Annotated in this window: 148 protein-coding genes, 6 pseudogenes and 1 riboswitch; of the genes and pseudogenes, 65 read left to right on the top strand and 89 right to left on the bottom strand. The window is 71.2% G+C overall.

Going from position 1 to position 175,717, the window contains the following annotated elements; all coding sequences use genetic code 11:
• Positions 1-341: 341 nt before the first annotated feature.
• On the top strand, positions 342-749 hold the full coding sequence (locus ACH4U8_RS09945; RefSeq protein ID WP_395776672.1) for an aldehyde dehydrogenase family protein: 408 nt from the start codon (positions 342-344) through the stop codon (positions 747-749).
• Here the strand turns inward: ACH4U8_RS09945 and ACH4U8_RS09940 are convergent.
• The 6 genes from ACH4U8_RS09940 to ACH4U8_RS09915 all read right to left on the bottom strand — a co-directional run bounded on the left by ACH4U8_RS09940 (position 687) and on the right by ACH4U8_RS09915 (position 7,470).
• The gene (locus ACH4U8_RS09940; RefSeq protein WP_395776670.1) at positions 687-989 is read right to left on the bottom strand and encodes a ferredoxin; all 303 of its coding nucleotides are present in this window, start codon (positions 987-989) and stop codon (positions 687-689) included. The genes ACH4U8_RS09945 and ACH4U8_RS09940 overlap by 63 nt on opposite strands.
• Positions 990-993: 4 nt before the next feature.
• Positions 994-2,277 carry a cytochrome P450 gene (locus tag ACH4U8_RS09935; RefSeq protein WP_395776668.1) on the bottom strand — a complete coding sequence of 428 codons (1,284 nt, stop codon included), beginning with the start codon at positions 2,275-2,277 and terminating at the stop codon, positions 994-996.
• Positions 2,274-3,092, bottom strand: coding sequence for a class I SAM-dependent DNA methyltransferase (locus ACH4U8_RS09930; protein ID WP_395776666.1), 819 nt, complete (start codon positions 3,090-3,092; stop codon positions 2,274-2,276). The genes ACH4U8_RS09935 and ACH4U8_RS09930 overlap by 4 nt, the downstream gene beginning before the upstream one ends.
• 127 nt (positions 3,093-3,219) lie before the next feature.
• Positions 3,220-4,431: a YcaO-like family protein gene (locus ACH4U8_RS09925; protein WP_395776664.1), complete on the bottom strand. Its 1,212-nt coding sequence runs from the start codon at positions 4,429-4,431 to the stop codon at positions 3,220-3,222.
• 26 nt (positions 4,432-4,457) lie between these two features.
• Positions 4,458-5,423 carry an aKG-HExxH-type peptide beta-hydroxylase gene (locus ACH4U8_RS09920; protein WP_395776662.1) on the bottom strand — a complete coding sequence of 322 codons (966 nt, stop codon included), beginning with the start codon at positions 5,421-5,423 and terminating at the stop codon, positions 4,458-4,460.
• Positions 5,424-6,027: 604 nt separating this feature from the next.
• The gene (locus ACH4U8_RS09915) at positions 6,028-7,470 is read right to left on the bottom strand and encodes a N,N-dimethylformamidase beta subunit family domain-containing protein (RefSeq protein ID WP_395776660.1); all 1,443 of its coding nucleotides are present in this window, start codon (positions 7,468-7,470) and stop codon (positions 6,028-6,030) included.
• A gap of 376 nt (positions 7,471-7,846) precedes the next feature.
• Between ACH4U8_RS09915 and ACH4U8_RS09910 the strand changes: the two genes are divergently transcribed.
• Positions 7,847-8,989, top strand: coding sequence for a glycosyltransferase family 4 protein (locus tag ACH4U8_RS09910; RefSeq protein WP_360316221.1), 1,143 nt, complete (start codon positions 7,847-7,849; stop codon positions 8,987-8,989).
• Between the two features lie 54 nt (positions 8,990-9,043).
• On the opposite strand, the gene ACH4U8_RS09905 is transcribed toward ACH4U8_RS09910, so the two are convergent.
• Positions 9,044-9,199: a hypothetical protein gene (locus tag ACH4U8_RS09905; protein WP_395776658.1), complete on the bottom strand. Its 156-nt coding sequence runs from the start codon at positions 9,197-9,199 to the stop codon at positions 9,044-9,046.
• Positions 9,200-9,384: 185 nt separating this feature from the next.
• Positions 9,385-9,797, bottom strand: a pseudogene (locus ACH4U8_RS09900) (MFS transporter); the annotation flags it as partial.
• Between the two features lie 142 nt (positions 9,798-9,939).
• On the opposite strand from ACH4U8_RS09900, the gene ACH4U8_RS09895 reads away from it, so the two are divergent.
• Positions 9,940-10,992 (top strand): LLM class flavin-dependent oxidoreductase, encoded by a 1,053-nt coding sequence (locus ACH4U8_RS09895; RefSeq protein WP_395776656.1) that lies wholly within the window; start codon positions 9,940-9,942, stop codon positions 10,990-10,992.
• A gap of 514 nt (positions 10,993-11,506) precedes the next feature.
• Here ACH4U8_RS09895 and ACH4U8_RS09890 read toward each other — a convergent pair.
• Positions 11,507-12,190 carry an alpha/beta fold hydrolase gene (locus tag ACH4U8_RS09890; RefSeq protein WP_395776654.1) on the bottom strand — a complete coding sequence of 228 codons (684 nt, stop codon included), beginning with the start codon at positions 12,188-12,190 and terminating at the stop codon, positions 11,507-11,509.
• A gap of 410 nt (positions 12,191-12,600) precedes the next feature.
• On the opposite strand from ACH4U8_RS09890, the gene ACH4U8_RS09885 reads away from it, so the two are divergent.
• Together ACH4U8_RS09885 and ACH4U8_RS09880 are read left to right on the top strand one after the other, a co-directional pair.
• Positions 12,601-13,470 (top strand): SGNH/GDSL hydrolase family protein, encoded by an 870-nt coding sequence (locus ACH4U8_RS09885; protein WP_395776652.1) that lies wholly within the window; start codon positions 12,601-12,603, stop codon positions 13,468-13,470.
• 98 nt (positions 13,471-13,568) lie between these two features.
• Positions 13,569-14,831 (top strand): acyltransferase family protein, encoded by a 1,263-nt coding sequence (locus ACH4U8_RS09880; protein ID WP_395776650.1) that lies wholly within the window; start codon positions 13,569-13,571, stop codon positions 14,829-14,831.
• A 126-nt stretch (positions 14,832-14,957) separates the two neighbouring features.
• Here the strand turns inward: ACH4U8_RS09880 and ACH4U8_RS09875 are convergent, their stop codons facing one another.
• Positions 14,958-15,722, bottom strand: coding sequence for a polysaccharide deacetylase family protein (locus tag ACH4U8_RS09875; RefSeq protein WP_395776648.1), 765 nt, complete (start codon positions 15,720-15,722; stop codon positions 14,958-14,960).
• A gap of 399 nt (positions 15,723-16,121) precedes the next feature.
• Between ACH4U8_RS09875 and ACH4U8_RS09870 the strand changes: the two genes are divergently transcribed.
• The 3 genes from ACH4U8_RS09870 (at position 16,122) to ACH4U8_RS09860 (ending at position 18,963) form a co-directional block, all read left to right on the top strand.
• Complete coding sequence (locus ACH4U8_RS09870) at positions 16,122-16,829, top strand: response regulator (RefSeq protein WP_395777004.1); 708 nt, start codon at positions 16,122-16,124, stop codon at positions 16,827-16,829.
• Between the two features lie 80 nt (positions 16,830-16,909).
• Positions 16,910-18,412 carry a HAMP domain-containing sensor histidine kinase gene (locus ACH4U8_RS09865; protein WP_360316306.1) on the top strand — a complete coding sequence of 501 codons (1,503 nt, stop codon included), beginning with the start codon at positions 16,910-16,912 and terminating at the stop codon, positions 18,410-18,412.
• Positions 18,409-18,963, top strand: coding sequence for a hypothetical protein (locus ACH4U8_RS09860; protein WP_360316203.1), 555 nt, complete (start codon positions 18,409-18,411; stop codon positions 18,961-18,963). Before ACH4U8_RS09865 ends, ACH4U8_RS09860 begins: the two co-directional genes overlap by 4 nt.
• Positions 18,964-19,096: 133 nt before the next feature.
• Here the strand turns inward: ACH4U8_RS09860 and ACH4U8_RS09855 are convergent, their stop codons facing one another.
• Positions 19,097-19,504, bottom strand: a complete 408-nt coding sequence (locus ACH4U8_RS09855; protein ID WP_395776646.1) for a cupin domain-containing protein — start codon at positions 19,502-19,504, stop codon at positions 19,097-19,099.
• A 151-nt stretch (positions 19,505-19,655) separates the two neighbouring features.
• Between ACH4U8_RS09855 and ACH4U8_RS09850 the strand changes: the two genes are divergently transcribed.
• The 9 genes and pseudogenes from ACH4U8_RS09850 to ACH4U8_RS09810 all read left to right on the top strand — a co-directional run bounded on the left by ACH4U8_RS09850 (position 19,656) and on the right by ACH4U8_RS09810 (position 28,205).
• Entirely contained in the window at positions 19,656-20,423 is a 768-nt protein-coding gene (locus ACH4U8_RS09850; protein WP_395776644.1) for a TetR/AcrR family transcriptional regulator, read from the top strand.
• Between the two features lie 179 nt (positions 20,424-20,602).
• On the top strand, positions 20,603-21,631 hold the full coding sequence (locus tag ACH4U8_RS09845; protein WP_395776642.1) for an ABC transporter substrate-binding protein: 1,029 nt from the start codon (positions 20,603-20,605) through the stop codon (positions 21,629-21,631).
• 2 nt (positions 21,632-21,633) lie between these two features.
• A complete protein-coding gene (locus ACH4U8_RS09840; protein WP_395776640.1) occupies positions 21,634-22,695 on the top strand; it encodes a FecCD family ABC transporter permease in 1,062 nt (353 codons plus the stop codon).
• A complete protein-coding gene (locus tag ACH4U8_RS09835; protein WP_395776638.1) occupies positions 22,692-23,738 on the top strand; it encodes a FecCD family ABC transporter permease in 1,047 nt (348 codons plus the stop codon). Before ACH4U8_RS09840 ends, ACH4U8_RS09835 begins: the two co-directional genes overlap by 4 nt.
• Positions 23,739-23,822: 84 nt before the next feature.
• Entirely contained in the window at positions 23,823-24,692 is an 870-nt protein-coding gene (locus tag ACH4U8_RS09830) for an ABC transporter ATP-binding protein (protein WP_395776636.1), read from the top strand.
• A 760-nt stretch (positions 24,693-25,452) separates the two neighbouring features.
• Positions 25,453-26,448 carry an Acg family FMN-binding oxidoreductase gene (locus ACH4U8_RS09825; RefSeq protein WP_395776634.1) on the top strand — a complete coding sequence of 332 codons (996 nt, stop codon included), beginning with the start codon at positions 25,453-25,455 and terminating at the stop codon, positions 26,446-26,448.
• A gap of 241 nt (positions 26,449-26,689) precedes the next feature.
• Entirely contained in the window at positions 26,690-27,031 is a 342-nt protein-coding gene (locus ACH4U8_RS09820; RefSeq protein WP_395776632.1) for an SHOCT domain-containing protein, read from the top strand.
• 368 nt (positions 27,032-27,399) lie between these two features.
• Positions 27,400-27,849 (top strand): annotated as a pseudogene (locus ACH4U8_RS09815) (serine/threonine-protein kinase); the annotation flags it as partial.
• A gap of 113 nt (positions 27,850-27,962) precedes the next feature.
• On the top strand, positions 27,963-28,205 hold the full coding sequence (locus ACH4U8_RS09810; protein ID WP_395777002.1) for a PQQ-binding-like beta-propeller repeat protein: 243 nt from the start codon (positions 27,963-27,965) through the stop codon (positions 28,203-28,205).
• Here ACH4U8_RS09810 and ACH4U8_RS09805 read toward each other — a convergent pair.
• Together ACH4U8_RS09805 and ACH4U8_RS09800 are read right to left on the bottom strand one after the other, a co-directional pair.
• On the bottom strand, positions 28,132-28,710 hold the full coding sequence (locus ACH4U8_RS09805; RefSeq protein ID WP_379991232.1) for a YdeI family protein: 579 nt from the start codon (positions 28,708-28,710) through the stop codon (positions 28,132-28,134). The two genes, ACH4U8_RS09810 and ACH4U8_RS09805, sit on opposite strands and share 74 nt — an antisense overlap.
• Positions 28,711-28,991: 281 nt before the next feature.
• The gene (locus tag ACH4U8_RS09800) at positions 28,992-29,744 is read right to left on the bottom strand and encodes a hypothetical protein (protein ID WP_395776630.1); all 753 of its coding nucleotides are present in this window, start codon (positions 29,742-29,744) and stop codon (positions 28,992-28,994) included.
• Positions 29,745-30,015: 271 nt separating this feature from the next.
• Positions 30,016-30,090: riboswitch (S-adenosyl-L-homocysteine riboswitch) on the top strand.
• A gap of 16 nt (positions 30,091-30,106) precedes the next feature.
• Here ACH4U8_RS09800 and metH point away from each other — a divergent pair.
• The gene (gene metH / locus ACH4U8_RS09795; protein WP_395776628.1) at positions 30,107-33,712 is read left to right on the top strand and encodes a methionine synthase; all 3,606 of its coding nucleotides are present in this window, start codon (positions 30,107-30,109) and stop codon (positions 33,710-33,712) included.
• 122 nt (positions 33,713-33,834) lie between these two features.
• Here metH and ACH4U8_RS09790 read toward each other — a convergent pair whose 3' ends face one another.
• Both ACH4U8_RS09790 and ACH4U8_RS09785 read right to left on the bottom strand, forming a co-directional pair.
• The gene (locus ACH4U8_RS09790; RefSeq protein ID WP_395776626.1) at positions 33,835-34,374 is read right to left on the bottom strand and encodes a hypothetical protein; all 540 of its coding nucleotides are present in this window, start codon (positions 34,372-34,374) and stop codon (positions 33,835-33,837) included.
• Positions 34,375-34,708: 334 nt separating this feature from the next.
• A complete protein-coding gene (locus ACH4U8_RS09785; protein WP_395776624.1) occupies positions 34,709-35,254 on the bottom strand; it encodes a hypothetical protein in 546 nt (181 codons plus the stop codon).
• A gap of 600 nt (positions 35,255-35,854) precedes the next feature.
• Here ACH4U8_RS09785 and ACH4U8_RS09780 point away from each other — a divergent pair.
• The gene (locus tag ACH4U8_RS09780; RefSeq protein WP_395776622.1) at positions 35,855-37,363 is read left to right on the top strand and encodes a DUF4246 domain-containing protein; all 1,509 of its coding nucleotides are present in this window, start codon (positions 35,855-35,857) and stop codon (positions 37,361-37,363) included.
• Positions 37,364-37,632: 269 nt separating this feature from the next.
• The gene (locus ACH4U8_RS09775) at positions 37,633-38,763 is read left to right on the top strand and encodes a methyltransferase (protein WP_395776620.1); all 1,131 of its coding nucleotides are present in this window, start codon (positions 37,633-37,635) and stop codon (positions 38,761-38,763) included.
• Between the two features lie 89 nt (positions 38,764-38,852).
• On the opposite strand, the gene ACH4U8_RS09770 is transcribed toward ACH4U8_RS09775, so the two are convergent.
• The 15 genes and pseudogenes from ACH4U8_RS09770 to ACH4U8_RS09700 all read right to left on the bottom strand — a co-directional run bounded on the left by ACH4U8_RS09770 (position 38,853) and on the right by ACH4U8_RS09700 (position 59,987).
• A complete protein-coding gene (locus ACH4U8_RS09770) occupies positions 38,853-39,920 on the bottom strand; it encodes an SMP-30/gluconolactonase/LRE family protein (protein ID WP_395776618.1) in 1,068 nt (355 codons plus the stop codon).
• A 346-nt stretch (positions 39,921-40,266) separates the two neighbouring features.
• A complete protein-coding gene (locus ACH4U8_RS09765; RefSeq protein WP_395776616.1) occupies positions 40,267-44,889 on the bottom strand; it encodes a hypothetical protein in 4,623 nt (1,540 codons plus the stop codon).
• Between the two features lie 233 nt (positions 44,890-45,122).
• Positions 45,123-46,643: pseudogene (locus tag ACH4U8_RS09760) on the bottom strand (M4 family metallopeptidase); the annotation flags it as partial.
• A gap of 507 nt (positions 46,644-47,150) precedes the next feature.
• Positions 47,151-47,342, bottom strand: a pseudogene (locus ACH4U8_RS09755) (ATP-binding protein); the annotation flags it as partial.
• Between the two features lie 113 nt (positions 47,343-47,455).
• Positions 47,456-48,274 carry an ABC transporter ATP-binding protein gene (locus ACH4U8_RS09750; RefSeq protein WP_395776614.1) on the bottom strand — a complete coding sequence of 273 codons (819 nt, stop codon included), beginning with the start codon at positions 48,272-48,274 and terminating at the stop codon, positions 47,456-47,458.
• Positions 48,267-49,313: an ABC transporter ATP-binding protein gene (locus ACH4U8_RS09745; RefSeq protein WP_395776612.1), complete on the bottom strand. Its 1,047-nt coding sequence runs from the start codon at positions 49,311-49,313 to the stop codon at positions 48,267-48,269. Before ACH4U8_RS09745 ends, ACH4U8_RS09750 begins: the two co-directional genes overlap by 8 nt.
• Positions 49,310-50,167: an ABC transporter permease gene (locus ACH4U8_RS09740; protein WP_379988549.1), complete on the bottom strand. Its 858-nt coding sequence runs from the start codon at positions 50,165-50,167 to the stop codon at positions 49,310-49,312. Before ACH4U8_RS09740 ends, ACH4U8_RS09745 begins: the two co-directional genes overlap by 4 nt.
• Positions 50,164-51,126, bottom strand: coding sequence for an ABC transporter permease (locus tag ACH4U8_RS09735; protein ID WP_395776610.1), 963 nt, complete (start codon positions 51,124-51,126; stop codon positions 50,164-50,166). The genes ACH4U8_RS09740 and ACH4U8_RS09735 overlap by 4 nt, the downstream gene beginning before the upstream one ends.
• Positions 51,123-52,784 (bottom strand): ABC transporter substrate-binding protein, encoded by a 1,662-nt coding sequence (locus tag ACH4U8_RS09730; protein ID WP_395776608.1) that lies wholly within the window; start codon positions 52,782-52,784, stop codon positions 51,123-51,125. Before ACH4U8_RS09730 ends, ACH4U8_RS09735 begins: the two co-directional genes overlap by 4 nt.
• A gap of 19 nt (positions 52,785-52,803) precedes the next feature.
• Positions 52,804-53,811 (bottom strand): agmatine/peptidylarginine deiminase, encoded by a 1,008-nt coding sequence (locus tag ACH4U8_RS09725; RefSeq protein ID WP_395776606.1) that lies wholly within the window; start codon positions 53,809-53,811, stop codon positions 52,804-52,806.
• A gap of 94 nt (positions 53,812-53,905) precedes the next feature.
• Positions 53,906-55,618 carry an urease subunit alpha gene (locus ACH4U8_RS09720; RefSeq protein WP_360316143.1) on the bottom strand — a complete coding sequence of 571 codons (1,713 nt, stop codon included), beginning with the start codon at positions 55,616-55,618 and terminating at the stop codon, positions 53,906-53,908.
• On the bottom strand, positions 55,615-56,334 hold the full coding sequence (gene ureA / locus ACH4U8_RS09715) for an urease subunit gamma (protein ID WP_395776604.1): 720 nt from the start codon (positions 56,332-56,334) through the stop codon (positions 55,615-55,617). The genes ACH4U8_RS09720 and ureA overlap by 4 nt, the downstream gene beginning before the upstream one ends.
• Before the next feature lie 168 nt (positions 56,335-56,502).
• Positions 56,503-57,678 (bottom strand): agmatine deiminase family protein, encoded by a 1,176-nt coding sequence (locus ACH4U8_RS09710; RefSeq protein ID WP_395776602.1) that lies wholly within the window; start codon positions 57,676-57,678, stop codon positions 56,503-56,505.
• Between the two features lie 74 nt (positions 57,679-57,752).
• Positions 57,753-58,925, bottom strand: coding sequence for an agmatine/peptidylarginine deiminase (locus tag ACH4U8_RS09705; RefSeq protein WP_395776600.1), 1,173 nt, complete (start codon positions 58,923-58,925; stop codon positions 57,753-57,755).
• Between the two features lie 477 nt (positions 58,926-59,402).
• The gene (locus ACH4U8_RS09700; RefSeq protein WP_395776598.1) at positions 59,403-59,987 is read right to left on the bottom strand and encodes a TetR/AcrR family transcriptional regulator; all 585 of its coding nucleotides are present in this window, start codon (positions 59,985-59,987) and stop codon (positions 59,403-59,405) included.
• 338 nt (positions 59,988-60,325) lie between these two features.
• Between ACH4U8_RS09700 and ACH4U8_RS09695 the strand changes: the two genes are divergently transcribed.
• The 4 genes from ACH4U8_RS09695 to ACH4U8_RS09680 all read left to right on the top strand — a co-directional run bounded on the left by ACH4U8_RS09695 (position 60,326) and on the right by ACH4U8_RS09680 (position 63,780).
• Complete coding sequence (locus ACH4U8_RS09695; protein WP_395776596.1) at positions 60,326-61,519, top strand: agmatine/peptidylarginine deiminase; 1,194 nt, start codon at positions 60,326-60,328, stop codon at positions 61,517-61,519.
• Entirely contained in the window at positions 61,516-61,911 is a 396-nt protein-coding gene (locus tag ACH4U8_RS09690; protein ID WP_395776594.1) for a DUF4436 family protein, read from the top strand. Before ACH4U8_RS09695 ends, ACH4U8_RS09690 begins: the two co-directional genes overlap by 4 nt.
• Positions 61,912-61,970: 59 nt before the next feature.
• A complete protein-coding gene (locus ACH4U8_RS09685; RefSeq protein ID WP_360316122.1) occupies positions 61,971-62,555 on the top strand; it encodes a TetR/AcrR family transcriptional regulator in 585 nt (194 codons plus the stop codon).
• A gap of 100 nt (positions 62,556-62,655) precedes the next feature.
• A complete protein-coding gene (locus ACH4U8_RS09680; RefSeq protein ID WP_395776592.1) occupies positions 62,656-63,780 on the top strand; it encodes an agmatine/peptidylarginine deiminase in 1,125 nt (374 codons plus the stop codon).
• A 383-nt stretch (positions 63,781-64,163) separates the two neighbouring features.
• Here ACH4U8_RS09680 and ACH4U8_RS09675 read toward each other — a convergent pair whose 3' ends face one another.
• The 11 genes from ACH4U8_RS09675 to ACH4U8_RS09625 all read right to left on the bottom strand — a co-directional run bounded on the left by ACH4U8_RS09675 (position 64,164) and on the right by ACH4U8_RS09625 (position 73,801).
• Positions 64,164-65,510 carry an ammonium transporter gene (locus ACH4U8_RS09675; protein ID WP_395777000.1) on the bottom strand — a complete coding sequence of 449 codons (1,347 nt, stop codon included), beginning with the start codon at positions 65,508-65,510 and terminating at the stop codon, positions 64,164-64,166.
• A 20-nt stretch (positions 65,511-65,530) separates the two neighbouring features.
• Complete coding sequence (locus ACH4U8_RS09670) at positions 65,531-66,469, bottom strand: urease accessory protein UreD (protein WP_360316117.1); 939 nt, start codon at positions 66,467-66,469, stop codon at positions 65,531-65,533.
• Between the two features lies 1 nt (position 66,470).
• The gene (ureG, locus tag ACH4U8_RS09665; RefSeq protein WP_360316114.1) at positions 66,471-67,091 is read right to left on the bottom strand and encodes an urease accessory protein UreG; all 621 of its coding nucleotides are present in this window, start codon (positions 67,089-67,091) and stop codon (positions 66,471-66,473) included.
• Between the two features lie 47 nt (positions 67,092-67,138).
• Complete coding sequence (locus tag ACH4U8_RS09660; protein WP_395776590.1) at positions 67,139-67,894, bottom strand: urease accessory protein UreF; 756 nt, start codon at positions 67,892-67,894, stop codon at positions 67,139-67,141.
• A gap of 5 nt (positions 67,895-67,899) precedes the next feature.
• On the bottom strand, positions 67,900-69,624 hold the full coding sequence (ureC, locus tag ACH4U8_RS09655; RefSeq protein WP_395776588.1) for an urease subunit alpha: 1,725 nt from the start codon (positions 69,622-69,624) through the stop codon (positions 67,900-67,902).
• A gap of 3 nt (positions 69,625-69,627) precedes the next feature.
• Entirely contained in the window at positions 69,628-70,137 is a 510-nt protein-coding gene (locus ACH4U8_RS09650; protein ID WP_395776586.1) for an urease subunit beta, read from the bottom strand.
• Complete coding sequence (locus tag ACH4U8_RS09645) at positions 70,134-71,036, bottom strand: sirohydrochlorin chelatase (RefSeq protein WP_395776584.1); 903 nt, start codon at positions 71,034-71,036, stop codon at positions 70,134-70,136. The genes ACH4U8_RS09650 and ACH4U8_RS09645 overlap by 4 nt, the downstream gene beginning before the upstream one ends.
• Before the next feature lie 4 nt (positions 71,037-71,040).
• Positions 71,041-71,346 carry an urease subunit gamma gene (locus ACH4U8_RS09640; RefSeq protein ID WP_360316102.1) on the bottom strand — a complete coding sequence of 102 codons (306 nt, stop codon included), beginning with the start codon at positions 71,344-71,346 and terminating at the stop codon, positions 71,041-71,043.
• Positions 71,343-72,374 carry an urea transporter gene (locus tag ACH4U8_RS09635; protein ID WP_395776583.1) on the bottom strand — a complete coding sequence of 344 codons (1,032 nt, stop codon included), beginning with the start codon at positions 72,372-72,374 and terminating at the stop codon, positions 71,343-71,345. The genes ACH4U8_RS09640 and ACH4U8_RS09635 overlap by 4 nt, the downstream gene beginning before the upstream one ends.
• 226 nt (positions 72,375-72,600) lie before the next feature.
• Entirely contained in the window at positions 72,601-73,053 is a 453-nt protein-coding gene (locus ACH4U8_RS09630; protein ID WP_395776582.1) for a hypothetical protein, read from the bottom strand.
• Positions 73,054-73,249: 196 nt separating this feature from the next.
• Complete coding sequence (locus ACH4U8_RS09625) at positions 73,250-73,801, bottom strand: helix-turn-helix domain-containing protein (RefSeq protein ID WP_395776580.1); 552 nt, start codon at positions 73,799-73,801, stop codon at positions 73,250-73,252.
• Positions 73,802-73,862: 61 nt separating this feature from the next.
• On the opposite strand from ACH4U8_RS09625, the gene ACH4U8_RS09620 reads away from it, so the two are divergent.
• From ACH4U8_RS09620 to ACH4U8_RS09595, 6 genes are all read left to right on the top strand, one after another.
• Positions 73,863-74,804, top strand: coding sequence for an alpha/beta fold hydrolase (locus ACH4U8_RS09620; protein WP_395776578.1), 942 nt, complete (start codon positions 73,863-73,865; stop codon positions 74,802-74,804).
• Positions 74,805-74,955: 151 nt separating this feature from the next.
• The gene (locus ACH4U8_RS09615) at positions 74,956-76,566 is read left to right on the top strand and encodes an ABC transporter substrate-binding protein (RefSeq protein ID WP_395776576.1); all 1,611 of its coding nucleotides are present in this window, start codon (positions 74,956-74,958) and stop codon (positions 76,564-76,566) included.
• A gap of 302 nt (positions 76,567-76,868) precedes the next feature.
• Positions 76,869-77,012 carry a hypothetical protein gene (locus ACH4U8_RS09610; RefSeq protein WP_379988532.1) on the top strand — a complete coding sequence of 48 codons (144 nt, stop codon included), beginning with the start codon at positions 76,869-76,871 and terminating at the stop codon, positions 77,010-77,012.
• A complete protein-coding gene (locus ACH4U8_RS09605) occupies positions 77,009-77,992 on the top strand; it encodes an ABC transporter permease (protein ID WP_395776574.1) in 984 nt (327 codons plus the stop codon). Before ACH4U8_RS09610 ends, ACH4U8_RS09605 begins: the two co-directional genes overlap by 4 nt.
• Positions 77,993-77,994: 2 nt before the next feature.
• Positions 77,995-79,890 carry a dipeptide/oligopeptide/nickel ABC transporter permease/ATP-binding protein gene (locus ACH4U8_RS09600; RefSeq protein ID WP_395776572.1) on the top strand — a complete coding sequence of 632 codons (1,896 nt, stop codon included), beginning with the start codon at positions 77,995-77,997 and terminating at the stop codon, positions 79,888-79,890.
• Between the two features lie 80 nt (positions 79,891-79,970).
• Positions 79,971-81,362 (top strand): serine hydrolase domain-containing protein, encoded by a 1,392-nt coding sequence (locus ACH4U8_RS09595; RefSeq protein WP_395776570.1) that lies wholly within the window; start codon positions 79,971-79,973, stop codon positions 81,360-81,362.
• 24 nt (positions 81,363-81,386) lie between these two features.
• Here ACH4U8_RS09595 and ACH4U8_RS09590 read toward each other — a convergent pair whose 3' ends face one another.
• Positions 81,387-81,560, bottom strand: a complete 174-nt coding sequence (locus tag ACH4U8_RS09590) for a hypothetical protein (RefSeq protein ID WP_395776568.1) — start codon at positions 81,558-81,560, stop codon at positions 81,387-81,389.
• A gap of 352 nt (positions 81,561-81,912) precedes the next feature.
• Between ACH4U8_RS09590 and ACH4U8_RS09585 the strand changes: the two genes are divergently transcribed.
• Positions 81,913-82,560, top strand: a complete 648-nt coding sequence (locus tag ACH4U8_RS09585; RefSeq protein WP_395776566.1) for an ankyrin repeat domain-containing protein — start codon at positions 81,913-81,915, stop codon at positions 82,558-82,560.
• Positions 82,557-83,711 (top strand): hypothetical protein, encoded by a 1,155-nt coding sequence (locus tag ACH4U8_RS09580; RefSeq protein ID WP_395776564.1) that lies wholly within the window; start codon positions 82,557-82,559, stop codon positions 83,709-83,711. The genes ACH4U8_RS09585 and ACH4U8_RS09580 overlap by 4 nt, the downstream gene beginning before the upstream one ends.
• 76 nt (positions 83,712-83,787) lie before the next feature.
• Here the strand turns inward: ACH4U8_RS09580 and ACH4U8_RS09575 are convergent, their stop codons facing one another.
• The 3 genes from ACH4U8_RS09575 to ACH4U8_RS09565 form a co-directional block, all read right to left on the bottom strand.
• Entirely contained in the window at positions 83,788-85,623 is a 1,836-nt protein-coding gene (locus ACH4U8_RS09575) for an ABC transporter ATP-binding protein (RefSeq protein WP_395776562.1), read from the bottom strand.
• The gene (locus ACH4U8_RS09570) at positions 85,610-87,496 is read right to left on the bottom strand and encodes an ABC transporter ATP-binding protein (protein WP_395776560.1); all 1,887 of its coding nucleotides are present in this window, start codon (positions 87,494-87,496) and stop codon (positions 85,610-85,612) included. Before ACH4U8_RS09570 ends, ACH4U8_RS09575 begins: the two co-directional genes overlap by 14 nt.
• A gap of 83 nt (positions 87,497-87,579) precedes the next feature.
• Positions 87,580-88,785, bottom strand: coding sequence for a Dyp-type peroxidase (locus ACH4U8_RS09565; protein ID WP_395776558.1), 1,206 nt, complete (start codon positions 88,783-88,785; stop codon positions 87,580-87,582).
• Here ACH4U8_RS09565 and ACH4U8_RS09560 point away from each other — a divergent pair.
• Positions 88,784-90,190, top strand: a complete 1,407-nt coding sequence (locus tag ACH4U8_RS09560; protein WP_360316080.1) for a right-handed parallel beta-helix repeat-containing protein — start codon at positions 88,784-88,786, stop codon at positions 90,188-90,190. The two genes, ACH4U8_RS09565 and ACH4U8_RS09560, sit on opposite strands and share 2 nt — an antisense overlap.
• 108 nt (positions 90,191-90,298) lie before the next feature.
• On the opposite strand, the gene ACH4U8_RS09555 is transcribed toward ACH4U8_RS09560, so the two are convergent.
• The 4 genes from ACH4U8_RS09555 to ACH4U8_RS09540 all read right to left on the bottom strand — a co-directional run bounded on the left by ACH4U8_RS09555 (position 90,299) and on the right by ACH4U8_RS09540 (position 95,614).
• Positions 90,299-91,081 (bottom strand): hypothetical protein, encoded by a 783-nt coding sequence (locus ACH4U8_RS09555; protein ID WP_395776556.1) that lies wholly within the window; start codon positions 91,079-91,081, stop codon positions 90,299-90,301.
• A 149-nt stretch (positions 91,082-91,230) separates the two neighbouring features.
• Positions 91,231-93,894, bottom strand: coding sequence for an SdrD B-like domain-containing protein (locus tag ACH4U8_RS09550; RefSeq protein WP_395776554.1), 2,664 nt, complete (start codon positions 93,892-93,894; stop codon positions 91,231-91,233).
• 520 nt (positions 93,895-94,414) lie between these two features.
• Positions 94,415-95,083 carry an alpha/beta hydrolase family protein gene (locus tag ACH4U8_RS09545; protein ID WP_360321926.1) on the bottom strand — a complete coding sequence of 223 codons (669 nt, stop codon included), beginning with the start codon at positions 95,081-95,083 and terminating at the stop codon, positions 94,415-94,417.
• An 84-nt stretch (positions 95,084-95,167) separates the two neighbouring features.
• Complete coding sequence (locus tag ACH4U8_RS09540; RefSeq protein ID WP_395776552.1) at positions 95,168-95,614, bottom strand: dihydrofolate reductase family protein; 447 nt, start codon at positions 95,612-95,614, stop codon at positions 95,168-95,170.
• Between the two features lie 165 nt (positions 95,615-95,779).
• Here ACH4U8_RS09540 and ACH4U8_RS09535 point away from each other — a divergent pair, with 165 nt between their 5' ends.
• Positions 95,780-96,658 (top strand): LysR family transcriptional regulator, encoded by an 879-nt coding sequence (locus ACH4U8_RS09535; RefSeq protein WP_360321932.1) that lies wholly within the window; start codon positions 95,780-95,782, stop codon positions 96,656-96,658.
• A 233-nt stretch (positions 96,659-96,891) separates the two neighbouring features.
• On the opposite strand, the gene ACH4U8_RS09530 is transcribed toward ACH4U8_RS09535, so the two are convergent.
• Complete coding sequence (locus tag ACH4U8_RS09530; RefSeq protein WP_395776550.1) at positions 96,892-97,107, bottom strand: hypothetical protein; 216 nt, start codon at positions 97,105-97,107, stop codon at positions 96,892-96,894.
• A gap of 304 nt (positions 97,108-97,411) precedes the next feature.
• Positions 97,412-98,413, bottom strand: coding sequence for an alpha/beta hydrolase-fold protein (locus ACH4U8_RS09525; protein ID WP_360321938.1), 1,002 nt, complete (start codon positions 98,411-98,413; stop codon positions 97,412-97,414).
• Between the two features lie 578 nt (positions 98,414-98,991).
• Between ACH4U8_RS09525 and ACH4U8_RS09520 the strand changes: the two genes are divergently transcribed.
• The 3 genes from ACH4U8_RS09520 (at position 98,992) to ACH4U8_RS09510 (ending at position 103,200) form a co-directional block, all read left to right on the top strand.
• Positions 98,992-99,492, top strand: coding sequence for a hypothetical protein (locus tag ACH4U8_RS09520; RefSeq protein WP_395776548.1), 501 nt, complete (start codon positions 98,992-98,994; stop codon positions 99,490-99,492).
• A 53-nt stretch (positions 99,493-99,545) separates the two neighbouring features.
• A complete protein-coding gene (secD, locus tag ACH4U8_RS09515) occupies positions 99,546-101,870 on the top strand; it encodes a protein translocase subunit SecD (RefSeq protein WP_395776546.1) in 2,325 nt (774 codons plus the stop codon).
• A 742-nt stretch (positions 101,871-102,612) separates the two neighbouring features.
• Positions 102,613-103,200: a histidine phosphatase family protein gene (locus ACH4U8_RS09510; RefSeq protein WP_395776544.1), complete on the top strand. Its 588-nt coding sequence runs from the start codon at positions 102,613-102,615 to the stop codon at positions 103,198-103,200.
• Positions 103,201-103,296: 96 nt separating this feature from the next.
• On the opposite strand, the gene ACH4U8_RS09505 is transcribed toward ACH4U8_RS09510, so the two are convergent.
• The gene (locus ACH4U8_RS09505) at positions 103,297-104,541 is read right to left on the bottom strand and encodes a methyltransferase domain-containing protein (protein WP_395776542.1); all 1,245 of its coding nucleotides are present in this window, start codon (positions 104,539-104,541) and stop codon (positions 103,297-103,299) included.
• Between the two features lie 521 nt (positions 104,542-105,062).
• Here ACH4U8_RS09505 and ACH4U8_RS09500 point away from each other — a divergent pair.
• Positions 105,063-105,473, top strand: coding sequence for a RidA family protein (locus tag ACH4U8_RS09500; RefSeq protein WP_395776540.1), 411 nt, complete (start codon positions 105,063-105,065; stop codon positions 105,471-105,473).
• Positions 105,474-105,559: 86 nt separating this feature from the next.
• Here ACH4U8_RS09500 and ACH4U8_RS09495 read toward each other — a convergent pair whose 3' ends face one another.
• Positions 105,560-105,802, bottom strand: coding sequence for a hypothetical protein (locus tag ACH4U8_RS09495; RefSeq protein ID WP_360322026.1), 243 nt, complete (start codon positions 105,800-105,802; stop codon positions 105,560-105,562).
• Between the two features lie 189 nt (positions 105,803-105,991).
• Here ACH4U8_RS09495 and ACH4U8_RS09490 point away from each other — a divergent pair, with 189 nt between their 5' ends.
• On the top strand, positions 105,992-107,386 hold the full coding sequence (locus ACH4U8_RS09490; RefSeq protein WP_395776538.1) for a hypothetical protein: 1,395 nt from the start codon (positions 105,992-105,994) through the stop codon (positions 107,384-107,386).
• A gap of 134 nt (positions 107,387-107,520) precedes the next feature.
• Here ACH4U8_RS09490 and ACH4U8_RS09485 read toward each other — a convergent pair whose 3' ends face one another.
• Positions 107,521-108,009 carry a hypothetical protein gene (locus ACH4U8_RS09485; protein WP_395776536.1) on the bottom strand — a complete coding sequence of 163 codons (489 nt, stop codon included), beginning with the start codon at positions 108,007-108,009 and terminating at the stop codon, positions 107,521-107,523.
• A gap of 249 nt (positions 108,010-108,258) precedes the next feature.
• A complete protein-coding gene (locus ACH4U8_RS09480; protein ID WP_395776534.1) occupies positions 108,259-109,773 on the bottom strand; it encodes a M1 family metallopeptidase in 1,515 nt (504 codons plus the stop codon).
• Between the two features lie 83 nt (positions 109,774-109,856).
• On the opposite strand from ACH4U8_RS09480, the gene ACH4U8_RS09475 reads away from it, so the two are divergent.
• Positions 109,857-110,159 carry a hypothetical protein gene (locus ACH4U8_RS09475; RefSeq protein ID WP_395776532.1) on the top strand — a complete coding sequence of 101 codons (303 nt, stop codon included), beginning with the start codon at positions 109,857-109,859 and terminating at the stop codon, positions 110,157-110,159.
• 231 nt (positions 110,160-110,390) lie between these two features.
• Here ACH4U8_RS09475 and ACH4U8_RS09470 read toward each other — a convergent pair whose 3' ends face one another.
• Positions 110,391-111,227, bottom strand: coding sequence for a helix-turn-helix domain-containing protein (locus ACH4U8_RS09470; RefSeq protein ID WP_395776530.1), 837 nt, complete (start codon positions 111,225-111,227; stop codon positions 110,391-110,393).
• 99 nt (positions 111,228-111,326) lie between these two features.
• Here ACH4U8_RS09470 and ACH4U8_RS09465 point away from each other — a divergent pair, with 99 nt between their 5' ends.
• Both ACH4U8_RS09465 and ACH4U8_RS09460 read left to right on the top strand, forming a co-directional pair.
• On the top strand, positions 111,327-111,929 hold the full coding sequence (locus tag ACH4U8_RS09465) for an NADPH-dependent FMN reductase (RefSeq protein ID WP_395776528.1): 603 nt from the start codon (positions 111,327-111,329) through the stop codon (positions 111,927-111,929).
• A 267-nt stretch (positions 111,930-112,196) separates the two neighbouring features.
• Complete coding sequence (locus ACH4U8_RS09460) at positions 112,197-112,421, top strand: hypothetical protein (RefSeq protein ID WP_395776526.1); 225 nt, start codon at positions 112,197-112,199, stop codon at positions 112,419-112,421.
• 86 nt (positions 112,422-112,507) lie between these two features.
• Here ACH4U8_RS09460 and argF read toward each other — a convergent pair whose 3' ends face one another.
• Complete coding sequence (gene argF / locus ACH4U8_RS09455; protein ID WP_360321974.1) at positions 112,508-113,497, bottom strand: ornithine carbamoyltransferase; 990 nt, start codon at positions 113,495-113,497, stop codon at positions 112,508-112,510.
• A gap of 238 nt (positions 113,498-113,735) precedes the next feature.
• Here argF and ACH4U8_RS09450 point away from each other — a divergent pair, with 238 nt between their 5' ends.
• A complete protein-coding gene (locus tag ACH4U8_RS09450) occupies positions 113,736-114,869 on the top strand; it encodes a glutamate--cysteine ligase (protein ID WP_380018120.1) in 1,134 nt (377 codons plus the stop codon).
• Between the two features lie 62 nt (positions 114,870-114,931).
• Here ACH4U8_RS09450 and ACH4U8_RS09445 read toward each other — a convergent pair whose 3' ends face one another.
• From ACH4U8_RS09445 to ACH4U8_RS09425, 5 genes are all read right to left on the bottom strand, one after another.
• Positions 114,932-115,366 (bottom strand): VOC family protein, encoded by a 435-nt coding sequence (locus ACH4U8_RS09445; RefSeq protein ID WP_395776524.1) that lies wholly within the window; start codon positions 115,364-115,366, stop codon positions 114,932-114,934.
• A 178-nt stretch (positions 115,367-115,544) separates the two neighbouring features.
• On the bottom strand, positions 115,545-115,736 hold the full coding sequence (locus ACH4U8_RS09440) for a hypothetical protein (RefSeq protein ID WP_395776522.1): 192 nt from the start codon (positions 115,734-115,736) through the stop codon (positions 115,545-115,547).
• A 393-nt stretch (positions 115,737-116,129) separates the two neighbouring features.
• Positions 116,130-116,774 (bottom strand): dihydrofolate reductase family protein, encoded by a 645-nt coding sequence (locus ACH4U8_RS09435; RefSeq protein ID WP_360321983.1) that lies wholly within the window; start codon positions 116,772-116,774, stop codon positions 116,130-116,132.
• 338 nt (positions 116,775-117,112) lie between these two features.
• Positions 117,113-117,769: a tetratricopeptide repeat protein gene (locus ACH4U8_RS09430; RefSeq protein ID WP_395776520.1), complete on the bottom strand. Its 657-nt coding sequence runs from the start codon at positions 117,767-117,769 to the stop codon at positions 117,113-117,115.
• A gap of 297 nt (positions 117,770-118,066) precedes the next feature.
• Positions 118,067-118,297: a hypothetical protein gene (locus ACH4U8_RS09425; protein WP_395776518.1), complete on the bottom strand. Its 231-nt coding sequence runs from the start codon at positions 118,295-118,297 to the stop codon at positions 118,067-118,069.
• A 27-nt stretch (positions 118,298-118,324) separates the two neighbouring features.
• Here ACH4U8_RS09425 and ACH4U8_RS09420 point away from each other — a divergent pair, with 27 nt between their 5' ends.
• Together ACH4U8_RS09420 and ACH4U8_RS09415 are read left to right on the top strand one after the other, a co-directional pair.
• Positions 118,325-118,945, top strand: coding sequence for a sugar-binding protein (locus ACH4U8_RS09420; RefSeq protein ID WP_395776516.1), 621 nt, complete (start codon positions 118,325-118,327; stop codon positions 118,943-118,945).
• A 259-nt stretch (positions 118,946-119,204) separates the two neighbouring features.
• Entirely contained in the window at positions 119,205-120,377 is a 1,173-nt protein-coding gene (locus tag ACH4U8_RS09415) for an ATP-binding protein (protein WP_395776514.1), read from the top strand.
• 100 nt (positions 120,378-120,477) lie between these two features.
• On the opposite strand, the gene ACH4U8_RS09410 is transcribed toward ACH4U8_RS09415, so the two are convergent.
• The 10 genes and pseudogenes from ACH4U8_RS09410 to ACH4U8_RS09365 form a co-directional block, all read right to left on the bottom strand.
• Positions 120,478-122,520 (bottom strand): acetoacetate--CoA ligase, encoded by a 2,043-nt coding sequence (locus tag ACH4U8_RS09410; RefSeq protein ID WP_395776512.1) that lies wholly within the window; start codon positions 122,518-122,520, stop codon positions 120,478-120,480.
• Entirely contained in the window at positions 122,517-123,386 is an 870-nt protein-coding gene (locus ACH4U8_RS09405; protein WP_360322000.1) for a fumarylacetoacetate hydrolase family protein, read from the bottom strand. The genes ACH4U8_RS09410 and ACH4U8_RS09405 overlap by 4 nt, the downstream gene beginning before the upstream one ends.
• Before the next feature lie 10 nt (positions 123,387-123,396).
• Positions 123,397-123,780 (bottom strand): Dabb family protein, encoded by a 384-nt coding sequence (locus ACH4U8_RS09400; RefSeq protein ID WP_395776510.1) that lies wholly within the window; start codon positions 123,778-123,780, stop codon positions 123,397-123,399.
• Positions 123,777-127,313: an indolepyruvate ferredoxin oxidoreductase family protein gene (locus ACH4U8_RS09395; protein ID WP_395776508.1), complete on the bottom strand. Its 3,537-nt coding sequence runs from the start codon at positions 127,311-127,313 to the stop codon at positions 123,777-123,779. The genes ACH4U8_RS09400 and ACH4U8_RS09395 overlap by 4 nt, the downstream gene beginning before the upstream one ends.
• A 58-nt stretch (positions 127,314-127,371) precedes the next feature.
• Positions 127,372-127,971, bottom strand: coding sequence for a VOC family protein (locus ACH4U8_RS09390; RefSeq protein ID WP_395776506.1), 600 nt, complete (start codon positions 127,969-127,971; stop codon positions 127,372-127,374).
• Positions 127,972-128,071: 100 nt separating this feature from the next.
• The gene (locus ACH4U8_RS09385) at positions 128,072-129,847 is read right to left on the bottom strand and encodes an FAD-dependent monooxygenase (RefSeq protein ID WP_395776504.1); all 1,776 of its coding nucleotides are present in this window, start codon (positions 129,845-129,847) and stop codon (positions 128,072-128,074) included.
• A 303-nt stretch (positions 129,848-130,150) separates the two neighbouring features.
• Positions 130,151-130,501 (bottom strand): tyrosine-type recombinase/integrase, encoded by a 351-nt coding sequence (locus tag ACH4U8_RS09380; RefSeq protein WP_395776502.1) that lies wholly within the window; start codon positions 130,499-130,501, stop codon positions 130,151-130,153.
• A gap of 209 nt (positions 130,502-130,710) precedes the next feature.
• Positions 130,711-132,801: an alpha-L-fucosidase gene (locus tag ACH4U8_RS09375; protein ID WP_395776500.1), complete on the bottom strand. Its 2,091-nt coding sequence runs from the start codon at positions 132,799-132,801 to the stop codon at positions 130,711-130,713.
• 297 nt (positions 132,802-133,098) lie between these two features.
• Complete coding sequence (locus ACH4U8_RS09370; protein WP_395776498.1) at positions 133,099-134,205, bottom strand: acyl-CoA dehydrogenase; 1,107 nt, start codon at positions 134,203-134,205, stop codon at positions 133,099-133,101.
• A 719-nt stretch (positions 134,206-134,924) separates the two neighbouring features.
• Positions 134,925-135,263: pseudogene (locus ACH4U8_RS09365) on the bottom strand (DNA cytosine methyltransferase); the annotation flags it as partial.
• A gap of 616 nt (positions 135,264-135,879) precedes the next feature.
• Between ACH4U8_RS09365 and ACH4U8_RS09360 the strand changes: the two are divergent.
• Positions 135,880-137,052, top strand: coding sequence for an MFS transporter (locus ACH4U8_RS09360; protein ID WP_360314285.1), 1,173 nt, complete (start codon positions 135,880-135,882; stop codon positions 137,050-137,052).
• On the opposite strand, the gene ACH4U8_RS09355 is transcribed toward ACH4U8_RS09360, so the two are convergent.
• Positions 137,035-137,286, bottom strand: coding sequence for a hypothetical protein (locus tag ACH4U8_RS09355; RefSeq protein WP_395776496.1), 252 nt, complete (start codon positions 137,284-137,286; stop codon positions 137,035-137,037). The genes ACH4U8_RS09360 and ACH4U8_RS09355 overlap by 18 nt on opposite strands.
• A gap of 41 nt (positions 137,287-137,327) precedes the next feature.
• Between ACH4U8_RS09355 and ACH4U8_RS09350 the strand changes: the two genes are divergently transcribed.
• Positions 137,328-138,263 carry a hypothetical protein gene (locus tag ACH4U8_RS09350; RefSeq protein WP_395776494.1) on the top strand — a complete coding sequence of 312 codons (936 nt, stop codon included), beginning with the start codon at positions 137,328-137,330 and terminating at the stop codon, positions 138,261-138,263.
• A 437-nt stretch (positions 138,264-138,700) separates the two neighbouring features.
• On the opposite strand, the gene ACH4U8_RS09345 is transcribed toward ACH4U8_RS09350, so the two are convergent.
• On the bottom strand, positions 138,701-139,072 hold the full coding sequence (locus ACH4U8_RS09345) for a MerR family transcriptional regulator (RefSeq protein WP_395776998.1): 372 nt from the start codon (positions 139,070-139,072) through the stop codon (positions 138,701-138,703).
• Between the two features lie 164 nt (positions 139,073-139,236).
• Here ACH4U8_RS09345 and ACH4U8_RS09340 point away from each other — a divergent pair, with 164 nt between their 5' ends.
• Complete coding sequence (locus ACH4U8_RS09340) at positions 139,237-140,184, top strand: chlorophyllase (RefSeq protein WP_360314289.1); 948 nt, start codon at positions 139,237-139,239, stop codon at positions 140,182-140,184.
• Positions 140,185-140,377: 193 nt separating this feature from the next.
• Positions 140,378-140,941: a hypothetical protein gene (locus tag ACH4U8_RS09335; RefSeq protein ID WP_395776492.1), complete on the top strand. Its 564-nt coding sequence runs from the start codon at positions 140,378-140,380 to the stop codon at positions 140,939-140,941.
• Positions 140,942-141,152: 211 nt separating this feature from the next.
• On the opposite strand, the gene ACH4U8_RS09330 is transcribed toward ACH4U8_RS09335, so the two are convergent.
• Positions 141,153-141,686 (bottom strand): hypothetical protein, encoded by a 534-nt coding sequence (locus ACH4U8_RS09330; RefSeq protein WP_395776490.1) that lies wholly within the window; start codon positions 141,684-141,686, stop codon positions 141,153-141,155.
• A 368-nt stretch (positions 141,687-142,054) separates the two neighbouring features.
• Positions 142,055-142,321 carry a DoxX family protein gene (locus tag ACH4U8_RS09325; protein ID WP_395776488.1) on the bottom strand — a complete coding sequence of 89 codons (267 nt, stop codon included), beginning with the start codon at positions 142,319-142,321 and terminating at the stop codon, positions 142,055-142,057.
• A gap of 390 nt (positions 142,322-142,711) precedes the next feature.
• Between ACH4U8_RS09325 and ACH4U8_RS09320 the strand changes: the two genes are divergently transcribed.
• The 4 genes and pseudogenes from ACH4U8_RS09320 to ACH4U8_RS09305 all read left to right on the top strand — a co-directional run.
• Positions 142,712-144,535 (top strand): ATP-binding cassette domain-containing protein, encoded by a 1,824-nt coding sequence (locus ACH4U8_RS09320; RefSeq protein ID WP_395776486.1) that lies wholly within the window; start codon positions 142,712-142,714, stop codon positions 144,533-144,535.
• Between the two features lie 110 nt (positions 144,536-144,645).
• Positions 144,646-144,849, top strand: a complete 204-nt coding sequence (locus tag ACH4U8_RS09315) for a hypothetical protein (RefSeq protein WP_360314115.1) — start codon at positions 144,646-144,648, stop codon at positions 144,847-144,849.
• 2 nt (positions 144,850-144,851) lie between these two features.
• On the top strand, positions 144,852-146,240 hold the full coding sequence (locus ACH4U8_RS09310; protein ID WP_395776484.1) for a hypothetical protein: 1,389 nt from the start codon (positions 144,852-144,854) through the stop codon (positions 146,238-146,240).
• 392 nt (positions 146,241-146,632) lie between these two features.
• A pseudogene (locus ACH4U8_RS09305) lies at positions 146,633-146,791 on the top strand (ATP/GTP-binding protein); the annotation flags it as partial.
• Positions 146,792-147,248: 457 nt separating this feature from the next.
• Here the strand turns inward: ACH4U8_RS09305 and ACH4U8_RS09300 are convergent.
• Both ACH4U8_RS09300 and ACH4U8_RS09295 read right to left on the bottom strand, forming a co-directional pair.
• Positions 147,249-147,440 (bottom strand): hypothetical protein, encoded by a 192-nt coding sequence (locus tag ACH4U8_RS09300; protein ID WP_395776482.1) that lies wholly within the window; start codon positions 147,438-147,440, stop codon positions 147,249-147,251.
• A gap of 269 nt (positions 147,441-147,709) precedes the next feature.
• Entirely contained in the window at positions 147,710-148,297 is a 588-nt protein-coding gene (locus tag ACH4U8_RS09295) for a DUF6210 family protein (protein WP_395776480.1), read from the bottom strand.
• Positions 148,298-148,734: 437 nt separating this feature from the next.
• Between ACH4U8_RS09295 and ACH4U8_RS09290 the strand changes: the two genes are divergently transcribed.
• Complete coding sequence (locus ACH4U8_RS09290; protein ID WP_395776478.1) at positions 148,735-148,908, top strand: hypothetical protein; 174 nt, start codon at positions 148,735-148,737, stop codon at positions 148,906-148,908.
• Between the two features lie 227 nt (positions 148,909-149,135).
• On the opposite strand, the gene ACH4U8_RS09285 is transcribed toward ACH4U8_RS09290, so the two are convergent.
• The 4 genes from ACH4U8_RS09285 to ACH4U8_RS09270 are packed head-to-tail and all read right to left on the bottom strand — an operon-like array spanning position 149,136 to position 153,712.
• Positions 149,136-150,125, bottom strand: a complete 990-nt coding sequence (locus ACH4U8_RS09285; RefSeq protein ID WP_395776476.1) for an XdhC family protein — start codon at positions 150,123-150,125, stop codon at positions 149,136-149,138.
• A gap of 7 nt (positions 150,126-150,132) precedes the next feature.
• Entirely contained in the window at positions 150,133-152,211 is a 2,079-nt protein-coding gene (locus ACH4U8_RS09280) for a xanthine dehydrogenase family protein molybdopterin-binding subunit (protein WP_395776474.1), read from the bottom strand.
• Positions 152,208-153,197, bottom strand: coding sequence for an FAD binding domain-containing protein (locus ACH4U8_RS09275; RefSeq protein WP_395776472.1), 990 nt, complete (start codon positions 153,195-153,197; stop codon positions 152,208-152,210). The genes ACH4U8_RS09280 and ACH4U8_RS09275 overlap by 4 nt, the downstream gene beginning before the upstream one ends.
• Positions 153,194-153,712, bottom strand: a complete 519-nt coding sequence (locus tag ACH4U8_RS09270) for a (2Fe-2S)-binding protein (protein ID WP_395776470.1) — start codon at positions 153,710-153,712, stop codon at positions 153,194-153,196. Before ACH4U8_RS09270 ends, ACH4U8_RS09275 begins: the two co-directional genes overlap by 4 nt.
• Positions 153,713-153,940: 228 nt before the next feature.
• Here ACH4U8_RS09270 and ACH4U8_RS09265 point away from each other — a divergent pair, with 228 nt between their 5' ends.
• Positions 153,941-154,837, top strand: coding sequence for an AraC family transcriptional regulator N-terminal domain-containing protein (locus ACH4U8_RS09265; RefSeq protein ID WP_395776996.1), 897 nt, complete (start codon positions 153,941-153,943; stop codon positions 154,835-154,837).
• A gap of 246 nt (positions 154,838-155,083) precedes the next feature.
• Positions 155,084-155,884: a TetR/AcrR family transcriptional regulator gene (locus ACH4U8_RS09260; protein WP_395776468.1), complete on the top strand. Its 801-nt coding sequence runs from the start codon at positions 155,084-155,086 to the stop codon at positions 155,882-155,884.
• A gap of 427 nt (positions 155,885-156,311) precedes the next feature.
• Here ACH4U8_RS09260 and ACH4U8_RS09255 read toward each other — a convergent pair whose 3' ends face one another.
• The 5 genes from ACH4U8_RS09255 to ACH4U8_RS09235 form a co-directional block, all read right to left on the bottom strand.
• On the bottom strand, positions 156,312-157,334 hold the full coding sequence (locus ACH4U8_RS09255; RefSeq protein ID WP_395776466.1) for an ornithine cyclodeaminase family protein: 1,023 nt from the start codon (positions 157,332-157,334) through the stop codon (positions 156,312-156,314).
• A 96-nt stretch (positions 157,335-157,430) separates the two neighbouring features.
• Positions 157,431-158,663 carry a PucR family transcriptional regulator gene (locus ACH4U8_RS09250; protein WP_395776464.1) on the bottom strand — a complete coding sequence of 411 codons (1,233 nt, stop codon included), beginning with the start codon at positions 158,661-158,663 and terminating at the stop codon, positions 157,431-157,433.
• 584 nt (positions 158,664-159,247) lie between these two features.
• Positions 159,248-160,504 (bottom strand): hypothetical protein, encoded by a 1,257-nt coding sequence (locus tag ACH4U8_RS09245; protein WP_395776462.1) that lies wholly within the window; start codon positions 160,502-160,504, stop codon positions 159,248-159,250.
• Complete coding sequence (locus tag ACH4U8_RS09240; RefSeq protein WP_360314127.1) at positions 160,504-161,733, bottom strand: amidohydrolase family protein; 1,230 nt, start codon at positions 161,731-161,733, stop codon at positions 160,504-160,506. Before ACH4U8_RS09240 ends, ACH4U8_RS09245 begins: the two co-directional genes overlap by 1 nt.
• Positions 161,726-163,720: a prolyl oligopeptidase family serine peptidase gene (locus ACH4U8_RS09235; protein ID WP_395776460.1), complete on the bottom strand. Its 1,995-nt coding sequence runs from the start codon at positions 163,718-163,720 to the stop codon at positions 161,726-161,728. Before ACH4U8_RS09235 ends, ACH4U8_RS09240 begins: the two co-directional genes overlap by 8 nt.
• Positions 163,721-163,989: 269 nt before the next feature.
• On the opposite strand from ACH4U8_RS09235, the gene ACH4U8_RS09230 reads away from it, so the two are divergent.
• From ACH4U8_RS09230 to ACH4U8_RS09215, 4 genes are all read left to right on the top strand, one after another.
• Entirely contained in the window at positions 163,990-164,658 is a 669-nt protein-coding gene (locus ACH4U8_RS09230) for a TetR/AcrR family transcriptional regulator (protein WP_379990208.1), read from the top strand.
• A gap of 59 nt (positions 164,659-164,717) precedes the next feature.
• Complete coding sequence (locus ACH4U8_RS09225) at positions 164,718-167,021, top strand: DPP IV N-terminal domain-containing protein (protein ID WP_395776458.1); 2,304 nt, start codon at positions 164,718-164,720, stop codon at positions 167,019-167,021.
• A 254-nt stretch (positions 167,022-167,275) separates the two neighbouring features.
• The gene (locus ACH4U8_RS09220; RefSeq protein ID WP_395776456.1) at positions 167,276-168,685 is read left to right on the top strand and encodes an MFS transporter; all 1,410 of its coding nucleotides are present in this window, start codon (positions 167,276-167,278) and stop codon (positions 168,683-168,685) included.
• Positions 168,686-169,400: 715 nt separating this feature from the next.
• The gene (locus ACH4U8_RS09215; protein WP_395776454.1) at positions 169,401-169,715 is read left to right on the top strand and encodes a hypothetical protein; all 315 of its coding nucleotides are present in this window, start codon (positions 169,401-169,403) and stop codon (positions 169,713-169,715) included.
• Positions 169,716-170,097: 382 nt separating this feature from the next.
• On the opposite strand, the gene ACH4U8_RS09210 is transcribed toward ACH4U8_RS09215, so the two are convergent.
• Positions 170,098-170,949, bottom strand: a complete 852-nt coding sequence (locus ACH4U8_RS09210) for an SAM-dependent methyltransferase (RefSeq protein WP_360314139.1) — start codon at positions 170,947-170,949, stop codon at positions 170,098-170,100.
• A 327-nt stretch (positions 170,950-171,276) separates the two neighbouring features.
• Here ACH4U8_RS09210 and ACH4U8_RS09205 point away from each other — a divergent pair, with 327 nt between their 5' ends.
• The 3 genes from ACH4U8_RS09205 (at position 171,277) to ACH4U8_RS09195 (ending at position 173,987) form a co-directional block, all read left to right on the top strand.
• A complete protein-coding gene (locus ACH4U8_RS09205) occupies positions 171,277-171,720 on the top strand; it encodes an SRPBCC domain-containing protein (protein WP_360314141.1) in 444 nt (147 codons plus the stop codon).
• A complete protein-coding gene (locus tag ACH4U8_RS09200; protein ID WP_395776452.1) occupies positions 171,717-172,073 on the top strand; it encodes an ArsR/SmtB family transcription factor in 357 nt (118 codons plus the stop codon). The genes ACH4U8_RS09205 and ACH4U8_RS09200 overlap by 4 nt, the downstream gene beginning before the upstream one ends.
• A gap of 516 nt (positions 172,074-172,589) precedes the next feature.
• Positions 172,590-173,987 carry an MFS transporter gene (locus ACH4U8_RS09195; RefSeq protein ID WP_395776450.1) on the top strand — a complete coding sequence of 466 codons (1,398 nt, stop codon included), beginning with the start codon at positions 172,590-172,592 and terminating at the stop codon, positions 173,985-173,987.
• A gap of 408 nt (positions 173,988-174,395) precedes the next feature.
• Here the strand turns inward: ACH4U8_RS09195 and ACH4U8_RS09190 are convergent, their stop codons facing one another.
• Positions 174,396-174,887, bottom strand: coding sequence for an ArsI/CadI family heavy metal resistance metalloenzyme (locus ACH4U8_RS09190; protein ID WP_360314147.1), 492 nt, complete (start codon positions 174,885-174,887; stop codon positions 174,396-174,398).
• A gap of 90 nt (positions 174,888-174,977) precedes the next feature.
• On the opposite strand from ACH4U8_RS09190, the gene ACH4U8_RS09185 reads away from it, so the two are divergent.
• Both ACH4U8_RS09185 and ACH4U8_RS09180 read left to right on the top strand, forming a co-directional pair.
• On the top strand, positions 174,978-175,346 hold the full coding sequence (locus ACH4U8_RS09185) for an ArsR/SmtB family transcription factor (protein ID WP_395776448.1): 369 nt from the start codon (positions 174,978-174,980) through the stop codon (positions 175,344-175,346).
• Complete coding sequence (locus ACH4U8_RS09180; protein WP_395776446.1) at positions 175,343-175,603, top strand: hypothetical protein; 261 nt, start codon at positions 175,343-175,345, stop codon at positions 175,601-175,603. Before ACH4U8_RS09185 ends, ACH4U8_RS09180 begins: the two co-directional genes overlap by 4 nt.
• The last annotated feature ends 114 nt before the right edge of the window (positions 175,604-175,717 follow it).

Raw genomic sequence — 175,717 nt, 5'->3', positions numbered from 1 at the left:
CGCCCCGCCCCACCGGGGGGACTTGTGGGTTCTCTACGCCGGCCCCCTGGAATCCAGGGCCGCCCGGGCCCCCCCCCGGGGGGGGGGGGTGTGGGGGGGGCCCCCCCCCCCCCCCCCAACTCCTCGACCCCGAGCACAGGCGAACGGGGCACCCATGGCGCGTGGCGACTCCAAGCGGCAACAACTCTCCCGCCGGGCGTCGACGTCAGCGCCGTCCTCCGCCGTGCGTGCCGCAGGCGGGTCGCCGGCAGCGCCGGCAGCGGCTCGGACGGCGGTCCTGGACCGGGTGATCGGCGTGATCGGCGTGATCGGCGCGCGCATGGAGGAGTTCACCGGGATCGGTGCCCGCGAGTGCGGTTTCCCGCTGCGTCTGTCGCAGGCCACCGGCGCTCGCGGCCGGCAACAGCGTGGTGCTCAAGGTCGACGAGAAGACGCCCATCGCGGCGCTGGAGTTGGCCGCGATCCTGCGTGATGCCGGGCTCCCGGCCGATGCGTTCCATGTGATCACCGGTCCCGGCGAGACGGTCGGCGCGCACCTCGTCCGCCACCCGGACGTGCGCAAGGTGTCGTTCACCGGCTTACGACGAACCCGATCCGATACCCGCCGGATCCGTATACGGCGGAGGTATCGGACGGCGGTTCCACCGACGCACCGCGCCGGCTGGATGTCGCGGGTCGCGGCCCTTTCATTCGGGGGTATGCGATCCGGGTCGTGGCGGGAGGTGGATCGCTTCCATGGGGCAAAGTGATGCGGCGTCTTGCGCTTCGGTGTTCCACGGAGGCGCGTCGGGGTGGGGATGGGCTTTGCCATCCGGGGATCGCGTGAAGTGGTTCGGGGCCGTGGCGGTGCAGATGCCGGAGGCGATGCATCGCGAGAGGTCTACGCGGGGGCGGGCCGGTGGCGGTTGTTCGGCGTTGCTCTCGGGGTCGGGGTCGGCGTCGGATTCGGCGTTGGGCTCGGCGTTGGATTCGGCGTTGGGCTCGGGCATCGGGCTACCAGGTGATCGGCAGTGTGCGGGGGGCTCTGGTTTTGAGGCCGGATTTCCAGGTGGGTGGGCCGGCTTGACGCAGTGTCGGGAAACGGTGGAGCAGGGCGGTCACGGCTTCCTGGAGTTGTGCCCTGGCCAACTGGGCGCCGACGCAGTGGTGGACACCGTGGCCGAAGGCGAGGTGGGGGTTGGGAGTTCGGGTCAGGTCCAGGTCCTCGGGGTCGGGGAACACGGAATCGTCGTGGTTGGCCGCGGAGTTGACGGCCATCACGGCTTCGCCTCCGGCGATGCGGACGCCGGCGAGGGTCATGGGTTCGGTGGCCACGCGCAGGTTGGCCTGGACGTTGGTCTGGGCGTAGCGCAGGAGTTCCTCGACGGCCGTGGGCACCATTTCCGGCCGGTCGCGCAGCCGGTGGTAGTGGGTCGGGGTGTCGAGGAGGAGGTGGATCAGGCCGGCCAGGCGGTCGGCGGTGGTGCCGTAGCCGCCGGCCAGGAGGACGACGCAGAAGGAGATCAGTTCGTCCTCGGTGAGGCGCTCCTCGTGGTCGCGTGCGGCGATCAGGGCGCTGAGCATGTCGTCGGCCGGGTGGTTGCGTTTGGCCGCGATCAGGGTGGTCATGTAGCCGGTCATCTCGATGACCGCGTCGGTGACGGCGGTGTCGGGTATCGCGGTGAGGCTGCGCAGCGCGTCGCACCAGGTGTCGAGGCGGTCGCCGTGCTCGCGTGGGGTGCCGAGCAGGTCGCAGATGACGGCGAGAGGCAGGGGGCGGCACAGGAGTGGGACGAGGTCGGCCGGGGGGCCATGGTCGGTGAGGGCGTCGAGGAGGTCGGCGACCAGGCCGGCGATGTCGTGGCGCATCGCCTCGGCGCGGCGGGCGGTGAAGGCGGCGGCGACGAGTTTGCGCAGCCGGGTGTGCTCCGGCGGGTCGGCGGCCAGGATCGAGTCCGGCAGGGTGGGGACGGCGGCCATCCTGGGGCCCGGGCTGCGGGTGGCGCGGGTGCGGCTGAAGCGGGGGTCGCCCAGGACGGTGCGTACGTCCGCGTAGCGGGTGACCAGCCACGCGGGGTCGCCGCTGGGCAGTCGGATGCGGGCGCAGGGGTTGTCGCGGCGCAGCGCGGCGAACTCGGGGATGGGGCCGAGGCCGTCTTGGTGCGGGAACGGGAACGGGCAGGTGGGTGGCCCGGGTTCGATGGATGGTCGGTTCGGGTTCGGGTTCGGGTTCGGGGTGAAGGGTTGGGTTTGTTGACCTGTGCTCGTGTTTCGGGGGTCGGTGCCGGGCTCCGTCACGGCGTCTCCTCGGTGTCCCGTTCGTAGGCGGAGACGTGGTAGGTGCTGGCCTGTGTGAAGGGGTCGCCGGACCAGGTGCCCCGGCGGTGCTTGAGGCGCAGGCCGGATTGCCGGGCCGTCAGGTCGAGTTCGCCGGGCGACGCGTAGTGGAACGAGATGCGCAGGTGCCGGGTGCGGTCGGCTTCGTGGATGAGGTAGTGGGATCGGTAGGTCTGGGTGGCAGGGTCGATCCGGCGGTGGCACAGGATGAGGTGTTCGTCGGTTTCGGCGACGACTTCGGGGATGCCGGAGGCTGCGGCGACCGCCAGGGCTTCCGGGAGGTGCGCGTCGAAGACGAGGAGGCCGCCCGGTTCGAGGTGGGTCGCGGCGGCGGTGAGGCAGCGTTGTCGGGCGGCGCCGTCGGGGAGTTCGAAGAAGGTGCCGCCGGCGAGGTAGATCAGCGAGAAGGTGCCGGGGACCGGGACGGTGGCGAAGTCGCCGACGGTGATGGGGATGTCCTCGCCGCCGGGTTTGCCGCGCAGCCGGCGGATCATCGGCTCCGAGGCGTCGACGCCGTGGACGCGGATGCCGCGTGCGGCCAGGGGCAGTGCGATGCGGCCGGTGCCTACGCCCAGTTCCAGCACGGGGCCGGGGCCGGCGAGCGCGGCGAGGGTGTCCACGGTGGCGTCGGTGATTCCCGGTTTGCCGAACCAGCGGTCGTAGTCGGCCGCGTGAGCGTCGGCATAGTACGGGTGCGCGGGTGACTCGCGGGGGGTGGCGGGCGTGGCGGGGCGTATGGATGTGGTTCGGCGCGTGGTGTTGTGGGTCCTTGGCACATTGGCTCCTCAACGCGTGACGGCCCCGCTGCCGGGGCACTTCGGCGTTCGGGTGGGTCCGGCCGCCGATCCGATCCGGGGCCGGGGCGGTGTTCCGGGTCCGCTTTCGGTCGCTGCGCTCGGTCGGTCAACCGAAGGGGTGGGGTCCGCGTGGGGTCGTCGCTGTGCGCCGGTGCGCGTCGTCCGGCCCGGCGGGAAGCCCGGCGGCCCCGGGGGCGACGACCCGGATCACCGTCGCGCCGAGCGCGTGGGCCGGGCCCGCGGTGGTGTCCACAAGGACGATCTCGCGGCCCGTGTGCGCGGACAGGGCGTCGAGGCCGGAGGGCACGACGGACGGCGTCGAGCCCGGTGGATGTGCCGTGCCCTCCTCGAACGGTCCCGCCTCGGAGGGCGGCACGTTCTGCCGCGTCGACCGCGTGGTCCACGAACTCAGGCTGTCCTGTACGTGATAGGCCCACAGGGCGTGTTGCACGGCCGTTTCCGGAGGGCTGCCGCCCCGCCACCGTTCCCAGGTGGCCCGGGCCACCGCCGTGTCCATGCTCCAGCGCACCATCAGGGCCTCGTAGGCCGCCTTCTCGATCAGCGTCGGCAGATCCGCCTCGGGGCCGCAGCGGGCGCCGAAGGACTGGCGGGTGCCGTCGGGGGCGTGCAGGCAGACGACCACGCAGCGGGCGCCGTCGGGGGCTGCGAGGTCGAGGGTGGTGGCGAGCACGCCGAGTTCGGGCAGCAGCTTCGCCAGGGGCTCCGGCGGTCCGGCCGGAAGGAGCCGCACGGGTGGTGGGTCGAGGCCGTACCAGCTACGCCGCACCAGGTCGCGTTCGAGCACTTCCCAGGCGGCGTGTTCGGCGGCCGACGTCGGGTCGGGATGCGAGGCGACCCCGGTCGAGCCCGCACGCGGCCCCGGGTCGCAGCCGGTCGGCGGCCGGTGGTGGAGGAAGACGGCATCGGCGGGCAGGTAGGTTTCCTCGCCGCTGTCGAACCGGTGTCCCCGGACCCAGAGTCGCCGGGTCTCCCGGGCGGTCGGTGCGGAGTGCGGCGGCCGCGCTGGTGCCGGGTCGTCGCCGGCCGGGTCGAGCGCCGGGACACCCTTGCGACACAGTTCCGCGTACGTCCCGATCATGCTCGCGTCCGCTTCGGCGGCGCGGCCGGCCAGGATGTTGCCGACACGTTCCAGGAGTTCGCCGCGCGCGCTCGCGGCGACGCGCTCGCGGTCGTGCCCCGCCGCGCTGCCGACCAGGATCGGTCGGCCGCCGGAGGCGTCGACGGCGTCGAAGTGCGGCGAGCGCGCCGCGATCCGCGCGAACACCGTGTCCGGGTCGCTGTCGTAGGGGCTGAACACCTGGGGATCCCACGCCGACCCGGGCATCACCCACGCACCCGAGTCGCCTCGACGACCGGGGCGACCTGGTCCAGCACGGCGAGGCCGTGATCGGTCAGCGCGTGCCGATGCTCGACCAGGGTGCCCGCGGCCTGGGTCGCGGATCGCTCCAGTTGCTCCAGGCGGGCCCGGATCGCGGCCGTGGCGCGCGTGCCGCCCGCACCGGTGCCCGCGTTCCCGCCCACGCCGGTGCCGGTGTCCAGGACGCGTCGGTACAGCAGCACGCTCCTGGCCAGCACCACCGCCTGCTGGAACAGGCCGGTGAGCGGTCGCGGGTCGGCGCGCAGCGGGGTGGCCACCAGCGGGCCGTCGCCCTCGGCCGGACGCAGGAAGGGCTCGTCGGCGACCGACGCCGCGTTGCAGCGGGTGTGCGTTCCCTCGTGCACGAGCGCTTCGGCCAAGCGGACCGGGCCCGGCAGGCCGTCGGCGCCCGGCTCCAGGCGGTCGCGGCGCACGAACACCGCGCCGTGTACCGAGAAGTCGGTGAATCCGTCGATGGCCGCCCCGTGCAACAGGGCGATCTGGACCAGGATTTCTCGGAGTTCGGCGTTCGCCTCGGGCCAGGCGGCGGCGAGGAGCACGGTCGTCGCGTGCCATGTCTCGGTGTCCTGCGCCCGCCAGGCGACCGTGGTCGAGGTGCGTGCGGGTTCCGCGCCGTCCCCGTCTTCGTGTCCTTTCGGCTTCGGGATCGCCTTCAGGGCTCGGGCGACGCTGCGGTCCAGATGTGCGCGCGGGGCGACCAGGTCCACCGGCCAGGGGAGTTCGGCGGGTGGATCGGCGATGTCGGCTCTGGCGTGATCGAGCAGCCGGCCGAGGGCGGCGAGGCGCTGCGCGTCCGGTGGGTCCTTGTGCAGCACGCGCTGGGCGAGGTGGGCGGTCTCGACGACGGCGGGGTGGGTCGCCTCGTGAGGGGTCGCCACGAGGTCGGCTCGGGCCAGGACGGAGCGGGTCATCCGCGCCAACACCGCGCGTTCTCTCACGCTTTGCCCGGCATCTGGTTCCACGCGCATCGTGACTGCCTTCCCGTGATCCCGGTGCGGGAGCGGCGGACCGGCGATCGCCGATCCGCCGCGTGTCGGTCGGTCCGCCTCAGCTCGGCACGTCGATCATCAGGGCCAGTTCCGGCAGTTCCTCTTCCGAGATCAGTTCGATGTCGTCCTGCATATCGGACTCCCTTCGGTTGCCGGCTCCCCGCCGTCGGCGGCAAAGGCCGGGATCGTCATGCTGGGTCCCGACGGCGGCGAATACAAGAAGTCGTGAAGGTGTCGCGTTCCGTGGTGAGCGGAGTCGGTTCAGCCGGAATCCGCCTTGCGTGCATCGGGCCGAGCCGAGAAGGCCGAACCCGGGAAAGTACGCCCAGCAGCGAGTTCGCCGATCGGACCCGGGGCCGGTAATACCGGAGCCGAACCCCGTCAACGCGGTATCCGGCCCGCTCGCTCGATCGAACCGCCGGAAAATTGGCCGGAAACGTCGGACCGCCCTCCCGCGCGGCGCGGCACAACCGCGCGGGCGGCGGCGCGAACGAGTGGGCGGGCGTCACGACGTCGTTTCTCGAAATCACCGGGCCGACAGCAGCGTCACCACGTTGCGCGTCACGGTACGCACCCGTTCGTCCAGGGGCAGGACCCGCGCCCAGTCGGTCGTGGCGGCGGTGAAGACCGTGCCGCCGTGTGTGTACAGACCCATGGTCGCGGCTCGGATTCCGGTCTCCCGTTCGCGAATCGGGTGGTACCAACCGGAGTTCGGGTCGGTGGGGAGTTCGGCGACGCCCAGGATCGTGAACCCCGCCGGACTCCGGTCCTCCCCCGTCGGCGCAAGTGTGCCGTCCGGGCCCCGACTCAGCGCGGCTCCGTCGCATTCGTAGCCGACCAGGGCGTGTTCGGCGCCGAGAACGTCGCCGTCGCGCAGTCCGGTGCCGGCGAACAGCGGGTGGTCGGCGTGGCGAACGGTCAGGCCCAGGCCGGTCCGGCGCCCGCTCCAGTGGCCGCCCGCGTTGCGGTAGCTGACGCCCGTGAGGGTGTTCTCCGGTGCGATCTCCCACCAGTGGCCGGGGACTTGGCGCAGCCCGTCCACGTCGGCGTGCACGGGGACGCCCGGCGGGTACTTGGCGCAGCGCAGGACGCTGCCGCCGGCGCCGACCGTGACCCGCCACCAGCAGGTGTTGGCGCCGAAGAAGGCGATGTTGCCGCCTCGGTCGCGAAAGGCGGTGACGTGTCGGCGGGTGGCGGCGCTCCAGTACTCGTCGTGGCCGACGGACAACAACAGGCGGTATCCGTCCAGGGGTCGGTACGACTCGTGCAGGTCGAGGTCGGTGCAGTAGTCGACCGCGAAGCCGGCGCCTTCGAGCCACGCGATGAACGGGGCGTCCCAGTGTGCGAACGTCTGACGCGGGGTACGCGGGTCGTGCGCGTCGGGGTGCCCCTTGACCGGGCCGCCGATTCCCCCGCCGGGCCGACGCAGGCCGACGGACCTGGTTCCGCCGGGCGGTGCGACGCCGTCGTCGAATCGCGATCGATACAGGCTGCCACCGCCGCTCTCGTTGTAGGCGTGGTAGGTGAACAGCGGGACCTTGTACAGGATGCGTGCCCTGGTGGGGCCGCGCGGGGTGACCACGAACAGGATCCGCGCGTGGCGCGCGTCCAGTGTTTCGGCCCGATCGAACGCGGGGTACGGCGGCGTGTCGGCCGCGGCGTGGAGCACGGCGAGGTACACGCCCGAGGGCCAGTCGCCGGGAACGGGGAAGTCGTACGCGGGCCAACGCCAGTCCCCTTCGGGTCGACCGTCGGGCGCGAAGCGGCCCTCGCCCGCCAACCGACCCATGTATCGCAGCCCCACGCCGCAGCGGTAGAAGTCCGCTCGGAACCTGCGGACCCGGGTCGAGACATGCAGCCGGAGGGTGTCGCCGGCCCGCACACCCGCCCGGGCGGGATAGCCGTCGACGCGCGGTCGGGTATCGGCGGCATCATCGGAGGATCCGGTGCCGTCGAACGTGTCGGACATACGCCTCCCACAGGTCGTTCGATCCGGCCCACCACCACCGGCCGGCGCCGACGCATGCGGCGCCACTGCCTATCAGCCCCACCCTCGCGAAGACCACCGCGGCACCCGGATCCGGACGTTGTGCCGGGACCCGTGCCACGCCTACTCCATCGGACGGACACCGCCCACTCGCCCTTGGCACGCCTGTGATCACCCGGCCGCACCCGTCGTACGCCCGTGACCACACCGCCCCTTCCCGCTTCGCTCGACCCCGACCGGTTATCACCCTCCCCCACGCGTCACTCTTGGCACTCGGGTGATCACGAGTGATGATGAGCCGGCGTCGCCGTCTCCGCGCGCATCCGAGCCCCACCCCTCGACGAAGGGCCGATCGGACATGCGCATCGCCTACCTGCACGGCGGCAGCATCCCCTCGCTCTGGGCCAACAACGTCCATGTCATGCGCATGTGCGACGCGTTCGCCTCGGCCGGGCACCAAATTCGCCTGTACGCCGCGCCCGGCACCCATCCGGTCGACGACGTGTACGCCTACTACGGGGTCAGGCATCGATTCCCGATCCACACCGTGCCGGTCCCCGAATACACCCCCGCGGGATACCGGCACCGCGCCGAACGCGTCCGCGAACTGCTGGTCGAGGACGGCGTCCCCGACCTGATCTACGGCCGGGATCCCTACAGCCTCGCCGCCGCCGCCGATCTGGCACCGTTCGTGTACGAGGTCCACCAACTGCGCGAGGACCTGTCCCCGCCCGAAACCGAACGGCACCTGCTCGCCCGGCCCCGGCTCGCCCGGGTCGTGGTGATCACCCACGCGCTCGCCCGCGACCTGCGGGCCAAGTACGCGGACCCGGCTCCGCTTCCGATCCTGATCAGCCCCGATTGCGCCGACCCGCCCCAACCGCCCACGGAGGTCGTGCGGTTGCCCGGCCGCCGGGACGTGCCCCGGGTCGGCTACGTGGGCCACCTCTACGACGGCCGCGGCATCGGCCTGATCCTCGACCTCGCCCACCGACTCCCGGACCTGGACTTCCACCTGGTCGGCGGCACACCCGAGGACCGAGAGCGCTGGGAACGGCCCGGCACCCCGGGCAACGTGTACTTCCACGGCCATCGGCCGCCGGCCGCGCTGCCCGGCTACTACCCGCTCTTCGACGTCGTGTTGGCGCCGTACGAGGAGAAGGTGTACGTGACGGGCAGGCTCGCGGAGACCGGTCGATGGACGTCCCCGATGAAGCTGTTCGAGTACATGTCCTACGGCCGGGCGATCGTCGCGTCCGACCTCCCGGTCCTGCACGAGGTGTTGACCGATCGGGTCAACTCCTTGATCCGACCACCCGATGACCCGGCCGCATGGGCCCACGCCGTCCGGGAGTTGATCGCCGATCGGGGGTTGCGCCGAGCCCTGGGCGCGGAGGCCCGACGGCAGGTCCTGGACCGGTACACCTGGCGCCATCGCGCCGACGCCGTACTGGCCGGCCTGGACCTACCGCACACGGTCGACGGCCCGAAAGCGCCCTGACCACACGCGGGCGAGCGAAGGTCGGGCGACCCGGGCCTCTGCCACGGTCGGGAATCACTCTTCGGTTGTCGGGCTGTCGAGCAGCCAGGTCACCGGCCGAGCGGGGTCCGGGTCGTAGCGACAGGACGCTCCGGTGTGAATGGTGTCGCGCAGCAGCCGCGCGAGCGAGCAGCGCGGCGTCGAGGGCGTCGGCGACGATCTCGGGGTCACCCAGGTGGTCGGCGATCGTGACCGCTTCCCGGGCGAATGCCACCGCTCGCCGGGCCTCGCCTCCGTAGGCCCACGCCCGCGCGAGCGCGGCGGCGAGTCGGCAGCGGCTCGCCGGCCCGACCGCGACCGTGTACGCCTCGTGAATCAGGGCGGGCACCTGACCCGCATCTGTGCCGAAGTACTGACTCGACGGCAGTCTCAGTGACGGCCTGCCGCACCGCCATGACCGTGACATTCACCAACTGTCCGCCCATCCCGAACACGAAGCCGGCCGCAAGGAGCGCGGGAACCGTCACCGCAGAGGAGCCGTGCAGCGCAGGCACGCACAGGAACGCGCCGTCGCCGAGTGCCGCCGCGGCCACGAGCACCGGGCCATGGCGGAACCGGCTCGGCAGGCGGGCGGCCGACAGCGAGCCCAGGAGCACACCCGGTCCCGCCGCCGCGAGCGCCAACCCGACGACGGTGCCCGGCAGGTGCAGTTCCCGCGGCAGGAAGAGCAGATAGACGGGGTCATCATGGCGGCGAAGGAGAACTGGAACGCGGCCGAGGCCAGGCACACGCTCCGAAGCACGATATCGCCGGCGACGAAACGCAGGCCGGCTCCTCGTGGGTGACTCGCTGCGTCAAAACCCTGGCCTCGGCCGGCCCGACACGAAAGACGCTCCCGCTCGCATCTCGCGCAAACCTGGGACCTGCCAGTATGAGCATGTTCGGGTCGGTTCTCGTGGCTTGGAGGCTTGATGCGTGCAGGTGTCGTGGTTGCCGCTCGCCCCGGTGTGGAGGATCTCGCCGTGCGGGCCGAGGAATTGGGCCTGCACAGCTTCTGGGTGAACGACACCCCGATGGTCCACGGTGACCCCTTCGTCGCCTTGAGCCTGTGTGCGAAGGCCACTCGGCGCATCAAGCTGGGTATCGGCGTGACCTCACCGGCGCTGCGCTCGGCCCCGGCCGCCGCGAGCGGGATCGCCGGTCTCAACGCCTTGGCGCCGGGCCGGATCATCTGCGGGGTGGGCACCGGGAACACCGCCCGTCGCACCTTGGGCATGCCGCCGACCACGACGTCCGCGCTGGAGGGATTCACCGCGGGGTTGCAGGATCTGTGTGCCGGGCGTTCGACCGAGTACCGCGAAGGTGACCGGGTCCGCGACATCCGGTTCCTCCACGCCGGGGCGCACGTGAACACTACCGATCCCATCGAGTTCGTCGTGGCCGCGCTCGGATCCAAGGCCGCTGCCGTCGCCGGCCGCCGCGGTACCGGCCTGATCTCCTTCGGCCTGCTCGAACCGACCGCCTGGCGCGCACTCCAGGACGCCCGCCGCCTAGCCGTTCACGGCACGTCCCGCGACCCCGACTCCCCCGTGAACTCCTACGTGGTCACCTCGCTCCACCTGTTGCACGAGAACGAGGATCCGCACGGCGACGCGGCTCGGGATGCGACAGGTCACCTCGTCCTGTCGTTTCTGAACTACGCCGCGGACGCGCCCGCCTTCGCAGAGCAACTCGGCCCCGATGAACGCGAGGCGGTTCGTGAACTCCTGGTCCGGCGTGGCACCACCGCCGCCGCGCCGGACCGGTACACCAAGCTCTACCCCAACTACCTCGGGCGCATCGCGCCGCAGGACCGGGACCTGGTTCTACCCTCGCTGATGGACATCCTGGCCCTGGTCGGCACACGCGACGATGTCCTCACCCGCATCACTGCCCTGGAACAGGCAGGCGTCGACGAACTCCTCATCCAACCGGTGGTCGACCCGCCCACCGAAATGGCCCGACTCACCGAGCTCCTCACCTGAGCACGCCGCCCGCCCGCACCACCGCCCCGGCTACCGACCTCGATTCCGTCGGCCGACTCCGGGTCGGCAGTGGTCGCCATTCGTACCTGTATGTCCCAGGCCATCGCGGCCTACCACTACGCTCTGGGCGAGGGATGGGGCGAGGGACTGGCCGAGGAGTACGCGCAGCTGGTCTACGAGGGGTGCATGCGGTAGCGCCGCCGGCCGGCGGTCCGTGCGATCCGGCGTAGGCCACCGGTCTGCCGTGCCGCATGGGCGCGGCAGGTGCCCGCCGGCGAGACGAAAGCGCGACGCGACCCCGCCATCGCTTCCCGGCGGGGTCGCGCCGTGTCGGGTGTGTCCATCCCCGCCGCCCGGGCGGCGCAGCGCCGTGCGGCGAAGGTCGATCCCGCCGCGGTGTACGCGATCACCGTGCGCGAGGTCGAGCATGGACCGAGCGGGCCACGAGCCGAGGAAGTCGGCCCGATGGCCGCCGGTTCCCGGATGTGCCAATGCGCACGGACGCGCGGGTTGGTCAACCACTCGCGTTTCGTCGCCGGCGGTGGATGAGATCGGCGACAGCCGCGGTTCGGCTCAGGTGGGGCGAGTGACTGGTCTCCCATGTCTCCGAGGCCGAGCAACGGGCCGCGAAGCGCCCGACCAGTGGAGCCGCGATGGCACGGTCGTCGCGGGCGGCGACATAGAGCGAGGGTGTGTCGCGCCAGCTCACGTGGCTGGGTGTGGCTCCGAAGATCGAGGGCGGTTCCGGACGCAGCAGCTCGATCGCGCGGGTGGCCGCCGCTTCGTCGACGTCACCGTAGAGGTTCTTTCGAGCATCCTCGGGATCGAGTCGAAGCCGCCCGTTGTCGTCGAGGGTGGCGAGCAGCCCTTCGACGGGGGCACCGGTTTCCTTCGCGACTTCCTCCAGGAGTTGCGCGGGTGACTCACCGACATCGAGAAGCCAACCGGCCAGGAAGATCAGTCCCGCCGCGCCGCGTACCGTTCCGGCGGTCACACCTCCGAAGGAGTGCCCGACCACCAGCGGAGGCTGTTCGGAGGCGGTGACGATGTCCTCGACCAGGGCGGTGCCGTCGGCCAACGACAGCTCGTGGAGGTCGGGCACTTCCACACTCAGATCTCGGGAGCGCAGCAGCCCGACCAGGTCATCGTAGTGAGCCGGTTGATGCCAGGCACCGTGCAGGATGATCACGTCGGTCATGCCCGCAGGCTACTCCGGGCCGACCGCCACCGTTGGCCTCCGCGCCCCCGGGCGCCGTCATGCCCTTCGTCGTATTGGCCTGATCCGCAAGGTAGTTCACCCGAATCGACGCAGCGGCGACCAGCGTCGAGCGAAGCGGCAGGACGGCATCGCACCCGACGAAGTCGGCATCGGCGGCGAAGGCGCGCTCGGCGCCGGACGGCAACCCGGTGACGGTCGGGACCGCGCGACGGCCCACGGAAGCTCGAATCCCGGGAGGGCACGCCGGAGTTGCCGACCGAGGCCGCGGCGTGCCCCCGTTGCCCGCCTGCGTCGGCCCCGGACATGGCGGATGACTGTTCCTCTCGCAGCATGTGATGAAACGATGACGACCCCTCCGGGGAGGGATTCCAGCGGCTCTACTGAACGGCATGAACAGCGCAACCAACCCCTCCACCCGCCGTCGGCGCCCTGTCCGGCTGACCATGGGAATCGCCCTCGTCACCGCGACGGGGCTCCTCGGACTCACCGCCTGCGACGACTCGGACAAGCAACGCGAGGCCGCCGACGGCCGATCCGATTCGACCGTATCCTCGACCTCCGCCCCCGCCGGCACGGCCCGCGCCGGCCAGGAACCGTCCGGCGCCGGGAACAAGAACGCAAAGCTCGCCAAGCTGCTGTGGATGGGTGACTCCATCGGCGAAGTCGAAGCCCCCGCGCTCGGGGCGGCGATGAAGGCCAACGGCACGGAGTTCAAGTCGATGGCGGCGGCCGGCGGCGGCGGTGTCATCGGCGAGGTGGCCCAATCCACCTGGGAAGAACTGCCGAAGGAACTCGGCTCCTTCAAACCGAACGTCGTCGTCTACCAGATCACGACCTACGATTGGGGCAAGGCGGCGGAACAACAAGCGAGTTACGAACGACTGGTCAAGACGGTGACCGACGCGGGCGCCGAACTCGTCATCGTCTCCGCGCCGCCGTTCAGAATCGACGACTTCTACAAGCGCCACGAGGCCGAGATCAAGTCCGCCCCGAAGTCGGCCAAAGAGGTGGCGGACAAGCACCCGGGCAAGGTGCACTTCCTCGACGCTGCGGCCCTGTGGGGCACCGACAGCGCCGCTGCCAAGGCGCAGCGGAGCAACGACGGCATCCACTCCTGTCAGCAGGGCTCGGCCGCGTTCGCCAACTGGCTGGGCAAGGAACTCGGCAGGCAGTACTCCTTCGCACCGGCGGCGGTGGACCGCTGGGCCACCGGGTCGTGGACCGGCGACAAGGTGTACGGACGCCTCGGCTGCAAGTAGTCGACCCCGGGCGACGCGCTCGCCTCCCCGGCCAACACGATCGAGGGGCGGAACGGGCCCGGGCTCGTTCCGCCCCGCGTCTTTCGGAGAAATACCCCATGCCTGCGCAGACTTCCCCTCGGCGTATCCATCGGCGGGTTCCCACGCCGTCCGCGACGCCCAAGAGCCCGCTCACCTCCGTCAAAGCGCACATCGGACCGCTGGACGGTCTGCGCGGTGTGGCCGTCGCGGCGGTGTTGCTCTTTCACGCCGGAAACTTCGGCGGCGGCTTCCTGGGCGTCGACCTGTTCTTCGTGCTGTCCGGGTTCCTGATCACCGGACTGCTGCTCAAGGAGGCGGCGGCCGGGAACGGCCGCATCAACCTCATCGCGTTCTGGGGCCGGCGGGCGCGCCGCCTCCTGCCCGCGCTCGCCGCCATGGTGTCCGGTACCTCGTTGCTGGTGTGGGCCTTCGGCTCGCCCGCGCTGATCCGCAACGCGCTCGACGACGGTCCGTGGGTGGTGGCGAACCTCGCCAACTGGCACTTCATCGCGGACCGGATGGGCTACTGGAACTCCGGCGACACCCGCGTCTTCAGCCATCTGTGGAGCATCGCCGTCGAGGAGCAGTTCTATCTGTTCTGGCCGCTGCTCCTGGTTCTGGTGGCCCGGGGCCGGAACGCGGGCCGAAACGTCGCCGTCGTCGCGGCGACGGGAGCTCTCGCCTCGCTGGCCCTGATGCTCCATCTCGCCGATCCGATCGACAGTACCCGGGTGTACGAAGGCACCGACACTCGTGCCTTCTCCCTGCTGTTGGGCGCTGTGATGGCCACCGGACCGGCCACTCGCGCGGTGGCCCGACTGGGCGAGCGCCCGGCCGGGTGGCTCTCGTTGGCCCTGGTGTGCGGCATCGGCGGGTACTGGGTCCTGGCCGACGGCGAGGATTCCCCCTCACTGTTCCAGGGGGGAATGTTCCTGCACGCGCTGGCCGCCGCCCTCCTCATCTCCTGCCTCACCCGGGCGCCGGGCAGCCCCGTCGGCCGGGTCCTGGGCGGCGCTGCGCTGCGCTGGACCGGTCTGATCTCGTACAGCCTCTACCTGTGGCACTGGCCGGTCTATCTGCTGCTGGACGAGGAACGCCTCGGCTTCTCGGGGTGGGGGCGGACGGCTGTCGTCGTGGCCGTTTCCGTTGCCGCCGCCGTACTTTCCAAGTTCCTGGTCGAGGATCCGATCCGCTTTCGGGCCCGTTGGGCGCATGGGCGGACCGGCGCCGTCGCCCTGGTGGCCACGTTCGCCGCGCTGGCGGCCCTGTGGGCGGGCATACCGGAGCCGCAGAGCGGCGCGACCTCCGTGGATGTCACCCGACTCACGGCCGGATATTGAGAGTTCCACAAGGAGGCCGGCCGGTCGCTTGACCGGCCGGCCGCTTGGGTCCGGGGGGTCGGGCACACCGGGGCGTGGCGCGCATGTCGCGGGCCGGGGCGGGCCGTGTCGGTCGTCGAAGCAGGTTCACGCCTGCGGGAAGCTGTAGCGGTAACCCTGTTCGTCGAACCACGTCAGGAGCTTCTCGAGCGCCTGAAAGGACTGTTCGCGATTGCCGCCCCCGTCGTGCATCAAAACGGTGGGGCCCTTGGTCAGTTGTTGTTGGACGCGGGTGACGATGGCGTCGACTCCGGGGCGCTGGTAGTCGCTCGGGTCGACGTTCCAACCGAGGGGACGCATGCCGTGATCGGCGGCGACCCGGCGGCTTTCCGGGGTGAACGCGCCACCGGGTGCGCGGTAGTACCAGATCCGTCGGCCTCCGGACGCCTGGTCGATCATGTTCTTGGCGTCGAGGATCTCCTGCGTCTGGTAGTCGACGGGCTTCTTGTCCATGCCGGTGTCGTGATGCACCGAGTGGTTGCACAGGCGGTGGCCGGCGTCGACGATCCTGCCCAGCAGTTCGGGGTTGGCCTTGGCGTTGGGCCCCAGGACGCAGAACACGGCCTTGGCCTTGTGCTTTTCGAGCAGATCCAGGAAGCGGGGCGTCCACACGCCGTCCGGGCCGTCGTCGAGGGTGAGGTTGACCGACTTGCCGCCGTCCTCCGAGTGCCGCGAGATCGATGGATCGACCTTGCCGCTCTCCTTCGGACCCGGGCCGGTCGGCGATTCGACATCGGCGGCGCCCGGCACCGGGCGGGCCGCCTGGTGGGTGCCGCCGACGCGTCGGTTCGCCGATGTGTCGGAGCCGCCACCGCAACTCGTGAGGGCGGCCGCGGTCACGACGAGGGCCATTGCCGCACCCGCGCCCCTCGCGATGTCGCCGCGACGTATTCCACCGATCGTCATGGGTATTCCTGTCTCGATATCCCGGGTCTTCGTTCGACTGCTCGCCGAGCCAAACACGTTCGGATATCGAAACCGGAGGCTGTCATCGTCTCGTCACATATCGCGCACGGATCCGTCATCCCGGGACCATACGGTGGTCAACGAGGCCCTGAGCCGCGCAAACAGGCGCCGACCCGCCCGCCGACCGGTTCGGGACGGGACCGGCACCCCGCAATCCGTCGTAAAGTCGAAGGGCACCGCAGCCTGCCGTCCATTGCCGCACCACACGGTCTTCGGACGGCCCGGACACAACCCCCGTAATCCTTATGATCCGCCGTGACGACTCAGCAGGGAATTGTCACCACCATGCCACGCGTATTGCTTATCGAAGACGATCCCGCAGTCCAAAGGGGCGTCGGTATCGCGCTTCGGCGGCGCGGCCACGAGGTCGCCGTCGCGCCCACCGGGGAGGCCGGACTCGCCACCCTGGAGGACTTTCGCCCCGATCTCGTCCTGCTGGACCTGATGTTGCCGGGCATGAACGGCCTGGAGGTGTGCCGCCGGATCCGGGAGCGACACCAACTCCCGATCATCATCCTCACCGCTCGCGGCGACGACATCGACGTCGTGGTCGGCCTGGAGGCGGGCGCGGACGACTACGTCGTCAAGCCGGCCGGCGGCGAGGTCCTGGGCGCCCGCGTCAAGGCGGCCCTGCGCCGCGCCGTTCCCGCCGACGCCGAGGACGCCACCATCGCGGACCCGAAGGCGCCGCAGGTCGACCGGTACGGCGATCTGACGATCGACCGGGCCGCGCTCATCGTGTCCAAGAACGGAACCGAGCTCACGCTCGCGCCCTCCGAACTCAAACTGCTGCTGTACCTGTCCGCCTCCTCCGGGCGCGTGTACAGCCGCGACCTCCTCCTCGAACGTGTCTGGGAGCACAGCTACGCCGGGGACGCCCGGTTGGTCGACGCGTGTGTGCTGCGCCTGCGCGGAAAGGTCGAGGACGACCCGCGCCGACCCCGCTACGTGCAGACGGTCCGCGGATTCGGTTACCGCTTCGGTCCGCTGTGACCGCCTCCGCCGCGCGTTCCGCGTCCCGGTCGCCGCGAACCCTCGGACGCCGGTGGTCGCTGCGGGGTCTTCGTCCCCGGCTGGTCGTCGCCTTTCTCCTGGTCGCCGCGTTCAGCGCCCTGATCACCTCCGCGCTGACGTACGACAAGGCCCGCGACGCGATCCTGGACCGCACCCAGAGCGCCGCGACCGACGAACTGCGCGCCCAACTCGACTCGCGTGCACCCGACCTGCCGTATCCGCCCAGCACGGAGAGCCTGCTGGGGCTGACCGTCCTGCTCGACCGCGCGGGCACCCCGCGCGACTGGCACACGCACGTCTCGTACCAGGACGGCCCACTCGTCCCCGCCGAGGCGCCCGGCGATCCCGGCGCGATCACCGCGGCCCTGCGCTCCGCGGTGTTGCGGGAGAACGGCGCGGTGGCCCAGCGCGTCGCGCGCCCCGACGGCCCGTGGCTGGTCATCGGGATGCCGATCCTGCACGCGGGGCACGACGACACCCCCACCCGGATCGTGGTGTACGCCGAAATGTCCCTGCGCGGCGAGCAAGCCGACATCCACGCCCTGGTCACCGCGGCCCGCTACGGCGCGCTCCCCGCCGTCGGCCTCGCCCTCGTCCCGGCGCTCTTCGCCGCCGCGCACGTCCTTCGCCCGGTACGGCGGCTCCGTGCGGGAGCCCACCGCATCACCGAGGGCGACCTCGACACCCGCATCCCCGTCCGCGGCAACGACGAACTCGCGGACCTGACCGCGACGTTCAACACCATGGCCGACACCATCGAACGCGACGCCACCGAACTGCGCCGCCTCGAAGCCGGTGCCCGCCGGTTCGCCGCCGACGTCTCCCACGAACTGCGCACTCCCCTCGCGGCGATGGTCGCCGTCACCGAGGTCCTCGACGAGGACACCGCCCATCTGGACCCCGACACCTCCGAAGCGCTCCGACTGGTGGCCGAGGAGACCCGCAAACTCGCGCGCATGGTCGACGACCTCATGGAGATCTCCCGCTTCGACGCGGGCGCCGCCACCCTGCACACCGACGAGGTCGACGTCTCCACCTCGGTACGCCGGACCCTGCGAGCCCGCGGCTGGAGCGACCGGGTCGACACCGAACTCCCCGACGGGATCCGCGCCGTCCTGGACCCTCGACGCTTCGACGTCGCCCTCGCCAACCTGGTCGGCAACGCGCTGCGGCACGGCGGCGGCCCCGTCCGAGTCGTGCTGCGCCGCGCCGGCGACCGGATCGTGCTCGACGTCGTCGACCACGGTCCCGGCATCGATCCGGCCGTGCTCGCGCACATCTTCGACCGCTTCTACAAAGCCGACTCGGCCCGGACCCGATCCGACGGCAGCGGCCTGGGACTTGCCATCGCCCGCGAGAACATCCACCTGCACGGCGGTACCCTGCGGGCGGCCTCCACCGCGGGCGAGGGCACCGTGTTCACCATCGAACTCCCACTCGCACCGCCGGCCGCCGTGTCGGCTCCCCGACACCTCGACGGCATCGGCGCAGCCGGAGCCGATCACGACGGCGAGCCCGCGTCGTCGGGCGAGGTCGGACACGAACGTCCGGAGGATCAGTGAAGCTCCCCACCACCGTGGTCGCCGCTCTCGTGGCCGCCCTCGTCGCCGGATGCGGCATCTCCACCACGACGCCACACGGAGTCGGGCCCCCGGCCAGCGGTGTTCCGCAAATCGGCGCCGTCCCCGACCGGGTCCGCCTGTTCTTCGTGTCTTTCGCCGGTGTGCAAGCGGTGTCCCGGCCCACCGAAACGCCTGTCGACCCGGGCGAAGCGATCACCCTGCTGTTGAAGGGACCGACCGAGGCCGAACGTCGGCAGGGACTGATGAGCGCCCTTGCGGATCTGGTCGGCCGGGTCGGCGTCGACACCGGCAACGGCAGCGTCACGCTCACGCTGCCCGTGGACGCCGCCCAGGTGCCCGTGGAGGCGATCCACCAACTCGTCTGCACTGCGGCCAACGCCCGTGTCCCGGGTGGTCGGGCCCCCACCGAGGTCGACGTCAGCTTCCACCAACTCGACTCGCCGAACAGGTTCGGTCCCTTGCACTGCACCGTCGCCGGCTATCTGGCGCAGCCCGAGACGCCGACTTCCCCGGCGAGCTTTTTCGGCTGAGGTCCACGGGTCCGGCTTCCCGATCGTGTGGTGGTCGGGGCGGTGGTCGGTGGTGTCGTCGCAGCCGTTGCACGAGGCGAGTACGCCGCCGCCCCGGGCTTGGGCGAGGGCCCGGTGGGCGCCCGGCGGACCGCTACGGCTGTCGGGTCTCGTCGGTGGGGTGCATGCGTTCGTGGCGGGTGTTGGTGCGTGGGGTGATGACCAGCAGGTCGCCCGGTTCCTCGACGGTCAGGCGATGCCAGCGGCCGGCCGGGACGATGTAGGACGTGCCCGCGGTCAGGGTCGCGACCGGTTCGCTGCCGCTGTCGTGGTCGCGCAGGTGGACGTGCACGATTCCGGAGAGCAGGCACAGGACTTCCTGGCCGTCGGGGTGTTGTTCCCATACGTCGGCGTGCACCGCGCGGTCGTCCGCGGCGTGGAAGGCCGTCACCGTCCACAGGCCGGGATCCCCGAGGCCCCGTCGTGGCCTCGCGTCGATCGTGCCGCCCTCTCGAAGTTGGATCACGGAGTCGAACAGGTCGAGGGGGGTTGTCGCGTTCATCGCCATCGGGCGGTCCTTCCGTCGGTCGCGTGATACTTTCCGAACATGTTCGGAAAGTATCACCGGCGTCGCGCGACTGTCGATCTCGCGCGCGGGCCCGGGTCGGCCGCCGCGGTTCGCCCGGGATCGCGGAAGCCGCCATCATGGGGCGATGCCACCGCCTGCCTCGTCTTCCGGCCGTACCGGTCGCCCGCCCCGGACCTCCCGCGCGCAGATCATGACCGCGGCCCGTCGGCTCATCGACCGGGACGGCTGGGACAAGCTGACCATGCGCCGCCTGGCCGCGGAGGCCGGCGCCGCGCCGACCACGCTCTACCACCACTTCCGCGACCGGCACGACCTCCTGGCGCAGTTGCTGAGCGACTACGCCGACACGATCGTGCGCCCCGAACTCCCGGACGACCCCCGGGGGCGCATCCTCGCCGCCGCGACCCTCATGCACGACGTGTTGGCGGACCGGCCGTGGATCGTCGAGGTCCTCACCGCCGACGACGTGATCGGCGAATCGGCGCTGTGGATGGTCGAGGCGATCGTGGCGGGCGCGGTCGACTGCGGGTGCACCCCGGAGGAGGCGGTGGATCTCTACCGCGGCGTCTGGTACTTCACCGTCGGCGAGATCCTGGTCCGCGCCAATGCCGCGCGCCGCCGCGCCGAGGACGCCCATCGGCCCATCCGGCGCGACACGATCCTCGGTGAGGTCGACCCGGCTCGACTGCCGCACCTGGCCGCCCTCGCCGACCGCTGGCCCACGTTGGTCTCCCGGGACATCCACCCGCAGGGCCTGCGGGCGTTGGTCGACGGGCTGTTGCCGCGCGACCCGGACGACGACACGAACTCCGCGGCGGCGCGGGCACGTCGGTCCCGAGCAACCCGCCCACCCCACACCGTCGGCGGGGCGGGACCGACTCCCGCCCCATGATCGGAACACCGTCAGGCGACCACGCCGGATGGTGAACTCGCCCTGCCCGAAAGGGAATCGAGCCGAATCCGACCCCGCCGCGGCCGGCCGCACGACGCCGTATCACCCGATTGCCTTTCCAATGGTTCGTAAGGTAAGCCTTACCTGACTTGCTCGCTTCCGCGAAAGGCAACACCCCCATGCGCGCCCCCAAATCCGCCGTCGTCGCCCTCGTCTGCCTCTGCCTCACCGCACTGCTGCTCGGCGGTTGTTCCGCCGGTTCCGACAACTCGGGGAAGGCCGGCGAAAAACCCGCCGGGGCCGCCGGATCCGACGGCGGCGGCTTCCCCCGCACCATGCACAACGTCTGGGGAGACGTCACCATCCACAAGAAGCCGAAGCGGGTCGTCGCGCTGGGCTACGCCGACGTCGCCGTCGCCGCCGCGCTGGACGCGAACATCGTCGGAGCCGTGCAGAGCTACGGCAGCGTCGCCAAGGTCGGCTCGGAACGCAACCTCCCCTACGGCAAACGCCTTTCGGAATCGGTGACCTGGCTCAACCCCATGGACATCGGCGCCGAGCGGATCGCCCGACTGGAGCCGGATCTCATCCTGGCGAACGCGGCCTTCACCCTGAACGAGCCGACCTACAAGCTGCTCAACGCCGTCGCACCCGTGGTCACCTACGAGCAGGGCCTGTACCGGACTCCGTGGGTCGACGAAGCCCGCCGGATCGCCCGCGCACTCGGCGCCGACGCCGCCGCCGAGCAACTGATCGACGATTCCCGGCAGGCGATCACCGACCTGCGCGCACGACGCCCGAAGCTCGAAGGCCGCACCTACCTGTACGGACAGGCCCGCGCCGGCGTCGCCGTCATGGTCGTCGACGACGACAACCTCACCGCGCGGTTCATGAGCGAACTCGGCCTGGTCCCGCTGCCGTCCGTGGCCGGCCTCGGCGGCAAGGGCTCGGTGCCCGGCACCGTGGACGTCAGCCTCGAACACGCGGGCCTGTTCGAGGACGCCGGGGTGTTGTTCATGACATACCAGAGCCCGGAACTGCAACAGCGCTTCGAGAACGACCCCATCGTCGCGCGGCTGGCCATCATGAAGACCCGCTACGTCCCGCTCGACATCGAGGCCGCGACCGCCCTCCAGGCGCCGAACGCCGCGGCCGTGCCGTGGCTCCTCGACCGACTGCGCGACGGCCTGAACCGAATCCCGGTCTGACCATGCGCAACGTCGTGCCGGCCCCGACCGGCAACACCCCCGTCGACCCCACGGCCGCCCGGCCGCGCCCCTCCGCCGCACGGCGAACGGCCGGGCCGCTGTCGGGAATCGCCCTCCTGCTCGTGGTCGTCGCGTGCAGCGTGGCCCTGGGGTCGAAGACCCTCACCCCGGCGCAGACCTGGCACGCGCTCGTCCACGACACCGGCCCGGCCCGGACGCTCGTCTGGGAGGTGCGGATACCGCGCACGCTGGTCGGCCTCGCGGTGGGGGCCGCGCTCGGCGCCGCGGGCGCGCTCATCCAGGCGTTGACCCGCAATCCGCTCGCCGACCCCGGGATCCTGGGCGTGAGCACCGGGGCGAGCTTCGCCGTCACCCTCTCGATCACCTTCACCGGCGCCACCGGCCTGTCCTCGTACCTGTGGTTCGCGTTCCTCGGCGCCGCCGTCGTGACCGCGATGGTGTACCTGCTCGGCGCCACCGGCCGCGCCGGCGCGAACCCGGCGCGCCTGCTGCTGGTAGGCGTCGCGCTCACCGCCGTACTGACCGGGATCCAGACGGGAATCACCCTGCTGAATCCGCGCGCGCTGGACGGGATGCGCGCCTGGGCCGCCGGTTCGCTCGCCGGGGTGGGCACGACGGAGGTCGCCCGGGTCGCCCCGTTTCTGCTGTTCGCCCTCGTGATCGCCCTCCGGGTCGCCGGGCCGCTGAACATGCTGGCCATGGGCGAGGACCTGTCCCGGGCCCTGGGCACCCACATCGCCCTGGTACGGGTGTCGTCCGTCATCGCGATCACCCTGCTCGCGGGTGGGGCGACCGCCCTCGTCGGGCCGATCGCACTACTGGGTCTGATGGTTCCGCACATCTGTCGCCGCCTCGTCGGCGCGGACCAACGGCGACTGCTGCCCGGCTGTCTGCTGGCCGGGCCCATCCTGCTGCTCGGCGCGGACGTGCTGGCACGACTCGTGGTGTGGCCCGGCGAGTTGCCGGTCGGGGTGGTCATGGCGTTCCTCGGCTCCCCGATGCTCATCGCCCTGTCCCGGGCCCGACGCATGGGGGTGTCGTGACGCGAACCGCGCCACCCGTCGCCGCCGGGCCGGCCCGCCCGACCCGCCCGACCCGATCCGTCCACCCGCGGCGCATCGGCGTGTTGCTCGTCCTCGCGACGTCCGCCCTGGTGCTGTTCGTCCTCTCCCTCGGGTCGGGCGAACTCGCCCTGTCGCCGACGGAGGTGCTCGAAGTCCTGGCCGGGCGCGGCAGTTCCCTCCACGAGACCGTGGTGCTCTCGTGGCGCATGCCCCGCGCCGTGCTCGCGCTCACCCTGGGCGCGGCCCTCGCGGTGAGCGGCACCGTGTTCCAGAGCCTGACCCGCAACCCGCTCGGCAGCCCCGACATCATGGGTTTCGACACCGGTGCCTACACCGGCGCGCTGATCGCCGTCATGATGCTGCACGGCAGCTACCTGGAGACCACGATCGGCGCACTGGTCGGCGGTCTGGCGACCGCCGCGGTCGTGTATGTGTTCGCGATCGGCCGCGGGGTACAGGGCACCCGTCTGATCGTGGTCGGCATCGGCGTCACCGGGATGCTCTCGTCGGTGAACACCTGGCTGATCCACCGGGCCGACCTGGCCGTCGCGGCACGGGCGACGATGTGGGGGGCCGGGTCCCTGGGCTCCCTCGCCTGGGAACAGGCCGTCCCCGCGCTGGTCTGCACGGTGATCCTGTTCGCGCTGCTCGTCCCGCTGGTCCGGGGCATGCGCATGCTCGAACTCGGCGACGACACGGCCGCCGCCCTCGGCGTGTCCCTCGGCTCGGTCCGGATGGCGTTGATCGCCGTCGGCGTCGGGCTCGCCGCCACCGCCACCGCCGTGGCCGGCCCCATCGCGTTCGTCTCGCTCGCGGCGCCGCACATCGCCCGACGACTCGTACCCGGCACCGGCACCGACCCGGTCACCGCGGCCGCGGTCGGCGCGACGCTGCTCGTCGGCGCCGACTGGGTCGCGCAACACGGCTTCGCCCCCACCCAGGTGCCGGTCGGAGTGGTCACCGCGTGCCTGGGCGGCGGCTACCTCGTCTGGTTGTTGTTGCGCGAATCACGCCGACGCTGACCCACGCGCGCACCCACCCCGGCTCCCACGCACCCCTGCACCCCTGCACCCCTGCACCCCTGCACCCACGTACCGAGGAACACCATGAGCAGTGCCCCTGTCCCTGTCACGCGGCCCGGTTCACCGCCCGTCGCGGCGCGCCCGGCCGGCGACACCCGGCTCGAAGCGGTCGGCGCGACCCTCGGCTACGACCGGCGGGTGATCTGCGACGGCCTGTCGGTCCGGATCCCGGACCGCTCGTTCACGGTCGTCGTCGGACCCAACGGATGCGGGAAGTCGACGCTCCTGCGGGCGCTGTCCCGGCTGGTCAAGCCGTCCGCCGGCGCGGTCGTGCTCGACGGCCGGGCCATCGCGTCGTATCGGGCGAAGGAAGTGGCCCGCGTCCTGGGCCTCCTGCCACAGACCTCGATCGCTCCCGACGGCATCACCGTGGACGACCTCGTCGCCCGCGGCCGATACCCCCACCAGGGGCTGGTACAACGCTGGTCCGCGGCGGACCGGGAGGCCGTACACGCCGCGATGGCCGCCACCGGCGTACTCGACCTGGCCGGTCGCCAGGTGGACGAGTTGTCCGGGGGACAACGGCAGCGCGTATGGGTGGCCATGCTCCTCGCCCAGCAGACCCCGCTCATGTTGCTGGACGAGCCGACCACCTTCCTCGACATCGGCCACCAGATCGAACTGCTCGACCTCTTCGCCGACCTGAACACGCACCGCGGGCACACCCTCGTCACCGTACTGCACGACCTCAATCACGCCTGCCGCTACGCCACCCACATCATCGCCATGAAGGACGGAACGGTGGTGGCCGAGGGATCCCCACGACAGGTGATCACCGCCGACCTGGTACACGAGATCTTCGACCTGCCCTGTCGCATCATCGAGGACCCGGAGTCCCGCACGCCCCTGATCATCCCGCTGCGCCGGACGGAGGGCGAGCGCGCGACCCGATGAATGGGCAACACCGATGGCGACCGACGGATCGGCATCCACCCCGGCCCGACACACCCTTCGGCACGGCTACCGAGACCTCGCGCGGCCCGGAGGCAGCCCCTCCATCGGGCTGTCCCCGCGCGCCGCCCCAGCGCGTCGGGGGACCACGGCCATGCCCTGGCCTCCGCCTTCCCCGGCACCCGCACGGATCCTCGGGATCGCGGCGGCGGCCCCGGTTGCCCGTCCGATGTCGGGCGTCGGGTGTCGGAATGGAGTCGGGCGAGAGGGCCTGCGCATTGCCGATCACCGTCCCCGTTTCCGCCGCCCCGGGACCGGCCGGCGGGTGCGTACCGATGCCGCGCGACCGGCCGGGCGCACGTGCCCTGCCCGTCGAAGACCTGCTGATGCCCCTCGCCGGTGCGATCCTGGGATACGTCGCCGCCCGCGCCGACCGGTGGATCGCCGCCGGTGGAGCGCGAACGACCGGCTCGGGCGGCGAAGCCCGGGCGTGGGACTCACGACCCTGGTACGCCCGGGGCGTCCGGCCCTGTGGCCTCGTCGTCGGGCACCCGAGACTTGTCCCGGCAGGCCGTCGGCCCGATCGGGCCGCGCGATCCACGGCGGGAGCGTCGAGATGGACGACCGTACCCACGTACCCGACAGGGCCACCGTCTCCGCACCGGCACCACAGGTTCGACCCGACCGATCCTGCCGCGCCGCCGGTCCGGCTCACCCGTCCCCCACATTCGGCCGCGTCGAGGGGCCGTAGGGAGAGATCGACATGACCAACACTTCCCCGAGCCCCGTCGACGTGAGGTCCCTGGCCGCGGCGGGCGGTGCGGCCCCCTCGCTCCACAACAGCCAGCCGTGGTTCTTCCGGCCCACGGTAGACGCAGGTGGACTCGCGGTGTTCGTCGACGGCAGGCGCGCGGTCCCGCTCACCGACCCGGCGGGCAGGGCCATGCACATCTCCGTCGGCGCGGCCGTGTTCAACCTGCGCGTCGCCGCGCTGCACCTGGGCCGGAAACCCGTGGTGACCCTGTCGTCGCACGACACCCCCGAGTTGCCGGTGGCCGTGCTGGACCTGAGCCAAGGCGCCGACGCCGCATATCCGTACGGCCCGGACCTGTACCCGGCGATCGCCGAACGGCACTCCAGCCGCCTGCCGTTCTCCAACCGCGACGTACCGGAGCGCGTCGTCGGTGATCTCATCGCCGCCGCCGAAGCCGAGGGCGCGGTCCTGGACGTGCTGGAGGAGGGCGACGCACGCCGCGTCCTGGATCTGACCGCCGAGGCCGAGCGGCGGACGGCGGCGGACGTCGCACGGCAGGCGGAGACCCGCACGTGGTTGCGCCTGGAGGCGCCCGCCACCGACGGCATCCCCCGTGCGGCCCTGGGACCACAGGACCACGATGCCCGGGTACCGGTCCGTGCCTTCACCGGACACCCGCCCACCTCGCCCGTGACGACGCAGCGTTTCGAGGCGCTACCCCAAGTGGCAACCCTGACCACCCGCTTCGATCATCCGCAGGACTGGATGCGGGCGGGCCAGGCCATGGAGCGGGCCTGGCTGTTGGCGACCGTCCACGGCCTGCGCATGTCGGTCCTCCACCAAGCCGTGGAGTGGCCCGACACCCGCGCGAATCTGCGCGATCCGCGAACCGGCCCCGGGTACGTCCAGATGGTGCTGCGGATGGGATACGGGCCTCCCGGAGCCCCCACTCCTCGTCGCCCCGTGTCGGAGACGCTCGACCCGACCGACCCTTGGCGCGAATGACGACCCGAACGGAGGCGACACGACGCGGCCCCCGATCCGCCAAGGTCCGCCGGACAGGGCCCGGCCGCACCATCCCGAGTGGGGTGCGGATGTCCGCTCGCCCTCCGCTGCCCGGACCGGCGATACCGCCCGGGAGGGCCGGTCGACCCGGCCGACCGGGCCGAACGGCTCCGACGCTCCTCGGGTCTGCGACGCACCATGAAGGTGCAGGCCGGTTCGGCGTCCCGGGAAGGTGAGGGCAATGAGATTGGCTCCGGTCCTGGCGACGGCGCCCACGCGTCGCGTCGGGCACATGTACGAGGAGGACGGCTGGAGCTGGGTGTGGGGGTCGATGATGATGCTGCTCCTGCTCGCGGCGATCGTCGCAGTGGTGTGGTTCTTGGTGCGAGGCACCTCACGTGGTCGCGGGCCCTCGGATTCGGCCGGCTCGTCGGCGATCGAGGTGCTGGCTCGGCGCTATGCCCGCGGCGAGATCGACACCGAGGAGTATCGCGAGCGTTTGGCGGTTCTGACCCCGGGGCCCAACCCACCGCGCGGGGGAAGGACGCGCGGCCGAGGTGGGCCGGACGTGCCGGGCGATTGACGGCCGCGGCCCCGCGGTGCGCGAAGTGGCGTACGGTCCGACACCCGTCCGGGCCCGGGCAACCGGGCCGGTAACCTCGGCGGCGCGGAAACGGGCGGTCGGGGAGTGGTGTCTGTGCGCGTGTTGGCGGGTCGGTACGAGCTTGTCCGTTTCGTTGGCCGGGGCGGTATGGGCGAAGTGTGGGAGGGCCGCGACCGGCGGATTCGACGGCGCGTCGCCGTCGAACTCCTGCCGCACGCGCAAGGCGACGCGGCCGGGGCGGAGCTGTTCCTGCGCGAGGCGCGCACCGCCGGGGCCCTGAACCATCCGGGCGTGGTCACCGTGTCGACACGGGCGAGGACGACGCCGACGGCACACTGTTCCTGGTCATGGAGTACGTCGACGGCCGGGACCTCGCCCGAGTGCTGCGCGCCGACGGGCCTCCGGCGGTGGCGGTCGCGGCCGACTGGGCGGCACAGGCCGCCGGTGCGCTCGCCCGTGCGCACGCGGAGGGCGTCGTCCACCGCGACCTGAAGCCCGCGAACCTCATGCTCGCGGCCGACGGAACCGTCAAGATCCCGGACTTCGGCATCGCCCGGTTCACGGAGACCACCAACCCGGCGAGCATGGTCATGGGGACGCTCGCGTACATGCCGCCGGAGCGGTTCCACGAGCACGGCGGGGACGCCCGCTCCGACCTGTACTCCTTCGGCTGCGTCCTGTACGAACTCCTCACCGGGGACGTCCCGTTCGGGGCCACCGGGCCGGCAGCAACGATGAACTCGCACCTGCGGACCGTGCCGGAACCGCCGAGCAGGCGGCGGGACGGCGTGCCGGGCACGCTCGACGACCTGGTGCCGGCCCTGCTCGCCAAGGACCCGGCCGAGCGGCCCGCGTCGGCCGACGACGTACGGCGCCGCCTGCTCGCCGTCGTACCGCCTCCCGTTCCCTCGTGGTCGCCGACGGCGTGGTCTATGCCGGGAGCCTCGACGGCAACGTGTACGCGCTCGATGCCGCGAGCGGGGCCAAGCGGTTCGCGCCGCGAACGAGCGTTGCGGTCGGCAGAACCGTCGGGCACGCTGCTCCACGGGGGCGCACGCGTCGGGCTTGCGGCCGTCGGCTCATTCCGGGCCGTCACCGCTCTCCAGCATGTGCAGGGTCTTGTCGAGCCGGGCCTGCCTGGCCTCCGGCGTGAGAGCCTGGAGCAGCGGCAGGATCAGTAGGTAGCGTCCGGTCCTGTCGAGCGCCTCGAACGCCTTCCCGGCCGCCGGGTTCGCGTCGAGCACCGCCGCGAGATCGGGCGGTACGGTCGCCGTCTTCTGCGACGCGTAGGCCGCCGCCCATCGCCCGTCCTCCTGCGCCTTGCGCACCTCGGCCAACCCGGGTTCGCGCATCCGGCCTGCGGCCGTCAGCGTCGCCACCTTTTCCACATTCACTTGCGACCACAGGCTCTTGCGTCGACGTGGCACGTACTTCTGCAGGTAGTGCTGCTCGTCGAACGACCGCCGTTGCCCGGAGATCCAGCCGTAGCACAGCCCGACGTCGACCAATTCGTCATCGGTGACCGTCGGGATGCCGGACTTCTTCTTGGCTACCTTGATCCACACACCCTCGTGGCGCCCGTAGTTCTCGGCCAGCCAGCTCTCGAACGCCGCAGCGTCCGCAAAAGCGACGATCTCCGCGCCCGTGATCCCAGCCATGCGACCCAGGCTATCGCCCGCATGGCCGGAGCCGGTTTCAACAGGCGGAGTCCGCGCACCTCCTCGGGCGAATCGGCTCCCCGTCGGTCGCCACAGCGCAAACCCCGAAAACAGCCGAGGCCATCGCAGCCTTGGAGCTCGGACAGCGCGCGACGACCGACGCGGCGCCCGAACCGACGGCGGCGTAGCGGAGGGTGGTGTGGCGCGCGGCCCACCGGAAGCCCTGGGCGACGAGGTCGGCGAGGCTCACACGGCGATCGCCGCGGCGGGGCCGCGCGAGGTCAGGGGTCGTCGCCCCTGGTTGGTTGTGGCCGCATGCTTGCCAACGCGAGGAAGACCCACCACGGAATCACCACCAGGAACGCGGCGGTGCCGGCTGCCGGCAGGGCCACGGCCAGGCGCGCGGGCACGCCGTCGGGCGGCAGTGGAATGGCGAACCACGCCCAGCACACGGCCGCGAAGGCCGCCGCCGGAGGCCCCGCGCCGAGCAGCGACACCAGCCACGCGGGCGTTCGATGCGCGGCCGAGGTATCACGCCGGCGCATTTCGGTGACGGATCGGTGGATCAGCGCGAGCACCATTCTCGGCCCGAGAATCGGTATGCAGAGGAACCAGAGCTTCTTCCATAGGCGTTGCCGCACCCGCTGACCTCCGCAGCCCGGGATCTCCGCTCGGCCCCGCACGTCCGCCAACGCCCGGACCATCAGGGCCGTGCCGTACCGCCGAAACGCCTCGGCCCAGGACAACGGCGCCGAGGTGGAGAAGGTTCGTGCCAGGTACCCGTGGGACGGCCGAAAGCGCACCCGGGCAACCGTTTCCCGCAGGCCCGAACACACGTCGTCGGGTATCTCCACGTCGAATCTCGGGCTCTGCGCCGACCACAGGCGCTCCGGATCGTCCGCCGCCGACAGATATCCGTGCCGCCGCAACTCACCGACCAGGGACGCCCATGACGACCGCTCGTTCCCGAACCGGCAGCTCGTCACCACCTCACGCAGCCTCACCCCACCCGAAGGGCGCATCGGCGTGCTCATCCCCCACAGTCTGGCACCCGACCCGGCGCCGGCCAAGGCATCGAACGCAGGGAGCCGGACGGCGGATTCCGATGCGATCCCGCCCCGCCGCCCCGGTCGGCACCGCGACACCGGATCCGGCATCGGCGCAGCCGGCGCCGTCACGCACACACCGAGCCGAGCCGGTCGACCGCAGCCGGAAGTTGCCCGCGACACCGGCCGCGGCGACGCGAAGCGAAACGAGATCGACCCAATGCAGGCCCCGGGCCCACTTACTCGCTATGGTTGGCCCACGGCCGAGAGGCGCTGCAACGGGTCACGGCCCGCCACGCTCGGTCCGTTCGACGATCAAGGGCGCCTCCCGACGTATGGGAGGTGGACTGGTGGAAAGATCGTCCGAGACCAGGTTGCGGGAGCTGCTGCGACAGCGGGTCGTCGTGCTGGACGGCGCCTGGGGCACCATGCTGCAGGGGGCCTCGCTCACGGCCGACGACTACCGGGGCAGCCTGATCACGGCAGACCACCCGAGGGACGTCACGGGTGACCCCGACCTGCTCAACCTGACCCGGCCGGACGTCATCCTCGACGTGCACCGGCAATACCTGGCGGCAGGCGCCGACATCACCACCACGAACACCTTCACCGCCACCGGGATCGGGCAGGCCGACTACGGCCTGGAGGGCCTGGTCCGGGAGATGAACGTGCAGGGCGCCCGGCTCGCCCGGCAGGCCGCCGACGAGTTCGGCGGACGCTTCGTCGCCGGCTCGGTCGGGCCGCTCAACGTGACCCTGTCGCTGTCCCCCAAGGTGGAGGACCCCGCCTATCGGGCCGTCTCCTACCAGCAGGTCTTCGACTCCTACGCCGAGCAGTTCCTGGCCCTGCAGGAGGGCGGCGTCGACCTCCTCCTGATCGAGACGATCTTCGACACGCTCAACGCCAAGGCCGCCATCGCCGCCGCCCGCGAGGTCACCCCCGATCTGCCCCTGTGGATCTCGGTGACCATCGTCGACCTCAGCGGACGAACCCTGTCGGGCCAGACCGTGGAGGCGTTCTGGAACTCCGTCGAACACGCGAACCCGCTGATCGTCGGCGTCAACTGCTCCCTCGGTGCGGACGAGATCCGCCCCCACCTGGCCGATCTCGCCCGCCTCGCCGGCACCCACGTCGCCTGCCACCCCAACGCGGGGCTGCCCAACGCCTTCGGCGGTTACGACCAGACGCCCGAGGAAACCGGGCAACTGCTCGGGGAGTTCGCCGCCTCGGGCATGGCCAACATCGTCGGTGGCTGCTGCGGCACCACCCCGGCACACATCGAGAGGATCGCCGGCGCCGTCGCGGGCCTGCCGCCGCGCACCGTCCCGCAGACCAGGCCCGCCACCAGGCTCAGCGGCCTCGAACCCTTCGAGATCGGACCCGACACCGGCTTCGTGATGATCGGTGAGCGAACCAACGTCACCGGTTCGGCCAGGTTCCGCAAGCTGATCGAGGGCAACGACCACCAGGCGGCCGTCGCCGTCGCCCTGGAGCAGGTCCGCGGCGGCGCGAACCTGCTCGACGTCAACATGGACGCCGACCTGCTCGACAGTGAGCAGGCGATGACCACCTTCCTCAACCTCATCGCGACCGAGCCCGAGGCCGCCCGGATCCCGATCATGGTCGACAGCTCCCGCTGGAGCGTCCTGGAAGCCGGCCTCAAGTGCATCCAGGGCAAGGGAGTCGTCAACTCGATCAGCCTCAAGGAGGGCCCGGAACCCTTCCTCGCACAGGCCGCGACGATCAAGTCCTATGGCGCCGGCGTCGTCGTCATGGCCTTCGACGAGCAGGGCCAGGCCGACACCACCGAACGCAAGGTCGCCATCTGCGGCCGCGCCTACGACCTGCTGACCCAACAGGCCGGGATCGCCGCCGAGGACATCATCTTCGACCCCAACGTCCTGGCCGTCGCCACCGGCATCGCCGAACACAACGGCTACGCCAGAGCGTTCATCGACGCCCTTCCGCTGATCAAGGAACGCTGCCCGGGCGCACGCACCAGTGGCGGCATCTCCAACCTGTCCTTCTCCTTCCGCGGCAACGACATCATCCGCGAGGCCATGCATTCGGCGTTCCTGTTCCACGCCGTCACCGCGGGCCTGGACATGGGCATCGTCAACGCCGGCCAACTCGCCGTCTACCAGGACATCCCCGCCGAACTCCTGGAACTGGTCGAGGACGTGATCTTCGACCGGCGGCCGGACGCCACCGACCGGCTGGTCACCTTCGCCGGCACGGTCACCGGTTCCGGCACCCGCCGCGAGGTCGACCTGTCCTGGCGCGAGGCCCCGGTCGGGCAACGCCTCGCCCACGCGCTGGTGCACGGCATCATCGACTTCATCGAGGAGGACACCGAGGAGGCCCGCGGGCACGCGGCTCGACCGCTCGACGTGATCGAGGGCCCGCTGATGGACGGGATGAAGATCGTCGGTGACCTGTTCGGCTCCGGCAAGATGTTCCTGCCGCAGGTCGTCAAGAGCGCCCGGGTGATGAAGCGGTCCGTCGCCTACCTGGAGCCCTACATCGAGGCCGCCAAGGACGCCGCCGACACCGAACGCGGCAATGGCAAGGTCGTTCTCGCCACCGTCAAGGGCGACGTGCACGACATCGGCAAGAACATCGTCGGCGTGGTACTCGGCTGCAACAACTACGAGGTCGTCGACCTGGGCGTGATGGTCCCGGCCGCCACCATCCTGGACACCGCGATCTCCGAGGGCGCCGACGCCATCGGCCTGTCCGGCCTGATCACCCCGTCCCTGGACGAAATGGTCGCCGTGGCAAGCGAGATGCAGCGCAGGGGGCTGAAGATCCCGCTGCTGATCGGCGGCGCGACCACCTCGCGCCAGCACACGGCCGTCCGGATCGCGCCCGCCTACGACCACACCACCGTGCACGTCCTGGACGCCTCCCGCGTCGTCGGCGTCGTCTCCGACCTGCTGGACCCCACCCGCGCCGAAGTCCTGGACGCCGAGAACCGCACCGAGCAGGCCCGCCTGCGCGAACTGCACGAGACCAGGCAGAAGCAGCCCCTGCTCACCCTCGGCCAGGCCCGGGCCAACCCCGAGCGGGTCGACTTCACCGAGCTCCCGGTCCCGGCCTTCACCGGCGTTCGCACCGTTCGGCCGAGCCTGGCCGAGCTCCGCGCGATGATCGACTGGCAGTTCTTCTTCCTCGCCTGGGAGCTCAAGGGCAAGTACCCCGCCATCCTCGACCAACCCGTCGCGCGCGAGCTGTTCGACGAGGGCAACGCCCTGCTGGACGAGATCGTCGAGGGCGAACTGCTCCAGGCACACGGCGCGTACGGATTCTGGCCCGCCCACTCCCGCGGCGACGACATCGTGCTCGACGACGCCCCTGTCGGGGTCGGCTTCCCGATGCTCCGGCAGCAGACCGCCAAGCCGGAAAACCGGGCCAACCGCTGCCTCGCCGACTACGTGGCGCCCGAAGGCGACCACATCGGCGGTTTCGCGGTCTCCATCCAGGGCGCCGAGGCCCTGGCCGCCTCATTCGAGGCCGACCACGACGACTACAAGTCGATCATGGTGAAGGCACTCGCCGACCGCCTCGCCGAGGCCTTCGCCGAGTACCTCCACCTACGCGCACGTCGCGACTGGTTCGAGCCCGACGCCGACCCGGTCCTGGAGGACCTGCACGCCGAGCGGTTCCGCGGCATCCGGCCGGCACTCGGCTACCCGGCAAGCCCCGACCACAGTCTCAAGAAGCACCTGTTCGACCTGCTCGAAGCCGACAGGATCGGCATGGGCCTGACGACGTCGTTCGCGATGACCCCGGCGGCGAGCGTCAGCGGGCTGATCTTCGCCCACCCCGACGCGAAGTACTTCACCGTCGGACGGATCGGGCTCGACCAGACCGAGGACTACGCCCGCAGACGCGGCATGGACCTCCGGGAGGCGGAGGCCTGGCTCCGACCCAACCTCGCCTACGACCCCAGGTAGTCGACGACTGGGGACCGGGTGGAGAAGCAACGGAGGAGCAACGAAGGAGCCACGGTCGAGAGCCGGGATGGGAGGCGCACCGGCCCGGCCGTGGCAGGCGTGTGGCGCAGCGTCGGGCAACGTCACGACCGCACGACGCTGCCGGGGGTGGGTTCGGCGAGGTGGCGCCGATGGTACGACCAGATGACGGCCGCCAGGAGCGGGGGCCAGAGCACGAGCGGCAGGTACAGCACGCCGAGCAGGTCGGCCCCGGAATCGGTCATGTCCTCGTGCGGGAGAGCCCACCAGAACAGGAACTGGGCCCACAACAGCACCAGAACCGCCACCGCGCCGCACGCGATCCGGGTGACCGGTACCGGCTTCATCCTCCTTCCGCCCACGAACGGGACCCAGCGCGGCGGATATTCGCCCCAGGGCCGCACCAGAGCCAGGGTCAGCAGTGCCGCCGACTCGGTGGACAGGCTGAGGAAGACCACCCAGGCGGCGCCCCATCCGTCCATGCCCAGGTCCGCGTAGCCCTGCTCGGTGTAGCCGCCGTGACTCCCGAACACCAACGCGAAGCGCCAGACCGCCGACGGCAACGGAGTCAGCGCCGCCACGTGCGCGGCCACGATCGCCCACCGCGGGGCGGGCGGCGCAGCGGATCCCGACAGGCTCGACATGACAATCCCCCGTGATTCGATCATGCCGAGATACTGTCAACGACGCACGAGCCACACGTCGACGGAAAGTCCCACACCCGGATCAACCCCAAGGATGACCACCCGACGCCGATCACGCGGATCACCACGAGCCGGGTCGGTCTCCCGTGCGAACTCACGTCCATGGTTGTCGCGTTGCGACGCGTCGCACCGGATCCTGTTCGTCTCGCTGCTCAAGCGGGCGAAGGCTGGGACGGGCTTCCCCCGCGTCCGGCCGGCCCGGGACCGGGCCGGCCGGGGCTTGGGCGCGGAGGGCGCGTCGAGTGCGGACTCACCCGTGCGCGGCGCGTCGGTGTCAGGGGCAGGCGATGTGTACCTCGTCCCCCTTCGCGTCCGCCTCGGCGCTCGGCGCGCCGTTCAACGTGGTGCTCGCGACGTCGTAACTGCCGTTCTGCCATTCACTGGAGGCCTTGCTCATCGCCTCGGCGTTGGCTTGGTACAGGTCCCGCCATTCCTGCAACGGTCGCGCCTCGTCCGGGTCGGTCGGCAGGGCGACGCCCTTGATCCGCGTCGTCAGCGCCGCAAGTTCCGTACTCGCCTGGGACAGGCTCAGGCCGACCGCATCCAGGTCCTGATCGGCGACGGCCTGGTTGAGTTCGGTGACCCGTCGGGTGATGCCGTCGAGCTTGTCGCCACAGATCTTGTTGACCGTCTCGACGTACGTCGCACCCGTCTGCGCCGGCTTGTCGTCGCCCCTGGGGCCCGAATCCCCGCCGGCACGCGGGTTGTTGTCCCCTCCCCCACTCCCGCCGCCGCCCGTCACGTCGAACGGGCCGATGCCCAGCGCGATCAGCACGCTGACCACGGTCGCCAGCGTACCCACCAGCGTGAGGACCAGCATGAGCCTGCCGTGTCCCTCCTCACGTCCGGGTCCGCGCCCGGACGGCGACGGCATCTGCTGCGGATACGACTGATGGGGCTGTTCCTGTCGGTAACGCATTCTGTCTCCGGATCCCCCGCGTTTCCCAAAGCTTCGATACCCGGCGCACGCGCGCCGGGTGGACTTCGGGTCGTGCCGGATCCCGCCCCAGTCGTCCGCAGGGCCCCCCTCGCGGAAACCGCCGACTGGATCGGGTCCCCCCGCTCCGACCCCTGTGTGGGGTGTTCGCATCGTCGACCCGGGCCGAGGCCCGATCGACGTCGATGTCCCGATGGACGGCACCGCACCGGTAGCGGTTCCCGAAGCGGGCCCCGGGAGATCACGACGAGGGATTACCATCGGCGCGAGCCCGGCCGCGGACGCCCGAACCGGGACATGGCGCCGATATGCGGCTCCGCCGGAACACGAGCCGGATCTCCGGCGGGACCGGGACGGGACCGGAATCGGTGGATGGGGGAGAGAACGGCCGTGCCGGTGGCGGCCGATGGCTTCCCGGCCGCCGTGTCCGTCCGCTGAAGTATGCTTCCCGCCGCCGCACACCGACTGTGAGGACCGAGAGAATTGACCGGCCTGTCTGCTTTCCCGCTGCCCTTTCTGGCTTCTCGTCCCATATCGTTCGCAACACCCCGAACGCTGCGGGAACTTCAGATGATGCAGTGCAGCTCACACATTCGGGCCAAGCCCGGGTGGTTCGACAAGATGCACGATGCCGACATCGTCGCCAGGTGGACGCGAGAAGCGGTCGCCCAGGGCCTGACCGAGGCGCAGGTTCGCTACGTGCTCGCCGAACTCCTGCATTACGCCGCGCTGCGGGACGAACGCACCGGCGTCGAGGTGTCCACCGTCGACGGGGTGTGGCAGTCGGACACACTGGTCGACGACGAGCTCGCGTCCCGGCTGCGCGCGGCGGTTCGGGTTCTGGAACAGGTCCCCGAAGCGGAACAGGACTGGCACCCCGGATCCGACGGCCAGGTGCTGGATCTGGTTCACCCCTCACTGTTCTGCCTGGTGAAAAACGTGAGCGGTGCGCCCGAACGGGCCTGGCACAACCCGACGGACCGCTACTCGAAGTACGAATTCTCGGAGAAATACCAGTGGTTGCCCACGGACGTCGACGTCAGTGACGGCGGCGATGTCGCCTTCCGTTCGTACGTCAACAACGTCCATCCCGTAAAGCATCGCGAACTGGCCGCCGTCCTACCGGACTTGTTCGCGCGCATGCGCCCGCTGCTGGAGAACGTGCTCACCGATCTGCGCCATCCGCGGCCCGTGCGGATCGAGGCCGATCCTTACGGGTGGTACGACTCCGAGCCGGAGCACCCGAACAAATCCTCCTACGCTGACGACGAGGCCTACGCGGAAGCCCTCCGTGTCTGGGAAAGGGCCCAGGACGACTGGTGGGAGAACCGCCGTCCGGTCATCCCGGACGCTCCGGCCTTCACTCCGCCGGAATTGCCCGACGCATCCGCCCGCGTCGACCTGCGTGGCCGCCGTCTCCAGATCATCGTCAAGCTCGCCACCATTCGGCTCACCCCGGCCAGGCCCGAGTACCCCGGCGGTTCCTGGCATGTCGAGGGGATGATGAACGAGCGGATCGTTTCGACCGGCATCTACTACTGGGACAGCGAGAACATCACCGAAAGCCGGCTGAGTTTCCGGGCGGCACTCGACGACCCGAACTACGAACAGAACGACGACAACGGCCTGCGTGACATCTACGGCCTGGAGGACGAAGACGCGCTGAACCTGGTGTTGGGATCGACCTCGACCCCGGCGGGCCGCTGCCTGGCGTTCCCGAACATCCTGCAACACCGCGTCGACTCCTTCCGCCTCGCGGACCCCAGCCGCCCGGGGCATCGCAAAATTCTCGCGTTCTTCCTGGTCGACCCGTCGAAAAGGATCGTCTCGACGTCCGATGTGCCACCGCAACAACCATGGTCCGACACCTCGACCATGACGCTGGAACAGGCCAGGAAGCACCGCGAACAACTCATGCGGGAACGCAAGTTCTTCGTCGACGAACACAACGAGCAGCTCTACGAACGCGAGTTCTCCCTCTGCGAGCACTGAACCTCTCGAACCGGTGGAGTGGGGAACCACTCCACCCCCAGGCGGGGTTGTCCGCGGTGAGAGGAGTATGCGAACCTCTTACGTCATCTCCGAAAGGGCTGGTCATGACACTCGGCATGGTTCTCGGCGACTCCTCTCGCGCTTCGACGCGGGAGCGGTGCCCCGACCTGCCCTGACCTACGCGCCCGTGCTGCCGCACGGGCCGTTCGCCCTGCTCCTCGTCGAAGTGCTCTTCGTGCCCTTGCACGTTCGATCACGAGGAGTACGTGGTGTCCACCATCCATTGGACCGAGACGAACACGCCCCGTTCCGCCCGCTGGCACTCCGAGAGCGAGACATCGGCTCCCGGCCGGGTCGTCGGCGCGGACGGCCGCATGAAAGCCGACGACGCCTACCGACTCGCCTGCGAAGGCACCGCGTTGTTGTGGCGGGGCGACTTCCGGCACGCACGTCGACTGCTGCAGGCGATGGGCCGCCGCATCGACCGCAAACCCGCACGGCCAGGCGACAGCCCGGCCGAGACCTTCCACCTGCATCGCCGGGCCCGCGGCCACCGGGCCCGGGTGCTGGGCAAACTCCTCGTTCTGCTGGACGAGGGCCACCGCCTGCATCTGCGCGGCGCACCCGATGTGCGCCGGGCATGCACCGAGGCGTACGGTGCGCCGGCCGAACCGATGGTTGTCTCGCTCACGGAACTGCTGGGCGTGATCGGAGCGCATCAGTGGCGCACGAAGGGAGTCGAGGTACCGGCCCTCGACGCTCGCATTCACCCGCACTACGGAGTGTTCTCCCCGGTCCGGGGCGAATACGTCGACCTCGTCGCACGTGCGCCACTCCCCACACCCGGCCGTCGCCCGGGCCGCCGTACCGCATTCGACCTCGGCACGGGAACGGGAGTGCTCGCCGCCGTCCTGGTCCGCCGGGGAATCGACCACGTCGTGGCCACCGACATCGGTCCGCGGGCCCTGGCCTGCGCGCGCGAGAACGTCCGCCGACTGCACTTCACCGGGCACATCGACGTCGTGGGCCCCGGCCTCTTCCCGGACGGGAGAGCGGACCTCGTGGTCTGCAACCCGCCCTGGATTCCGGCCCGACCCACCTCCGCCGTGGAGCAGGGTGTCTACGACCCGGGCAGCGGCATGCGCCGCGACTTCCTGGACGGACTCACCGCGCATCTCGAACCGGGAGGTGAAGGGTGGCTCGTCCTGTCGGACCTGGCCGAGCACCTCGGGCTCAGGACGCGCAGCGAACTTCTCGCCGACATCGAGGCTGCGGGCCTGCACGTGCTGGACCGGATCGACACCCGGCCCCGGCATCCACGCGCGCGGAACACCGCCGACCCTCTGCACGCCGCCCGGGCCGCGGAAGTCACTTCGCTTTGGCGCCTCGCCGGCGAGTGACGTTCCGTGCCGACTCCCCGGGGGCGAGCGGACCGAGACTTCGGCCACCGCCTCCGGGGGTCCTCGGGGCCGCCGACCGGGTGCGCCACCTACCGGGCCGAAGAGGAGGCGAGCACGACGATGTCGTCCTCGTGCAGGCTGCCGGCGACCACCGTGCCCTCGTGCTCCGCGACGCCGGTGACGAAGCCGTACGAGACGTCGTCGGCCCGCAGATCGTGCACGACGCGCGCGTCGAGGTCGAAGGCCATCACCCAGGCGACGGGTGTGGCCTTGGGCCGTAGGGCCTCGGGCAGGTTCCACAGCAGGACACGCGGGAGCCCCGGCAGGGGCAACAGCCGGTCCAGCAACGCGTTGCGGGGCGCGGCGATCGACACCCAGACCAGCCCGTCGCTGCCCAGGCTCATGTTGTCGGGCAGGCCGGCGAGGTTCTCCACGAACGGCTCGTCGGTTCCGGCCTTCGGGCCGGTGAGCCAGTGGCGGCTGATCCGGTACCCGGCGGTCTCGGCCACCAGCAGGTGTGAGGCGTCCGGGGCGAGGACGAGTCCATTGGCGAACTTGAGACCGTCGCGCAGCACGGTGACGGTGCCGTCGCGGTCTCGGCGGCAGAGCAGGCCGGTACAGGAGTGCTCGACGATGTCGCCGAGGTAGTGCTCCAGGTCCCAGCGGCGGGTGGACACGGTGAACCAGACGGTTTCGTCCGGGCCTTCGACGACGTTGCTTGCGAACGTGAGCGGCCGCCCCGCGATGGTGTCGACCAACACCCGGACCGACCCGTCGGCGGACATCCGCAGCAGACCCCGGTCGTGGTCGCAGATCAGGATGCCGCCGTCGGCGGCCGGTGCCAATCCCAGCGGACGGCCACCGGTGTTGCCCACCACCGTGCGGGTTCCGGCGGCGGGCTCGATACGCACGATGCCGCCGTCGCCGAGGCCGGTCAGCAGACCGCCCTGCCTGTCGAAGATCACGTCCTCGGGACCGTGACCACCGGTGCCGATGCGGCGGGCGACGACGAGACGGCCGGTGACGGGTGTACGCCCGGCGTCGGCGGGGGCGCGGGGCGGAGTCCAGCGGCGAGGCGAGATGAGGCGGCGGTCGGTGCCGGCGGGAACACGCATCGGCTCGTAGGGCGACGCGGTCGGCGAGTCGGGCGAGATCACGCGACGATTGTGCTGCCCCGAAGCACCCGACCGTCGACGGCACGCCGTTTGCGATCGCGGAACGACAAGACCGAGGCGCATCGCATACGCGCCACCTTGGCCGGCGAGCAAATTCGCGCCGCCGGCCCGCTGTTGCGGCCTGAGGCACCTCCCGCGCGCCATACCGCTGCTTCTCGCCGCATGGAGAGTCGCCACCCCCCGACCGAACGTCGCACCGGCGGTGGTGTGTCCCGTTGCCGGGCGCGGATGCGTGCGTTCGAGTCGGTGAGGGTGGCGATTCGACCTTGCGCGTTCGGGTGGGACATGGCCCGTGGTCGTCGGCTGCGGTCTCGGCGGCTGTACGGGGCTACTCGGTGCGGGTCAGGAGGTTGTGGATGGTCGAGGTGGGCGACTCCGGGGACCAGGTGGGGTCTTGGCCGGTCAGGGCCGCGTAGATCCGGGGCCATCGGGTTTTGGGGGTCAGGAGGGATTCGATTTCGGCTAGGGCTTCCCGGCCCGCGCTGTGGATTCGGGCGGGGGCTTCGATGCGTCGGGTGGACTCGGCTGTCCAGCGCAGGATGGTGGCGGCGCCTCGGGCCCGGTGGACCAGGTCTCGTCCGGTCAGGTGGCCCCTGGTGACCAGGTCGTCCAGGTGGGTGTACCAGGTGGCATCGCCGAGGGCGTCCTGGCCGGAGGAGATCCAGGCGAGGGCGTGTGCGGGGCTGAGGAGGGCGGAGCGGCGGGCGGAGCGGACGTCGACCGGGCCGAGTTCGAGCAGCCTCGCGGGGGATTCCCGCTGGATGACCAGGCGGCTCAGCACTTCGCGGGGGAAGGGCTCTCGTTCGTGCTCGGCCAGGATCAGGTCCCAGTCCTGGATGTAGGGCAGGTCCAGTGCCTCGTCGGCGTCGGCCGCCCCGGAGCAACGGCGCAGCTTCGCGACCAACTTGTCGCCGCCGCGCTCGCGGTCGATGCGGGCGGTGAGCGCCGCGTCGGGGTCGGGCTCGGTGAGTGCCTTGGCCACCACCCGTCCGGCCGCGGCACCGAGTACGCCCTCCTCGACCAACGCGCCGATCCGGTCCGCGCCGCCGTACCGCAGCAGGCCGCGGACCCCGACGAGCCGGTCCGGCAGCGAGGCTTTCCGGCTCAGTTGGCGCAGCGCGTGCTCGACGATCCCCGGGTCGGCCGCCTCCACCTTCAGGCGCAGCGCGGGCAGAAGGGAGGCGGTGGGCCGGTGCTCCGCCAGCAACCGGGCGCGCAGCTCCGCGTCGAGCGGAAGCAGGTCGTCGGGGCCGGTCGCCGGCCGACCCTGTGGCACCCGGGAGAGCACCACACGTCGGATCGAGGCGCCCTCGTCGTCCAACGGCGGGCCGTACAGATCACTGTTGAGTTCGGGGTCGTCGAGACGCAACAGGCGCTTCAGGACCGCCGGGCTCTCACTGTGGGTGGCGACGATCCGGAGCGCGGCATGGTCGTTCGCGATGAACGGGTACTCGTCCAGTGCGGGCGACGGGTGCTCGACGTGCCGCGCGTACGCCCACAGCGAGGGGTAGGCGTGCGGGCCGAGCCGGGGCAGGATCGCGGCCAGCGCCTCGGCCGACGCGTGCAGCAGCAGGTCGCCGGCCGGCCAGTGCCAGGCGCGCCGCACCCGCCACTCGGCCTCGTGCGCCACTGCGGCCTCGATCGTGTGGGGGGATTCGAGACGCTGCCAGGCGGCCTCCCGGTCCTCGTCCTCGACCGCTCGCAACTCCGGTTTCATGGAAAGGACTTCGGTGAGCGGACGGTTCGCCTCGGTGCCCATCGCGATCAGCGCGCGCAACCACCGGTCCGGGTCCACGCCCAGCCGATCCGCCACCAGCGCGTCGACCGCCCGGTTGATCGGGCCCGCCACGACCCGGAACCGCCACTTCCAGGGCAGCGGGGTCAGCGCCCGCGTCGGGAGGATGCCGAGCAGGTCGGTGGGCCCGACGATGCCGTGTCGGTAGGCGCCCTCGGCGAGGAACTCGCCGCCACCGCCGCGTCCCTCGCCGAAGTACTCGTGGATCCAACGCAGCCACGTGCCCGGCTCGGCCGGATCCGGCCAGGTGTCCCGGGACGGATACTGCGCGGGCCGCCCGGCCGGCCTGCCGGCCACGATCGCGGCGAGCCGCTTCGCCGTCGGCTCCGCCAAGCCGTTGTTCTCGCCCAGCGCCGCCAGCACCTCCGGCTCGCCCAGGTCGATCAGGTCGTTGGCGACCGATTCGTCCAACACCCGACGTGCCAGGGCCACCCGCGGCTCGACCGACTCGCTCGCGAAACACGCCTCGTAGAGCCAGCTCGGATATTCGTAGCCGGGCGCGTCGAACGTCGAGAGCGAGGCCAGGGCGGCGAGCACGGCCGGATCGTCGGGCACCGGCGCGGCCTCGGGATCGCCCTCGACCACACCGGCCTGCGTGCGCAGCAGGTGTACCGCGACCAGGTGCGAGGTGCGGTCCGGCTCGGTCGGCCGATTCGGGCCTTGGTGCCCGGTCTCCGCCACCGGATCCGCAGCGGCCGGCACCGACGCGGTCGGCGCGGTCTCGGCCGCCTCGACCCGGGCTCGCGCGAGCGCGGCGGCGTCGGCCCGGGCCACCTCCTCGGCGTCCGGTCGGGGGCCCGCCGCCTGCCCGGCCAGCGTGACCAGTTCGGCGAGCGACCCGTCGAATCCGTCGACGAGGCCCACCGCGATCGCCAACGCCTCGGTGTGGCCCGCGAGATGATCCCGCGTCAGTTCGGCGAGCCGGGCTCGCATCGGGGCCACGACCAGGGTCGGGCTCAGCCGCTTGATACTCGCGATGACCGCGTGCCCGGGATGGGCGACGTCCACCAGGTGGACCGGGTCGAGCAGGCCGTGCTCGACGGCCGCGTTGGCCCAGTCCTCGTGCCGGTCGAACGCCTTGGTACGCAGCCACTCCTGCGGCGCGATGTCGATCGCGCGACGCCCGTATTCGCGCAGGAAGTTGACCGACTCCAGTTGCAACGAGGCCCGGTCCGCGTCGGTGGCGTCCTCGTGTCGGATCAGGTCGTCCAGCGCCTCGTACGCGAACGGTTCCGCCCGGTTGGCCGCCATCAGCAGCGGGAAGTCGTGTGCGTACGGCTCGTGCACCAGGTCGCGCACGGTGGTGCGACTGGTCCGGGTCTGGAAGCGGTGCGGCAACGTGGCCGGATCGTCGTAGGGCTCGCCGCTCGCACGCAGGTCGGCCAGGCCGTCCTCGGCCTTGAGGGCGGCCTCCACCCGCTTGCGAATCTGTGTGGCGGTGCCGTTGCCGGCGGCGGCCAGCAACTCTCTGACGCCGTCCGGGCCGTGCCGTTCCCAAACCTTGATGTACGCGTACTGCTGGGCGATCTTGCGGCAGCCGAACTCCAGAGCTCGCGCCGCCAGTTGGGGTTCGCCACAGGCCACGAGCGGGAGCAGGGTACGGCGATCGCCCCCGGCCTGCAGTTCCTTGCACAGACCCGGATCCAGCGGCACGCGACGGGCGATGGTGCGGCGCAGCGACGGGGTCGAGCGCATGCTCATGTACGCGACGGCGTCCACCGCCGGGACCTGCTTGGCGACCAGTCGGGCCAGTTCGCGGACGTCCAAGCCGATGTTGCGAGCCATCGCCTCCCAGGCCCGCGGGTCGGTGGAGGTGATCGCCGCCTCGTGTACGCGCTGCGGCAGCGAGCCGCTGGAGAGCAGGTCGCGGACCAACGCGTCGGGCAGCGCGGGCAACAGCTCACGCAGGTCGTCCGGGTCGGTCGAGGTGAGCAGGTATCGGTAGGGCTTGGTCAGGGTCGGCGGCGGGCCGCCGACCGGGTCCGCCGGCGCGGTGAGGGTGCCCGCCTCGATCTCGGCCAACAACGCGGGCAGCGCCGCGCGATGCCGGGGCAGCGTGGCCCGCAGCGTGTGCCAGCGGTCGGCATGCGCGCCGAGGTGCCGGTGCAGCAGATCGCGCAGCTCGGCGTGGTCCGGGAGTTCGAGCAGGGTGGCCACGGCGGTACGGGCGGGGGTCACCTCGTGGATGATCCGTGCCACGTCGGCGGGCTCGGCCGAGTCGCGGGTGAGCGCGGCGATTCGGGCCAGCGCGGGGTGCCTGGGCGTATCGATCGCCGCGCGCAGCACGGCCGGCGTCGGCCGGGCCACCGGGCCGACCGCCGTGGGATACGCGGCGTAGAGCGCGACGAGCAGGTCCTCCGGAGCGTCGACGTCGGCCGCCAGCACCGCGGCGATCGCCTCCGGCAGCGGCTCCTCCCGATGCGCTTCGGTCACCGCGGCCCAGTCGACCGTACGCCGCCAGGTCGTCGGCCGGATGCCGGACCGCAATTCGGCGATCAGCCCGACGGCCCCCTCGGCTTCGGCGACCGCGGCCACCAGGTCCGCGTCGGCCGTCCCCGCGAGCGCGCCGACCTCGGGCCGCACGTGCCGCACCGCCTCGGGCAACAACGCGTCCCCGCCGAACCGTTGCAGCGAGAGCAGCCCCCTCAGTTCCTCCGCGACCGTCAGCGTCCCGGCGCACACCCGCAACGCGTGCGCGACCAAATCCGGCCGATCGGCGACCACCGCCGCGCCCAGTCGGCGCTGCGACGCGGATTCGGCGGGCAGCGCGAGCAGTTCGGTGTGCAACGCGGCCAACGGATGCGGTTCCCCGCCGTATCGGCCCGGCGTGAGCACCACCCGGCGCATCCACGCGGTTGCCTCGGGGTGTGCGTACACGATGCGATCGACGACGGGGTCGGGCTGTGCCAACAGCGCGCCCAGATCGACCGCGGTCAGTGCCGGCCCGTTGGCGGCGACGGCTCGCCGGACCCACGGATCGGGGTCGAGGGTCGCCGACGAGCGCAGGCTCGGGGCGAGTTGCCCGTCGCCGAGCAGCGTGGCGATCACCTCGTCGCCGATGCGACGGCGAACCCGACCGAGGTCGCCGACCGCGGCTCCTTCGAACAACAGCCCGACCAGTCGAGCCTTGTTCGTGACCTGAACTCCCGACACCACGCGCCCCCACACTCACCCTGTTCGGCTTCCGGATTCCGGGTTCCACCCCATCACAACGGCCCGACATCGGGACTGTCGACCCGACCACATCCGGGCCGCGCACGATCGTGATCGAAGACCTCCGTCGGAGCGTGCCGTCGGTGCCGGCCGGCGGCTCGGCGAACGAGGCCGCGGCGGGGGCCGCGGCCTCGTCGAAGGACCGGATGCCTATCGTGGTGCGTTCGGCATCACGGGCAGGTCGGGTCACCGGGCTGGGCCGGGACGCTCACCGCGTTCCAGGCGGCCTTGGTCTTGTTGAACAGGCCGCAGGTGGAGTCGAGCGCCTTGGCGGACTTCAGGGTCGCGGTGCGGTACTTCTTGTAGGTCATGCCGCTCGTCTTGAGCAGCATGCCGCCGTAGAAGATCTTGCCCGCGGTCTGGATTCCGGTGCCCGTGAGCTGCGTGTTGTTGCAGGTCGGGCTGGTGGGCTTGCCGCCACCGGGGTTCGTGCCCTCGGCGAGCAGGTAGAACCAGTGGTTCAGCGGCCCGGCCGCCGCGTGGGTCTCGGTGCCCGGGATCGAAGAGCTGTAGCAGTTCGGGTTGTTGCCGACCAGCGAGGGGTTGTACATGTTGCGGATCGGACCGTTGCCGACCAGGTTGACCGTCTCGCCGACCAGGTAGTCCGGGCGGTCGTAGGGCGACGGCTCGTTGGTGTACGCCTCGGTGAGCGCGCCGAAGATGTCGCCGGTGCCTTCACCCAGGCCCGCCTCGGTACCGGCGCCGCCGGGGGTGAACTGGTCTATGCCGTGCCCGAATTCGTGGCCCACGACGTCCATGGACGCGATCCACTGGTTGCCCTGGTTGTGGCCGATCTGGATCTGCGAACCGGTCCAGTAGGCATTGATCGCGGGGAGCCCGACACGTACCGGCCAGCTTCCGCCGGTGCCGTTGTGACCGTTGCGACCGAGCCAGTCGCGGAGCATGTTCCATTGCTTCTGGCCGGCCCACAGGGCGTCGACGCAGCCGGTCTCCTTGCTGGTGGCGTTGCCGTTGCCCCAGGTGTCGGTGGCCTTGGTGAAGACGCCGGCGCTGTAGTCGGCGCAGGACAGGCCGGGCCGAGTGGTGTCGATCGTCTTGTAGCTGCCGGCGCTGCCGCTGGTGTTGATCGTCAGCGGATTGGGGCCGTTCCACTGGCTGGTGCCGGAGCCGCCCTTGACGTCGTCGTAGGAGTCGAGCAGTTGCCCCGAGCGGGCGTCGACGAAGACGTGCAGCCGGCTGGGCGCGGTTTCGGTGCTGCCGATCAGCACCGTCTCCCAGGCCAGGTTCGCGGAACTCTCCTTGACGCGTACGACCAGGCGTCGCGACTCGACCTTGTCGACGACCTTGAGTCGCGAACGCGAGACGTTCTCGGCCGCCCCCTTGCCCACGGTCGGCTTGACGGGGACGTTGATCCGCAGATCGGTGGCCGACTCGGCGGCCCGGACGGTGCCGTTGCCGTCGGCCAGCACCGCGGCGCTCCCGCCGACCACGGGCAGCCCGCGGTAGGTGCGCTCGTAGGCCACGGAGTACAGGTCGTCGACCCACGGGGTCACCTGCTGCCGCACGTAGTTCTCGTCGGGGCCCTTGGCCAGGACGTCCAGGCCGCCCGCGGTGGCCCGGTCGGCGGCGGCCACCGCCGCCGCCAGACCCGGTGCGGGGGGCGGAGTCGCCGCGTTCGACTGGGAGGTACCGACCACGAGGCCGGCGAGTAAGGCCAGGACTGACCCGACCGTCACCGTGCTGCGTTTCATCGAGGCTCCTTCGATAGAGGACAAACCTCGACCACGAGTCCGGTCTCGTCGGTCGGCTCCGCGGGGTGAGCGGGACCGACCGTCGCGTGCGCCGGGTTCGTGCCCGAGCGAACGAAACGCTCACACGGGCACAAGTCGATGGTCAACGAATGTGATCGGCCCGGCACATTCTGTCAACAACGCCATTCGCGCCCCCGCCGAGCGCCGCGGGCGACCCGCTCTCCGCCCCGGCAACCAGGCGCCCACGAAGGGGAGTTGGCGCAAGAGGAGATCCGGACGCGGCCATCCGTCCCGATCGGTCGAAGGCGGATCCGGCTCGGCCGGTGCCACGCCGCGTCCGCACTGTCCGGAAACAGGCGACGTCGTCGGTCCGCCACCTTCCTGCCTCCGGACGACGGGTCCGCCGCCGATCCCCGGGTGTCGGTCCGCTGCTCGCGCCCGCCCCACGGGGGAGCCGTAGGCGGTGTGAGCAGGTCGGACAACGGGCGCGCGGGAGAACGACGGCGCGAATTCGTGGCCGTCGGCGGTGGGGTCGGCGCCGTCGCGGACACCGATCTCCCCGATCCCGTCGAGGATTTCGTCGGCGGCGTGCCGCGCGCACACGTCCGAGAGGCCGGATTCGACGCCCGTGCCCGGGAGCGCCACGCGGGCGGACTCCGCCCACGCGGAGGCCGGCGCGAACTGCCCTACGGATACAGCCCGCGTCCCTCCGAGACGTCCGCGTGCAACGCGGGGTCGAGGAACTGCGCCCGGTCAAGGCATAGCCGGCCGCCCGACGAACAGCCGCGCCGACGGCGTCATGTGGTCGGCTCCGTGGCCTGGAGTGCGCGGCGGGCCGTGCCGATGGCGTGGGGGTTCCAGCCGGGGCGGGGGACGGAGGCCATGAGCAGGCGGGTGTAGGCGTGGTTCGGGAGGGCCAGGACGTCGGCGGTGCGGCCGGATTCGACGACCCGGCCGCGGCGCATGACGATGACGTCGTCGGTGACGCAGCGGACCACGCCGAGGTCGTGGGTGATGAAGAGGTAGCCGATCCGGGTCTGCTCGCGGATGTCCGCGAGCAGGTTGAGGATCTGTGCCTGTACCGACACGTCGAGCGCGGCGACCGCCTCGTCGAGGACGAGGATGGTCGGTTCGACGGCGAGTGCCCGGGCGATGGCGACGCGTTGCCGCTGTCCGCCGGAGAGTTCGCGAGGGAGCGCGTCGGCGGCTCGGGTGCCCAGACCGACCTGGTCGAGGAGTTCGCGGATCCGCAGGGCCGGGTCGGTGCCGGGCTTGTGCAGTTTGAGCGTCTCGCGGAGCACGGCCTCGACGCTGGTGCGCGGGTCGAGCGAGAGGTACGGGTCCTGGAAGACCATTTGGATCTGCCGGGCGCGGGCCAGGCGTTCGGTGCGGCCGCGGGGCTGCGCCGTCCGGTCCTGCCCGCGGACGCGGACGTGCCCGGCGTCGGCGCGGTCCAACCCGACGATGATCCGGGCGGTCGTGGTCTTCCCGGAGCCGGACTCGCCGACGATCCCCAGCGAGCCTCCGTCCGGGAGCGTGAAGGAGACGTCGTCGACGGCGCGCACGTCGCCGAACGTGCGGCACAGTCCGCGGACTTCGAGGAGGGGGTCAGGCATCGCCGCGGGTCCCTTCGAGACGGTCGCTGTGGTGGCAGCCGGCGGTGTGCGCGGGCTCGCCGGGTGCGGGCGTGCGCCGGGGCGCCTCGACGGTGCAGACCTCGTCCGCGTGTGCGCAGCGCGGCGCGAACGGGCAGCCGGTCAGTTCCCGGCGCAGGTCCGGGGGTTGCCCGTCGATGGCGGCGAGTCGGCCCTGCGGGGCGTCCAGGTCGGGCGTGGAGTCCAGCAGCGCCTTGGTGTAGGGGTGGCGGGGCCGTGCGAACACCGATGCGGCGGGCCCGGTTTCGGCGATCCGGCCCGCGTACATGACGTAGACGCGGTCGCTGATCGCCGCCGCCAGACCCAGGTCGTGGGTCACGAACAACAACCCCGTGCCGAATCGTGCGCGCAGGTCGCCGAGCAGCGCGACGACCTCGGCCTGGGTGGTCACATCCAGCGCGGTGGTCGGCTCGTCGGCCAGCAGCAGGGCCGGGTCGCCCATCAGGGCGGCGGCGATCATCACCCGTTGCAGCATGCCGCCGGACAGTTCGCCGGGATGGCGGCGCAGCGCATCGGCGGTCAGGCCGACGGCTTCCAGGAGTTCGACGGCGCGGGCGTTCGCGGCGGCGGGGGTCATGATCTTGTTGAGCCGCACGCTCTCGGTGAGGAAGTCGTCGATGCGGCGCAGCGGGTTGATGGCGGCGCGGGGGTCCTGGAAGATCATGGCTGCGGTCTGGGTGCGCAGGCGGCGCAGTTCTCGGGCGTTCATGGTCAGCACGTCGTCGCCCGCCACGTGCACGGTGCCCTCGGTGGTCGCGCCGCCGGGGAGCAGGCGCAGCACGGTACGCGAGGTGAGTGTCTTGCCGGAGCCGGATTCGCCGACCAGGGCCACGGTTTCGCCGGCGCCGACGGTCAGGTCGACGCCGTCCAGGACCGGGCGGGCGGTGCGCGGCAGGCGCATGCGCAGTCCGCGGATGTCCAGGGCCGCAGGCGGGGTGCCCGCGGCCCGTTCGGCCGCGGGCCGCGGCGTGCCTGCGGGGTTGTGCTTCGTGGTGTTCATCGGTCCCTCCCGGCGACCTTGTCGGCCCAGCGTTCGCCGACCACGTTGAACGCGACGACGGTCAGCACGATCACCAGGCACGGGACGATCGCGGACAGCGGATAGCCGCTCTGGATCGCGGACTTGCCGTCGAAGACCATGCGTCCCCAGTCCGGGGTGAGGGCGGGTACGCCCAGGCCGAGGAAGGACAGGCCGGCCAGGTCGATCAGCGCGTAGCCGAAGTTGACGGTGCATTGGGCCAGGACGACGGGGGCGATGTTGGGGACCACGTGCCGCAGGCAGATGTCGGTGCCCGAGTGGCCCTGGACCCGATAGGCGGCCACGTACGGGCGTTCGCGTTCGGCCAGCACCAGGGAGCGGGCCAGTCGGGCGACATAGGGCACGTAGGCGATCGACAGCGCGACCACCGGGGCGAGGAGCCCTTCGCCGTATACCGACGTGAACAGGATGGCGAGCAGCAGTCCGGGGAAGGCCAGCGTCAGTTCGGTGGTGCGCGACAACACCGAGTCCGTCCATCCGCCCCGCCAGCCGGCGATGACGCCGACGGCGCCGCCGGCGATCGTGGACAGGACCACGACGCCGAGCGGGCCGAGGAGCGAGGTGCGGGCGCCGACCACGAGCCGGGACAGGGTGTCCCGGCCGGCCGCGTCGACGCCGAGCAGGTGGTCGCCGGACGGCGCCCCGAGGGCGCCGCCCAGTTCCACGGTGTTCGGGCCGTACGGGGCGATCCACGGCGCGAGCAGGGCGACCGTGACGACGAGCCCGACGAAGCCGGCGCTCACCGCGTACAGGGGACTGTGTCCGGCCGCGCGCAGCCGCGCGAGTCCGGGGCGGCGGGTCAGGGTCGTGCTCATGCGGTGGCCCTCGTTCCCAGAGTGATCCGCGGGTCGACGACGGGCAGCAGCAGGTCGATGATCAGGTTCACGGTCATGAACAGCCCGACGATGATGAGGGAGATGGCCTGGACGACGGGGAAGTCCTTGGTGGTGGAGGAGAGTTCGAGGAGCTGGCCGACGCCGCCGACGCTGAACGCGGTCTCGACCAGGACGGTGCACACCAGCAGGCTGGAGACGATCAGCCCGCCGGTGGTCAACACCGCGCCGAGCGCGTTGCGGAAGACGTGGCGGCTGATCACGTACCGTTCGGGCACACCTCGGCTGCGGGCCACCGCGACGTGTTCGGAGCCCAGTTCCTCCAGCATGGCGCTGCGGGTCACCCGGGCGAGCATCCCGACCAGGTAGAGCGCGAGCGCGATGGCCGGCAGCGTCGAATGCCACAACATGGCGCCGATGCCGTCGCCGCTGCCGCTCCCGCTGGAGGGGAACCAGCCGAGTTCGACCGCGAAGAGGCCCTGGAGCAGGATGGCCGCGACGAACGCCGGGGTACCGATCGCGAAGGTGGTGCCCACCAGGATCGTCGAGTCGGTCGCGCCGCCGCGCACCGCACCGGCCCAGCCGAGCGCGAGCCCGAGCACCACCACGATGACCAGGGCCATGCCGACCAGCAGCAGTGTGGTGGGCAGTCGGGACGACAGGAGGTGGGACACGTCGGTGCGGTATTCGATCGACCGGCCGAAGTCTCCGTGCAGGATGTTGCCGAGCCAGCGCAGGTACTGCTCGATGAACGGGTCGTTCAGGTGGTACTGCTTGTCGATCGCCGCGAGGGCGGCCGGGGACGCCGACCGCCCTCCCAGCAGGAAACTCGCCGGATTGCCCGGCGCGAGGTACATCGCGCCGAAGACCACGAACGAAGCGCCGAGCAGGGTGGCGGCCATTTCCAACAGCCGCCGGACGGCGAATCTCACGAAGTTCACCCCGCGGCCCCCACATCCGCCGCCCACGGGTAGTACATGTAGGAGATCGTCGTCGGCGCGCCGGTGATCCGCTTGTTCAGGAAGACCGTGGACGGCCACTCGGCGATCGGCATCCACAACACCTCGGCCGCGGCCTGCTGTTGGAGTTTCGCCTCCAGTGCGAACCGTTGCGCCGGGTCGTAGGTCTCGGTGATCCGCGCGATCAGCGCGTCGTACTCGGCGTTGCTGTAGCCGGCGTGGTTCTGGTAGCCGCCGGTGCGGAAGTTCCGCAGCAGGTCGACCGGGTCGGTGACGGACAGGTAGTACGTCTCGGGGAACATGTCGATGCCCTCGCGGGCCTTGGGGTCGGTGAACAGCGCGGAGAAGGCGTCGGGGGCGATGGTCTTCAGCTCGACCTTCAGGCCGATCCTGGTACCGGCGTCCTGGATCGCGGTGGCGACCAGGGAGACGTCCTGGCCGATCGGGCTGGTGGCGACGGTGACCGTCTTGCCCTTGGCGCCGGCCTGCTCGACGAGCTTTTTGGCCTGCTCGATGTCCTGTGTGTCGGGCGGCAGTCGGTCGAACGCGGCGGCCTGCGCGTCGGCGGGGGCGCCCGCCCAGGCCGCGCGCGGGGTGATCGAGCCGGTGGTCTTCCCGTTGCCGGCGAGCGCGGTCCGCACGATCCCGGGGCGGTCCAGGGCCATCGACAGGGCCTTGCGTACCCGCACGTCGGCGAGGGTGCCCCGGATGTTGGTGACGTTGACGTTGAGGGTGCTCAGGCCCTCGCCGAAGTACAGGGTGCCCGCGCCGCTGGTGCGCAGCCGCTCGTAGCTTTCGCTGGGGACCAGGAAGCCGCCGTCGACCTCGCCGCCGAGCATCGCGTTGGTGCGCGCCGAGGCGTCGGTGAGGAACTTGAACTCGACGGTCCCGGCCTTGGCCTTGGCGCCCCGGTAGTCGTCGAAGCGCTCCAGTTTGAGGGATTGGCCCTTGGCCCAGTCGCCGAGCTTGTACGGGCCGGTGCAGTCGAGGCCACCGGTGGTGCCGTAGTCCTTGCCGGCGGCCTCGACGCCCTTCCTGCTCGCCACCACGCCGGCGGCGGTGGCCATGAGCTGGGGGAAGAGGGAGTCGGCCTGCTTGAGCTTGACGGTGACGCGGAGCGGTCCGGTGGCGGTGACGGTGTCGACGTTCTCGAACGAATCGGCCCACGCGGCCCCCAGGTCGGGGTTCATCTGCCGGCCGAGGCTGTAGACGACGTCGTCGGCGGTCATCACCGAGCCGTCGTGGAACTTCACGCCGGGCCGCAGGTCGTAGACCCACGTGGTGGGGTCCGGGTTGGACGCCTTCTCCGCCAGGCCCGGTTCCATGGTCAGTTGCGGGGTCCAACGCATCAGGCTCTCGCAGACGTTGGACAACACCGTGTTCTGCGGGTAGTCGAACGCCGCGATGTAGTCCAGGGTCAGCGGTTCGGCGTACAGCGCCCAGCGGAACGAGCCGATGTCGCCCTTGGCCGGCGGAGTGCCCGGGGACAGTTGGTAGTTCGCGGCCTGTCGGGCCGGGTCGTGCTTGGGCGGCCCGGAGCAGGCCGCGACCAGCGCGAGGGTCGCCGCGGCGGCTGCGGGCAGCGCGACTCGGCGCAGTCGCCGCGCTCTTCCGAGGGGATTGGATCCGGGTGTCTTCATCGGAGGATTCCTTCGGCGATCATCGGGTGTGCGTGGCGGGGACCTGCTGGGTGATGCAGTGCACGCCGCCGCCGCCGAACGCGACGGTGCGGGTCGGGACCCCGACGACCTTGCGGTCGGGGAAGGCGGCCTGGATCACGGCGAGCGCGTCCGCGTCCTGCGGGTGGTCGGCGACCGGCACGACCACGCCGCCGTTGGCGATGTAGAAGTTGAGGTAGCAGACCTCGATCCGCTGCCCGCCCCACTCGACGAACGCGGCCTGGGGGACGTCGACGATCTCGAACGGCCGCCCCTGGGCGTCGGTGGACGCCGCCAGCACCGCGTGGTTCGCACGCAGACGCACGTAGTCGGGGTGCGCGGGGTCGGCGGGCAGGTGCACGATGACCTTGCCGGGTGCGGTGAACGCGCAGACACCGTCGACGTGCCCGTCGGTCTCGGTGTCGAGGAGCCCGCCGTAGGGCAGCCAGATGATCTTGGTGACGCCCAGGCGGGCCTTGAGTTCGGCCTCGATCTCGGCGCGGGTCATCCCGGGGTTGCGGTTGGGGTGCAGCAGGCACTGCTCGGTGGTGATGAGCGTGCCTTCGCCGTCGACGGTGACGGCGCCGCCTTCGAGAATCATCCGGGAGTCGATTCGCGGGTCGCCGAGCACGTCGATCAGGGCCGCGGCGATCCTGTCGTCGGCGTCCCACGGGTGGTGCTTGCCGCCCCACGCGTTGAACCGGAAGTCGACGCCGGACCGCGAACCGGCCTCGTCGAGCACGAATATCGGACCGGAGTCGCGGAACCACGAGTCGTCGATCGGGAGTTCGATGATCCGGATGTCGGCTCCGCAGAGTTCGCGGGCCTCCTGTCCGGCGCCGGGCACGGTGACCATGGTGACGGGCTCGAACTCGGCGATGGCGCGCGCGACGGCGGCGTGCTCGCGCTTGGCGTGGTCGAACATGTCGCCCCACAGGTCGGGCCGGGTGGGCCAGGCCATGAGGCAGGCGTCGTGGGGGGTCCACTCGGCGGGCATGCGGTAGGTCACGGGCTTCTCGTTTCGTCGGGTGCGGTGTGGTGTCGGGTGGGCCGCGCGGTGCGCCACGGCGCGGGCCGACGGGGCTTCCGGGGATGCCGGAGGTTCAGAGGAAATACAGGCGGTTGAGCGGGACTTCGTCGGCGGCTTCGGAGTGCAGCGGGGCGCCGTCGAGGGTCACCAGGCCGGTCCGGGCGTCCACCTGCACGTGTCCGGTGCGGGCGTTGAGCATCATGTCGGCGGGGCCGATGCCGCGGGTGCCGCGGACGGCCACCCGGCGGCGGCGTGTGGTCATGCCGTCGTACGGCCGGTCGGGCGACCCGGCGTCCGCGGCGGCCCGACTGACGAAGGCCACGGACAGGTCGGCCGGGGTCGCGCCGTGTCCGCCGAACAGCGGCCCCATCACCAGCGGTTGACAGTTGTCGGTGGCGGCGTTCGGGTCGCCCGTGACGCCGTAGGCCGGAAACCCGGACTTGAGGACCATCTGCGGCTTCGCGCCGAAGGTCGCCGGGCGCCACAACACGATGTCGGCGAGCTTGCCGACCTCCAGCGACCCGACTTCGTGGGCGAGGCCGTGCGCGATGGCCGGGTTGATGGTGAGCTTGGCGATGTACCGGAGCACCCGCGCGTTGTCGTGGTCCGGCCCGTCCCCGTCCGCCGGGCCGAACTCGTTCTTCATCTTCCCGGCGAGCGCGAAGGTGCGGCGCACGGTCTCCCCCGCGCGGCCCATGCCCTGGGCGTCCGACGACGTGATGCCGATGACGCCCAGGTCGTGCAGGACGTCCTCGGCACCCATCGTCCCCGCCCGGATGCGGTCGCGTGCCATCGCGGCGTCGCCGGGCAGGTCCGTCTTGAGGCCGTGGACCGAGACGATCATGCCGTAGTGCTCGGCCACGGCGTCGCGCCCGAACGGCAGCGTGGGATTGGTGGACGAGCCGATGACGTTGGCGACACCGGCCATCTTCAGGACGTTCGGAACGTGTCCGCCGCCGCAGCCTTCGATGTGGAAGGCGTGGATGGTGCGCCCGTCGAGCACCGAGAGCGTGTCCTCGACCGACAGGCACTCGTTCAACCCGTCGGTGTGCAGGGCCACTTGCACGTCGTGGTCCTCGGCCACCCGCAGCGCGGTGTCGAGCGCTCGGGCATGCGCCCCCATGTCCTCGTGCACCTTGAACCCGCACGCCCCGCCTTCCGCGAGCGCTTCGACGAGCGGCGCCGGGTCCGAGGCCGAACCCCGGCCGAGGAAGCCGATGTTCACCGGCCACGCGTCGAACGAGTTGAACGCGTGCCGCAGCGCCCACGGCGAGTTGACGCCGACGCCCCACAGCGGCCCGAACTCCTGGCCGATGATCGTGGTCACGCCCGACGCGAGGGACGCCTCCATGATGCGGGGGCTGAGCAGGTGCACATGCGTGTCGATGGCACCCGCGGTGGCGATCAGGCCCTCGCCGGACACGATCGCGGTGCCGGTGCCCACGACGATGTCCACGCCGTCGAGGGTGTCCGGATTGCCGGCCCGCCCGATCGACGCGATGCGCCCTTCGCGGATGCCGATGGATACCTTGCGGATGCCCTGGACCGCGTCGATCACCACGACGTTGCTGATCACCACATCGCAGGTCTCGCGGACCGTCACGGCCTTGAGGTGCAGGCCGTCGCGGGCGGTCTTGCCGAATCCGGCCAGGAACTCGTCCCCGACGGCCTGTGCGTCGGACTCGACCCGGACCACGAGCCCGGAGTCGCCGAGCCGGATCCGGTCTCCTGCCGAAGGGCCGTGGACCGCCGCGTACTCGCCGGCGTCGAGGGTGTTGCCGCTCACGGGAGTTCCTTTCCGGGCATGGGATCCGGGTCGGCTTCGGCGCCGAGGTAGCCGCAGGCCGCCGCGCGGCGCAGCGCCTCGGCCCTGGCGCCCGGAGCGTCCAGCGCTCCGTCGACCAGGCCGGCGAAGCCGATCGCGACGCGCGCGCCGCCGATCGGCACGAGGCCGACCTCGACGTCGGCGCCGGGGTCGAACCGGGTCGACGCGCCCGCGGGGGCCGCGAGCCGCATGCCGTAGGCGGACCTCCGGTCGAAGTCCAGGCGCGGGTTGGCCTCGAAGAAGTGGAAGTGCGAGGTCACGCTGACCGGCACCGATGCGGTGTTGCGCACGGTGAGCCGCACCACGGGCCGGGGGCCGTCGACGGCCGCGGCCGCCGGAATCACGGCACCCGGCGCGGCGTCGCCGTGACCGGGATGGCCGAACGGATCGGTCACCACGGCGAGCCGGGTGCCGTCCGGGAAGACGGCTTCGACGTAGACCTCGGTGACCAGGTCGAGGACGCCGGGCAGCACGTCGTCCGGGCCGAGTACGCACCGGCCGGCCTCGATGGCGTCCGCGAGCCGGTGCCCGGCGCGGGCCGCCTCGCATACGGTGTCGGCGATCAGCGCGGTCGCCTCGGGCATGTTCAGCAGCAACCCGGCGGCCTGCCGACGGCGCGCGAGTTCGGCTGCGTTGAACAGCAGCAGCCGGTCGCGCTCGGTCGGGGTCAACTGCACGGTCTCTCCTGGTGGTTCGGGGCGTGCCGGGGCATGTCTCGGATCCCCCGGGCGCCGCGATGCGAGCGCGGCGAGGGGGCCGCAGGGCGGACGCCGGGCGTCGCGGTGCCCGGTGGTGGATCGAGGACACGCCCCGGGCGGGGCAGGCCGATGGTGCTCCCCGGCCGCCTACTTGGGCGCGGGCGCGGCCGGTTGGTCGTGGGTGGCGCAGTGGATGCCGCCGCCGCCGGCGGCGATGGCGTCGATCGGGACGGGCACGATCTCGCGGCCGGGGAAGTGCTCGCGCAGGATCTGCTGCGCCCGGTCGTCCGCGCGCTTGTCGCCGAAGCGCGGCACGAACAGCGCGCCGTTGGCCACATAGAAGTTGGCGTAGCTGGAGACGAAGGCGTCGCCGCGGCCGGTGATCAGGTCCGGATCGGGTTGCGGGAGGTCGACGACCCGAAATCGTTTGCCCTGTGCGTCGACCTCGTTCTCGAGCACGGAACGGGCCTGGGCACCGGCCCGCGACCAGGAGTCCGCGGGGTTGCCGGGGAACGCGGTGTCCAGCAGGACGGCGCCGGACGCGGTGTACCGGACCAGGCAGTCGACGTGCGCGTCGGTGATGTCCTCGCCCCGGACACCCGCGAACCAGACGACGCGTGTGACGCCGAGCGTCTCCTTGAGTTCGTCCTCCACCTGCTGTCGGCTCTTGCCGCGGTTGCGGTTGTCGTTGACCACCGAGCTCTCGGTGACCAACAGCGTGCCGCGGCCGTCGGTCTCGAACGAGCCGCCTTCGGCGACCAGGGGGGCTTGCCGGCGGGAGATGCCGTAGTGCGTGAGGACGCCGCGCGCGACCCGGGCGTCGTTGCCGTGCCGTTGCTTGTTCCCCCAGCCGTTGAAATTGAAGTCCACGCCGGTGACCGCGCCGCCGTCCTCGACGAACACCGGGACGATGTCCCGCGCCCACAGGTCGTCGACGGGGATGGCCAGGACCTCGGTGTCGCTCCCGCAGGCGTTCTGCGCGGCGGCCTGTTGGTCTGCGCCGGCCAGGACCACGACCGGCTCGTACCCGGCGACCGCCCGGGCCAGCCGGGCGATGTCCTGGCGTACCGCGGGCAGGTCGGCGCCCCAGATTCCGGCGGAGGCGGGCCAGGCCATGAACGTGCGCTCGTGCCGGTCCCATTCGACGCCGAATCGCCGTTTCGCGGGTGTGCCCGACCCCCCACCCGGAGTTTCGGCGCCGGTCCCCCGACCGGGTGGATCGGACGCGGCGTCCTCGGTACAGGCGGTGGCGCCGAGGGCGACGGCACCGGCGGCGAGCAGGCCGCGCAGGAGGGCACGACGGGAGGGGAGGGCAGCGGACACGGGGAACTCCGGGTGGGGGTGGTGCGGTTGGTGCCGGGGACGGCCGGCACCCGGGGCGGTGCGAAGGGGGTCGGTCAGGGCGCGGGCTCCTGCATCGTGGTGCAGTGGATGCCGCCGCCGCCTCCGCCGATCCGGTCGGTGTCGAGTTGCACCACCTGGCGGCCGGGGTACGCGGCGGCGACGACCCGGCGGGCCGCCTCGTCCTTGGTGCGGTCGCCGAACTGGGACATGACCACGCCGCCGTTGCACACGTGGAAGTTGACGTAGGAGTCGACGAAGTCGGGGTTCGACGAACGGATGGTGTCCGGGCCGTCGATGCGGACGACCTGGAGACGGCGGCCGCGGGCGTCCGTCGCGGCGGACAGGATCGCCAGTTGTCGGCGGGCGTCCTTCGCCCAGATGTCGGTGCGGCTCGCGGGCGGGACCTGCACCATGACGACGCCGGGGCCGATGAAGCGCGAGGTGGCGTCGATGTGGTCGTCGGTGATGTCCTGGCCCTTGATGCCGGGCACCCAGATCATCTTGCTCGCGCCGTAGGCGGCGAGGACGGCCTGCTCGACCTGTGCCTTGGTCATGCCGGGGTTGCGGTTGTTGTTGACCAGGCTGCTCTCGGTGGCCATGACGGTGCCGTCCCCGTCGGTTTCGATGGCGCCGCCTTCGCCGGTGAACCCGGCTCGGGTGAAGGCGAGTCGGTCGTACGCGGCGATGTTCGCGGCGACGCGGGCGTCCTTGGCGTGCGTCTGCTTGTTGCCCCAGCCGTTGAACCCGAGGCCGACCGCGTCGCGGCCGCCCTGGCCGTCGGTGCGAAAGACCGGCGCGGTGTCGCGGGCCCACAGGTCGTCGACGGGTATCGAGCTGATGACGGTGACCGTGGAGCCGCACTTGGCGCGCGCGGCGCTCGCACCGGCGGCGTCCGGCGCACACATGATCACCGGTTCGAACCGGGCGATCGTCCGGGCGATCAAGGCGATGTCGTTCTGCACGCCGCCGAGCTGACGGCCCCAGATGGAGGAGTTGGTCGGCCAGGCCATCCAGGTGCGGACGTGCGCGACGTCGTCGGCCGGGATCCGCAGGGCCGCCGCGGCGCGCGCGGCCGCCGCCCGCGCGGCCGGGGCCAGGACCGCCTGACCGCCGACCGCCAGGCCGGTCGCTCCGAGCAGGACTCCGCCGAGCACTCGGCGGCGCGAGGGCCCTGCGTCGATCGCCCCGGGTTCGGGGTGAGGGGTGTTGCTGCGCGCTCCATGCATGGCTGGCTCTCCCTGTCGGGTGATAGCTCCGCCGTTCGGCGGCACGGATGGACGAAGACCGGGGTGCGCGGGGTTGCCGACGGCACCGGGCGCACCAGACACCCGGCGTCCGTCGACGCCCCCGTGACCACCGGACCGGCCTGTGACGCCGCGCGCCACGGGTTGTGCGGCGGGCGGGTAGGCCGGTCCGGTGTGTCCACACTGTTCCACTGACTGAAAAATCAGTCAAGACTGCGGACCGGATTGGGCCGCGGCGGATTCGAACGGGGTCACGGACGGGCAGCGCCACTACGGCGGCCGGGCGCACCCTGCGCCGCAGGGGTGTACAGACGGGGTCGGCGGCTCGGTGCGGTCTACCCGCCAATGAGCTTATGAAGCAAGGGAGTTGGCGCCATGCCTGCCGCGCGCGCAACCGCCCGGCGCGGCCCCCGGGGCGACCCTGGGCGCAGCCCCCGGGCCGACACCTGGGAGGGTCCCTCAGGCGCGGCCGAGGCGGGAGAGTTCGGCGTCGATCGCGCCGAGTATCAGGGTGCGGGCCCGGTCGAGGGTCAGCCCCTCGCTCAGCCAGCGCCCGCTGAGCCCTTCGAGGAGCGCCGTGAGCCGCTGGGCGGCCTCCAGCGCCAGGCTCGCGGGCGCCGCCGGCAGCACCGCCGCGATCAGGCCGGCGACCTCGCCGTCCCATACCCGGGTGGCCTCGGCGAGTTCGGCGCGCAACAGGGCGTCGAACATCGCGCTCGCCCGCAACTCGCCCCACGCGGTGCTGTTCTCGCGCACCTCCGCGGTGTCCTGGAACTCCAGGAGCAGCGTCTGCTCCAGCACCGCGCGCGGGTCCGTCAGGTGCTCCGCGGCGACGTGTTCGGCCGTGTACCGCTCGGCCCGATTGTTGATGAACTCCAGGGTCGCGCGCAGGACTCCGGCGCGGTCCTTGAAGTGGTAGTAGATCAACCCGTTCGACACACCGGCCTCGGCGGCCAGTTCCTCGATGCGCAGGCCCCGGACCCCACGGCGGGCGATGAGCCGCGCCGCGGCTTCCATGATTACGGTACGACGGTCGTGGGCCATGGCTCGCCACCTTACCCTTCGGCACCACCGGCACCACGCGCCCCGCCCGGCCGGGCTCGGTCCGACGGATCCCGGCGCGTCGGGCCGCGTCGACCGAGGCCGTGCCGGAGGGGTGGCCGCATGGGGTTTTTCATTCGACCGTTTCTCCGGTGCGGCGAGGTGCGGTGCCGGGCTGCGCGGCGCCACCAGGGCAGGGCCCGGGTCGCGGCGGGGCCGTCACCCGGTCCGACGCGGCCCCGTGGCGGTTCGGGGTCCGTTCCCGATTTGTGGGTATACGCCGCCGACCAGATCCCCCGGGGCGGCGGTGCCGCATCCGCCGAGCCCTGTCCGGAGCCGCCATGCCCGCCTCCCCGTCCCGCCGCGACGTGCTGAAGTCGCTCGCCGGGCTGGCCGTGCTCGGATCCGGCACCGCCGCGTGCGGGGAGTCGGGCGGATCCGGTGCGGCGGAGCCGTCGACCGCGGCGCCGACCGGGCAGGCGTCCGGCACACCGTTGCCGGGGTCCGTCGCGGCCGGCGGTCGCGTGTTCGGTGCGGAGTGGGACCGCCACGAGCGCACGTTCATGTCGTGGCCCTCCTCCGCGGCGATCTGGGGCAGCGACCTGGGGCCGGTGCGGGCGGACATCGCCGGGATCGCCCGCGCCGTCGCCGAGTACGAGCCGGTCGTCATGATGGCTTCCCCCGGCCAGGAGGACGCGGCCCGCAGCGCCTGTGGGGGACGCGTCGAGGTGATCACCCTCGCCGTCGACGACCTGTGGGCGCGCGACACGGTCCCGGTGTTCGTCGAGGACGCCGGGAGGCTCACCGGCGTGGACTTCGGCTTCAACGGCTGGGGGAACAAGCAGCCGCACGACAACGACGCGAAGGTCGGCCGGGAACTGCTCGCCCGCTACGGCATCCCGCGTGTGGTCGCCCCACTGGTCGCCGAGGGCGGTTCGTTCGAGACCGACGGCCGGGGAACCCTCCTGGTGACCGAGAGTTCGGTGGTCAACGACAACCGCAACCCCGGCAAGTCCCGGCAGCGGATCGAGGACGAGCTCGAACAGACCCTGGGCGTCACCCGGGTCGTCTGGTTCGCGGGTGTCCGGGGCGAGGACATCACCGACGCGCACGTCGACAGCCTGGTTCGCTTCACCACCCCCGGCACGGTCCTGCTCGACCGGGCGTTTCCCGGGACGTCGCCGGACTCGTGGTCCCGCGCGAGCGACCAGGCCCAGGCCGTCCTGGCAAATGCCGTCGACGCCCGCGGCAAGCCCCTCGACGTCGTGGAACTCCCGCAGCCCGACCCGGACTTGATCGCCGGACACGGCGACAGCTTCGTCTCCACGTACGCGAACTTCTACGTCGCCAACGGCGCGGTGTTCGTGCCGCGCTTCGGCGACGACAAGGCCGACGACCGCGCGCAGCAGATCCTGCGCGACCACTTCCCCGGCCGCACGGTGGTGCCGCTGTCCATCGACACGATCGCCTCGGGCGGCGGCGGCATCCACTGCGCCACGCACGACATGCCCGCCGTCCCGCCGGCCGGGCGATGACGAAACCCGATTCCCGCGAGCACCGCCGAGCAGGGACGGGCCCGACCGAGAACTCCGCGAAGCCGCGTCGCCGCCTGTGGGGCCCCGCTCTGGTGGCGGCCGGCGTGTGCGCCGCGGCCGGCCTGGGCCTGTGGCTGCAAATCGGTGAGCGGCTCGCCCTCGACGAGCGCCACGTGGTCGGGTCCGTCGCGCCCGACCGGGTCGACGTCGACGCGTCCGTACAGCGCGTGGACGCCGCAAGCCGGGAGCTGACCCTGCGGGTCACGGTCGTCCCGCGCGGACGCCTGGCCGACCCGGACGGACTGTCCCCGGCCGGCGACCTGGTCGTCCGGACCTCGGCGGCGGTGCGCGGGGGCCGGAACGGTGATCGCGGAACCACCCGCGCGCTATGATGACTGAATATTCAGTTAGTACAAGGGGCGGCCGGGCGCCACCCCGGTGGGGTGCCAACGTGTCGAGCCGTCAGTCATTGATCTTGGAAACGGCCGCGGGGCTCATCGCCAGGCGAGGGGTGCGCGGCCTGCGGGTGGAGGAGCTGGCCGCCGAGGCCGGTGTGTCCGTCGGGCTGGTCTACTACCACTTCGGCGACCGGGCCGGGCTCATGCAGCGCACCTGGGAGTTCATCAACGAGCGCGCCGAGCGCTACACGTGGTCCGACAGCGATCCGGATCTGGATCCGCGCGGTCGCCTGGAGGAGATGTTGTTGCTCGAACTCCAGGACGCCCCGGAGGTGATGGAGAACAGCACGGCCTGGGGAGAGTTCCGGGCGAGCGCCATCTTCGTGCCGGAACTCGGCCTACAGGTCCGCGAGGCGACCGCGCAGTGGGTACGGGACGCGGAGGCGCTGGTCCGCCGCGGGCAGGACAATGGTGACATCACCCCGACCGTGGTCGCGGCCGACGCGGCCGAGCGGCTCACCGCCCTGGTCGAGGGCCTGAGCGAACGCTGGCTGGCCGGCTCGCTCCCCCTGGATCGGGCCCGCTTCCTGCTCCGCGGCGCACTGGCCCTGGAACTGGGACCGCAGCCGCGCGACTGACCCACGCCGGACCCGCCGCCACGAGCCATCCGCGTGGAATGGCACCCCCGTCGGCCCACAACCCGCGCCGCGCGGACCGGGGCCCGGATCGGAGAACCGTATGCCCGAACAGCCCGCTCCCCACCGCGGCATCCTGCGGCGAGCCGCCGAATGGGGTGCCGCCGTCATGGGCGCCGGAACCACGTCCGCCGATCCGGCGCCGGCGTCCGCCGACGGTGCGCCGCGCCGGCACGTGCCTGCCGACCACGTCCCGCATGCGCGCACGTGGATGTCCTGGCCGGCCGACCGCTCCATCTGGGGCCGCCGACTGGCGGGCGTGCAGGCGGACATCGCGCTGATCGCCCGAACGGTCGCCGCGTTCGAGCCGGTGGTGATGTGCGCGATCGACGAGCGCGCCGCGGCCGAGGCGCGGGCGCGCTGCGGGCCCGGCGTCACCGTCACCGCCGAGATCCCCACCGACGACCTGTGGATGCGGGACACGTGCCCGGTGTTCCGCACCGACGGCGCGGGCGGACTCGACGCGCTCGGGCTCGGCTTCAACGGCTGGGGCCGCAAGCAGACCCACCGCAACGACGCCCGCGTCGCCGAATACGTCGCCGAGTACGAGCAGCTGCCCTTCGGCCGCGCGGACTTCGTCGGCGAAGGCGGCGCGATCGAGACCGACGGCGACGGCACGGTCATGGCCACCGAGAGCAGCCTGGTCAACGCAAACCGCAACCGGGGCCTGAGCAAGGCGCGGATCGAGGCCGCCGTACTGCGCGCGTACGGCGCCACCACCATGTTGTGGGTACCCGGCGTCAAGGGCCGGGACATCACCGATGATCACATCGACGTGACCGCGCGCTTCATCCGACCCGGCGTCGTCATGGTCCAGGTCCCCCCGGCCGACCGCACCGACATCTGGGCCCGGGACGCCCGCCGGCAGCTCGCCATCCTGTCCGCCGCGACCGATGCCCGGGGCCGCCGCCTCACCGTGACCACCGTCGAAGGCCCGGACGAACCCCGCAGCACCGAACGCGACTTCGTCGACTCCTACCTGAACTTCCACGTCGTCAACGGCGCCGTGATCACCGCGCAGTTCGGCGACCGCCCCAAGGACGAGGCGGCCCGCACCACCCTCGCCACCGCGTTCCCCGGACGCAACATCGTGCAACTCGACGTAGACCGCCTGATGGCCGGCGGCGGCGGCATCCACTGCTCCACCATGCAACAACCCACCGGGTGAACCGACCACGCCACTTCCCCGCACGGCCTCGGGCCCAACGCCACACCGTGCCGAGCAGCGTGTCGCAGGACGGCCCCATGGACGGCGGTTCGCGCATGCCGAGTTGCGCGAACTGCTCCTGGGCTCGCGCTCGCGCCTGCGTCTTCGCATTCGTCGACGGCCCGCACGACGGGGACGGCGCGCGACCGCACCCGGCCCTGGCCGAGGCAGTCGCCGGGGCGCCCGATCCCGACGACACCGAGGCCGTCGCGAAGGCCCTGCGGGAATTGGCGGCGCAGTTGTTCCGCGACGACATGACGTCGCCCCACGCAACACCCGGTCCCTCGCGGCCGAGCGGCCCTCCTCGGGTCCGACGGCTCGGGCCCGCCATGGTGCGCGGGGCCTCAGTCGTCGTAGCGGGCGCGGAGGAGGGTGCGGATTTGTTCGACCAGTTCGCGGTCCGAGGTGGTGGGGCCGTCGGGCATGAGTGCGCCGAGGCGTTCGGCGGTGCGGAAGTCGTATGCGCGCTCCTCGGCTTCGCCGGGGACGGCTTCGTACGGGTGGACGGTGCGGAAGCCGACCGTGACGTCGATGGCCTTGGCGATGATCCAGGAGAGGAGGAAGGAGAAGGCCGCCACGCTCGCGATGGCCACCAGTTGTTTGCCGAGCAGGGCGAGGCCGCCGCCGTAGAACAGGCCCTCGTGGCCGCTGATCCGGGCGGTCGCGAACAGGCCGACCATGATCAGGCCGATCAGGCCGCCGACCCCGTGCACGCCCACCACGTCCAGGGTGTCGTCCACGCCGACGCGATACTTCCAGGTGATCGCGAACGCGCAGACGAAACCGGTGACCAGGCCGGTGATCAAGGCGGCGAAGGGATCGATCTCACCGCACGCCGGAGTGATGGCGACCATGCCCGCGACCGCCGAGGACACCACGCCGACCGTGCTGACCCGCCCGGTGCGCCACTTCTCCACCAGCGGCCAGGTCACCATCGCACCGGCCGCACCCAGTTGCGTGTTCAGGAACGCCGTCGCGGCCGTGCCCTGTGCGCCGAGGGCCGAACCGGCGTTGAAGCCGAACCAGCCGAACCACAACAGGCCCACGCCGATCACCACGAGCGGAATGTTGTTGGGACGCTCCTCCCGACGGGCGAGGTCGGCCGGGGTGCGCAGGGCCAACGCGACCGCCAGGCCCGACACGCCGGAGTTGAGTTCGACCGGCAGGCCACCCGCGAAGTCCACCGCACCCAGATGCTCGACGATCCACCCGTCGGGGTCGAACACCCAGTGCGCGACGGGCACATACACGATCAGCAGCCAGGCGGCCACGAAGACGAGCCAACCCTTCATCGTGGCCCGGTCCGCGATCGACCCGCTGATCAGCGCGACGGTGACGATCGCGAAGCCCATCTGGAAGGTGCTGTACACATAGGTCGGGATTCGACCGGTGAGCGTGTTGAACTCGATCCCGCGCATGAACGAGTGGTCCAGATCGCCGATCAGCCCCGCACCGCCGACGTCCGGCCCGAACGCCAGGGAGTAGCCGACGGCGAACCACAGGATGCTGCCGAAGCACAGCGCGGCAAAGCTCATCTTCACCATCATCAGGACGTGCCTGGTGCGCACCATGCCGCCGTAGAAGAACGCCAGACCCGGCGTCATCAGCAGGACCATCGCGGTGGAGGCGAGCAACCACGCGGTGTCGCCGGAGTCGTAACCGGGCGGCATCGAAGCGAGGGCGGTGTCGATCGACATGGGAATCCTCTTGGTCAGGACTTGCGCAGGTCCGGCGCGGGTCCGCCGGTCAGGAGTCGTCGGGCCGCGTCCCAGGAGGCGAGTCGGGCCGCTTCGACGCGCATCGGGCAGTGGTCGAGCAGGCGCAGCCACGCGCCGCAGTCGTGCGGCAGAGTGCTGACGCCGAAACGCAGGTCTTGGCCGGCCAACGCGGTGTGCAGGGCGTCCGCGATGCGTTCGGGGGGCACCCGATCGGTGACCACGTGCAGCGTGTGGACGAGGTCGTGCCCGGCGAAGACCCCGGGGCCGAGCACGCCGGCCGTACCGGGTTCCAGGCGCAGCGTGTCGACCACCAGCAATCGGCCGTCGGGGCGGCGCATCCGCAGATCGCCGGCGAGGGTGCGGTAGGCGTGCCGTTCGCCCCGGGCCAGTCGGCCGGCGGTGATCGTCTCGCTCAGGAGCACCGTGGCGCCCGGTTCGACGACGACGTCGGTGTGTTGGTAGAAGCGGCTGTCCGCGAAGGGGATGATCGGGTCGGGCAGATATTCGACGTAGGATCCGGCCCGCGCGGTGAGGTGCACGCGCTGGGTCGCGTAGTCGTGTTCCATCCGGTAGACCTTGGTCGCCGACTGGGTCGTCACATGCACCCTGGTGTCGGGTCCGCAGTCGAAGTCCATCCGGTAGCGGTCGGCCTGGGCCACGCCGCCGCCGGTGGACATCACGAACACGTAGGCCATGTCGGTCAGATGCGGGTCGAACCACATCGGTCGCATCAGTTGCAGCGGCGACTTCTGGTAGCGCTCGACCAGTTCGGTCCGCCCGGAGCGGACCGCGAAGCCCAGGTCGAGGATGCCGACCTTGGCGGGCGAGCCGACCGGCAGGGTGTCCGGAACCGACGCCAGTGCCGCGATCGGACCCGGCACCCGGGGCGTCTCGTAGTACCGGGGCGCGAGTCGGTCGAGTGCCGTGCGCACGTCAGATCAGTACCTTGCGGCGCGCTTCCAGGAAGTCGGCGACGTCCTGCACGCCCCGACCGCCGAGACAGTCGGTGAGGATCACGGGGGCGCCGTCGCGGACCCGAATCGCATCGGACTCCATCACCGCGACGTCGGTGCGCACGTACTGTGCGATGTCCACCTTGTTGATCACCAGCAGGTCGGATTCGGTGATGCCGGGCCCGCGTTTGCGCGGCATCTTCTCCCCCTCGGCGGTGTCGAGGACGAAGACGAACAGGTCGGCGAGTGCCGGACTGAAGGTGAGGGTGAGGTTGTCGCCGCCGCTCTCGTACAGCAGCGTGTCGACGTCGGGGAATCGCTCCAGCATCTCGGCGCCGGCCGCGAGGTTCATCGTCGGGTCGTCGCGCACGGCGGTGTGCGGGCAGGCGCCGGTCTCGACCCCGACGATCCTGCCCGGTTCGAGGATGCCGTCCAGGGTGCGGCGCACGTGCTGGGCGTCCTCCTGGGTGTAGATGTCGTTGGTGATCACCGCGGGGTGGTTGCCGCGCGCGATCATCAGCGGGACCAGTGCCTCGATCAGCGCGGTCTTGCCCGAGCCGACCGGGCCGCCGATGCCGATCCGAAAGACGTTGTCGTCCATGTGGTGCCCTTCTCGCGATGGGATGGTGTGCTGCCGGGGGGCGCTGCTCAACTGGCGAACAGGCGTGCCTCGGCCCGTTCGTGCCGGCCGGACATGACGTCGCAGGCGAACACGCTCGCCCCGAGATCGGCCCGGTCGCGCCGCAGCGCCTGCTCGGTGGTCTCCTCGATCACCGGCGCGACGTGCCGCAACAGCGCCTGGGTGCTGCGGTGATCGGTCAGTCGCAGGCGCAGCGCCGCGCCCGCGAAGCTGACGCAGTACGCGAACAGGTCGGCGGCCACGGCTGCCCGCACCGCCACCCCGGTGGCGGCGTAGACGACACCGGTGACCACGGCCTGGGTTCCGATCGCCTCGCGGGCGGTGACCGCTCGGTGGTAGTCGGCGATCTGCGGTCGATCGAAGATCTCTTGTGCCAGGTCCAGGAGTTGGCGCCCGGTCCGGGTCGAGGCCAGGCGCATCTCGCGGCTGAGCTTGGTCGCGTACAGGTGCTCGTCGACGTCGATCACGTCCGCACGGTTCCCGGCCGCCGCGGCCCGGTGCGCGAGCGCGAGGGCGGTGGCGTCCGTGGGCCCGACGCCGTGTCGCAGCAGGTCCTCGAGCAGTGCCGGCAGCGAGTCCGGGTCCACGGCCTTGGCCTGCGCGAAGCCCTCCAGGCTGTGCGAGAGCGTGTAGAAGCCGCTCGGGAACGCGGAGTCGGTCAGTTGCAGGACCACCAACAGGGGATCGAGACCGCGGCCCGCGTGGCCGGGCGCCTCGGCGGGTGGGGCGCTTCCCTCCGCCGCGCCCTCCTGCTCCGTGTACATCGGCACTAGGCCAGGAAGAAGAGTTGATTCAACGGCAGTTCGGCCGCCGGCGCGATGGAGGCGACCTCGCCGTCGAGGGTGACCCGGTAGGTCTCGGGGTCCACCTCGATGTGTGGCAGGGCGTCGTTGCGGATCATGTTGTGCTTGCCGATGGTGCGGGTGCGGCACACCGGTTTGATCTGCCGCTTGAGGTCGAGCCGCTGCGGCACCTCGTTGTCGATGGCCGCGTTCGACATGAAGGTGACGTGGGTGGCCTGCAGGGCGCGACCGAGCCGGCCGAACATCGGCCGGTAGTACACCGGTTGCGGGGTCGGCAGGGACGCGTTGGGGTCGCCCATCCGGGCCCACGAGACGATGCCGCCCTTGATCACCATCTTGGGCTTGGCGCCGAAGGAGTGCATCGGCCACAGCACGATGTCGGCGAGTTTGCCCTTCTCGATCGACCCGACGTGATCGGAGATGCCGGTGGCGATGGCCGGGTTGATGGTGACCTTGGCCAGGTACCGCAACACGCGCCGGTTGTCGTTGCGCTCGCTGTCGCCCGCCAGTTTGCCGCGCTGGTCCTTGCAGTGGTGGGCGATCTGGAAGGCGCGGGTGACCGATTCGCCGACCCGGCCCATGGCCTGCGAGTCGGACGCGATGATGCTGATCACCCCGAAGTCGTGCAGCACGGTCTCGGCCGCGATCGTCTCGGCCCGCACCCGGCTGTCGGCGAAGGCGACGTCCTCGGGGATCTCGTGGCTCAGGTGGTGGCAGACCATCACCATGTCCAGGAGTTCGTCCACCGAGTTGCGGGTGTACGGCAGCGTCGGGTTGGTCGACGCGGGCAGTACGTTCGACTCGCCGGCGACCCGGATGATGTCGGGGGCGTGGCCGCCGCCCGCGCCCTCGCTGTGGAAGGTGTGGATGGTGCGGCCGTCGATCGCCGAACGGGTGTCCTCGAAGAACCCGCCCTCGTTGAGGGTGTCGGTGTGGATGGAGACCTGCACGTCGTAACGGTCGGCCACTTCAAGGGAGTTGCGCACGACGGCCGGGGTCGCGCCCCAGTCCTCGTGCACCTTCAGGCCGCACGCGCCCGCCTCGATCTGCTCGTTCAGTGCCTCGGGCAGGCTGCCGTTGCCCTTGCCGAGGATGCCGACGTTGACCGGCCAGTCCTCGACCGCCTGGAGGAAGCGGGAGATGTTGTACGGCCCCGGTGTGCACGTGGTGCCGTTGGTGCCGTCGGTGGGTCCGGTGCCGCCGCCGATCAGGGTGGTGATGCCGTTGCTCAGCGCGTTCTCCGCCTGCTGCGGCGCGATCAGGTGCACGTGGGTGTCGATCGCGCCGGGGGTGGCGATCAGGTGCTCGCCGGAGATGGCCTCGGTGCCCGGGCCGATCACCAGGTTCGGGTCGACCCGGTCCTGGGTCTGCGGATTGCCGGACTTGCCGATGCCGGCGATCATGCCGTTTCTGATGCCGATGTCGCACTTGACGATGCCCGCGATCGGGTCGATCAGCACGACGTTGGTGATCACCGTGTCCAGGGCGCCCTGGGCGGAGGTGGCCTGCGGGTCGGCGGACATGCCGTCGCGGAAGGACTTGCCACCGCCGTAGACGACTTCGTCGCCGTACTGGCCCTCGCTGAAGTCCTTTTCCACCTCGACCAGCAGATTGGTGTCCGCGAGGTGGAAGCGGTCGCCCACGGTCGGGCCGAACAGGTCCGCGTACTGTTTGCGTGTCAGGATGGGCATCGGTCAGGAACCCTTCTTCTTCTTGGCGGCGGGAGCCTTGCGGCCGGCCGCGGGAGCCTTGCGCCCGGCTCCGGGCTTCGCGGCACGGGTCTTCGCGGCAGCGGAGTCGACGGGGGCGGACTTCTTCGGGGACGCCACACCCTCGGCGCCTTCGAAGCCCAGCTCGATCGCCCTGCGCACCGCCTCCACCCGCACCGGGTGGGACGCGAGGCTGCCGTTGAGCAGTCCGCTGAAGCCGACGATGCGACCGGTGCCCGCGTACTCGCACAGTTCCACCTCGCGGGTGCCGCCGGGTTCGAGCCGAATCGACGTACCGGCGGCGATGTTCAGGTGCATGCCCAGGGTTCGGCCGCGGTCGAAGGACAGCGCCGAGTTGACCTCGAAGAAGTGGTAGTGCGAACCGATCTGCACGGCACGATCGCCGGTGTTGCGCACGGTGACCTTCAGTGTGCGACGACCGGCGTTGATCTCGATCGGGTCGTCGGCGTACAGGTATCTCGGACGGGGTTTCATGCGGTACTCCTGGTGTCGGCGGGCAACGGGAACTCCGCGCCCGGTGGCGGGGACGGGGCGGCTCCGGCGACCGGCGCGGTCGGGTCCGGGTGGGGGTGGAAGTGGCGGTGGACCCGGTGGTCGTGCCCGTGAGCGGACGGGTGGTCGTGGTCACCGCCGCGACCGTCGGGCCCGGGCCCGGGCCGGTGGCTGTGCGCGAGGCCGTGGTCGTGATCGGCGAGCAGGGCGCCGGTCAGGCCCGCGTCGCCGGCGTCGTACCGGGCCCACGCGGTGGCCACGCGCGCCGCGAGCACCTCCGCCAGCGCGGCCGGCGAAAGCAGCGGACCCGTCGACACCGCGCGCGGGATCGCCGCGACGTCCGGCGCGGCGAAGGCGGCCGGCAGCACCGCCACCCGCTCGGCGCCCAGCAGACGACAGCGACGCAGCCCCTCGACCGGATCGGGATCACCGCCGACGAAGGCGACCTCGACGACGCGATGCCCGCCGTGGCACCGGACCAGACTGGCCACGCGCGCCAACTCGGCGTCCTCGTACGGATCGCCGCCGGGCGCGGTGATCAACAGCGCCGCGTCCGCGGGGGCGCGCCGGGCCGCCGCCCGCAGCCACCCGACGAGGTGCACACAGGTCGCGAACGGCTCGGCCAACACGACGCGCGCACCGCGGCCGGGAGCGAGCGAGCGCAGCGTGCGCGCGGCGTGCGCGGCCAGGCCGGGTTGACGTCCGAGGGTCATCGGCACCACGCACACCCGCGCGCCCTCGCGCACGAGTTCGCCCACGCGGCGATACAGCGCGCGCCCACCGGCCACCGCGTCCACGCCGGGCGGCAGGATCGCGCGCAACGCACGTCCGGCGTCGGCCTCGTGCCCGCACACCGCGACGACCCGGTCCGAGCCGGCCACCGGCTCAACCGCCGATGGGGTCGTGGCACGAGACCAGCTTGGTGCCGTCCACGAACGTGGCCTCGACCTGTAGAAGTGGGAGCATCTCGCGTACGCCCGGCATCGCGACGTTCTTGCCGACGATGTGCCGACCCAGTTCCATGCAGTCGGCCACGGTCTTGCCGTCGCGGGCGCCCTCCAGGATCGCCTCGGTGATCAGCGCGACGGACTCGGCGTAATTGAGCCGCAGTCCGCGCTCGCGTCGTTTGCGGGCGAGATCGGCGACGACGTAGACGAGCAGTTTGTCGATCTCGCGAGGGGCCAGATTCATCGCGGGAGCCTTTCCGGAAGGGGGGATGGGCCGGGGACGGCGACGGGATCGCCCGAAGGCGCGGGCGCACGCGTGGGCCGAAGCCGGGGAAGCCCGGGCACGGCCGCCATCAGCACCCACGTGGTGAGGATGAAGGGCCACGTGAAGGTGTGGCCGCCGAAGGTCTTGAACAGCGTGGTGAGCGCGGCGGTCAGGCCGGTGGCCGCGGCGGCGCCGAAGAGCGCGTACAGGCCGTTCGGGACGGTCCCGGCCAGCAGGACCGCACCCACCGCGATCGCGACCAGGACCGCGTTGTATCCGTAGATGCCCTGGGCGATCAGCGTGTTCGGCGCTCCCAGCGCCCATGCGGTGAGGATGCCGACCATGCTGCCGAGGGCCGCGAATCCCACCACCCGCAGACCCGCGAAGGTCAGTCCCAGCAGCATGATCAGGCCGACCTGCCACTCCTGGACCAGGAAGATCTGCGAGACGTTCGAAAAGAACGCCCGCCGGATGTCGCCCCAGGTCAGCACGTCGACGCGCGCCGTGGTGTCGGCGAGCGCGGCCGGCGAACCGTGCCAGATGCGATCGAAGGACGGTGCGCCGAGCACCATCACGCCGGACACGAGACAAAAGGGCGCGGTGAGCGGCGTCAGTCCGTACGGGCCGAGCAGCGTCGTCAGGGCCGCCCCGAGCAGCGGGCAGAGGATCGCGCCGAGTACGGCGAGGAGGTAGGTCGAGGGATGGTTGCCCAGGTAGGTCACCAGCGCGATGCCGGTCAGACAGCCCGAATAGCCGTGCAGGCCCTGGGCGATGGCGCCGCGATCGACGCCAAGGACCGCGGCGGTCGCGGTCGAGACGGCGGTGCCGATGACCGCGAACAGCCCTACCGTCCAGTCCGCGACCCACAGGGCGGCCAGGAACAGGACTCCGGTGGCGACGGCGGGTTGCAGGTCCACCTGCCCGAAGCCGCGAATGAACGCGAGGAGAGCCGTCGACGCGGGCCGCACCGGCGTGAGCGGGCTCGGATGCGTGGCGGTCGACGGCATGTGTGCGGCTCCACGCATCGGATGGGACGACGATTCACGGCCACCCAATGCGGCCGGATGATCACATACTGTTACATATAGACCATGCCGCGAGTCCCTCATCGGATCGACGCGGCGAGTTGCTCCATCCACGTGTCGTGCCCCCGAACCCGAGTGGCGCGCGCCGATCGCGCCGGCGCGCCCTGCTGTCATGCGAGGCGTCGACGGCGCCACTTCACAGCCGACGTCAGCCTTCCGGACGGATCCCGTACTCGGCCAACCACCGGAGCAACTCGTCGCGGGAGGCTCGGACCAGGCGCCCGCCCGTGAAACGCACGTCGTCGGTGACCTCCGCCACGCATTCGCCGGGCGGCGCGAACGACCGCGCCTCCTCGTCAGTGCCGAACTCGGCTTCCGCGAGCACCAGGCCCCGAAGCCGGCCGTCGAAGACATCGACGCCCAAGGGGGGCACGGCGAAACGCGTCTTGCACAACACCGCGGCCGGCAGCGCGGCGAGCACGTCGTACTCGGCGGGCGACAGATACGTGTTCGTGATCAGGCCCTGGACGGCGCCGGGCCGACGGACGGGGACCTTCTGGGTGAGCTTGAACTCGCGGCGACCGTCCCCGAAGTGCACTCGCCGCAGCCGCAACCGAGTGCCGTGCACGTACCGGTCGGTGATGGCACGAATGGCGGTCACCGCCGACGGGTCCGGGGGGCCGGCCGCCAGGAACCGTCTCTCGCGCTCGACCCGCGAGTACTTGCCCGGGCGAACCGGCCTACCCTCGACCCCACTTGCCCCATCCGTCATGATGGACAGCTTCCCAGTCGTCGCTTGCTTCTCCGCCGCCGCGGCGGGAGAGCGAACCGGCCGGGCCGTCCGCCGGGTTCCGGCGCTACGCGCCCGACGCCTGCGGGGGTGGCGGCTCGCCGGGGAACAGGGTCAGGCTGAGCAGGTGGCGCGAGCGTTCCGGCGAGGGCTCGTTCTCGGCTTGGGCCATCAGCACGTCGCGCAAACCGTCGATCATCCGGAGCAGTTCCTCCCGGCTGAGCCACAGCGCGTGCTGGCGCAGGCTGATCAGGTCGCGAATGGGGTCCGCGCCCTCACGATCGAGGTAGACATTGAACTCCGCCTGCAGCGTCGCCATGGCCACCGCGAAGGTCCGGCGGTAGTCCTCGGTCGTCATCGACGCGGCCGTGTCGGCGTCGATCACCGTCTTGCCGCGGCACAACGTGTACCGGCGCTCGACCGCGCCGCGAATCCGCTCCTCGCCCTCCACCGCGAGGATGCCGCCGGCAACCAGTAGGCCGACGTGCCGGTAGACGGTGGCCTTCGACACGTCCGGCAGCAGGGCGCACAGGTCGGAGGTCGTTCGCGCCCGCCCGTCATACATGGCATGCACGATGCGCATCCGCGCGGGATGCAGAAACAGGTCGACCGTGTCCATGGACAAGACAATGCCACCGCCTATACCTTTCTCAAAACTGAGAACAGTGAGGATGCGAAGCATGTCCGACTCACCGCAAGCAATTCGCCCTCGCGCCGCGCTCTCCCAGCCCCCGCTGGGGCGTCGGTACACCGCCGGTGGCCGACGGCTGATGCTGCATCGCTCCGGCTCCGGGGGTCCGGCCGTGGTGTTCCTCCCGGGGGGCGGGATGGTCGGTCTGGACTACCTCAACATTCACGACCGGACGGCCGAGCGGACCACCTGCGTGCTCTACGACCGCGCCGGCACCGGTTGGAGCGACTCGGCCGAACTGCCGCGCTCCGCCGCCGAGGTCACGGACGAACTGCACGACCTGCTGCACGCCGCGGAGGTACCCGCCCCCTACGTGCTGGTGGGCCACTCGCTGGGCGGGGCCTACGCCCGCGTATTCGCGCAGCGCTTCCCCGCGCAGGTGGCGGGCCTGCTCCTGCTGGACCCCTCCCACGAGGACTTTCTCGCCCACGTGCCCGAGGAAGTGCGGGAATACGGGGAGCGGATGCGCCGGCAGATGGCTCAGCTGCGGCAGACGGAACCGCCGGACCCGACACCGGAACAACTCCGCCACGCCGTCGATCAGCTCGCCCCGATCTCGGGCAGGTGGCCGGAGTCCGTTCGCGAACCACTGATCGACCACCACATCGGTGCGTGGCGGACCAGCATCGACGAGGCGTGGAACCTCGACGGCGAGGTCGCCGACGAACTGCGGAGCGGTCCGGGCCTTCCGGATGTGCCCTTGATCGTGCTCACCGCGCTGGCGGAGGAGGCGGGCGAGGCCGAGCTCTGGCCCGCCGAAACGCTGCGCCGGTGCAGCGAGGTCAAGGCCGTGCTGCACGCGGAGTTGGCCGGTTCGGTCCGCAACGGCGAGCACCGGATCCTCGACGACGCGGGCCACGTCTGGCTGCACGAGCAACGCGCGGATGCCGTTCTCCAGGCCATCGACGATCTGCTCCGCGCGGCTCGGTAGCACTGCCATCGGCCAGGGGTCCCGGGCCACTTCCGGAACCGACACCCGCCGCACGGCACGCGGGATCCCGCCCGCCGAACCACTCGCGTCCCCCATCACCATTCCCCCGTCGACGGCGTTGCGCCGTCGGCCGCCCAGGAGGTCCCGCAGGATGACCACGTTCGATCCGATATCCGCGCAGTCGACCCGACCGCCCACCAGAACCACGTCCAGGATGGTGGCGATCACCGCCACGGTCTGTCTGACCGCCGCGGCGTGCGGCGGTGGCGGCAGCGGCAGCGGCCCCGGGGCCGACGGCGGCACCGTGACCATCGGCTTGGCGTCCGACCCGGGCACCCTCGATCCGTTGGGGACCGCGGGCTCGGCCGCCGGCGTGATGAACGTGTTCGCGTACGACGCGCTGGTGAACATCGCGGCCGACGGGCAGGTGGTCCCCGGGCTGGCGCGGTCCTGGCAGGTCGACGGCGCCAACCGGGTCGGCTTCGGCCTGCGCGAGGATGTGACGTGCGGCGACGGCACACCGCTGAAGGCGTCCGATGTCGCGAATGAGTTCAACCACATCGCCGACCCGAAGAACCAGTCGCCATTGCTGGGCTTGACCGTGCCCCGGAGCACGACCGCGAGCGGCGACGACACCACCCGCACGGTGACCCTGACCACGCAGGACCCCGCGCCGATGTTGCTGCGGATGGCCTCGATGGTCGCCATCGCGTGTCCCAAGGGCCTGAAGGCGCCGGGCACCCTCGCCCGCGCCTCGGACGGCACCGGCCCCTACGTGCTCTCCGAGGTCGTGCCGGGCGACCACTACACCTACGTCAAGCGCAAGGGCTACACGTGGGGCCCCGGCGGTGCGAGCAACGAGCAGTCCCCGAAGAAGGTGATCTTCAAGGTCGTCTCCAGCGAGACGACCGCGGCCAACCTGCTCCTGTCCGGCCGGCTCGACATCGCGCAGGTGATCGGCCCCGACCGGCAACGCCTGGAGGGTTCCGGCCTGAAGCCGCAGACCGTGAACGCGTTGCTCGGGCAGTTCATCTTCGCCGAGACCCCCGGGCACCCGACCGCCGACGAACGTGTGCGGCGGGCCCTGGTCCAGGCCCTCGATCTCCGCCAACTGGGCAGCGTCGCCACCGGCGGCGAGGGCACCCCGTCCAAGGGGCTCGGACTCGTCGAACCCAGGATGTGCCCCGGCGACAACATCGCCGGCAACCTGCCGGCACACGATCTCGCGCAGGCCGCAGCCGAGTTGACCGCTGCCGGCTGGACGAAGTCCGGCAACGGCTGGACCAAGGACGGCCGGGCCCTGGAAATCCGCTTCACCTACTCGGGCGGCGGTGAACAGACCACCGCCGCAGCGGAGTTGGCGGTCCAACAGTGGAAGGCGCTCGGCGTGAAGGTCGCCGTGACCACGTTCACCGCCACCACGCTCGCCTCGACCCTGGGCGGCGACGCCTGGGACGTCTCGTGGCCGCCGATCACCGCGGCCCTGCCCGACCAGCTCGTACCGTTCTTCAGTGGCCCCCGGCCGCCGGCGGGCATGAACTTCGGCGGGACGGACAATCCCGACCACCAGCGCCTGGTCGCCGCCGCGCGCGTCAAGCCGGACGCGGCCGGCTGCGCGGACTGGAGCGCCGCCGAGGTCGCGCTGTTCAAGCGCGTCGACGTCGTGCCCTTCGTGGACACCCGGGTGACCATGTTCGGCAAGGGCGTCACCTTCCGCCTCGACCGAGGGGCAATCGTCCCCACGGCGCTGCGCAAGAACTGACGATCCGTCGGCGCACGCTCGCGCGTGCCGTCACCTGCCCTCGCGTGGCTCGTGTGGAAGACCGCGCCCGCGCACCGATCGGGGCCCGCTCGTCGGGCGATCGAAGGGCCGTCGAGCCACGGCATCGTCATCCGCCGTGCCGGATGGGGCGGTTGCCCGACCACCGCCGGCGGGCCGGCACCGGCCGACGCCCGAATCCCGACCACCGCACCCGCCCATGTGGCGCCGGGACGACACCGCGCGCCCAGGCCCCGGGCCGCCGTGTCCCGCCGAGGCCGGTCCACCTCCAGCAAGGAATCCCCATGACACACACCACCCGGATCGCGGTGCCGGACATCGCCGACCGCAACGCTCCCGAGTCCGTGCTCGCACGGTACGTCGACGTCACGTGCGACCTCGCCGGAGTCGACGGCCCACCGACACCGTCGAGAAGGACCGCACGATGAGCACCGCGACCGCCCGCTTCGCCGATGCCCGGCGCAACCCGTGGGTGACGTTCACGATCCGCCGTGTCGGCCGACTGATGACGTCCCTCGCCCTTTTGGTCACCGCGTCGTTCGCGATGATCCACCTGGTGCCGGGCGACCCGGTACGCGCCGCGCTGGGCCTGTCGGCCTCGCCCGAGCTGGTCGAGGCACGCGAGCACGCGCTCGGCCTGGACCGGTCCCTGCCGGACCAGTTCCTGCACTTCCTCACCGGACTCTTCCAGGGCGACCTGGGCGAGTCGATCGGCACACAAATGCCGGTCGCCGACGTCATCGCCGACCGGCTGCCCTCGACCATGCAGATCGCCGCGATCGCGTTCGCCACCACCATCGTCGTGGCCATCCCGCTCGGCATGGCGGCCGGGATCCTCACCCGCCACGGCCGCCGCCGACGCCTCGAACTGACCTTCGTCGGCAGCACCGGAATGGTGGCCGTCTTCCCGGAGTTCCTGATCGCGGTGGGCCTCGTCGCGCTCTTCGGGGTCCAGCTCGACTGGTTCCCGGTGGCCCTGAAGGAGGGGCCCGCGTCGTACGTGTTGCCGGTACTGGCGCTCGCCATCGGCCCGGTGGCCGCGCTGTCGCGCATAGTGCGGGTCGAGACGCTGCGCGTGCTCGACGAGGACTACATGCGTACCGCCCGCGCCAAGCGGCTGCCCACCCGGATCCTGTATCTCCGGCACGCGCTGCCGAACCTGTTGACCTCATCGCTCACCCTCGGCGGGCTGATGCTCGCCGGGCTGCTGACCGGGACGGTCCTGGTGGAGAACGTCTTCGCGTGGCCGGGCCTGGGCATGACGATGGTCCAGGCGATCACCCAGAAGGACTATCCGCTGGTCCAGGGGGTCGTCCTCGTCTACGGCACGATCGCGCTGCTGATCAACTTCCTGGTCGACGTCCTCGTCGCCGTCGCCGACCCGAACTCCACGATCCGGGAGAGCTGATCATGTCGTTCACCCAACGCCTGCGCCGCACCCTGCGGACACCGCTGGGCATCGTCACGATGTTCGCCGTGCTCGTCCTGCTGACCGTCGCGATCATCGGGCCGATCTTCTGGCAGGACACCGCCGACCGCGTCGACACCACCGCGATCGGGCGGGGCGGCAGCGCCGAGCACTGGTTCGGCACCGATGCCCTGGGCCGGGACATCGCCGCGCGGATGGTCGTGGCGACCCGCCTCACCCTCGAACTGACCCTCGTCGCCACCGCGATCGGCACCGTAGGCGGGTTCGTGCTCGGCGCCCTGCCGACCGTCCTGGGCCCGCGCGCCGCCCGCCTGGTCACCGCCCTGGTCAACCTGCTCATCGCCTTCCCCACACTGCTGTTCGTGCTCTTCCTCGCCGTCGTCTTCGGCGTGGGCACGCACGGCGCGGTACTGGCGATCGGCATCGGCATCGTGCCGACCTTCGCCCGACTCGTCCAGAACCTGGCGGCCTCGGTGGCGGGTTCCGACTACGTGGCCGCGGCGCGCATCCTCGGGGTGGGTCGCTTCCGGCTGATCATGCGGCACATCCTGCCCAACATCGCCGAGCCGGTCGCGCTGTTCGTCTTCCAGGCCGGCGCGGGCATCCTCCTCGCCTTCTCCGGCCTGTCGTTCCTCGGCATGGGCGTGCAGCCGCCGGACTACGACTGGGGCCGACTGCTCAACGAGCAGCTCAACCGCGTCTACCTGCACCCGGAGTCGGCGGTGGGACCGGCGGTGGCGATCGTGCTGACCGGGCTCGCGTTCAACCTGGTGGGCGAGTCGGTGTCGCAGGCCAGTGGGCGGCGCGGGCTCCGGACCGCCGCCGACGAAGCTCCGGCGATGCCGTCGGACACCGCGCACGACCCGGCCGCCGGCCACCCCGCGGGCGAGGACCGGACCGGCCCCGCCGCACTGCTGGAGGTCGACCGGCTGCGGATCTCCTTCCCCGGCGGCCATCTCGCGGTGCGCGACGTGTCGTTGTCGATCGCACCCGGTGAGGCGGTCGGCATCGTCGGGGAGTCGGGCTCGGGCAAGAGCCTGACCGCGCTCGCCGTGGCGGGCCTGGTCCCCTACCCGGCGCGGGTCACCGCACGATCGATCACCTTCGACGGTGTCGACCCGACGGCCCGGGCCAGGCTCGGCACGTCGATCTCGATGGTCTTCCAGGACCCGATGGCCTCGCTCAACCCGGCGATGACGATCGGCAGGCAACTGTCCGAAGTCGCCGAGGTGCACCTCGGCCACAACCGGACCCAGGCCACGAAGCGGGCCGTGGACCGGTTGCGCGCGGTGCGCATCCCCGACCCCGAGCGGCGATCGGGCATGCGCCCGAGCGAGTTCTCCGGAGGCATGCGGCAGCGCACGATGATCGCCATGGGCCTGATGGGCGAGCCCCGACTCGTCATCGCCGACGAACCCACCACCGCGCTCGACGTGACGGTGCAGGCGCAGGTGCTCGCCGTGTTGCGGGACGTACGCGAGAAGTCGGGTGCGGCCGTGCTGATGATCTCGCACGACATCGCCGTCGTGTCCCAGGTCTGTGAGCGCGTATTGGTGATGTACGCCGGGCGGGTCGTCGAGGAGCTACCGACGGGTGACCTGGTGACCGGCACCGCGCATCCGTACACCCGTGCCCTGATCGGTGCCGTGCCCGACATGACGACCGACCGCGGGCTGCCGCTCGTCACCATCGCCGGACGCCCGCCGGGTCCCGGCGAGGACACCCCCGGTTGCCCCTTCGCGCCGCGCTGCGAACGGGCAACCGACCGCTGCCGCACGGACGAGCCGGTGCTGGAGCGGATCGACGCCGCGCGCCGGGTCGCCTGCTGGCACCCGGTCGGCACGGACGCCCGGGACCCGGCCGGCATCGAGGGCTGAACCGATCCCCCACGACCGCCCACCACTTCCCGATCGACCCCGGCGATGCGACACCACCCGCCACGACCCAGGAGATCCGCATGACCGACCGGACCACCCCCGCGAGCCCCCTCGACGCCGCCCACTGGCAGGCCCGCCTCGACGAGGCCGCCGCCCGACACGGCGTGCCGGGTGCCGGCCTGGGCATCTCGCACGGCGAGACCGTCATCGAGGCCGTCACCGGATTCGCCAACCTCGACGCAAGGATCGAGGCGACCACCGACACGCTCTTCCAGATCGGCTCGATCACCAAGGTGTGGACCGCGACCGTGGCGATGGGCCTGGTCGACGAAGGTCTCCTGAGCCTGGACCGGCCGGTCGTCGAGGTGCTGCCCGAACTGCGCCTGAGCGACCCCGATCTCACCCGGCGCGTCACGCTGCGGCACCTGCTGAGTCACACGAGCGGCATCGACGGCGACTTCTTCGTCGACACCGGCCGCGGCGACGACTGCCTGGAGAAGTACACCGAACGACTCGCCGAGGTCGGCGTGAACCACCCGCTGGGCGCCACCATGTCGTACTGCAACTCCGGGTTCAACCTGATCGGCCGCATCATCGAACGACTCACCGGCGACGGATGGGACCAGGCGATGCGCAAGCGCCTGTACGAGCCGCTCGGCCTCACCCACACCGTCACCCTGCCCGAGGACGCGCTGCGCTTTCGTACCGCGACCGGGCACTCCGGCCGGGGCGACGAGCAAAAGGGCGTCCCGCAGTGGGGCCTGGTCCGCAGCGCCGGTCCGGCCGGCCTGATCTGCTCGACCCCGCGTGAGGTCCTGGCCTTCACCCGACTGCACCTGAACGACGGCGTCACCGCCGACGGCACCCGCGTCCTGTCCGCCGACAGTGCCGAACTGATGCGCAGGAAGCAGATAGACCTGCCCAACGGCCACACCCTGGGCGACTCGTGGGGCCTCGGCTGGATCCTCATGGGCTGGGACGGGCATCGCCTGTACGGCCACGACGGCACCACCCTCGGCCAGTCCGCCTTCCTGCGCATCCTCCCCGACGCCGACCTGGCCGTGTGCCTGCTCACCAACGGCGGTGACAGCAAGGCCCTTTACGCCGACCTGTACGGCGAGATCGTCCACTCCCTCGCCGGTGTGACGATGCCCCCGCCGCTGGAGCCCGCCGCCGGCCCGCTGCCCGCCGACGTGGCCGAGCACCTCGGCGTGTACGAACGCGAGGCGGTCCGCATGGAGGTCGTCCGGCGGGACGACGCCCTCACCATGCGAACCACCGTCACCAACGGGCTCGCCATGGGCAGGCAGGAGGAGCCGGTGATCGAATCCGAACTGCGTCAGGTGGAAGGCGACGTGTACGTGACGCGCTTCCCCGGCCTGCGCGACTGGATGCCGGTGACGTTCTACCGGCTCGCCGACGGCTCCTCCTATCTGCACGCCGGCGTCCGGGCCACCCCGAAGGTGGGTTGACGCGGCGGACCCCGCCGACCCGGGTCAGCCGGTGCGGTGACCGTCCCGGACGATGGCTCCCCCCTGGACGACCAGGGGCATCTGCCGGGCGGGGTCGGCCAGTACGGCGAGATCCTGCCGCGGATCGGCGGCCAGGACGACGAGGTCGGCGCGGGCGCCGATCGCCAGGGTGCCGATCTCGCCCTCCCGGTCGAGCAACCGGGCGTGCTCAGTTCGTCGCGGGCGGCGGTGCGGACCGCGTCCACGCCGTCGGCGATGCGGGAGTCGGCGACGCAGCACGGGTGGTCGCGGAACGCGTCGAGCAGGGCGGCGAACTCCTCGGCGGGGGTGCGGTGGCCGGGCGTGGGGTGGTGGAGGCGTGCCGGTGTGCCGAGCGGGGCGGCCGGGGTTGTTCGGCGCGGGCGGCGTGGCGGGTGGGCGTGGGATCGGCCGATCGGATGATCTCGCCGTCCACCATTCGTCGCCGTCGGACCGGTCGGGGCGCCGACGCCGGGGCGGGGGTGGCGGCGCAGGATGGGGGTTGCCGTCCCGCCTCGTGAAGGAGATCGTGATGACCGACCGCCCCCTGTCCCCGGCCGACCGGGCCCTGTCGGATGCCGTCGACCGCGGTGACCTCGACGCCGTGCGCGCGGCGTCGGCCGCCGGTGCCGACCTCGGGGCGCGGGACGCCGCCGGTCGCACTCCGCTGTTGCGCGCCGCCCTCGCCGACCGGGTCGCCGTCGCCGCGCTGCTGGTGGAGGCCGGGGCCGACGTCAACGCCCAGGACGCCCGGCTGGACAGTCCGTGGCTGGTCACCGGGGTGACCGGCAGCGTGCCGATGATGCGTGCCCTGCTGCCCGGCCGGCCGGACGTCGCCCTGCGCAACCGGTTCGGCGGGGTGTCCGTGATCCCGGCCGCCGAGCGCGGCCACGTCGAGTACGTCCGCGCCGTCCTCGCCGAGACCGACATCGACGTCGACCACGTCAACGACCTCGGCTGGACCGCCCTGCTGGAGGCCGTGATCCTCGGCGACGGCGGGCTCGCCCACCGCGAGGTGGTGGACGTCCTGCTCGCCCACGGGGCCGACCCCCTGCTGCCCGACGGCGACGACGTCACCGCCCGTGTCCACGCCGAACGCCGCGGCTTCCGGGAGATCGCCGCCGCCTTGCGGGCCGCCGAGGCCGTGCGGGCCGACGACTCCCACCCGGACCGACCGTGAACGCCCGGGCCACGGCCGGCCGCGCCGGTGTGCTCGCCGCGCTCGCCGCCGTCCTGCTCGCCGGCTGCGCCGCGTCCCCGCCCGCACGCGCTCCGGCGCCGTCGCCCGCCCCGGCCGCGCCCTTCGCGGCCTCGGCCCCGGCCGTCGCGCCCGTGCCGGGTTCGCCGTCCACCACCCTGCTCGTCACCGACTTCGGCGCCGACACCGTCACCTTCGTCGACCCGTCCCGCCCCGGCCCCGCCGCCGCCCTCGGCTCGGTCCGCGTCGGCACCGCCCCCTACGGGCTCGCCGTCGCCCCCGACGGCACCGCGTGGGTGGCCACCGCCGAGGGCGTCGCCGTCGTCGACACCCGCACCCGTACCCGCACCGCGCTCATCCCGTACACCACCCGCACCGGCCGCGTCACCACCGGCGAGTACCGGGGCGGCGGCATGGGCATCGCCCTGTCCCCCGACGGCACCCGGGTCTACGTCGGCGTCAACGTGCCCGGCGGCAACGGCTTCCTGGAGGTCGTCGACACCGCCGGCCGTACGGTCGCCCGGGTCGTCCCGGTCGGCCGTCGCCCCTTCGACGTGGACGTCTCCGCCGACGGCCGCCACGTGTACGTCACCGACCACGACTCCTTCGACGTCACCACCGTCGCCACCGCCGACTGGGCCACCCGGCGGATCGAGGTCGCCCCGTACGGCACCCGCGGCGGCCTCGGCTCGTGGCTCAAGCCCCACTACACCGCCGTCCGCCCCGTCGACGGCGCCCTGCTGCTCCCCTTCGAGGGCGAGCGCCTCGCCGTCGTCGACCCGGCGACCGGCCGGGTCACCATCGAGCCGATGACCGCCAACGCCCACCAGCACGGCGTCACCGTCGCCCCCGACGGCACCCTCTACGTCGTCGCCACCGGCCCGATCGACTCCGACGTCGACGCCGGTCCCTCGCTCACCATCCGCGCCCCCGACGGGAGCGAACGGGTCGTCCCGCTCGACGGCCCGCACGAGAGCGTCACCCTGTCCCGCGACGGCCGCGTCGCGTACGTCTCCGGCGGCTTCACCCGCGACGGCGGCTGGGACGGCCTCACCCTGGTCGACACCGCCACCGGCGCCACCACCCGCCTGCCCGTCGGCCGACTCCCGCTGACGGTCGCCGTCCTGCCGTGAACCCGAGCGAACCGGGCGTGTCGGATTCCGGGTCGGCGCCGGGGTGGTGGTCACCCGCGCGGCCTCGGCCGGTCCGTCAGGCGTCCTCCCCCCGATCGCCACCGAGGCGATATCCCGCGCGGTACGACGACTCCTGGATGCCGTACAGCTCGGCGTACGGGCCGCCCCGGGCGAGCAGTTCCTCGTGTGTGCCGTGCTCGGCCACCCGGGTGCCGTCCAGGACCACGATGAGGTCGGCCATCCGCACCGTGGAGAACCGGTGCGAGACCAGGAGGGTGATCCGCCCGATCGAGGCATTCTCCGGGGCGTGGGCCGCCTGCGCGTATCGCTCGAACAACGTGTGCTCGGTCTCGGCGTCCAGCGCGGACGTCGGTTCGTCCAGGATCAGCAACACGGGAGCGTCGCGCATGAAGCCGCGGGCGAGGGCGATCTTCTGCCACTGACCGTGCGAGAGATCGGTGCCCTGCTCCCAGGTCGGCCCGAGCTGCGTGTCCAGGCCGTGGTCCAGCTTCGCCACCACGTCGTCGGCGCCCGCGCGATCGACGGCCGTTCGCACGGCCGACGAGTCCTCGATCCTGGGCAGATCGCCCACGCCCACCGATTGCCGCACCGGATACTCGAACCGGAAGAAGTCCTGGAAGGCCCCGGCCAATCGCTCCCGCCAGTCGGCCGTAGGGATCCGGCGCAGGTCCGTGCCGTCCACCGTGATGCTCCCCTCGGTGGGCACGTGGAAGCCGCACAGGAGTTTGACCAGGGTCGACTTGCCGGCCCCGTTCTCCCCGACGATGGCGATCGTCTTCCCCGCCGGGAGGTCGAGGGTGACTCGGTCCAGGACCAGCCGCTCGGTTCCGGGGTACCGGAAGGACACCCCCTCGAACCGGATGCCGTCGGTCAGTCGCCCGGGCGCGGGCAGATCGGCCTCGGCCCGGGCCGCCCGGGCGTAGTCCTCCAGCCAGGCCAGGCGCCGCGAGACGTCGAGCCAGATGGCGCGGAAGAACCGGGTCTGAGTGACCGTGTGGTCGACGTAGTGCGACAGACGACTGCCCGCTGCCAGCACCAGTGTCACGTCGCCGGCCGCCGAGACCCCGCCCTCGGCGAGGTACGCCACGGCCGCGATGAAACTCACGCCGAACAGGGCCTGGGCGGCGGCCTGCCAGGCCGCCGAGGTCCAGCGCGCCCGGGCCAGTGGCACATACCGCCGCCGCCAGGACTGTCGATGGCTCTCGCGCAACCAGTCCTGGACACCGGCGACGCGCAGTTCCTTCCCGGCGCCCGCCGAGGTCCCCAGCACGAACAGGTGCCGGGCCCGCCGCTCGTGCCGGGCCCCGGCCTCCTCGGCGGTCTTCTCCACACCGGAACGCCAGTGGGAGACCAGCACGCCCGGGACGGCGAAGACGCCGAGCAGGACGAGCCTCGGATCGACCGAGATCAACACCGCGAGGGTGAAGGCCAGCCGGATCAGCGCGCCGAGGCCGGCGAAGAGCTGTTGGTAGAGCATGCTCAGTGCGTCGGCGTGATCGCGCAGCACGGACAACCGGTCCAGGTGGTCGGTGCGTTCGTGGTGTTCGGTCGTGGCGATCGAGGACTGCAACCGAGCGACATGCGACTCGACCACCACCGCGGCCCGGTCCGCGAAGCGGCGGTTGGCCCGGTCGCCGACGACGTTGAGCAGCCAGTCGGCAGTGGCCAGCACGCCCACGAACACCACGGCGAACGCGACCCGACCGTCGTCGCCGGCGAGCACGCCGTCGACGAGCACCGCCAGCCCCACCGCGAACAGCGCGTCCGGGGCCGCGGCGGCGACGCTGCCGGCGAACGCCACCACGATCAGGCCGGGACCGGCCCGGTAGCCCATCCGCAGGGAACGGAACAGGGCCGTCGCGGAGGACGGCAACCGGTCAGCCGACGACATCGGGCTCCTCCGCGACGAATCGGGACGCCTGCAGGTCGAACATCCGGCGGTAGCGCCCGTCCACCAGGGCCATGAGTTCGTCGTGGGTGCCCAGTTCCGCGACCCGGCCCGCCTCCAGCACACAGATGCGGTCCGCGTGCCGCACGGTGGAGAAGCGATGCGAGATCAACAGCGTGGTGCACCCGCGGGTCGCCCCGAGGATGCGGTCGAAGATCTCGGCCTCGCCCCTGACGTCCAATTGCGCGGTGGGCTCGTCCAGGACGACGACACCCGCACCCTGGCGCACGGCGCACAACGCGCGCGCGACCGCCACCCGCTGCCACTGGCCGCCGGACAGCTCCGTGCCGTCGTCGTACCCGCGGGCCAGAATCGTGTCCAAGTCCGCGACCCCGGCGGCGCCCGCGTCGAACAACGCCGCCTCGATCGTCTCGTCCGGGGCGCCCAGCGGCGCCACGTTCACCCGCAGCGGCATCTCGTAGTGGACGAAGTCCTGGAACACCGCGGTCACCCGACGCCGCCACGACCGCACGTCCAGCTCCCGCAGATCGACGCCGTCGGCCTCGACGGCCCCGCGCGTCGGTTCGTACAACCCGCACACCAGCTTGGCCAGCGTGGTCTTGCCCGCCCCGTTCAGGCCGACCACCGCCAGCGACGTGCCCGCCTCGATGGTCAGGTCGAGCCCGTCGAGCACCGGCCGGTCGGCCCCCGGGTAGGTGAACCCGACCTGCCGGAAACGCAGGGCCGTGCGCGGCAGTGCGTCCGCGCTCCGCTCGCCCGTGGTCAGTCGCCCGGCCTCGGCCATCTCCGTCTCCAATGCGAGCACCGCCGCCACCGAGTGCGCGGCCGGCGGCAACGCCCAGCTCAGACCACCGAAAGCCAGCGCGCTCACACCCGCCGTAGCCTGGGCGAACAGGACCACTTCACCGATGCCGACACTGCCGGCGACCGCGTCGTGGGCCAACGACCACAGCAGCAGGCCATTGGCCGCCACCAGCACGAGGATCGTGCGGCCGAGCGGTTTGCGCCGCAACTGCGTTGCCTGCCACCGCAGGTCGACCAGCCGTCGCCGACTGCGGGTGAACCGGGCCACCGTCCAATCGCTCAGCCCGAACAGCCGCAGTTCCTTCGCCGCCGGCGAGTCCACGGCCTGCCGGTAGGCGTATTCGGCCTGCCGCCGGGCGTCCAGGACCTCACCGTCGTCGCGATCCCCCCAGACGCTGCTCTCGCGCAGCAGCCAGTGCGTCGACGCCCAGGCCCCGCCCACCAACAGCGGGGCCCACCAGGCGTAGGCGGCGAGCACGGCGGCCTGGCCGAGACCGGCCACCACCTCCACCAGCCCGCCGGCGATGATGCCCAGCGACAGGTGCATGGGAGGCCCGGCGATGCCCAGGTCGAAATCACGCGCGCCGGTGAGCCGGTCCGTCAGTTCCCGCGATTCGAGATGGGTCACGCCGGGCGGTCCGGTCGTGGCGACCAACAGTCGATCGTGCAACCAACAGGACAGCCGCTCACCGAGGTTGGCCCCCACCTGGGCGTGCAGGGGGCCCAGCAGTTGCACCGTCACGAACACCAGGCCCGCGGCGATCAAGGGCCCGTGCGGCGACCTGTCCTGGTCGACGGCCGTCACCGTCGCCGCGACGGTGACCGTGAACAGGGCGGGCAGTACACCCCGCGCCACGATCAGCACCCACCACGCGGCGGTGATGCCCGGGGACGCGCGGGGCAACACGGAGAAGAACTTCCACTCCTCACGGCTCCGGACCCGATCGGCGAAGGACCTGAACGGCGAAGCCGCGGACACGGCGTCGGCTTGTTTCGGGCGCACGAAAGAGACCTTCCGGTACAGGAGTTCGGGGGCCAGGGCATTGTCCACGACGACTCGCTCGACGGGGTCCACCGGGACTCACCGGGATCCACCCGGATCCGACCCCCGAACGCCCGCACGGGGAGCCGGTGTTACCTCCAGAGTTGTTCGCCCAGGGTTCCGCCCGGGTTGATGCCCGGAAGCACGTAGGCCACCGCCGAGGCCCGGTGTTCGATGAAGGGGATCAGCGCGTCGCGGGTGGCCAGGCGGTTTTGTACACGGGTGAACAGGGCGGGGTCGCGCATGAACGCGCAGAACAGCAGCCCTCGGTCGTCCGGTCCGTCGTCGTAGTTGTAGCTGCGGCGGAGCATCCGGGCGCCTCCGTCGAGGCGGGGGCTGCTGAGCCGGACGTGGGCCGTCACGGGGATGATGTAGGCGCCGTCCGCGTGCTTGGCGTAGATGTCCGGATCATCGTGTTCGGCGGTGCCGGTGAGCGGGACGCCGTCACCGATGCGGCGGCCGATCATCTTGTTCTGCCGGTCCTCGGGGATTGCCGCGAAACCGGCGACGTCCATGTGGATTCTGCGGTACACCAGGATGGTTCCGTGCTCGTGGGCTCCCGGTGGGCCCCAGACCCAGCGCCCTGCGGCCGTGTCGTCGGGGTTGGCGGTGCCGTCCTTGAAGCCGAAGAGGTTTCGCGGCGTGACGCCGGGGGCGGTGTGGGGCAGGAAGCCGGATTGGGTCCAGCGCGGGACGGCGCCGGCGGACTGCGCGGCGGTGGCGGCCAGTTCGGCGACCACGGTCAGTGTCCAGCGGTCGGCGGCGCACAGTTGGAGCAGTAGGTCGCCGTTGCCGCGGGCCGCATCCAGGCGATCGTCGGGGAAGGCCGGCAGGTCGGCCAGTTCGGCGGGCACGTTCAGGGCGAGCCGGGACGCGAGCGCGGGGCCGACGCCGACGACGCACGCGAGTCGGGTCGTCTCTCCGGTGTGCAGACGCGGATCGGGCAGCGTGCCGGCGGCCGCGCCGGAGAGGGTGCCGGTCAGCGCGGCGAGGACGTTGCGCAGGGTCTCGCGGTCCGCGGCGACGGACCTCGGCGGAAGATCGAAGGACAACATCTGCGTGGCGGGCAACTGCGGCCCCGTCACCCCGGCTTGGCGCAGGCCGTGAAAGCGGATCGCCGCCGGCGAGGCGCCGGACCCGGTACCGCGGCCTTGCGGCCGAGCGTGGTTCGCCACCGGCTCCGCCGCCGCGCCGACCGCTGCGGCCAGCGCCGCTCCGGTCGCGAACAGGGCTCTGCGTCCCAATCCGGACGTGGCGGGTCGCGCCGGCTCCTGCGGGCTCTTCGGTTCGGTGTGCATGCGCGATATTGCAGACGATAGAACACCTGTCATGCAACTCTTGTCTCTTCCACGCCTGTTGCCCCGCCCGACGACTCGGCCCGCCGCCCTCCGGACGAGAACGCCGCGACGCCTGTCGCTGCTGCTGGTCGGTGTCGCGGTGGCGCTCGCGGGTTGCTCGTCGACGGATTCCCCGTCGTCCGACGACCGGCACCCGGCCGGGAACGTGGTTCGGGTACCGCAGGACTTCCGCACGGTACAGAAGGCGGTGGACGTCGCTCGCGAGGGCGACACGGTGCTGGTCGACCCCGGCGTGTACCGCGAGAGCGTGCGGGTCGCCACGCCGCGCGTGGTGCTGCGCGGCACCGACCGCAACACGGTGGTCTTCGACGGCGGTGTGCGGCTCGCCAATGGCATCACCGTCACCGGTGCCGGCTCGGTGGTGGAGAACCTCACCGTCCGCGGCTACCTCGCCAACGGCGTGCTGTTCACCGGCGTCACCGACGAGCGCCTGCAACAGCGCGGCGCCGGCGGCTCGGCCTACAATCCGCTGGACACCACCCGCTTCCCGATGGTGCAGGGGTTTCGGGCCACCAAGGTGACGGCGTACAACAACGGGCTCTACGGCATCTACGCGTTCGACGCGCGCGGCGGGATCATCGAGGACTCCTACGCTTCCGGACAGGCCGATTCCGGTATCTACGTCGGCCAGTGCAAGCCGTGCGACACGCTGGTGCGCGGCAACACGGTGGAGCGCAACGCGGTGGGCATCGAGATCACCAATGCCTCGGAGGGCCTGTCGGTACTCGGCAATCGTGTCGTCGGCAACCGCGTCGGAGTGACGGTGAACTCCAACGACCTGGAGGCGCTCGCGCCGCAACACGGCGCGGTGATCGCCGGCAACGTGGTCGCCGACAACAACGCCTCGGACTCGCCCGAACAGGCCGACGGAGGCTTCGGGATCGGCATCGGCATCGGTGGCGGCCAGGAGAATCGCATCGCGCGCAACCTCGTCCGGGGCAATCGCTCGGCCGGGGTCGTGGTCACCGACCCGGCCGGGCATCCGGCCGTCGGCAACCGCGTCGAAGGCAACCGCGTCACGGACAACGGCGTCGACCTGGTGACGGCCTCGACCGACCCCGGCAACTGCTTCACCGGCAACTCGCCCACGACACAGAGCCCGAACGGTCTGGAGGACCTCGCCGGGTGCGCCGTCACCCCGCGCCGGGCCGTCCCGGCGGGCCGGATCGTCCATGTCCAGCCGCCGCCCGGCGTCGCGTTCCACGCCGTGCCCGCCCCGCCCGCCCAACCCTCGATGCCCGACCCCATGGCACCCGGCCGGCCGGCGACGGACCTGCCCGGGACGGTCGACCCCGACCGCTACGCCCTGCCGACCGGCACCACCGCGATGCCCCAGCCACGCTGAGCGCGGCCGGCGTGCGCCGGGGCGGGTCGACCGGGCCGCTCGGCAGGCGGGTCGGGATGTCACGAAGCCCGATCGGCCGTCGGGGGGCCGCACCGCCCTCGGCGCACGTCAGCCGGCGATCCACGGCGCCTCGGGCATCCGCGCCTTGTCGTCGCGCCCGGCGATCTCGACGGTCGTCGGGGTGCCCAGGCCCGGCATGCGCATCGTCGCGCGTCGCAGCGTGCCGTCGCCGTCGACCCAGTACGTCAGCGGCGAGAGTTTGCCGTCGGTCGCGTCCTGGGCGCGCGGACCGGAGAACCTGTCGTACCTCCGGTCCTGGATACGATCGTGACCCAGCCAGCGTGCCCCGGACTGCGCCAACAGCAGCGGGTTGTCGGGCCGGTCGGCTCCGAGTTGGATCAGCAACCTGAGTCCGGAGTCCAGGGGGTCGGCGGTGTAGGCCCGCGACGACCAGCCCTGGCGGGGGATGTGCTCGGCCTGCTGCCACGCCGGACCGTCCACGCCTGCCGGCACCGGCGCCAGGCCCAGACCGGCGCCGTCCCAGACGATCAGGCCGCGGTCGAGTTGGCCGGCGGCTCCGGTGACCTGGTAGCCGCCCACGGCCCGGCGCGTGCGGTAGTCCACGACCGCCTCGACGCGGATCGTGACCCCGCCGCCCTCGGCCGCGGTGAGGGCCACCGCGACCGGACTGGCCTGATACAACGTCAGCCGCGACGCCGCCAGGCGGGACGCCTCGTCGACGGTCACCGCCCGGTCCGGGTCATCGCTGTCGGAGAGCGCCCGGTAGCCGACCAGGCCACCGACCGCGGCTCCGCACAACGCGACCGCCGCCAGGATCGAGAACCAGAGCCTGCGTCGCGGCACGCGGTCGCCGATCTTCTTCCGGACCATGCGGATGCCTTCCCTCACGTCGGTCAAAAACTCGGGCGGGTTCGCGGACCATCGGTCCGCGAACCCGCCCGATCCGGCTCGGTCGGCGGTCGGGGGTCGGCAATCCGCGCCGGCCTCCTACCGCCTACCGCCTTCCGTCGTACCCGGAGCTACCGCTGCCGGGCTTCACGCCTGCGGAACAGCACCAGTCCCCCGCCACCGAGAGCGATCAACGCCGCGGAAACGGCGAAGGTCAACGGCAGGTTCCCCGCCAGGCCGGTGCGTGCCAGTGGCGACGACGAACCGCCGTGGTTGCCACCCGAGGTACCCGGTGTGGCGGACGCCGTCGGCGTGCTCGTCGTGGTCGGCGGCGGTGTGGTCGGCAGCCGTCGGTTGACCGCCGTGACGGAGACCCCGGCGTCGAGGTTCTCCGCGTTCAGCACCAACGGGCCGAGCACCGGTTTCTCCGGAGGGGCGTAGCCCTCGGGAGGGCTGACCTCCCGCCAGTAGTACGTCCCCGGCAGCACGTCGCGTTTGCAACCGCCGTCGGTCCCGGTCGTGCAGGGTTCGCCGACCTTGGTGTCGGGGGTCGCCCCCTCGACCTGCAAGCCTTCGGTCCCGTTCGAATCCCTCCACAATTCGAACTTCGCTCCGGCCAGCGGTTTTTCGTCCTGATCGTGCTTGACCAGGCGTACCGCACCTTCCTGTTGACGGAATCCGAAGTCGAACGTGTGATCGTTCTCGCCCGGTCCGCCGGTCGTCAACGCCCGTTCCGGATAACGTCCACCGGTCGGGACCTTGCCCTTGGAGTCCACGAAGCGGTTGTCGCCGACACCCTCGTCGGTCGGCACCCACTGGTACAGCGGCCCGTTCGGGGCGTAGTCGGCCGGGTTGTCGATCCGGATCGTGTACTTGGTCTTCGGCTTCAGACCACCGGTGACGTTCGAGTCGTCGAAGTAGTACTCACCGCGCGGTGACGTCTTCGTCGTCCCGACCACCTTGCCCGACTCGTCGTAGAGGTTGACGGTGGCGCCCGGAACCGGACGCTGACCCGGGCGCTGAATGCCCTTGCGCTCGGGGTCGTACCAGACCCGGTTGCCGATCTGGAGCGGCGCCTGGTCGCAGAGCACCTCCAGGTCGCCCATCGAGGCGCCCTTGCCGAAGGAGGCGTTCCCCTCGGTGTTCAAGCGCAGACCCGCGGCGGGCTGCCGCGTTCCGTCACGCTTGGTGAACATGGTGCCGGCGCCCCACGCCGTGTCGATGGGGTCGACACCGGCGGTCGCGACGAACTCCTCCACCTTCGACAGTGCGAGGCCGGCGTAGGCCGCGTTCGGGTGGCCGTTGTTCATGGTGTTGACGTTGAAGAACCTGGTTCCGCGCACCGTCTTCCCACAGCCGGTGTTCGTGTCCATGACGTACACGCCGTTGGCCGGGCACGCCTTGTTCAGGTCGCCGCCGGCCACCATCGCGATGGCGGTCGTCGGGTCCCCGGCCCTCGCGTAGGCCGTCGTCCGGTCGGTGAACCGGTCGCGGAACGCCAGCAACATCGAGCCGTCGGTCTCGAAGGCGAGGTCGGCCAACTCCGGTTCGGGGTTGGCCATGGCGCCTGCGCACGTCTGCCCGTTCTGCTGGGTCGGGAACGTGTCCGTCCACGGGAACCAACTCGCCCCGCCGCAGGGCCCGCCGAGCGTGGCCTGACGCGGGTAGTCCAAGGGCTGATTCAGCACGGCCTTGGTGAAGGCACCCGTCGCCGGGTCGAACGGCAGGACCACGGCACGCAGGTCCGAGACCTTCCCGGTCGATTCGCCCGAGCAGACACCGCCGACGTATCCGACGCCGTCCTGCAGACCCAGGCCGAACGGACGCCAGTCGCCCGGCGCGGGGCAGCCCGGGTCCGGGATCGCGTACGAGGCCACCGGCGCCGTCGCGGTCGCCGAAGTGGCGTCGTAGCGGTACAGCTTGCGGTTTTGGAGGTTGACGACGAACAGGTCGCGGCCGTCGTCGGAGACCTCCAGGTCGCCCAGACTCTCCTTGCCGGGAGCGGCAAGGAAGGCGTTGTCACTGGCGCCCGCGCCGTGCGCCGAGGTGCCGGCGTCCGGAACGGTGGTGAACAGTGACGTCTTCTTCGTGGTGACGTCGGTGACGTAGATCCCGCCGGCGCCGCCGGGGCCGTACGTCGTGTCGCGCTTGGCCAGTGCCGAGCTGAACAGTCGCTTTCCGGGCTTGTTCCAGCCGATGCCGTAGAGGTTGCCGGTCTCGGCGTTCGTGGACAGGTCCGTCACGTTCGTGTTGACGCCGCGTGCATTGTACGGGAATGTCACCAAAGTCCGCTTGGACGTCGGTTCGTTCGTCGCGGGCTGGCATGCGGTCGCCAGCGGCGCGTTCTTCTGGCAGTAGTCGCCTGGGCTCCACAGGCCCGTCGTGTACGCGACCTTCTTGCCACCGGTGAGGTCGACGAACTCCTCGTTGCTGCTGAGCTGGTTCGGCGCACCGTCCAGGCCCTGTCGCGACGCGAACGCCGGGAAGAGCACACCCGGCTTCGGGTTCACGACCTGGACCCGGTACTTGCCGGCAGTCGACCCGGCCGTGCCGGGCGCCAGCGTGACGGTGCCGTCGGCGGCCGTCACGCCGGTGACCTTGACGCCGTCGTCATTGGTGAGTGTCACCGTGACGCCGCCCATGCCCGGCTCCAGGGCAGGACTCCACACACCGGTGGTGTCGACGGCCCGTACCACCCGGACCGTTACGGAGCCGTCGTCGGTCTGCGAATACGCCGGCGACGCCGCCAGCGCGAAACCGCCGAACCCCACGGCGAGCGCCGCGAGACTGCCCATGGTACGACGCGCGCGTAAGGCCGACCGCAGTCGGCCCGGCAAGTACGCCGCGCCGTCCGTCTGTTCACTTGAAGGTGTCATACCCACTCTCATCATCTGAAAGGGCCCGATGCGCGACCCTGCGGGGAACGCCACGGATCCGCCGTGACCCGCCTCGTTGGCCGAAGCCTAGAGGGGATTTTGGCAAGTGCGGTACGACAAAGCCAAGTTGACGTTGGAGCGATTTCCCCTTCGACCTCCGTGGGCACGTCGCGCTCGTTGCCAAGCCGATAAGACGAGGATTACGAACGCGCATTCGCATGGCGGTCCGCGCGAGCGACGCCCCGACGCCGACCGCGCGCCGCCGCACCGAGGGAACGAGGTCACGGCACGAACCGCCCGGGGTGCCCTCGGCCCGTTCGGCGAAGGCACCCCGGCGGTCGTCCCTGGCGAAGCCGAGCGCACCACGGCCCGTTTCGGCGACCCGGGTTCAGGACCGCGCCCGGGTCCAGGGCGGTGCGGCTTCACCCGATCGATCGGGTCACGCCGCGTCGAGAAGGATTTTCAGCAGGTCGTCCGGGGCGTCCCGCATGACGTTGTGGCCGGACGAGACGGGGTGCACGTGCCAGGTGGGGTCTTCCGCCAGTCGCCGCCGAACCTCGTCGAACGGCGACGCTCCGTCCCAGCCCGTCGCGTACACGAAGTCCCGGCGCTCGAACCGATCGAGGCCGCCTTCGAGTCGTACCACCTGCATCAGCGAGGCCAGCGGGTGCGGCGTGGCCCGCGCGTCGAAGAAGGGCAGGGGCTCGCAGGAGTAGCCGTCGCGGCCGACACCACGCAGGTACCACTCGCGCTCCCGGTCGTTGACCAGGGACCAGCAGGATTCCCCATCGCCCGGCACCAGGGCGTCGACGTAGACGAGCCCGCGCACCCGGTCCGGGGCCCGGTCGGCGGCACCGGTGATCACCATGCCGCCGTAGCTGTGGCCGACGAGCACGGCATCGGTGATCTGCTCGTCCGCCAGGAGGTTCAGCACGTCGCGGATGTGCGTGTCGAGGTTGACCGAGGCGGCAAGCAGATGCTTTCGGTCGCCGACACCGGTCAGGGTCAACGGATAGGCGTCATGGCCGTGCTCGCGGAGCCGCCGGGCCAGGGGTTGGAACGTCCAGGCGCCGTGCCAGGCGCCGGGAACGAGGACGAAGGTGGTCATCGGTTGCCTCCTCGTACGGAATGGATGCGGTGATCGCACATGGTGCGGGTGGTGCTTTCGGCGGTCGGGCCGCCCGAAGATGGGTCAGCCGGGACGGTAATGCAGGTGGACCACGCCGAGGGGCGATCGCGTCGAGCCCACCAGGGTGAGCGGGATCCGGTTGTCCTCGGCGGCGAACAGCCGCTGTCCCGAACCCAGGACGACGGGGAGAACCAACAGATGGAGATCGTCGACGAGTCCGGCCCGCAACAGCGAACGGGTGAGCGTGACGCTGCCGGAGACGTCGATGTCCTTGCCCGGCCGACGCTTGAACTCGCCGAGCGCGACCGCAAGATCCTCGTCCAGGACGACGGAGCCGTCCCAGCCGGTCGTGCCCCGGGGGACCGCGTACGAACGACCGTCGACGGACGGAGGCGGCGCCGGATCCGGCGCCTGCACGACGACGCCGTCCAAGGACACGTGATGTGTCGCCAGGATTCGGCGAGCCGACGACCGGGCCTCCTCGGGATTTCCGGTGGACCCCGTGGACATGCGTTCACTCCGAGCGGTCACAGCGGTGCGAGCGCGCAGGGAACCGGTCCGGTCGGGACCATCCTCGCGCTTCGATGACGTGATCGACCCAACCGCGCCGCACCGTCCGCCATCAAGGCACAATGGGCGCACGGTTGTTTAGCGGAATTCAAAAACGGGGCCGACGTGCTGGAGCGGGTGGAGGTCGAGTCGTTTCTGGTGTTGGCCGAGGAGTTGCATTTCGGACGTGCGGCGCAGCGCCTGGGACTGACCACCGGACGCGTCAGCCAGACCATCAAGAAGCTCGAACGCCGCGTCGGTGCACCGCTGTTCGAGCGCACCACCCGTCAGGTGGCACTGACCCCGTTGGGGCGGACGCTCGCCGACGAGCTCACGCCCCTCGTGGCCGGCATGGACGCCGCGCTGCACCGCGCCGTCGACGCCGCCCGAGGCGTCACGGGTGTGCTCCGGGCCGGTTTTCTCGGGGCGGCGGCCGGGCAACTCCTGTTGAAGGCCATCACGGTGTTCGGCGCTCGCCATCCCGACTGCGAGGTACGCATCCACGAGACCCAGGTCCACGACGCCATGCCCAGGCTGCACGGCGGCGAGATCGACGTCCTCATCACGGCCCTGCCGGTATCCGGGGTGGCCGCGGGGCCCGTCCTCCTGGAGGAGACCCGGGTATTGGCGACACCCGCCGATCCCACCTGGACGGCCCGCACGTCCGTGTCCGTGGAGATCCTTGCCGAGCAACCCGTGATCCAGATGTCCGCCACGATGCCCCGGGAACTGCGCAGCGACCGCTCCCCTCTGCACACCCCCGCGGGTCGGCCCATCCCGAAGGGCCCGACGGCCGACACCTTCCCCGAAGCCCTGGCCCTGGTGGCCTCGGGCCGCGGAGTCTTCCCGGTCGGTGCGCACGCCGCACGTTTCTACCCGCGCCCCGACATCGCCTACGTACCCTTCCACGACGCCCCGCCCGTCCGCTGGGGGCCGGTCCGGCTGCACACCAACGACACGGCCCGCGTCCGGGCCTTCATCCGGGCCGCCGAAGACGCATCCTGACGCCCGCCCGACCACACACCACGCACACCTCGTCGAACCGGCCGGCTCCACCGTCGGGAACACCGCCGGCTCACCCGACGTCCCCGTCGAAAGCGTCGGCGGCTCGCGCACGCCACCGCCGACCCCGACGTGCGTTCGTCGACCCGCCGACGGTTTCACCGTCGCCACCTCACCCGAGGTCGGATCCCCGAAACGGTCCACCCATCGTCAACGGATGGATCGAGGCATCGCGCTCACATCAGGACGCCGATCAGCACGGCCGTCAGCGTGGTGATCGCCAGGACGAACAGGCCGCCGCAGCCGCTCCCGGAGTTCTTCTTCGACCGCCTCGATCCTCCGGGTCGTCTGCCGCCGCCGTGTTTGGCGCAGTAGCGCTCCCCCGGCCGGGCGTTGTTGCCGCAGGTCTTCCCGCCCCTGCTGCCCTTCGTCGACCTCTGGCAGCCACCCATGAATCGTCCCCCTTCGACCGTCGGTCACCCCATGTTGTCGAACCGTCGCGCGGCGTGTGGGGTTTCCCGGGAATGGACGATCGCAATGGGCCGAGGGAGCGCAGGACCGCGTGGCGGGGCGGTGGGAGCACCTCGCCGATGGACCCGGGCCCCGTCCGCACCACCCGGGCCCTCGACACCTCCGACCACACCACGGTCCAGAGCCCGTTGCGGCCGCGCCGAATCCGCAGAGCGCGGCCGGACCATCCGTGGCACCCGACGGGATCACCGACGGCATCCGAAATGCGCGGCGCGGCCGATCTCGCTAGGACGCCGGGCGAAGGTGGGCGACGATGCCGTCGAGGTCCTCGGCGAGCAGGTGCCAGCGGAGGGTGTGGCCGCCCGGGACCTCGTGGGCCGTGTACGCAATGCCCGCCTGGTCGAGGAGGCCGCGGAACTCGCGCTGCCCGTCGAGTACGTGGGACTCCTGGAAGGCGCTGAACCACGGGATGTTCTCCGCGCCCGTGCCGGCCACCATGAAGATCCGCTTGTTCTGGTAGCTGGGGATGCGCTCGACGGCGTTGTCGGCGCTGACGCGCGCCTCGTTCCACAGCGGGACGCCGTAGATGGTGCCGCCGCCCAGCTCGATGGCGGCCGAGGAGGCGTTGGCCCAGTGGCCGACGGCACCGCCGTTGAGGCGGAGGCTGGGCGGACCCGAGTGGGCGCTGACCGAGGCGAAGTGGCCGTAGTACTTGGCCGCGTACTTGAGCGCGCCGAAGCCGCCCATCGAGTAGCCGGCCACCGCCCGCCCGGCGTACTCCGCGTGGGTCCGGAAGTTCGCCTCGATCCACGGCAGGAGCTGCGTCATGTGGAAGGTCTCCCAGTTGCGGGGACCGACGAACGAGGTGACCGGGTTGGAGTACCAGCCCGCGCCGCCGCCGTCCGGCATCACGACGATGATCGGTTTGCCGGCGGTGAGATCCCGGATGCCGCCGGGAACGTCGAAGTTGCGGAAGTCCGCGCCGGTGCCGCCGCCGTGGAACAGGTACACGACGGGGTAGCTCAGACCACTGGTGGCATAGCCGTCCGGCAGCAGCACGTTGACGCCGGGGCCGGTGGTCCAGCCGATCTGGCTGGTCTTGAAGCGGTAGTACTTCAGGCGGGGGTCGCTTTCGTTGCTGTCGATGATGTGCAGCCCGAAACCGTCGCCGGCCGCGTGGGCCGCCGAGGCGCCCGCGAGGATGCCCGCGCCGCCGAGTGCTGCTGCTGCGGACAGGCCGCCGGCGGCCTTCAGAATGCTGCGCCGGGTGGGCTGAGACTCGGTCATGGCGTCCCCCGTGTTCGATGTGGGTTGCGGATGCGGCCTGTGGGCGTGCGACTCTCGCCGTACCGCGCGGGTCGGCGTGGGTGAGCGAGAGGGCGGCGCGGGACGACCGACCACCCCTTGCGTGGCGGTTGGTTACATCCTGTGCGCGTCGATCACACACCAGTCATCTTCAATCGTCAATGCCGAATCGAGTTAAGTTTTAAAGGCGTTCGCCGCCCGAACTCCCGTACGCACAAGGGCTACACGTGTCACCGCCGACCGACCTCGACCACGACGCGCCGGGCCCGCCACACCGGCCATAACGCCCGGAATCAGCCGTTATCTCGCGAATCGGCCGGCGGGCCGGACCGGTGGCCGAAAGCCGCAACCACGCGGCCCAATCTCCCCCCTCGCCTCTATCCGTCGTCCCGCGACCCACCCCGGTGCGCCGGAACGCGCCCGATCCCACCGCCCCCGCAGGTCGGGTGAGCCGGTGGATACGGGTGGCGGGAACTCGGGACGGTCGGCCCGGCGTTGCGACTGTGAACCGGGTCGTGCCCCACATCGGCGTGGGAACGACGCAGACCGAGGAGGGCGCGATGATCCGGCGACACGCCGTCGCTCGTCGTCCCCTCGCCGGCTCCCCCGCCTCGCGCCGCAGCGCCAATCCCCCCGCTCGCCGGGGCTACCGGCGCGGCAGTTGGCTCGGGGCGTTGCTCGCGATCGCCCTCGCACTGCTCGGCGCGGTGGCTTCGCCCGCGTCCGCGCGCGCGATCACCGCACCCGATCCGGACCGCGTCTCGGTCGCCGCGCACACCACCGCCGATCCGGGGCATCTGCGCGACGTCGCCGACGAGGCGACCCGCGATGTGCGACGCGGCCCGCCGGCACCGTTCGCCGCCCGCGAGTTGCCGCACGAGCGGCACCACCTCCACCACCACTCGCACGACGCGGGGCTCGCGGGACACGCCTTCGTCCTCGTGCCACCCGCAGGGCACCGAACCTGCGCCCCCACCGCCCACGCCAACCCCGCGCTGCCCCGTTTCGTGCTCCCGCCGGGTCGCGCTCCACCGTCTCCCCGGGCTCCAGACCGTCCCTGAGTCCGATCGCCGCGCGCCGACCATCGGCCGCGGCGCATCCGTGGAGACCACCCTTGTCACGTGCCACCAAGGTGCGGGCGTTGTTCGCCCTCGCCATCCTCGTCATGTCCACCTACATCGCCGCCACGGTGCCGCCACGCCTGGGCCTCGACCTGCGCGGCGGCACCCAGATCGTCCTGGAGACCCGGGACTCGCCCACCGCGAAGGCCGACCGCGACGCCACCGACCGAGCCCTGGAGGTGCTGCGTCGCCGAGTCGACGCGCTCGGCGTCTCCGAACCCGGCCTGGTCCGCTCCGGCGACCGACGGATCATCGTCGAACTGCCCGGCGTGCAGGATCCGCGCCGCGCCGCCGAGGTGCTCGGCCGTACCGCACAACTCACCTTCCATCCCGTTCTCGGACTCGCCGACGCGAGCGATGCCACCACCACACCCGACGCCGAGGGACGACAGGTACTGCCGGACGAGTCCGGCCAAATGCTGAGGCTGGACGCGACGCGGATGACCGGAGCCGACGTCGACCGGGCCGAGGCCCTCCTGGATCCGGCCGGCGGCGGCTGGCACGTCACCCTCGACCTGCGCGGCCGGGGCGAACGGGCCTGGGCCGAACTCACCGGGGACGCCGCGTGCGCGCCCGCCGGAACGCCCGCGCGGCGCGTGGCGATCGCCCTGGACGGCAAGGTCGTCTCGTCGCCCCAGGTCGACGCCTCGGTGGGCTGCGGCACCGGAATCCTCGGCGGATCCACCCGCATCACCGGCGACTTCGACAAGCGCGAGGCCCGCGAATTGGCGCTGCTGATCAACGGCGGCGCGCTGCCGGTGCCGGTCGAGACGGTGGAACACCGCACCGTGGGGCCCACGCTGGGCAAGCAGGCCGTCGAGGCGGGCACTTGGGCCGCGATCATCGGCGCCGCGGCGACCGCGCTGTTCATCGCGGGCGTGTACCGCCTGCTCGGCGTACTGGCCGCCGTGGCCCTGGCCGGCTACGGGCTGATCGCGTACGCCGCCCTGGTCGGCGTGGGCGCCACCCTCACGCTGCCCGGAATCGCCGGATTCGTACTGGCCGTCGGCATGGCGGTCGACGCCAACGTGCTGGTGTTCGAACGAGCCCGCGAGGAATACCTCGCCCGTACCAAACCGGCCCTGCGCCCGTCGCTGACCCGAGGCTTCCGCAACGCGTTCGGGGCCGTCGCCGACTCCAACATCACCACGCTGATCGCCGCCGGCCTGCTGTTCTTCCTGGCCACCGGCCCGGTACGCGGATTCGGGGTGACGCTGGGCATCGGCGTGCTCGCGTCGATGGTCAGCGCGCTGGTGGTCACCCGGGTCCTGGCCGAGTTCGCCGTGGGCCGGGCGGCGGTCCGACGCCGGCCCCGGATCAGCGGCATCGCGCACGCGGGCCCGGTGCGCGAGTGGCTGGCCCGACGCGATCCGCACCTGATGCGGCATCGCGGGCGCCTGCTCGCCGTCTCCGGCGTGCTGGCGCTGGGCCTGGCGGTGTCCGGTGTGGCGGTGCGCGGCGTCGACTTCGGCGTGGAGTTCACCGGCGGCCGGCTCGTGGAGTACTCGACCACGCAGTCGGTCGAGCCGGACCGGGCCCGGTCGGCACTGGCCGACGCCGGGTTCCCCAAGGCCGTCGTACAGACCTCGGGCGATCACGAACTGACCGTACGCACGGCAAAGCCGACCGAGGCCGAGGAGGCGCGGATCACCGCCACGATCGGCGAACTCGGCCGCGGCGCGGAGAAGGTGCGCGACGAGTTCATCGGACCGAGCCTGGGGGCGGAACTGCGGCTCAAGGCCATGATCGCCCTCGGGATCGCGCTCGCCGCCCAGATGGCCTACCTCGCGGTGCGGTTCCGCTGGACCTTCGGGCTGGCCGCGGTCGTCTCGCTGGCACACGACGTACTGATCCTGGTGGGCGTCTTCACGTGGCTGGGGCGCACCGTCGACGCGGTGTTCCTGGCCGCGCTGCTCACCGTGATCGGCTACTCGGTCAACGACTCCGTCGTCGTCTTCGACCGCATCCGCGAACTGCGCCGCACACCCGCGCCCGGCAAGCGCTCGCTCGCCCGGATCACCGACACGGCGGTGGTGCAGACCCTGCCGCGTACGGTCAACACCGGTTCCGGCGCGTTGTTCGTCCTGATCGCACTGGCGGTGTTGGGCGGCGACTCGCTGGCCGACTTCGCGCTGGCGCTGCTGATCGGCGTCGTGGCAGGCACCGTCTCCACGGTGAGCGTCGCCGCCCCGCTGGCCGTCGCGTTGGAGTCCCGCTCGACATCCGTGCCGCTGCGCGCGTCCCGACCCCGAAGCTCCACCGCCCGCGCCGGTCGCCGTCCCGACCACACATCCCACGACAACGGCGCACGCGTCTGATCCCACCCACCCGGCCACCGTGCCCACCCACCGACTCGCCGACGCAGCCCGTCCGGAGGCGCCGATGTGCCCGCCGGGCCGTCTCGCCTCCTACGGGCACGTCGAGCGCTTCGTCATGGTTGCCCCTTTCGCCCGCGCCTGCCGGCACCAGGCCCCGCGCCACCGCCCACCCTGATCCGGCAAGCCACGCCCGGCCATCCGTGAACGATGTCGGGTCCGGCTGGAGCACGGGCCCGAGGGCCCGGTCGCAAGGCGAGCCCGCTGTCACCCGCACTCGGGCGCCGGCGGCAACGCCGATTGCGACCGGGCCCGCCGGCCCCTACCCGGCGCCCCACCCGGTCGCCCTCGGACCACACAACAGGTCTTCGACGAGAACGCGACGCCCGACCCTCCCGACTCCGCCGCGCCGGAGCCCGACCCCGGCCGCCCTATCAGGATCGGGCCCCGCCCCGGTGGAATCGGTGGGGTGAATCGCCTCGCCCCTCGCACGCCGCGCCCGACCCGACAACGCCGCGTTCCGGACCGCCTACACCATCGGCATGTTGCGCCGACTCCCACAGGCGACGGGCGTCGCACTCCGCGACCAGGGGCGGAACGTACACGATCACCGCCGCACGTTCCGCCGTCGCGTCACGCTGCCGGGCGGCCGGCTGGAACCGTGGTTCCTCGGCAGTGTCCGTCCCGACGTCGTCCCGCTCCTGGTCAGGGCGAACGCACGCGTCATCGGATAGCGTGCACGGCCATGGGTGAGCTGATAGTGGTCCGACACGGCCAGACCGAGTGGAGCTTGTCGGGCCGACACGCAGGCCGAACCGACGTCCCACTGACCGAAGCGGGTGAGGCTGCGGCCAAGGCGCTCGCTCCCAGGCTGGCCCGGCGGTCCCTGGTCGCCGTGTTCAGCAGTCCGCTGGGTCGGGCGATGCGGACCGCCGAGCTGGCGGAACTGGCCGGCGCCGAGCCCGAACCCGACCTGGTGGAGTGGGACTACGGCGGCTACGAGGGCCTGACCTCGGAGCAGATCCAGGCGACGAGGCCGGGTTGGGACCTGTGGCGGGACGGTGTCCCGCCCGGCGACGCCGACCATCCCGGTGAGCAGCTCCGGCAGGTGGCCCTGCGCGTGGACGCGGTGCTGAACCGGATCCGCCCGCTGTTGGCCGACGGTGACGTCGCCGTCGTCGCCCACGGTCATCTGGCCCGCGTGCTCACCGTACGCCGGCTCGGCCTCGACGCCTCCGCCGGCCGGATGCTCGGCCATCCACATCCGGGCACACTCGGCTTCTTGACCACCGAGCACGGCCGTCCCGTCATCGCCGCATGGAACGTCCCTTAGCGGCAAGCCGGTTGCCACACCCCACCACCGGCGGGCCGCGCCACGAACAGGCCGGCCCGTCCGCGCCCGGCCCTTCGGGATGCGCGCCGGCCGGGTTCAAGGACGTGTGTCGGGGCGCTTGTCGGTGGTGGGCAGCGTGTTCGCGGGATCGTCCAGCCATGGGGTCTGGGTGCCGGGGGTGGCGGTGACGCCGAAGCGGGTGCGTTCGGGGCGGCCGTGCTCGATCCACCAGGCGAGGGCGGCCTCGATCTCGTCGAGGATCGGGCGGGGCCCGTGGGTCGCCGTTTCGAACACGTCGGCGCCCGGAGTGTGGTCCACGCAGACCCAGGAATGGGTGTCCGCGTCGACCAGCCACAGGGTGAACTCGCCGTCGCCGCCTCGCGCCGCACCCGCGGGGCGGCCGATCGAGCGCCGAACGCCGGGGACGAGGAGGCCCGTACAGAACGCGGCGTCGCGGTCGTCGACCAGGAGCCGGGGATCGAGGGTGGTGGTGCCGGGTGTGCCGAGGTCGTGTTCGCGGACGGTGTCCATCACGCCGCCGCGCACGCCCTGGCCGCGTTCCCACATGAACGCGGCGTCGCCCACCACCGGCCCCGATGCCCGTGGGCTACCGTCGGGATCCGTCGCGACATCCAGGGCGATCAGGACTCCGTTGTACAGGGCGCTCCCCCACGGGGTGACGATCCGGCCGCCGGGGCGCGTCTGGGCGATCCACGCGGGCGGGATCGTCTGGACCGAGAACGTCGACAACACCCGGTCGTAGGGCGCGTGTTCGGCACTGCCCCGGGTGCCGTCCCCGACGATCAGCCGGGGGCGGAGTCCCGCGCGATGCAGCGCGGCGCGGGCGTCGGCGGCGACGGCGGGGTCGAGTTCGACGGACACGACCGCCGCGTCGCCGAGTCGGGTGGCCAGCAGCGCGGCGGTGATGCCGACGCCGGTGCCGATCTCCAGGACGCGGTGTTCCTCGCGCACGTCGAGGTGGGCGAGCATGGAGGCGACCATCCGCGGCATGCTCGCGCTGCTGGTGGGGTGCAGCGAGAACTGCGGCGCGGCGGTGCCGTTCTCGACCTGGGTGATCAACGCGGTGTCGGTGTGCACAAGGCCGCGCCAGCGCATCGGGTCGTCGTGGCGATCCAGGCGGTGGTAGCCATCGGGAGCCGGCACCCAGACCCGGTCGGGCACGAACGCGGCGCGGTCCACACGCTTCCACGCATCGGCCCAGTCCGGGGTAAGCCACCCACCGGCCGTGAGCCCGGTTGCCGGCGCAACGGCATCGGGCACCATCGCCGCGTCGCCCGGCGCCGGGATGTCGGGGGCGTCAACGCCGGGAGGTGTACTCATTTCCCCGGCGGAGCGGGCGGATTCGGCTCCGCAGGCGGGATCGGCCGCCCAGGCTGCTGACCGTCACCCTCGATCGGATCATCCCCACCACGATGACGCCCGGGCATCGCCGCCTCCTACTCCTACCGAGCCGACAAGACCACCCATAGTAGCCGAACGCACACGCCGAAGCGGGAGGACACCACCGGCCCGGCGCCGATGGCCCCCACCAGGGCCAACCCCCGGTGACGGATCTCGTCCGGGTCGATGCCCGGTACCGGACACGGTGCGACCTCCCTCAGGCCGGGGTCGCCGACGCGTTGTGGATCTGCGTAATGGGGACGTGTCGGCGTACCGACCCTCGAGTCGTCCGTGGGGGCCAGGCGAATGGTCCCGATGTCGGTGTGCCCGTCCCTCGCCGGGGTCTGCGGCAGGTGGTGCGTCACGTCGCTCGACTGCCCGAATACCCTGGCCCGTGCGGCAGTTGTGCAGCCCTGCCAGGATGTGCATACCCGACAACCCGCAGAAAGGACCCGAAACCCATGGTTCGCGCCGTCACCCTCATCCGCTCCGCCTCCCTGTCCGACGTTGCCGAGTACGCCTACGCAGCCACCGCCCCCGCCGACGCTCGCCTGATCTTCCTCGCCGGGGCGTGTCCCCTGAACGAGGACGGTTCGACGGCAGCGATCGGCGACTACGCAGGTCAGGCACTCAAAGCCGTCGAGAACATGCGGGTTGCTCTCGCAGCCGCCGGCGCGTCGCTCCAGGACGTCATCAATACAAGAGTTCTCGTCGCATCGGCCCGGCAAGAGGATCTGGTGGCTGCCTGGAAGGTGGTCCGAGAGGCGTTCGCCGACCACGACGTCCCCAGCACCTTGATGGGTGTCACCGTGCTCGGTTACGCCGATCAACTCGTCGAGATCGAGGCCGTCGCCGCCGTACTCGACTCCTGACCACGTGACGCGTGTCGGGTGTCAGAGGCAGATGTCGGGCTCCGACCAGGTCTGCGTCGCCCCTCCGCCATGGTCCTTGAAGTGAATCACCGTGCACTGGAAGTTCCGGCGGGTCTCATTGCCCACCGTGTACTGATAAGCCGGTGGGGTAGCGCGCCCATCCCGCCTCGCACCCAAGGGTGTTGCACAAGTAGTCGCCGATTGCTCCCCACACCGGCCAGGCGCCAGTAGATCGTTCCGTGCTCGAACCGCGTTCGTCGGCCGATCCCGTCGGGACCGACCAACTCGTCCGAGCGAGGGCACCCAAGTGCCCCGCCGATACCGCCCATCCGGATGTATCGCTGGTCGATCCCCACGACTTGCCGGTTGCGGGGGGAAATCGTGGTCGGTTGGGGGAGTTTCCGGCGCTTGGTCGCGGTGTGCGCCTAGCCTGGGAGAGCAGTCGGGGTGCGGGGAGTGTGCCTCGGCGACGGCGTTTCGGCGTGGGCTCGGGGGCGGGCCACGCGGGGGGCGGGGTCATGATCGTACTCGTCATGCGGACGATGGTCCGCTCGCAAATCCAGCATTGGCTCGTCTCCGCGACGCTGCTGGCCTGTGCGTGGGCTGCCCGGGAGGCGGCCGACGGTTCGGGACAGCCGCGCGGATACGAGCTTTTCGTACTTGCCGCCGTCGCCGTCTACGCGGCGCTCGCCATCGTGCTCGGTGCGTGGAGCAAGAAGGCGAAACCGAGCGGCACACCCGGCGATCACGTCAAGCGCGCGGCGGCCGAGGACGGGGCGAAGATCGCCAAGGGCGTCGCGCGGAAACTGGCGTGGACGGTCCTGGAGTCCAAGCTCCAGGCCGTCGCGCAAATCGCTTACGCGCTCGCGATGTTCCAGTTGCTCGTGCTCACGCTGCGCACCGAGGCACATGACAACGCGTCCGCCCTGGTCGGCGGGTTGTCGGCCGCGCTCGCGCTCCTGGCCGCCGCCGGCGCGTCGGTTCTGGCCCGGGGACTGCGCGAGGACGACGCGGACATGGTCGGCGCGGGGCTGATCGCCGTGGCCCTGGCCATGCTCGCGCTGATCGCGGCGGGTGCGGCCGTGCTGGTCCGGGTCGGCAACGTTTCCTTCGACGTCGCGCTGCCGGGCGGCCCGTCCGCGCAGGCGTACGGCATTGCCGCAGGCGTCCTGCTCGCGGGCGTCGTAGTCGCCGTCCTCATACGACTCGACGCGCCGGTTCGACGTGCGGCGGCCCTCGCCGGGCTGCTCGTCGCGGTGCCGGTGCTCGTCGTCGTGCTGGGCATCGAAGTCGTCGTACCGGCCTACACCGCAGCGACCGCCACGGTCTGGACCACATGGACCACCATCGGGGGACTGTTGCTGGTCGCGGCCGCCGGCTGCGCGTTCGCCGACGAGGAGGCGGCTCGATACCTCGGCGTGGCGGGCGGTGCCGTCATCGCGGCCGAGGTCGTCACCTGGGTTGCCGTCCGCCTCTACGCCGTCGCGATCACGAACGGCTGGACGATCGCCATCGCCGTCGCGGCCCTGCTCGCGGTCGGCGGCGTCGCCTGTGCGGCGCGTGAAGTCGGGCAGGCCGCCAGGGTGCTCTTCACCGTGGCCGGCGCGATCATGGCGGCCCTGCTCGTGGCGTGGGTCGCGACGGCCGTGTTCGCGTTCGTCGGCGGGCTGGTCGAGAGCATCACCGGCCATCTGGGCCTGGTCGGCACGATACTCACGTCCCTGCTGCTGATCGGCGGGCTCGGCGTGCTGATCGCGCAGTACGCCACGCACCGCTCCCTGGTCAGGTACGTCGAGGGCAACTACCTGATGCCCCCCACGATCACGTTCCACGAGCAGTGGCACTGGGGCCTCTACGCCGTGATCGCCGGCAGCGGCGCAGGGCTCGTCGTTGCGATCGTGGTCGCGTGGTGAGAGACGGGTGCCGACCGGCCGTTGCGCGGTAAGTCCGTTGCCTGGGAAAGGGGTTCGGCGTCGACCCAGGACCACACCGATGGTGGCGAACGTCGGGACGATGACGAGGAGCGCCCGGCCCGTCGATCCGGTGATCAGGTCGAGTACTCGCCGTTCCAGGGGTCGCAGAAGCCGAGGCCGTCGGGGTGGAGCTCGGCCCAGTCGTCTTCGTCCTCGTGCCCGCCGTGTTGCGAGATGACCAACCCGAACAGCACGTCGTCGACGATCAGTTGAAAGGGCCGGATGCCGATGCTCCGGAACTCTCGACGAGGCAGGGCGTCCAACAGCTCCGCCATCCGGGCTTCGGCGCGGGCCAGGACCGAGTCCGGGTCGCCGTGCTGTTGCTGCTGTTCGCGCCAGGTTCCCGCGCACCGGATATCGGAGTCGACGTGGTGACCCTCGACGTCGAACCGGTGCAGGACGACGTAAAGGCGTTTGGCGTCCTCCCAGCCTTCGCCGTGGCGATATCCCTCGGGGAAGGCGTAGGTGATCGAGGCGAGGAATTGGCCGTCCGCGAATCGGCCGATCGTGTCGGTCCGGTAGTCCGGCTCATATGCGATGGGGATGATCTCGGGAACGGCCATGGCGGGACCATAGCCGGAGTTCGGCGAACCCACCGCCCCGGGTCGACGACACCCGGCCGAGCCGACGCGGGCCGGCCGGACGACCCTCGCCCCCGGCGTGGCCGAATCGCTCCACCGCGAAGCGCACCGAACGGCCCGGCCGGCCGCTCACCCACGGACGGCCGGACCGTTCGGGAGTTCACCTCGAACGAACCGAACGAACCGAACGAACCGAATGCATCGAACGAACCGAACGCATCGAACGCACCGTCAATCCCGGTGCTCGTGCACCGTGTTGGTCTCCTGGATCTTCTTCCAGGACTTCGGCTCCGGCAGCACGTCCGCCGCAACGCTCCTCGCCGGGCTCGGCGCCACCACACCGGCCGACCCCGCTGCCGGCTTCGCCGCCGTGAACAGCCAGGTGTTCAGCAGCTCGCCCAGCGGCTTGCCGGAGATCCGTTCCGCGTACGCCTGGAAGTCCTGGATGGTGGCGTTGCCGTACTTGCGCTCGGTCGGCCACCCCTTCAGGATCCGGAAGAACGTCTCGTCCCCGACGGCGTTGCGCAGCGCCTGCACCGCCACCGCGCCCCGGTCGTAGACCGCGCCGGCGAACTGGTGGTCCGCGCCCGGGTCGCCCGGCTTGACGGTCCAGAACGCGTCGTCGGCCGGGTAGAGGTTGTAGACGTAGTCGGCCAACTCCTGGGCTGTGCCCTCGTTCTCGTGCTCGGACCACAACCACTGCGAGTACCGGGCGAAGCCCTCGTTCAGCCAGATGTCGCTCCAGCGCTGCACGGACACGCTGTCCCCGTACCACTGGTGCGCCAACTCGTGTACCACGACGGAGGTGTTGGCGCCCCGGGCGAACTGCGCGGGGCTGTAGAAGATCTGCCCCTGGGTCTCCAACGCGTACCCGGTGGGCACGTTGGGCACATAGCCCCCGACCGTGCCGAACGGGTACGCGCCGAAGTAGCCGCTCAGCCAGTCGACCAGTTCGCCGGTCCGCTCGACACTGGCCTGCGCCGCACCGGCGTTGGCACCGAGGTCCTTGCTGTACGCGGTGAGGACGGGCAGGCCGCCCGGGGTGGTGTCGGTGCGGATGTCGAACCGGCCGATCGCCAGCGTGGCCAGGTAGGTGGCCTGCGGCTTGGCCTGCCGGTAGTTGTAGCGCGTCCAGCCGGCGCGCGAACTCTGGGTCGAGGTGCCGTTGCTGATCACCTGCGTGCCGTCGGGCACCAGGACCGAGACGTCGAAGGTGGCCTTGTCGGTCGGGTGGTCGTTGCTCGGATACCACCAGGCCGCGCCCTCCGGCTCGTTGGCGGCGACGCCGCCGTCGGGGGTACGCAGCCAGGCCGACTGGCCGCCGCGCTCGACCTCCCCGGGCTTGTCGGCGTAGCGCACGACGACGGTGATCGGGCTGCCCTTGGCGATCACCCGGGCGGGGGTGATCTCCAGCTCGTGCTCACCGGTGCCGGCGAACTTGGCGGTACGGCCGTTGACCAGCACCTCCTTCACCTTGAGCACGAAGTCGAGGTTGAAGCGGGTGAGGTCCTGGGTCGCGGTGGCCAGGATGGTGGTGGTGCCCTCTAACTCGTCGGTGGCGGGCTGGTACTTGAGCCGGATGTCGTAGTGCGAGACGTCATAGCCGCCGTTGCCGGCGGTCGGGTAGTAGGGGTCGCCGATACCCGCCGCTCCCGGGCCGACCTGGGCGGCGGAAGCGGAGGCGGGGACGGACACGAGCAGGGCGAGCGCGCCGACGGCGGCAGAGACGATCAGCCTCTTGCGCACAGTGGTCCTCCACAGGGTCACTGGGAAAACGGGTCGGATCGATCCTTGTCCCGACGGGCCCCGTCCTACGCCCGGACGATCGGATGTTCACCGGAAGAAAGCAAGCCGAAATAACGGCGCAGCGACCCGGACCACCCTGCGGCCCCATCGCAGCAACATGGTGGGCCGAGAGAAGGCGCGGCGGGAAGCGCTCGGGAAACCGAGCGCACGACGCCGCCGCAGGCGTGATCGGGCTGATCGCCGCGACACTCGCGGTCGAGCACGGCGCCGTCCCGCCGACGCTGCACTTCACCGAGCTCAACCGGGAGGCACCGGCGGCGACCGAGGCTTTCGCCGTCAACTCATCCCGCTCGGCGCGCTCCTGGGCGGCACGCTCGGCAGCCTGATCGGCGTCCGCCCCACCTTGTGGATCGTCGGCGTCGCCGGCCTGTTCTCCTGCGTCCCGCTCCTCTTCGCACCCGTGCGCACCCTACGACTCATGCCCACCGCCCCAACCCCGGCCCCGGCCCCCGAAACGCCGACCGCCCCCTGCCCGCACAGTAGTCACGCACCACCCCGCCCCGGCAGCGGACCGCAGCCGTCCGCTGCCACCGGGCCGGACGTGCCAGGGTGGCGGGTCAGGAGATGGCGCGGAGGCGGTTGTCGGGGCGGTGGCGGAGCTGGTCGACGGCCTGGGCCGTGCTTTCGTCCGCCGGGAGGAAGACGACCAACTGTTGGGCGTCCGAGGGGAGTTCGAGTGTCTCGCGGATCAGCCGGAGTTCGCTTCCCGAGGGGTGGTTGAGCCTGAGGGCGCCGCGTCGTGGCACGACTTGGCGGTTCATCCGCCGGGTGAACTCGGGGCCGGCCGCTGGCGCGAGTTCCGCGCTGAGCCACTGGAAGTTCTCGGCGGACGGGCCGAGCCACAGGTCGAACGCCTGCTCGTCGGCGACGTCTTCCCAATCGGCGAAGAACGTCCGGGCGCGGGGATCGGTGAAAACGTAGCTCGTGAGGTTCGCGGCGTCGCCGTCGAGCAGTCCCGTTTCGGCCATGATCGATGCGTAGGCGCCGGTGTAGGCCAGGAGGTCGCCCACTCGGTTGGTCACCAGGGCGATGCCGGGTTCGAGGAGGCGGAGGGTCGCCAGGACCGCAGGACGCACATCGCGGGGCGGTGGCTCCGGACGGGTGTGGGTGGGGCACTCCCCCGAGACGATCTTCGCGAGGTAGCGCAGGTGGTTGCGTTCCGCCGGGTCGAGGCTCAGGGCGTCGGCCACCGCGTTCAGCACCGCGGCCGAGGGGTTGCGGTCGCGGCCCTGCTCGATGCGGGTCAGGTATTCGACGCTGATACCCGCGCGTGCCGCGACGTCCGAGCGGCGCAGCCCGGGCGCGCGGCGGCGGCCGTGATCCGTGATCCCCAGCGAGGCCGGCTGCACGCTGTCGCGCTTGGCGCGGATGAAGTCCCCCAACGGCGTACCCATGCCTCCGAGCATAGGGCGATTGCCGCGCGCGGTCGGCAGGGTGGCCCTGCCGGGGCCGGCCCGAGCACGGTCTGGTTGTGCTCCCGGCGCGGCCCGACGATGGTGGGCATGGAGAACAAGCACAAGCTCGCGATCATCATCGGAAGCGTCCGGGAAGGACGGTTCGGCCCGGTCGTCGCCTCGTGGGTCGCCGCCCAGGCCGACGCGCACGGCGGTTTCGACGTCGACATCGTCGACCTGGCCGACATCGACATCCCGCTGTCCCTGCCCGCCGCGTCGCCGAAGGTCACCGGCGACGACTACCCCCGCCCGGCCGGAATGGCGGCCCTGACCTCGGCGTTGGCGGACGCCGACGCGTTCGTCCTGGTCACCCCGGAGTACAACCACAGTTACCCGGCATCGTTGAAGGCGGCCATCGACTGGCACTTCACCCAGTGGACGGCCAAGCCCGTCGCGTTCGTCAGCTACGGCGGCGCGGCCGGCGGCCGGCACGCCGTACTGCACCTGGAGAACGTGCTCTCCGAGCTGCACGCGGTGACGATTCGCGACGGCCTCGCGTTCCCCGACTACTTCACCGCATGGCAGGACGGCAGCCCCACCGACCCCGAGGCGGCCGGGTACGCCAAAGCCCTCTTCGAGCAGTTGGCGTGGTGGGCCGGGGCCCTGCGCTCGGCTCGCCGGGCCGCTCCGTATCCGGCGTGAGGACGGCGACGCTCGTGAGTGGGTCGACGAGCGTTGGTGCGTCAGTGGGTCGGCGAGCGTGAGTGCGTCGACGACGGCGTGAACACAGCGCCGGGGAAGGCCGATTCCGCAGGTCGGTTCGGATCGCGTTCGGGTGCATGGCATGCGCCGATCCGACCCGCGGGCGGACGCCCCTGTCGGTTCCGGCATCGGTGCACCCGGAGGGGGCGGCCTTCGGTGCACCGGATCCGGTGGTGGACGTCGGACGGTACTGGGACCATGTCGCGCATGGACAAGCCGCTTCCGCCGCCCGCAGACCTGGCCCGGATCATCCGGGCCGCCACCTCCGACGCCACGTCCCTGGCCGACGACGCCGCGCTGCTCGTCGAGCCCGGCCGCACCGCCCGCGAGCAGGCCCTCGAACGGCTCCGAGCCGCCCGCAGGAACGGCGAGTTCGCGGCGACCCCCGACGAGGCCGGATCCGGGGCGGCCACCGAGCCGGATCGCCCGTGACGCCGCCTTCGGGGTGACCCGCGTGCCCGCGCCTCGCTCGGACCGCGGCCCGCCCACCCCCGCGGAGCCGGGCGGGCCGGTTCACCTCACCCGCGCGCCCGGGAGCCCGTGACGAGGGTGTGGAGGACGGCTTGGCTGGTGGGGAGTCGGTTCGCGGCTTGGCGCCAGGCGAGGCATCGGGGGCCGTCGAGAACGTCGGAGGTGATCTCCTCGCCGCGTACCGCCGGCAGGCAGTGCAGGACGGTGGCCTCGGCGTCGGCGTGGGCAAGGAGTTCGCGGTCGACCCGGTAGGACGCGAACACCCGGGCGCGTAGCGCGCTTTCGTTCTTCCTGTCCATCGGGACCCACACCTCGGCGTAGACCGCGCGGGCGCCGCGGACCGCCTCCGCAGGCTCGATGACCACGTTGACGGAGCCGCCGGTCGTCCGCATCGTCGCGCGGGCCCGGGCCAGGACGTCCGGGTCGGGGTCGTACCCGGGCGGGTGGGCGATGTTCAGGTGCATTCCGGTGGCGGCGCACGCCTCCGTGAACGAGTTGCAGGTGTTGCCTCGGGCGTCGCCGACGAATGCCGCGGTCAGTCCGCGGAGGCTGCCGAAGTGCTCGGTGAGGGCCAGGAGATCGGCGAGCGACTGGCACGGGTGGTGCGTGTTCGACAGGGCGTTGACGACCGGGATCGAGGCGTGGTCGGCGAGTTCCTCGACCACGTCGTGCCCGTGGGTGCGCACGGTGACGGCGTCGAGGTAGGAGGAGAGCACCCGGGCGGTGTCCGCGACGGACTCACCGTGTCCGAGTTGCATCTCTTCTCGGCTCAGCAGCACGGCGGTCATGCCCAGCCGGTGGGCGGCGACGGCGAGCGAGACACGGGTACGGGTCGAGGGCTTCTCGAAGACGCAGCCCACGGCGCCGCCGCGCAGGGTGTCCTGCCAGCCGAGGGGGTCCTGTTTCATTCTCCGTGCCAGTTCCAGGATGTCGACCAGCGCGGTCGGCTCCAGGTCCGCGACCCGCAGCAGGTCCTTCGGCGTGGCGTCGCGGCCGGCGGGCTCGGACGGGCTCGTCGACGTGTGCACGTTCGTCATCGCACGCCTTCGGGTCGGGAAAGGGGTCGTCGCTCCGACCAGCATGCGATGCGGCCGTCGTCGGGGCATGCCGGCGGACGCGGTCGGGTGAACATGGGCCGGATCGGTGGTCTTCGTGTCGACCACGACGCCAGGGGGCACCGTCTCGCCGAACACGGGTTCGCGGCGCATGGCGCAGCGCGGGCGTCCGGGCGAAGGGACGGCACACGAGATGGCGGCAACCACGGACGGTCCCACGATGGGTGTCGAGGAGGAGTACTTCCTCGTCGACCCCGCCGACGGCACCGTCGCGACCGGCGGCTCGCGCGTCCTGGCCCGGGCCCGGGGCACGCTCGGCGACCTGGTCTCGGGCGAATTGACCGAGTACCAGATCGAGGCCAAGACCCCACCGTGCGCCGGTCTGGGCGAACTGGCGTTCCATCTGGCCCGGATGCGCGCCGCCGTGGTGCACGCGGCGGGCGCCGAGGGCTTGGCGGTGGCCGCGTCGGGCACCCCGATCCTGGGGGCGCGCGAGCCGGTACCCATTCGCCCCGATCCGCGCTACCGCGACGGTCTGGAGGAGTTTCGCGCGCTGAACGACACCTACGCGCTGTGCGCCCTGCACGTCCACGTCCACGTGCCCGACCGCGAGCACGCGGTGCTGGTCTCCAACCACCTGCGACCCTGGCTGCCGACCCTGGTGGCGATGGCGGCGAACTCGCCGTTCTGGGCGGGCCGAGACAGCGGATACGCGAGTTGGCGCACGATCGCGGGAGCGCGGTGGCCGGTGTCCGGGCCGCCGCCGTACTTCTTCTCGCTCGAACACCACGATCAGCTCGCCGACACACTGCGCGAGAGCGGGGCGGCCCTGGGCGAGCGCACGCTGTTCTGGGACGTGCGTCCGTGTGCGCACCTGCCGACCGTCGAGATCCGCGCGATGGACGTCACCGCCGATGTCGACGAGACCGCCGCACTGGCCGTGCTGGTCCGGGCCCTGGTCCTTCGCGCCCTGGAACGTGTACGGCGCGGGGACCCGGGCCCGCCGTTGGCGGAGCCGGTGCTGCGGGCCGCTTACTGGCGTTCCGCCCGGGACGGATGGTCCGGCCACGGCCTGGACCCGTGCAGCGGGCGACTCCTGCCCGCCGCGACCCTGGTCCGGCGACTGCGCGACCACGCCCTGCCGGTGATCGAGGCGCTCGGCGAACTCCCGACGGTGACTGCGGTCCTCGACCGTCAGGCGAGCGCGGGCGGCGGCGCCGAACGCCAACGCGCGGCCTTCGCCCGCCGCCGCGACCTGCGCCACGTGGCGGACCACCTCGTCGCCCACACCGCACGCCCCGGCGAGGCCCCCACGGCCCTGCCGCATCCCGACCTCGTGCCACGATCGGGGTGAGCGTCACCACGGACGCCGGGGGCGCGGTGCCGGTCGGGGCCCCGGGCATCCGGGCCGGGCGCTCAGTCGAGACAGAACTCGTTGCCCTCGATGTCCTGCATCACGAGGCACGACTCGTTGTCCTCATCGGCAACCAGTAGCTGCACCCGGACCGCGCCGAGCGGGACCAGTCGTGCGCACTCGGCCTCGAGTGCGGCCAGGCGCTCCGCACCCACGAGTCCGGTGCCGACCCGCACGTCGAGATGCACCCGATTCTTGACGACCTTGCCTTCGGGAACGCGCTGGAAGTACAACCGCGCACCCACACCCGAGGGATCGGCACAGGAGAATGACGAATCCCGCTGCTCGGGGGGCAGCGAGCGATTGAAATCGTCCCAAGTGGCAAACCCCTGCGGCGGCGACGATACGACGTACCCCAACACCTCGCACCAGAAACGAGCGAGGCGCTCGGGTTCCGCGCAGTCGAAGGTGACCTGAAACTGCCTGATCGACGTCATCCGCCCACCGTATGGGCGCGGGCCGTGCACCGAACCCCCGGGGGGTGCCTTCGGGGTGTGGTCCCGTTCTGCTGCTGCGTATGGGGCGTAGGCTCGGGCGTCTCGTCGGGGCGTGGCGGATCTCGCCCGTGTCGCGGGCGCGTGGCTGGAACGAGCATTCGTCGGTGTGCAACGTGGATCACGAGGCGGCTGCGGGGGCGGCGATCGCGAAACTGATGGCGGCGTATCCGCGTCTGGCCCGGGAGTCCGGTGCGCACTCGGCGTTGGCGGGCTGCGCGGACGTGGTGTGGTCGGCGATCCCCGGCTGCCCGAGGACATCCCGGTCGTACTGCGTGGTCTCGCCGACCCCGACGCGGCCGGGGAGGCCCAACGAGCTCCGGGTCGGGTGGTGATGGCCGGTCCGCTGAGCATCGGCATGGCGATGCCGGCGGTGTTGCCGTTCCTGCTGCGTCTGGCGGCCGATCCCGAAGTGCCCTGTCGGGGCGAGGTGTTCGGCCCGGTGCTGGTGGCCGCCGGTTCGTCCGAGGCGTCCGACCGACCCCGACAACGCATACTCCCAGGCGATCGACGGCCGCGAGGAGGATCACCCCGAACGTGCGCTGTGCCGCGCCGCGTTCACCTCCTCCGATGCAACATGGGTCCGACGACTCCGCGACGACGAAGCCCTCTTGATCGAAATCGGGCCATACCCCGAAGTGTCGAGCCGCGTACCGCCCGGGGCCGCGTCGCGGCTTCCGGGCGGTACGCGTGCAGGGGGGTTGTGTCACTTTCGCCAGAACAGGTGGTGGGAGACGCCGCTCGGGCTGGGCACGACCTCCAGATGGAACCGGTCGAGCAACTCGTCGGGGGATCCCCACAGGCGTAGTCCGGAGCCGAGTTTCACCGGCGAGACCACCACGTGCATGGTGTCGACGAGGTCGGCGTCGAGGAACTCCCGGATGACGGTGACCCCGCCGCCGAGTCGCACGTCCTTGCCCTGCGCCGCCTCCCGCGCCTGTTCGAGGACGGTGGCCGGGTCGGCGTCGACGAAGTGGAACGTGGTGTCGGAGAGCGAGAAGGACGGACGCGTGTGGTGGGTCATGACGAACACCGGGGTACGGAAAGGGGGTTCGTCGCCCCACCAGCCACGCCACTCGTAGTCCTGCCAGGGCCCGCGCTGCGGCCCGAACTTGTTGCGGCCCATGATCTCGGCACCGATGTTGTGGTTGTAGTCCCGCGTGAGGTAGTCGTCCAGACCTCGACTGCCTCCCGGGTCGGTACGCATGGGCCAGCTCGCCGTGGCACCGGCCCAGGCGAACAGCCGTGCGGGATCGACGTGACCGAACGGATGCTCGAGGCTCTGATCCTCACCGGCACCGATGCCGTCCTGCGAGATGTTGAAATTCTGGACTTTCAGTAGCTGAGTCACGTGTTCCTCCTGTGCTGACGACAACGGTGGCGGGTCCCCGTCCGGAAGCGGTCGGCGCCCCGACGGATGCCCTTCCCGCTGCGGATCCGCGCGGCTCGGCTCGGCCGATGTCGTTCGAACAGGCTCGACCGGGCTCGCGCGCGTTGCTTTCACGGGTGGGTCGGAGTCGACTTCCCGTTCTCGACATCGGGTCACGCGTTTTCCCGAAGAATCTTTCGGGCCCGCTCTTCACCACGGCCCGCCCGGCGCGGATCGGCCCGGCGAGTCGGGTCCCGGGCAACGGGCGGCGCAGCGCAACGGCCCGACCCCGGCAACGCGTGGTCGGGCCGTTGCCCCGGTCAGCGGATGTTCGCCTGGGCCTCCTCGATCTGGAGCACGATGTTGTGTGCCCCGTGCGCCCGCGCCAGCGTGTGGGCCTCGGCCAGGATCGCCGCCGCGTCGTCGTGGCGCCCCTCGGCGGCGGCGATGTAGCCCAGGCCCACCATGTTCGACGCGACGCCGTCGAGCAGTCCGATCTCCCGGCGAATCTCGGACGACGCGGTCAGGTGTTCCCGAGCCGACACCAGGCGACCGGCGGCGTGGTCGGCGATGCCCAGGTGCCGAATTGCCTCGGCCCGGGTCTCCTGGTCCCCGACCCTCGCCGCGAGTTCGCGGGCGCGTTCGAGCAGGGGTACGGCCGTGTCGTGGTCGCGTCGTACGACCTGATGCACGATACCGATCCAGAACAACGACTCGCCTTCACCACGCACATCGCCCAATCCCCGGAACAACGCCAACGCGCGCTCGAAGGCCGCCAGTTCGGCCGGATCCTCGGTCTCGTCCCCGGCCCGCCGCGCCAGGAACCGGCCGTGTCGGATACGTCCGCGCGCAAGGGCCAACTCGGCCTCCACCGCGTCCAGTTCACCATCGGCCTGGTCGAGCGCCGGGTGCTCTCCCCCCATCACACTGCGCCGATAGAGGTCCTGGGACCGTTCGATCCGAGCATCCACAACCATGCTTCGCCCCCGCGTCATCCGACCGTCGACGCGGGAAGCGCCCACAGTTCGTATCGAATGGATACACGGCCACCACCGTACCCACGGACCGGACCGACGTCCCGACCTCGCGCACACCGAGTGTGGCCTTGTCGAGGGACGAACACCCGCGTGGTGTACAGCGGTTGGCGAGGTGGCCTCGCACCGTCCGGGTGCACGCCGCCGTCGTGGCGCGGCGTGTACCCGGGTGTTCCCCCGCGCTCGCCCGGCCGGGCGAGAGTTTCGCGGACCGTCACGGCCTCGGTGGGCCCGGTCGAGTCAGGTGCACTTGTCGAACGTGGACTTCTCGTACCAGACGGTCTTCCAGTCCCCGCTGATCGACATGTTCCACTTGCCGTTCGAGGACCGCGAGAAGCCGATGTACTTGCCGTCGACCCCGACGTAACGGAAGCCGCCCTGGACGCCGCGGAGGAAGGTGGCGGCCTTGGTGAAGGTCTCACGGCCGACCTTGCCGTCGTCGTCCACATTCCAGTGCCGCTGCCACTTCACCGTGGCGTCCCTGGTCTTGCTTCCGAAGTGGCAGTCGATGTCCCCCCAGTTGAGGAAATCGCGGTCGAGGTCACCGACGACGCACAGGGGGCCGCGCTCCCGACCGCGGACTGCAAGCGGCACTGGCGCACCGACTCCGTCGAAATCGCCGTCGACCCGCGCGGCGACGCCGACGACACCTCCACCACCTTCAAGGCCGCGATCCTCCCCTTCACCGCCGAAGGCCCGGCCTGCGCCGCCCGGGACGCCGACCAACACCAGGGCCCCGCCGCCGACACCGCCCCCGGCCTGCACTGGGCCGCCGGCACGCACCCGCGCGGCTATACCGTCGAGGTGAGGATTCCACTGTCCGCCCTGCCCGGCACCGTGAACCCCGCCGCGCTGCGCGCGAACGTCCTGGTCTACGACTCCGACACCCCGGACCGAACCGGCCGGGCCCGGATCGCCTGGTCCACCTTCGGCAGCGCCCAGGCCGACCCGCACACCTGGGGACACACCCCGCTCGACGGGCCGGTCCTCGGACCATCCGGCCCCAGCGAACCGGTGATCGCCCTCGAAGCCACCGACAGCGCCGACTCGCCGGCAGCCGTCGAACAAAGCCACCGCACCGGAATCCCACTCGCGGTCGGCCCGTCGGGTCGTCGGTGAAGCGGACGGACGCGACGCTGGGGACCGGTCTGCGATACCGCGAAATTGGTGACCCTGTGTCCGCCGGAAACAGTGCCGCACACGGTCTCGACGGCCCCTCGGCCGCCCTCCGAAGCCGATCGCGGCCGTGGGGGTCGACCGCCTCCCGGCAGGCGCCGACGAGCCTCTGCACGCCTCCGGCAAACCGGCTCCGACCTGGTCCTTTCCTGGGATTCGCCTACGCTGGGGACTTCCGCCGCACACCCTGGGAGGGAACATCGTGAGTGGGGAAGCCATCGGGTACGACGCCGCCGGTATTCAGGTGCTGGAGGGGTGGGAAGCCGTTCGGAAACGGCCCGGGATGTACATCGGCTCGACGGATGAACGCGGCCTGCACCACTTGGTGTTCGAGGTGGCCGATCGGGCGGTGAACGAGATCCTGGCCGCTCGTTCCGGCTCCATCGACATCACTCTCACGCCCGACGGGGGCGTGTGTGTCGCCGACGACGGGCCGGGCGTTCCCCTCGACCGAGCGGAGGGCTCCGGCAGTCCCGGGCTCGAAGCCCTGCTCACCGGCATGCATGTCGGGGCGAGACCCGGCAACCGCCGCGACGTGGCGCTCGGCTTCTGCGGCGTGGGGCCCGCCGTCGTCAATGCCCTGTCGCGCCGAATGACGGCCGAGGTACGGCGCGAGGGAGTGCGCTGGGTCCAGGAGTACGCGCGCGGCGTGGCCGTCACCCCGCTCACCGAGGCGGGGGCAACAACCGGTAGCGGGACTGCCATTGCCTTCCGGCCCGACACCGATATCTTCGGGACCGCAGCGTACTCGTTCGATCGGCTGGCCGAGCGCTTCAGGGAACTGGCCTTCCTGAACCGGAGTTTGGACATCTCGCTGACCGATCGGCGCGACCCGGCCGCGTCCCGGTCGGAGCGGTTCCGATTCCCGGGCGGGGCACGGGACTTCGTTGTCTTCCTCGACGGCCACCCGACCGAGCCCGCGCCCACGGACGTCATCGCCTTCGAGCACGAGGACCCGCGGATGGCGGGGGTGCTGGAGGTGGCCTTGCGTTGGTACGGCTCCCGCGAGGGGCAGGTCCGGAGCTTCGTCAACAGTCGGCCCACCATCGACGGCACGCACGCGGGGGGCTTCCGCCACGGGGTGGTGGCCGCAGTCGACGCGTACGCACGGAAGCGACGGCTGCTCAAGGCAACGGACCCCGGCCTCGACACCGACCGGATCTGCGCCGGCCTGACGGCCGTCGTATCGGTGAAACTGGACCGTGTCGAGTTCGAGGGCGCCACGCTCGGCATGCTCGGCAATCCGGAAGTACACGGCTGCGTCGAACAGGCCGTCCGGGAACACCTCGGCAGGTGGCTGGAGGAACACCCGGAACGGGCCGCAGCCGTGCTCGACCGGATCATCCGGACGGACCACGGCGCCGACGACGATTGACCGACCACGGACCGCCCCGCCGGTGTCCACCTTTGGGCGGGACCGACGGGGCGACCGACAACGCCGGTGCCCCGGCCGGGTCGTCGGGGAATGGCCGGGGTCAGTCGGTGTCGGGGTGGCCGGTGTGTCGACCGGCCAGGCCGAGGTACCAGGCCAGGAGTGTGGGCTCGTCCACGCCGGCGGGGTCCACGGCCTCGTCGACGGGTGTGCCCTGGAGGATGCGCTTGATCGGGATTTCGAGCTTCTTTCCGGTGCGGGTGTGCGGGATGCCGGGAACGGCGTGGATGTCGTCGGGCAGGTGACGGGAGGAGACCTCGTCGCGGATCACCGCGTGGATGCGGGCCCGCAGGGCGGAGTCGAGCCGGGCACCCGCGGCGAGGGTGACGAAGAGCGGCATCCAGTAGGCGCCGTCCGGACCGTCCACGCCCACCACGAGCGCCTCGACGATCTCGGGGAGTGCTTCGACGGCCTGGTAGATGTCGGCGCTGCCCATGCGCACGCCGTTGCGGTTCAAGGTGGCGTCGGAGCGGCCGTGGACGAGGATGCCGCCGTGGGCGGTGACGGTGATCCGGTCCCCGTGCGTCCACACGCCCGGGTGGGTCGCGAAGTAGGCGCGGTGGTACCGGGATCCGTCGGGGTCGGCCCAGAAGGACACCGGCATCGAGGGCATCGGTTTGGTGATCACGAGTTCGCCGGGTCGATCCAGCACGGCCTGCCCGGACCCGTCCCACGCCGCCAGGGCCACGCCCAGACACGGCGCCGAGATCTCGCCGGCGCGGACGGGTACGGTCGGCACGCCGCCCGCGAAGCCGGTCACCACGTCGGTGCCGCCCGTGGTGGAGACCACCCGCACACGCGGCGAGACGTGTTCGGCCACCCAGTGGTGCGCCGAGGCGGGCAGGATCGCCCCGGTGGACCCGAGCAGCCGCAGCCGGGACAGGTCGTGGTCGATACCGGGACGGGTGTCGGCCCGGGCGCAGGCGAGCAGGTACGCCGGGCTGGTGCCCAGGACCGTGACGCCCAGGTCGGCCGCCACCGCCCAGAGCCCGTCGGCACTCGGCCGGGTCGGACTGCCGTCGTGGCACACCGTCGTCGCACCCGTGAGCAACGCGGAGACCTTGAGGTTCCACATCATCCAACTGGGCGTGGTGTACCAGAGGAAGCGGTCGCCCGGACGCAGGTCGAAGTGCAGCGAAAGGGTTTTGAGGTGCTCCAGCAGGACTCCTCCGTGGCCGTGCACGATGCCTTTGGGCAGGCCCGTGGTGCCGGAGGAGAACAGGATCCACAGGGGGTGCTCGAACGGAACGGCCACGGGCCGCAGGACGTGCTCGCCGGCACTCGCCTCGGCCCAGGTCAGGGTCTGCTCGGAGACCGGGCGATCCGCAGGATCCGCGGCTTCCCCCGAGTCCGCGAGTCGCTCGACCACGATGGTGGCACGCAGGTTCGGCAGGCCCGCGCGCAGCCGGGCCACCGCCGAGCGGCGATCCTGCGTCCTGCCCCCGTGGCGGTATCCGTCCGCGGTGACCAGGACGACCGGGTCGAGCTGCGCGAAGCGGTCGCGGGCGGCGGTCGGAGCGTAGTCCTGGCCGCACACCGACCAGGTCGCGCCCAGGCTCGCGGTGGCCAGGAACGCGATCACCGTCTCGGCGATGTCGGGCAGGTAGCCGACCACGCGGTCGCCGCGGCCGACGCCGAGCCCGTGCAGGGTCGCCGCGACGGCCGCCACCTGGCGACGCAGCTCCGCCCAGGAGAGTTCGCGGCGCACGGCGGTGCCGCCGTGGTCGGGCCCCGGCTCGCCCGCCTCGACGACGGCGGGCGTGTCGGGCGTGGCGTACCGGAAGACGTGGTCCACGTAATTGAGCGTGGCGCCGGGGAACCAACGCGCGTACGGCATCGGGTCGTCGGTGAGCACCTCGGCACCGACGCCCGCCGCCCGGATGTCGAACCAGGCCCAGACCGCGGCCCAGAATTCCGGCAGATGCTCCGTCGACCAGGTCTGTAGCGACCTGTAGTCGGACATCGGTTCGGCGTATCCCTCGGCCGTGAGCCACCGGGCGAACGCGGTGATGTTCGCGGCCTCGACGCTTTCCCGGTCCGGCGACGGGCGGGCGGTGGTCGGCTCGGGGTATCGGTCGAGGGTCATCGGGCCGGCTGCCGGGCGATCAGTGGATTGCGTAGCTCGCCGATGCCCTCGATGCGGCTGACCAGGGTCTCCCCCGGGCGCAGGAACCTGGGTGGGGTCCGGGCCGCGCCCACCCCGGCGGGGGTGCCGGTGAAGATCAGGTCGCCGGGGAGCAGCGGGCAGAACATCGAGAGCCTGGAGACGAGTTCGGCGACCGGGAAGATCATCCGGGCCGTCCGGTCGGCCTGGAGCACCTCGTCGCCGATCGAGCAAGCGATGCCGAGGTCGTCGGGATCGTCGAATTCGTCGGGAGTCACCAGCACGGGGCCGATCGGGCCGAATCCCGGATACGACTTGGCCAGGGCGAGTTGCAGCACCGGCAGGCTGAACTGCACGGCCCGCTCGGACAGATCCTGCCCGACCGTCAGGCCCGCGACATGGGCCCAGCCGTCCGCGACCGCGACGTGGTCGGCGCGTCGGCCGATCACCACGACCAGTTCCACCTCCCAGTCCACCGCCTCGCTCGGCAGCGTCACCGGGTCGTGCGGGCCGGTCAGGCAGCCGACGAACTTGCCGAACACCAGCGGGTCGGCCGGTGCCTCGATGCCCGCCTCGTCGGCGTGTTCGTGGTAGTTGGCCCCGATCGCGAACACCTGCCGAGGACGCGCCACCGGCGGCCCGACCCGGCGGTCGCCCAGGGGCACCGCGCTCGCGGGGTCGACCGTGTCCGCCCAGGCGCGAAACGTGTCCCACTGCTCGAAGAGCGAATCCGGTTCGGCCGGAAACCGGCCCGCGCTTGCCGTGTGCACGTCGATCGTCGCGTCGCCGGCGCCTTCGTGGGCCGGGACGAGGAGGCTTGCTCGTCCGTCGAGTGTGATCATCCGCATGATGCCCTCCTCAACCCACGGGTTCGGCGCCGGCGAGCGGGAACTGGATCCGGTGGACCGAGGCCACCAGCGGAGCCGGCCGCGCGGACACCCGGACGTGGGCCGGGTGTTCGACGAAGCGGTCCAGCGCATCGACGTCGGCGAAGACCGCGGTCATCGCGAAGTCGGCGTTGTCCTCGCGCAGTCCCAGGTCGGCGCCCGCCCGAACATCGCGGATCCCGGGAATCTCCTCGGCGAACCGCTCGACGGCGGTCCGGATCCCGGCGATGTCCGACGCGCTCACGTCGGGCTTCCAGGTGGCGATCACCACGTGCATCAACATGGTCTTCCTCGTCTCGTTCTCGCGATGGTCGGTCTCGAACAGGGCGGTTCCGTGGCCATCGATGCCGCTCACGCGTCACCTGCGGACAGTTGCTCGCGCAGCGCGCGAGCGCGGTCCCGGAAGCGTTCGACGCCCGCGAGCTTGATCTGCTCGTAACCACGCACCACGTCGGGCAGATCGCAGAGTTCGGCGACCAGTTCGCGCGACCGCGGGGTGAGCACCCGCAGCCCTTCCTCGACGTGGTCGAGGTATTCGCCGATCAGCGCCCGCTCGGTGCGCCGGACCGGGCCGAGGCCCATCGGATCGAACCTGCTGCCGCGCAACCGCCGTGCGCCGTACAGGACTCGAAACAGGGGTGTGCTCCACGGGCCGAGCTTGATCTTGCGTTGCATGCCCATCGCGCGCAACACCGGCGGGTGCAGGTGGACGGCGAAGCGCGAGCCCGCGGGCAGCGTCTCGATCATCCGCAGATGCAGCCGGGCGACCTCGTACTCGTCCTTGTAGGCCATCACCTTGAACAGGCCCCGCGCCACGGCTTCGCCGACGGCGGTGGAACCGGGCACGCGCCGCGACTCGATCTCGTGGGCGTGCGCGACGAATTCGAGGTATCGACGGGCGTATCCGGCGTCCTGATAGGCGATCAGTTCCGGAACTCGAATCTCCAGAAGCCGGCGCAACTCGCCATCCTCGGCGGCGACTCGGTCGATCATGGCCGCGACGACCGGATCCGGGACCATGCCCGGATCGGCCGGATCCAGGGCCCGCCGCACGACCTCCGGCATGGCCACCACCGCGCGACCCCACGCGAACGCGGCCAGGTTCTGCTCGATGGCGGTGCCGTTGACCCGGAACGCCTCCCGCATCGAGTCCAGCGAGATCGGCAACATGCCGTGTTGCCAGGCGACGCCCAGCATGATCACGTTGGTCGGCATGTGGTCGCCGAACACCCGCTCGGCGAGCGCCCGGGCGTCGCAGTAGAGGTTGTCCGCGCGGCGCGTGCACGCGTCGACCACGGCCCTGGCAGCCGCCGGATCGGGGGCCGGCGCGCTCACGTCCACGGCCATCCGGCCGGTGGGCACGATGCTGTCGCAGACCACGGCGATCGTGTGTTCGGCGCTCGCGTTGGCCAGGTTCGCGGCGGACGCGGTGCCGAGCAGGTCGAGCCCGAGCAGCAGGTCGACCGCGCCGATCGACACGGTCGCCGACTCGGTCACCGGACCGGCGGCGATCCGCAGGTCCGACACCACCGGTCCGGCCTTTTGGCTGAGCCCGGTCTGGTCGAGGCCGCCGGTGTGCAGGCCGTCGAGGATCGCGGCGGCGCCGAGCACCTGGGCGACGGTGACCACGCCGGTGCCGCCGATGCCGACCATCCGGACCCGGACGTCGGCGGCGGGCAGTCGAAACCGCGGCAGCGGCAGGTCCGCGTCGTCGGGTCGCGTCGGCCGCGGCTCGGCCGGTGCCGTGCCCGCGTTTCGGCCCGGCGTCACCGTCAGGAAGGACGGGCAGTCGCCCCGCAGGCAGGAGAAGTCCTTGGTGCACGACGACTGGTGGATCCGGGTCTTGCGGCCGAACTCCGTGTCCACCGGCTCCACCGACAGGCAGCCCGAGACGTCGCCGCAGTCGCCGCAGCCCTCGCAGATGCGCTCGTTGACGAGCACCCGCTCGGCCGGGTCCGGGAGTTCGCCGCGCTTGCGCTTGCGGCGCTTCTCGATCGCGCACAGTTGGTCGTGGATGAGCACGGTCACACCGGGGATCTCGGCGAGTTCGCGCTGTACGTCGGCCAGTTGCTCACGCGGACGCACCCGCGCGATCCGGGCCAGGCGTACCCGGCGGTAGCGCCTGGTGTCCTCGGTGGTGATCACGATCCGCCGTACGCCCTCGGCTTCGAGCAGGCGGGTGATCGCGGGTACGGACAACTTGCCCGGCGCGCTCTGCCCGCCGGTCATCGCGACGGCGTCGTTGTACAGGAGCTTGTAGGTGATGTCGACGCCCGCCGCGACGGCGGCCCGGATGGCCAGCGAGCCGGAGTGGGCGAAGGTGCCGTCACCGAGGTTTTGGATCAGGTGTCGACGGCTGACGAAGGGGGCCATCCCGATCCATTGCGCGCCCTCACCGCCCATCTGGGTGACACCGGTGATCTCGCCGTGGCCGGCCTGGTTGACCATGACCATGCCGTGGCAGCCGATGCCCGCGCCCACCAGTGCGTCGTCGGGGGTCTTGGTCGAGGTGTTGTGCGGGCAGCCGGAGCAGAAGAACGGCGTGCGTTGATCGATCAGCGGCAGGGTGCGCCGCCGGACCGTCTCCGCCTGTGCCAGGCGCGGATGCGGCAACGGCACGTCGGTGTGCACCGCCAGCCGGGCCGCGACCACCCGGCCGACGGAGGTCGCGTCCAGCACGCCGGCCCCGGGCACCAGCGGCGCCCCGCGCTCGTCGCGCCGGCCGGTCACCCGGGGCGGCGTCGGCGTCGCGTACAGCGCCTCCTTGACCGACCGTTCCAGGAACGGCCCCTTCTCCTCCAGGACGAGCACCTCGGCCAGGCCGGCGGCGAAGTCGCGGACCGCGTCCTCGTCGAACGGGTGGATCAGCTCGACCTTGAGGATCCGCACCAGCCCCTCGTCGATGCCCAGATGCCCGATCGCCTGCATCAGGTCGTAATAGGCGGTGCCGGCCGTGACGATGCCCAGCTTGGCGTCCGGCGCCGGGTGGGTGAGGCGGCTCAGGCCGTGGCGTCGGCCGTAGGCGCGGGCACGTTCGAGGCGGGTCTCGACCAGGTCGCGTTCCAGTTCCACGAGCCTGGGCCCGATCATCAGCGCGTCGGGTCGATGCGGCTTGCCCGCCGGTGGCTCCGGGTGGAAACGATCGGCGCCCACGGCCACCGTCGCGGTGGCGTCGGCGACGCGGGTGACCACCTTCAACGCGGTCCACAGGCCCGAGTCGCGCGAGCACGCGATGGCGTGCCGGCCGAGGTCGATCAGCTCCTGCACGTTGCCCGGGTGCAGGACCGGCACGCCCAGCGCGGCCAACATCGCCTCGGAGGCCCCGGGGACGGTGGAGGACTTGGCGGCCGGGTCGTCGCCGACCAGCATGAGTACGCCGCCGGCCCCGGCGCCGACCAGATTGCCGTGCCGGATCGCGTCGGACGCTCGATCCAGCCCCGGCGACTTGCCGTACCAGACCCCCAACACACCCTCGACCGTGTGCGAGGGAAGCGTCGCCGCCAACTGGCTGCCGGCCACCGCGGTCGCGGCGAGCTCCTCGTTGACCGCGGGGCGGAAGACCACGCCCAGGTCCGCGACCAGCGCGCGTTGTCGGTCGAATTCCAGGTCGACGGTGCCCAGCGGGGAGCCCTGGTATCCGGACACGAACGCGCCCAGCCCGACTCCCGGCACGGCGTCGGCGCGGCCCAGGTCCGCTCGGCGTTGGTCCAGGATCAGCCGGACGAGCGCCTGTACGCCGGAGAGGAACACCTGCCCCTCGGGCTCGGTGTAACGGCCCGTCAGGCCGGCGCGGCGGACGACCGTCGCCGTCCGTTCCATCGCCGTCGGCTCTGCGGCCGTCACGTCCGCGGCCGTTGCTTCCGTGGCCGTCGCATCTGTGGCCGTCACTTCGATCCTTCCCGAATCTCGCGGACGAATCGCCGCCCGCACCCGTGGTTCCGGCGCATCAGCCGGCCGACACCGGGTGGGCGGGGCGGTCGGAGCCCAGCGCCGCCGGCGGGTGGCTCATCTCGGGGCCGGCCAACGCCCAGGTGCGGCCGGTGAGCACCGTGGTGGGGGTCCCGCCGGCGTAGTCCGTCAGGAGTCGCTCGGGGTCGAACGCCGGTCCGATCGGGTCGGCGGTGAACTCCGGCCCGGCCAGGTACTCGTTCACCTGCGCCGTGGTCGCGAAGACGTCGATCTGCAACTCGACCAGGTTGCCGTCCGGGTCGCGGTAGTACAGCGAGGTCGTGGGGCCGTGCGCGACGCACACGTGCGGACGGATGCCCGCCTCGCGCAACTCCACGTAGCGGTCCAGCAGATCGGTGAGCGAACCGAACGTGTAGGCGGCGTGTTGCATGCCCACGGTCAGCGGGGTGCGCTCGGTGAGCTCGATCGGCGCGCCGATCAGCGCGAGCCGGTGGTGCTCCTCGTCGAAGGTCAGGAACGTCACCTGGTCGGTGCGGTGCACGACATGGGCGCCGAGAACCCGGCAGTACCACGCGCACATCTCGTCCTTGCGATTGGTTTGCAGCACCACGTGCGCGAGGCGTTGGTTGGCGGCCACGATCGAACTCCCTGCTGTGCGAATGAAGAACGGACGAAAACGAACGAAAAGCTGGGCGGACCCGCCGTGTTCGCGACGGGGTCCAACGGCTGGCGGAGCATCAACCCCGGCTCGGCCGGGGGCTCTTCGCGAGTACTCGGGAGAGCACCGAGACGAGGTCGGCCCGCGTCCCGGGGTCGGCGTGCGCGCTCCGGAAGGCCACGTGGCCGTCGGGGCGCACCAGGACGCAGCCGGTGGGGCCGACCCCGTACAACTCCTGCCAACCACCGCCCTCGTCCGCCAGCTCGGCGCCGGGGCCCACCCGGTAGGCGGCGATCTCCACGCCCAGGCACGACTCCGCCTGCCGGGCGGCGGCCAACCAGTCCTGCCCCAACGGGCCCGCCAGCAACAGGAATCCGCCCCGCACCAGGTCGACCGAGGCCAACCGCGTGCCGTCGGGGGTGCGGAACCACGTGTGCGGCGCGAGCGCGCCGGGGCGGGCGTTCGCGACGTAGTCGGTGATCGTGGAGCGCCGCGCGAGCGTGCCGTCGGCGACCACGCCCGCCGACGAGTAGGTGTAGCCGAACACCTGCCCGCGGAAGAAGAAGTGCTCCCGTTGCGCGGGGATCCCGGCGGCCAGCCGAGCCCGCAACGCGTCGCCGTCCGGCTGCCCTTCGGGCTCCTCGATGGCGGACAGCGCCGCCGCGTCGGTGAACATCGCGCCGGTGGCCGCCATCCGCTCGGCGTTGCGCATGCTCTGCGCGGCATTGAACTCGGCGACCTCCATCCGCTCCGCCTCGTAGGTGTCCAACAGGCCGTCGCCGGCGTGTCCGCGCAGCACCGTGGCGAGTTTCCAGGCGAGGTTGTGCGCGTCCTGTACACCGGTGTTCATCCCGAAGCCGCCGGTGGGCGGGAACCGGTGCGCCGCGTCGCCCGCGAGGAACACCCGCCCCGCGCGGAACCGTTCGGCGATCGCGATCTCCAGCGTCCACGGCAGCGTGCTGCGCACGTCGACCTTCAGGTCGGGCACGCCGACCGCGCGACGCACGATCTCCGCGCAGCGCTCGGGGGTGTACGTGTCGCGGTGTTCCCGCTCGGGGTCGAAGGCGAAGTTGTAGGTCCAGCGGCCGATGCCGTCCAGGGTGATGAAGGCGCCCTGGGTGTCCCCGTTGAGGATCCACCAGACCAGGTAAGGCCGTTCGCGGGCGAACTCGGTCAGGTCGGCATGGAAGTAGACGTTGATCAGGTGGCCGGCCGGCGCGAGCGCGGCGGCGCGGATGCCCAGATGCTCGCGGACGGGGCTGCGGGCGCCGTCGGCGGCGACCACGTAGCGGGCCCGGAGCGTTTCCACCGACTCGCGGGCGGCTTCCCCGCGGGCCTGCCGGAGTGTGGGCTCGGGCGCCGGCTCGGCGGTGCCCGGTCGACGGCGCACCGTCACGTCCACGCCGGTCTCGTCCTGTTCGACGCCGATCGCCTCGACGCCGAAGTCCACCCGGATCCCCAGTTCGCGCACGGCAGCGAGCAGGATCGGTTCGAGGTCGTCCTGCGGACACGAGAGCGACGGCTCGCTGGAGTCGGCGGAGCCCCCCGCGGGTTCGCCGGGCTGCTCGTCCGCCATGATCCGGCCCAGTTCGAGGCCGGCCATTCGCGTCATCCAGCCGATGCCCACGGCCCGCTCCACCGGCAGCGCGGCGGCGCGCACACGCTCCGATACGCCCCAGTCGCGAAAGAGCTCCATCGTCCGCGCGTTGACCACGTGTGCCTTCGGGTGCGTCGAGGTCGACCCGCGGCGCTCGACGACCCGGGTCGTGACCCCGAGCCGCCCCAGTTGCAGGGCGGTGGCGAGACCGACCGGTCCGGCACCGATCACGAGTACTTCCACCTCTGGGCTGTCCATCGTTCCGCTCCCCGGAGTTCGCCGTGTGAGGACTTCACGGTCACATGACTTTGACTTCGAGTCAATGATTCTTTGACTTGGAATCAAAGTCGCGGAAACATACCTCGGGCAGTGCTGCGGCGGACCCGCCCCGGAGCGGGCACAGGCCGCTCACCTGCGACGGAGCAGGTGGGCCCGGTCGCGATGGGGCATGCCTTGACTTGGAGTCAAGGGGGCGCAGATTCGAATCCTGACCCCGACAGTGCTCAAGAGGCGCCGACAAGAGCAAAAGCCCAGGTCAGCGCCTCTTGTAGGTTTGAACACTTACCGGTTGGACGCATCACCCGAGACCTCTTGGGGACCATTTGGGGACCAGCCCGGGTCCAGATGCACCTGAAGCGCCTCCGAAGCGTCGGCAACCTGCCGGAGTTCGGGGTACCAATACCGCTGCGTCGTCGACAACGATCCATGCCCGGCGATCTTTTGCAGCACGTGCACGGGGACGCCCGCGTCGGCCATCCAGGTCAGCCCGGTGTGCCACAATCCGTGCCGTACCAGGAACTCGCAGCCTCGGGCGGCGACAACCTCGTCCCAGTGCGTGGCGTCCCGCAGGATTGCCGTGGTGATCCGCCCTCCCCTCGGCCCGGTGAACAACCGCATCATCGGGTCGGGCATCCACGAACACCCCGGCGGGCGGGGGCCGCTGGGGGAGATCACCGCGGACGACCACCGAGGCGACGACCGGGTCCAGACCTTCGAGGACACCACTCCGGTCGAGTTGGTCCACGCGTTCGTAGCCGCCCGTGCGGGAACCCCGGCTGCGCGGGCAGGACTCGAGCCGTACACGCGAACAGCGTGTGCGGCTCTCGCCGTTCCGGTCAACGCTACGACGAGCAAGGCCCGCCTCCCGACGCCCTACCAACGAACCATCGCGAGAAGTCCTCGAAGCGCTCGCATCCCGCGAACGAACGCGGTCTGCAATACGCTCCGCCGTTCGCCTCACGTCGCCCCGGTCCGGGGCCGCCGACGCCGGCCCCGACTGTTCGGGGTGGGCAGGGAGCAGTCGGCGGGGTCGGGTGTGTCCGGGGTCGAGCGGGCGAACCGGGAGGTATTCGTGGGCCCGGATCGCCGAATCGACCCGTTGCCGTGCCGGTTGGGCGCCGTTCGCCCGGTTCAGTCGATGACGTGGCCGAGGGGCCCTCCAGAAAGTAGCGACTCGGATCCTCGCAGCCTGGATCGGTGGTGACCAGGTGTTGGCGGGTGCCGGGGCTGAAGCACCGGTAGAGGGGAACCATGCCCGTGACCCGGTCGCGGTAGACGTGGCCGAGGAGGCCCTCGAAGGAGTAGTGGCTGGGGTCCTCGCAGCCGGATTCGGTGGTCACCAGGTGATCGTTGGTGCCGGGGCTGAAGCAGCGGTAGAGGGGAACCGTGCCTGCGGCCTGGTTGCGGTGGACGTAGCCGAGGGGGCCTTCCAGGGAGTAGCGGCTGGGGTCCTCGCAGCCGGATTCGGTGGTCACCAGGTGGTCTTGGGTGGCGGGGTTGAAGCAGCGATGGAGGGCGACGGGTCCGGAGCGGTCGGCGACGGTGAGTTCGATCGCGGTGTCGTTGGCGTCCCAGGTTCCCGGGATCGTCAGGGTCACCCGGTTGATGTCCCGGTCGAGCGTCACCGGTGTGCCGTCCTTGACGAGGGAGGCCGCGGAAAAGACCTTGCCGTCGCGGGGCAGCGGGAGGACGAGGGTGCGTCCGGCGGGCGGGTTGAGGACGTGGAGGTATTCGGTGCGGTCGTCGGGTGATCTGGTGGCCACACCCCAGGGCAGGTCGGTGATGCGGGTTCCGGGTTTGGTGGGGTAGGAGGTGCTGGGTCGGGTGCCGAGGACGGACTTCTTGATCGGGTCGATCCAGGCACCGACTTGCCGGAGTGCGGGCATGACGCCGGGTTCCCAGCCGCCGCCGGCGTAGGGGCCGGCCGCCCAGGCCGTGCCGCCGCCGGCGTAGGGGCCGGCCGCCCAGGCCGTGCCGCCGCCGTCGGTGTTGGTGGCAGCCTCCAGGACGGTGTAGCGGAACAGGCTCCGCGGCCCGTACTTCACGGAGCCGCCGGTCTCCGACGCCCACCACGAGGTCCCGGTTCCACGCAAGGTCGCCGCCACTGGCTCGGCGCGGCCGGGCCACAGGTCACCGTCGGACTGCGCGAACTCGTCCTGGCCGAAGTACTCCTTCATGCCCTTGTCCAGGCCGTACAGGTTGCCGTAGTCGTTCTGGATGAGGACGGCGCGCGGATTGACCGCCTTGATCGTGGCGCGCAGTCGGGGGTAGTCGATGACGGTCTGGCTGTCGCCCTGGGGGCTTCCCTCGTCCATGTACAGGCCGTCGATGCGCGCGCCGTAGCGTTGCATCAGCTCCTGGTAGACGTCGTTGACGAACGCGTTCCAGGTGGGGCGGTCGAAGTCCGCTCCCGGGTTCCAGGGCTGGTCGGGCGGGTGGGGTTGGGTGCCCCAGCCGGTCCTCTGCCTGTCCGCGGCGGTGAACTCCATGCCGTCGCGCGGATGGGTGTAGAGGTAGACGTGGATGCCCTTGGCCTTGACCGCGGTGATCATGTCCGCGATGAGGTCGCGGTCGACGCGGTGGTCGGGCAGGCCCCAGTCCAGCATCTTCCGGCTCGGATACAGGGCGACCATTCGGGAGTGCCAGGCGGTGAAGACGATGTACTGCACCTTCGCGGCGGCCGGATCGTCGGCGAACCCGGTCGCGTCGAAGCCGTTCGCCAGGGCGTCGGGGTCGGCGACGACCGCGCCGCCGGGATTCACCGTGAGGCCGGGCACGTAGTGGACGAAGAGACCGTACTTGTGATCGAGAATGTTGGTCGTTCCGTCGTCCGCATAAGCCCGTTGCGTCGGGAAGGGCCCCACGAGGAGGGCCGTCAGCAGGGCCAGGGCGATGAACAGGCCCGTCGTCCTCCGCCTGCCGGATAAGTACACGAGCAAATCCCTTCGTGTGGTTGCAGGGCGTGCGGGAGCAGCAGGAGGCGGTTACCCACGCGACGGCAAACGGTGCACGGCGAGGGTGACATGGATCCGCCGGCGTCCCGCCCCGGTCGCCGATCCGTGGGCGCCACGGGTCCGCGTCCGTGCAGTACGCAACGCTGGGAATCGACGGCCGGCCGGGGACGCACGCAACGACTCGGAGCGTGGCGACGGACTCGGGCAGCGTTCACGGTCCGTCGTCGGGTGCGGTGCGCGACGGCCGGTCGGGGCCCGGGCCGGGGCTGCTCGCGATCAGGTGAGGGTCAGGGGCGCGTCGAGCAGGTACGCCGCCAACGGGCCGGTCATCCGGGATCGGGTCGGCGCGCACAGGGCGAGCGCGTCGGCGACACCGGCGAGGTGGGCGACCTCGTCGGCGTCGGCGGTGTCGAGGCGGCCGAGAAGTTCGACCGCGCGCGGGACGATCCGGGCCAGGGCGTCCTGGACGCCGTAACGCACGTACAGCGCGTGGGCGAGTGTCGCGTCGTCCGGGTCGCCGCCGTCGATCCGCAGGGCGACACCCTCCACCGCGGACATCGCGCCTTCCGTTTCCACCAGCAGGGCGATGCGTTCGGACTCGGGCACCCCGCCGTCGCGCAGCACCCGTTCGACCAGCGCGTCGACGGCCCCGACGTGGGCGACCGTGGCCAGCAGCTGGTACAGGGCGAAGCCGGCCGTCAACACGGAGTCCAGGGGTTTGTCCAGGGCCGAGGCCCGCACCAGGAACTCCGGGGCCACCACGACGTCGTCGAGGGTGACCCGCTCCCCGTCCGTCCCGTCGACGTTCACGCCCTCGCTCTCCGCGGGCACCAGCACCACCGCCGACTCCCGGCCCCCACCGTCGGTGCGCTCGATCGTGACACCGGCAACGAGCATGTCCATCGACCGGGCCAGGGCGCCCACGCACGTGGCACCGGTCACTCGTACCCCGTCCGGTGTCACCTCGGCGGTCATCGACGGCGCCAGGACTGCGCCGTCGGGACCCTCGTAGGGGAAGTCGCACGCCACGAGGCTGTTGCCACCGGCCAGACCCTGGACGAGATACGACTCCACGCCCCCGTCGTCGACGGCGGCCAGGCCGAGCAGGACCGCCACCGAGAAGTGATGCACGGCGCAGGTCGCCGCCAGCGACGGCGACCTGCCGGCCAGCGCGCGCTGCACCCGCACCGCCTCCACCGCGCTCGCCCCGCGCCCCCCGTAGGAGGCCGGAACCACCAGCCCGGGGCCACCGCCGTCGCGAAAGAGTCCGATACCCGGTCCCGCCGGATCCTCCAACTCCCCCGCCGGCACCGCCTGCAGACTCTCGTCCAGCCCCGGCAACAACTTCGCCGCGACGGCCCGCTCCCGCTCCAGAAAACGCATGTCCCCCACTCTCCCCCGCGGCGGCCGGTCGACCGGCGGCTCGAACCGTCCACGACGCCCGTGCGGCGCGCGGCAGTTGCCACACCTACCGGGGCCGCACCGACCCCCGGAGGGCAATGTACCCAGGCGGCGTCCACGGACACCGCCCGTTCCGAGCCGGCCACCCCGGAAGCCGTGGTCCACGCCCCTGCCGCCTGGCACGGATGCGATCGGGTGGCACTCGACGGCCTGGCTCGCGGAGCCGGGGCGGCGGCAGGCGCCGATCCTCCCTGTGCCGTCGGCGGCGCCGAAACCGCGAAATCGCTTCCCGGAGCCGGCCGGCCGCTGATCGCGGCCAAGTGACGTTGGCGCCGACCCCGATGACACTGTCCCGAAGTCGCGGCTGTCCTCGATCCGTTCGATCGTGGCGGTTACCGCCGGCACGGACGCGCTCGAGAAGGATGACGCCGGATACATCCTCTCCTTCATGTTCGCCGCCCTCGCCGTCTGGTTGGCCGGCACGCGGGAAAACGGCTGGGCACCGAAGGAGCACGGGCCGCCCTCGAGTGGGTCCGCACCGAACTGGGCCCGGACACGGCCGAGTCCGCGATGGTGGTGGCCGGCATGATCGGCCATCCCGACGCACCCGACCTCACCGTGGACGCAGCGACCACAAGACTCGATGGGGAGATTCTGGAGGTCATGATCTGGCTGGCCACAGGCGTGGTCGCATCCGCGGGGGATCTGGGATCCCGGCACGCCGTCAGCAGACGGCCCCGGCTGTCGACACCCCGGGAAAGGTCTTCGAGCACCTGGTGCACCAGGCCCTGGTCGACCAACCCCAACCGTTTGCCTGCGGTGCTCCATGCCTGGCACGGAGGGCTGGCGATCAGCCCGCTCACAGCGGTCACGAAGGGGCGGACCGGGTGGACGGCGATGTCCGTGCGCAACGTCGCGTGTCCGGCGACGAGTCGTGTCGCGCAGGCCGACTCGTCCCATTCGAGCCCGAGATCGATCGCTCCGAGTTCGCGCAGTCCCTGGCTCCAGCCACCCGGTCCGGCGAACAGGTCCAGGATCATGCGGCCTTCCCGTAGTCGGCCTGAACGGGGGTGCCGGATCGGCAGGCCCAGGGTGAGCAGCCGTCCGGGTCACCGGACTCGAGTTCCGCGTCGGCAACAGCGCCGAACACGTCGCCCTGCCGAGAGCGCCACTCGTGTCCGGTGACCCGGTCGATCGGTGCGATCGACAGCGGTAGCAGGGACCGGTGCAGATACGCCTGCCCGAGGAGCGGACTGCCCTCGGCGGTGGGGCGCGCGTTGCCCGAGCGTATGGCGGCGTCGAATGCAACGACGTCGTCCCACTCCTGTCGGGGATTCGTCGCGCAACGCTCGCCATTGCTGGTTTCCGTGGAACGGGCATGTTATTGAGACGGTCAGCTGCCTGAGGCCGTTGGGGCCAGATGACCTTTGATCGAGCCAACTGCCGCCACGGGCCACGACCCCGAAGGCCACGCTTGATGCTTTGAGCCCACGCACACACGTCGGATGAATTCGGTTGCGGTGGTGCCGGTGGGCCCGATGAGGTAACTCCATGGGAGATACCACGGAGCAGGAGCAGCGGGCGAGGGCAGAAGAAGAGCGTGTGATCGCGGGGCAACCGGCTCCATGGCGGGGGCCGGCTGTGCTCGTGGCCCTGATGCTGGCCGCCTTCACCTTCAACACTGCGGAGAATCTGCCGGTCGGCCTCCTGGAACTCATCTCCGAAAGCCTGTCGGTATCGGTGTCGGCAGTCGGTCTGTTGGTGACCGGATACGGTGTGACGGTGGCCGTGGCGTCCGTGCCACTCGCCCACCTCGTGCGGGCCGTGCCTCGACGTCATGTGCTCACGGGAGTGCTTGCCGCGCTCGTTGTGTCCAGCCTCATTGCGGCCCTGGCGACCTCCTATTGGCTGCTCCTTGTGGCGCGACTGCTGACCGCGCTCGGCCAGGCGTTGTTCTGGGCCGTGATGGGGCCGGTCGCGGTGGGCCTGTTCGCGCCCGAGGTCCGTGGACGTGTGGTCGGGGCGCTGTCCGTCGCCGGTTCGCTCGCCCTCGTGCTCGGTGTTCCCGCCGGGACCTGGCTGGGCCGGCAGGGCGGCTGGGAGGTACCCGTCGCCGTGTTGGCGGCTCTGGGGCTCGTTTCTTTGGTGACGATCGCTGTTCTGCTGCCGACCTCGCGTCCGGAGGAAGAGCGCGCCGCCTACGGAACCAGTCCCGACGCCCGCCGGTTCAAGACCGTGTTGGTGGCCGGGGCCCTGTCCGCCACGGGGGCGTTCGCGGGATTCACCTACATCGGGAAGTTCCTGGGCGACGTGAGCGGGTTCTCCCCAGGGACGGTTGGCATCCTGTTCGTGGTCTTCGGTGTTGCGTGTCTGACCGGGGTGGGCATCACCGGGGCACTGCTGGACCGCTTTCCGCGGTCTGCGTTGGCCACAGCCGTGGCCACGCAGGCGGTGGGCATGCTCGGCCTGTACGCGGCTGGCACCGATCCGGTGGCCGCGGTGGTCTTCTTGGCGCTGATGGGCGGTGCGCTCGGGCCGGTGTTCATGACGACCCAGAACGAGATGTTGCATTGCGCGCCGGGCCGCACGGATATCGCACTCGCGGCGAACTCCGGTGCCTACAACGCCGGCATCGCGGCGGGCGCCGCGCTCGGGGCACTGATCCTGCCGCTCGCCGACGTGCGGGGCGCCTTCCTCGCCGGCGGGCTGCTGACCGTCGGGGCCTGCGCGGTGCTACTCGGGGGCGGGCTTCCGCCCGGCCGTGACGACGGACGGAACAACGGGGACGGCGACCCGACGTCTCCTGGCGGACTACGGATGGTTGCCTGATTGATGCCCGCGTGGCGTGATCGTCTCCACGAGTTGCGTCAGTGGGATGAAGCTGCCGGCGGTGTCGCCCCACCCGTCGACACCGGTGCCGCAGGCGTAGGTCATCAGGGGCCCGTGGTGCTCGTGCGGGTCGGTGGTGAAGTCCAGGGCAAGCAAGGCACGAGAGGGGGCCGTCCTCCCCGGGGCGTCGAGCACGTCGACCCGGTCGACGACGAATCCGTGCTCGACGAGCAACGCTTACCAAAGGGTCCGCGGCGGGTTGCCAGGGGCACCCGGTGGCGGCGTTCGGGTTCCCCGGCCAGGCGCCGCCGGGTGGGCACTTCGCGTACATGCAGGCCGGGAACCTGCTGCCCCGAATGGACCGGACGGACACGTTGTTGCAGTTGGCCGACGCGAACGGGCTGACCCAGGGATTCAGCGGCGGCCCGGTGGTGGACGAGGTGACCGGGCTGGTCCTGGGAATGGCCACCGCGATCACCGCCCCGGACGGGCATCAGCGCGGGCTGGGGACCGCCTACGCCACCCCGGCCGAGGTGCTGCGGGGGGTGTGGCCGGGGCTGAGCGCGCTGGAGGTGTGCCCGTACCGGGGTCTGGAGCCGTTCACCGACCAGGACGCCCGCTGGTTCCACGGCCGTGACGCGGTGGTGGAGCGGGTGCTGTCGGTGCCGGCGGACCGGCGCCGGGTACTGCTGCTCGGGCCGTCCGGTTCGGGCAAGTCCTCGCTGGTGCAGGCCGGAGTGCTGCCCGCACTCGCCGCCGGCCGGGTGCCCGGCGCGGAGAACTGGCTGCCGGTGTACGCCCGGCCCGGCCGGGACCTCCTCGCCGAACTGGAACACGCCGGGCTGCCCGGCGCCACGACCGAGGGCATCGTCGCCGCAGCACGAACACGCCTGACGGGCAGCCCCGGACAGCGGGTGCTGTTGGTGGTCGACCAGTTCGAGGAAGTCCTCACCGCCGACGCCCACGGCGGCCCCGAGCGCGCACGCGATGCGCTCGCCGAGCTGGCCGACGCCGTCCGCGACGCGTCTCACCTGATACGCGTGGTGCTGGTACTGCGCGACGACTTCCAGGCAAGGCTGGCCGCCCGCGCACCCGCGCTCACCGAAGCGATCGAGCCCGCAACCTACCGCCGTCCCTGGCCGATTCTCTGCGGAAATGGATGGACGGTAGAGCCTGTGGTCGGCGTTCACGTTGCGGTCGCAACGGCGTAAGGGTCCGGATGTGATACTGGTGGGCTCGCATATTCAACTGTCGCCAGTTCTCTGCGGGTTCCAGCCGGGTGGTGACCGCCAGTGGTCTCCTGCGGCGTATCGACTCCAGGTGCTTCCGGCTTCGGAGGCGAGCTTGGCCGTGGTGACGCGGTGGTAGCCGAGGGCCCCGGCAACGACGGGTGCGGGCATTTCCAGTACGTGTTGTCGGATCGCGGCTGTGCGGCCGGCGGTGGTGGGAACGCCAATGTCGTTGATGAGTCCCGCAAGGACGTCGGGGTGCATCGGCTGTCCGGCTCGGCGGCCGGGGAACTTTCTGACACCGTTTTATGGGCATGGTCCGGCGCAGATCCGGCCGCGAAGCTCCGCCAAGCGATCTTGCTTATTAATCGGTCGGTTGCTGGGCATCTCCGTCCCAGTCGCGGAGCCCGGCATGCTGATTACCGGGGTCGGCAGTGTTCGCCTGTTCGCCGGTTCGCGGTGGCGGCGGCCATGACGGTGCTCAGCCTGTCCCGGGCGCTCACCAGATCGCCGATCCGGCTGTCGATGCGATCCCGTTCCGCCGAAAGCCGGTCGAGCAGCTCCGGCGTGGCCTCGCCGTTCACGACACACGGCAGCAGGTCCGCGATCGACTTGCTCGGCAACCCGGCGGCGTACAACTGCTGGATCAGCCGGACACGGTCGACCGCGCTGTCCGGGTACTGCCGCTGACCACCGGGGCTGCGTTCCGAGGCGAGCAGGTTCCGTTCCTCGTAGTAGCGCAGCGCCCGAACGCTGACTCCTGCCCTGGTGGCGAGGTCACCGATACGCATCATGTCTCTCCGATGTGAGCCGGACTACACTTCTTGCCTCTGACGTCAGCGTCAGGTCTTAGCGTATCCCGCGACGGCTCGCCCCCTCCGCCCAGGCGGAGGACGAGACCGTGACCAGCCTGTTCGACAGCTTCCCCATCGGAAATGCGAAGGAAGATCCGCCCATGACCGCATCACACGCGCCGGCCACCGACGTGGCCGTCACCGCCCCCGCCCCCATCGTCTCGGTGAAGCCGGTGGTACTGGAAGCTCCGGGCCGTGGCGAGGGCCTGCAGGTGAGAATCTCCGCGCCGACAACCGGGAGCGAACTGCCGATCATCGTCTTCTCGCACGGCTTCGGATCGTCCTTGAACGGCTACGGTCCCCTGGTCGACTTCTGGGCCGCTCACGGTTTCGTGGTGATTCAGCCCACCCATCTCGACTCCAGGACCGTGGGTCTTCCCCAGGACGATCCCCGCACACCGCGACTCTGGCGCTTCCGCGTCCAGGACATGAAGCGCATCCTCGACCGGCTCGACCTGCTGGAGGCCGCCGTTCCCGGTCTCGGCGGGCGCCTGGATCGAAGCCGCATCGCCGCGGCCGGACACTCCTTCGGTGGCCAGACGGCGGGCAATCTGCTGGGCCTGCGCGTCCTCGATCCGGTGAGCCAAAAGGCGGAAGACCTGTCCGACCCGCGGATCAAGGCGGGCGTGTTGCTTGCCACGGCCGGCAGGGGCGGAGCCGACCTGACCCCCTTCGCGGCCGAGAACCTCCCGTGGTTGAAGCGACCGGACTTCGCACACATGACCACGCCGACCCTCGTGGTCGCGGGAGACAAGGACGAGTCACCGCTGTCCGTCAGAGGGCCGGAGTGGCTCGCCGACCCCTACCACCTGAGCCCGGGGCGCAAGAGCCTGCTCACCCTGTTCGGGGCAGAGCACTCCCTCGGCGGAATCGCCGGCTACGAAGTCCGGGAGACAACGGACGAGAACCCCGCGCGCGTGTCCCTGATCCAACGGGTCACCCGGGCCTACCTTCGCCACGCACTGGGCATCGAGGACGCCGGCTGGACGACGGCGCAGAACGCTTTGTCGCAGAGCGTCGCCCCCATGGGGCGGATCGAATCCAAGTGAAACTCCGCAAAACGAACCGCCTCCGGGGCGCTGCGGGCGGCGAAGGTGGCGTTCGCGATGTTCACGGCGATGGCGCGGGCCGCCTCCGCCGACGGGTACCGCCGCCGTACGTGGCGCAGTCTCGCCTGACCCGGGCTTTCGCCGAGCGGATCACATCCGTCGCCCCGGGCGCCTTGGGGCTCGTCCCCCAGGCGTGGCCCACCGCTTCCGGCGCGTCTCGATTCGCCGGATTCCGAGATGTGGGTGTGGTGGGGGCAGGCCGTATGACGCCGCCTGGAATCTGATCCTGTGGAACCCGCTGTGTGCCGCCCTGTTCGGGGACGGATCAGCGCTTCGCGGACGCGAACGCAACATCGTCTGGCGGCACTTCGCCGGTCTGTCGAGCCGGGTCAGCCACACCCCCGAGCAGGAAGCGCGCTTCGAGGCAGCCGTGGTCGCCGACCTCAGGGCAGCGACCGCCCGCTACTCCGCGGATCCGGGACTGCGCTCCCTGATCAAGGACTTGCGAGATGTCAGCACCGAGTTCGCGCGCCTATGGGACACGGGCATCGTGGGCGTCCACGAGTCGGACACCAAGACCGTGCATCACCCCGATGTCGGCACATTCACCTTCGACTGCGACGTACTGAACGCTCCCGGGAGCGATCTGCGCATCGTCGTCTACACCGCCGCTCCCGGCAGCGACACCGCCGACCGGCTCAGGCTCCTCAACGTCATCGGTACCCAGGTCATGACCGAAGACAGCACCACCGGATGACAGTCGGCGAGCGCACGCCGTCCCGTCGGCCGCCAACGCGCCGGCGCCACGCCCGCGAACGATGCGTCACAAAGGACGCCGACGCGAAAGGCGACCGGAAGTTCGCCGGTCTTGAACCGTGCCGCCGTACCCCTCACGCCGCGCCCCTGCCGCTCCGGAATTCGCGACTTCGGAGAGTGACAGCGGTCGGGCGCAGCAAGCCCTCCTGGTATCAGGTGGCCACCGCGTCGACGCGTTCATCGCCCACGTCAACACCACCGCCCACCACACCGGCCTCGAACCCATCCCGGTGTCCCCGGTGAGGCCGCACATGTTCCGCCGCACCATGAGCATGCTCGCCGCGCGCGAACCCGACGCCGAAATCGCCCTGGGCCTGCAACTCGAACACGCCGCCCACCGCGCCCTGGCCAACCGCCTCCACGGCTACGCCCAGGCGGATCCGGCGTGGGCCCCCGAGTTCGACAACGACCTCACCGACGCCGCAGCCGGCCGCCTGACCGAGCTCCTCACCGCCCGTGTCACGGGCGGTGCCGTCGCGGCCGGTCCCGGAGCCGACCGCCTCCACGAGGGCCTGGATCGGGTGAACGCCCTCCTCGACACCCCACCCGCCCCATCCGGCGGGGCCCTGCGAGGCCACGTCGCCGACGCGCACACCGTCGTCCGCCTGTTGCGTGACGCGTTCCCGAACCGGCACTGGGGCACCCTCAACCACTGCCTGTTCGACCCCGAACAGGCCGAATGCCACCGGCCCCTACCCAAGAGCGACCGCGGCGCCGGTCCGGTCATCGGCGCCTGCCATCCCGCCCGCAGAGCGTGGACGGGGCTTCGCCGTCGTGCATCACGCGATCCACGGATCACCGGATTCCCGCGACGACACCAGACCCCTGCGGTCGGAGGAATCCTGACGTCTGATCGACCGAGGGGAGCAGGCCGCGTGACGACCACATGGTTTGCCTTCGGTGCCGCAGGCGGGGAGCCGCCGAGGATTGCCTGCAGAACCCCGGATTCCTGTCCCGACGGCCGGTCCGCAGGCGTGCGGACCGGCCGACAGGTCAGGGGGATCGGGGGCAGTGACTCAGCCGCGCATGCCCGTTGCCGCGTTCAGCAGGGTGGTCAAGGGGTCGTGGCACCGACCATGACCACCACGAAACCCGCCGCGGCGAGCGGAGTGAGCACCGGCGCGGTGTTCGTCAGCCACGGCACGACGACGCCGACCGCGCCGAGCAACTCGCAGGCCGCGACGAACCGGAGCAACGGCAGCGGGAACACGGCCGCCCCCGTCTGCCCCATCTCGAGGAGCTTCTCCCTCGACCGGGACACCTTCAGCGCCCCCGAATACGCGAAGACCACCGCCGCGCCGGCGACGGACGGCGAAATCACCCGAACGCACCAACGGTTCCCGCGAAATCCCCCCGACGCACCAATCCCCGACGGAGCATCAGTTCCGTGTATCGGGCTCCGACGCGGGCACCCGCGCCCACGCCAACGGCGTGCGCCCCCAGGCTCCATCGTCACCGACCGTTGGGACTCCCCGGAATGCGGCGCGGAGCCGATCAGGATGGCCGTCGACGACGAGTGACACCCACACCGTGCCTCGCCGGGGCCGGCGCCGGTTCTCCGTGTGCCCGGAATCGCAGCCCGGGCATCGGGAGGACTGCGATCGGAATCGGAGCGGCTCGTCCGATCGGGTGATCCGAGGTCGAAAGGGGCGAGCGTTCGTCGAGAATGGTGCCCGGGCATCGGCGGCGAAGCCTGGGGAAGGGGTCGGTGGTGGCTGAACGGCGTGTGGGTGTCCTGTTCTCCTCGGCGGCGTTCGCCGTCCGTCTTGCCTGGCTGGCCGATCGGCGGGCGCTGATCCATGTGGTCCTGGTGCAGGTTCTCCTGGCGGGCGCGATGGCCGGGGGGCTGGTTGTGGTGCAGGCGGTGCTCGGGTCGGTGCTGGCGCACGGTCCCGCGGCGGCCGGACGGTCGCCCGTGCTGGTGCCCGCCGTCGTCGTGCTGCTGGTGGCGGGTGCCGCGGTGGGTGCCCTGCGGTTGTCCGGGGCGGCGCGGATGGCGGTGCTGACGGTGAAAGTGGACCGCCTGGTGGCGGGGATGGTGCTGGAGGCCGCGGCGGCGGCCGAGCTGCCGCGATTCGAGGAGCCGGACTTCCACGACCGGCTACAGCGGGCGGTGTTCGCCTCGCGCCGCCGGCCCGCGATGGCCGTCGTCCTCCTCGTCACCGCCTTCCAGGCGGCCTTGACCGTGGTGGCGGTGGGCGGAGCCTTCGTGGTCATGGCGTGGTGGCTGCTCCCGCTCGTGCTGCTCGGCGCCCTTCCCGCGATCAGGGCGGCCGGCAACGAGCACAGCGCCCACCACGACCTGCACCACGGACTGTCGGAGAATCGGCGGCTGCGGGAGTACCTCGAACGTCTGCTCACCGGCCGGAACGAAGCCAGGGAGATCCGGGCCCTGGACCTCGCGGGAGTCCTGACCGGGCGCTGGCAGGACCAGTACGAGCGCGAGATCCGGGACACCGAGGCCCTGCTGAAGGCTCACGCCCGGCGCCGGATGGCCGCCCAGGCCACCGGAGCGACGTTGACCTGCCTGGCGGTCGGCGGTTTGTGGTGGATGGCCGTGCGTCACCTGCTGCCCGTGCCCGTGGCCGGTGCGGCCGTGGCGGGAGTGTGGCTGCTCTCGGTACGGCTCAACGCGTTCGCGGGCATGCTCACCGGTATCGGCGAGAACCTGCTCCGCCTCACCGATCTGAGCAGCTTCACCACCCCCACCTCCGACTTCTCGACCGCGGCGACGGCGCCGACATCACGGCGGAAACCTTCCACGAGGACGGAACTGGGGCTGTTGCGCGCCGAGCGCCTGAGCTACACCTACCCCGGCGCGGGTGTCCCAGCGGTGCGGGAGGTGAGTCTGGAGCTGCGGCCGGGGCAGGTCGTGGCCCTGGTGGGGGTGAACGGTTCGGGCAAGACGACGCTCGCCAATCTCCTGGCCGGGCTCCACCCGCCGGACGGCGGCCGGCTGCTGCACGACGGGGAACCGGTCACGGACCTCGCGGCTCATCGCGAGCAGACCGCGGTGGTCTTCCAGGACTTCACCCGCTACAGGCTCCCGGCCCTGGACAACATCGCCTTCGGCCGCCCCCACGCCGCCGCCGACCCCCGGCGAGCACGGGAAGCGGCCCGGCAGGCCGGGGCACTGGACTTCCTCGAAGGACTCCCGGACAGCCTGCACACCCCGCTGGGCAAGGAGTTCACCGGAGGCGCGGACCTGTCCGGCGGGCAGTGGCAACGCCTGGCCCTGGCCCGAGCCTTCTATCGCGACGCCCCCCTCGTCATCCTCGACGAACCCACCGCCGCCCTCGACGTCCAGGCCGAGGAGCAGCTCTTCACCCGCCTGCGCCGGCTGTTCGCCGGCCGCACGGTGGTCCTGATCTCGCATCGGCTGCGCAGCGTCCGCCATGCCGACCGCATCTACGTCCTGCAGGCCGGCCGCGTGATCGAGGAGGGCAGTCACGAGACGTTGCTGCGGGCGGGCGACCACTACGCGACCCTCTTCCGCACCCAGGCCGACGCCTACCGGGACACCGTCACCCCGTGACCCGCCGGCCACGGCCGCCATCACCCGATCGGGGATTCCCAGGTCGCGTCACCGGATTCGACACGAATGGGTGATGGACTCCTGCGCCGCCGACCCCGCATGGTGTTCGCATGATTACTTATCCGCAGGAGACGCGCCCGCTCACCCCCGACCCGGAGACGGTCGCGGAGATCGAGGAGATCTTCACCGACGCCTTCATCGCCCCCACCGCCTGCCGAATCCAAGGAGAAGGCTGCACCGGGTCCACCGGCTGTTGCCCCGGACTCGTGTGCGTGTCCACCAACGGCTTCAGCGGCTTCTGCCAGCAGCCGTAGCGATGCTGTCGCCCGGGGTGGTCGTGGCCGAGTTGGACGGCGGCGGGGTCCTGCTGGACACCGGCAGGCCCGCCGCGGCCTACCTCGGCCCGACCGCCCTCGGCTGGCTCCGCGGCCGCCCTCCCGCCGCCGAGCACCACGTCCAGCACGCACGCTGTCTCACCCAATGGCGCGCCGCCGGCCTCATCGCACCGGGCGGCGAGCCCGCCGCACCCGCGGTGCACGGCGACCTGGAGGCGGAGGCCGCCGACTGCGCCGCGTGGGTGCCGCATCCCGTGCTCGTGGTGGCGATGGCCGTCGACTGCGGCTTCTGCACCCAACTGACCGCCGATCTGGCGGCGAACGCCCACAGCCTCACGCGTTCGCACGCTTCCGTGCTTGTGGTCGAGGCCGACGGCACCCGGTCGCTCGGCCGGCGCCCGGTCGAACCCGTACCCCGGCGCCTGACCCGCCTCGGTCGACTCGCAGCGCACCGGGGCACGCCCACCGCCGTGCTCCTGGCCCCGGATCAACCGGCCCGGGTCTCGACCGGATTCGACGAGGTCAGCCACGCCCTGGTCGCGCTCAGCGGCGCGGATCCGCAGGTCACGGTCGTCGAGGCACCCACCAGCTGTTCGGTGGACGTCGCCGCCCGGCCCGTCGACGCGGTCCTCACCGCCCGGGTCGACGGCACACGTGTGGGCATCGCGGTACGCGGCCACGAGCCCCGCCGGATCACCGAAACCGCCACCGGCGGCATCGTCGACGACGGCTACACGCCCGTCACCCTCACCGTCGAACGCCCCGACACCTTCTACCTCCTCTTCCGCGGCGGCGAACTCCTCACCCGAGCCCGCACCCCCGTCGCCCTACGGCAGACCCTCGCCGCCGTCCTCGCCGGCTACGCCGACCACGCCCGTGCGCTGCCGGGCAGGATCCCGCTGCTGTGCGGGGCCGCCGTGCACGCCGACGGGCACGCGATCCTCTTCCCCCGTACCTGGATGTCCGACCTCGTCAAACGCACCCGACGACTGGAACAGGCCGGCTGGCAGGTGCGACCCGAGCCCTACACCACGCTGCGGACCGCCCCCGGCACCGGCATCCCCCACCTGACCACGCCGACCCGACCCGACCAAGGAGGCCCGGCGGTCACCGCGGTCCTGACCGGGGCACCCCAGGCCGGCGGCCCGCCGACACGGGCCTGGCTGCTGGCATCCATCGTCAACTGGATCGCCCGCCCCGCCACCACCGACGCCGTCCACGCCCTGGCGGCATCCCTGCGGCCCCTGCCCGTACTCACCGGCACCTGGCAAGAAGCCCTCACCCACCTGACACACCGAGACCACGCCCGCGAAGACCACCCACGCGCCGGGCACGTCCCCCCGGGCGGCTCGGGCAGGCGGGAACGGTAGCCGCAAACGGGCATGCCCGGCGTGCGAAATCGCGGCAGCGTCGCGTCCGAGCCGTGCCGCGCGAACACGTCGAACGGTCGGGGCCGACGGCGTGGCGCACGATTCGGGCTCGGTGTCGTGCCCGCCGACTCCCGGCAGAGGCCGGGTACTCGGCCGGCGGGGCGGGTCCGGGCGCGGGCCGTGTCGGGGATGCGGTGGGCGTGGTCGGTCTCGTTCGGTGAACCGCCCGCGGCCTCGGGCCGGGCGCCGGCAAGGTGCGCGGGTTGTGAGTGCCGGAAACCCCATCCGCGCCGGTCGGGCGGCATGTCGGTATTCATGGATGGTGCCGCCGAGCCGGTCCCGTCTGCGGATGCGCAACCGCTCGAGTTCGTCGGGGTCGGTGATCGGCTTCGCACCGCGCGGGCACACTCCCCCGTCTCGCGTCCCACCTCCATCAGCGCGCCGTCGGACGGATCGGCAGCCTCACCCGTCTGATCCGCCAAGCCGCGATCATCGCCATCCTCGACGGCACCGAACGCATCACCAAAACCAGCCTCGACCGGATCCGCCTCAGCCAACAGCCGCACCGAGGGCGTCCCGTCGGGGCGGACGGCGCGGGCCGGGCGGACCAGTTCCGCACACAGCCCTCGCGGGTCGGCCGCCTCGTCCAGGGCGTCCACGACGAGTTGTGGGAGCCGTTCGAGCGAGTGGTACCCCAGGCGCCTTCACAGCGCAACACGGCCACCGATCCACGAGGAAAGGCCCAACTCATGAGCTGGAGTGTCAAGCGGCGAGTGCGTGGGCTCGGTGGGACCAGGCTGTCGCCTCGTCGTACGGTGTGCCGGTTTTCAGGCAGCCGCGCAGGATGCCGACGAGCGGGTTGGCGAGTTGGCACAGGGCCGCATCGAATTCGATGCCACGAGCTCGTTGCGGGCCGTTCACGAGTGAGGTTGACGAGCGGGAACGAGTCGAACCGATGCTCGGTTTCCCGTGTGTTCGATGATCGCTTCCCACCGGCCGTGAGCCTGCTCAGAGTCCGCGAAGTGCGTTCCAGAGGTCGTCGTATGCGCTCCAGCACTCGACGGTGCCGTCGCTGTTGAGAGTGCCCATGTACCAGTCGTCATCGTCGACGGCCTTCACGACGCAGAGGCCGTGGAAGCCCAGGACGATCTCCGGCTGTAGGACCTCGTCCGGACCATGTGGCCGGCCCAAGTACGTCACGACCCGCTCCGTGTCCAATACGACGGCCTCTTGATCACCGGATACGTCGCGTATCCGCTGAAGGGTCCAGCCGTCGGGGAGCTCGGTTCGCGTCACATCACCGATTCTGTCGAACCGCACCGATCACGCATGCAACGGGGCGTTCAACGAGTGCGTCCGAGCAGGCCACCTGCCGTGCCTTTGCGGATGGTTTCCCGGCCGTCCGAAGATCGTTGTCCCAGCGGGTCGGCGGAGCCTCGGTCTGTGCATGGCGTCCTGCGTTCGCGCGGTCAGTCGGAGTTCGACCAGACGAGGATGCCGGTTCCGAGCTCGGTGGTCACGGGAATCCACGCCTCTGTCGCCTCGGACAGGCGGGATTCGTCGACGTGGATGGGAGTTCCCGGGTAGCCCATGACGGGGGCGGAGTCGTAGTCCGCAGGGAACCTGATCGTGGAGATCGCCGCGCGGAGCGAATCGAGGTGGGCCGGGGTCCATGCCCACATCCGTGGCCCTCCGGAGCCTGAGAACTCCCTCACGAACAGGTCGATCAGGGCTGCATACGCGTCGGGGGCTTCGATGGGGATCAAATGACCCTCGACCCGACTCTGCACGCATGAGGTGCCGCACGTCTGGATCTCGTAGACCATGCCGCTCGGGGCTTCGAGGACGACGAACAACCAGTCGTAGTCGAGGCGGTCGAGGTGATCGAGATCGACATGCATTCTGCGGCGGCGCTCCATCCCCGCATCTTGCACCGTGATCGCCGGTGGTTCCCTCTGGTTTCCCACCGGGTGGTCGGCATCGTCATCGATCCCGGGCGGGCTTCCGGATGATCTCTCGATCGTCGCCCCGGTCAGATCCTGGCGCAGCAGCGCCACCGTGCGGCGGGCGTCGGAACAGGCGCCACACCAGGTCGGCGGGGAGGTCCTTCCGGGCTGCCGGCGCGCTCGGTTCGGCGTCCGTGTCCATGGATCCCAGGCCAACAGGCGGGAGGAATCCGTCGGTCGTCGTCCGCGGTCCGCCGCACGGCCCCGATGGTCGTGGGGTGTCGCCCGCCGCCCGACGCGGGCGCGGACATCGAGCGCGGTGGGCTCCGGTGGGTTGATCCCGCCGGCCCCGTCCACGAGCGGCAGGCATCGCTTTCCGTCCGTCGTTCTTCGTCGGTGACCGCTTGCCCGGCGACCGCGCGTGCACCCGGGGCGGCGTTCCGATCCGGGACGCGGTCGGCCGGCCACGATTGGCCGCCGCGGCACACACGAGCGGGGGTTCCGCGGGCACGTCGAGCCGGGGATCGTCCGCCGCGTAAGGAGCGGGGGTGGGTGTCGGCAGGCGGTGGACCGCGATCGCGTCCTCCACCCGCCCCCGCCCGATCAGCATGCAGGCCAGGTCCACCCGGCCATATCCGGTGGCGGCCGCGTGGTCCCACAGGACGGCGATCGCCTCGGCGACGTTCAGCCTGGCGCCACACCCGTGGACCGAGCCGGTGTAGCGCCTGCGCGACGAGGCGAAGGCGACCGGCGTTCGCCTGGCCCTGCCGCGGCCGGGGGACCGCATGGACGTGGGCAAGACGCCCGAGGAGGCGGCTTGGTGGGTACTGTGAGGCAGGGCCCGGAACGTGGCGCAGACCCCGTCACCTCACCTCCGGCCCGCATCGACACCGCCGAAGGATGGCCGCCCCAGGGACTCGCCCCCGTCTACGCCGCGTTCCGGGCCCGGTCACCCGCGAACCCCTGCCACCGGGCCGACCACGCGGATCGGCAGTTCCCCCTCCCGCAGCCGCCGGCCACAGCGGCCGTTCTCCACCGCCACAAGCTCGGCGAGGATGGCCAGCGCGGTGTCGGCCAGGTCGCCCCCGCCCAGGTCGAGGCCCGCCGGGCCGGATATCCGATGCACTCCGGGGACTTCGGCCAGTCGCCGCAGGCGTTGCGTGTGGGTGGCCCGGCTGCCGAGGGCCGCGACGTATCCGGCGGGGCCGGACAGGGCCGCCCGCAGGGCCCGGTCGTCGATGCGCGGATCGTGGCTGAGGGCGACGACGGCGTCTCGGGGGCCGAGGGGATGACGGACGATCCATTCGTCCGCCCAGGTGCGGACGACCGTGGCGCCGCCGAAGGAATCTCCCGAGGCCACGTGGCCCGGCCGGGGGTCCAGGACGACGACGTCACGGCCCAGCGGTCCGGCCAGGGTGGCGATGATCGCGGCGAGGTCCGTGGCACCGATCAGGAGCAGCTTCGGACGGCCGGCCAGAATCTCCGTGAACGCCGGCCCGGACTGCGGGAGTTGATGTGGTTCCGCAGACACCGACCAGGGATACGGCGGTCTCAGGGCGACCCGGACGAACAGCCGCCGGTCCTCGGCCAGCGCCGTGGTGATCCGGGAATGGACCGGGTCGGCCGGGGCGGCGGCGATGAGGACTCGCAACTCCCCGGCACAGGAGGGTGTTTCCTCCCAGGGCAGCAGGTGCCCACCGGGTGACACCGGGATCACGGCGGGCGGCGCTCCGGCGAGCACGTCCCGGGCCGCGTCGAGGACGATGCCCTCGACGCAGCCACCGGAAAGCGAGCCGCGCCAGGTCCCGTCCCCCGCCACGGCCATCGTCGCGCCGAGCGGCCGGGCTCCGGGGCCGTCGCGGCCGATGAGCCGGGCCAGTGCGACGGGAAGACCCGTACGCCGGCAGTCGTCGACGAACGGCCAGACCTCGCGAAGCACGTCCGGTTCACTCCCCTGTCGGTGGTCGGTCTTCCAGGACGCGGTCCAGCCGGAGGGGCAGGCTCCGCTGTCTGGTCCCGGTGGCGTGCCAGACCGCGTTGGCGATGGCCGCCGCGGTGCCGACGGTGCCGATCTCCCCCACTCCCTTGATGTCGGAAGGGTCGTCGGGTTCGTGGTCGGGGACGAAGTCGGCTTCGACGTCGGGGATGTCGGCGTGCGCGGCGATGTGGTACGCGGCGAGGTCCGGGTTGACGTTGCGGCCGGTGACCCGGTCTCGGATGCCTTCCTCGTACAGGGCCATGGACAGTCCGGTGATCATGCCGCCGACGACCTGACTGCGGGCCAACAGCGGGTTGACCACTCGGCCCACGGCGAAGATGCCCAGGAGTCGCCGGATGCGGACCTCGCCGGTCGCCGGGTCGACGGAGACCTCGGCGAACACCGCGCTGTGGGCGTGGCGTTCGCGGTGGGGCAGGGCACCGAGTTCCTCGGTGGTGTCGGCGGTGACGGTCACCGGCGGCACCGCCCCGGTGAGCTTGGCGGCGGCCGTGGTGATCGCCCAGGACCAGGATGTCGTGCCCCGGGATCCGCCCGCGCTCCAGGCCGGGCCCAGGTCACTGTCGGCGAACTCCAGCCTGATCCGGCCGGTGTCGACCCCCAAGGCGTCGGCGGCGATCGCCGTCAGGGCGGTGCGCGCGCCGGTTCCGATGTCGCTCGCGCCGATGGACACGGTGAAGGTGCCGTCGGTTTCGGCGGTGATCGATGCGGAGGAGGGCAGTGCTCCCGTGCCGAAGGCGGTCGCGGCCAGTCCGGTGCCCACGAGCAGGTGCCCTTCCCGCCGCTGCCGGGGCCGGTGGTCACGTCCGGCCCAGCCGAACCGGCGGGCCCCCTCCTGGAGGCAGCCGACGAGATTTCGGTGGCTGAACGTCAACCCGGACACCGGGCCCACGGTGGGTTCGTTGCGCAGCCGGAGTTCGAGCGGGTCGATCCCCAGTCCCTCCGCCAGTTCGTCCATGGCCGATTCGAGCGCGAACGAGCCGGGTGTCAGTCCGGGGCCGCGTACGGAGAAGGGCGGCGCGATGTCGAGGGGGACCGTGGTGAGTCGGGTGCGGATCGCGGGCGCCGCGTAGAGCGTCCTGGTGGGTTCGACGCAGTTCTCCAGGTACTCGGCGAGCGGTGACTCCTCGAATACCGCCTCGTGGTGGATCGCCCGGAGACGTCCGTCCGGGTCGGCGCCGAGGCGGACCCGCTGCCGGATTCGCGGCCTGGGCGGGGTCGCCAGGAACACCTGGCGGCGGGTCAGAGTGACGCGTACCGGACGTCCGAGCACAGTGGTGGCCATCACCGCGAGAATCAGCTGTGGTCCGCACTGTCCTTTGGACCCGAAGCCGCCGCCGACGTGCTCGGCCCGGATGCGTACCGTCTTCGGGTCCAGGGAGAACAGCGTGGCCAGGGTGGTCGCGACGATGAACGGCCCCTGGTTGGAGTCGAAAGCCTGGAGGCGTCCGTCCTCCCACCACGCGGTCGCGGTGTGCGGTTCCATCGCGGCGCAGTGCTGTTCGACGGTGTGGTAGACCTCGTCGACGACCACGGCGGCCTCGGCCAGTTCCGCGTCGACGTCGCCGATGTCGACATCCTCGCCGAAGATGGTCAGCGCCGGGCGTTCCGCCGGGTGACCGGGGCGGAAGACGCAATCGTGCGCTTCCTCGTCGTAGGTCACCGTGAGCGCGGCCGCCGCCGCGCGGGCCTGCTCGGGCGTTTCGGCCACGACCAGCGCGACCGGTCGGCCGGCGTGCGGGACGGCGGCGTCCTGGAGGAGGAGCAGGCTGCCGTCCGGACCGAAGAATCCGCCGGCCGCCGGGTTGAGCCGGGGCGCGTTGCGGTGGTCGATGACGCCCAGCACTCCGGGCATGTCGTCGACCCGGGAGATGTCCCGGATGTGTCCCCGGGCCACCGTGGACGTGACGAGGCAACCGTGGGCCAGGTCTTCGAGGGGTTCGTCGGCGGCGTAGCGGGCGCGGCCCGTGACTTTGTCGGGTCCTTCGAGCCGGGTCCGCGGCACTCCGACGGCGGGTGGGGGTTTCACCGGGTCCTCCCCTGGGCCAGTCCGGCCAGCACGGCCTCGATGAGGTTGCGGGCCAGCGGCACCTTGTAGGCGTTGTCGCGCAGAGGGCGGGCGGCGGACAGTTCGGCCGCTGCGGCGGCCCGAAAGGCGTCGGCGGTGGCGGCTCCGCCCAACAGGGCGACCTCCGCTGTTCTCGCGCGCCACGGCCGGGATGCGACTCCGCCGAGGGCGATACGTACGCTGGTGACCGTGTCGTCCTCGACCTTCAGGACCGCTGCGATGGATACGGTGGCGAAGGCGTAGGAGGCTCGCTCGCGGACCTTGCGATAGCGCGATCCGGGAGCTGTCGCGGCACCGGGCAGAGCGATGGCCGTGATCAACGACCCCGGCGGCAGTGCGGTTGCCCGCTGTGGCGTGTCACCGACCGGCGGGTAGAACTCCGCCAGCGGAATCTCACCGGGTCCTTGGAGGGTCTCGTAGTGGACGACCGCGTCGAACGCGGTCAATGCGACGGCCATGTCGGAGGGATGTGTGGCCGCACAGTGTGCGGAGGCTCCGAGGATCGCGTGGTTGTGGTGCTCCCCGGCGATCGCGGGGCAGCCGCTGCCGGGTTCGCGTCTGTTGCACGGCTGCGAGACGTCACCGAAATAGGAACACCGGGTCTGCTGAAGCAGGTTGCCTCCGAGCGTGGCCATGTTGCGCAGTTGGCCCGACGCGCCGGCCAGCAAGGCTTGGCTGAGCGCCGGATAGCGGCGCCGCACCCGGAGGTCGGCCGCGGCGTCGCTGTTGCTGGTCGTCGCGCCGAGTATCAGGCCGCCGTCCGGTGTTTCCCGGACCCCATCGAGGGACAACTGACGTACGTCGACCAAGCGTGTCGGTGTCTCCACGCCGTCCTTCATCAGGTCGACGAGGTTCGTCCCCCCGCCCAGGTATCGGGTTCCGCCGCCGGCGGCCAGGGTGAGCGCCTCCCGGACCAGAGCCGGCCGGTGGTAGGTGAACTCCTTCATCGGGCCGCTCCGGATTCCAGGATCGCGCGCACGATCGACGGGTGTGCTCCGCAGCGGCACAGGTTGCCGCTCATGCGCTCCCGCACCTCGACCTCGTCCAGGGCCGGCACCGGCCCGGCGGGGGTGACCGCACTGGGCCAACCCGCCGCGTGCTCGGCCAGCATCCCGACCGCCGAGCACAGCTGGCCGGGGGTGCAGAAGCCGCACTGGAAACCGTCGCGCCGAATGAACTCGTCCTGGAGTGCGGTGAGTCGACCATCGCCGGCGAGTCCTTCGACGGTCGTGACCGCGGCGCCGTCGGCGGCCGTCGCCAGGGTGAGGCAGGAGACGACGCGCCGGCCGTCGAGCAGCACGGTGCAGGCGCCGCACTGCCCGTGGTCGCAACCCTTCTTCGGCCCGGTATGGCCGAGGCCCTCCCGCAGCACGTCGAGCAGTGTCCTGCGGTTGTCGACGGTCAGCCGTCGTGGCACATCGTTGACGCGTAGAAGAATTTCACTGTGGGTGTCGCCGGGCATCGGCAGTCCTCCCCGGAGGGTGCGCAGGGGCTCGTCGGATGACAACCATGCAAACAGCCCGGCCCACCGAACGGATTGACCAGAGCTTGCGGACCCTTGCCCATTCCTGCCGCTTCCCGCGACGGGGACCGGCGGGGCCCGACCCTTTGTGCGAAGCTCGCAAAGGCTTGCCCAAAGCCGCCTGTCCGAGAGGATCCCCCGATGGCCTTCTCCACCAACGAAAGCGCCTTGCTCCTCGACGAGTTGGCCGACCTGCTCGCCCGCCACGCCCGGGCCGATCTGAGCACCCCGATCGAGGGCGTGCGGATCTTCAAGGCCGATCGGCCCACGCCTGCCTTCTCCACGACCTACGGCAAGGTCATGGCGCTCGTCGCTCGGGGCACCAAACAGTTCGCCCTGGGAAACCGGGTGTACGAATACCGGGCCGGCCAATACCTGATCTCCTCGATCGACCTGCCGGTGACCAGCCGGTTCATCCAGGACGAGGACGGAACGCCGGGGCTCGGCGTAGGCATCGCCGTGCACCCGGCCGACGTCGCCGAAGTCCTGTTCCAGGCCCGCCCCGTCGATCTGCCGAAGATCCTCGACGGCACACCGCCGGGACTGGCCGTCAGCACCGCCCCGCTGCTGCTCCTCGACGCCGTCGTCCGGTTGTTGCGGTTGCTCGACCGGCCCCAGGACATCGGTGTACTCGCACCGATGACCAAACGAGAGATCCTGTGGCGGCTCATCACCGGCGAACAGGGCGCCATCGTCCGCCAGTTCGGCCTGCCCGACAGCAGCCTCAACCACATCGCACGGGCAGTGCAGTGGATTCGCGCCAACTACGCGGAGCCCTTCCGCGTCGAGGACGTGGCGCACCTGGCGGGTATGAGCGTGTCCGCGTTCCACCGCAGCTTTCAGACGGCCACGGCAATGAGTCCCATCCAGTTCCGGAAGCAGATCCGGCTCCAGCAGGCCCGGCTGCTCCTGGTCTCCGACGCGCACGACATCGCCGGAGTCAGCCGCCGGGTCGGCTACGACAGCGCCTCGCAGTTCAGCCGGGAATACCGGCGGCAGTTCGGCGCACCGCCCAGTCGGGACGCCACACGTCTGCGCGCCTTCGCGTCGACGTCCGCGCCTTGACTCCCGGCCGGGATCCGTTCCGGCCGCTCGGCGAGCACACGCCGGGGAAGGTGGCCCGCCTGAGCCTCCATGGCCCCAATGAGGCAGTGCGTCCTGGGGACCGATTGGGGACCACACGCCATGCACGAAACGGCACAATACAATGGAGTTCGAACGTCGTATCGTGCAGCAAGGTGCCCCTGACCTGCAGAAGCACCTCATCTCCTTGACTTGGAGTCGAGGCGCTCGGCTCGCTAGGGTCGGGGGATGGTCGAGGGCAAGCAGGCGCCGAAGCGCAAGAGCCGGGCGAAGCCCGAGGCGATCGAGGAGCAGCCGATCGGAACACCGCGCGAAGCGCCGCTCGCCGCATCGGCCGAAGCGACGGCCGAGGCCGGGCGCGGCCGGGTCGCGAAGGCGCGTCCCTCGAACCGGCGCGGCACCGGCACCGGACCGGGCACCGCGGCCCGGGGCGAACGCCGACGGCAGTTGCTCACGGCGGCGATCAAGCTCTTCTCCGAGCGCCCGTACGAGGACATCTTCATCGCCGACATCGCCGACGCGGCGGGCGTCGCACACGGCCTGCTCTTCTACTACTTCAAGGACAAGCGCGGCATCTACCTCGAAGCCCTCAAGCAGGTGATGAGCGACCTCCAGGAGTTCCAACGCCCGCGTCCGGACGAACTCACCACCCAAGAACGCCTGCGCGGCACCATCCGACGCCACTTCGACTACCTGGGCCGGCACCACCACACCTTCATCGGCCTACGCGGCCTGGACGATCCCGACGTCCGCCGAATCTCCGAGTCGGCGCACACCGCCGGCGTGGGCCTGATCCTGCAACTCTTCGACCTCGACCCCACCCCGCCCCCGATCGTGCGCGCCGCGCTGCGCGGCTGGGTCGGCTTCCTGGACGAGATCACCCTCGACTGGCTGGCCCACGACGACGTGTCCCTGGACGACATCGTCCGCATCACCATCGAGGTACTCACCGCCGCCCTGAGCAGCGTCGAGGACCACCACCCCGGCATCGCCGCGGTCCTCGCCGAGATGCGCTCCTCGCCGAACTGACACCGGCAACACCTCCCGGCAACGCGGCCGATGTGCACGGCAGCCGGCCACGCCTCAGGGCAACTCGATCTCCACGAGACCGACTTCGGCGCCTGCGTCGACGTCCTTCGCATCACGACCGTCACGAGCAGCCGGACAATCGACAAGGGGTGAGCCCTTCGCCCGGCCGTACAGCAATGGGCACGAGCGAACGATGACCACACACACCCCGGACCCCGCCGTTCACCGGACCCCTCCACCGAGGCCGGCGCCACCCGCGGTCCCAGTGGTACTCGCCGAAAGAGCAACGAAGTAGCCCCTGACCTGCCGGCATTCCCCGCTCCTGTTCAGATGCCGCTGCCGAGGGCGTTGCCGCGGTCCTTCGCCGGACCACGACCGAGGGCGTCCACTGTCGGATCGGGCGCGGTGGTGTGAAGGGGCGGCTCGTTCACAGGGGCAGCCGCGCGCCGACGCCGTACTCGAGCGCATGATGCATGATCGCGTGACCCACCGCGATATCGCAGACGGCCATGCCGATGTTGCTGTTGACGATGATCTCGTCGGCGTTCTCCCGACCGGGCTTCACACCGGCCAGCACCTCGCCGGTCTCGGCGACGACCTCGGGCAGGCCGTCGGGGAAGTACCCCATCGACGCGAACAGTTCGTGTTCCTCGATGCTGTCGACGATGTACTTGTCGGCGCGGTGGGCGGTGCGCGGATCCCAGAAGGTGTTCAGGTCGCACGGCAGGATCGTCTGACCGGCGGTCACCCACTCGTCCTTCACCACCGCGAGCGGCTGATGCAGGATGACCGTCGCCGAGCTCAGCACCTGCGCGCTCTTGACGATCGCTTCGGGCGATTCACCCTTGACGATCCGCAGGCCCAGTTCGGGCCGCAGCTTCGCGATCAGCGCGTCGGCGGCCGCCTCGTTGGTGTCGTAGACGTGGATGGTCTCCAGTTCGGGCATCGCCAGGGCCGCGTAACGGACATGCTCGATGCCCTGCACGCCGCAGCCGAACATCGCGAACGTGGTGGCGTCGGGGTGCAACGCAGCGGCGGCCAGAACCGTCACCGCCGGGGTGCGCATCGCGGTCAGCCACGCCGAGTCCATGACGGCCAGCGGCACACCGCTGTCCACGTCGTTGAGGACGAGCAACCCGGTGGTCTGCGGGAGGTCGAACGTGCGCGGGTTGTCCGGGTAGCACTCGATCCACTTCATGCCCACGATCCCCGGCCCCGGCAGGTAGGCGGGCATGGCGTGGTAGAAGACGTTGTCGTACGGGTGGACGCCGATCTTGGCCGGCATCTCGTAGCGACGACTGCCGTGCTCGACCAGGGCTTGGCGGGTCAGCTCCAGGATGGTGTCCCGCGTCAGGTGCACGCGTTCGACGTCCTGCCGGGACAGGTAGAGCAGCTCCGAGCCGATCTGCAACCGGCTTGCGACACGCTCTCGGTCGGTGGGGAGGGTCATCTGTGGGTTTCCTTCGGGCTCGATCCTCACCCGGCGGCCACCGGCCGGGGTCCGTACAGCCTCCAGCCACTGGGCCCCCACCGGCATCGGCACGGATCAGGAACCTCCCCGGCGTTGTTCCTCTCCCCGTAGCAAAGCCGGGATGCCGCTGTCGAGGAGGCGCTGCATCTTCAGTCCCAGGTGCAAGGTCAACCGATCACGGCCGTTCTTCAGGTTCCACCCGGTCTTGTTCTCGATCCGGGCCAGCCGGTAGTACAGCGTCGTCCGGTGGATCATCAGCCGCGCCGATGCCGTCGCGGTGTCCCCCGCGGCATCCAGGAACACCTCGGCGGTGTGGGCCAGCGAGTCGGCGCGTCCACCGGTACCGAGGTCGGCGATCCGGGGCGGCACGACCGGCTCGGGAGATGCCACGGCGGCGAGCATGAGCGGACCGTATACACCGGTGTCCCGCCAGGAGGAAACCGGTGCCAACTCCGGGAACTCGGCGGCGGCGAAAGCCGCCAGCACGGCTTGGCGCAGGAGATCCGGAGCTTGACCGAGCGAGCCGGTGTTGCTCACACCGACGAAGACGCCATCGCCTCCCGCGTCGCGCCGCCGCACACCTTTCCGGATCGCCTCGGCCAGCCGTGCCGCCGTGCGTTCCACCTGGGTCCGGCCGGTGACCAGGACCGCACCGCGATCGCCCGGCGCGGCCGTGAGCGGGCTGATGGCCGGCCCGTCGTGGCCGGCCCGACCGGTGGACTCCGTGATCACGGCCGCGACCGTCTCGGGGTCGGTGGTGGCGTCGGTGGCGATGACCACGATCTCGTCCCGGGCGTCGACGAGCCCTTGGTCGACCAGGTCCTTCGCGGCGCGAGCGGAGTCCTCGCCCCCGCGCAGGAGGTCGGCCACCAGGGTCCGGCGTCGCCTTTCCTCCTCGGCCACCTGGAGCATGCGCTCGCGTATCCGTGCGGAAAGCCGAACCACGCACGCGCCGACCACCTCGTCGAAGCGCTCCGCGCCTTCATCGATCAGCCACAGATAGCCGAGCAGCCGTCCGTGATCACGGATCGGATAGCACCGTCGGGACTCGAGGCCGAGGGTTGGACTGCCGGGTATCGACAGGGGCTTGTCGGAGGTGGAGATGCCGAAGCTGTCGAGGTATTCGGCGACGCGGGCCGGCAGGTGCCGGGACAGCACCACGTCGATACGGAGCCTGTCCTCGTCGCCGTAGTGACGGCTGGACACGATGAGGCTGCCGCGCTGGTCGTCGACGGCGACCGAATGCCGGATCCGCGCGGCGAGCGAGTCGACCAGTTGCTGGATCGCGTCTGTGTAGGGAGGGATCACCGCGGCACCGCCGGCACAACGCTGCGGAGCGATCGCGCCGACCGATCTCGGACCATCACGAAGTCAGCCTCCATTCGGATGAGTTCGACGGTTTCGGACGCCGCGGAATCCAGTGACGCCGAGGAATCGTGGGGCAGCCACCACCACCGGTGGTTGCTGCCGGCGGATGCAATGCGCGGTGCTTCGTGAAGCGGGCACCGGCGTGGGCCGGTTCGGACACGACGAGCCGCTGGTGTGTCGTGTCCGGCCGCGGGCGTCGATGACGGGAACTCGACGTCGCGCACTTCCCGTGGTGAGATCCGACCGGCCCTCGCCCCCGACGTGTTCGGCCTCGGCCCGCGCTCCGCTGTGCTCCGTCATCGACCGCGGGTGACGGCACGGTTCGGCGCGGCCCGGCGAATCGTGTCCGACACCCGTGAGAACGCGCCGCGGGCGAGCCGGCGTTCGGCGACGCCCGCGGCGACGGCGAGTCGTCGGCCGTCCTGCACCTTGACCGGACCGGCGCCCGGCCGGGGTTGCCCGGCCCGGCTCGCAGGGCTGCCGTGGACAGGGCTGCCGTGGACAGGGCTCGGTGGGCAATACAGCTAGGTCCCCGGATGTGTCGGGGGGGTCGTGTGCGTGAGGGCCCATGCCCGGACGGGGGCGAGGTCGATCGGTGTGACCTCCGGGAACTCGGCCATCTGCGGTTGCGGGAAGCGGTTGTCGATGCCGAGCAGTACCGCGTCGAAGTAGGCGCGGATGAAGGCGTTCACGAGGTCGATCGTGCGTTGCGGTTCGGCCTTTCCGCCGCCGGGCAGGACCGCCGCGCGGTCGTGGGCCGGGATCAGCACGAGATCCGTCAGTTCGAGGTGGGTCACATCGGTCATGAGCAATCGGTGCACGTCCTGTCTCGTGCCGGCGGTGCGAAGGGGCTCGAAGAAGAACTCGTTGGCGTCGATCGCGGTGACGGGCGGGAAGCCCATGGTCTCCAGTTGCACGCGCATGTCGGTCGCGAGGTGGAGCAACGGGACGCGGATGTCGGTGTCGAGCAGGTCGGACAGGAATTGCCCGCCGTCGAGGTTGACCACCGCCTTCACCCGGGGATCCTGTTGCGCCGTCGAGGTGGCCGCCGCAGCGCCGAAGGACATGCCGAACACACCCACTCGGGCGGTGTCGCCGGCGCCGGCGAGGTCGGCGGCGGCGCCGGCGACCGTACCCGTCTCGAGCGCGTCGATCACCGCGCGCATGTCGTCGACCCAACGCTGCGACCACGGGCCCACGGTGTGGTCGTCCAGGAACGCCGGCGTCACCTCGAAGCGCGTCGCGACGTCACCTGTGATCTTGTCCCGGTAGTGCGGGTCCGCGACCGTACCGAGGAACGTTTCGTTGAACACATCGTCGTATCTGACCGTGTCGCCGTTGGGATAGCGCACGCCGCACGCCTCTCCCGGGTGCGCGACACTCCACACGACGTATCCGTGGCTCGCGAGGTGTTCCATCAACGGCGTGTTCTGGGACACCCAGCCGACGGCGCCGTGCGAGTACACGAGTGTCGGGAAGCCGCGGCCGGCCGGCTTCGCGTCGGCGAAGCCGTGGGTCCTCACGTCGGTGAGCCGGTCCACCCATTCCTCGGGCGCGCCCGTCGCCTCGGTGAGCCACCGCAGTGACTGCGCCTCGTCGTCCACGAGGTAGGGGCGGCGGGTCCGGCCGTCGGTCTGTGCCGGGTACCAGACGCGAACCATGAGGCGGCGGCCGTTCGCGTCCTGGGGCCGCAGAGTGGGATGTGTCGTGTCCAGGACCTCGCCGTCCCGGACTCCGACGGGGTAGGGGCCCGTCGGCGCGGCGTAGGTGAGCGCGGCCATCAGCAGGCGTCCTTGACGACGCGGCCGCCCTGGATCACCAGTGCCGCCTTGTCGGGTTCGCCGAATACCTCGGGGTGGTCCAGGGGGTCGCTCGCCCATGCGGTGAGGTCGGCGAGCTTGCCGACCTCGATGGTCCCCACCTGGTCGGCGATGCCCAGGATCTCGGCGTTGACGCGGGTGGCTGCCTCCAGCGCGAGCATCGGGTTCTCGATGTCCGAGCGCAGGGTCAACTCGCGGCCGCGGCCGCGCTGGTCGGCGCCGATGAGGTCGGAGCCCAGGCCGATCCTGACGCCGGCGGCCCGGGCGGCCCGCAGTCCGTCGATCTGGCCCTGCAGGACGGGGCCGACCCGGTCCGCGATCCCCGCCGGTAGGCCGGCCCGTGTGGGGTCCTGGAGAAGTGCGTGCATCGTCGCCAGTGTGGGCACCAGAGCCACTCCCTTCGCCGCCATCAGGCCGGCGGTCTCCTCGTCGATCTCGGAACCGTGTTCCACGCAGGCGACACCGGCGTGGATCGCGTTGCGGATGCCGGCGTTGTTGTGCGCGTGCACGGTGACGTACGTGCCGCGAGCCTTCGCCTCGGTCACGGCGACCGCGATCTCCTCGGTGGTGAACTGGGTGTCGCCGAGCTTGTCGTGGGTCGACATGACACCGCCGGTCACGCACAGTTTGAGGAAGTCGGCGCCGCGGCGAAACGTCTCGCGGACGTTCCTGCGCATCTGCTCGGGCCCGTCGGACAGGAGCGATATCGATCGCAACCCGGGGATGTCGTGGTCGTACCAGTCCGCCGTCGGTTCCCACTCGGCGGCGAAGTGCCCGTGGCCGCCGGTCTGGCACTGGACCGGCCCGCACTGCAGAATCCGCGGCCCGCGTACCTTTCCGCCCGACACCACCCGGGCCAGCCCGGCGTCGATGCCTCCGGTGTCTCGTACGGTGGTGAAACCGGCGTCCAGGGTTCGGCCGCAGTTGTCGAACATGTCCGCCGCCAGTTCGGCGACCGACAACTCCCGGCGCAGGCTCGGGTCGATGTCACTGGACAGCCCGAGGTGGACGTGCGCGTCGATCAGCCCCGGCGTGATCGTCAGTCCCCGGGCGTCGAGCGTCCGCGCACCGGCGATCGGCCTGCCCAGCGCCGTGATGCGGTCGCCCTCGACGTGGATCGCCGGCCCGTGGACGGGATCCCTGCCGGTGCCGTCGACGATCCGCGCTCCCACGATCCAGTAGTCAGGCACTCGTTCGCTCCGTCTCCCGGTGCGTCGCGCGGGCGCCCTCGCCGGGCATGTAGCGCTCGAACCAGTCCAACATGCGGGTCATGAAGTCGATCTGCGCGGGGTAGGCCCGCACTCCGTGCCCCTCCTGCGGGTAGATCACCAGCACCGAGGGCACCCCGTGTGCCCGAAGCGCGTGGTGGAACTCCTGTGCCTGGGTCGGCGGGGTGCAGTTGTCCAGGGCGCCGGCGATGTTCAGACACGGCGTGCGCGCCTTCGCGGCGTGCAGCACCGGGCTGCGTGTGTGCGCGCGGGATCCGGGCTGCGTGGGGTCGGCGTCGAGGAACCGGTTGCCCCACGCGGCGATGTTGCTGGTGAAGCCCTGGCTGTACCAGTCGGTCACCGGGGAGATGGGCACGGCCGCCGCGAACCGCGGATCCTGGGTGACGAGCCACGACGACATGTAGCCTCCGTAACTCGCCCCGATCAGACCGACCCTGGACCCGTCGACGACGCCGCGTTCGACGAGCGCGTCGATCCCCGACAGGTAGTCCAGGGTGTCGGCGCCGCCCATGTCGCCCACGACCAGGCCCGCGAAGGCCTGTCCGCGACCGCTGCTGCCGCGGGGGTTGGGGTTGAGCACCGCGTATCCCCGCGACACCAGCAGCGGCACCCACGGGTATTTCATCGACCACATGTCGCGGAACTGCCAGATCGGGCCGCCGTGGATGTTCACGACCAAGGGGAAGGGCCCATCGCCTGCGGGCCTGCACAGGATGCCGTCGATCTCCAGGCCGTCGGGGGCGCTCCAGGTCACCGCTTCCGCGGTGCCGGCCACCGACCGCAGGTAGTCGGTGCCCTCGTGGGCGGTGGACGCGAGTACTCGGTCGCCGTCCCTTCCGGACAACACCAGTTGTTGTGGAAGCCGGTAGGACTCCTGGATCGTGCACACGCGGCCGTCGTCGGTGAACGCGCCGTCGGTGTGGAAGGTACTGCCACCGCAGGCGTTCGCGGTGACGAGGACCTCGGACACGCTGCCGTCGCCGACCCGGACGATGCCGGCGACGGAGTCCAACCGGCGCTGCCCGAGGTAGCCGAGTCGCTCGTCGTCGATCCACTCCAGCCGGGTCACGTCGGTGCCGAGAGTGTCGATCCGCCGAACCGCACCGGAGGCGCCGTCGATCAGGAGGAGGTCACCGGCAACCAGCCAGCGGTCGCTGCACACCGCCTCCGCCACCGCCACCCAGCGGCCGGTCGGCGAGCCGGTCGGCAGCCCGAGTTGAACCTTGCTGTCCAACACCTGGTGGACCGCGCCGTCCAGGTCGATCAGGCTCAGGACCGCGCCGTACCAGGAGTCCTCCCAGGGAGCCTCGGAGGTGACGGCCGCGACCCGACCGGGCCCGCACCACCCGGCTTCCCAGCAGTTCATGCCCTCGGGGGACAGACGTTCGAGTACGCCGGTGGCGGGCGTGTACAGCCACAGGCTGCGCCAGGCCTCGTCGGCGACGTCGGCGTCCACGCGCGGGAACCACGGCGGCGCGGCGTCGATCCCCCTGCGGTTGGTGCCCGATCCCTGTCCGCCGGAGAGTTCGGCGCCGAGACCGGCGACGCCCAGCAGGATGCGCCGACCGTCCGGCGACCAGTGGAGGTATTCCACCGTTCCCGGAACCGCAGGTGCCGCCTCCGCCTCGCCCAGTCGATCGTCCGCCCGCAGGTGCAACTGGTAGACGCCCTTGTCCGCGCGGTCCGACAGGAACGCCAGCGTGCGCCCGTCCGGGGAGAAGCGCCCCGACCGCGCCGAGCCGCCCGGCGCCGACACCTGCCGGAATCGGCCGTCCTCGGCGGTGAACAGGGCGGTTCGCGGTACTCCCGCGAGTTTGTGCAGGACGTCCGCGGTCACCACCGTGCGGGAGCCGTCGCGCGTCACGTGCGGCTCCCGAAGGCTCGACGGCCGGCCGAAACCGGGCCTGTGCAGCGCATGCAGGTGGTCCAGCACCCTCTCGTACCGCATGGAGGCGCTCCGCTCTTCCAACAATGACTTTTCCCTTCACGTGATGTCCACGCAGCCCGTCTCCCCGCCACCTCGTCGAGCAGGGGGCGGGTGGCCGCGACGACACGCGGCACGGGGCGTTGGTTGTCGCCCGCGGCCCGAACAGAGGTCGGACGATCGCCGTCTCGGCCTGTCGGCGTTTCGCGTTGACATTTGCTACCGTACATGTACGGTACTCGTACGGCTAGCGGCCTCAAGGGGTCGGCGGGGCAAACCTCAGGAGCGACACCATGGACGACAGCCCTTCGAAACCCACCGCTCCGCGCAAACGCGCCCCTCGCGGAAGCCTCGACCGGGCGCGGGTGGTCGCCGCCGCCACGGCGATCATGGACTCGGACGGCATCGAGGCGATCACGATGCGGCGCATCGCCGACGAACTCGACGTGCGCCCGATGTCGCTGTACACCCACTTCCGGAGCAAGGACGAAGTCCTCGCCGCGGTCTACGACAACGCGATCGCCGCAGTACAGGTGCCGGCGGTGGAGGAAGGCATCGAGGGCATCCGCACGCTGCTGCGGTCGTACTTCCGACTGATGGTCGAGCACGCCGAAGTCGCCCGCATCCATCTCGCCGTCAACGCCTCCGGCCCCAGCGACCTACGGATCAGCGAGACGCTCTACGCCGTCCTGCTGACCCACGGCATGGGCGTCCGCGACGCGGTGGGAATGGTCGCGACCCTGATCCGCTTCACGATCGGCGCCGCCACCTTGTATCCGACACGCAAGCCGGCGGACGAGGACCCGGAGGCGTGGTCGAAGACACAGCGCAGCATGCAAGCCCTCCCCGCCCGGGAGTATCCGACGCTGCACGCCTTGGGGCTGGGACTTCCCGCCTTCACCCAGGAGGAGCTCTTCGAGCACGGGCTCGATCTCATCCTTCGACAGATCCCGTCCCCGTAGGCGGATCCGGCGAAGTCTCCCTGGGCTTTCAGCACATCACTGCTTGAAAGGGATACATCGTGGACACGTTCACGACCGCCGACTACCGCCGCGCCGAGCAACTGCTGCCGCACAACGCGGCGCGCCTCGTTCCGGGCGCGAAGATCCGCCCGAACTGGGAGGACGGCACCGACAGGTTCTGGTACCGCGTCGACACCGCACAGGGCCGCCGATTCGTACTGGTCGACCCCGCCGTCGGCCGTCGCGAAGCGGCATTCGACCACGACCGCCTGGCCGCCGCCCTGTCGTCGGCCTCCGGCACGGCGGTGGATGGAACACACCTTCCGTTCACCTCGATCAGCCGCAGCGGCGACACCGTCGAATTCACCGCGTTCGACGCCCGATGGCGGTACGCACCCGACGACGACCGATGCACCCGGATCGACCCACCCGAGCAGACCGCCCCGCACGAGCGGCCCTCACCCGACGGCAAATGGGTCGCGTTCGTGCGCGACCACAACGTCTGGGTGCGCTCGACCGACCGCTCCCACGAGTTCGCCCTCACCGGCGACGGCGAGAAGGACTTCGACTACGGATCGAACATCGACGTGGCGGTGTCGCGGATCATGCTCCGCAACGCGGGCGTCACCCCGCCCCCGATGCTGGCCTGGTCACCCGACTCACGCCGACTCGTCACCCACCGGATCGACCAACGGCACCTGCGCGAACAGGTGTTGGTCGAGTCGACCCCCCGCGACGGCGGGCCGCCGGTGGCGCACTCCCTCCGCTACGCCATGCCGCAGGACGAACAGCACGCCCGCATGCAATTCGTCGTCCTGGACGTGACGCGCCGTACGGCGGTGTGGGAGGCGACCGGCCCGTCGCACATCGGCCACCTGTCCCCGTTCGCGCGCGGCTGGGTCCGGTGGTCCCACGACGGCGCGTCCCTGCATTTCCTGCGACAGCCCCGCTACGCCCGCTCGCTCGGGCTGTACCGCCTCGATCCCGACACGGGCGCCGTCGACCTCCTCGTGGACGAGCACGGCACCACCCGAGTGGAACCGGCACAACCGATCTTCGACCGACCGATGGTCCGAGTGCTGAGCACCGGTGAGGTCCTGTGGTACTCCCAACGTGACGGCTGGGGACACCTGTACCTCTACCCCGCACCCCCGCGGCCGCCGGGCCCCGCCTCGACCGACGAGCGAGAGTCGACCCGGGTCACGACGGGGGCTTGGGCGGTCCGCAGCATCCTCCACGTCGACGAGGAGGACCGCACCGTCCTGTTCCTCGCCTCCGGGCTGGTGCCCGGTGAGCCCTACGCCCGGCAACTGTGCGCCGTCGGACTCGACGGCACCGGATTCACCAATCACAGCGACGACGCGTTCGATCACGAGGTCGTCGTCGCCCCGTCCGGCACCCACCTCCTCGACACGGCCTCCGCCGTGGACACACCACCGCGGACCGTCGTGCGCGATGCCGCCGGCGCGACCGTGGTCGAACTCGAGCGACCCGACACCGCGTTGCTGGTCGCTGCGGGCTGGACGCCACCGGAGCGGTTCAGCGTCAAGGGCGCCGACGGGGTCACCGACATCCACGGCACGCTCTGGCACCCACACGGTTTCGATCCGTCGCGGCGGTATCCGCTGGTCGATTCGGCCTACCCGGGTCCTCAGATCATGCGTGCCACTGCGGGCTTCGCCAACCCCCACTTCGTGTCGCCGGAAACGCTCGCCGCCCTGGGATTCGCCGTCGTCACGGTGGACGGACGCGGCACCCCCGGTCGCAGCAAGGCCTTCCACGACGCCTCCTACGGCAACCTCGGCAACGCCGGCTTCCTCGAAGACCACGTCGCCGCGATCCACCAACTGGCCGACCGCCACCGCTGGATCGACCTCGACCGGGTGGGCATCGCCGGCGCGTCCGGCGGCGGCTTCGCCACCGTGCGGGCCATGCTCACCCACCCCGACCTGTACAAGGTCGGTGTCGCCCTGTGCGGCAATCACGACATCCGCCACTACCTGGCCCTGTGGGCGGACACCTACCTCGGCGAAGGCACCGAGGAGCAATGGGCCGACGTCGCCAATCCGCGCCTGGCCGCCAACCTGGCCGGGAAGCTGCTGCTCGTCCACGGCGAACTCGACGACAACGTCCTGCCGTACCAGACCCTCAACCTCGTCGACGCCCTGATCGACGCCGACAAGGACTTCGACCTGCTCGTCGTCCCCGGCGTCGAACACAACTTCATGGGCCGCGATCACTACGTCACGCGCCGGATGTGGGACCACCTCGTCCGACACCTGCTCGGGACGCAACCACCCTCGGGATACGCGCTGCAGCCCTTCCCCGCCGGCGCCGAACACCTCGCCGAACTACTCGGATAGGCCCACTCGCGAATCCCCCGACTGGGATCGGGAGTCGCCTCCTCCCGTACGGGCGCCGGGCCGCACCGCGGCCTCGACCACCTTCACCGGCTCGATCATCGAGCCGGTCTCCGGGCACCCCATCCGCGACCGGACGCGCTCGTGCGACGACAGCGGCCGAACGCTTCCAGCGCGATCTGCGGCTGCGCCGAGCCCGCGCCACGCACCCCACCACCACCGACCAACCGCCGTGATCCCCGATCAGGAGAATCGTCATGAACGCTGAAGTCGGATCCATACGCAAGGCAAGACCGGGCGCCACGCCCTTCATCCTCACCGTGGTGCTGTCCGTCTACACCGCGCTGGAGGCGATGCTGATCCCGGCCCTGCCGCAAATCCGGGCCGATCTCGACGCCTCGCCCCAGGCGGTCACCTGGGCCTTCACCGGCCTGCTGCTCGTCGGCGCCGTCGCGACCCCGGTGATCGGCCGCCTGTGCGACATCGCCGACAAACGCCGGGTCCTCATCGCCGTCGTCGCCGTCGTGCTCGTCGGCATCGTCGTGTCCGCGACGGCGAACTCGGTGGGACAACTGATCGCGGGGCAGATGATCCAGGGCGTCGGTGCCGGACTGCAACCCCTCGCCATCGGCCTGCTCAACGACACCCAACCCGCGCACCGACTCAAGCCCGCCATCGGCCTGATCGTCGGCGCGACGGCACTGGCCGCCGCGTTCGGCCTCCTGGCCTCCGGCTGGATCATCAGCGCGCTGTCGTTCACCTGGCTGTTCTGGATCCCGCTGACCGTCATGTTCGTCGCACTCGTCGCCGTCTGTCAGATCGTGCCCGAGTGCCCGGCTGCGGGCAGCGGATCGATCGACTGGCTCGGCGCCGTCCTCCTGGGCTCCGGACTGGTCGCCCTGCTGCTGGGCCTGACGGTCGCACCCGAACACGGCTGGACCTCCGCGCCGTTCCTCATCCGTGTCGCGATCGCGGCCGTGCTGCTCGGCCTGTTCGTACCCACCGAACTCCGCACGACACACCCGTTGATCGACCTGCGCGGACTCCGGAACCGACCGGTCGTCCTGACCTGCGTGGTGGCGTTCGTCGTCGGGTTCGGCACATTCGCCCTGTACGTCGTGGTGCCCAGCCTGGCCAGTCTCCCCACGAGCACCGGATACGGACTCGGAGCCGACACCGCCACCGTCGGGCTACTGCTCCTGCCCCTCGGGATATTCGCTCTGGCGAGTTCTCCGCTCACCCCCCACGCGGAGCGTATCCTCGGCACCCGCGGCGTGATGGCCCTGAGTACCGCACTCATCGTCGGCTCCAGCCTGCTGCTGCTCCTCGCCCACGGCAACGCCGCGGCCCTCTACCTCGCCAGTGCCGTGTGCGGTATCGGGATCGGCCTCAGCACGACCCAGTCGATGAACATCGTGGTCAGCGTCGTCCCCGCCGACCGCACTGCGAGCGTGGCCGGCACCGCGTTCGTCCTGCGCAGCATCGGCGCCACCCTCGGTGGCCAGATCGGCGCCAGTGTGCTCGCGTCCGATCCCGTTCCCGGCACACCGATACCGAGCTGGGACGCCTACACGACCACCTTCGTGATCAGCGCGGCGGTCGGCATGATCGCGCTCGCCCTCAGCATCGCGCTGCCCCGACGTCTGCCTGCCCCGGCCCTTGCGTGACCCCCGAACTCGTCACCCCACTCCCGACAGCACCGGCTCCCAGCCGCACGGCACCCGAAGGCCGGGGAACCCGCAGCCGTCGGCCGCGTAGGTAACCAGGCCGGCCCGAGGCTGCCACTCGTGGCCCGGAGCAACCGTGACGGATGTCTGCCGAGGCGGGGATTCCCTCCAGACCCCGGAGTCGGGGGGAATCCCCAAACGTGATGCCGTCGAGGCGGCTCCTCACGCCGCAGTCGGACCGGCTTCCGGATCGCGTGTCCATTCCTTGTGCGCTTCGCGTCGATACGTGCTAACGTACTTGTACGGTAGCAATACGGTACAAGTACGGACGGTGGCCTCGCATGGTCGCCGGGGCGAATCCCAGGAGCGACACCATGGACTTCGAACCCACCGCTCCGCGGAAACGATCACCACGCGGAACCCTCGACCGGGCGCAGGCGGTCGCCACCGCAGCGACGGTCCCGAATTCGGACACCGACACCGCCCGCGGTATCGGAACCTGCCTCGGCGCGGCCTGGTCAACGCACACCGTGCTCGACCCGGGACCCGGCAAGCGCACCGCGAACGTGCCCGGCACCGCGCTCCTCCCGCACCGCATGGCCGGTGAGCACGCTCGGCCCCGGCGCCGCGCCCCCCATGCGCCTCCCCGTCCCGACGCCGGCACGACCCGGGGATCCGTCACCGACGCGTTCGGACCGCACTTCAAGGAATCGTCATGAACACCCCGGTCGATGACATGCACCCCGTCTACCAGGTCGACGTTCCCATCCGTGATCCCAGGACGGACGCACGCGGCATCCACGTGCTCACCGGAAACGCCGCCACGGCCGAGGACGCCCTGACCACGGCCCACCACGTCTACGCCCAGGCCGTCCACGACCACACCACCGGCACCCTCCCCTCCCGGCGCCCCGACGGCTGGGGCGTCCGCGGCCTGCGCCCGGATTGGGAACCCGACTGGTCCGGGGCGATCTGCCACCCCTGGACCGGGACCCTGGAGACGATGGCATTGTTCAACCCCATCCACTGACTGCCCCGGCGCAGCGGAGGGAAGCTCGTCGGACTCCTCCCGGGGTCCCGGCAATACTCGTCGAAAAAACATCGAAGTAGCCCCTGAGCTGGGCGGCGAGGCCAGGGCCACACCCTTCACGCCACCGCCCCGTCGAGGCGCAATCGTCGACGCCGCCCGTGGCCCTCGCCCCGGGTCACGCCCCGGTCGGGGTCGGCCCGGCGATTGCCGGCCGCGCGCCCGGGTTTCGCGCCCGAGGGCGTCTGCGCCGCGCTCGGGGCCTGACCTGATCGGCGCCATGGGCGGTGGTCTGGGAGCGCGTGCTCCCACGCAGGACGGCGCCTGCGCGGGCCGCCGATGCGCGGCGTGATCGGGTGCTCGACGCGCTCGGCGACCGGACGGGTCAGCGTTTGCGTGCCACCAGGCCGTAGCAGCCGATGTCTGCCGGGTCGAGGAGTTCGGCGCCGGGTTCCGGGTGCCAGTGGGAGACGATTTCGACGCCGGGGTCGAGGAGTTCCCAACCTTCGGGGACGAGCGCTTCGACCTCGGCGCGGCTGCGCAGCTGCATCGAAATGCCCGACTTTCGGTATACGGTGGCGCCGCCGCCGGTGCCGACCGGGTCGAAGTCGCCGGTCAGATGCGAGAGCACCAGGTGGCTGCCGGAAGGCAGTCGGTGGGTCAGCCGGTGCAGCATCTCCGTGGGTTTCTCGTCGTCCGGGACGAAGTGCAGAATCGCGAGCAGCATGACGGCCAGGGGCCGTTCCAGGTCCAGGGACCCGGTGAGCGCGGGGTGGTCCAGGATCGCGTCCGGTTCGCGCACGTCGGCGTCGATGTACGCGGTCTTCCCGTCGGCATGGCTGCTCAGCAGCGCACGGGCGTGCGCCAGCACGATGGGGTCGTTGTCGACGTACACCACCCGGGATTCCGGCGCGATCTTCTGGGCCGCGTCGTGTGTGTTGCGACCCTCGACGGGGATGCCGGTGCCGAGATCGAGGAACTGCCGTATCCCGAGCCGGGCCAGGTGGTCGACCGCCCGCAGCAGGAACGCCCGGTTCGCCCGCGCCGCGGTGCGCGCGTAGGGGACGGCGAGCAGTGTCTGTTCGCCGGCTTCCCGGTCGGGCGCGAAGTTCGTCTTGCCGCCCAGGAAGTAGTCGTAGATACGCGCCGAGTGCGGCCTGGTGGTGTCGATCTCCGGCGGAGTCCAGCCCGCGATCAGGGCCTCCTGCTCGGGCGAACGCTCAAAGCCGGAGTCCATCGGGTCGTTGCCCCCATCTCGAACTGCACCAGTGGACGGGCCTGTTGCACCGGTCCCTTGATCGAATCATGCAACGCCATGCTACTCGGCCGTCGCCGCGCCTCGGAACGCCCCCCACCTGGCCTTCACCTCTCCGGCCGACCTCCGACGCAAGGCCGAAAGTCGGCCCGGGAGGTGCGCCACGGCAGACGCGGCACCACCGACTCGCGCCCCTCGCCCCGGCGTTGAGCACAATGGCATCGCCAACAATCCGCAACCCACAGGTTGCACATGAAATGCCGACGTGCAATCATCGGGTTGCGCCTGAAACGACAACGAGGAGTCCCGATGAGTGCAGACCGGATCGAACGCGAGACGTTGATCGCGGCTTCCCTGGAGCGGGTATGGTCGCTGGTGGCCGTCCCCGGATTCTGGGTGGCCGACGAGGGGAGCGTGGCAGGCACCGTGGCCGAGGAGGGCATGTCGCTGCTCGCGAAGAATTCCGAAGTGGGTGAGGTCTCGGTGCGTGTGGAGAAGGTCGAGCCGCCGACGTACGTGGCCTATCGCTGGGCCAGTGCGTTCCCCGGGGAGGAATTGCGTGCGGACAACAGCACCCTGGTGGAATTCACGCTGAGCCGGGAAGGCGACAAGACACTTCTGCGCGTGGTCGAGAGCGGGTTCGCCGCACTGGGCCTGTCCGAGGACCGGCGCGACCACACGCTGCGGTCCAACTCCCACGGCTGGCCCCGGGTGTTCGACGCGGTCAAGGGCCGCGCCGAACAGGTCGGGTGAGCGCCGAGGGGGGTCGCGGCCCCGCCGAGGGCGTCGACAGCGTCCTGACCGCGCTTGCCGACCCGACGCGACGTCGACTCCTCGACGTACTCGCCGCACAGGGCGACGCAACCGCGACCACGCTCGCCGACGGGCTGCCCATCTCGCGCCAGGCGGTGGTCAAACACCTCGCCGTCCTGGATGCCGCCGGACTGGTCTCCGGCGCCCGCGTCGGGCGGGAAGTGCGGTACGTGGTGCGGCCCGCCGCCCTGGACACGACGGCCCGCTGGATGTCCACGCTCGCCGCCGACTGGGATCGACGCCTGGCCACGATCAAGCGCCTCGCCGAGGCAGCCGAGCGCGAAGAGAGCTAGACCAGGAACTACGGGTACGACCCCTGCCCGGCCACCCGCCCTTCTTGGCGCGCGCGGCTTCGAGGGCGGGTCCGGAGAAGGCACTCATGGCACACCCCCTGCTGCGGGGTGTCCTGAGCGTGCCGTGAAGACGAGCGCAGCGGAGACCCGGCGTGACGCCGGGCGGGCTCCGCCGGCCGCCGCCACCACACACCACCACCACACACCGCAACCCCGCGCGTCGGCACGGGACCGGCGCAACGCCTCGTCGCCTCGATGCCTGAACGCCTGAACGCCTGGACGCCTGGACGCCTGGACGCCTGGACGCCTCCCGGGAATCCCCCGCCGGCCGCCGGGTCCACTTCGATTCGCCGGTACCCATCGACCGGGGACGACGCAGGCAACTCCCGTACGTCTTCCGGGACTTCACACCATCCCCAGGACTGCGCCGCCTTCGATCGATCGCCCGCCCGGCCGCCCGCCCGATGCCGTGCCGCCTGTCGCCCCTACCGGATTCTCGAGAAAGGCAACCGTCCCGTGACCACCACCGCGACTTCCCCACCCCGCTTCACCGGACGACAGCGACTGATCCTGCTGGTCCTGCTCGGTGCCGGGTTCATGTTGTCCGCCGACTTCTCCATCCTGAACGTCGCACTGCCGGAAGTGGGCGAGGGCGTCGGACTGGAGCCACCCGCCCTGCCCTGGATCGCCTCCGCCTATGCCCTGCCCGCAGCGGGCTTCACGCTCCTGTTCGGCCGGTTGGCCGACCTGTTCGGCCGCCGCCTGCTCTTTCTCACCGGCATCGTCCTGCTGGCCGTGGCCTCGCTGCTCGGCGGGTTCGCCACCACTCCCGAGATGCTCCTGTCCGCCCGCGCCCTTCAGGGCCTGTCCACCGCCCTGTCCGTCCCGGCCTCGCTGTCCCTGCTCACCACCACGTTCCACGAGGGCGCGATGCGCGATCGCATCCTGGGCCTGAACGGCGCGCTGCTCTCCGGCGGCTTCACCGTCGGCGCGCTCCTCGGCGGCTCGCTGGTGAGCCTGCTGAGCTGGCGTACGGCGTTCTTCATCAACGTGCCCGTGGCCGTACTCATCCTCGTCCTCACGCCGCTTCTGATCAGCGAGAGCAAGGTGCCCGAACGGGTCGAGCCCGACCTGCCCGGCGCGATCACCGTGACCGGCGGCCTGCTGGCCGTCGTCTACGCCGTCATCGAGCGGAACATCCCGGCCGCTGTCGTCGGCATCGTGCTGCTGGCCGCGTTCTGGCTGATCGAACTGCGCGCCGCCGCACCGCTCGTCCCGCTCCGCATCCTCAGGCGACCGACCGTCATGTGGGGAAACTACGCCGGTCTCGTGGTGTTCACGATGGAGACGGCGATGATCTTCCTGATGACGCTGTACCTCCAGCACATCCTCGAATTCAACCCGCTCGCCACCGGCCTGATCTTCGGCGTTCCGGGATTGGCGGCGGTACTGGCGGGCCCGACCGCCGGTCGTCTCATCGGCCGCCACGGCTACCGCAAGGTGCTGCCCATCGGCCTGACCGTCCAGGGCCTCGCCACGGTCCCGCTCATCTTCGTCGGCTCCGACCGCATCGGGCTGGCCCTGCTGATCCCCGCGCTGTTCGTCGGCTTCTTCGGACACGTGACGGCCATCGTGGCGTACACGGTCACGGCCACCTCCGGCCTGCCCAATGAGGAACAGGGCCTGGCGACCGGTCTCACCACGATGACCCAGAACATCGCCATCACGATCGGCATCCCGATCCTGAGCGCGATCGCCGCCACGCAGGACGCGGAACCGGCCGGGATCCGGCTGGCCCTGATCGTGAACGTGGTCGTCACGTTCGTCAGTGTCGTCCTCATCCGGATCGGTCTGCGACCGCGCGCGGAGGAGAACATCGGCGCGCCTGCCGTGCCGGCGACGCACGAGGTCTGAGGCCCGTTTCCCGACGAAGGCCCGACCGCGTGCACCACAACGGCCGTCCGGCTCCGGTGCCCGTTCGTCGCGGCCTCCCCCGCTCCGGAATGAGGCGAACGCCCCGACACTGTCGGGGCGTTCGCCTCACTTGGCCAACCCGGTGACTCGCGCTGCCCGTGGTGAGTGGTGCCCCACCAACATCGCCCGCCCCACCACCGGGAAGCCAGGAAACAGCGATCAAACCACTCGGTCGTGTAACGGCATCGCCGCCCGTGGGCGCGCGGTCTCGCGAGCGAGATCGCGTGCAACCGACCCCACACGCCGGCCAGACGAACGCGCAGGTGCCCGGTCGGCGCGGCGGCGTGATGGCGGCGACCCCGATAGGGCCTGCGGCGACGGACGATCTCGCCGATCCGGGGCGGACGCTCAGCCGCAGCAGCCGGTTTCGGCCGGTCGCGGGTCGAGCGGGGCCCGGGTCGGAGCGGGCGTGGGGACGCCGCTGTCGGTGGCGGGCAGGCAGCAGGCCGAGCCCTCGTCCTTGGCCAACTTGTCGGCCTCGCCCTTGACGACGTATACCTCCCACGGCTCCCCGCCGGGGCCGTGCACCCAGGTCTTGTCCTGGATCGCGTAGCAACACGCGGTGTCGTTCTCCTCCAGGGTGGCCAGGCCCGCCTCGGCGAGCCGGGCGGTCGCGGCGGTGACCTGCTCGGTGGTCTCCACCTCGACCCCGAGGTGGTCCAGCACCGTCGGCTCGCCCTCCGTGCCCTGGATCAGGACGAGCTTGAGCGGCGGCTCGGCGATGGCGAAGTTGGCGTAGCCGTCGCGGAGCTTGGCCGGTTCGGCACCGAAAAGCTTGCTGTAGAAGGCGATCGAGGCGTCGAGGTCGGCGACGCGCAGGGCGAGTTGGACGCGGGACATGACGGAGACCTCCGGGTCGAAGCGGCTGTATTGACATCTGTCGATATCAAAACCTTGCCACCGGTCATCGACGACTGTCAATATCGACACATGTCGAATCCGAAGGTGCTTCCGCTCCTGGCAACAGCGGCCGGCGCAGAGGTCGTGCCGTGCTGCGCGCCGCTGTCACGCGAGCCACTGGCGGTCGCGGACTCCGAGCGCATCGCGGCGATGTTCAAGGCGCTCGGCGATCCGGTGCGCCTGCGGCTGTTCTCGCTGATCGCCTCGCATGAGGGCGGCGAGGCGTGCGTGTGCGACATCCAGGACGTCGGGGTCTCCCAGCCGACCGTGTCGCACCACCTGAAGAGGCTCCGCGACGCCGGGTTGGTGACCTCCGAGCGGCGGGGCACGTGGGTGTACTACCGGGTCGCCCCGCCGGTGGTGGCCGCCCTCGCGGGAGTGCTGGACCTGTCCTCGTGAACGGCAGTCCCACCCGGGACGCCGAAGCGGCGGTGGACGCGCAGCCCGGGCCGGGCGCCACCCCGCCACCGGTACGGCCCGCCCTACGCGCGGCCGCGGAGCCGGTCGGTACGGCCGCACCGGTCGTGGTCGGCGCCGGCATCCAGGCGACCGAGCCGACCGACGACGTCGGCGTGCGGCTGCTCGCGAACACGATCGCGACCGTGTCCGGCTGCGGCGCCGACCGGCCCCCCGAGCTCCTCCCCGACGACGCCTGACGGGTATCGCGGTACGGGAGGTCCGGACCGGGTGTCCGACGGCGATGAGTTTCGCCGCGGCTTCAAGTCTTCATCCTCGACACCCGATCACAAGATCACCCGCATTCGAGGAGA

The sequence above is a fragment of the Embleya sp. NPDC020886 genome, assembly GCF_044333915.1.
Lineage (GTDB): Bacteria > Actinomycetota > Actinomycetes > Streptomycetales > Streptomycetaceae > Embleya.
Note: the sequence above shows the minus strand (reverse complement) of the source record. Positions and strands in the feature narration are given on the sequence as shown.

What these genes read in the sequence shown, in the direction of transcription:
- ACH4U8_RS09380 (WP_395776502.1), bottom strand. Translation starts at nt 130,501, where the DNA reads ATGCCCGACCCGATGATGCGGTTGTTCACCGGGCCGAGGGGAGGGCGG.
- ACH4U8_RS09585 (WP_395776566.1), top strand. Translation starts at nt 81,913, where the DNA reads ATGACCGACCGCCCCCTGTCCCCGGCCGACCGGGCCCTGTCGGATGCC.
- ACH4U8_RS09230 (WP_379990208.1), top strand. Translation starts at nt 163,990, where the DNA reads ATGGACGACAGCCCTTCGAAACCCACCGCTCCGCGCAAACGCGCCCCT.
- ACH4U8_RS09895 (WP_395776656.1), top strand. Translation starts at nt 9,940, where the DNA reads ATGCGTGCAGGTGTCGTGGTTGCCGCTCGCCCCGGTGTGGAGGATCTC.
- ACH4U8_RS09370 (WP_395776498.1), bottom strand. Translation starts at nt 134,205, where the DNA reads ATGCGTTTTCTGGAGCGGGAGCGGGCCGTCGCGGCGAAGTTGTTGCCG.
- ACH4U8_RS09845 (WP_395776642.1), top strand. Translation starts at nt 20,603, where the DNA reads ATGCGCGCCCCCAAATCCGCCGTCGTCGCCCTCGTCTGCCTCTGCCTC.
- ACH4U8_RS09820 (WP_395776632.1), top strand. Translation starts at nt 26,690, where the DNA reads ATGAGATTGGCTCCGGTCCTGGCGACGGCGCCCACGCGTCGCGTCGGG.
- ACH4U8_RS09790 (WP_395776626.1), bottom strand. Translation starts at nt 34,374, where the DNA reads ATGTCGAGCCTGTCGGGATCCGCTGCGCCGCCCGCCCCGCGGTGGGCG.
- ACH4U8_RS09545 (WP_360321926.1), bottom strand. Translation starts at nt 95,083, where the DNA reads ATGACCACCTTCGTCCTCGTTCCCGGCGCCTGGCACGGCGCCTGGACG.
- ACH4U8_RS09650 (WP_395776586.1), bottom strand. Translation starts at nt 70,137, where the DNA reads ATGAAACCCCGTCCGAGATACCTGTACGCCGACGACCCGATCGAGATC.
- ACH4U8_RS09255 (WP_395776466.1), bottom strand. Translation starts at nt 157,334, where the DNA reads ATGACCCTCCCCACCGACCGAGAGCGTGTCGCAAGCCGGTTGCAGATC.
- ACH4U8_RS09245 (WP_395776462.1), bottom strand. Translation starts at nt 160,504, where the DNA reads ATGGCCGCGCTCACCTACGCCGCGCCGACGGGCCCCTACCCCGTCGGA.
- ACH4U8_RS09560 (WP_360316080.1), top strand. Translation starts at nt 88,784, where the DNA reads ATGCGCGATATTGCAGACGATAGAACACCTGTCATGCAACTCTTGTCT.
- ACH4U8_RS09805 (WP_379991232.1), bottom strand. Translation starts at nt 28,710, where the DNA reads ATGGCTGGGATCACGGGCGCGGAGATCGTCGCTTTTGCGGACGCTGCG.
- ACH4U8_RS09875 (WP_395776648.1), bottom strand. Translation starts at nt 15,722, where the DNA reads ATGGCCCTCGTCGTGACCGCGGCCGCCCTCACGAGTTGCGGTGGCGGC.
- ACH4U8_RS09600 (WP_395776572.1), top strand. Translation starts at nt 77,995, where the DNA reads ATGTCGTTCACCCAACGCCTGCGCCGCACCCTGCGGACACCGCTGGGC.
- ACH4U8_RS09345 (WP_395776998.1), bottom strand. Translation starts at nt 139,072, where the DNA reads ATGCGTATCGGTGACCTCGCCACCAGGGCAGGAGTCAGCGTTCGGGCG.
- ACH4U8_RS09520 (WP_395776548.1), top strand. Translation starts at nt 98,992, where the DNA reads ATGATCCGGCGACACGCCGTCGCTCGTCGTCCCCTCGCCGGCTCCCCC.
- ACH4U8_RS09470 (WP_395776530.1), bottom strand. Translation starts at nt 111,227, where the DNA reads ATGGGTACGCCGTTGGGGGACTTCATCCGCGCCAAGCGCGACAGCGTG.
- ACH4U8_RS09565 (WP_395776558.1), bottom strand. Translation starts at nt 88,785, where the DNA reads ATGCACACCGAACCGAAGAGCCCGCAGGAGCCGGCGCGACCCGCCACG.
- ACH4U8_RS09640 (WP_360316102.1), bottom strand. Translation starts at nt 71,346, where the DNA reads ATGAATCTGGCCCCTCGCGAGATCGACAAACTGCTCGTCTACGTCGTC.
- ACH4U8_RS09855 (WP_395776646.1), bottom strand. Translation starts at nt 19,504, where the DNA reads ATGAACGCGACAACCCCCCTCGACCTGTTCGACTCCGTGATCCAACTT.
- ACH4U8_RS09825 (WP_395776634.1), top strand. Translation starts at nt 25,453, where the DNA reads ATGACCAACACTTCCCCGAGCCCCGTCGACGTGAGGTCCCTGGCCGCG.
- ACH4U8_RS09555 (WP_395776556.1), bottom strand. Translation starts at nt 91,081, where the DNA reads ATGGTCCGGAAGAAGATCGGCGACCGCGTGCCGCGACGCAGGCTCTGG.
- ACH4U8_RS09695 (WP_395776596.1), top strand. Translation starts at nt 60,326, where the DNA reads ATGCCCGCCTCCCCGTCCCGCCGCGACGTGCTGAAGTCGCTCGCCGGG.
- ACH4U8_RS09920 (WP_395776662.1), bottom strand. Translation starts at nt 5,423, where the DNA reads ATGACCCGCTCCGTCCTGGCCCGAGCCGACCTCGTGGCGACCCCTCAC.
- ACH4U8_RS09465 (WP_395776528.1), top strand. Translation starts at nt 111,327, where the DNA reads ATGGTGGGCATGGAGAACAAGCACAAGCTCGCGATCATCATCGGAAGC.
- ACH4U8_RS09525 (WP_360321938.1), bottom strand. Translation starts at nt 98,413, where the DNA reads ATGACCGAGTCTCAGCCCACCCGGCGCAGCATTCTGAAGGCCGCCGGC.
- ACH4U8_RS09850 (WP_395776644.1), top strand. Translation starts at nt 19,656, where the DNA reads ATGCCACCGCCTGCCTCGTCTTCCGGCCGTACCGGTCGCCCGCCCCGG.
- ACH4U8_RS09690 (WP_395776594.1), top strand. Translation starts at nt 61,516, where the DNA reads ATGACGAAACCCGATTCCCGCGAGCACCGCCGAGCAGGGACGGGCCCG.
- ACH4U8_RS09830 (WP_395776636.1), top strand. Translation starts at nt 23,823, where the DNA reads ATGAGCAGTGCCCCTGTCCCTGTCACGCGGCCCGGTTCACCGCCCGTC.
- ACH4U8_RS09275 (WP_395776472.1), bottom strand. Translation starts at nt 153,197, where the DNA reads ATGAAGGAGTTCACCTACCACCGGCCGGCTCTGGTCCGGGAGGCGCTC.
- ACH4U8_RS09610 (WP_379988532.1), top strand. Translation starts at nt 76,869, where the DNA reads ATGACACACACCACCCGGATCGCGGTGCCGGACATCGCCGACCGCAAC.
- ureG (WP_360316114.1), bottom strand. Translation starts at nt 67,091, where the DNA reads ATGGACGACAACGTCTTTCGGATCGGCATCGGCGGCCCGGTCGGCTCG.
- ACH4U8_RS09605 (WP_395776574.1), top strand. Translation starts at nt 77,009, where the DNA reads ATGAGCACCGCGACCGCCCGCTTCGCCGATGCCCGGCGCAACCCGTGG.
- ACH4U8_RS09270 (WP_395776470.1), bottom strand. Translation starts at nt 153,712, where the DNA reads ATGCCCGGCGACACCCACAGTGAAATTCTTCTACGCGTCAACGATGTG.
- ACH4U8_RS09405 (WP_360322000.1), bottom strand. Translation starts at nt 123,386, where the DNA reads ATGCGGATGATCACACTCGACGGACGAGCAAGCCTCCTCGTCCCGGCC.
- ACH4U8_RS09750 (WP_395776614.1), bottom strand. Translation starts at nt 48,274, where the DNA reads ATGCCTGACCCCCTCCTCGAAGTCCGCGGACTGTGCCGCACGTTCGGC.
- ACH4U8_RS09660 (WP_395776590.1), bottom strand. Translation starts at nt 67,894, where the DNA reads ATGTACACGGAGCAGGAGGGCGCGGCGGAGGGAAGCGCCCCACCCGCC.
- ACH4U8_RS09205 (WP_360314141.1), top strand. Translation starts at nt 171,277, where the DNA reads ATGAGTGCAGACCGGATCGAACGCGAGACGTTGATCGCGGCTTCCCTG.
- ACH4U8_RS09870 (WP_395777004.1), top strand. Translation starts at nt 16,122, where the DNA reads ATGCCACGCGTATTGCTTATCGAAGACGATCCCGCAGTCCAAAGGGGC.
- ACH4U8_RS09910 (WP_360316221.1), top strand. Translation starts at nt 7,847, where the DNA reads ATGCGCATCGCCTACCTGCACGGCGGCAGCATCCCCTCGCTCTGGGCC.
- ACH4U8_RS09215 (WP_395776454.1), top strand. Translation starts at nt 169,401, where the DNA reads ATGAACACCCCGGTCGATGACATGCACCCCGTCTACCAGGTCGACGTT.
- ACH4U8_RS09680 (WP_395776592.1), top strand. Translation starts at nt 62,656, where the DNA reads ATGCCCGAACAGCCCGCTCCCCACCGCGGCATCCTGCGGCGAGCCGCC.
- ACH4U8_RS09360 (WP_360314285.1), top strand. Translation starts at nt 135,880, where the DNA reads ATGCTGGCCGCCTTCACCTTCAACACTGCGGAGAATCTGCCGGTCGGC.
- ACH4U8_RS09575 (WP_395776562.1), bottom strand. Translation starts at nt 85,623, where the DNA reads ATGTCGTCGGCTGACCGGTTGCCGTCCTCCGCGACGGCCCTGTTCCGT.
- ACH4U8_RS09540 (WP_395776552.1), bottom strand. Translation starts at nt 95,614, where the DNA reads ATGTCCACGGGGTCCACCGGAAATCCCGAGGAGGCCCGGTCGTCGGCT.
- ACH4U8_RS09915 (WP_395776660.1), bottom strand. Translation starts at nt 7,470, where the DNA reads ATGTCCGACACGTTCGACGGCACCGGATCCTCCGATGATGCCGCCGAT.
- ACH4U8_RS09310 (WP_395776484.1), top strand. Translation starts at nt 144,852, where the DNA reads ATGCTGTCGCCCGGGGTGGTCGTGGCCGAGTTGGACGGCGGCGGGGTC.
- ACH4U8_RS09495 (WP_360322026.1), bottom strand. Translation starts at nt 105,802, where the DNA reads ATGGGCGGTATCGGCGGGGCACTTGGGTGCCCTCGCTCGGACGAGTTG.
- ACH4U8_RS09785 (WP_395776624.1), bottom strand. Translation starts at nt 35,254, where the DNA reads ATGCTGGTCCTCACGCTGGTGGGTACGCTGGCGACCGTGGTCAGCGTG.
- ACH4U8_RS09385 (WP_395776504.1), bottom strand. Translation starts at nt 129,847, where the DNA reads ATGGACAGCCCAGAGGTGGAAGTACTCGTGATCGGTGCCGGACCGGTC.
- ACH4U8_RS09485 (WP_395776536.1), bottom strand. Translation starts at nt 108,009, where the DNA reads ATGGCCGTTCCCGAGATCATCCCCATCGCATATGAGCCGGACTACCGG.
- argF (WP_360321974.1), bottom strand. Translation starts at nt 113,497, where the DNA reads ATGACGAACGTGCACACGTCGACGAGCCCGTCCGAGCCCGCCGGCCGC.
- ACH4U8_RS09745 (WP_395776612.1), bottom strand. Translation starts at nt 49,313, where the DNA reads ATGAACACCACGAAGCACAACCCCGCAGGCACGCCGCGGCCCGCGGCC.
- ACH4U8_RS09210 (WP_360314139.1), bottom strand. Translation starts at nt 170,949, where the DNA reads ATGGACTCCGGCTTTGAGCGTTCGCCCGAGCAGGAGGCCCTGATCGCG.
- ACH4U8_RS09235 (WP_395776460.1), bottom strand. Translation starts at nt 163,720, where the DNA reads ATGCGGTACGAGAGGGTGCTGGACCACCTGCATGCGCTGCACAGGCCC.
- ACH4U8_RS09460 (WP_395776526.1), top strand. Translation starts at nt 112,197, where the DNA reads ATGGACAAGCCGCTTCCGCCGCCCGCAGACCTGGCCCGGATCATCCGG.
- ACH4U8_RS09340 (WP_360314289.1), top strand. Translation starts at nt 139,237, where the DNA reads ATGACCGCATCACACGCGCCGGCCACCGACGTGGCCGTCACCGCCCCC.
- ACH4U8_RS09450 (WP_380018120.1), top strand. Translation starts at nt 113,736, where the DNA reads ATGGGTGTCGAGGAGGAGTACTTCCTCGTCGACCCCGCCGACGGCACC.
- ACH4U8_RS09595 (WP_395776570.1), top strand. Translation starts at nt 79,971, where the DNA reads ATGACCGACCGGACCACCCCCGCGAGCCCCCTCGACGCCGCCCACTGG.
- ACH4U8_RS09740 (WP_379988549.1), bottom strand. Translation starts at nt 50,167, where the DNA reads ATGAGCACGACCCTGACCCGCCGCCCCGGACTCGCGCGGCTGCGCGCG.
- ACH4U8_RS09885 (WP_395776652.1), top strand. Translation starts at nt 12,601, where the DNA reads ATGAACAGCGCAACCAACCCCTCCACCCGCCGTCGGCGCCCTGTCCGG.
- ACH4U8_RS09185 (WP_395776448.1), top strand. Translation starts at nt 174,978, where the DNA reads ATGTCGAATCCGAAGGTGCTTCCGCTCCTGGCAACAGCGGCCGGCGCA.
- ACH4U8_RS09475 (WP_395776532.1), top strand. Translation starts at nt 109,857, where the DNA reads ATGTTCACCGGAAGAAAGCAAGCCGAAATAACGGCGCAGCGACCCGGA.
- ACH4U8_RS09410 (WP_395776512.1), bottom strand. Translation starts at nt 122,520, where the DNA reads ATGACCCTCGACCGATACCCCGAGCCGACCACCGCCCGCCCGTCGCCG.
- ACH4U8_RS09940 (WP_395776670.1), bottom strand. Translation starts at nt 989, where the DNA reads ATGCCCGAGCCCAACGCCGAATCCAACGCCGAGCCCAACGCCGAATCC.
- ACH4U8_RS09220 (WP_395776456.1), top strand. Translation starts at nt 167,276, where the DNA reads ATGAACGCTGAAGTCGGATCCATACGCAAGGCAAGACCGGGCGCCACG.
- ACH4U8_RS09530 (WP_395776550.1), bottom strand. Translation starts at nt 97,107, where the DNA reads ATGGGTGGCTGCCAGAGGTCGACGAAGGGCAGCAGGGGCGGGAAGACC.
- ACH4U8_RS09430 (WP_395776520.1), bottom strand. Translation starts at nt 117,769, where the DNA reads ATGGTTGTGGATGCTCGGATCGAACGGTCCCAGGACCTCTATCGGCGC.
- ACH4U8_RS09615 (WP_395776576.1), top strand. Translation starts at nt 74,956, where the DNA reads ATGACCACGTTCGATCCGATATCCGCGCAGTCGACCCGACCGCCCACC.
- ACH4U8_RS09260 (WP_395776468.1), top strand. Translation starts at nt 155,084, where the DNA reads ATGGTCGAGGGCAAGCAGGCGCCGAAGCGCAAGAGCCGGGCGAAGCCC.
- ACH4U8_RS09550 (WP_395776554.1), bottom strand. Translation starts at nt 93,894, where the DNA reads ATGGGCAGTCTCGCGGCGCTCGCCGTGGGGTTCGGCGGTTTCGCGCTG.
- ACH4U8_RS09700 (WP_395776598.1), bottom strand. Translation starts at nt 59,987, where the DNA reads ATGGCCCACGACCGTCGTACCGTAATCATGGAAGCCGCGGCGCGGCTC.
- ACH4U8_RS09880 (WP_395776650.1), top strand. Translation starts at nt 13,569, where the DNA reads ATGCCTGCGCAGACTTCCCCTCGGCGTATCCATCGGCGGGTTCCCACG.
- ACH4U8_RS09620 (WP_395776578.1), top strand. Translation starts at nt 73,863, where the DNA reads ATGTCCGACTCACCGCAAGCAATTCGCCCTCGCGCCGCGCTCTCCCAG.
- ACH4U8_RS09840 (WP_395776640.1), top strand. Translation starts at nt 21,634, where the DNA reads ATGCGCAACGTCGTGCCGGCCCCGACCGGCAACACCCCCGTCGACCCC.
- ACH4U8_RS09730 (WP_395776608.1), bottom strand. Translation starts at nt 52,784, where the DNA reads ATGAAGACACCCGGATCCAATCCCCTCGGAAGAGCGCGGCGACTGCGC.
- ACH4U8_RS09500 (WP_395776540.1), top strand. Translation starts at nt 105,063, where the DNA reads ATGGTTCGCGCCGTCACCCTCATCCGCTCCGCCTCCCTGTCCGACGTT.
- ACH4U8_RS09490 (WP_395776538.1), top strand. Translation starts at nt 105,992, where the DNA reads ATGATCGTACTCGTCATGCGGACGATGGTCCGCTCGCAAATCCAGCAT.
- ACH4U8_RS09510 (WP_395776544.1), top strand. Translation starts at nt 102,613, where the DNA reads ATGGGTGAGCTGATAGTGGTCCGACACGGCCAGACCGAGTGGAGCTTG.
- ACH4U8_RS09445 (WP_395776524.1), bottom strand. Translation starts at nt 115,366, where the DNA reads ATGACGTCGATCAGGCAGTTTCAGGTCACCTTCGACTGCGCGGAACCC.
- ACH4U8_RS09315 (WP_360314115.1), top strand. Translation starts at nt 144,646, where the DNA reads ATGATTACTTATCCGCAGGAGACGCGCCCGCTCACCCCCGACCCGGAG.
- ACH4U8_RS09635 (WP_395776583.1), bottom strand. Translation starts at nt 72,374, where the DNA reads ATGCCGTCGACCGCCACGCATCCGAGCCCGCTCACGCCGGTGCGGCCC.
- ACH4U8_RS09705 (WP_395776600.1), bottom strand. Translation starts at nt 58,925, where the DNA reads ATGCATGGAGCGCGCAGCAACACCCCTCACCCCGAACCCGGGGCGATC.
- ACH4U8_RS09800 (WP_395776630.1), bottom strand. Translation starts at nt 29,744, where the DNA reads ATGAGCACGCCGATGCGCCCTTCGGGTGGGGTGAGGCTGCGTGAGGTG.
- ACH4U8_RS09190 (WP_360314147.1), bottom strand. Translation starts at nt 174,887, where the DNA reads ATGTCCCGCGTCCAACTCGCCCTGCGCGTCGCCGACCTCGACGCCTCG.
- ACH4U8_RS09890 (WP_395776654.1), bottom strand. Translation starts at nt 12,190, where the DNA reads ATGACCGACGTGATCATCCTGCACGGTGCCTGGCATCAACCGGCTCAC.
- ureC (WP_395776588.1), bottom strand. Translation starts at nt 69,624, where the DNA reads ATGCCCATCCTGACACGCAAACAGTACGCGGACCTGTTCGGCCCGACC.
- ACH4U8_RS09625 (WP_395776580.1), bottom strand. Translation starts at nt 73,801, where the DNA reads ATGGACACGGTCGACCTGTTTCTGCATCCCGCGCGGATGCGCATCGTG.
- ACH4U8_RS09505 (WP_395776542.1), bottom strand. Translation starts at nt 104,541, where the DNA reads ATGAGTACACCTCCCGGCGTTGACGCCCCCGACATCCCGGCGCCGGGC.